The organism is Pedobacter sp. R-06 (assembly GCF_049913135.1).
GTDB lineage: Bacteria > Bacteroidota > Bacteroidia > Sphingobacteriales > Sphingobacteriaceae > Pedobacter.
This window is the reverse complement of sequence record NZ_CP183977.1, coordinates 576,713-807,398: the sequence shown is the minus strand read 5'-3', so window position 1 is coordinate 807,398 and position 230,686 is coordinate 576,713. Positions and strand designations below refer to the sequence as shown.

Below are 230,686 nucleotides of genomic sequence, written 5' to 3'. Positions count from 1 at the left end.
AAGCATTCTCTTTGGAAAGGCCATTTACAAAGGCAACCCCATGCTTAGTCATTTTGCATTAAATGAGCAAACGCCATTACAAACTAAAGCCTTTGAGACCTGGAAAAACCTGTTCTTTCACACCGTTGATGATCTCTTTGCCGGAACTAATGCAGATCAGATTAAACAAAAAGCACAATCTATTGCCGATTTAATGCATTTTAAAATAAATTCGCCGCAATCGAAGATTAAAATTGTGTAATATTTTTTGCTTTGATTTAAGCTGCTTTCTTTATAGATTTAGTTAACCAAACTAAATCAAATTATGAAATTCCTCAAAATCTTACTAGGCATCATTGTCGTATTGGCAATAATCATTATTGTTGGTGGCTTCTTCCTGCCTAAAAGTTATACAGTAAGCAGGTCTACTGTAATCAATGCTCCAGATAGCGTAATTTACAAGAACATTGCCGACTTTAAAGAATTCTACAAATGGAACCCGTGGGCAAAAATGGAACCTTCAGCAAAAACTACCTACGGTGGTGTTGCAGGTGAGACAGGCCACATATATGAATGGAAAGGTAAAGAAACAGGAAGTGGCTACATGAAAATAAAAAGTGTAGCACCTAACAAACAGGTAGATATCGAATTAAAATTTATTGAGCCTTTTGAAAGTTTAGCGGATACAAAATTCGACATTCAGCCAGAGGGAAGTAGCAATAAGGTAACCTGGACAATGAGTGGAGAAAATAACCTGATCAGTAAATGGATGTGTGTGTTTGTGAGTATGGATAAAATGATTGGGAAAGATTTTGAAGATGGGCTAAAATATTTGAAGGAAAAATCAGAGAAAGGAATCTAAAACGCGGTGTCATCCAGAGCGGAGTTGAAAGATATGCCTCGGGGACACTGAAAACATAGCGTATTATCATGCTGAGCGCAGCAAAAATATTTTACAGCCTCTCATTTGAGAGGTTTTTTTATGATTCAATTTACTATCATCCAAACAATTGTGTCGGCTTTGCGTTAAAAAAGCATTAAAAATCAGTTAATCAGCGATTAATATTTTGTAATTCCCCATTTTTTAGATTACTTGCCAGCAAAATGAATTTATTACTTGTAGAAGATGAACCGAGCGTTGTATCTGTAATTTCGAGGGGTTTAACCGATGAAGGATTTACCGTGAGCATAGCTCCTGACGGTTTAATCGGGAAACAGATGGCTATAGAAAACCAGTTCGATCTGATTATCCTGGATATTATGCTACCTGGAATAAATGGTCTGGAACTCTGCAAAATCATTAAAGAACAAAAACCAAATACGCCTATTATTATGCTTACGGCTTTGGGTACTACAGAAAATGTGGTAAACGGATTGGATAATGGTGCAGATGATTATTTAATAAAACCATTTAAATTTGCTGAGCTTTTCGCGCGGATCAGAATGCTGTTGAGGCGATATCATGGTGTGGTTTCACAAGATCAGATTATCTCCATAGCAGACCTCCAGATTAATTTAAGCGCAAAAACGGTAAAACGGAACCAACAGGAAATTATACTTACGGCAACAGAATATCGCCTGATCGAGTATATGGCCAAAAACAAATCAAAAATTTTATCACGGATAGACATTTTAGAAAACGTTTGGGATATCGACTTTAACCTTGGCACCAATGTGGTGGATGTTTATGTTAATTATCTTCGCAAAAAAATAGATAAAAATTCTGATCAGAAACTCATCCACACTGTGGTAGGCCTGGGTTATATATTAAAAGAAAAATAATGGAGATAGCCAAGAAAATCACCTTACTTTTCGCCATTTTATCGGCAATTATTATCTCCTTATTAAGTGGTTTTGTTTGGTATTTTTCTAACGATTTCGCCTTTGAAGATTTTTATAAACGTTTAGAGGCCAGGGTTAATATTGCTGCCCAGATCAAACTGTATGAAGATGGCAACAATAAGGTTTACGCTAAAATGCGTAATCAATACCTGGAACGACTACCTTCAGAAAAAGAGTACATCATTGAAGCAGGGAAATCACCAGATAAAGTTGACCGTAAATTACCAGCAAGCTTTTATAACCGGATAAAAGCAGGGGCTATGGCGCGTTACAGAGTTGAAAATCACTTTTACGCCGGAAAATTCTTTAAAAACCCAAATAGCGGATACATTGTAATTGTTTCTGCAAATGATCCTTTTGGTTTTCGGGAGTTAAAAGACCTTCAAAGAATCTTGATTATCGGTTTTTTCCTTTCTGTTATTTTATCTTTTGTTGTGGGCTGGAAATTTTCCAATTACATGTTAATGCCGTTAAGGAATATAATTAAGAGCGTAAAAAAGATAAAGGCTGAAAATTTACACTTAAGGCTGGATGTAAAAAAAGGTAACGATGAGATGTCGCAATTGGCCCAAACCTTTAATAACATGCTTAACCGTTTAGAAACGGCTTTCGAAACGCAGAATAACTTTATTAGTAATGCCTCGCACGAGTTAAGAACACCATTAACTATTATTAGCGGAGAGGTTGAGCTAGCGATGAAGACCATTGAAGATGTAGCAAAACAGGAAAAAGCTTTAGCAAAAATTAAAGATGAGGCAGAAAGATTAGAGCATATCTTAACCAGTTTACTGGGTCTGGCACAATCTGGGTTTAATGGAAAAAACCAACCCTGGGAAGAGGTACGGATGGATGAACTGTTATGGGAAATTAAAGAATCGGTTAACCAGGTACATCCCAACAGTAAAATAGAAATCGACTTTACCAAACTTCCTGATGATGATGAATTACTGACCCTGCGGGTAAACAAAAACCTGATTAAGCTTGCCATCAGCAATATTGTAAACAATGCCTGTAAATACTCAAATGAGAATCTGGTAAACATTAGTATTGAAAGCAATGCCAATATGCTTTCTATTGCTGTAACAGATAGAGGAATTGGAATACCGCAAACAGATATACAGCACATATTCGAACCCTTTTATCGTGCATCTAACACCAATGATTTTAAAGGATATGGCGTTGGTTTACCACTTTCATTGAATATTATCCGTTTACACCGGGGTAGTATTGCTATTAAATCGCAGGAAGGAGTTGGCACTGAAATTAAGGTTTTATTACCAACGAAAAGTTAGTTCACTAGTTCATTGGTCTTTGGTTCATTAGTTGGTCAGCGATCTATTAGTTCTTGGTTGATGGCTTAGTTTTCATTTTCCATTGTTTATTGGTGTAGATTATTGGTCATTAATGTATCTTTCGTTTGATCATTAAGAAATTAAGAACATTAAGGTTTTCTAGTTCTCGTCGCTGAGCAGCAGTTACTGGTTATTAAAAAAATTGATCATCGACTGGGCTGTTTAATTGCACATCTCTCCACGATTAAACAATTTATCAATCATAAAAATCATGTTATGCATCGTGCAAATGAACTAATGACTAATGAACCAATAAAAACTGGTCACTCCAAAAGGGAGTACACTCTAATCTCATTCTAATCTTACTCTTATTTCGCTATAATAACATCGCGCTAAACTTGTATAAATAATTTTTCAATTCATTTAAACAAGATATAGCGATGAAAACAGTATTAGTACCAACCGACTTTAAATTAGAAAGCATTAAAATTATTGATGCGCTTGTTCAACATCAAAAAAATGAAACCTTAAACATCATTTTTGTACATGCCTTTAAATTATCAGATTCGATAACCGATATGTTAATGTTGAGTCGCCGCAGCCGCGATTACGAAAATGTTAGCGACGAATTTTATCAGCAGATAAATCAGGCTAAGGCAAAATACCCTAGTCAGATCAATGCCATTGGAATTGAATATTTTTACGGAAGTACAGTAGCCGCTTTCAAAAACTTTATCGAAGCTTTTGATGTAGAGCGCATTGCTTACTTAAAAGAATACAATTTTACGCCAATCAACAAGTATAGTATTGACCCTAAAATATTAACGGAACGTGCTGGCTGTGAAATAATTCAATTAAATACATTAACTGTTCATGCTAGTGAAAATTTAATTGACACAAAAATACACGAAACACAGTTACAAGAGGCAAACGCTTAATTACTCACATTTTAAACTTTATATTATGCTGTTACGAAATAATATTCCGCTCACTTATATATTCGGAAAGATCAAAAAAGAACTCCTGTTTGTTATTGGCTACTCCATAGGCATTGTAGTGTTGTATGAAAACTTTCATGTTACACGCATTTCGATTCCTGTCGCTGTACCCGCGCTACTGGGAACAATCATTTCACTTCTATTAGCGTTCCGGTCTAACCAGGCGTACGACAGATGGTGGGAGGCCAGAATTCTTTGGGGTGCTATTGTTAACGATTCGAGAACCCTGTCGCGCCAGATATTATCTTTTGTAGAAAATCCTTATGGTTTAGATGAGGTTGAGGCATTTAAAGAACGTTTTATAAAAAGGCAGATTGCCTGGTGTTATGCCTTAAGTCAATCGCTAAGAGGTTTTAACCCGCGTAAAGGTTTGGAAGAATACCTTTGTGCAGAGGAAATCGCATTTATTAAAAAACGTAAAAATGTAACTGCGACGATATTGGAGTTACATGCCATGGATTTAAAAAAGGCATTACAGGAAGGCTGGATCAATAAATACCAGCAAATAGAAATCGATAAAACGATTACAGCTTTATGCAACCACATGGGGGGATCGGAAAGAATAAAAAACACCGTTTTTCCGGTTACTTATAGTAAATACATTAACATGTCTATCCATTTATTCATCGTGTTACTGCCTTTTGGCTTAATTGAATATTTTGGTTACATGGAAGTTCCACTAGTGGTTGCCATAGCTGCTTTCTTCCTATTGGTAGAAAAAATGGCGGTCCATCTTCAGGATCCTTTCGAGAATAAGCCTACAGATACACCAACCACAACGATCTGCAGAACTATTGAACGGGATCTTTGCCAGATGCTGGATGATAATAAAATATACGAGGACAAACCTCAAACCGAATTGGCACCTGTTGGATCGTACTACATCTTGTAACCAACGCAAAAGCCTAAAAATAAGTCTCATTGCTGAGATGGTTAGTTAAGCGCAATGGCCGCTCTTTGGATAAAGAGCGGCCATTTGCAATCGTGTATAATACAAAAGCCACTCAAAAATGAGTGGCTTTGTTTTTTCTCTTGGCTCCTTAGACTTTAGAAGTTCTTTAGGTGAAGTCAGATGTTTCCATCTGACTTATGACAATTAAATTCATCCAAAATAGAAAAATTCAATACAGTGTAAGATGGTAACATCTTACACCACGATAAAGTGATCTTAATTGCAATGACGAATGTAACAAAAAACCCTCTTCAAGATTTAACTTGAGGAGGGTCTGTATCATAAAATCCCTTTTGGGGATTTAGGGATTAAGCATCAATTTTTGCATATTTCGCGTTACGCTCAATAAACTCTCTACGTGGAGCAACCTCATCGCCCATTAACATAGAGAACGTATGATCACATTCTGCAGCGCTCTCGATTGTAGCTTGTAATAAAGTACGTGTAGCAGGATTCAATGTAGTATCCCAAAGTTGTTCTGCGTTCATCTCACCCAAACCTTTGTAACGTTGGATGTGTACACTATCTTCTTTACCTGCACCTTTCAAACGTTGTACAGCTGCATCGCGCTGCACATCGTTCCAGCAATATTCAAATTCTTTACCTTTTTTAACCTGGTAAAGTGGGGGCGAAGCAATATAAACATAACCCGCTTCGATTAATGCCCTCATATAACGGTAAAAGAAAGTTAAGATCAAAGTGGTAATGTGGGAACCATCAATATCCGCATCCGTCATGATTACGATCTTATGATAACGTAATTTGGTTAAGTTTAAGGCTTTATCATCTTCTGGTGTACCAATACTCACACCGATAGCGGTAAACATGTTTTTAATCTCATCATTCTCATAGATTTTGTGCTCCATCGCTTTTTCTACGTTCAAGATTTTACCTTTTAATGGTAAAATAGCCTGAATGTTTCTATCGCGACCTTGTTTAGCGGTACCACCCGCCGAGTCACCCTCTACCAGATAAATTTCACATCTTTCCGGGTCACTATCTGAGCAATCGGCCAATTTCCCTGGTAAACCAGATCCCCCCATTACACTCTTACGCTGGACCATTTCGCGGGCTTTACGTGCCGCTGCACGTGCAGTAGCCGCTAAAATCACCTTGTTGATGATCATTTTAGCTTCTTTCGGATTTTCTTCCAAATAGTAACCTAATGCTTCACCAACAGCAACATCTACTGCTCCCATTACCTCACTGTTACCCAGTTTGGTTTTAGTTTGTCCTTCAAACTGAGGTTCCTGAACCTTTACCGAAACTACTGCGGTTAAACCTTCTCTAAAGTCATCACCAGTAATTTCCATTTTAAGGTTTTTCAATAAACCCGATTTATCAGCATAAGCTTTTAAAGTACGGGTTAAACCTCTACGGAAACCCGCAATATGTGTTCCTCCCTCGTGTGTATTAATATTATTCACATAAGAGTGAACATTTTCCGAATAACTATCGTTGTACTGAAAAGCCAATTCAACCGGAATACCATTTTTGATACCCTCGATATAAATCGGTTCAGGTAAGAAAGATGCTCTTGTTCCATCTAAAAAAGCAACAAATTCTTTTAACCCACCTTCTGAGTGGAATACTTCTGATAAGAATTTACCATCTTCTAAAACTTCACGCTCATCTGTTAACGTCAAGGTAATTCCTTTATTCAAGAAAGCCAGCTCACGTAAACGACCTGCTAAAGTATCGTATTTATATTCAGTAGTTTGTGTAAAAATGGTAGCATCAGGACTAAAAGTTACGATGGTACCGCGTTTATCGGTTTCACCCACTTCTTTAACATCGTATAAAGGTTTACCGATGTTATATTCCTGCATCCAGATTTTACCTTCACGGTGAACTTCGGCCTTTAAATGTGTAGATAAGGCGTTAACGCAACTTACCCCTACACCGTGCAAACCTCCGGATACTTTATAGGTATCTTTATCAAATTTACCACCTGCGTGTAAAACCGTCATTACGATTTCAAGCGCCGATTTATTTTCTTTTTTATTGATCCCGGTTGGAATACCCCGACCGTTATCTTCAACCCTGATGGAGTTACCTTCTAAAATTCTAACATCGATGGTATCTGCATGACCGGCCAAAGCCTCATCAATTGAGTTATCTACAACCTCGTAAACCAAATGGTGTAAACCTTTTACACCAGTATCACCTATATACATTGAAGGGCGCTTACGCACCGCTTCTAAACCTTCTAAAACCTGTATATTATCTGCCGAATAATTTGACTTTAAATCCTGTTCTTCGCTCATATTTTAATTAAAAACAATAAGTATCAAAAATACGGAAATTTTGGCATTTAACCCAATATGTGGATAAGTTTTAGGCTGTAAAAAAGCGATAAAGCTTTCTAACTAAACACTTAAGTATAAAGCCTGTTAAGGATATTTAAAATGTTTTTTTTAAAAGCAAATCGTTATTTTAAAAAGGCTTCAATCCCGCATTTTATATGCCCCAGCTTTATGTCGCCTATCAAAGTTCCTACGGAACGAAAACGCCAATATACAATTGGCTACACGAGAAACAGCCCTAAGGGTACGCTAAGGATTAACATTTCTAAACCGCCAACCGTTCCAGCAGAACGCCTCATGGGTAGAAAAAAATGAAACATTTTTTTTCCGTTCCGTAGGAACGTTTGGTGTTTGAAATTTGCTATTGCCACCCTGCAACCCCAAATAGCAATTACTGGCTGTGCCACCTAAACCCGATGGAAGCGGGCATGAAATAAAGCGGACAGCGGGTGTAACATTAATATGAAATGCCGCAATTGCTTTCCTCAATCAAAAAACCATTGGTATTTTACAATCGCTTATATTTATCGGATCGGCTTTAAATTGGATATAAAAACTAATTTATATAAGTTTGCTAAAATTTATTAAACAAGAATGGAAAGAAGAACCTTTAAAACCTTTGGTTTACTTGCAACAGCAACTTTGATAACTGCTTTCTCTGCATGCCAGAACAAAGACACTAAAACTACTGAAACTAAAAAAACAGAGGGTACTACTGCAGCGGTTTCTCAAACTGAGAAAATTGTGTATGTAAACTCCGACTCGTTACTTACAAAATATGAATACTTCAAAGACCTGAAAGTGAAATTTGAAGGTAAGACCAAAAATGCTCAGGCAGACATGCAGGCTAAAGGCCAGGCTTTTCAAAGAGAAGTTGCACAATATCAACAATCGGCACAAACTTTATCTGCCGATCAACGTAAAAGTACTGAAGAGCGTTTAGCACGTAAACAACAAGAACTGCAAACTTACCAACAAAATGCTGGTGGTGCTTTACAGAATGAGCAAGCTGCTGAGAATGAAAAACTTTATGATAAAGTGGCTGATTACTTAAAAGGCTACGCTAAGGAAAAAGGTTATAAAATGGTTTTAACTTACTCAAAAGGTAACAGTGCTATTTTATTTGCCGACGAGAGTTTAGATGTTACTTCAGAAGTAATTAAAGGCTTAAACGCAGAATACAGCAAAAAATAAGCGAATAGGGATTAAAATATTAGATGCCTCGTATAAATCGGGGCATTTTTTTTGTGCTGTTTTTTATAAAAGATCAAACTAATATGGACAATCAACATCAGGAATATATGCGGATGGCAATCGAGTTATCTGTACAAAATGTAAGTGAAAGCATTGGTGGGCCTTTTGGAGCTGTAGTGGTAAAAGATGGGAAGTTGATTGCCAAATCGGCAAATAAGGTAACCTCTACCAACGATCCAACTGCGCATGCGGAGGTTTCGGCCATTAGGCTGGCCTGTACCGAGTTGAATACATTCGATTTAAGCGGCTGTGTAATTTACACCAGCTGTGAACCTTGCCCTATGTGTTTAGGCGCAATTTATTGGGCCAGAATTGATACAATTTATTATGCAAATACCAAGGCTGATGCCGAGCACATTGGTTTTAGTGATAAATTTATCTACGAAGAGCTGGATAAGCCTATGGAAAACAGGAGCCTGCCGGTTATTCAACTGATGCGCGATGAAGCTTTAGCAGCCTTTAAACTATGGGAAACTTCACCAATGAGGATAGAGTATTAAATAAAAAGAGGTTGTATCATAAAAGCGTTTCACCTCAGATACTGTCATGTTGAGCCTGTCGAAACACCTTAAAGCGGATTTAAGCAGGTCCTTCGATAAGCTCTCCACAGGAGTCCTTTGGACAGGATGACAAATCTATATTACGATACAACTTCTCCCCTCATTAAAATCATTGTTTATTTGCTAGATTCTTTTCCTGCCAGCAAGCCGACAGCAATATGAACAAGCTTATGTTAAATTTTAAGGAATAATTATTGTAGTGATTAAGTATGACCTACGAACAAAAGATAAGTGGTGAACTAAATTTCTGGAAGTTTAAAACCTTGCAGAAACCTTCACTCTTGAATAAGGTAACTAATAAGGTGCAGAAGAAAATAAACAGTTATATTCCTGATAAGGTTCATAATGCCATAACTTCTGCTATAAAACAAATGGTTAAAGCTGTGCTTTTTGGATCGACATTTACCACATCAAAACCGGTTACTGATTTAACCTTGATGCACCGTGAAGCATTGATTAAGCAAAAGATAGAAAATTATAAAAAAACAGGTGCAGCCGAAGGCGGAATTACAGGTGCAGGAGGTTTTTTAATGAGCCTGGCAGATTTTCCGCTGTTGCTGGGCATAAAGATGAAAATGCTTTTTGATATTGCTGCAGTTTACGGATATGATGTTAAAGATTACCGTGAACGTTTATATATTTTACACGTCTTTCAGCTAGCCTTTTCAAGCAAAGAAGAAAGCCAGAATATATTTATGAAAATGCAGGATTGGGATGATAAAGCCCATCAATTGCCTACCAATATTGATGAATTTGACTGGCTTACCTTCCAACAGCAATACCGCGATTATATTGATTTAGCCAAACTTGCGCAGATGCTCCCATTTGTGGGTGCAGCAGTTGGTGCAGTTGCCAATTATAAACTGATCGAAAAACTGGGCAAAACAGCAATGATGAGCTACCGGATGCGGTATTTCAATTTGCAGTATGCAGTAATCAGTACACAAACTGAAAACCGCAAACTAGAAACTGGAACTAACTAATCTTCCTCTTCAAACATCCCACCAATCAGATCGTCCGTTTCCCGTCGGTCTTTTTTAGTCGGACGGCCAGTACCCCTATCGCGTTTTAGATTTGGCGCATGAAACATCGATTTAAAAGCATGCGTTTCTTCAACAGGAGTTAAGTCTTTGTATTTTGTTAAGGCTGTTGGCGAATCTGTTCTGTTGTACGACAGTTCTACCACTTCAATAATTTTCTTTTCGATACCTTTCGATACCTGATAAACCTCACCAACTTTTACAATGGCCGAAGGCTTAATATTTTGCCCTTTGAGTTTCACCCTTCCTGCTTTACAGGCATCAGTGGCCAGGCTCCGTGTTTTAAACAACCTGATCGCCCATAAATATTTATCTATCCTAAGTTTTTCCGTCTCTGTCATAAAATTCAAAAATACATAATTAGGTTAATTCCTATGTTGGTTAATTGTAGAAACTGGTTAATCGGTAACTGTTATATCATGCGCCCACTCATAATTAACCAGTTTAAACGATTTAAACAATTAACCTATCTACAAAACAATTTAAACAATTAACCATTTAATAAGCAAAAATTGATTTATTTTGCGTAAAATTTAAAAACATCATGTATTCAGATTTAAAGAAATTAATTGAAGCCGCTTGGGAGGATAGAACCCTTTTAAAATATAGCAACTATTGCGAAGCCATTGAAGCCGTTATTATGGGGCTTGATAAGGGCGAAATCCGTGTTGCTGAGCCAGTTTTAAACTCTTGGGGCATTAATGAATGGGTAAAGAAAGCAGTAATTTTATATTTCCCGATTCGCGAGATGAAAGAAATTAAAAGTGGTCCTTTCGTTTACCACGATAAAATGGATTTAAAAACCGATTATAAAACAACTGGTGTACGTGTTGTGCCTATGGCAAGTGCGCGTTATGGTGCGTTTTTAGCAAAAGGTGTAATCATGATGCCATCGTATGTAAACATTGGCGCTTATGTTGATGAAGGTACTATGGTTGATACCTGGGCTACTGTTGGTTCTTGTGCACAAATTGGTAAACGCGTTCACTTAAGTGGTGGTGTGGGTATTGGTGGTGTTTTAGAGCCTGTACAAGCTGCTCCGGTTATTATCGAAGATGACGCTTTTTTAGGATCAAGAGCGATTGTTGTTGAAGGTGTTAAAGTAGAAAGGGAAGCTGTTTTAGGTGCTAATGTGGTATTAACGGCATCAACCAAAATTATTGATGTTACCGGTCCTACGCCAGTAGAATATAAAGGAATTGTTCCTGCACGTTCAGTTGTAATACCAGGAAGCTATACTAAAAAATTCCCAGCTGGCGAATTCCAGGTACCTTGTGCTTTAATTATTGGTAAACGTAAAGAAAGTACAGATAAGAAAACTTCACTTAACGATGCGTTGAGAGAAAATAATGTAGCAGTATAAATGGTTTAAGGTATGGGGCTTAAGGTGTAAGGTAACACCCAAAGCCTTAAACCTTTTACCTTAAACCTTACACCTCTAATGAAGATTGGATACGATGGCAAGCGTGCTGCCAATAACTTAACAGGATTAGGTAATTACAGCCGGTCTTTAATTGAGCATTTGGCACATCAGTTTCCTCAGCACCAATACTTGGTGTACGCTCCTAAAATAAAATCGGCCAAACAGATTGATGCTTTTCTCGCAAATGAAAACATCGAACTGAAACTCCCAAAAAACGGCCCTTTTTTATGGCGAAGTTTAAATATCCTTAAAGATTTAAATCAAGATGGTTGCCAGATTTATCATGGGCTCAGTCATGAAATTCCATTAGCCATACAACATACACGGATTAAATCGATCGTTACCATTCATGATCTAATTTTTCTTCGCTTCCCTCAGTATTATAAATTTATCGACCGGAAATTATACGAGTGGAAAAGCAAATCTGCTTGTAAACGTGCCAATAAAATTATCGCCATCAGCGAAAAAACAAAAGAAGACATTATTGATTTATATGGGATCAGTGCTGAAAAAATTGAGGTAATTTACCAGAGCTGTGATTACAGTTTTAAAACGCCTTTTGCTACAGCAACCTTAAGCCGCATTAGGGCAACTTATAAACTACCTGAAAAATACATCCTAAATGTTGGTACCATTGAAGAGCGTAAAAACCTTAAATTAGCTGTTCAAGCCCTAAAAGAGGTTAACGAGGAGTATAAACTCGTGGTAATAGGTAAACAAACCGCTTATTTTAAAACAGTAGAGAAGGAAATAGAAAAACTCGGCCTTAAAAACAGAATTTTATTCCTAAAAAATATCCCATTTGCAGATCTACCCGGCATATACCAAATGGCCAGCGTTTTTGTTTATCCTTCTTTTTACGAAGGTTTTGGCATTCCGATTATCGAAGCCCTCTATTCTGGGGTTCCGGTAGTCGCAGCAACTGGGTCTTGCCTGGAAGAAGCTGGCGGACCAGATAGCTTATACATTTCACCTGATGATGCTAACGGACTTGCAAAAGCCATTAATCAAATTCTTGAAAAACCGCAGCTCCAAAAAGAGATGAAGGAAAAAGGGCTGGAATTTGTTCAAAAATTTAACAGCCCTGTAGTTACTCAGCAATTAATGGATTGCTATTTAACGCTTTAACTGTCTTTCGACTATACTCAGGATGAGAATCATTTATACTTTCCATTACGTTACTACCAAAGAGGAATTTATCAATTTATTACCACAATCCAGCTCAATCTAAACCTGACATTCGCGAAAAGCCCGCAATCCGATCCTTCCAGCGGATGAGGACTTGCAGCATTGGCAGGACTAACGGTTAATAGTAGCACTACCCCCTGCTTTTCAAATATAAAAAACTCAATTTCTGCAAATCGACAGTTTATTTTTTTACAAGCCAATAAATCCCATGTCTCTAAAAAAAGAAAAAGGGCTGGAATTTATTTAAAATTCAACAGCCCTGTAGTTACTCAGCAATTAATAGATTGCTATTTAGATATTTTAACGTAACGGCTACAAATTATTTAGCAGCAGTAACAGTCGGTGGATATTGAGCCAATATTTCTTTTACCCCGGTGTATAAACGCTCTTCTCTTTTGTTAAAGCTATCCAGGTTAAAACCAGATCCTTGTCCGTGCCAGAATAAAATCTTTTTAGCAGGATCTAAGAAATCGATTATGATTGTACCTTCAATATATTGGTTTACATAGGTTCCGCCACCGCCCCAGAAAGGATTTCCCCAGCCGCCACGCCAGCCCCAACCCCAGCCACCATAGTAACCTGGGCCATAAACATCGGTTTTTTCTCTGGCAACCACGACCAGATTTACCAATAAATCAGGTCGATCTGATTTTGTAAATCCTTTGGCATTCATTTCAGATTCAACTGCAGCCATTAATCTGCGTTTATCGAGATTGTTAAGCTTAACCCTTGCTATGCCTTTATCGTAAAAATTGTAAGTTTTGTAACCGCTTAAATCAACATTTTTATCATAATCTGATGCGGTGCGGAGTGTTGTACATCCTGCTAATGCCAATACCACTGTAAAAAGCATTAATAATTTTTGTGCTGTTCTCATTTTTGTGCGTTGTTGTATAAATAACCTGACTTAAATATAACGATTTTGGGAACCAAACGGCAAATCATTTAACATTTTTTACAATCAGATTGTTATCTGTAAAACGATTACTATTTGATTATGTTTTAACCCTATATCACTCTGACTAAATATTTTACAATTGGATTAAATCGTTGAATCAGTATATCGGCGGGTATTCTGATAAGATCTGTTTTACAGCCAGATTTATCCTTCCTTCCCTATTCTCATAATCATCGAAATTAAATCCCGAGCCTACCCCATGCCACATAATTGCTTTGGTTTCGGGATTTAAAAAATCAATGATAATGGTACCAGACTGGTATTGTTTGCTGGTGTTGAGCGGCCCAAACTGCGAATCTCTCCATTGGTAGGAAGATGAAGCTGAATCCCATTGATAACCGCCTCCGCTATAGCCCCAATCGGCCCTCGCTTTAATAGTGCTCAAAACCGCTACGTTAACTAAAAAATCTGCTTGCTCATTTTTAACAAAACCTTTTTTTGTCATAGCAGTTTCAACGGCATTTAACATCCTAGGCTTGTCGAGGTTGTTTAATTCTAAATGTTCAATGCCTTTTTCGTAGTAAGCAAAGGATTTTAACTTAGAAAAATCGATCTTTTTGTCGTAATCTGATGCAGTAAGTACAGCAATACAACTGGTAAATGCCATTACAATAGTAAACAGCATACCCCATTTAAGTGTGTGTTTCATTTTATGTTTTATTTAATAACCTATTACTAAAATAATAGTTTATTGGATTAAAACACATTGCTGCAGTAAATAAATGACAAGAACAGGTCACGATCGCAAAATTCTTTCATCGATATTTATGGGTGTTAGATAGAAATATCTAACACCACAGGAAATACATATTAAGATTATTTAACTTCCTCTTAATAAATTAACTTTGTAAAATGCTAAGAGACGAGATTAACAAAGCTTTTGAAGTATTAAAATCAGGTGGTGTTATTTTATATCCAACAGATACCATTTGGGGCTTGGGCTGCGATGCAAGCAATGCCGAGGCGGTAGATAAATTATTGAAGATAAAAAACCGGCCGGCCGAAAAGAGTTTAATCGTATTATTGGATGTAGATAGCAAACTGCAGAGTTATGTTGCCGAAATACCTGATGTGGCTTACGATTTAATTGAATATGCTGAAAATCCTTTAACTATTATTTTCTCTGGCGCAAAAAACTTAGCTCAAAACGTAATCAATGCCGACGGCAGTGTGGGCATACGAATTGTTAAACACGATTTTTGCACACCATTAATCCAACGCTTTAGGAAACCTATAGTTTCTACCTCTGCAAATTTAAGCGGACAGCCATCGCCAAAACTCTTTGACGACATAGCCCCTGAAATTATTGATGCTGTAGATTATGTAGTAGACTTTGAGCAGGAAAACCGGACCAACAGAAAGCCATCAACCATTATGAAACTTTCTCCTGGCGGACAATTTGAGTTTATTCGCAAGTAATTTTATTACTTTTGTAATTCTTATTGTCATCCTGAGGCACGAAGGATCTGTTTCATAGCTCGCAGATGCTTTCTATCTCGGCGTGACAAAATAACTAACTTGATGCAGCAACACCTACAAAACCCAATATTTAAAACCTTATCCATTATTGCCGATAAGAACAATACCGAAGCATATGTAATCGGAGGCTTTGTTCGCGATTTATTTTTAGATCGCCCTTCAAAAGATATTGATGTTGTTGTTGTGGGCAGTGGAATAGAATATGCTGAAGCTGTTGGCAGAAAACTGAACACCAAAGTTGCTGTTTTTAAAAATTTTGGCACCGCAAACATTAAATATCAGGATTTAGAAGTCGAATTTGTAGGCGCCAGAAAAGAATCTTACCGTTCTGATTCACGTAAACCAATTGTTGAAGATGGTACCTTAGAAGATGACCAGCTGCGCAGAGATTTTACCATCAATGCTTTAGCTATTAATTTAAACGCTGATCATTTTGGTGAATTGTTAGATCCGTTTGACGGGATTAAAGATTTGGAAAATAAGCTCATCCGTACCCCACTCGACCCGGAAATTACTTTTTCTGACGATCCTTTGCGCATGATGAGGGCAATCCGCTTTGCTTCGCAGCTTGATTTTAATATCGATCCAGCGGCCCTAAATGCCATTAAAACGCAAAAACAGCGTATTACTATCGTATCAAAAGAGCGGATAACAGATGAGATGAATAAAATCATCCTCTCTAAAAAACCTTCTATAGGCTTTAAACATCTTTTTGATACAGGCTTATTGCAGCTCATTTTCCCTCAAATGGCACAACTTTACGGGGTAGAGATTATTAAAGGAAAAGGACATAAAGACAATTTTTATCATACACTTGAAGTATTAGATAACATTTGCGCAGATACTGATGACTTATGGCTGCGTTGGGCGGCTATTTTACACGATATTGCTAAACCTGCTACTAAACGTTTTGAAGAAGGCCACGGTTGGACATTCCACGGACATGAAGATAGAGGAGCCAGAATGGTTCCGAAAATATTTGCACAGCTAAAACTGCCTTTAAACGAAAAGATGAAGTATGTGCAAAAATTGGTACAGCTTCATTTACGCCCGATTGTGCTGGCGCAGGAAACCGTCACAGATTCAGCAGTTAGGCGATTACTTTTTGATGCCGGCGAAGAAATTGAAAGTTTAATGCTGCTTTGCAATGCCGATGTAACCACTAAAAACGAATACAAAAAAACAAAATACCGAAACAACTTTGAGCTGGTTAAACAAAAGCTTAAGGATGTAGAAGAACGCGATAAAATTAGAAACTGGCAGCCTCCTATTTCAGGAAACGATATTATGGAAACTTTCGGTCTTGATGCAGGAAAAGAGGTTGGTATAATTAAAAATGCTATCCGCGAGGCCATATTAGAGGGCGAGATTACAAACGACTACCAAGAAGCATTTAATTTTATGCTAAATCAGGCAAAACAAATGGGATTAAATCCTGTTAATAAATAATTTAATTGCTAAAACACTACAATTAGGCTGTCTTTTATGGCGCCCGATATTTGTGGTAATTATAAATTAACTTTATTTTTACGGTTCCAAAACACTATAATGGCTATTTATAAATTTAGAATTACTTTCGAAGATTTTGATGATGTTGTGAGAGAGATCGACATTAAATCAAACCAAACATTTGAAGACCTGCATAAGGCTATTCACAGATCTACGGGTTATAATGCCGAAAAATCTTCCTCTTTTTACGTAAGCACCGATAATTGGTTAAAAGGCGATGAAATTGCTTATTTACCAAGTGAACGTAAAAAAGACCGTGTAGTTTTAATGGAGAATTCTAAATTAAGTGGTTTTATTGAAGATCCGCATCAAAAGTTTTACTATATCTACAATTTCGATCGCCCTTATGATTTTCACGTAGAACTTGTAAAAATAATTTTAGATGCCGATCCAAATATAGAATACCCATTTTTAGCTAAAAGCAGTGGTGAGGCACCAAAAATAATGGAGCAAAACAGTCCACAAGCGGTTGATCCAAGAGGGGCAGCAGCGGCGGCGAGCGAATTTGATTTCTTAAATGAAATGAACTTTGTACCAGAAGATACCGACGAATTGGAAGCCATGGGCGAAATGGGAATCAATGCCGAAGAGCGAGACGAAGATGAAGAAAGCGAAGAAGACGAATTTGGCGATGAATTTTCTGATAGTGATAACTTCGAAGATGATAGCCACAAAGACGACTATTAATTTACCATATCGTCATGCCATCCTAAATCTTCGAGATCAGCACTAACTGAACGAATTATTATCCATACAAAGTCAGATGTATACATCTGACTTTTTCTTTTAAAATGTTATGCTTACTGCAGGTCAAACTATTAAAAAATCAAAAACCTTAATTTCTATTGTTGGTCCCACCGCAATAGGAAAGACGGCTTTGGCCGTACAATTGGCCCAACATTTTGATACAGAAATCATTTCTGCCGATTCCCGTCAGTTTTTTAAAGAGATGGCCATAGGAACGGCAAAACCTGATGCAGATGAGTTAGCAGCAGCAAAACATCACTTTATTGATTCACATTCGGTTTCACAGCTATTTAGTACAGGCGATTTTGAAATAGAAGGTTTAAATGCCCTTGATCAAATTTTTAAAAAACACGATCTGGCGATTATGGTTGGGGGTTCGGGTTTATATGTTAATGCTTTAATTAATGGCTTGGATGAAATGCCGGATATTGATTTGGCCATACGTGAAAGGTTGAATAACCAGTTTGAAGAAGAAGGATTACCCAGTATCCAAAAACAGCTGGCAACATTAGATCCTGAATATTTCGCAAAGGTAGATCAACAAAATCCACAAAGAATGATCAGGGGTTTGGAAGTATTTTTATCAACTGGTCAAAAACTTTCTTCAATGCTCTCCGCTACAAAAAAGGAAAGATCATTTAATATCATCAAAATTGGCCTCAATACCGATCGTGCTATCCTTTACGACCGGATTAACAGAAGAGTTGATAAAATGATTGCTGATGGTTTAGTAGAAGAGGTAAGGTCGCTTACACCCTTTAAAAAATATAATGCTTTAAACACCGTAGGCTACAGTGAGCTTTTCGACTACCTGGACGGAAAATTATCTCTTGAGGATGCCGTTTCGGCAATTAAACAAAATACGCGTCGTTTTGCCAAACGCCAACTCACCTGGTTTAGAAGAGATGAGGAGATCAATTGGTTTGAACCAATTGAAAAAGAAAAGGTAATCAATCTTATCTATGATCGGCTAAAATAAAAAAGGTCCTAACAGCGTTAGAACCTTTAAAATATAAAAATCTTTTCGAATTAATTAGGGAACTTCACGCCTCTATATTGCGTAATATCAATGTTTGGTACAGTAGAGCCGTATTTAGCATTAATGGCATCGATAAATACATTGGCAATTACTGCATTTCCACGCGGCGTTAAGTGAATACCATCTAAAGAGAATGCGCCACCGGTAATAAATGAAGCGTTGATACCAACACCCTGAACATTAATACCAGTTTTAACCTGATTAAAATAAGCATAAGTATCAGCAATGGCTAAACCTTTGCTTGTGGCTAAAGATTTAATACTGCTATTATAGCTATTTACATAATCTTTCACTTTAATTACTTCATCCTTATCCAATACCCACTTATTTTCGATCGGATTTAAGGGGTGCAAACCATAAGGAATGCCAGAACCATTTGGTTTCCCAAATATGCCTTCTGATTGAAACGGCAAACGGATTAAATCTTCAGCAGTTGCAGGCCTTACCGCACCTGTTCCTGTTTGAATATAAATAGCTGCCGCTGCGGGATTAATTGCTTTAGCCGCATTTAATAAAGCTGCTACGGTAACTGTATTAAAATAAGGAACAGCAGTTACATCAGGAATGGTACCTACAATACCTTTTTGGCCCCCGGCAGTTAAGGCATTTAAAAAATTAGCATACAAAGAAGAGAAGGTAACCTTATCAGTTAAAGTGGTAGTTGGATCAGTAGATACAGTTACTGCTCCATTTAAAGCATAACCCAATACATCATTATTTCCAAGCCACAATGAAAAGAAAGTATGGTTTTTGGTTTGAACATATTGAAAATAACTTGTAGCACCCACTTGGGCATCGGTTAATAAACGTTCAAAAAATGGATTTGCGGCACTAAATGCTGGTGCAAAAGCCAAATCAACACGCATACCGGGAATACCCAAGTTTTGGATTTCGCCACTATATTTGTCTAAATGCTTCGCCGCATCTCTTATAGCCAGTTTATCGGTTACAGGAGTTAAAGTTGGCGTACCATTAACCAGTGCTGTTAAAGAAATATAACCTGAGCCATTTAAATGTTCTTCAGTAAAAAACGGAGAGGTAAATGCCCCACCACCTACCGTAGCCATTTTGGCGGCAATTAAGTTTGGATAAGCAACTTTTTGTCCTTCCAAATATAAGCCACCATCGGCATATCCAGAAGTTAAGGAGTTACCTACTGCAATGTATTTACTAAAATTAGCTTGTCCGGCAGTCGACCCTGCAGGCGTTTCTATTTCAGGTTTACAAGCTGCTGCAAAAAGGATGACAGCAGCAACGAAACTATTTAATATATATCTTTTCATCTAAATTTCTCCTACCATTTATAAGTTAACGAAATACCTGGTGCATAAACCAAAGTTTTAAAGGTACCATCCAGGCCCGTTTCAATATTCTTTTGTTTACGCGATTTAACATCTTCAAAAAAGAACGATGCATTAACTTCGAAATGGCGGGTAGGTGTATAACCCAAACCTGCACTTAAAATATATCGGTCAGCATCAGGAGCTTCGGGTGTTACGTATCCATCCTGTACTGGTGAAAAGGCATAACCAACACCTGCTCTTAGTGCCAATTTCTCTGATGCCTGGTGGTTAATACCTAATTTAAACGATGAACCATCACGATAATTGCGTGCTGATTTTGTATCAACGAGCGCAGGTGTATTGGTAGCATAGTCAAAAGACAAATCCTGATAAATATGCCACTGTACCCAACTTGCATCAAAGGCTAAAACTGTACTTTTTGACAACGGAATACCTACACCTAAACTTGTGGTTGCTGGTAAAGGTAATTCGGCGTTAAAGGTATTTCCCGCTGGAAAAGATCCTTCTAATGACTTTGGAACTTCAAATTCTGCTGAACCACCATCGAGTTTCGTAATTACCTTCGATTTATGTACGAGTGCAAAAGAGATATTGCTTAATGTTTTGATATATAAACCCGCATTCCATCCATAACCTGTTCCGGTACCATCTAAAGTAGCGTGACCAGAACGGCCATCAGGAAAATTTACCGGGATAGCTCTTTGAAGATTTACATCGCCGTGGTTATAAACAAACCCTGCACCTATACCGATACGATCGGTAATTTTTATACTTAAAGTTGGTTGAAAATAGATGGCTTTTAAATTTAATGAGGTTAAAGCATACTTACCAGACCAATTATCGCCCCAATCTACTAAACCGCCAAAAGGCGTATATACACCTAAGCCTAGCTTCCATTTATTTGATTTCGGCCCCCACACCGCATAAAACTCGAAAGGTGGGGCAATTTTGTTCTTCACATTCTCTGTAACATTCGAACCCGTTTGTTTAAAAGCGGATTTAAATAATAATGGGTTCACACCTGCTGAAACTGAGTTTTTCTCTAAGAAAGTTACTGCACCAGGATTATAAAATACGGAAGCCTCATCTAAAGCCAATGCAGAACCTGCACCTGCCATACCAATTTGTTTCTGTCCTTGTAAATTAACCTGGAAACCCTGCCCCAAAACCCAAAGTGGGGCAGAAAGTAATGCGCTCAATAAAATTTTTTTCATCTATAAATGGTTATACACAAATATATACTATGCTAACATAGTAAACAAATATTTGTTTGTAAGATTTTGAATAGTCTTACGCCTGAGCGGTTGGCCCGCCGAAACCCATAGGAAAAGGTGGTTCTTCTTGAGTCTTAATACGCCCGTTTACCGCTTCGAATTTCTGAATATTATCTTCCAATGCTGATAATAAACGCTTTGCGTGTTCTGGCGTTAGGATAATTCTCGATTTAACTTTTGCCTTCGGAATTCCCGGCATTACACGAATAAAATCTAATACAAATTCGGTATTAGAGTGGGTAATAATGGCCAAGTTAGAAAAAATTCCTTCTGCAATTTCTTCGGATAACTCTATATTTAATTGATTCTCGTTTTGTTGTTCTTCCATAATAGATCAAAAATAAAAAATTCCGCTGCTTAATAGCGGAATTTAAAACATAATGTTTGAAATAAAATTAATTTAGTAGCGCTTTAATGAGTTATTTCTCTAAAAAATCTAACTCTGCAATAGCCAGCGCTTTTTTATTACCTGCAATGGCTGTTGCTTTTACTTGTATATATTTTGCCGAAATTCCTTTTTTGAAATAATGGGTCCGTGGGGTTGGATCGTTAATTAAATTACCGAACCCAAAGGCTTCGGCATCTTGCCAGGTTTTACCATCGTTACTGATTTGGAGTATTCCTTTTTCAAGCATTCCATCAGCAAAATCTGTTGGAGGTGTATAAATAAAGCCGGTTAGCTCATGAACATAACCTAAATCTATCGCTATTTGATGCTGATCGCTGTCCTCTTTAGATAACCAATAACTTTGCTTTTTAGCATCAAATGCCATTGAGGCAGCATGCTTATCACTTTCGCTATCACTACTTAACAATTTCCAATCTTTTTTTACCATGCCGAATGCTTCGGCTGCTACAGGTCCTTTTTCTTTATTGGTTATGGCTATTGCTTTTACCTCACCTTTTGCAATTTGAAGCGGACCAGTATATTTTTTAGCGCGAGCATCAGGTAGACTTCCATTTGTGGTATAATAAATTTCGATGTCTTTATTAAGATTAGCGGTCGCATTTTCTCCGTGTGGTTTCCACCCAAACGCATGGGTTTTTGGTGAAATAGTTGTTAAACCATTTACATCTCTGTTAAACTGCAATTGTGGCGGACGGGTACGGTAATAATATGCAGCTATTGTTGCTATTGCTGGCTCAGCTCTTGATGATAAAACTGTTAACCTAAATTTAGAAGAAGTAATTTCAGGGAAACGCAAAATACGTTTATAACCTATATTTGTTGCTACCGCAATTTTTTGCCACTTATTGCCAATCCAGGCCTCTAACTGGTGTTCCATTACCCGCTCACTATAGTTTGCAATATCTTCTTGTAATACGATCCTGTTTATTGTAACAGGCTTAGCAGTTGTAATTTCGAGACTTTTTTGTTTATTATTTAGCAAAACATAAGTATTCATATCGTTATCCAATACTTGCTTTGCTCCTTTTGCACCAGCAAATAAATTTTTGCCATAAGTTTCGGTAATGCGCTTACCAACCTCATTAAGCACACTTACATCTTCATCAGAGAATTTTCCGTTCCGGTTTGGTGGTATATTGAGTAAAAAGGTCGAATTCCCTCCAACCGAGCGTTCATAAATATCGAAAACATCATCGGCGCTGCGTACTTTTTGTTTTTCATCATCGCGGTAAAACCAGCCTTCTCTTATCGATGTATTGGTTTCGGTTTGCTGATAGTGCAGGTATTTAGCTTTGTAAAGTTCACTATTACTACCCAAATCCCTGTCCGTCATATCAGGAAAATGTGTTGCCGTATCAGGGTTTTCGCTATAAGGAATTACGTTCCATTCGGTTTCTCGGGTTCCGCCGGCTTCATTACCACACCAACGGATATCTTCTCTACCAAAAATCACTGCTTTTGGTGCTAAAGTATGGATCAAGGTTTTCCAGGCTGGATAATTATATTTCTGTCCGCCTTTGGTTTTAGGATGTGCACCATCAAACCAAACTTCATCAATTGGTCCGTATTCAGTTAAAACTTCAAATAATTGATTTAGAAAATATTCATTATAATCATCAACTTCGAACTTAAATTTAGTCTGGTTGGCAAAAGGGCGTCCTGCTGTTTCGCGAGGAATGGTTCTCGTAGTTATTTTACTCAAATTACCATATAGTCCTTCGGGATTTTCAATCTGATATAAATCTGCCGGAGATAAATAAATACCCAGTTTCAGCCCGTACTTTTTGCAGGATGCAGATAGATTTTTTAGAATATCGCCTTTGCCGTCTTCAAAACCTGAAGACATAATGCCGTGTTTGGTATACCGGCTTTGCCAAAGTACAAAACCATCGTGGTGTTTTACCGTGATAATCACCATTTTCATCCCAGCAGATTTCATGGCCTGGCACCATTGGTCCGTATGCAGTTCTTTTAAATCAAATATTTTAGGGTCTTCTTTACCATTTCCCCATTCCATTTTTGTAAAAGAGTTTGGTCCAAAATGAATAAATGCAATAAACTCATTTTTTAACGCGGTTAATTGGTTAGGGGTTGGCACCACATAGCTTGCTTTAGCCAAAATAGTAGTCTTACTATCGCCTGGTACAATAGCCACGGTATTTTGTGCTTTTAAATTATCACTTTGTGCCATAACGTTTGCTATAAAAGACACGATTAAAACTGATGTAAGTATTAATTTTCTCATTAAATTGATTTGTAATAAAATTACAACCTGATTAAAGCAGTTGCGTAAAGTATATTAGCTGTTTATAAAGGTAAATTGGCTTAAATCAAAACCGATAAATTATTTTTTAACCAACAGTATTCTATTGATAATTTTTTCGCAGGCATCCGCATATTGCATCATTCCGATATCGTTTGGATGTGTACCGTCAATTGTGCTGTCGTCGGTAAAACCGATTTCTTTTGCAGTAAGGATATCAAGATCTTTGACTCCTGATTTCTTAAGTTTTTGATAGACATTATTTAATACCTGGGAAGTCCAGATATATTTTCCTGTTAGCGCCGTATCCAGATTAACCTGTGCTAAACCAGAACTATGTTCAACCAGTAAAATGGGTACTTTAGGATGTTTTGCTTTTAAACTTTGTACCGAACTGGTAATACGTTTCTCAATTTCCTCTGCAGAATAAACGTTTTTATCGGTTAAGTTAGGTTGGCAATCGAGTACGAAGATCTTAGCATCTATTTGGTTCATTAAATCAATCAATGGAGCCTCTAATCGGCCATTACCTGAAAAACCTAAATTGATAAGGGGCCGATCTAATTTTCTCCCCAAAATATTTAACCATGCCATCCCCGGCCGGCTGGCACTCGCGCCTTGCATAATAGAGGTACCATAAAATATCAATGGTGCTTTTTCATTGGCTTCTTCCACTTTAAAATCTGCATTTGAGGCCACCCCTATTTTTAGCCATTTTGGTGTATTATATAATGGTAAATACAAACGGAACTTTTTAATTTTTACCGTAGGATCAAAATTTTCGTAACTATATGTCACGGTATCCTTATAGCTGTAAGCAGCCTTTATCCAATGCCATTTATTCTGAAGATCCTGAGCATATAAATCAACCCCACTTACGCCCAATGTTGGCATATTATCCAAACTTTTCCCACCATTAATCTGATATTTAATCACAATTTTTTGGGAGGAAGTATTAAAATCTAAATATTCGCCAGCGGTTTGCTTAGCTAAATTCCAAACTTCTTTCCGTACTTCTTTTTCTGCTGTGGCTGGTAAGCGATTATAATAATTGGCACTATCGGTATTTTGCCAGGCTTTCCCCTTTAATGTATTGTAAGTGTTGGTTTGAGGATTGAACCATTTCAAATTGTTATCGTTTTGGGCATAACATAATTCGCAATACACCAGGCAGATCATCAATCCTGCAAAAAAAGCAATTGGTTTCATCTATTATTTGTTTAGCAGCGGTTTTACGCTTTTTAAAATTTCATCTGCAGTAACGGTTGATAAAGATTTTAAATTGAAATTCTCTAACGCTTTATTCAATTCCGCGAGTGCTGCTGTATTTTTATTTTTGGTGTAAAGTGCCTGCAGCTGTTTAATTTTCTCGAAATCCTGTCCACCTTCAATCAATTTTTCAAACCTGACCGATGTTAACGGCCCTGGATAAACCTGGTAGGTATCGCCAGCAGGCCAAGCTGTAAAACGCGTATCGGTTAAAGGATTTTTGGTCCAGCTGTTATAGGCCCAACGCAAATAACCGTCCATATTTTTATTGGCGGTGTACCAACCCATCCATACCTGCTCAGCAGGCGAAGAGAAACTGAATGCATTTGGGTAAGGTTCGGTACAGCAGGTATACCAGGTGCTGGTTTTACCTTGCTCGTTACGTTTTTGCAACACATCAGCCGGAAATTCCCATTTTGAAGCAATGCAGTAATTATCGATATCTTTTTCGATTTCCTGATGGTATTCACCAGCCAAAGCAATTTTCCATTTTGGATCAACGCTTTTTAATAGTTTAATTACAGCCTGCATAGCTTTCATTGGGCGTTCATCCATAGCGATGTATGTCTTCCCGAACCAGTTCTTAGCTTTTAAATGTTTGGTAAAATCGGTAAGCATGTTCTTCCAAAAGGCATCGTAACCAGGAGTACCAATGGCCTGTGTAAAAACAGCTTCCTTCTGGGTACTTTCATCCCAATAGGTAAAAGCAATTTTCCATGGTACCATACTGTAGCAGTTAATGCGTTGATTTATGCCAGTGGTCATCACAAAAGCAATATATTTATCGAATAGGCTATAATCGTAAAACCAACTGCCATCTTTTTTCTTTGTCCATTTAATTAAACTTGGGTAATCATCGTAAGTTTGATGCCCCCAAGGTTCGTTTACAATACTTGCTGTAATGGTTTTCTGACCGGCACTGGCCAACATGGTGTAATATGGTTTCATTAAAAGAAAATGTTCGTCGCTCCATAGTTTTACGTTATGCGCCCGGGCAATGGCTGCAGGATGCTGCCATAAGTCTAACTCATATTTCCACTCACTTGGAGGAGGCAAAGTTTTATTGAGTACCTCTATTTTAATGGGTAAGCTGTATTCTTTTTCAGCATTAATTTTGATTATTCCGGAGTAAAGCCCCGCTTTTGCTTCTGCAGGAACTTTTATACTTAGCCAGACCGGTTGCGTACTTTTAGCACTAATAGCAATCGTACTCGTTTTAGTATCGATCAGATCTGCCACATAAGATGAATCAAAATCTGCAGCTTTACGGTAGCCACAACCATCTCTAAACTCGTCGGTAATTACATATTTAATTATACCTGAAGTAATGTTTTCTTTTTTTATGCCATTACCTTGTTGATCTTTCAGTTCAGAAACCTGTATACTGATATTGGTAGGCTTAGCTTTCGTCCAAAGTAACAACTGGGTATGTACTTTTTCTCCTTTCCAGGCAGCAGTATTCCATGTATTTAGAATTGAAATGGCTGGAGGTACCTCTCTTGCAAACCTGAGGTTACTATTAGCAAAACTAATATTTAATCCTCCAGCGGCATTATTCCATTCCTTATTTATAGTTTCGCTATCTGGCAATTTTACTTTTTGTAAGGCAAGACTAACATCCTGGGCAGCACTTGTTAAGCCCAAACTCATCAATAATATCAGTGATAAAAACTTCATAAACCTAAGTTAATCAAACCTATTAGAATAAGATTAAGTGATTAAGAAGGAGCCTCTACACAAACGTTTGACAGACTGTAACAAAATGGATAGATTATTTCATTAAACAAAAAAAGCCCTCTGAATAAAAATTCAGAGGGCTTGAAATTACTATTAAAATCTAAGCTTCTACTTCTTCTTGTTTCGAAGCTAATAATTTATCGTATTCTTCTTGCGAACCAACGATGATTCTTTCGTAACCACGTACACCAGTACCTGAAGGGATTAAGTGACCAACGATCACGTTTTCTTTCAAGCCTAACATATTATCGCGTTTACCTGCAATAGCTGCCTCATTTAATACTTTCGTAGTTTCCTGGAACGAAGCCGCAGAAATGAACGATTTAGTACCTAATGATGCACGTGTAATACCTTGTAAGATAGAACTTGCAGTTGCTGGTCTTGCATCTCTAACCGTGATCTGTTTTAAATCTTTACGTTTCAATTGAGAATTTTCGTCTCTTAGTCTACGTAATGAAACAATCTGACCTGGTTTGAAATCTGTAGAATCACCTGCGTCTTCAACAACTTTCTTGTCGTACATTGCATCGTTCTCGTCAGCAAAATCCCAACGGTCAACAGCATTGTTTTCTAAGAAAATAGTATCACCTGGATCTTCAATGTGAACTTTCTGCATCATCTGGTGAACAATTACCTCAAAGTGCTTATCGTTAATTTTCACACCTTGTAAACGGTAAACCTCTTGAATACCATTTACCAGGTACTCTTGAACCGCTGCAGGGCCTTTAATTGATAAGATATCGGCAGGAGAAATTGAACCATCTGATAAAGGCATACCTGCTTTTACAAAGTCATTATCCTGAACAAGGATGTGTTTCGACAATGGAACCAAGTATTTTTTAACTTCACCATCTTTCGATTCGATTGTGATTTCGCGGTTACCACGTTTAACGCCACCTAAAGTTACCACACCATCAATCTCAGTTACTACAGCTGGGTTAGATGGGTTACGTGCTTCAAATAATTCCGTTACACGAGGTAAACCACCTGTAATATCTCGGGTTTTACCGGTTGCACGAGGAATCTTAGCGATAATCTGACCAGTTTGGATAGTTTCACCTTCATCAACTGAAACGTGGGCACCTACCGGAATGTTATAACCTTTGATGAATTCACCTTTCTTATCAACGATCTGAACTGAAGGGTTTTTAGTTTTATCACGTGTATCGATAATTACTTTTTCACGGTGACCAGTTTGCTCATCTGATTCTTCACGGAAGGTTACACCTTCAATAATGGCATCAAATTGTGCTTTACCGGCAAATTCTGATAGAATAACCGCGTTGTACGGATCCCACGAACAGATTTTATCACCTTTAGAAAGTTTATCACCTTCTTTTACGAACAAGAATGCACCGTAAGGAATGTTGTTGGTTACAATGATACGTCCGGTTCCTGGCTCAACAATTTTGAACTCACCTGAACGACCTAATACCACCTGAACTGTTCCTTCTTCTGTTTGTGTATCAACAGTACGGATATTTTCGAATTCGATTACACCATCAAACTTAGCTACGATGTTAGATTCTGCAGCAATGTTTGATGCAGTACCACCCACGTGGAAAGTACGAAGTGTTAACTGTGTACCCGGCTCACCGATTGACTGTGCTGCAATTACACCAACTGCCTCACCTCTTTGAACACGTTTACCAGATGCTAAGTTACGGCCATAACATAATGCACAAACACCACGTTTAGATTCGCAAGTTAATACTGAACGGATCTCGATACCTTCTAGTGGAGATTCTTCGATCAATTTAGCTACATCTTCGTTAATATCTTCTCCAGCACCTACCAATAAAGTGTTATCCAATGGATTGTACACATCATGTAGTGAAGTACGGCCTAAAATCCTGTCGTATAATGGCTCAACGATATCTTCCTGATCTTTTAAAGCGGTTGTATACATACCTCTTAAAGTACCACAATCGTTATCGTTAACAATCATATCCTGCGCCACATCATGTAAACGACGGGTTAAGTAACCCGCATCCGCCGTTTTTAACGCCGTATCAGCCAAACCTTTACGCGCACCGTGAGTAGAGATAAAGTACTCTAATACCGATAAACCTTCTTTAAAGTTTGATAAGATCGGGTTTTCAATGATATCGCCACCTGAACCTGATTTCTGAGGTTTTGCCATCAAACCACGCATTCCGCAAAGCTGACGAATCTGCTCCTTCGAACCACGTGCACCTGAATCAAGCATCATGTAAACTGAGTTAAAACCTTGGTTATCTGATGATAACTGAGTCATAACGAATGTAGTTAACCTGTTGTTGATACGGGTCCAGATATCGATAATCTGATTGTAACGCTCGTTGTTGGTAATGAAACCCATGTTATAGTTGTTTCTTACCTCTTCAACTTCAGCTGCTGCCTGTTCTAATAAAGTATGTTTTTCTACCGGAATGTTTACGTCTTGTAAGTTGAACGATAAACCTCCCTGGAATGCCATTTTGAAACCTAATTCTTTGATATCATCTAAGAATTGAGAAGCACGGGCCATACCAGTCATTTTTACTACTTCACCAATAATATCTCTTAAAGATTTTTTGGTTAATAATTCATTGATATAACCAACTTCTTCAGGAACCATTTGGTTGAACAATACTCTACCTACAGTAGTTTCTGTTAATTTATTAACGATAGAACCATCGGCTTGTTTAACATTTACCCTTACTTTGATAAATGCGTGTAAGTCTAATTCTTTCTCGTTATAAGCAATAATAACTTCTTCCGGAGAATAGAAATTCGAATCCTGTCCTTTTACAACTCTGGTTTCATCTGTTCTACGGCCTTTAGTAATATAATAAAGACCCAAAACCATATCCTGAGATGGTACTGTAATTGGTGTACCGTTTGCAGGGTTCAAGATGTTGTGAGCTGCCAACATTAATACCTGGGCTTCCAAAATTGCTGCGTTACCTAACGGTAAGTGGACAGCCATCTGGTCACCATCAAAATCGGCGTTGAATGCAGTACAAACTAATGGGTGTAACTGGATTGCTTTTCCTTCAATTAATTTTGGCTGGAAAGCCTGGATACCTAGTCTGTGTAGCGTAGGTGCACGGTTTAATAATACCGGGTGACCTTTTAATACATTTTCTAAGATATCCCAAACTAATGGATCTTTTCTATCAACGATTTTCTTAGCAGATTTAACTGTTTTTACTACACCACGCTCAATCATCTTACGAATAATGAACGGTTTGTAAAGTTCAGCAGCCATATCTTTAGGAATACCGCACTCGTGTAATTTAAGGCTAGGCCCTACAACAATTACCGAACGAGCTGAATAATCCACACGTTTACCAAGTAAGTTCTGACGGAAACGGCCTTGTTTACCTTTCAGGATGTCTGAAAGTGATTTCAAAGCACGGTTACCTTCAGTTTTTACCGCATTAACTTTACGTGAGTTATCGAATAACGAATCTACAGCTTCCTGCAACATACGTTTCTCGTTACGTAAAATTACCTCTGGCGCTTTAATCTCGATCAAACGTTTTAAACGGTTGTTACGGATAATTACACGACGGTATAAATCATTTAAATCGGAAGTAGCGAAACGACCACCTTCTAATGGCACTAACGGACGTAATTCTGGTGGAATTACCGGAACAATTTTAACAATCATCCACTCAGGGCGATTCTCGATACGTGTATTAGCTCCACGGAAAGCTTCAACAACCTGAAGACGTTTTAAAGCCTCATTTTTACGTTGTTGAGAAGTTTCGTTAGCTGCCTGGTGACGTAAATCATAAGATAAAGTATCTAAATCAATACGCTTTAATAAATCTTCTAATGCTTCAGCACCCATTTTGGCGATGAATTTATTAGGATCTTTATCGTCTAAGTATTGATTTTCTTTAGGTAATTTATCTAAGATATCTAAATATTCTTCTTCCGTTAAGAAGTCCATATAGTTGATACCTTCTTCAGCCATTAAGCCTGATTGAATAACTACGTAACGCTCGTAATAGATAATTAAATCTAATTTTTTAGTAGGTAAACCTAATAAATAACCGATTTTGTTTGGTAAAGAGCGGAAGTACCAGATGTGTGCAACAGGAACCACTAAAGCAATGTGTCCCATACGCTCACGACGTACTTTTTTCTCAGTTACTTCAACACCACAACGATCGCAAACAATACCTTTATAACGGATACGTTTGTATTTACCGCAATGACATTCGTAATCTTTTACCGGACCAAAAATACGCTCGCAGAACAAACCATCACGCTCAGGTTTGTAAGTACGGTAGTTAATGGTTTCTGGTTTCAACACCTCACCGCTTGAGCGTTCCAAAATAATTTCCGGAGACGATAAGCTAATCGTGATTGATGTGAAATTGCTTTTTAATTTATTATCCTTTTTGTAAGACATACTTATGTAAGGTTAAAGCGGAAAGCTTAAAGACCAAAGCTGCTTTGAGCTTTAGTCTTTAGTCTTTCGGCTTAATTAATCTAATGTAATATCTAAACCTAATCCGCGTAACTCATGTACCAATACGTTAAACGATTCTGGTACACCCGGTGTTGGTAGGTTCTCACCTTTAACAATGGCTTCGTAAGTTTTGGCTCTTCCGATTACATCATCCGATTTAACGGTTAAAATCTCCTGAAGAATATTAGCTGCACCGAATGCCTCTAATGCCCAAACCTCCATCTCACCAAAACGCTGACCACCGAACTGGGCTTTACCACCCAATGGTTGTTGTGTAATTAATGAGTATGGTCCGATTGAACGGGCGTGCATCTTATCATCAACCATGTGACCTAATTTCAACATGTAGATAATACCTACAGTTGTAGTCTGATCGAAACGCTCACCTGTTAAACCATTGTATAAGTAGGTTTTTCCTGAAGCAGGAACTCCTGCTTTAGCGATCCATTCTTCCACCTCATCATGCGTAGCACCATCAAAAATCGGAGTTGCAAATTTAACACCCAATTCTTTACCAGCCCATGCCAATACGGTTTCGTAGATCTGACCAAGGTTCATACGTGAAGGTACACCCAGTGGGTTCAACACGATATCAACCGGACTACCATCAGCTAAGAAAGGCATATCTTCATCACGTACAATACGTGCAACAATACCTTTGTTACCGTGGCGACCCGCCATTTTATCACCTACTTTTAATTTACGTTTTTTAGCTACATAAACTTTTGCCATCTGTACGATTCCTGAAGGAAGCTCATCACCTACACTGATCGCGAATTTATCGCGTTTGTAAGCACCAAGTTCTTCGTTAACACGGATACCGTAGTTGTGAAGCAACATTTTAATCATCTCGTTTTTATCATCATCAGTAGTCCATTTGTTAGGGCTAATGTGATTATAATCAAGCTCTGCTAAAATTTTCTGAGTAAATTTAGCGCCTTTAGCAACCAATAATTCTTTGTAAATGTTAAATACACCCTGAGATGTTTTTCCGTTTACGATAGTGAATAATTTGTCAACTAATTCTGCCTTTAATTTCTCAGTGATATTGTTATATCCTTTGTCTAATTTCTCAATTGCCGATTTTTCCTCAGCTTTTGTAGTTTTCTTAGCACGGCTGAATAATTTGGTATCAATTACCACACCTTGGATTGAAGGAGGAGTTTTTAAAGACGCATCTTTAACATCACCTGCTTTATCACCAAAAATTGCACGTAGTAATTTCTCTTCCGGTGAAGGATCAGATTCTCCTTTTGGAGTAATCTTACCAATTAAAATATCACCTTCTTTTACATCAGCACCAATACGGATAATACCATTTTCATCAAGGTCTTTAGTAGCCTCTTCAGAAACGTTCGGGATATCTGGTGTTAATTCCTCTTCTCCACGTTTAGTATCACGTACTTCTAATTCAAACTCTTCAATGTGCAATGAAGTGAAAACATCATCACGAACAATACGCTCGTTGATTACAATCGCATCCTCAAAGTTGAAACCTTGCCAAGGCATGAATGCCACTTTCAAGTTTCTACCTAATGCCAATTCACCATTTTCAGTTGCATAGCCTTCGCAAAGTACTTGTCCTTTGGTAACTTTCTGACCTTTCTTAACGATTGGTTTTAAGTTAATACAAGTATTCTGGTTGGTTTTTTTGAATTTAATTAAACGGTAAGTTTTGCTATCACCTTCAAATGAAACTAAACGATCATCTTCGTTACGTTCATATTTAATGGTGATTTCGTTAGCATCAACATACTCTACAACACCGTCACCTTCTGCGTTGATCAAAGTTCTTGAGTCACGTGCAACACGACCTTCTAAACCTGTACCTACAATTGGCGCTTCAGGACGTAACAATGGTACGGCCTGACGTTGCATGTTCGATCCCATCAATGCCCTGTTCGCATCATCATGTTCCAAGAACGGAATTAACGAAGCAGCGATTGAAGTAATCTGGTTAGGCGCAACGTCCATTAAGTCTAATTTCTCAGGCTCAATAATCGGAAAGTCACCCTCATAACGCGCTTTAACACGTGGTGTGGTAAAGTTACCTTTATCATCATACTCTGCATTGGCCTGAGCAATGGTTTTACCATCTTCATCCTCAGCAGATAGATAAATAACGTCTGAATCTACAACTACTTTACCATCTTCAACACGTTTGTATGGTGTTTCAATGAAACCTAAATTGTTGATTTTTGCATGCACACAAAGTGATGAAATCAAACCAATGTTTGGTCCCTCTGGAGTTTCAATAGTACATAAACGACCATAGTGAGTATAGTGAACGTCACGTACCTCGAAACCGGCACGCTCGCGTGATAAACCACCTGGACCTAAGGCCGATAAACGGCGTTTGTGTGTGATCTCTGCCAATGGATTTGTTTGATCCATGAACTGAGATAACTGGTTGGTACCAAAGAAAGAGTTGATAACCGATGATAACGTACGGGCATTAATCAAATCAGTTGGTGTAAACACCTCGTTATCACGAATGTTCATACGCTCACGGATTGTTCTGGCCATACGGGCTAAACCAACACCAAATTGTGCGTATAATTGCTCACCTACCGTACGTACACGACGGTTAGACAAGTGATCGATATCATCTACCTCTTCTTTTGAGTTGATCAATTTGATCAGGTATTTCACAATCGCAATAATATCTGCTTTTGTTAATACTTTAACCTCATCAGGGGTATTCATTTTTAATTTACGGTTGATGCGGTAACGACCAACATCTCCTAAATCGTAACGTTTATCCGAAAAGAATAAACGATCAATGATACCACGAGCTGTTTCCTCATCAGGTGGTTCTGCGTTACGCAAAGCACGATAGATGTTTTCTACAGCCTCTTTTTCTGAGTTTGATGTATCTTTCTGTAATGTATTATATATAATGGTATAATCAGCCTGACTTGCGCCATCTTCTTTAGATAAGATGATGCTTTTTACGCCAGCTTCGATAACCATATCAATGTGTTCGTCTTCTAAAACGGTTTCTCTTTCAAGAATCACTTCATTACGGTCGATAGAAACTACCTCACCAGTATCTTCATCAACAAAATCTTCAACCCATTTTTTTAATACCCTTGCAGCCAGTTTACGACCGATGTATTTCTTTAAACCAGATTTACTAACTTTTACTTCGTCAGCAAGATCGAAAAGTTCCAAGATATCTTTATCAGAATCGTAACCGATAGCACGTAATAAAGTGGTAACCGGGAATTTTTTCTTACGATCGATATAAGCATACATCACGTTATTAACGTCTGTAGCAAATTCGATCCATGAACCTTTGAAAGGAATTACACGCGCAGAATACAATTTGGTTCCATTTGTGTGACGGCTTTGACCGAAGAACACTCCTGGAGAACGGTGTAATTGCGAAACGATAACACGTTCTGCACCGTTGATAACAAATGTACCTTTTGGTGTCATATACGGGATAGTACCTAAGTACACATCCTGGATAATGGTTTCAAAATCTTCATGTTCTACATCATTACAAGAAAGCTTAAGCTTTGCCTTTAATGGAACATTGTAGGTTAATCCACGCTCAATACACTCGTGTATATCGTAACGTGGCGGATCAACAAAATAATCAAGAAACTCTAATACGAAGATATTTCTTGAATCTGTTATTGGAAAGTTTTCAGCAAACACTTTAAACAAACCTTCGCTAGAGCGATCGTCTGATGTGGTATCTATCTGGAAAAATTCTCTGAATGATTGCAATTGCACATCCAGAAAATCCGGATAGTCTATAATGTGCTTACTAGTTGCAAAATTTACTCTTTGTTCGACTGTCTTTGCCAATGGACTAAAAGATTTTAGTTTAAGAATAAACTATTTGTTTGGTTCAGATTTCAAACAGGCTCATTAACCAAACAAAATGAGATGTTTATAAACAGGTAAAGACACCGACATTTTCAGTCGGTGTCTGATACATTTTTAGCTTAGCTAAGTTAAGTGATTACTTAATCTCAACTACTGCTCCAGCTTCTTCTAATTGTTTTTTAAGAGCTTCTGCTTCGTCTTTAGCAACACCAGCTTTTAATTCTTTTGGTGCTCCGTCTACTAAGTCTTTAGCTTCTTTCAAACCTAAACCAGTTAAGTCTTTAACAAGTTTTACAACTGCTAATTTCTGACCACCAGCTTCTTTTAAGATTACATCAAAAGATGTTTTTTCTGCAGCAGCAGCAGGTGCATCACCACCAGCAGCAGGACCAGCAACTACAGCAGCAGCTGCAGGCTCAATACCATACTCATCTTTTAAGATTTGAGCTAATTCATTAACTTCTTTTACTGTTAAGTTTACTAATTGCTCAGCAAACGCTTTTAAATCTGCCATTTTATTAAGATTTTAAAAATTTACGTGTGTAATAATTTTGTTTAATTTGCGAACTTAAGGTGTTCGTTAACCTTCTCTTTCTTGAAGAGTTTTAACAATTCCTGCAATTTTGCTACCGCCTGATTGAAGCGCAGATAGAACATTTTTAGCTGGTGACTGTAATAATCCAATGATATCGCCAATAAGCTCTTCTCTTGATTTTAAGCTTACTAAGTTATTCAATTGGTCGTCGCCAACGTATACTGATGAATCTATATATGCTGCTTTAAGCACTGGTTTATCAGATGTTTTTCTCAAAGTTTTAATCAACTTAGCCGGAGCGTTTGCTGTTTTTGAGAATAATAATGATGATGAACCTTTAAGGGCTTCGTATATCTCAGAAGCATCGCCATCTAAACCTTCAATCGCTTTGCGGATTAAAGAGTTTTTAGCAACCTTCATTACGATATCACCTTCGAAACATTTGCGGCGGATGTTATTGATCTGCTCTACAGAAAGGCTAGAAGTATCAGCAATATAAAAATTGCCAAACTCTTGCATTTGTCCTTGTAGTTCTAAAACTACTTCGTTTTTTTCTTCTCTGTTCATGATTAGATCCCCGCTACTGATTTTGTTTCAATTGCAATCCCAGGACTCATTGTAGAAGACACGTGAATGCTCTTAAAATAAGTTCCTTTTGCAGCAGATGGTTTTAATTTAGAAATCACTTGAATAATCTCAAGTGCATTCTCATAAATTTTGTCTGCTGGGAATGATACTTTTCCTATCGAGGCGTGTATGATACCCGTTTTGTCTACTTTAAAATCAATTTTACCTGCTTTAACCTCTGTTACAGCTTTACCAACTTCGTTAGTTACTGTACCAGATTTTGGGTTAGGCATTAAGTTCCTTGGACCTAAAACACGGCCCAATTTACCTACCTTAGCCATACAAGCTGGTGTAGTGATAATAATGTCTACATCGGTCCAACCACCTTCAATTTTAGCTACATACTCGTCTAAACCTACGAAGTCTGCGCCAGCTGCTTTTGCTTCTTCTTCCTTATCAGGAGTTACTAAAGCTAAAACACGTACAGTTTTACCTGTTCCGTGTGGTAAAGTAGCAATACCACGTACCATTTGATTGGCTTTACGCGGATCTACCCCTAAAGATACATCAATATCAACTGAAGCATCGAATTTAGTAGTAGTGATTTCTTTTACCAAAGCAGCAGCATCCTTCAAAGTATAAGCTTTACCAGCTTCTATCTTAGCATGTGCCTTTTTTTGATTTTTAGTTAATTTCGCCACTGTTGTAAACTGTTTTTTAATTAATTGTTCCAGGGTGCGTCACCAGAAACGGTGATTCCCATACTGCGTGCTGTACCGGCAACCATACTCATTGCAGATTCGATCGTAAATGCATTTAAATCAGGCATTTTATCTTCAGCAATAACTTTAATCTGGTCCCAGGTCACCGATCCAACTTTTTTACGGTTAGGCTCAGCAGAACCACTCTGTAATTTAGTAGCATCTTTTAACTGGATAGCTACCGGAGGGGTTTTGATGATGAAATCGAATGACTTATCAGCATAAACAGTAATTACAACTGGCAATACTTTACCTGCTTTATCTTGGGTACGAGCGTTGTACTGTTTGCAAAACTCCATAATGTTCACCCCTTTAGCACCTAATGCAGGTCCTACTGGTGGCGATGGATTTGCCGCTCCGCCTTTGATCTGTAATTTGATCATTGCACTGACTTCTTTTGCCATTTTGTGTTTTTTGTTTATTTAAAACTCAATGTTAAATATTTGGAAGCATGTAACATTTAATTCCTTATAGCTCCTATAAAGCTTAAAGGACTGCAAAGATATGGATAATCTTGCAGATGCACAATAGATGGAGAAAAATATATTAACTATTCCTCTTTAAAACAGAAATTAAATAATTATCAATAAATTTTTCTATAATTTATTAATCAAAACTCTAATTAATCTCCCTGGGTAAGCTGGCATCGACTATCGGCTTCAATACAATTAAAGACTTTCCATAGACTGCCTCAGGAATCAAATTCGCAACACTGTTTAAAAAACCAGTTTCATAATCTATTGAACGATCACTTATTCTATAACAGTAATAAGAAAAAAGTACAATCTTTGAAGAGTATTCTTTAAAATTAAAATTGTGCTTGATAATTCTCTTTAACAAAGAATTATCAAGCACATATAATTTCTTCGTTTCGGGATTCAATTTACTTGAGTAATATAAAGTATCAATTTTACCTTCTGCATCAAAGGAAATTGCTATTGTGAAGAAATGTGCAAAATTCTTTTTGGTGTTATCATAGGCATCCGCTTTTGTACCCGTTACAACCAAATGGCTTATGAACTCTGGCAACTTAGGTGTTTTCTGCCCAAATGCTACGCTATTCAATAGCATAACAAAAATAAATAATAGGTATTTCATAGTTAATTACAATATGTTCCTTGTTTAGGAGATGTAGACTTATTCGTATATTTTCCATTTACCTCATTTATTGCATCTCTTTGTACTTGAGTTAGTTTACTTGCGTAAAGATTAGTTCCTTCTAAACCTCCCCAACTAAGAGCCCAAGCATCTTGACTACTAATATTCGGAAAAGCAATTTTTAAAGCACCTGTCATTAATACCAAATATTTATTGGCCATATCTTCATGCTGGGTTGAAATATTGTACTTCCCATCTGAGCCCATGGTTAATTTACTGAACATGTATGCGTGTAAAATCTCATGGTAAATAGTACTTAGTATATATTCTTGAGAATAGCCCGGCAGCTTATTCGCATTTAATCTGATATCGAAATAAATTGAGGTTGCACTCGCTCTTCCTGCATCTCCAGAAATATTGTCAGGCAAAGTGGTAACATCTGTAAATGTTAAATTTAAACTTTCAAATTGTATAGTTCCTCCAAAAGTTTCATTTAGCATATTTCTAATAGTTGTTTTAGCACTTAATGCATTTGCCAATTGTGCTTTAATACATGGGTTTTTAACACTATCAATTATCTCTTTATTAGGAGGATTATTTGCACTACCAGTTCCACTTCCACCAGTTCCACCATCCGAACCCCCACCAGCGGTATAGCACATAGTATAAAGATAAGCAGAGTCTAATACCTCTCCAGTATATGGATCCCGTTCTACCCAATAATATCGGTAACATTCTGTAGCATCATGATCTATAGTCATTTTAAGCCTATCTTTAAGTGTTTTAGGATTTTCGTTAATCCGTCCTACTAATTCCCTCTTAAATATATGCCAGCCATCAATAAAATCATGATCCAAAGTAAACAGAAGTGCGTTCCCCTCAAAAGTACCTGCTAAACCAACAGGATTTCGATTCATCATAGCTTTATAAGTCCTGATAAGTCCAGGCTCATCTGTTGGAGGTACAGAATTGATAAACTCTGCGATATAACCGGTTATATGAACTGTCGAAACATTAATGAGTAAAGTGCTGTTAATTTTTTCTTTACTACTATAGGTAATAGTTGTGGGTAAAACTATAAATTTTTCCTTATCAATAATAAGGATTTTTGATGAAGACCAATCTGGCGTATATAATTTTATTTTTTGTTGATAAAACCAGTTTTTCGCAATAGACATAACATCCGCTTGTGGCAATAGTTCACTTTGTTTATTACAAGATTGAATGATGATCCGTCGTTACAACTAATAAAGTTAAAGCCAAAATATAAGCTTTTATAAGAGCATAAGTTTTCTTCATTTTGTTAATTTAGATTTTATAAGCAAAAATTGTATGAGAGATGAGATAAACGAATATACTGATGAAAACTTAAACTACAAATAAATAATACGAAAATGTATTAAAAAACAAAATCGTAAAAAAGCCTAATAAGTAAAATCTAGGATTATATTTTTCTAAATAATTTCCCTTCTTTTGTACATGCATATTATTATGACTAATTAATCTATTAGTTTAACAAACACATAATATCCTTGACACTCACCGCAAAAGACAAGCTTATATCTCTGAGTGACTATATCTATTTCGAATTTAAAATATCCAAAACCTGTTTTAAATCATCCACTATTTCACTATAGGATAATATTGCTGATGTGCTGGGCTTTGCAATACTTTTTATCACTTTATTACTATGTATATAATAACGTGTCTCGACAGTATTTTTTATTTTAGAATCTTTCACGTACATCGGCTTATCATAGCATATCTCCTTTCTAAATACAAAGAATAACCCTTTGTTATTAAGGTAGTAATCCACCTCAGCTCTTCCTGTTTCACCATAGAAAACACAATGTATTTTTTTTAGGATATTTTTATTATAATAGCCGATTACCTCTCCACCTTCAGCAGACATATCTGGCACATCCTTAGCTTTCTTTTTATAATGCTTTAACTGTTTATTGATCGCTGAAAAGTCTGATTGTATTTTCTTGATCACAGCTGGAGTGTCAATCGATGCTTTTATTGAATGATGATGCGCACTGAAACCATCAGTGCTGTAACAAAACATACAAATCAAAAATACAAGAAGCCCTTTCATATCTGTTATGGTTTTAAATGCTAATCATTAAAGATAACCCGAAAGCGTAAATAAAATCTATACAAAACAAAAAGGCCTCAGAAAATAAATCCTAAGGCCTTTCAAATATTTCAAAATAATTTCTTACTCTTTTTCTACTTGCATGTAGTTAAGCTCAAGTGGTGTTTTACGTCCAAAAATCTTAACCATAACTTTCAGTTTTTTCTTCTCTTCGTTTACCTCTTCGATAATACCTGAGAAACCATTGAAAGGTCCGTCCATAACTTTGATACCTTCGCCAACATAGTAAGGCACATTCATCGTTTCGCCCTGCTCGCTCATTTCATCAACCACACCTAAAATACGGTTAACTTCCGCCTGGCGCATTGGGATTGGATTACCAGCTTTATCACCCAAGAAACCAATAACACTATTAATTCCTTTAATGATGTGTTCTAATTCTCCATCTAATGTAGCTTCGATTAAAACATAACCGGGATAAAAGTTACGTTCTTTGGCAATTTTTTTACCATCTTTCATTTGGTAATATTTTTCCATTGGTATTAAAACCTGAGGAACCAAATGAGAGAAACCTAAACGGCTGATCTCAGCATCAATGTACTGTTTTACTTTCTTTTCCTTACCGCTAACAGCCCTTACAACGTACCACTTTAGATCGCTCATTAGTAAATATTAATTAGAAAGTGATTTATAAAAAGTATCTAACACAAATGTTGATCCTTTATCCATTGCAAAAATAACCAATGCAATAATTAAAGAAGCCACTAATACAAGAATTGCAGAACTTTGCAGTTCGCCCCAGGTAGGCCATGTAACCTTCTGGGTCATTTCATCGTACGATTCTTTTATAAACTCAACTACTTTAGCCATATTTAATTTATTGAATGACAGAATGACTAAATGAGTGAATGATAATATTCGAAAGCTGACTTTCAAATTCAATCATTCACTCATTCAATTACTCAACCATTGTTTTGAGCACGGGAACAAGGATTCGAACCCTGATCAAAGGTTTTGGAGACCTCTATTCTACCGTTGAACTATTCCCGTATTTAGAAAGCGAAGTGTTTAAGTGTACCCAAACACTTCGCTTTTCTTATTTTTACTTAAGCCCGGTAAACCGGGATTTAAGATTTATTTTAAAATTTCAGTTACCTGACCAGCACCTACTGTTCTACCACCTTCACGGATAGCGAAACGTAGACCTTTTTCCATTGCGATAGCGTTGATCAACTTTACAGTGATTGTAACGTTATCACCTGGCATTACCATCTCAGTACCTTCAGCTAGTGAAATCTCACCAGTAACGTCTGTAGTACGGAAATAGAATTGAGGACGGTATTTGTTGAAGAATGGAGTGTGACGACCACCTTCTGCTTTTGATAATACATAGATCTCAGCTTTGAAATCAGTGTGAGGAGTTACTGAACCTGGTTTACAGATTACCATACCACGACGGATATCAGTTTTCTCAATACCACGTAACAATAAACCTACGTTATCACCAGCTTCACCGTAATCTAAAATTTTACGGAACATCTCAACACCAGTTACTGTAGATTTTAAGTTCTCAGCACCCATACCTAAGATCTCAACTGGATCTCCAGAGTTGATTACACCACGCTCAATACGACCAGTAGCAACAGTACCACGACCAGTAATTGAGAATACGTCTTCAACAGGCATTAAGAATGGAAGATCAGTTAAACGTGGAGGAATTGGAATGTAGCTATCAACAGCATCCATTAATTCCATAATTTTACCAACCCATTTAGGATCGCCGTTTAATCCACCTAATGCAGAACCTTGGATTACAGGAATATCATCACCTGGGAATTCATAGAATGATAATAATTCACGAACTTCCATTTCTACTAATTCTAATAATTCAGGATCATCAACCATATCCACTTTATTCATGAATACAACTAATGAAGGTACACCAACCTGACGAGCTAATAGGATGTGCTCGCGAGTTTGTGGCATTGGACCATCAGTAGCAGCAACAACGATAATTGCACCGTCCATCTGAGCAGCACCAGTAACCATGTTTTTCACGTAATCCGCGTGACCTGGACAGTCAACGTGTGCATAGTGACGGTTAGCTGTTGAATACTCAACGTGAGCTGTATTGATTGTAATACCTCTTTCTTTTTCCTCTGGAGCAGAGTCAATTGAATCGAATGAACGTGCCTCAGTTAAACCAGCATCAGCCAAAACTTTTGTAATAGCTGCTGTTAAAGTTGTTTTACCGTGATCGACGTGACCGATTGTACCGATGTTTAAGTGCGGTTTACTGCGGTCAAATTTTTCTTTTGCCATTTTATTTATAACTAATTAGTAGGTTAACTTTTTATTATTTTTATTTATTGTTTTTTCAACACAAAAAACCTTGTCTACTCTGCTTATTAAACAGATTTAACAAAGCTTTATTATACCTGAGCCAACTATGGGAATTGAACCCATGACCTCTTCCTTACCAAGGAAGTGCTCTACCGCTGAGCTAAGTCGGCTTTTTAGTTTCCAGTTCCAGCTTTTTAGTTTTAACCAAATTAAAACTGTTACCAATAACTGCCCACTTTCTAATTTTTATTGGAGCGGAAGACGAGGTTCGAACTCGCGACCTATAGCTTGGAAGGCTATCGCTCTACCAACTGAGCTACTTCCGCTTTTAAAAACTAGTGATTGATTGAATGAAAGAATGATAGAAATAATCTCTCATTAAAACATTTGGTCGTTCATTTAAAGTGTGGGGAGAGAAGGATTCGAACCTTCGAAATCTTGCGATAACAGAGTTACAGTCTGTCCCATTTGGCCGCTCTGGAATCTCCCCATTTTTTACTTTAAAATGCTAACACTTTAAAATAAAAAGAGCCTCCTATCGGAATCGAACCAATGACCTACTGATTACAAGTCAGTTGCTCTACCAGCTGAGCTAAGGAGGCTTTAAATTTTGTGCAATGATACGAAAAATCTTCATTTTTCATACTATTAACGTGTTTTTTTAAAACTTTTATCTTTTTAAAGAACAAGCCTTTTCTTCTTGGCCTAACACCGTTTCCGAAAGGGAATGCAAATATACACACTTATATTTCACTTCAAAATAAATTTGAAAAAAAATAGTGAACTTTTTTAGCCCTCTCACCCAATTAAGATGATTTAAAATAATAGGTACTTCATAATCAGTCGCTTTGCTTTCGCTTAAAATTGTATTATTTCTTTAACTTTTTCTGTGTTCTAACGAATATGAATCGGTTTTTAAGTTTAATTGCGCTTGCGCCCATGTTCTGGCGCTTTCCAGCTATATCCTTTAACACCACCGAATCGTTTATATCCTTATTAAATTTAAAAAAAATCAATCGGTACCATTATTTATTAGCCAACAACAAACAATAGCGAATTTCTCATGATGGCACATAAAAAAGGCAACATAATGATTAATCATGTTGCCTTTTCTTAAAGTTATGCTGATTTTTAGTAATCAGCAGCTTCGCTTTCGCTTAAAATTGCTTTATGCTCACTTAATTTTGCGCGTGTTTTATCTTTATGTTTAGTGATCTGCTTTCTTAATGACTCAATTGCCAGATCTGTGGCTTCTTCGAATGATTTACATTGTTCTTTAGCGAAGAGGGTGCCTCCCGGTACAATGAGTTTTATCTCACTAATTTTATTGGCCTCATCCTCTACGTTTTCTAACTTTAAATACACTTCTCCGCTAATGATCTGGTCGAAAAACTGATCTAGCTTATTTGCTTTTTTTTGTATAAAATCTAACAACTTACTGTCTGCACTGAAGTGGATTGATTGAACTCCGATTTTCATTTTTCCTCCTTTTTTTATGCCTTTGGATGGGCTTGTTTATAAATTGTTTTTAATCTTTCGATCGAATTGTGGGTGTAAACCTGGGTTGCTGCTAAGCTGGCGTGGCCCAAAAGTTCTTTAATTGCATTTAGGTCTGCCCCTGCGTTTAGCAGGCTTGTTGCATAACTGTGCCGAAGCACGTGGGGACTTTTCTTCTCATTAGTTGATACATGGTTTAGGTATGAGGTAACTATACGGTATATTAATTTTGGATATGCCGCTGCACCTGTATTGGTAACGATTAAGATAGGCAAATTGTTATTAAAGTTTTGCAACTTTTTTAGCTCAATATAGGTATTTACCTGATTAATAAGCTGTTTATTTACGGGGATGATCCGTTCTTTATTTCTTTTACCCAATACTTTTATTGTTCCCGAATAAATATCAATATCAGTATCCTTTAACTGAAGCAGCTCTGTTAAACGCATGCCAGTTCCATAAAGCAGTTCCATTACCAAATGATCGCGAACGGATGGAAAACTTTCGTTAAAATAATGCTCCGAATCGAGCAAATGATCCATTTTTTGTGTATCAACAAATACGGGTAGCCTTTTGGGTATTTTTGGCGCCTTAATTAAAACAGTAGGGTTTTGATCAATCTTTCCAGTTCTATGTAAAAATTTATAAAAGCTCCGTAAAGTCGAAATTTTTCTATTGATGGTCTGTTCTGATACTTCCTTCTCCATCAGATCTACCATATAGCTCCTTAGATGTACATGCTTTACCTCTAAAAAGTTCAGATTGAATGTAGTCTTAATGTACGCTTCAAACTGATCTAGATCGGTTTGATAAGAGGTAATGGTGTGCTGAGAATAGCGCTTCTCGTGAGTTAAATAGGTGATAAAACTTTTTAGCAACATTCAATATTTTTTTGAGGGGCATTGATATGAAGTTACAAATAGTTTTGATATAAAGAAATCATTAATTAATTGTTTATTGTAAAGTTTTTGATTTCCTTTTAAACAAAAAAGTCCTCCCGATTTTACATCAGGAGGACTTTTAACGTATCTATATCTTAAACAACTATGCAGTTGTATCTTGATTCATATTCTGAATGTAAACAGCATGTTTAATTTCAGTACGACGAGCAACGGATTTTTTCTCGTATGCTTGGCGACTACGTAGTTCTCTCAATACACCAGTTTTTTCAAACTTTTTCTTGAAACGTTTAAGGGCTTTATCTAATGATTCGCCGTCTTTAATGTTGATAATGATCATAACGCTGAAATACCTCCTCTCGTGGTTTTTAAAATTTCCCGTGCTATCGGGGCTGCAAATGTAAGCAAAATATTGAAAATGAGAAAGGTTTTATAAAAAGAAAAAATATTTAAATCGTTAGTTAAACTAAACTGTTGTTTAACTACATTTATATATACATTATATGATATGACAACAGGCAAAAAAGTAGGCTCAATTATCGCGGTTATAGTCGTTATTTTACTCGTAGCAATTTGCTATTACCGGTATTTCTTTGTTTTTGGCGAGGGCGTTAAGGCCGGCGAATTAAATTATGTAGTAAAGAAAGGCTATCTCTTTAAAACCTACGAAGGGAAATTGATCCAGAGTGGGGTAAAATCCAGACAAGCAGGAACATTGCAAAATAATGAATTTGAGTTTTCTATTGCAAGTAAAGAAATTGCAGATAAAATGATGGCCAATAGCGGCAAATTTTACGAACTCCACTATAAAGAATATAAAAATACCCTGCCTTGGCGCGGATTTAGTGTTTATGTAGTAGATAGCATTTTAACTACGAAAGATATAGCGCAATAATGTAAATGGTTTAGGGTTTAGGGTTTAGGGTTTAGGGTTTAGGGTTTAGGGTTTAGGAGAAATTACTCTTTTGAAGATTGGTTTTTTAAAACCTTACACCATAAACCTTTTACTCCCTAACCTTTTTTCGGCACCTTCGCTCCTTCTTTCCTGGCTTCCGATAATCCGATAGCAATTGCCTGCTTTTTTGAAGTTACTTTTTTACCTGATCCGCTTTTAAGCTTACCTTCCTTCATTTCGTGCATGGTTTTTTCTACTTTCTCACCAGCTTTTTCTGAATACTTTGCCATATTTTTAGTTCATTAGTTCAATGGTCAATAGTTTATTGGTAATTGCCCATTGGTTATTGCTTTTTAGTCTTTAATCTTTAGTAAGAACACCGGCAATTGAAAATTGGTTTTCAAAATTTTAAAACAAAAAAAATCCGGAGGTGGTTAAACCATCCGGATTACTCATAATATATTTGGTTTTTATAAGGTTGAAGGCGAAAGGTTTAAGGTATAAGGTTCGATGCATAAGCCCTAAACCTTCTACCTTAAACCCTCTACCTTGATAATACTTCTCTGGCAATTACAATCTTTTGTATTTCTGAGGTGCCCTCGCCTATTGTACATAATTTACTATCGCGATAAAATTTTTCTACCGGAAAATCTTTGGTATAACCATAACCGCCAAATATCTGCACAGCTTCTGTTGCCACCCTTACCGAAACCTCTGAGGCAAAGTATTTTGCCATGGCCGATTCTTTTGTCATAGGCAAATGCCTGTTCTTTAAATCTGCCGCCTGGCGGATTAATAGCTCTGCGGCTTCGATCTCTGTAGCCATATCAGCTAGTTTAAAACTAATGGCCTGAAAGCTGGAAATAGGCTGACCAAACTGCTGGCGCTGTTTTGAATAAGCTACCGCTGCATCAAAAGCACCTTTTGCAATACCTAAAGCCAATGCCGCTATAGAAATCCTCCCACCATCTAAAACTTTCATCGCCTGTTTAAAACCTTCGCCAACATTACCCAATAAATTAGCCTTTGGCACGCGGCAGTTGTCAAAAATCATTTCTGTGGTTTCTGATGCACGCATGCCTAATTTATTCTCTTTTTTGCCCGCCGTAAAACCAGGTGTACCGCGCTCTACCACAATGGCCGAAATCCCTTTCGAACTTCCCTGCTCTCCTGTTCTTACCATTACCACTGCAATATCGCCACTTTTACCATGGGTAATCCAGTTTTTTGCACCATTTATTATATAGTAATCGCCATCTTCAACAGCAGTGGTCATCATTCTCAAAGCATCCGAACCCGTGTTTGCTTCGGTTAAACCCCAGGCACCAATCCATTCGGCCGTAGCTAGCTTGGGTAACCACCTTTGCTTCTGTTCTGCATTAGCAAAGGCCAGAATATGCCCGGTACACAAAGAGTTGTGTGCAGCCAATGATAAGCCGATTGAGCCACAAACCCGGGCCACTTCTACAATCACATCAACATACTCCTGATAGCCAAGTCCAGAGCCTCCATATTCTTCGGGAACCAAAACGCCCATTAAGCCTAATTCTCCGAGCTGTTTAAACAATTCGACAGGAAAATGCTGTGCCTCATCCCATTCCATTATGTGTGGACGAATGTTTTTCTCTGCAAAATCGCGGACCATGGCCTTTACACTCTGCTGAGTTTCTGTTTCTGAAAAATCGAAGCTTACGCTCATTAAATTTATATTTTAAAGTTAGTTGAGGCAATTATAAACAATTATTTGATAGTTAGTTACCATTAAATATTTGTGCAATTACAGAATGAAATGGTATTCGGTTCAATTAGTTTATCGGTTAATTTTAAACCTTGAAATTAAAGAAGAAAATTTTTTCTATTTTTCTTACAACGATAGCCGAATAATTTTTGATAGTGGCGTTTTGGATTGAACGAGGATAACGTATTAACAGTTTATGTATCTTAAAAAAAACAGCATGATGGATACTGAAACAAGTTCAGTATCACGGCTCGCAGGAAAAAACAACTGAAAGCAGCTTTTGGCTGAAAAGATTTTAAACCATGAATTGCAATTAACCTGGGCCAGGCAATACATAAATTTATCCTTCCTTTTTGGAAATCAGGTACAGAAGCTTTGGGGCTTATGCAGCCCTGCTCTCCACTTTACTCCGTTGCACTCCGTGTTCGTTCCGATCAGGTTTAGGTGGCTCGGCCGGCACTATGATTTGCGGGTTGACCAGCATTGCCCTAACATTACAAACCTGATTGGAACGGGCACACTCCCGATATGAGTAATTGTTTCACAGGTTTTCATCGGGAGAGTAAAGTGTAAAGCAGGGCTATCGGGACCGATTAGCACTACCATTGCTTTCCAAATCAAATAGAAAATTTATTCCTTTTAAACCTTGAATTGTAATTAACCAGGACCAGGCAATACATAAATTTATTCTTCCTTTTTGGAAATCAGGTACAGAAGCTTTGGGGCTTATTCAGTCCTGCTCTCCACTTTACTCCGTTGCACTCCGTGTTCGTTCCGATCAGGTTTAGGTGGCTCGGCCGGCACTATGTTTGAGGTTGACAAGCACTGCTCTTACATAATTAAACCTGATTGGAACGGGCACCCTCCCGATATGAGTAATTGTTTCACAGGTTTTCATCGGGAGGGTAAAGTGTAAAGCAGGGCTATCGGGACCGATTAGCACTACCATTGCTTTCCAAATCAAATAGAAAATTTATTCCTTTTAAAACTTGCACCGGCATGTTATTGCTTTTCAAAAACATTTAGCCCATAATCTTAAGCTTTTAAAAAGAAATATAAGGGGTAATTTTATCTATCACCTGTTGGTTAAGGAGCACAATCTTTTTCAGATCAGATATGCCTGAATAATTGCCATGCTGCTTACGGTATTGAATAATGGCATTAATCTGCTTGTAAGAAAGGTATGGATTGCGCTTTAAATCGTTAAATGTTGCTGTATTTATATTTATCGTTTTTAATGGGGTATTACTGATTTCAATCTGATCTTTAATTTCGGCATACTTATTAGAATCTAAACCATAAACTTCTAGTAGCTGCTCTTTTTTGTAAAAACCACCTAAACGTTCACGGTATTTAATAATTCTAAGCGCAAAAGTTCCGCCTATACCTTTTATCTCATCCAATTGTGCAGAATCGGCCTGATTAATATCGACGATTACTAAAGTTTTTTTAGCGTATTCCTTTTTGTTGAAAGGTATATATTTTCTTGAGGCATTAACGGGCTGATCGGGTATGTTAACATAAGGTAATATCTTTTTGTACATTTCTGGTGAAATGGTATACATTTTCTGAAGATCTTCGGCTTTGTAAAACTTACCGCCCTTAGCGGTATAATTCATAACCGATTGTGCCTGTTTTGCTGATAAACCTAAAGTTTGCCAACCCCGTGCATCTAAAGTGTTGGGATTGAATTTGAAAAGTTTAACCGTTTTTTCGGGGTTTGAATTTTCAAGCCGATCACGGATAGTGTTGGCATATGCCCGATCTCTTATGGTTAGCTTCTGAATTTGTGCTAAAAGATCTGAACTATCATTTGAAACTGGCCGATAATAGCCATATATAATAGGCGTTGCCTTAATTACAATAATAATAAAGACTAGAAATAGCAATCCATTAAATTCACTTTTGCTAACACCAAAATTTTTGTTGAGCCAAATTCTCATTGATGCGATATGACATGTGTATTATAAATATAAATCTTATTTTTGGAATTGCAAAACAGAACAGGTTTTGCCTATCAACAATCTAAGAATTTATATGAAGATCATAACTACATCTGAGTTTGCAAAAGCAACAAAGATAGATAAGCTAGGTGTACCAGGTTTAGCAGGTTTGATGATGGAGATCATGAAACTGAACGACATCAATGACGTATTCGCTCAAAATCAACACTTTAAAGGCTTAGAATTTGTAGACAAGATATTAGAAACCATTGGCGTATCTATAGAATTTGATGATGATGATTTAAATAGTATTCCGAAAACAGGCCCTTTTATTGCTATTGCAAATCACCCTTATGGTGGTGTAGAAGGCTTGGCTTTAGTTAAACTTTTGTGTACGGTTAGACCTGATGCCAAAGTGATGGTCAACTTTATTTTGAAAAAAATACCAAACCTGGATGAATTTTTTGTTGCTGTAAATCCTTTCGAAAATGTGCAGCACTCTTCAAGCATCAGTGGATTAAAAACGACTTTTGATCTGCTCAGAAATGGAACACCGATTGGTATTTTCCCTGCAGGAGAGGTTTCTACCTTTAAGTTAGATGCCCAACAGGTGACCGACAGGATGTGGCATCCTGTTGTTGGAAAACTGATTGCTAAAGCAAAAGTACCTGTTGTACCTATTTATTTTCACGGCAATAACGGTGTTTTCTTTAACATTTTAAGCTTCATCCACCCTACCCTGCGTACTGCAAAGTTACCTTCGGAATTTTTAAATAAACATGGGCGCACCATTAAGGTGCGGATTGGCAAACCAATAGCTGTATCTGAAATTTCGCACATGAACAGCAGCAATAAACTGATGGACTTTTTAAGGGCCCGGACATATGCACTTGGTGTTGGCTTAGATACAGAGAAAAAACTCTTTAATCCACTGAACTTATTCAAGATTAAAAAGAAACCTGTTGAGGTAATTGAAGAAACTTCGAGGGTTTTAATTAAAAATGAGGTGGTGCTTTTAGAAGATTTTAAAGTTTGGACGGAAAAAAATTACGAAGTATACATTGTTCCGACATTAAAAATCCCCAATATTTTAAGGGAAATTGGCCGTTTACGTGAAATTACTTTCCGCGAGGTTGGTGAAGGAACAAACAAAAAAATCGATCTTGATAATTACGACATCTACTATAATCACTTATTTATATGGGACAAGGATTTAGAAAATATTGTAGGTGCTTACCGGATTGGTAAAGGAGATGAAATTTTAGAAAGCATGGGCCGCCGTGGATTCTACCTGTCTGAACTGTTTAAAATGAAAGATCAGTTCTACCCAATGTTGAGACAAGGGATCGAGCTGGGCAGATCGTGGATCAGAAAGGAGTACCAGGGTAAACCACTCCCATTATTTTTGCTCTGGAAAGGAATTTTAAAATACCTGATCGATAACCCACAGTACCGCTACATGTTCGGACCAGTGAGCATTAGCAACAACTTCTCTAAATTTAGTAAGGCCTTAATTGTAGATTACATTACCAAAAACCATTTCGATTATGAGATGGCAAAGTATGTAAAGCCAAGAAACAAGTTTAAAGCTGATCTTTTACCAATTTCTACAGATACATTGGTTGATAGCAGTGAGTCTTTTAAAGATCTGGATAGCATTATCGGAGATATTGAAAACTCGCATATTAAGATTCCGGTATTGTTGAGGCAGTATATGAACCTGAATGCGAAGATTATCTCATTCAATATCGATCCTAAATTTTCTGATTGCTTAGATGGCTTCTTAGTGGTTGATACGCATAATATTCCACCAGAAATGCTCGAAAAGCTCGGTAAGAACCTATAAACGAATTCAATAAAAAAACCCAGACATCCATCTGGGTTTTTTATTATCAACTAACCTAAACTTTATAAATACTAACCAAATATTTATGCCACAAAAGTAGGCCTACCCTGTTAAATTGGTGTTAATGAAATATTATTTATAGAATTTTCTTCCTCACAATTTCTTAATCGATTAATACGCTGTTGTTCATATTATTCCATTATCTTTAGGTACTCTGTATGAGCTATGATAAACATTCTTCTTCGTGAGAGCCGAATGTTTCCCTCCCTTATATTTAGCTCAAATAAAAAATCCTTTATCAAGTTGGCTCCCTAATGGAATCAATTTTGAAATATAATTATGACAGTCATTTCTAAAGAGAATTTTTCAAAGGCAACAGGCATTTGTAATATTCCAATCCCTGGTCTTGCTTCCTTTTTAATGAGGTTCTTGAAGATTAACGACTTCAATGGAATTATTAGAGATGCTTATACCTTAGAAGGAGAAAAATTTGCCAATCATATTCTGGATGTTCTGGGCGTTACTATCCAGATCAGTGATGAGGATTTAGCCAACATTCCAAAAGAAGGTGCATTTATTGCGATTGCAAACCACCCCTACGGTGCTATAGAATCATTGGCATTATTAAGTACTCTTTCCAATTACCGACCTGATACAATGTTTATGGGAAATTTTCTGTTAAAGAAAATCCCAAACCTTGAGAAATGTATTATCGCGGTTAATCCGTTCGAAAAAGTTCAGGATTCATCAAGTATCAGCGGATTAAAAACAACTTTAAAAGTTTTAAAAAATGGCAGCCCTGTTGCTATTTTTCCGGCAGGAGAAGTTTCTTCTTATAAATTCAGAAAAAATCAGATTACCGACCGCGAATGGCATCCCGTGGTTGGGAAAATTATCTCAAAAGCCAATGTACCCATATTACCGGTATATTTTCATGGCAATAATGGCATCTTTTTTAGCATGCTGAAATTTATACACCCTTCGTTACAAACAGCAAAGCTGATTTCAGAGTTATTCAACAAAAATGGTCACCAGTTAAAAATCAGTATCGGCAAACCCATTCATTTGAAAGAAATAGACTGTAAGGATTGTAATACCTCGCTTTTAAAATATTTAAGAAAGGAACTTTATTCCCTAAAAAAATAAGTGGATCGGAATTCATGAAAATACAATGTTAATTTCCCATTAAGCAATACCCCATTTGTTCACATAAAGAAATTGTTGCTTTTATGTTAATAATAGGTAAATTTAATGTAACCAAATATAGCGCGGTTTGAAAAGAGGGATTTACACATATATTTTGAGGACTATTTTATTCGCTTATCTGATGATCAGTAGCATCGTCTCGAGGGGACAGAATTATTCTTTCGATTTTTATGATGGGACCTTTAATTTTAGTGTAGATTCTTCAGTGGTTTTTCCAATTCCTAAAACAGCAACTGCATCAGCCGTTTCGAACTTTTACAACCACATCTCTTCTGGCCAGTATAGCCCCCTTATTTCGTCTTTAGAAAAATACCAGAAAAAATATAAGTTAAACGACTGGATTTATTACCAACTGATCCGCAAAACAGCCGAACAGATTAGTCCGAAAGCAGATAATTATTTTGGCTATACTTTATACAAATGGTTTTTGCTGAGTAAATGCGGCTACGATGCAAGGTTAGCTGTAGGCAATGATCAGGTTATCTTTTATGTAAGAAATGAAGAAGATATCAGCGATATCCCATTTTTTATGATTGATGATAAAAAGTTTATGTGCCTGAATTACCACGATTACGGCAAACTGTTTAAACAGGCCGATGCCTACAAGCCCGTTAAAATTTCAATACCAGAGGCTAAAAACCCTTTTTCTTATAAGGTTACCCGAATGCCCGATTTTAAACCGGAAAGTTATCAGGAAAAAGATATCGAATTTAGTTACCGTCAAAAAATCCATCATTTTAAGCTAAAAGTTAATGAAGATGTACAAACCATTTTCAAAAACTATCCGGTAGTGGATTTTGAGAGTTATTTTAATATTCCTTTGAGCCGGGAAACATACAGCTCTCTTATTCCCACCCTGAAAGAAAACCTAAAAGGCATGGATCAGAAAAAAGGTGTTGATTACCTGATGAGATTTACCCGTTATGGTTTTTTATATGAAGATGACGGTGAAAATTTTGGCAAGGAAAAACGTTTTTCACCTGAACAAACATTATTAAGTACCTACAGCGATTGCGATGACCGGGCCGCACTATTTTTCTTTCTGGTAAAGGAAATATATAACCTGCCGATGATTGCCTTGCTATACCCTAAACATTTAACCATTGCTGTTCAGTTTGACAAACCAGTTGGCGAACCGATTACTTATAAAGGTAAAAAGTATTCGTACTGCGAGCCTACACCCCAGGCTCAGAATCTAAAAATCGGACAACTTTCTTCAAATCTCAGGAACAGTAAATACGAAGTGGTTTATGCATATGAACCTATTAAGAAATAAGCCATTCGCATAAATAAAAGAATACATATTAAATTAATGTTAATAAATCATTATCTTATCAACAACAGGTTGATTCATTAGCTATTTAAGGTAATTTAGATTTCTCATATTGAGTTAAATCTAAAACCTTGTCTATGTCTGCTATTATCTATACCGTTTTAAAGGAATTTTTTGTTGAGGTGAACGGTCACGCTATAAAGGCTAGAATTATGTCGCCCATTAATGATGGCAAAGTTTTCGTTTTCAAAATCAGTTCATTTTATAAAAGTAAAACTGATTCTGATGCCTATGAGCCAGCATCAACATTTACTTCTTACGCAAATGCCGAGCGGCATTTACTTCAATACCTGGAAGGTTTCCAGAATACACTCGATCTGGGCGGCGATATAGCGCCAGGAAATACTTTTTAGCTGTTTTCTTTATCATCTTTCTCAGGCGGAAGTTCTGACTGGATTACCTCTTCTTCAAATTCCTTTTTGTCTTTTTGGTTTCTTTTGATAAGATAAACGATTAAAATGGTAACAAAAATAATTACTCCGATTAATATTGGATAGTTCATATTCGTTGGATTAAAACCTAAGCGATCTGATTTAAACTAAGTTATAGGAAATATTTTACATGTTAACCACCCCTACAAGTGTTAACATAATGATAATATTAATTTAACTTTCCGATTTTCTATCTTTGGGAAAACCCATAAGTTTTAGATGAAAAAGAACAAATCCAAGTCGAAAAATCATTCGACAAGCAAAAAATTACGTAAAGAATTAGAATCGAAACTAGCCCTTGCATTTAACGAACTTGTTATCCAGTACGGCAAAGCAAAAAAAACTGATAAAGTAATCGAAAAGTTTGCAAAGCAATTAACTAAAAAAGTTACTTTCGCCACTCAAGATGATTCTATAACGCCATATATCAAAGAAGAGCAAGTAACTCCTGCAACTCCGAAGGCTAAAACAGTTAAACCTGCTGTAGCAAAGAAAGCAAAAGCAGAGGTTAAAGAGACAGTATAAAAATACGATTATAAAATAAAGCGGGTGTTCACCATTATGATGAACACCCGCTTTTTAATTACTCAATAGCTACTGTGCAATAATATTTTTTACTGCTGTTATTGTTGTTGTATACTTGCCAACAGAAATTGTACATTGCAACTGATAATTGCCAGAAACAGGGAAGCCTATTCCTGGAGTTGTTTCTCTTGTAAAAGTCCCTATAGTTTCATCATATACCATACCATTTATACCAATAGCCTCCAATGGTAACTTACCCCTTGCGCTGGATAACTCATCTTAAAATAATCTTCACCATAAGGTGAAAAATATTTGTTACCAGAAATATAAGGTACCACTAAACTATTATTATTAACTGGATATAAAGTACTGATGGCGTTAACATCATAATTAGAAGGTAACAATGGATATGTGTAAGCACTATAATCACTTAAACCTGTGCTACCATTCATTACTGAATTTGGATCAGATGTTCGTGTACCAGCAATTAAATTTTCTCCACTTTTGTAAAATAAATTCAGTATAGGAAAGGCCACCGAAAAGGCCGTATCTGATTACCCTTTCTTTACCTGTTGTTTACCTTTTCTTGCTACCAGGTTAACCCCAGGGTTACCCTTTGGTTACCTTTTCTTTACCCTGGCGTTACCTAATTCATTACCTAAAGGGTAAAGAATTGGCGAATATCAGCTATAGATAAGGTTACCTTAGGGATAACTTGGTACCACCAAGGGGTAATCAATCTTTTTGAAACCATTAATTTTATCGTTCATGGCGAGGGCTCCTGAAAATCAACAAATAGGATGCATTTAATTTGACGTTAATAATGCATATATAATCGGAAAAGCTTATAAACGTAAAAGGAGCGTTCACCGTAATGGCGAACACTCCTTTTATTTATCGTTAAAATAAGTATAAGGGTTAAAGACAGATCTTTAAATTCTTGACAATAAGATTTTTAGTACAATTACCGACGTTGTATATTTACCACTAGAAATGGTATATTGTAACTGATAATTTCCAGAGGAAGGGTGCCATATTCCAGGAGTCGTATCTAAAGTAAAAGTTCCGATGTTTTCGTTCTCTATAACCTAATGGTTAACACCATTGAAATATAATGTGAACGTGGACGATAAAACACTTCCGGTTGACCTTGACTTAGCCCTAACAAAAACTTTCGAATCATACTCATCCAAGTAGTCATTTGCTTCTACAAAAACTTTTTTGTTTCCGTTCATCGGCGTGCCTTTAATTGTTCCATAAGGATATACTAAAAACTGCTTTTCAGTTACAGGATAGTTAGACATGTCTGCAACTTCCCATTCCCAATATATATCGCTATCCACGACCGATGCATTATTTTTAGTAAACGAAATATCGTATGCAAACTTCCAGACACCATTTTCCATAAAACCATTAGGATTGTAAGAGGTACCATAAGCATGAGGAAAGCCACAGTCAGTTCCAAATAGAATCGTTTCTACTTTATTTATTGAGTTAATGGTAATATAGGACGACGGGGAAGGAGGAGGCGCCAGAGTCAAACCATATTTAATATTTGTCGAGCTTATGCGGGTTGTATTCTGAACATTATCGTAAAACTTCAATAACAAAGAAATAGAACCAGAAGAAAAATCGGCTCCAGTTAAGCCAGCAGGAACTTTAGAATCAAATGAAGTTTTAATTGTTGTATTGTAAATAGTCTCCCTGTCAGCCTGACCAGCTGCATTTTTGAAAGAATCGTTAGTTAATGAAATCGAATCTACCACAACATATTGAAGTGGAATAGTTGAACTTGAAAAGTCGCTAACTTTAGAGTAAGCTATATAAACCTTACACGCACCATTATAAAACCCACCTGTAGATAAAAGATCACGAGACAAATTGAATCTATACTTAAATCCAGTAGTTTTAGTGGCATCTGGTATTAATATCGCCCCATTTGTTAAATAGTTTGGTTCAATAGAAAAAGAGCTAATTTTGATTTGTTGTGCATTTACAGAACTAAAGAAAATCATTATGCTTATAAGCAAGAAATATATTTTGTTTTTCATATTATCCCGTATTATTTTTCGTTAACAAATTTATATTCATTTGCATACGAATAACTCAGTTCAAGGTCTTTTCTCGAAACTTTATATGCTCCACCCCTTACAGTAAACTCGCATTTGTTTTCATCATATACGATTTCATTAATACCCACACTCATTGATATGGCCAAATATTTTATTAATCTATTTTTTTGTGTAGCATCTAATTTATTATTGACCTCCAATTTCGGAACGTTTACTTCTCTTTTGCATCCCGTTAAGGAAGTGATTGATAAAACTGCAACTATTGCAATTTTAAGAACATAGGTATTTAGATTTTTCATAACTAAAAATACACACAATAGGTTAAACAAAAATTAACTATGCATTAAGTTTAAGAATAAATAAGCCAATGAACATCAAATAAAAATACATTACATAAAAACGAAATAGCAATTAATTATACTCGAAATAATATTAACAAAAAAAGGGTGTTTGCCTTAACGGCAAACACCCTTTTCAAAAATTCTTATAAAGAATAAGTAATTCTTATAAATTAGCTAACAAATCTACACCATCAACAGTAGCCCATTTTCCTTTTGTTAAAGAAGCGCCTGTTGCAGTGGTAGAAACTGTCCAGTTTGTACCAAAACTCGCTGCGTTTACTGTGAAAGTTGCTGCACCAGCGATGAACAATGTAGGGGTATTAGTTACTTTAACATTAGTTAACTTAATTTTCCCCGTTGTTACCTGATGGTCATAAGTAATTAAATCTTTGATTTGAACAGCCCCACCGACAAGTACTGTTGGAGTTGTTTGGCTATTATATCCATCAATTACGATATTGCTGTAATCGCCATTACCTTCTGCTTTAAACTGGAAAGCATCTAACTGGATTTCGCTTTGTGCTTCAGTTGTAGTACCAGTAGCTCTTTTTAAAGTAATGTTGGTTACTTTAGGCCAAAATGCATTGTTAATACTTTTTGCTTCTACTTCCATACCATAGTTAGCCACACCAGTTTGATAAGCATACCAATTGGTATTGTCTTGACCTCTCCAGCCATCTTGCCAATCAAAAGCGTCATCAGCATTACCATAAGAGATTAAGTTTTTAGCACTTACAGTACCACCATAAAATTCGAAACCATCATCATTTCCTTTATAAGAAACCAGGTTTTCTAATACTGTTCCACTACCCACTGAGTAGAAAGAGAAACCGTTTTGCTCTTTTGAGTTGGTAGTAATTACGCGACCTGCATATTCTACCCTTACATATTTTAATGAACCACCATTGTGGGCAGCGTTAGATCCACCATATGGCAATAATAAACCATCCTCGGAGTTTGAAGTTTGTACCCCTGGTGCTGCTGAGTTTACAATCGGCGCATCACCATACATGATGATACCGTTCCAAGAACCACCAACTTTTGATTTTTCGGTTAATACGATCGGATTATCTGCAGTACCATTGGCAATCAGCTTACCACCATTTAATACTACTAAACCATCATCACCATCAGTTTTATCAGCGGTAAAAGTAGAACCGGCCTCGATAGTTAACGTAACACCTGATTGAATTTTAACAATACCTTTTAACGTATAATTACCAAAAGCCAATGTCCTGTTAGCTGTAATATCGCCTGTGATTTCGCCTACTACCGGAACTTTTGTAGGGATTTCATCATCTTCGTCTTTTGAACAGCCCGTAAAAATTGTAGCTGACACAGCAATTGCATAAAGTAATTTTTTCATTTTTAATCTTTTTAATTTTCCTTTGATGTGTAAATTTAGTTTTCCTATGTTCTGAATACATTAACCCAGGTTTAACATTACGTAAACCGAAGGTTAAGAAATTGTAATATTAAATTAGAATGTGTAGCCAAGGCCTAACGACACCCCAACACCTCTTTTATAATCTTTAACAGTAAGGCTGTTCTCGTATATTTTAACTAAGCTCTTTTCGCCCAAATCAACTTTATAAGTTGGATTTAAGATATTCTCTACGCCAAACTTTAAATCCCACTTGCTCGAAATCTTGTTGCTCCAGATCAGATCCAATTTTCCAAATGGTTTCTCGTAGTAGTTATCTAAGCCATTGGTACCTACCGCATAAATACGTTCGCCATAGATATTATAGGCTAATGTGATGGTGCTTTTCCAGTTTTTACTAAAATTACTTTCGTGTTTGATATCGGCATTGATTAACCATGGTGAAGCGCCCTGCAACTTGCGGGTATTCTCGTTACCAATAGCAGCAGTTTCTGCACTATTTTTTACCTTATCAATAGTAGTTTGGGTATACATCAACGATGTATTGAAACCAACTGAGAAATTAGAAAGTGATTCGCTAAACCTCGATAGCTGCAGTAAAAACTCTAATTCAGCACCGTATAAAACTGCTTTTTTAGAGTTATCATAAGTGATAGCTAAACCACCACTTCCAGCGGTTGGTGTAAATAAACGTTCTATAGGATTCTTCAAATATTTGGCAAATCCGGTTATGGCAAACATTTCTGTATTAGAAGGGAAAAACTCATATTTTACATCAACATTGTAGTTTTTACTATTTACCACATTGGGGTTACCATTTTCAATTGTCGCATCCGGGTTTACGAACTCCAATGGGAAAGCTTCCATAATAACCGGTTTGGTTAAGGTTTTTGAAAGTGAAAGCCTTAAGTTCGTTTTATCAGTAACCGAATATTTAAAGTTTACAGCAGGTAAAATATCAGTATTGTTTTTGGTTACCCTTACAAAAGGATCATCAATAGTTCCTGGATTTCGGAACCTGGTAATTCTTTCTGATTGCTCTACCCTTAGCCCTCCGTTGATGTTGATTTTATCACCGATAACCAGCGATAAATCGGCATAACCTGCGTTAACACTTTCTTGCATGCGGGCCAGGTAGGTTGCACCCGTACCTTCGTTATAAGTAAAGCCACCATTGGCGATCTGCCCGGCTAGGGTAGCATCAGGCTGATTGGTATTAAAAGTAGCGTTGTTAGAGGCCAGGTTTTGTGAAACTAAAAACCTGAAATTAGATTCGATCTTATTGAAAGAGCCATTGTAACCTACAGTAAGTTTATGGGCTTTTGCAAGATCATCGTTTCCAAACTTGAAATTGTATTCCAATAAACCAGATCCGAAGAAATCGCCGTTAAAGTCCATATACTGTCTGGTGATACTGTTACCAGTATAGCTGATTGATGTGGTATTATTATCAAGCATTGCACCTTTAAAAGATTTTCTGTCCGGAAGTTCGTAGCCTGTTTTCGAATAAGAAGCTCCTGCCCTTACGCTATGCCTATCGTCTTCCGTTATTTTATAATTCGCGAACAACTGACCGGTAAAGAAATCGGTTTTTTGCAACTGGTTTAAACGGATAAATGAGTTAGTAACTGTAGCCTGGCTATTGGTATAACCCACCTGATCCTGAATCATCGTTTCTGTTCCTTTTAAATAAAAGGCATTTAAATTAAGGTTTAACCTGTTGGTAGCATAATTAATTGCACCTAATAACGATGAATTGGTAGAAAACCTATATTTAGTGGTATATAAGTTGTTGTCATAAATACCTTGTGCGGTATTAAAGAAACGATCTACACCTTTTCTAATCTGAAAATTGTTATCGGTATTAATTGAAACCAAATACTGGAATGAGCGATTATTTTCGAACCTGATTTTTTGTGTATGTAGTATACCAATATTTGTATTTAAAGGCGCATTTCCTTCTTCTACATCGAAGCCAGAGTCAAACTGTGAGTTGGCTTCATTTGCAGTCATGGTATAAGCTGATGGCTTCTTGCCGAAAACCTTAGGTATGCTTCGGTCATTGCTGGGAAAACCAAAGTAATCGCCAACTGAAGTCTCACCTTCCGGCCTTAAAAATTCCTTAAAGCTACTATTAGAAAGAAAGCTTGTACCAATATTAATTTTCGTTACTGCTTTTTCGCCTTTTGCGGTTACAATGTTAAAAGTTCCGCCGGCAAAATCGCCATATAAGCCCGAGTTAAAAGTTTTGTAAGTTTCTAAAACACTTACAATGTCTGTTGGGAAAAGATCTAAAGGGATAATCTTTTTGAAAGGATTGTTAGAAGGAACGGCTAAACCATTTATTAATAAGTTGTTATACCTATCTTCTAAACCCCTTACAAATAAACCTCTTCCATCTACTTTGGTAATACCAGTAATTTTGGTTAATCCTTCTTCAACATCGCTTACACCTTTTCTGGATAGTTCCTGGATTCCGATACCCTGTTTAATTTCTATTGCATTTTTTTGCAATGATAGTAAAGCAGTTTCGCTTTCTTTACCAGCTACACCCTTTACTTGTACATCAGCTAATTTTTGAGAATTTGATTCTTCAAGTGCCAGGTTTAAGGTAGTTGTACCTCCACCATTTACTTCTACAGCCGGAACTTCCTTTGTAGCATAACCTACATACGATGCTTCGATAATAAATTTACCATCTTGCAATGCAGCAATAGTATATTTACCATCAGCACCTGTAGAAGTACCTTTAGTTGTACCTTTAATTTTAACCGTTACTCCAATTAAGGTTTCACCGGTTTTTTTATCGGTAACTGTTCCAGAAATTTTTCCTGTCTGTGCATATGATAATATGCTGATCGTTAAAGCGAACACAGTGAGTGCCGCTCTTTTAAAAGAGTTTAGTAAGTCCAATTTGCCTTTATTTGATAAGGGCAAAAGTATTACCACAGTGTTAACTACAGGTTAGGTGTTAATTAACATTCCTTTACCTTAAAGTTAACTAAAAGTTAAGCGCTTTCCGGATCAATAACGAATACCCACTTTCTTGCAAATGAAGTGCAATAACCAGATCGGACCTATTAACAAGAACTTAACATCATCAAGGAATGAAGGTTTTTTCCCCTCAATTTTATGCCCGATAAACTGACCAATCCAGGCGGCTACAAATATTGCTGCATAAATAGCATAGGCCGTTCCGCTACCTAAACCTACTGCTTGCTCAATTTTTACGATGATGTAACTCATTAAACCCACTACCCAGATCATTAAGAAAAACAACACAGGCGAAAGTGTAAAGTAATAATACAGGCTAAAGGCCAATAGAAAAGACGCCCAGTTAAAGAAACCGTTGTAGCTACCTAAAAAACCGATATGCGGAAAAGGGATCTGCCAGATCAAACCCAGTAAGCTGAATACAATTAACGGAACACAGATCCAGTGCACCAGCTTATTTGTTGGATTTTGGTGACTTTCGGCATACTTATCAAAAAGTACATCTACTGGCCGTTTGGGTTCTATTGTTATGGTTTGCTTGCTCATTATGTAAAAATAAAAAAAAGCGATGGAATATCCATCGCTTAATATTTTGTTTATTAAACCGTTCGTCACGCTGAATTTATTTCAGCATCTTTCTATTACTAAGATCCTGAAACAAGTTCAGGATGACGATTCGGCGAATTGACTTCTTTATTTTGCAAATGCTACAGAACGGGTTTCTCTGATTACAGTAACCTTAATCTGTCCTGGATAGGTCATTTCGGTTTGAATACGGGTTGAAATATCTGCAGCTAAAAGTTCTGCCTGTGCATCAGTAATACGTTCACTTTCTACAATTACACGTAATTCTCTACCAGCCTGAATTGCAAACGTTTTTTCTACGCCAGGGTAAGATAAAGCCAGCTCTTCTAAATCTTTCAGGCGTTTGATATAACTTTCTACCACTTCACGACGCGCACCGGGGCGAGCACCAGAGATCGCATCACAAGCCTGTACAATTGGAGAGATCATTGAAGTCATCTCAATTTCATCGTGGTGGGCACCAATAGCATTACAGATTTCAGGGTGCTCTTTATATTTCTCGGCCAATTGCATACCTAAAATTGCGTGTGGCAATTCAGGATTATCATCAGGCACTTTACCTATATCATGTAATAAACCTGCACGTTTAGCCATTTTAGCATTTAAGCCTAATTCGGCAGCCATCGTCGCACAGAAATTAGCTACCTCACGAGAGTGATGTAACAAGTTTTGTCCGTAAGATGAACGGTAACGCATACGGCCAACCATACGGATTAACTCAGGGTGTAAACCATGGATACCTAAATCGATCACTGTACGCTCACCAATCTCTACAATTTCGTCTTCGATCTGTTTTTTGGTTTTCGCTACAATTTCCTCGATACGAGCCGGGTGGATACGACCATCTGTTACCAAACGGTGCAAAGCCAAACGGGCAATTTCCCTTCTTACAGGATCGAAACCTGATAAAATAATTGCTTCCGGTGTATCATCAACAATAATCTCAATTCCGGTAGCAGCTTCTAAAGCACGGATATTTCTACCCTCTCTACCAATAACACGACCTTTAATCTCGTCGCTTTCGATATGAAAAATAGAAACCGAATTTTCGATTGCTGCTTCGGTAGCGGTACGTTGAATGGTTTGGATGACTACTTTTTTAGCTTCTTTGCTCGCTGTTAACTTTGCCTCATCGACAATATCCTTTACCTGCATCATTGCCTGTGTACGGGCTTCTTGTTTCAGATTTTCTACCAATTGCTCTTTAGCTTCTTCGGCAGATAGACCAGCAATGGTTTCTAATTGTTTTAGGTGCTGGTTTTTAAGCACTTCAACTTCTTCTTGCTTTTTAATCGCAATTTCGGTTTGCTTTTCTAAAACGCTTTTTTGCTTATCGAGTTCTTGTTCTTTCTTATTAAAATTTTCCATGCGCTGATTTACCGATTGCTCTTTCTGCTTCATGGTATTTTCGCGTTGGTTAATGTTATTGTTTTTGGCATTCACTTCCTGCTCATGCTCAGCTTTCATTTGCAAAAACTTTTCTTTTGCTTCTAAAAGTTTATTCTTTTTTAAGATCTCTGCATTGTTTTCTGCATCTTTTAAAATCTTTTTCACTTTGTTCTGTGCGGCAACTTCCTGCTGTTTAAGCAAGTTACGCAGGAGGAATCTTCCTACCACCACTCCGATAGCTATACCCGCTATTACGGCAAATACGTATCCTAATATTTCAACTATTTCCATTTTGTTTTTTAAGTAAAAAAAAACCGCAACTAATTTTTAAAGTCTCATACATTTTAAACCTCAACTAAGCATAATTAGGGTTTAAGCCATTTTCAGGTGCCATAGCAGATGAAATACGCCCTCTTAACCCTATAGATATTGAAGTGTTAAGTTTTATAAAATTTGAAACTCAAAAACTAGCCGCGGCTATGTTTTTATGCTAAATATTGGCGCTGTCATCCTAAATTATTTTAGGCTCTGAAACAAGTTCAGAGTGACGAATCGCCGAAAGAACGAACCTTATTTTGAAAAGAAATTACTGAGTAAAACATCCAATTCTTCAACTTTATCAGCAACAGCAGTATCCTGGTTTTGTACTTTATTCTCTGTTCTCAATACGGCTGTTGCATAATGTAACACTGCCATAGAAAGAAGATCCTGCTTATCTCTAACCGCATAATTATCCTGATAATCTTTTATGCGTTCATTGATCATTTTTGCTGCCCGTCTCACAATTTCTTCCTCTTCCATATTCACCTTTAGTGGATAAATACGGTCGGAAATGGTTATTTTAATCGAGATTTCTCCCATTTGTTTAGCTTAGTTTCTGATTTCTCTGCATCATTATTTTTTTAATAATGCAATACTTTTATCAATCTCCCGCACAAAATCGTTAATTTTTTGTTTAATGTCAAGCGATTTTTCGCTTGTTCCCTCTATACTTTTAGCCAATTTTGTAACCCTTAATTTTTCATCAAGTTCTACATTTTTGCCCTTCGCTGTATCGAGTGCTACTTTTAACGATTGATTTTCAAGCTTTAATAAATCATTTTCTTCCTGTAGCGCATTACATAGCTCTAATACCTGAGCCGTTTTTTGTAATACTTTATCTAATTGATCTGCAACAGAAGCCATGAATTTATTTCTAAAAATACGAATTTATATTTTATTTCCTAATTTCTGCACCAGCTTGTGCCGTTAAATTCGCGATTAATTTCTGCATCGTGTTTTCAATCTGCTTATCGGTCAAGGTTTGTTCTTCATCCTGCAAAATGAAGTTCAATGCATACGATTTTTTACCTTCAGGTAATTTATCACCAACATATACATCGAAAACACCAACCTCCTTGATCAGCTTTTTATCGGTTTTGAAAGCAATGCCTTTTAAAGTATCAAAAGTTACGGCCTGATCGATCAATAAAGATAAATCTCTGCGCACTTGCGGATACTTAGAAACTTCTTTATTAACAATTTTATTTTTCCTTACAATATCCAACAAGGCAGCCCAATCAAAATCAGCATAAAAAACCTCTGCATTTACATCGGCTACTTTACGGTCGGCTTTTGAAACCGCGCCAAAACTTACCAGGGTTTTATCTCCACGGAAATATTTAATCCCATAAGCAAAGTTTTCGTCATTTAAAGCATCAGATTGGTAGCTTGCAATACCTAAACGTGATATAATCGCATCAACTGCCGCTTTTAAATTATAGAAAGTTGCCGGTTTAGCATTGTGGTTCCATTGCTCGCTCTGTTTAGCACCCGAAATCAACAATAATAACCTTGATCGCTCTACATACTGCTCATTAATTAAATGATAGGTTTTACCGAATTCATAAAACCTAACATCAGCATTTTTACGGTTCTGGTTGTAAGCTACACTCTCTAATGCTGGCATCAACAAATGCTGGCGCATCACATTTAAATCACTGCTTAAGGGATTCAAAATAAATACGGCTTCGTCTAAATTTTTCGAATAGGCCGATTTAGTCAACGAATTGCACATAATTTCTGCATAACCGTTTGAGGTAAGCATATCCGCAATTACGTTGTGCGTATTTTCTTTTTCAGGCTTAATGCTGTAAGAAAGCGATGCATTTACCTTTGAAGGGATTTCGATATTGTTATAACCGTAAATACGCAATACTTCTTCTGTAATATCACATTCGCGGGTTACATCAACTTTAAACGATGGTACTCTTAAAGCCAAAGTATCTTCAGAGGTATTGGTCGCTGCAATACCCAAAGCGGTAATAATGTGTTTAATTTCGGCTGATGGAATATTTGCACCAATTAATTTATTGATGTTGGTATAACTTACTTCAAACTCGAAAGGCTTGATATGACTTGGATAAATATCAGAAACTGATGAAGAAATTTCTCCGCCAGCCAGTTCTTTAATTAATAATGCTGCATATTTTAAAGCCGTAACTGTAATTTCAGGATCAGTACCACGCTCGTAACGGAAAGAGGCATCTGTTTTTAACCCATGTCTTTTAGAAGTTTTACGTACAGAAACCGAATTAAAGTAAGCACTTTCTAAGAAGATATTTTTGGTATTGACATCAACTCCCGAAGATTTTCCACCGAAAACACCTGCAATACACATTGGCGCTTCAGTATTGCAGATCATTAAATCATCTGCACTCAACTTACGTTCAACATCATCAAGGGTTACAAATGGCGTTCCTTCGGCAACTTTTTTCACGATTACTTTTCCACCGGTAATTTTATCGGCATCGAAAGCGTGTAAAGGCTGACCTAAACCATGAAGCACATAATTGGTAATATCAACCACATTATTGATCGGACGCAAACCAATTACCTTTAATTTATCTTTTAACCACTCTGGCGATTCTTTTACGGTAACGCCAGAAAGTGTTAGGCTGCTGTAGCGCGGACAAGCTGCTAAATCTTCTACTTCTACCGGAATTACCAGATTTTCGTTATCCGTTTTAAAAGCTGAAAGATCAGGCATTTCATACTCGCTTCTGAAATAAGCCGCTAAATCTCTCGCCACACCTAAATGTGAAGCCGCATCGGCACGGTTTGGTGTTAATCCGATTTCGAAAACAAAATCATCATCCATTTTGAAATGGTCTTTAGCAAGGATCCCTATTTCGGTATCCTCAGCAAGGATCATAATCCCATCATGCGATTTACCTAAACCAATTTCATCTTCGGCACAGATCATCCCCTGCGAAAGTTCTCCCCTGATTTTTGATTCTTTGATTTTAAAGGGCTCACCCTCTAATGGGTATACTGTTGTGCCTACAGTAGCTACTACCACTTTTTGGCCAGCGCCTACATTTGGAGCACCGCAAACAATCTGAAGGTTTTCTTTACCACCAACGTTTACTGTAGTAATGCGCAAACGATCGGCATTGGGGTGCTGAACACAGGTTAATACTTCTCCGATAACCAAGCCCTCTAAACCACCCACAACAGGCTGCACTTTTTCTACACTTTCTACTTCTAAACCAACATTGGTAAGAATTAACGAAAGCTCTTGAGGTGTTTTATCGATCTGTACGAATTGTTTTAACCAGTTATATGATATTTTCATTTGGAGTATCAGGTAGTGAGTATCAGGTATCAAGACAAATCTCGACTGATACTCTATTTCTATAAAACGCAAAGATATTATTTAAAGGTCAAAGGAGAAAGCTAAACCCGCAATCTTGACACAATAAAAATGACTAATGGCCAATATTTAAATTAGATAGAATTACTGCACATGCGCCTGCTCCTATTACCAGCATGATAACAGATGCAATAACCAGTTTAAGGCCGGGTTTAACGGGTTGATTTTTCGCAGCTTTTACAATGATCTGAATGATGCCAATTACAAACAACAATACTACAATTACCCAATATACAATAAAAATTTCCATGAGCTTAATTTGAGATTAACTGTTGGCAAGCAATACTGCACAGGCACCAAAACCGATTACCACCATAATTACCGAAATGATAAGCAGTTTTAATCCAGGTTTTACGGGCTCGTTCCTTGATGATTTAATAATAATCTGAATAATCCCCACTATAAAGAGTACAACTGCTGTAAGGCAGTAAATAATTAACAATCCGAATAAACCTTCTTCCATGTTAGTTCATATTTAATTTTTCCCTGATCAGATCTATTTTGTTGTCGCGGTAAAAAATATTCATGGTTTCGAAGGGTACCATTTTATATTTATCGCTCACAATGTGCACGCATGATTTTTTAACAGCGCGTACATCAAAATCCAGCGGATCCATAAAATTCATGATGATAATCCGAAATAAATTATCGTAACTTAAACTATCTGATTTTACCCTTGGCAGGCAACACATCAATTCGCCAAAGGTATCTTCGGCACAATCTACCGAAACACCTGTACTAAAAAGATTGAGCATGTGTTCTTTCAATTTTTCATCGTGTTCGAAAACGATGGTATTTTTGGAATTGTTGAGTAAATCTTCCGGATTGATCAGATGTGTCATCGGGATCACTTCATCGCCGATTTTTAACGCATAGGCCATACATAGCGCATCGGGATTACAGGGCACCGGGATTAAATCCTGAGGAGTAAAAATAGGATATTGCTCATAAATTTTTCTGCGCACCTCAGTTAGCGTTATTCTTCCCTGTTGATCATTATAATCATCATTTCTTCCGGCAACCTGAGTAGGCTGAAAAGTAACCCCACGAACACATTTCTGTTTAAGCGCATAATCTAAAATATCGCCAATTTCATGATCATTAAGCCCATTTTGCAAGGTAACCACCAAAGTAGTAGATACATTAAACTGATTGAGGTGATCGATGGCTTTTCTTCTCACCTCGGTAAGGTCTTCTCCTCTTAGCTTGGTTAATACTTCGGCGCTGAAACTATCAAATTGCAAGTAAATTTCGAAATCGGGCATATAGCTTGCTAATTTTTCTACAAAGCTAATATCTTTTGCAATCCTGATCCCATTCGTATTTACCATTAAATGTTTAATGGGTTTCGTTTTGGCAAGATCTAAAATCTTAAAAAAATCGGGGTGTACGGTTGGTTCTCCACCCGAAAGCTGAACCACATCTGGCTCACCTTCGTTTGCAACGACAACATCCATCATACGTTCTATCTCCGCCAAAGTTCTGTGCCTGCCATAACTTGGCGATGACATGGCATAACAGGTTGGACAGGCCAGGTTGCAACGATCAGTGACCTCTATTACGGTTAAACACGAATGTTGTTCATGATCGGTGCATAAACCACAATCGTAAGGGCAACCGTAATGCACTTTGGTATTAAACTTAAGTGGCATTTCCGATTGTTTATTGTAATTGCGGATCTGTTTGTAATATTCCACATCATCAGCAATCATTACTTTGCTATCGCCATGCGTTCTGCAGTTTTTCAGCATAAATACCTTAGCGTCCTGAAAAACAATTTTCGCATCGCAAAGCTGTAAACATTCGGGGCAAAGACTTTTGGTATAATCGTAATATATATAATCTCTGGTATTGGCCATAATATTTACCGTTTATGTAAAATCTGTTTCGAAATTCTGATGATGAATTTATAATAATAAATAAAAATAAACAATGCAGACCAATGAATGCTGCTTAAATTTAAAAATAATGAATGGTAAGGCTTTATAAATTCTACACAAAAACGGAAAAGAAAATACAATACCATAAACAATTTAAACCGGTCTCCATTGATCAAAATCTTATTTTTCAAGCCATTGAACAAAAAAATCAAAAGTATGAGGTAAACCATTTCATAGAGCATAATGGGATGCCGCAATATGCCATCGCCCAAATCAATACCTGTAAAAAAATGGGTAGGGATGCCATAGGTTGGCTCGTCGATGCCCATGGAAAAGCAACCTATACGGCCAATAATAAGGGCAACCAAAATCGGGATTACGTAGATATCTCCTGAGGCGATATTCACACCTATTATCTTTTTTATTAATTCAACACCGAACAAACCGCCAAGCAAACCGCCAACAATGGTTTTACTTTGATAAAGAACTGAAAAACTAAGGTGGTGGAGTACTTCAGGCGTTTCGAGTACAGCAATTACACGCGAGCCGATTAATGCTCCAAGCATAGCGCCCAACATAATCCACAACCTGTTTTCGTCAGATATCGGGTCTTTAATCCCTTTTTTATAGAAATAATACAACCTAACACCAATTATAAATGCCAGTGTTTCGAAAATATAGTGATAATGGTATTGATTACCAAAGAGCTCAAATTGAAAGGGAAACAAAGATTTTAACAGCATCTATTAAAACCAAAGTCTGCAAAAAACAGGTAAATGATCAGAATAATACCTTTTATCCTTACTATCAGTTAATACGGCAAATTTCTGCACCTTAAATCCTTTGTTTACAAAAATGTAGTCGATCCTGTTTTTCAAGTCACTGTTAAAATCAAAACCATTAAAAGTACCTGTCGGACCGTATGGTGGCTCTACAGAAACATCTTTTGCATCGATAAGAAAAGATTTTATGGTAGCAATGGCTTCTGTTTCTGGCGTTACGTTTAAGTCGCCGGTAAAAACAACTGGTAGCGTTGGTGCAATCTGCTGTATTTTACTTTTAAGCAGTTTAGCTGATTCGATCCTGGCCTGAACACCAATATGATCGTAATGTGTATTAAAAACGATAAACTCTTTTTTATTCTGCTTATCATACAATTTAGCCCAGCTGCATATCCGGTTAAGCGCGGCATCCCAACCTTTTGATGGAATATCTGGTGTCTCTGACAACCAAAAAGTTCCACCATCCTTTTTAGTGAACCTGTTTTTATCAAAATAAACGGCAGAAAATTCGCCCTTTCTTTTACCATCTTCACGGCCAACACCCACTACATCGAAATTGGAATTCTCCAAAAGCGCATCAAACTGTTCAGGTAAGGCTTCCTGTACACAAAGAATATCAGCATCATGAAATTTCACCAGGGCCTTAACATTATCTTTCCGGTTAGGCCAGGCATTAACACCATCAGATGCTACATTTAAACGAATATTGTACGTAATAATATTAATTGGGACTGCCGTTTTTTGCGCAAATGCCATAACGGTTAACAAAAGAAAAACAGGGATGATTTTTAAAGTATTCATAAATATAATTACACAATTTAATTAATGCTGGTTAGCCAGTAACACCTAATTTTAAGCCGCTATTATACTAATTTAAGGTTAATTGTACTTTAACAACCAAATATCTTTTAAATTAAATCTTCATCCCGATAACTATAATAACGGTTATTGGCAAAAATCAGGTGATCAACTACATACAGACTAAGCAAATTTCCTGAAGCAACCATATCCCTGGTCAATTTATCGTCGCTTTCACTAGGCTTTAAACTTCCCGAAGGATGGTTATGTGCCAATACAATATTTGCGGCATTGTTTTCCAAAGCTGTTTTAAAAATAATTTTCGGATCGGCTACTGTTCCTGCCTGTCCCCCCTTACTGATCAAAAATTTACCTATTACCCGGTTAGACCTGTTCAGGAGTAATATCCAGAACTCTTCGTGATTGAGATTAGCGAAAGTTTGATGTAAATATTTATAAACATCGTTAGAAGTAGTAACATGGGTAATGGCCTCTTCAGCAGTTTCCTTTCGCCTCAAACCAAGCTCTAGAGCGGCAATAATAGTTAATGCTTTGGCTTCTCCAATACCCCTAAACCTGGAAAGCTCCAGAATAGAAGCTCTTCCCAGTTTTGTTAAATTGTTATCGTAGAACGACAAAATTCTTTTGCTTAAATCGACAGCGGTTTCATTTCTATTTCCCGAGCCAATTAAAATAGCAATCAGTTCGGCATCTGTTAAATGTCTTCGGCCATGTAATAAAAGTTTTTCACGCGGGCGATCTTCTTCAGCCCATAACTTTATACCTAGTTTCTGTTCGTAATTTTCCATTTTTTTAGACAAAAAAAGGCATCCTAACTTTGGGTTAGGATGCCTTTACTAATATCGTAAAAAAATTGGCTTATTTTAAACCATTAACGAATTTCGTTAATTTTGATTTGTTGTTAGCCGCTTTGTTTTTGTGGATAATATTCTTTTTAGCTAAACGATCTAACATAGAGATTACTTTAGGCAATAAATCAGATGCAGATTTTTTATCTTCTGCAGCACGTAATCTTTTAATAAAGGTACGTGTAGTTTTTGCCTGATATCTGTTACGTAAACGTTTTGTTGCGTTTGCTCTAATTCTTTTTAATGAAGATTTATGATTTGCCATTTCTATTTAGCCTTTTATTTTTCTTATTCGTTTCCTATAATTCGGGTTGCAAATATAGGATTAATGTTTTTAAATTACAAAACACTTTCAACTTTTTTTTCATTAAAATTGAACCCCATTTCCGAACCGCAAAAATACGTTAAAATTATTCATTATAAATACTTTAACTTAATTCAATAAAATTTCCTTTCCATTAAGAAAACAGGCTTAAAAATACTATTTTTGGGCAAAACGATTTTGAGTGAAAAAACGAATAGCCATCTTTGCATCAGGTTCTGGCTCCAATGCCCAAAAACTGATGGAGCATTTTAAACGGAGTAATGAAATAGAAATATCTTTGGTATTAACCAACAATGCCGATGCCTATGTATTACAGCGGGCTGATAATTTCGAAATCCCCACTCATATTTTCGACAAAAACGAGTTCTATAAAACCGACGAAATAATAGACCTTCTCAAAAATCTTGAAATCGATTTTATTGTGCTTGCGGGTTTTCTCTGGCTGATCCCTAAAAACCTGATCCATGCCTACCCTGGGAGAATTGTAAATATCCATCCGGCAATCCTTCCTAAATTTGGCGGTAAAGGCATGTATGGAGACCATGTACACAATGCCGTTATGGCCGCCGGCGAAACTGAAGGCGGAATAACCATTCATTATGTTAATGAAAACTATGATGAAGGTGAATATATTTATCAGGCCAGGTACAGAATAGACAAAAACGATAACCTGGAAATGGTAAAGTTTAAAGGTCAGCAGCTCGAACACCAGCATTACCCACGTATTGTAGAAACCATAGTAAGAAAGATCAAAAAATAGCTTTTATATAAGATTCCCCATCTCACAAATTAAGTATATCCTTTGTTTGCTTTTGGTGTCAAAGCCAATAAAACACTTACAATAATGAGGAACCCTATATTTAATAATGTTGCCCATCGGTAAGCAACCGGGAACAAAGTTAATACCGATGGATTATCCAGGTGTTGAAAAAAAACGCCTCCCACTACAGCAACCCCTATAGCCACCGAAATCTGCTGCAGGGTTAAATAAATGCCCGATGAGGCACCTAACATATCTTCAGCAATACTTTTTAAAGATATAGTCATCAATGAAGGTAGAATTGTACCACAGCCAACCCCATAAACAAACAATATAATGGTAATTTGCCATTGAAGGGCATCAGGTGAATTAAATATAATTAGGTGAAAAACGAGTGCCACAATCATAATAACCGATCCGAACAACGATACATATTTACCATAACGGGTTACCCGGCTTGCAAAAAACATGGATGCGAGCACGTAACCCATTCCCTGGCAAACAAAGTAGATTCCGGTATGGACGGAACTAATGCCCATCCCGTTTTGTAAGTAAACGGTATTGATCAAAAAGTAAGAATCCTGAACAAGATAATAAAATAGCGAAATTAAAAGCCCTATCCTGAAATCGAAATTCTTAAACACCTTTATATTGAGCAAAGGATTTTTCCCCAACCTTTTGCTTAACCACTGATGATAAATAAAAGCAAGTAGCAAAACTACCGATAGTACCAGCATCAAAATGCTCCATATTGGCCAATTCAATTCCCTCCCCTGGATAAGTGGATAAATAAATGCCGTTAAAGTTAACATCAGCAGCAAGCCTCCGGTAAAATCAAATTTCTCAGCGATTTTTACCTGCGACTCTTTAAGGTATTTAAAGCCCAATGCAACAGCAATTAGCCCGACAGGTACGTTTATCAAAAAAATCAAACGCCAGCTTTGTGAAATCATTTCCAGATCAGGGATTAAGCCTCCTAAAAACTGACCAACAACAGAGGCAATGCCTGCAATACTACCATACATACCGAGCACTTTTACTCTTTCTTTAGGATCGGGAAATAAATCTGGGATAAAAGACATTCCTTGCGGAACCATAAAAGCAGCACTTACTCCCTGAATAAACCTGGCAATGTTTAACTGGGTTGCCGATTGTGAAAACCCACAAACAAAAGAAGCAGTGGTAAAGACCAACATTCCGGTTAGAAAAACCTTTTTCTTTCCAAAATATTCACCTGCCCGCCCGCCAGTGATAAGAAAGGAAGCATAACCCACAATATACATCACGATTACAAATTGCATATCGGCATCGGTGCCTTTAATTCCAGATTTGATGGCGGGAAGGGCTACATTTACAATGAACAGATCCAATACAGATAAAAATATAGCCGAACACACAATTAACAACAGGAACCACCTTTGATTTTTTTTCATACCCTTGTTTTTCTTATATTTAAAATTTAAAGTAAGAAAACGCTTTAACGGCAATCAAGTAGTCTTATAAACCGTACCAAGTATGCAAAACAGTACCAATAATGAGTATAAAGCAGTTACAAATGGAGAAAATCAGGATTTATTTTTAAATGACTCCCCATTGACAGGTGTTTTTAAGATCATTGGGGGTAAATGGAAAATTATGCTCATTAAAGCTATTGCAGCACAATGTCCTAAGCGGTTCGGCGAGCTTAAACGCGAGATGAATTTATTAAGCCAGGGTACGCTCACAACACAGCTTAAAGAAATGGAACGCGATGGCCTTATCCTCCGCGAAGCTTTTGCAGAATCTCCACCACGCGTAGAGTATAAACTAACCAATGTAGGTAAAAGCCTCCTCCCGGTAATAGATGTTTTAGAAGATTGGTGGAACACCTTCCAGGCAACCAAATAGCAACACATATAAAATAATTGGGCACTCGTTAGCAGCAGTATTATCTTCGTAAATAAAGCTTAAAAATGCTGTCAGAAAAGAAAAAATACCCAACAAGTAAAAATATATAAATTATTTCATTTTTATTGGATTCTGCACCTAAATAAATGCCTCTGTTTTACTACCTTTGCGGCTCAAAATTTTCAGTAGAATGAGTCAATCCATTAAAATCAAAAACGCTTTAATCTCAGTATATTATAAAGATGGTTTGGAGCCATTGGTAAAATTGTTGGCCGCACAAGGGGTACAATTATTTTCTACCGGCGGAACAGAGCAGTTCATCAAAGATTTAAACCTTCCGGTTACGGCGGTTGAAGATTTAACAGGTTATCCATCTATTTTAGGCGGACGTGTTAAAACCTTGCACCCAAAAGTATTTGGCGGAATTTTAAACCGTAGAGCATTAGCTGGCGACCAGGAGCAGATTGCTGAATATGAAATCCCTGAAATTGATTTGGTTATTGTTGACTTGTATCCTTTTGAAGAAACCGTAAAAGCAGGCGGAACACCAGAAGAAATTATCGAGAAAATCGATATCGGTGGTATTTCCTTAATCCGTGCCGCTGCGAAAAACTTTAACGATGTTGTAATTATCGCATCGAAAAACGACTACCCTACTTTACAAGCCCAATTAGAAGCACAAAATGGCGAAACTACATTGGCACAACGTAAATCGTTCGCTAAAACAGCTTTCCATACTTCTTCACACTACGATACTGCAATTTTTAATTACTTCAATACAGAAGAACCGCTTGATGTTTTCAAACAAAGTGTAACTGAAGCTAAAACTTTACGTTATGGCGAAAACCCTCATCAAGGTGGCGTATTTTATGGCGATTTAGATGCCATGTTTACCAAATTGAACGGTAAAGAACTTTCTTACAACAATTTGGTTGATGTGGATGCAGCTGTTGCTTTGATCGATGAATTTGAAGATCCAACTTTTGCAATCTTAAAACATACAAACGCTTGTGGTATTGCTTCCCGCCCTACTGTTAAACAAGCCTGGATTGATGCATTAGCCTGTGATCCGGTTTCTGCTTTTGGTGGTGTATTGATTACCAATGTTGAGGTAGATTTAGAAACGGCCCAGGAAATCAACAATCTTTTCTTTGAAGTATTAATTGCACCTTCTTACCAAACAGAAGCGATTGAGTTATTCAGTAAAAAGAAAAACCGCGTTATTTTACAACGTAACGAGGTTGAGTTGAGCAAAAAACAATTTAAAACCTTATTAAACGGTGTAATTGAGCAGGATAAAGATTTAATTATCGAAGGCCCTGAGCAAATGACAACCGTAACCGATAAAGCACCTACTGCACAGGAGCTAAAAGATTTATTCTTTGCCAACAAAATTGTAAAACACACCAAATCGAACACCATTGTTTTGGTTAAGGATGATGTTTTAATTGCAAGCGGCGTTGGTCAAACCTCACGTGTTGATGCCTTGAGACAAGCGATTGAAAAAGCGGCCGCTTTCGGATTCAGTGTTAAAGGTGCAGCGATGGCATCTGACGCTTTCTTCCCTTTCCCCGATTGTGTAGAAATTGCTGCCGAAGCCGGAATTACAGCTGTGCTGCAACCAGGTGGTTCGATTAAAGATGCTGATTCTGTTGCTAAAGCAAATGAAAAAGGTATTGCAATGGTAACCACTGGAGTAAGACATTTTAAACACTAGAAAGGTAGAAAATTGAAGGTTTAGAGGTGAAAGGTTATGCATTATGCCGTTATTGCGAGCCCCAAAGCAATCTTACGTATTACTATAGTAGATCACTTTGTTTCTTGCATTGTAAATTAACCTAGGCAATATAGTAAGACTGCTTTAACCTAAGAATTACAGGTTTTTATTTTCTGAACATTTTAATTGCCTTAAAAACAATTTAATAACTGAAGAAAATAAAACTTAAAACAATAAAAAAGCTATTTTTACATTAGGAATAGTATAGATTTGATAAAATAAAGAAAACATACCTTATACATGGGATTATTTAACTGGTTTACGCAAGAAGTTGCCATCGATTTAGGCACTGCGAATACCCTGATTATACATAACGACAAAGTAGTTGTAGATGAGCCATCTATCGTTGCTTTCGATCGTACTACAAACAAAGTCATTGCTATAGGTCGTCAGGCAATGCAAATGGAGGGTAAAACCCACGATAATATTAAAACTGTTCGTCCATTAAAAGATGGTGTTATTGCCGATTTCAACGCTGCTGAAGCGATGATTAAAGGCATGATCCGTATGCTTAATGGCGGTAAAGGCTGGATGTTCCCATCTTTACGTATGGTAATCTGTATTCCATCTGGTATCACTGAAGTAGAAAAACGTGCAGTGCGCGATTCAGCCGAAATTGCCGGTGCAAAAGAGGTATACTTAATTCATGAGCCGATGGCAGCTGCAGTAGGTATCGGAATTGATGTTGAAGAGCCAATGGGCAACATGATTATCGATATAGGTGGCGGTACTACAGAAATTGCGGTTATCGCTTTATCGGGTATCGTGTGCGATCAATCTATCCGCGTTGCTGGAGATAATTTCGACTCTGATATTGTAAACTACATCCGCCGTCAACACAATATTATGATTGGTGACCGTACCGCTGAAAAAATTAAAATCGAAGTTGGTGCAGCTTTACCTGAATTACAGGATGCTCCTGCCGATTTTGCAGTTCAAGGTCGCGATTTAATGACTGGTGTACCAAAGCAGATCACGGTTTCTTATACCGAAATTGCACACTGTCTGGATAAATCGATCTCTAAAATTGAGGAAGCAATTTTAAAAGCTTTAGAGATTACTCCCCCAGAGCTTTCAGCAGATATTTACCAAACTGGTATTTATTTAACCGGTGGTGGTGCCTTGTTAAGAGGTTTAGATAAGCGTGTAGCTGCTAAAACTAAATTACCTGTTCACGTTGCAGAAGATCCGCTTCGTGCAGTAGTTCGTGGAACTGGCATCGCCCTTAAAAACATTGGCGGATATAAATTCTTAATGCAATAACCCAGATTTGGGATAAGAGATGTGAGATTTGAGACTAATTATCCAAACTCATATCTCATATCTCAGGTCTCATATCCCATGAGCAATGCGTAACCTTTGGATTTTCATCAGCAGATACAACGCATTTTTCTTATTTATCATTTTTTTTATCGTAGGGATCTACCTAACGGTGAAAAACAACGCCTATCAGCGTAGTGTAACCTTAAACTCAAGCAATGAGATAGTGGGTACCGCATACGAAAGGTTAAATGTTTTTAAGCGATATTTAAACCTGGGGATGGTTAATGATAGCCTTGCAGCAGAAAACGCCAAGCTTAAAAGCCAGTTACTGGGATTAACTACGGTAGATACAGCCAAAGATGTTAAAGTGGTAGATACGGTTACCGATCAACAATACACATATCTGGCAGCCAAAGTGGTTAAAAATTCGATCACTTTGCGCAACAACGTAATGACCATTAATAAAGGCACAGTTGACGGCATTAAAAGCGGCATGGCCGTTATTGCTCCGCAACGTGGAGTGGTTGGTTTTATCCGTGATGTTTCTGCACACTTAGCAACGATCCAATCGCTATTGCATAAAGACACTAAGATTAGTGTAACCTTGAAAAAGAATAATGCACTTGGCTCATTAGTTTGGGGCGACGGGAATTTCGATATTAAAAAGGCATTTATCAAGGAAGTACCCAACCACATTAAAATGTATGTGGGCGACACGGTAGTTACTTCGGGTTTTGCTTCATTTCCGAAAGGGATTTTGGTGGGCAGGATCAGCAAACCAAATGTAGCTACCAACGATAATTTCTTATCGGGAGAATTAAATTTATTTACAGATTTTAGCACATTGCAATATGTATATGTGGTTAAAGATAAAAAAGCCGAAGAGCAAAAGGCTTTGGAAAGCTTAGTTAAACCGAATGAATAGTAGAATCATAATTGTAAATGTGATCAGGTGGTTTTTACTCCTTTTTGTGCAGATATTCCTGCTCAAGAATATGGGCTTCTATGATCTTTCTACACCATTCATTTATGTATTGTTTTTACTCCTGCTTCCCTTCGGAATCCCCAATATCCTGCTGTATTTACTGGCTTTTGGAACAGGCTTAACACTCGATGCTTTTTATGATACCATGGGCGTACATGCTACAGCCTGTGTGGTATTGGCTTTTGTAAGAATTTCTTTTATTTCAATAAGTTTAAACCGCGACGCAATTGACGACCCAGAACCATCGTTAAGTTATATGGGTTTCCAGTGGTTTTCACTTTATGCTTTTCTTTGCGTTGTTGCACACCACCTGGTGCTGTTCTTTTTAGAAACATTTAGGCTAACCGAAATTGGTTATACCTTAATGAGATGCGGCTTAAGTTGTATCTTTACACTGCTTATTATTTTATTGGTAGAGTTTATATTCTATAGAAGAACACCACGCTAATGGATCAATTATTTAACCGAAAATATATCGTTCAAGGATTATTTATTGTAATTGCCCTGATTTTATTGGGAAAATTATTTTATATCCAGATTATTAGCGACAAGGCCTTTAGTTCTGCCGAAAGTAACGTTTTACGCAAAATTTATAAATATCCTGCCCGCGGCGCCATTTTAGACCGCAATATGAAGGTTATTGTACAGAATGAACCTGTGTACGATTTAATGGTTACACCAAACGAAGTTAAGCCTTTTGATACTTTGGCATTGGCCAATGCTTTAGAAATTACGACAGAAGATGTACGTAAGAAATTAAAAAAAGCCAGGGCACAATCAAATTATCAGGCTACGTTTTTCGAACGTCAGATTTCAGTTCAAAGTTATGCCCGCCTGCAAGAAATTATGTACCGTTTTCCTGGTTTCAGGACCCAGGATAGAACTGTAAGGCATTATCCTGACAGTATTGCCGGACAGCTTTTTGGTTACGTAAAAGAAGTAAGTCCTGATGACATTGAAAAATCGGAAGGATATTATAAACCGGGCGATTTTATCGGAAAAAGTGGCCTAGAGCGATCATATGAAGATTTTTTAAGAGGTGAAAAAGGTGTGGTTAATACACTTTACGATGCGAAAAATATCGCTCAAGGTAGTTACGCTGGCGGAAAATACGATATCAATGCCGTTTCTGGTGATCGGCTAATTTCTTCATTAGACATTAGGATTCAAAGACTTGGCGAAGTGCTGATGAAAAATAAAGTTGGTGCCATTGTAGCCATTGAACCATCAACCGGCGAGATATTGGCCTTTGTAAGTAGCCCTGGTTATGATCCGAATCAACTTGTAGGTAAGGATTGGGGTAAAAACTACATGAGCTTGATTGCAAATCCCTATCGCCCACAGATTATCCGTCCTATCGCAGGCCAGTATTCTCCAGGATCGTCATTTAAACCTGTTGATGCCTTGGTTGCATTACAAGATGGCGCGATTGATCCAAACACCACTTTTTTCTGCCCGGGTTATTATATGGCCGGAAATCACAAAGTGAAATGCGAGCACGTTGACGGAACCATTAATATGCAGCGAGGTATTGCACGCTCTTGCAACACCTATTTTTGTCATGTTTTTCAAAACATCATTACCAAAAACGGAATGAAAAACCAGCGTCAAACCTATGCCAATTGGCATGAGCAGATTGCTAAATGGGGTTTTGGCCAGAAACTTGGAATAGATATGCCTTTCGAAAAAAAGGGAATATTTTATAAGGCAGATCATTACGATAAAATCTATGGTAAACGCTGGGGCTATACTACTGTAATCTCTCAGGCCATTGGCCAGGGCGAAATCACCTCTACCCCGCTCCAGATGGCCAATGTGATGGCAGCAATTGCCAATCGTGGATATTATTTTAAACCACACCTAATCAAAGGAATTGGAGACAAAAATGTAGTTAAAAAGGAATATGTAGTTAAAAATTATGTTGGTATTGATGAAAAATATTTTCCACCGGTAATTGAAGGGATGAGAGATGCGGTAAACAGCCCATGGGGAACAGCGAAAGAATCTCAGATCCCAAACATTATCATGTGTGGTAAAACCGGAACGGTACAAAATCCTCATGGCAAAAACCACTCTGTGTTTATCGGTTTTGCGCCAATAAACAATCCGAAGATTGCAATTGCTGTAATTGTAGAAAACGGCGGTTTTGGCGGATCTTATGCCGCCCCTATTTCAAGTTTTATTGTAGAGAAATATTTAACAGATTCCATTAAGCCAAAATCTAATGGTTATACTGTTAAAGCATTCTCAGAAACCAATCTCTTGCCTGCAATTATAGATAAGACAAAAAAGCTTAAATTAAGTAAAACAGATAGTCTTAACATTAAAAAAACCGATTCGCTTAAAAGGCTTAAAGATGGCCTGAAAAAGAAACCAGCAATATTAAAACAATCTGTTGCTACAAAACCTAAAGTGAGCAAACCATTTGAAACCAATAAACCTGTAAATAACAAGAAATAATGCAGCAACAGGGAAACCGCTTTTTTTTTAATGTAGATTGGATTACTGTTTTAATCTATATCGCCTTATGCGCTATTGGTTTCATCAATATTTATGCATCGGTTCCTCCAGAACATTCAGCTGTTTTCAGTTTTACCACCCTGTATGGGAAACAACTCATTTATATCATCACTGGTTTAATTTTAGGTTTATCTATCTTATTGTTTGATGGAAGGCTTTTCAATGTATTCTCACCCTTTATTTATGGTGGTACATTACTGTTGTTAATGGCCGTTTTGGTAATCGGGAACAAAGTGGCCGGGAACCAGGCGTGGATTGCAATAGGCTCATTTAAACTTCAACCTGCCGAATTTGCCAAGTTTGGTACAGCCTTACTTTTGGCAAGATATGTAGGTGCATTTAACCCCAAATTCCGCGATGTTAAATCAATCATGATTGCTGGATTAATCGTGGCCGCACCACTATTGTTAATTATGCTTCAGCCCGATACTGGTTCTGCATTGGTGTTTCTTGCATTTATGTTCCCCTTGTACCGCGAAGGTTTATCAGGTTACTTTCTATTGATATTTTTGGGAATGATTGTGCTCTTTATTGCTGATTTCTTAGTACCAACCTATATCTTGATCATCATTATTACCACAATTGCCGGCCTTTTCATTTATAACAACAGAAGAAAACAAAAAATAATCTTCTCTACTGTTTTGGTAACCGTTTTCGCTATTGGCTATCTGTTCTTAATAAAAATCGCTTACGAAAAAGTTCTAGCGCCCCACCAACGTAGCCGTATCGAATTAATGTTAGGGCTTAAAACCGATAATAAAGGAGCGGGCTATAATGTAATTCAATCGCAAATTGCCATAGGCTCGGGGCAGGCAACCGGCCGAGGATTTTTACAGGGTACACAAACAAAATATGGTTATGTGCCTGAGCAAAGCACCGATTTCATCTTCTCTACTATTGGCGAAGAATGGGGATTTATGGGTTGTTCTGTGGTGATAGGTTTGTATATGTTCCTGCTACTCCGATTGGTTAATTTAGCAGAAAGGCAACGTTCTACATTCTCAAGGGTGTATGGCTATAGCGTAGCTTGTATCCTTTTTTTCCACGTTTTTATTAATATCGGGATGACGATTGGCATTATTCCCGTAATTGGGATTCCCCTACCCTTAATTAGTTATGGAGGATCATCGTTATGGAGTTTTACAATTTTACTGTTCATCTTTTTAAAACTCGACTCTAACCGGATGGGATTTATTTAGGCTTTAGTCGGAAGTCGATATTTAGCCTAAAATGCCCTTTTTAAGTTACGTCATTTCGAGCGGAGTGCAACGCAGTCGAGAAATCTATATTAACAGATTTCTCTCCCGAACATTCGGGACTACGCTTCAGTCGAAATGACGACCCCATAGATACTGAAAGAAATTCAGTATGACGACAGCGCAGTGTAACGCCAGCCGCAAGTCGCCATACGCTGCGCCCCTACTTGCTAAACCTTCGGTTCAGTAATTCGTAAAACTGATCAACCGTGGCCTGCTTATTGGCCCAATTATTTTTTGCGGCATAATTATTTTGAAGAAAACCATCTGCTGCTTCAAAGCTGTTCATTTTATTTACAATATCAATAGCTTCAGAATAAGCCAGGTTATACCCACTAAAAAGATCTTTGATAAAAAGTAACTTTTCGTTTAAACTAATTGCCTGTTTTAAATCAGCAATAGGTGCTTTAACAGGCTCATCGCTTTTACCATTTGTTTTGGCAAGCAGATCGTTTAAACTTGGTGTAGGTTTAGTGACTTCGGGCTGTGGAACTGGTTTTACCGGAACAGCTTCAGGAGTAAACAAAGGGCGCTCCTGTTCAACAGAAGGAGAAATAATAGGATCATCCAGTTTCACATCCTTAAGTGCCTCAATAGGCTGAGTAATAGGTGCTGAAATAGATTCTTCTACCTTAGCAGCTACAACAGGCTCCTCCTTTGTAATTATCTGAGGCTCTTCCTCTTCATGCGGAATTAAAAAAGGTTCAGGACCAATTTCATCTTCTTCAGTTGGTACAGGTTCTTCCTGAACAGATAAAACATCTTCCTTTTCGTGAATTATCTTTTTACGTGCTAAAATTTCTGCTTCTTCTTTGCTTAGAGGGCGATCGAAAATTTCTTCAACAGATTTCGCTTCATAATCGAACTGATCGTTTTCATCGTGTGTACCCAATACAAATTCGAAAGTATGGTCGTCTTGGTCTGGTTTAAAAAAATCTTTATTCAAAAGCGATGCAGCTTTTTCTTCTTCAATTATTTCATCATCCCGCATTTCCTGTTCGGGCTTCACATCTATCCGTTCTTCTTCTTCCTGGGCAGTAGCCACTTCTTCCAGTTCCTGCGGATCAAAACATTCATCGTCCTCTACATAACTTTTTTCGGCTTCGGGCAGTATAATGGTATTTTGTTCGGCCAATAAAGCATGGTTTCCGGGCTCAGTATGTTTATCTTCTGTTATGGCATTTAATTTTTTGACGATATTCACGTGATCAGAAAGAAAATGGGCATTGGCCAGAAAAAGCTCCAACTCCAAATCATTTAATTGCTGAGGATTTTGAGCTAAAAACTGATATTGCTCATTTAATTCTGTTAAAATGCTGCCGATCTTTCTGAAAATATCCTGTTGGTTCATCATAAAATTAAAACGAATTTTTAGTCGATTTATGTTGGTAACTATGTGTTCAAAAATAACACATAATTCTCATATTTGTTCGGTTTAAAATTATAGAACGGACATAGGGGAATAAAAAAAAAGGCATGTTATTTAGCGAACAAAATTTTAGAAGAAGGGGCGAATTTTCGGGAAGTATAGAAGTGGTATGTGGCTCTATGTTTTCTGGTAAAACGGAAGAGCTGATCCGTAGATTAAAAAGAGCTCAGATTGCTAAATTGAATGTCGAAATTTTTAAACCCCGTACCGATACCCGCTACCATGAAACCGCCGTGGTTTCGCACGATTTAAACTCCATAAACTCTACCCCCGTTGATAGCGCTTCGGCCATTTTACTACTTGGCACCAATACACAGGTGGTGGGTATAGATGAAGCTCAGTTTTTTGATGATGAACTGCCTGATGTTTGCAATAAACTTGCCCTTAAAGGTATACGGGTTATTGTTGCGGGCCTGGATATGGATTTTACAGGCAAGCCCTTTGGCCCTATGCCTGCTTTAATGGCCATTGCCGAACATGTTACCAAAGTAAACGCTGTTTGTGTTTGCTGCGGAAACCCAGCCCTGTACAGCTACCGTACAGTTGCTGATGAAGCTACCGTTTTATTAGGAGAAAAGGAAAGTTATGAGCCTAGATGCAGAGCCTGTTACAATTTAGGCAAAGGATAAGTTGGTTTATTGGTTCATTGGCCATTAGTTCAGTCGTAATTGCATGTTGGTTATTGTTCATTTATAACTGAAAATTGGAAACTGAAAACTGATTCCCGTTTTTTGACGCGCAATACCTGTACTAAGATTAAAGTGGGTTCCCGTGTTTTGCTGTACACTTCGGGCTTCGTACCTCAACCCTGCAGGGTACCTGCTTCACCCGGGGCTAGCTGGCGAAAACTTTGCGGCGAATAGAGAAACAAAATCCTCCTTTTTACTTTTAAAATTGTCTGAAGTAAAATTTAACTGATATTTGTATGGTGAATATAAAAAACAATACCATTTCAATTTTAGGCTGTGGCTGGTTTGGCCTGGCTTTAGCCAAAAAACTGATCGGGTTAAATTATAGCGTTAAGGGTTCTACCACAAGTCAGGAGAAGTTAGCAATACTGCAGGCCGAAAATATCCAGCCGTTTTTAGTCAACTTTACGGCAGAAGCGATTCTAGCTGATTCAGCTTTTTTTGGGGCCGATACCTTGTTTATCTGTATTCCCCCAAAGCGCAATTCGACTGAACTTCTTGATTATCCCAAAAAGATAAATTCTATTTTGGCTGCAGCAAAAGATAAATCGAAACATGTGGTGTTGATCAGTTCGACGAGTGTTTATGCTGATGAAAACAAAACAGTGAATGAAACCAGCGAGGCACATCCCGATACTGATTCAGGAAGGGTTGTTTTAGCTGCAGAAATGCTATTTAAAGAACTATTTCCCGAAAACTGCACAGTAATCCGCTTTGCAGGTTTAATTGGCCCTGACCGTAACCCAGGGAGATTCTTTGCTGGAAAAAATAATGTACCGAATGGTTTAGCTCCGGTAAACTTGATTCATCAAACAGATGCTGTAGGAATTGCAGTAAAGCTTTTGGAAAAACAGGCATTCGGAAGAACGTATAATGCCTGCTCACCAAACCATCCTGCAAAAATGGAATTTTATAGCGCCGCGGCTAAAACCACAGGACTTGCAGCACCTTATTTTATTGCAGAAAAGAAAAATTGGAAAATCGTAGAGAGTGTTAATGTACCCGAGTTTTTGGGTTATAAGTTTGAGGTTGGGATTTAGATGATTGACTTATTGTGCGTCGCATTTGTAAGCCGCATCGTCACTCCCAACTTGATTGGGAATCGTAATGCCATAAGCTTTAAGATTCCCACCTGCGTGGGAATGACGACGATTTTTTGAAATCTATTTTTGTCACTTTGGTTAGTGTCTTCACGAACCAAAATTAGATTTATCAACATGGTCCTTATACAGGCTTAGGATGACAATCCGAATGGATTTAGCGAACTTATACTAACTCAGTAATCCTAGTAATTCTTTCTTTGTGAGGTTTTTAAACAAACTGCCATCCGTTTGAATCAGATCCTTAACCAGATCTTTTTTGGTGGCCTGAAGCTTCATAATTTTCTCCTCAATCGTATCCGGGCAGATTAAACGGACAGCCATCACATTTTTATGCTGACCAATCCGGTATGCCCGATCGATAGCCTGGTTTTCAACTGCGGGATTCCACCATGGGTCTACCAGGTAAACATAATCAGCTTCGGTAAGGTTCAATCCGGTACCACCAGCCTTTAAACTGATCAGGAAAACCGGAATATCGGCGTTTTGTTGAAAAGAAGTAACTACTTTGGCTCTTTTACGGGTTTGCCCGGTAAGGTATTCGTATTTAATGCTACGGTTTTCCAATTGCTTCTTAATCAGATCGAGCATGGTTACAAATTGAGAAAAAACAAGGATTTTATGTTTTCCGGCCTTGCTCTCAATCTGCTCCATCAGCACATCAATTTTTGAGGAAGCCTGTAAATATGATTTTCCATCAGCCAATAATGCGGCCGAATTGCAGATCTGCCTTAGGGTGGTAATACTTTTCAGCACATGCATCGAACTTTTAGGCAATTCATCTTCCTGTTTACCCAAAATAAAATCCTGAATTTCCTTTTTGTTCGCTTCGTACACTTCGCGCTGCTCCGCTCCCATTTCGCAGTACAGTACAATTTCCGTTTTATCGGGAAGTTCTTTTGCCACCTGTTCCTTGGTCCTGCGGAGAATAAATGGTCTTATTTTTTTCTGAAGTTCTTCTGCCCTTCTACTATCCTTAAATTGATCGATCGGGGTTGAATATAAATCGGCAAACTGCTGTTTGCTGCCAAACAAACCCGGACAAGCGAATGACAGCTGCCCGTACAAATCAAAGGTATTGTTCTCAATCGGTGTTCCCGTCATGGTTACTTTATTCCTCGATTGCAGCATCCGAACCGCTTTATAACGTTGCGAATCTGGATTTTTGATCAGTTGTGATTCATCTAAAAAGATATAGTTAAAACGATAATCCTTTAAGAAACGGATATCAGAGAGCAGTGTTCCGTAGGAGGTTAAAATGATTTCGTAATCGTCAAAAGTGTCGGTCGTTTTGGTCCTTTCTCCGGCATAAATGGTTTTTACCTTTATAGATGGCGCAAACTTTTCTATCTCGGCCTTCCAGTTAAATATTAACGAAGCTGGAACCACCACCAGATTTGTATTGTGCTTTACTTTTTCGCGCTGTGATAAAATGAAAGCCAAAACCTGGATGGTTTTTCCCAATCCCATATCATCAGCCAGGCAAGAACCGAAATTAAAGTCATCTAAAAAGTTGAGCCAGTTTAAACCGTCTTTCTGGTAGTGACGTAAAGTTGCGGTTAAACCTTTTGGCACCTCTACTTCCTGAATCGAATCCGTTCCTTCAAATTTCTGCTTGTACAGCTTCAGTTCGTTCTTTACATCACCATCTAACAAAGCATCTTCATAAAGCTCATTTATAGAAGCAAATTTAATTTTTGGTGTAAGAATGGCATCTTCAGTTACTTCGCCAGCACTAAAATAAGCAGCAAATTTTTCGATCCATTCATGAGGTAATATGCCTTGGGTTCCATCATCAAGTGTTACAAACCTGCTTTTGTTCCTGATTGATTTATGCAGATGCTTGAGCGCAACCTGTTGTTTACCAAACTTTACTTTTACTTTGGTTTCGAACCAATCTGTCCCACTTAAAACCTCAATATTAATTTTAGCCTGAAATTCGCTTAATTTATTGTTTTTGAGCTGGTTGAAACCTAAAACATGAATGCCTTTGTTCCGCCATACCTCAAAAGCTTCGAGAAACCAGGCTTCTTCCAGGAACCGTTTGCGGTGCAGGTAAAAAGAATCGTTGGTTTCTTGATCGTAGAAATAAGGGTGCTGTTTCAATACGTTTCCGATAAATTGCAGCTCGGCATTTTCGTCGCGGTGTAAGGTAAAAAGGTTGCCTAGTTTATCCTGTGCCTGGATCTGCTTTTTAGACAGCACAGGTATTTCTAAATTCCCATATCGCATTACCGGAGTGAGGAGAATATAATCTTCAGATTCAGATAGGTAGATCAACTGCTCGTTTTCGAGATCGAAACCTTTTTCTTCGATCTGGCTTTTGGTGGCAGGCTTTAAATAAGAATAATCGACATGGATACTTCCCTCTAAAGGCACCAAAATAACTTTCTGAAACTCAGGATATTTAGTTTTGTGCAGGATTAACCTGTTGCTCTGCTTTTTGAAAAACCCGATTACGCGTAGAAAATCCAACCTCCCAATTAAATAAAGTTGATTGTTAAGTTTAACAAAATATTGGTGCACCAATACCAGGTTGTCCAGCTCGTAAGATTTCCCCTCGATAATCAGCCGACCTGTAATTTCGTAATAATCATCACGTTGATTTACAGAAAGACGCAGGTCTACTTCCAATAAATGAACATCAACCGCTGTAATGGTCGATGCTTGAATAGCAACTGACTGCTTGCTATCCTGCAGGTAAAAAGGAATCTGTTTAGGATTTTTAACGATCGCTTTTAAGGCTTCAATCTCCGCCTCGCTTTGATCGCTATTGTAATTCTGCTGAAAAGTGGTAATACCGCTATAAAACTTTACCTGGTCGTTGTCATCTGTTTTAAACAGTAAATCAGCTGGATTGATTCCTTTTATCGGGTTTTTAACCTTGCCGCTTTTAGTGGTTTCGGCCTCAAATAATTCTACCGTTAAATTGTTGTAATAGCGGTGTTGCCCAAAAACCAGGATCATTTTACCCTGACCGTTTTTAGCTTGTACTTTTGCTTTGGTTTTATTCGCCGGCAGTAAAAGTTCCTGTAAATTTTGCTGGGCTTCTTTATTGAATGGCTGGAGGGCACCCATTTTTGGGCGGATATCCAGCTGGCTATTTTCGTAGCTCAGGTTAAAAAGAAGATCGAGGTTTTCTTCTTTTTCTAAACCATAGTCAATTGCTATTTTTAAAAGCTTTTGCTTACGAAGGTTAGCATCGAAGAAAATAAGCAGATCCTGGCGCTGAAGAATGTTGTACAAAACCCTTGCCTGATGCTCACACAATTTATGCTTTGGCGTGGCACAACGACAAGAAAGTTTTACGGAGTTTGAGTGCTGCTGCACCTGAACAATCGGGAAGGGCAATCCAGAGGCCTCATCGCTAAATGCTGCAAAATCGATTTCAATCTGCTCGGGGAAAAGTTGGTAAAAGCCCTTAACATCAGTATGGATCAATCCGCTTAAATGTTTGAGGATAACAATCTGGCTCAGATTTTTCAGGTTAAAATCCTTCAAAATATAATCGTAAGGATTTTGTTCTGATACTAGATGCGCGGTTACCTGTTCACTCATTTAAACTAAAATAGCTAAGTGATAAAAGTAATCATTAATAAGTTTTAGCTAAAACCTCTTTTTAGGTTTTTATGCACAATTAATCAAGAGAATCGTCATTTCGAGCGAAGTGCAACGCAGCCGAGAACCACGTAGTGCTCAGCGAAGCTAAATCTGTCTCGATAGATCTCTCCATTTCGCTACGCTTCAGTCGAGATGACGAACTAACAGCGTACTACAGCGATTTACGCAGGTTCAAATAAAAAGGCACTGCTACCTTCTCGGTTTTTCCGTTGAGAATAAATTCAGCAGCTTGAGCGCCCAGTTCGCTAAAATCAGTTGAAATGGTCGTAATCCCATCCAAAATAATCTTTTTTAAAGGCGTTTCGTTATAAGAAATTACACCAACATCTTTCCCGATTTTAAGTTTTTGGGCAATTAGACGTTCAATGAGTGTTACCAGGTCATCTTCCATCAGGTTAATGTACACCTCACCAGGATTAATTTCTTCGTCTTTAATGTTATGAATTACTTTATGATCAAAAGCATACTGCTGGCAGAACCGGTAAAAGCCTGTTAGAATTTCGTGTGGGAAATAACTGTTTTTTGGGAAGATAATTTTTAAGGTGCGATAATGCGAAAGCCGATCTAAGGCCTGCTCTAAAGCCGCGTAGATATCTTGCGCAAAGTTTTCATAGGCCGCAGCATAATCGCCTGTTACTCCAGGCAGCAATTTATCAAGAATGACTAATTTTTCTTTGGGAATGGTATTGATAATTTCGTGCGCATTTTCGCCACCTTCTAAAAAATGTGGAATAATTACAAAATGCGAATAATCATCCCGTTTGGTGACGATCATTTTTTTAAACAGTGCGAAATCATTGTTGTAGATATAAAAATCAATCGCTGCACGCTCCCCAAGTGTTTTGGTAAAGGAATCGTAAATGATCTTTTTGTGTGTACTGAGTTTATTAAAAAGCAGACAGACCTTTAGTTTACGCGAGAAATCGGTATTGATAATGAAATAGCCCTTTCCTGGTACAGAATCAACCACCCCGAGTTTGCGGAGGTTACGGTAACCTTTTTCTGCAGTATCTCTCGACATTTCCAAACTGAAACTCAGTTCATTAATAGATGGCAATAAACTATTTTTCAGAAGTTTACCACTTTCAATTGCGGCCAAAATAGCATTGGTTAACTGCTTGTATTTTGGCGTAGACGAATACTCGTCGACGTTAATGTAAGGAATTAAATCTTCTGGTTTCAAAATGGTTATATTGATATAGGAAATTCTAATATAAGGAAATTCCTAAAAATCTAGTGTACGTTGTATGGCAGAATAGTATTTTAACTGGATCATATCTGTTGGTGGAGGATTTTCATTCCAGGCATCATTTATAGCCAAAGCCGTGCCTATGGCGGTAGCCTGCGAAACTGAAGAGGCATAAACCTCAATATCCGGAATGGAAGTAGCCAGCAGATGCATATAAATTGCATTTTTACCGAAGCCACCATCTACAAAAATTCTCTTCACACCTGCATTTAAAATCAGCTTTAATGAGTAAATCTGCTGTTTGATCAGATCAAAAATTAGTTGGTGATAAGCTTCTTCTGCTGTTTGAAAGAGGTTCAGATCACGCTCGGGAAAAGCAGAACTTGCGGAAAAACCCTTTTGCTCCTGTTGGTTTTCAGGAATTTTATTGGCCAGTTTCAAAATCATTGAAGGGTTAAACTTCAAATGTTTAAACAGATAGGCCGCACGATCGAAATGTTCTGCTATTCGCTTAAGTTGTATCTCGTGCTCATAACCTGCAAAAATACGCGAAGCCTTAACCGCCTTCCCTTTAAAGTGCATGTAACACAGGCAATCCTGTTTAAGTTCTTCGGCAGTTAAAGGCTCCTGGTTAAAAGGGTTTAAACTGATGCACCAGGTTCCTGTTGAAATGAGTACAAATGGTGTATTAAAATTGGCCAGATAAGGAATTAGCGCTGCAGAACTATCGTGCAAACCTACACCAACCTTTACGCTGCTCCCTTCGAAATCAGTTTTAAGGCTGGAATCTGCAGGGGTAAATACGCCAAATTTCTCGTCGATTTTTTCGGTAGTAACCCAGTTATGGTATTCACTTTTATTGAAATCCCAAAGCTGGGTATGGCAGCCGATACTGGTAATATCGGCTACAGCCTTACCCGTAATTAAATAACTCAAATATTGGGGCAGGTGTAAAGCCCACTTCACCTTTTTAAATATTTCGGGTTTTTCGTTTTTCAGGCGATACAATTGCATTCCTGAATTTAAGCTGCCTAAAATAGGCGAGGCCGTTTCTAACGAAATTTTCTCCTCACCTCCGTATTTTGCGTAAAAGGCTTTTTTAAGCTCCTCCGGGTATTCTTTTAAATAGTTATAAAGCGGTGTTAGGGGATCACCATTTTCATCGAGATAAACAAAACTGGCACCATAGGTAGAAAAGTTTATGGCCTTAACATCGAACTCTTTTAACTGCAAAACCTGATGCAGGGAATCGTAAACTGATAAACGCAGGCTTTCGAGATTTTCGCATGGTTCGCCATCTTCATCAACTGTTTCTACAAACCGTGCAGATCGTTCGTAAACAATATTGTAGTTCTCGTCGATCAGAAACAGTTTTTTATTTGTTTTCCCAACATCAAATATGGCAATAACAGGTTTAGGCATTTTCTATTTCTATTTACAAACCTGTGGCAACAGTATTTCCGCGGTGGTTAACTAACTTATTTCTAACCTCTAAACCGCGGTATAAAGCGATTGGCGATAAAGCAGCTCCAGCTCTTAATCTGGCTTCAGCTACTAAAGCCCTTAAATCGCTCCGGAAAGTATGCTGCAAAATTTCCTGTGCTTTTGCCACATCGTTGTTGTTCTGCGCTTCGTTTAAGGCTTTTCGATCAACCAGTAAAGCTTGGGCATAGGCTATCATAATAGCTTCCACTGACTGTAATAAATCCTCTAACGGGTCTTTCACATTGTGAGAAGCATCGATCATCCATCCTAAATCTTTTGCATGGTTCATCCCTTTTGCGTCCATACCTTCTACCAGTTCGTTAAAAATTAAGAACAATTGGTAGGGTTTAATGCTTCCGGCAGTTAAATCATCATCACCATACTTAGAATCGTTGAAATGGAAACCACCCAATTTTCCTTCCATTAACAATAGCGCAACAATCTGCTCGATGTTTGCATTAGGCAAATGGTGGCCCAAATCGACTAAAGTATAAGCTTTTTTACCCAATTTACTTGCATATAACAGTGATTGTCCCCAATCGCCAACCGTAGTTGAATAAAAATTAGGTTCGAAGGCTTTGTATTCTACAAACATCTTCCAATCTTCTGGCAGAGCTGAATAGATCTCCTGAAGACTTTCTAGAGTATTTTCAAAGGCTTTACGGAAATTAAGCTGACCGGGGAAGCAAGAACCATCGGCAAGCCAAACGGTTAATGCATCAGATCCCAGTGCAATACCGTGTTTAATTACCTCGATATTATGTTCAATTGCCTGTTTACGGATGTCTTTATTTACATGCTGTAACGAACCAAATTTATAACTGTGTGCAGAACCTTTCTGATCTTGAAAGGTATTCGAGTTCATGGCATCGAACTTTAAACCATAGCCAGATGCCAAAGTTTTTAACGCTTCTGCATTTTGAGGGATATCCCAGGGAATGTGAAGCGAAATTGCACCACTTGCACCATTAAGGGCATGTAGCAAACCAACATCTTCAATTTTTTCTTCAATGGTACGTGGTTCACCACCTGTAATGGCAAAACGGCCAAAACGTGTTCCACCTGTACCTAAAGCCCAGCTTGGAATGGCAATCTGAAAATCAACCAGTTTCTGAATTACGCTTTCTACATCAACGTGCGCCCAATCTTCTTTTAAAAAAGAGAGTTTGCGCTGATGTGAGGTTAAAAGGGAGTCGTTATGTTTTTCTATTTGGTTCTGCTCGATATTCATTAGAATATTTGGTTTATTAGGTTAATTGTTACGGCGATACAATCGCCATTCTTTCTCATCCCCGTTAAAACGAGGATGATGATATTATTTACTAAATTTAAAAGTCATTTCGGTCTGAGCCAGGCACAGACCGATTAAACAACTTACTAAAACTGAATTTAAAATCTATCGCCGTGGTCTGTGTCTCCACAGACCACTGATCAAATTATTCGTTTCGTTCTGTGAGGACACAGACCGAGGAATTTAACCGAGGATTAAGCTATCTTACAAATGCCATGGCTACTCCGCCATCAACATTTAAAACATTTCCGGTTGATTTGTGCAACAAGCCACCTACAAAGGCGAAACAAGCATTGGCAATATCATCTGGTAATATAATCTGATTTAGCAAAGTACGTTTTGCGTAATAAGCCGGCAACTCTGCAACAGTAATGCCGTAAGCTTTTGCACGGCCTTCTGCCCAACCGCCAGCCCAGATATTGCTATCGCTGATTACAGCATCAGGGTTAACCACGTTTACACGGATATTATCTGCACCCAATTCAGCAGCATTTAACCTGCTCAAATGTAACTGGGCAGCTTTTGCACTGCCATAACCCGCATTATTTGGTCCGCTCACCAGGGCGTTCTTACTTACAATATTAATGATATCGCCGCCAATATTCTGCTTTTGCATCGTATTTGTTGCAGCCTGAGTAATAAAAAACTGACCTTTTACCAAAACATCATATAATAAATCCCAATCCTTCTCGGTATGATCGGCAATGGTTTTAGAAATCGATAACCCTGCATTGTTTACAATAATATCTACTCCGCCAAAAGCCAAAGCTGCCGAATCGAAAGCTTGTTTAATATCTGCTTCGCTGGTTACATTTAGAATTGCCGTACTGTAAGAATCTTTACCATACAGGCTCGCAAATTCTTTACCTGCTTCTTCCAAGCGCTCGGCATTCATATCGTTTAAAATCACTACGCCGCCTTCTGCAACAAACTTTTTAGCAATCGCCTTACCAATTCCGCCGGCACTGCCCGTAATCAAGGCAATTTTGCCAGTTAAAGGTTTCGGCTTAGGCATACGTTGTAATTTCGCTTCTTCCAACAACCAATATTCAATATTAAAAGCTTCCTGGTGCGGCAATGAAGTATATTCTGAAACGGCCTCGGCGCCTTTCATTACATTAATGGCGTTGATATAGAATTCTGCAGCAACCCTAGCTGTTTGTTTATCTTTAGAGAAGGTAAACATTCCGATACCAGGATATAAAATAACAACCGGATTCGTATCGCGAATGGCAGGACTGTTTGGATGTTTACAGGCTTCGTAATAAGCAGTATACATTGCCCTATATGCTTCGAAAGCAGGCTCTAATGTTTCTTTTAGTGCTTTAACATCCGATAAATCGGCATCGCTTGCTAAAGTTAAAACCAGCGGACTGATTTTAGTTCTTAAAAAGTGATCTGGACAACTGGTTCCCATTGGAGCCAAACGATCCAAATCATTAGAATTGATGAATTCTAAAACGCGACTGTCATCGGTAAAATGACCGATCATGTGCTGTTTAGAAGAACACAAGCCACGCAAAACAGGTGCTAAAGCAGCTGCTTGTTGTTTACGCTGATCTGCTGCTGCACTTTCAATCTTTTGTCCTCCAAAAACAGGACCCTTTTTACCATAATTTTGGTTAAGGTAATCAGAACAGATTTCAATAACTTCTAAGGTATTGAGGTAACTTTCGTAAGCGGTATCGCCCCAGGTAAACAAGCCGTGCGAACCTAGCATAATACCCCGGATACCTGGATTTTCATCTAAACATTGCTTTAATTGCAAGCCCAGTTCGAAACCTGGTTTTTTCCATTCCACCCAGCCAATTGTGCCGCCAAATAATTCTTCAGTAATTTTTTTACCGTCTTTAGCCGCAGCGATTGCAATGGCCGCATCTGGGTGCAAGTGATCGATATGCGCAAACGGTAAAAAACCATGCAGAGGGGTATCGATTGATGGTGCTTTAGAGCTTAAATCGAAAATGCAGTGGTTAAACAGTTCAACCATTTCATCTTCATGCTCCACGCCACGGTAAATATTTTTCAGGCTGCGTAAACGGTCAACATATAATGCAGCAAGTCCACTTTTCTTTAACGTTCCTAAATCGCCACCTGAACCTTTTACCCACATTACCTCAGTTTCTAAACCGGTAAGCGGATCTTTTTCCAATACTTTACACGAGGTATTTCCACCTCCATAATTGGTTAAGCGTAAATCTGCACCCAATAAATTAGAGCGATAAATCAAAAGGGCAACTTCATCACCAGCCAGTTTTGCGGCTTCCTCTTCATCCCACAGATAGCTTACGTGCTTATAATTTTTCGTATCGATTGACATTCTTATATTCTATTTTAAATTTTTATTTATTAACCTTTAATTGAATTACCATAACCCACAATGAGTACCGAAATGATGATTGTTAAAATACCCGCCAAAACAGTAATCAAAGTTTTTCTTGATACACCTTTCCACTCTTTTAATACCAGCCCCCATACATTGGCGATTAAAATAATAAAGGCCATGTGCAGAATCCACGAACTGGCACCGTTGCCCATTTTGCTTTCGCCCATGCCGTAGAAAAAGAATTGTAAGAACCAGGTGGTACCTGCCAATGCAGAAAAAATATAGTTTTTTAAGAGTGGCGTTTTTGCATTGGTATAATCGCCAAATGTTTTATTCCTTGCATTTAATACCATACACCAGATAAAATTGGTGGTTAAGCCTCCCCAAAGTACAATTACATAAGTAACGTTGTTCTGGAATAAGAAATTACCTGTTTCAGCAGGATTTGCTGCTTTCCAGATCGCATTGGCAGCATCGGCCATTGGTTTTCCCGCTTCGATACCAAAATTGAAACAGGCACTTAAAACCCCTGAAACAATCCCCACGAATAAACCGAGTCCAAACTTATATTCTGTTTTTACCTCCATGCCATGCGGATCGGTAATGCCAGATTTCATTTCCTTTTCTTTCATCATACCTGCTTTACCGCAGATTACAATGCCAATAACACAAACTAAAAGCCCCAGCAATACCATGCGGCCCCAATCGGTGTGTAAAAACATGGTAAAAGTATCTTTACCTGCCTGCGGGAAAAAATCGAAGTAAATGGATGGCAGGATTGAACCTAAAACCATACAAAGTCCTAAAATGATACTACTTCCTAATGATACACCCAGATAACGAACGCCTAAGCCATAGGTTAAACCTCCAATACCCCAAAGCACTCCAAAAAAGTAGGTTAACCACAAAATACTGCCATTGGTGCTGGTGATAATTGCCGTAAAATTAGGGATGGTTAAAAAAGCAGCAAGTGGCGGAACGATTAACCAGGAGAAGATTCCCCCAACGATCCAGTAACTTTCCCAGGCCCAGCCTTTAACTTTTTTGTACGGAATATAAAAACTTCCGGAGGCGAAACCACCGAAGAAATGAAAAATTACACCTAAAACTGCTTGCATGCGCTATTAATATATTTGGTTGCTCTAAAATAGAATATACGGTAATTCTAACTGTTATGCACTGTTATGGATGAGGAATAATCTAGTAGATTTAGTTAACAATGGCTTGTTTACAATAGCCGATTTCACTATTGGCGGAAGAAAGATTTGAGCTGCCTGTACCAGCCCAGGTTAAATAAACCCGATTGCCGGGAAGAGCTTCCGATCCTTCATCGGAACTCGAACCAAAAAGCGGGACTGTAATTGCCATGCACACAGAACCGATCATTTCCCATTAATAATAAAAAGTTGTTCTTTTTAGGAAATGAAAGGGCAGCATTTCATGGATGCTGTAGCCCCGCCATTCGCTATAGCTCCGATAGAAAAAATCGGAGGCTACCGCTGCTGTCGGGTTTAGGCACAGCGGTTTGTTTTCCAAGCACCAGCCCAGGTTAAATAAACCCGATTGCAGGGAAGAGCTTCCGATCCTTCATCGGAACTCGAACCAAAAAGCGGGACTGAAGCCTGCCAAGAACCACAGGCCATTTGTTTCCTCATTAAAAAACTATCAATTTCATTTAGAGCGCAGAGCCAGTACAAAACACTAGGTTTCTTCCCGTTTTACGCTTATACGCTTCGCCGCCTCGTACCTCGTTGCTGCAGGGTAACGCTTCGACCGGGGCTATTGGGCCAAATCAGCATTTCATTTCCGGGGTTGCCAAGTGCAGAAAACATTGTTCCTAAACCCGATTGTAGTGGTTTCGATCCTTCATCGGAAAGAACGGAACGGGACTGAAATTGCCAAAAGCACAGAACCAATCATTTTCTATTAACCCGAATTAGATTTTTTATATGAGCCAATTGGAAAGACGAAAAAAGGGTGTAATTTCTGGTGCAAAATGTTACCACCCGGCACGATTTATAGCATTGGAAGCGCAGAAATTCTATCCGCAATATCTTCAATCACATCAACCGATCTGAGGATTTTATAATGCCCCACATCTACAAAAGATTTTGAACTGATGGCAGGATATTTATCCAGGAATTCTTTAAGGAATGGATATGGCGAAATATGATCAGCCGGATCGAATGCCAGGAAATGATTTAAATCCGGACTTAGTTGATACAGTTCGGTCAGGTTAAAGTGGCTTACAGGAACAGGGAATTCTTTGGCAAAGTTACTAAAAAAGATATCCTGATCTTTATTTCCAATGTTTACCGAATCTAAACTCTGCTCAAAATTTTCTTTCAGTCTGATTAATGGTGCGATGCTAATGAGCAGATTTGGAGTTAAACCGAGTTCCTGCAAAGCAATTACATTAGCCATACCGCCAAGCGAATGCCCGATGAGCACATCAGGCTGTGTATAATTTAAGGCAATCGATTTTATTGAATCGGCATACAACATCAGGTTGGAAAATTCAGAGATTGAGCTTCCGTTACCGGGCGCATCAAAAGCAATAATTTCAAGGTCATCTATCTTCAGGAGTTCAATAATCAGCTCATAAAAATCTAAAGCCTTTGAAGCCCAGCCATGTGTTAGTAATACTTTACGTTTTCCATTTCCCCAGCTAAAGCAGTTAATGGTTATATCGGCATGGGTAAAATAAGTATCAAAAACCTTGAGGCTAAATTGCTTTGATACAGCGACCAGCTGTTCCTGATGCTGGCGTAATGGCATTTTGGGTGAGTAAAAAATAAACTCGCGCATTAAAGCTGCATCAGGCGCTGCCTGTGTTAATTTTAACTCGTTTACAATTTGTTTTAGCCTTTTCAATCCGAGCTTATTTATGAGTTAAGCCAAATGTGACTTTAAATCAGCCGGCGAATAGTTGATCGATTTTAAAGTCTTGTCGTCAGATTTCCTGAATACCAAAAACAGTCCGTCTATTTCTTTGTAATAAGATTCGGTCTGGTCTTTATCTAAATAAAACTGGATGGTTTGTTCTGCTTCTTCTACGGTTTTGCAGGCTTTGCTCATATTAGAGCGGTGAACTTCATCAAATAAAGTCTTAAACTTTCCACCTAAACCAAACTCATGGATAGCACCGGCCAAAACATACTGCAGATCGCAAAGGGCATCGGCAACTTCTACCAGATCATCATTTTCTACTGCTTCCTGTAGTTCTTTCAACTCTTCAGCTAAAAGCGAAATACGCAAATTGGCTCTCTGTTTTGAAGGAATAACCGGACTTTCTAAAATTGGATGTTTAAAGGTAGTATGAAATTCTGCAACCTGGTTTAGCGAATTCGTTTCTTGCATGGTGATGTTTGATTTAATCTTTATACAGCAAACTTAAAAAAATCGTAAGAAATAATGGGGAGAATTTATGAACACTGTAAGGGTAATCGGTTAACTGTTTAAATTGGTTAATTGTAGATATCGACTAATCCACAATTTACCAGTTAACCGATTTATACGATTAACCACCTTTCTTCCCTTCCCTCACCACTTTAAAAAACTCTTCTTTATAGGTTTCGCCAATTGGAATAGCCTGATCGTTAATATAAACGGTATTCCCATCAATCATCTTAATTTTTTCGATAGAGATAATGTACGATTTATGGATGCGGTAAAATGGTGGCTGGGGCAGTTCGGTTTCCAGCTCACGCAGTGCCTGGTAAGTCACAATCCTTTGGGTAGCGGTATAAACAGAAACATAGTTTTTCAATCCTTCTATATAGAGAATATCTTCGTAATTAACCTTAATAAACTTGTTCTTGGTGTCGCCTTTAATAAACATAAAATCGTTCCCCTGTGCAACCTGCTGAATAACTACTTCTTGTTGTACAGGTGCCACAGGCATTAAAATCTGTTGTGCTTTAGTGGCCGCTTTATAAAAACGCTCGTATGAGATCGGTTTAAGCAAATAATCTACCACATCAAGATCAAAGCCTTCTAAAGCATATTCTGGATAGGCTGTGGTTAGAATTACTTTGCATTTACCACCACAGATTTTCAAAAACTGGATCCCAGTTAACTCTGGCATCTGTATGTCTAAAAAAACAAGATCTACCTTACCTTCCTGAACCAGGTTAAGTGCTTCAAAAGCATTTGTAGTGGTTCCAACCAGTTCTAAAAAAGGGGTTTTATTGATAAAGGCAGCAATAATATCTGAGGCGTAAGATTCATCATCAACAGCAAGGCAACGGATCATGGTTAGGGTTTAGCGGTTAGGGGTTGGCGATTAGCGTGAATTAACATTAGAATAGTTTTCAATGATACAAATTATCCTTTACAGATTTAAGATCAAAGTACTTTTATAGGTATTGCCATTATTCGAAATCAGTAACTCATGTTTTTCAGGATAAATCAAATCCAACCTACGGTGGATATTTACCATGCCTACACCACTGGAGTGATCTTTCTGCGCATGACTGATCTTATTGCTCACCTCGAAACTTAAGCGTTTGTTCTGTACCTTAAGTTTAATACGCACAGGCTGTGTTTCATCATTTACTACGCCATGTTTAAAAGCATTTTCTACAAATGGGATCAATATCAGCGAAGCTATTTTTTGATCGCTAATGCCTTCAGTTATAAAATCTACATAAAATTTTGGTTCAAAGCGCATTTTAAATAGTGCTACATAACTTTCTAAATATTCTACCTCCTTATCTAAACTCACTTTGCCATCAGGACTATCGTTTAGGGTATAGCGCATTAGATCTGATAAACGCAAAACAGCATTGGCCAGTTGATCGGAAACGGGAATAGCCAGTGAGTAAACATAATTTAAAGTATTGTACAGAAAGTGTGGATTAATCTGCGATTTCAAAAATGAAAGTTCGGCCTTAACCACTTCTTCTTTAAGTTTCCTGTTAACCTGTTCCGATTTAAAACTCTGCTCGATACCATAAACCGCAGCCGGTGTTACAATGAAACCAATACTCCAATAAATATTATCTGAGATGTACTCCCAGGCAGTTGTGCCATCGTTATAGTTATGAAAACCAAACCATTTTAAATAAAGCACTTCTTCTATTAAATACCTAAGTACAATAAATACCCCAATGGTGAACAAAATGCCGCAAATTAACTGTGGTATTTTATTCTTTTTCAAAAATCTTGGATATACCCACAAGTAACAGATGTAGAACTCTATCAATTGTATAAAATTCATGGAGATACTTAAAGCAGCCTTGGTAAAAGTTGTACCATCAATTAAATAGCCACCATAAAAATAGCCTAAAACTAGTAGCCAGCATAGAATATGAATGGAAATGATTTTTATTGTTTTCATGGACTAAAACTATACAAAGCTTTTGTAACCGCCTATTTTCTTATTCCAAACCTTCAAAAAATTATCCCAACCTGTACAATTTAAGGATTAACACCTTTTATTACTCAAAAAAGCATTGGGATAATATTTTAAAGGGTTCGGATTATAAAATTTTCAGACTAATGCAACCTCTTCATCTTTGAATCGTCAATATAAAATAAACACGATGATGAACCTCTTAATTAAATCTGCTCTTTTTGTGCTGCTTATTTTTAGCCTTCAAACTGCTTTTGCTCAAAACATTAAGGTATCGGGAACTGTTACCGATAAAAGTAATAAAGCACTCGATTATGCTTCAGTAGCATTAATCCACTTACCCGATTCGGCTTCAGTTGCCTTACAAGTCACCAACCAACACGGTTTATACGAATTCAGCCATGTTAAATCTGGCAGGTATTTGATTAAAGCCTTAATGATGGGCTACGGAAAAAACCAATCTGCACCATTTGAAGTAAAAGGTATAACCCTTAAAGTTCCATCAATTATACTGACAGACCATGCTCAAAACCTGAAAGATGTAAACATTATATCGAAAATGCCTGTAATTGATCAAAAAGCAGACCGGGTGATTGTAAATGTAGAACAGATGAATACCGCAGGTGATAATGCACTGGAAGTAATCAGCAGGTCGCCGGGGGTAAAACTGGATAAGGACGATAACATTGTACTGAAAGGCAAAAAAGGAATCAACGTGATGATTGATGGCAAGATGAGCTATATGACGGGGATGGAATTAACCACTTACCTAAAATCGCTACCCGGATCGGTATTAAGCAAAATCGAACTGATTTCCAACCCTCCCTCCTCTTTCGATGCTGCTGGCACAGCAGGAATCATCAACATTAAACTCAAAAGAAATAAAATGCAGGGTTTTAATGGAAACATGAATCTGGGCGGTGGCTATGGCCGTTATGAAAAAGTTTATGCTGGCACCAACCTGAATTACAATATCGGTAAGGTAAGTACCTATGTACGCTTAAACGCCGGACACTATAACTCATACAACAGGTTAACTTTAAACAGAACCATTGGCGACGAACAATATAACCAGCTTAATTTCTGGCACCCGGTAACCAACAGCTTAAATTACTCTACCGGTGCCGATTATTTTATTAACGCGAAACATACTTTAGGCTTAATGGTAAAAGGCTTTACTGCGCCAGCAGAAACCAAGGTAAACAGCAATTCGGTAAATTATAATGCCGCCGGTATAAAAATGGGTGGAACATCGATGTTTAATCCGCAAAGTAATACCGAAAAAAACCACGCACTTAACTTAAACTACCGTTTCAAAACAGATACATTAGATGGTGAACTGGGTTTTGATGCAGATTATGTTCGATACGACAACAGCAAGAACGAAACCTTTACCAATAATTACCTCGATGCCAGTGACCAGTTGATCGGTAACCCGATTGACCTGCGTAATAAGGGCATGGGCAACGTCTCTATTTATTCAATCAAGGCCGATTATAGCTTAAATTTTTCAAAAACCTTAAAAATGGAAACTGGCTGGAAAAGCAGCTGGGTAAAATCGCAGAGCGATGTCCGTTTCGATTCGCTCAAAACTGCTGGCTGGATTAACGATCCGCGCCGAACCAACGCCTTTTTATACAATGAAAACATTAATGCAGGTTATCTCTCCTTAGATCAGAGCTTCAAAAACTTACAGATCAAAGCAGGTTTGCGAGCAGAACAGACCAGAGGTGATGGCAGTTCATCGGGAACCAATACGCTGATCGACAGGAAATACTGGAAACTTTTCCCAACAGTATTTATCTCCTTAAAACTGGATTCGAACAACCTCGTAACAGCTGCCTACCGCAAAAGCATCAACAGGCCATCATACAGCAGTTTAAATCCCTTTACCTTTTATACCGATCCCTATACTGCCATACAGGGAAACCCATTGTTGCAACCTTCTTATGCCAATAGTTTTGAATTTAATTATTCGATTAAAAACTTCAGGGTATTAACGTTGAGTTATTCGGTTAGTGATGGATCGATATGGGAAGTGGTTTATCAGAACAATAGTACAAAAGAAAGTATCTCCAGGTCAGAAAACCTGAACCGTACAACAAATTTTTATATGGCCACCGGTAGTCCCATTGATGTAACCAAATGGTGGAACAACAGTACCGAAGTCTCTGTTGGTTATAACCGCACCGAATCTGCAGTACAGGGAAATGGCTATAATGCTTTCTCGTGGAACTGGTCGGTCATGTCGGATAATACCATCACTTTGCCTAAAAACTACAGTTTAACGATGTATGGTTACTACGATTCTCCTTCTATTTCCGGTTTATTCCGCAGATTAGGAAGTTATCAGCTCAATGTTGGCGCTAAAAAATCATTCTGGAACAAAAATGCAACATTTGCCTTAAAAGTAAACGATATCTTTAACACCAATAAATTCAGAGCCAATCTGGAGTACAACAACATTAAAACTTATTGGCAGAACGAGTGGGAAAGCCGCAGGATAAACTTAAGTTTCACCTATAAATTCGGGAATATGAAAATCAAAACTGCCCGCAGCAGACAAACCGGAACAGGCGATGAGGAAAACAGAGTTGGCAAAAATTAGGTTTGATCAAGATTAGTTATTTAAGTCGGTTAGCTGTTTAATTGAGCTGAGATTTCTCAATTTCAACAGTTAACCGATTAATCAGTTTCAACGATTAACGAAGTTATAAAACCAGTAGCATCCAAACATTACAGGCAAAATGGCCTGAATTACCCAATGGGGCTGCGAGTTTTTTAAACCCTGCCTTTTCGTACATCTCAATTGCCCGGGTAAGCGATGGAAACGATTCCAGATAAATCTCATTATAGCCAAAGTGCTGCGCCGATTCTATACTTTTCTCCATAAGCATTTTGCCAATGCCTTTCCCACGCGAAGATGCCGAGGTGTACAATTTAACCAGTTCAACACAACCATCTGGCAAACCTTCGGTCGGGTAAATACCACAGCCGCCAACAATAAGCCCATCCTCTTCGGCCAGCCAGTAAGCTGATTGAGGGTGTTCGAAAAGTGTAGATAAATCATCAGTTGTGGGATCCGTATAAACAGTACCCGGCTTGTCTATTTTAAATTCCTTTAAAATAGTCCTGATCATTTCAGCTGTTGCAGTATTGTCCTGTGCCGTTATCTTGCGGATGGTAATTGCCATGTCTTTTGTTTTTTGTAAAGTTAGTAACTTGGATCAATTGTTAAATCGGCAAACCGATTAATTGAGTTAATTATTGAGATTAACGTATAATTAAATAGGTAACCTGACTTTTAAGCAGCTCCCCTTCTGAAATAGATTTATTATTTTGGCGTTATGTTTGCAGTACATAAATATCCAAATTTTTGGGTACTTATACTATCACCTAACACACATAAAATGAAACAAAGATTATTAGTATGCCTTTTAACTGTTAGCCTTTTCGGCTGTGGAATAAACAGGCAGGCACAGCAGATAAAAGCTCTGGAAGACTGCACCTATAAAATTACAGGTGTACAACAGGTATCGATTGCAGGTACAGATGTTAAAAAGTTAGTGGACCAACAAAGTTTTAGCCTAACCAGCTTGCCTGGGGTTGCATTGGGTTTGTTAAGAAAAGACATTCCTTTAAGAGCCAATCTGAATTTAGAAATAACCAACCCTTCGAGCAATTTAGCGGCCATAAACCAGTTCGAATATAAAATATTGGTTAATAATACCGATTTGGCAGAAGGTATTGTAAATCAAAACGTGAGTATTGCGCATGGCCAAACAGTTACCGTTCCGGTGCAATTAGTAAGCAACATTTACGGGTTAGTATCTAATGGCAATGTTTTTAACGACATTATCAAGGCTGCTCAGAAAGGATCATCTTCAAAAGATGAAAAATTAGGTTTATTAACCATTAAAATAAAACCAACCTTTATGCTGGGCAATACACCTGTTAAATATCCAGGTTACATTACCATCAGTAAAGATATCAGCAGTAAAATATTACTGTAGTACGGCAACAAATAAAAAAGAGGGTATATCATAAAGGCGATTTTAGCCCAGATGCTGTCATGTTGAGCCTGTTGAAACACATTAAAGCGTATTTCAACAGGTCCTTCGACAAGCTCTCCACAGGAGTTGTTTGGACAGGATGACAAATCTATATTTATGATACACCCTCATTTTCGTTAAAAAGCTTTTATTAAAATTTCTTATCGGGCGTCATTACCATTCCCTTAAATCCTTTTGGATCTAACTTTTCATCTAATGCCCTTAATTCTGCTACCGATAGTTTTGATGGCATTACTGTTGTCGTTGTACTTAAGCTGGCTGTTTTTGCAGCTGTAGTTACAAAATTCCCGTTCTTAGCATATAGTAATGCGTAGGCCAATAAGGTCTCTGTTTCATCTCCCCATGCCTTCGTTAAATCCTCAGATGATTCTTTGTCAACCGTTAGACCAGAATAGTAACCACCAACGCCAACTTTATTTTTGGTTTCAAATTCCGGAATATACATATCCACCTTGTCTATTCTGATCGGGAAGAAACCAACAGGTTTACCATAAGTTGTTCTACCAATCAGTTTTACATCCATTACAGGTTTTAAACTATTAATAGTTAACTCACTTGCCGAGGCTGTTGATCCTGTTACGATAAAATAAACTCTGTTTAAAGATAATGAGCCTGATTTTGCAAACTTCTCTATATTATCGGCAGCTGTAGGCGAATAATTTAAATCGGCATAGGTGGCGTACTTTCCGTTTACCCCCGTGGTAAAGGTCTGTAGTTTACCGTCATCATCTAACAGCGGTTGGTGTGCCAAAACCGAGGCCTTGCGTTGTGCAGTAGTGATCGACTGTAGGTAGTTATTGTAATAAGAAGTAAACATTGTATTGCCGTTTTCTCCTGCCGGTGCTGCTAAATTAATGATCTGAGTAGCTGTTGAAACATAACCACCGCCATTATAGCGTAAATCAATAATCAATTCACTTACCCCCTGGGTAGCAAAATTAGAAAAAACTGTATTTATGGCTGCAGAGGCATTATTGGTGAAACTATTGAATACAATGTAACCTACTTTCTTTGTACCAACTGTATAGACATTAGTAAACAAAATCGGATTAACAGTATATAAACCGCTAGATACAACAGCTGTTTTTGGATTGCCACCAATATCATTGAAGGCCAGAGTCACGGTTGCATTTGTACCGAAAATGGCACTGTTTAAAAAATTAACTGCATTTGGCCAGCTAAGATCTGTCCGTCCATTTACGCTGGTTATCCTACAGCCACGTGTTAAGCCCTGCTGCGCTGCAGGCGAGTTTGGATAAACATATTTTACCCTAAGGTCTGTGTCGTTGTTATACTGAACAGAAAAACCGTAATCATTGGCCGAGCCATTTACATCAGCCTTCAGTGCTCCTTTTTTACCTGTGGCAGCTGCCGTATAGTCGAAAAATGAATATTTAGGTTCGCCGGAAGTGCTTACATATTCATATGGCTTTCCTGTTGCCGGATCTAAAGAATATTGTGTCATGGCATATAGTTCAGCTTCATTCGAACTAAATCTACGCGGATTAAACACTTCATAAGTTGGTAGCGAAGTATTCCAATAATAAAGTTCTTTACCGTATAAAAAGATAGAATCTTTAGTCAATTCGTCCCGTGTTCCGGTAGGCGTAGTAACAACTGGAGGGGTTACAGGCTCAGGCGCAGGGCTGCTCTTTTTGCAGCCGGTAATGGTCCCAAAGCTTAAAAAACCTAGTGCAACCAGGTAAAGGAATCTCTTATTTCTCATGGAAATTATTGTAACATTATCTTTTATATACGTACCGGGCAATGGTTAAGTTGTCAGGAAGAAACTTTTATCAACCAACAAACTAAATTTAATTCAAAATATTGTGCTCCTATGCATATGTATCAGTGAATTACGTAAATCTACGATTAAATTACTTTTCACTGAGATATTTATTAAATTTCAAAAAATATCTGCTAAACCGATGCCTAATTGTTAGCCCTTATGCCCCCACAAATTGTCGCCTTTGCACCGCTTAAGTCAATCAAATCCTGTGCAAATTTGTTATACTAAATTAGCTGATTTAAAAACCAGGAACCATGGAAAAGATCGAATTTAAAACCACAATTAACGCCACAGCAGAAAAAGTTTGGGATGCGTTGTTTGGCGTAGAAACCTACCCCAAATGGACAGCTGTTTTTATGGAAGGATCGCGTGTAGAAACCGATTGGCAAAAAGGAAGCAAGGCCCTGTTTCTGGGTGAAAACGGGGATGGAATGGTAGCTGTCATTCAAGACAATATCCCGAACCGGTACATGTCTATCAAACACCTTGGTGAAATAAAAGACGGCAAGGAAGATTTCAGCGGGGATTGGGGCGAAACACTCGAGAATTATACCCTCAATGAAAGAGATGGAAAGACAGAACTGCTTATCGACATGGGCATTAACGATGATTGGAGAGATTATTTCGAAAAAACCTGGCCAAAAGCACTGGATAAGGTTAAAGAAATAGCTGAAAAACGAAGCGAATATCATGTAGAGACGTAAACAAACGCTACTTCAAAACGTAAAAAAGCCTTACATTTCTGTAAGGCTTTTATTTTTAAGTGGTGCCACCTGGATTCGAACCAGGGACACAAGGATTTTCAGTCCTTTGCTCTACCGACTGAGCTATGGCACCCCCTTTTGGGATTGCAAATGTAGTATTCTTTTTTTCAAATCCAAAAAAGGATTTTAGATTTTATTCAGTTTTTTTCTTCGGATACATTCTTGGTAAAGCTATCTTTCTGATAAGCAGGAAAATGTATAAAAAAAATATTTTTATTTCCTAAACTTTATCGTTAAAATGGTATAAAACCAAAAAAGCCTCTCATTTCTGAAAGGCTTTTGGAAGTGGTGCCACCTGGATTCGAACCAGGGACACAAGGATTTTCAGTCCTTTGCTCTACCGACTGAGCTATGGCACCATCCGTTTGGGATTGCAAATGTAGCGTTCTTTTTTCAAAAGCAAAACTTTTTTTCAATTATTTCATTGTTGCTCTGATTATCAATTAATTAATTTTTCACTTTTCTTAAAACAAGTCTTAATCTTTGCTTAGAATGAGTACAAACAAACAATTTTATTATTTTTTTTATGCATGCATAGCAATTTATTTAGATTAATATCCTAATTTAGCGTAACAATCTAATATTGCATGGTAGCACAGATCCTTTTTCTAGTACTTACACTTGCAGCAATTGCGCTGTTTACAGTTAACCTGCGTAAAATAATTCGCAATATCCGTTTAGGGAAACCGGTAGATCGACAAGATCAGCCGCAAAAAAGATTAATGACCATGCTTCGTGTGGCTTTTGGCCAATCTAAAATGGTTGTCCGCCCTATCCCCGCCTTTCTCCACTTTTTTGTTTACATCGGTTTCGTGATCATTAACATTGAAGTATTGGAGATTATGATCGATGGTCTATTCGGCACACACCGTATTTTTAATGGTTTGGGTAGTTTATATAATTTCCTGATCGGTTCATTCGAAATTCTGGCTTTTACGGTTTGGGTTTCGTGCGCTATTTTTCTTGTGCGCAGAAATATCTTAAAACTTAAACGCTTTAGTGGTGTTGAGATGAAAAGCTGGCCAAAATCTGATGCCAATTACATCCTCATTACCGAGATTTTATTAATGAGCGCCTTCTTGTTAATGAATGCAGCAGATGCAAAATTACAGCTTTTGGGTGCCAGCCATTATGTTAATGCCGGTGCATTTCCGGTGAGTCAATATTTAATTAATATCCTGCCATCATCAGAAAGTGCCTTGGTTATCTTAGAGCGCAGCTGCTGGTGGTTTCACATTATAGGTATTCTGGCCTTCTTAAATTACCTGCCTTATTCGAAACATTTTCATATTCTTTTTGCCTTTCCAAACACCTACTTTTCTAATTTGGAGCCTAAAGGCGAATTTACCAATATGGCCTCGGTTACCAATGAGGTGAAAGCCATGCTCGATCCTTCTTTTGTTCCGGCAGAAACCGCACCCGGTAAATTTGGCGCCAAAGATGTAACCGACTTAAGCTGGGTAAACCTTATGAATGCGTACACCTGTACCGAATGCGGAAGATGCACCTCGGTATGCCCGGCAAATATTACAGGCAAACTTTTATCGCCACGAAAAATCATGATGGATACCCGCGACCGCATTACCGAAGTGGGCCAAAATATTGATAAGCACGGCGCTGAACATCAGGATGGAAAATCTTTATTGGATGATTATATTAGCAGAGAAGAAATTTGGGCTTGCACGAGCTGTAACGCCTGTGTAGAGGCCTGTCCGGTAAATATCGATCCATTACAGATTATTATGGAGCTTCGCCGCTTTGCGGTAATGGAAGAGTCGCAGGCACCAGGAAGTATTAATGCAATGATGGGAAATATTGAGAATAACCAGGCACCATGGAAATACTCTCCAGCCGATCGTTTTAACTGGGCGCAAGAAAGTTAGCAATTAACAGTTTTGTTGGCATTGAATTAAAATAATAATTACATCAGGTCTTGATACTTGATACTTGATACTAGACAAATGGAATTTAAAGTCCCTACAATGGCCGAGTTAATGGCCGCAGGTGAAGAACCGGAAATATTATTTTGGGTTGGCTGTGCTGGAAGTTACGATGAAAGAGCACAGAAAATTACCCGCGACATTTGCAAGATCTTACATCATGTAGGTATAAAATACGCTGTTTTAGGAACAGAAGAAAGCTGCACCGGAGATCCTGCTAAAAGGGCTGGTAATGAATTCCTTTTCCAGATGCAGGCAATGACTAATATTGAGGTATTGAATGCCTACAATATCAAAAAAATTGTAACTGGCTGTCCGCATTGCTTCAATACCATTAAAAATGAATATCCGGGTTTAGGCGGCACTTACGAAGTGATCCACCATACGCAATTGATACAGGATTTAATTAACGAGGGCAAATTAAAAGCTGAGGGTGGCGAGAGTTTCAAAGGAAAAAAGATTACCTATCACGATCCATGTTATTTGGGGCGTGGAAATGGGATTTACGAAGCTCCGAGAAAAGCCTTAGAGGTACTTGATGCACAATTGGTAGAAATGAAACGCTGCAAAAGTAATGGCTTATGCTGCGGTGCCGGAGGCGCACAGATGTTTAAAGAACCAGAAAAGGGAAATAAAGATATCAATGTAGAACGCATTGATGAGGCTTTAGAAACCAACCCACAGGTTATTGCAGCAGGTTGCCCGTTCTGTATGACCATGCTAAGCGACGGTATTAAACTAAAAGATAAAGAACAGAAAGTTAAGGTATTGGATATTGCTGAGATTACAGCAAGGGCAAACGGCCTGTAACGATCGTTTTTAGATTAACTTAATAAAAAGCAGTATCATAAGCATTAATTTCTATTCGATCTGTCACGTTGAGCCTGTCGAAACGCTAAATCTGTAATTAAACAGATCCTTTGACAAGCTACCATTGACAGATTTAAATAAAAAGGGTCGTCACTGCAAGGAGAAACGACGAAGCAATCTTAATACTGATGCTAATAGCGATCGTTGTAAGATTGCTTCGTCGGCTGAAAAAGCCTTCTCGCAATGACGATATGATATAATTCTTTATACCGCATCAGATAAAGAGGTGAAAGTAAAATCCCTTATCCTTAATGGCGGCAACAGATAGTTGGCTTCCGATTCTGCACTGACTGTTCTTTCGGCTATTCCGATTTCATCCAGGTTGTTCAACATAATAATCGGGCTTTCGTTGAAACGGAAATTTTTAACGGGAAACTTGATCTCTCCATTTTCGATGTAAAAAGTACCATCTCTGGTCAGTCCTGTTAACAAAAGGGTTTGTGGATCTACCGTGCGGATGTACCATAAACGTGTAACCAATATACCCTTTTCTGTTCCTTTGATCAACTCCTCCAGCGTTTTCGTTCCGCCTTTCATAATGGCGCCACCGGGGTAGGGTATCGCTTTAATCCCGGTTTTCTGCGCCCAATATCTCGAGCTGTATAAATTTTTAACTACTCCTTTTTCTATCCAGTTTACTTTCTGCTGTGGCCTTCCATCTCCAGACCATGTTGCGGTTGGCAGTTCAGGATTCCATGGGTCTGAATAAATATTTACTCTTTCATCCACCAGCTGTTCTCCCAATTTTGTCTTACCTCCGGTTTTGCTCATAAAGCTCCGCCCTTCATCGGCCTGTCTGGCATCCATCGAAAAAAATAGGTTTTCCAGCATTACCGCTACCGCAGTCGGTTCTAAAATAACAGTATATTTTCCTGGCTCAATGGCTTTTGCTGTTACCGACGACATGGCCTTTTTGGCTGCTATAGCCGTATCGGCTTTTGCGTTGAGCTTACTAAAATCATTGTATCCCCTGGTGGCATAACCAGATCCTTTACCATCATCAGTTCTTACAGTAATATTAAAAGCTACATCGGTTGAAGTATTGTAGGCAAATAAACCTTTACTGTTCATCATTGCCGAACAGCCTATACTGTTGGATAAAAACCCTGCAGCATTCATCTTGCTGTCCATAGCCTGCTTTAAACTGGCCTGTACTGCATCAGCTCTGTCTTTTGGGGTAACGGCTGCCGTAGCCGGAGAAAACGTTGGTGAATCGGCACCATATTCCTGCGGACCGAGAAAAGGCATAAATTCAGGATTTTCGGGTGCCAGCTGGGCAAGTTCTTCTGCCCTGCGCACCACTTTTTCCAGCGAGGCATCATCAAATTCATTTATAGTGGCCGTACCCAGTTTTTTCCCGAAGGCAGAACTAACTACCAGGCTGTTGGCGCTTATTCCTCCACTGGTTGATACCGCATTTCGGGCGTACCTTATATTACCGCTATCTGAGCAATTCAGGTTTACTTCACATTGTTCTGCTTTAGAGTAAGAAAGTACTTTAGTTAAAAGTGCCTTTGCTTCTGCTTTTGTTAAGATTGGCATAATTTCTATCAGATTTTTCTAGCGGTGTTGATAACATTAACTTTATTAAAACGTGTGGTTGCCGATCCGTGGGATACAGCACTCACCTGACCAGGCTGGCCTTTACCATCGAAAAAGGAGCCTCCTAAACGATAATCGCTTTCATCGCAGATGGCCACGCACGAATTCCAGAACTCCTGGGTATTTGCCTGGTAAGCTACATCTTTAAGCATGCCTGCGATTTTGCCTTCTTTAATTTCATAATAAAGCTGGCCGCCGAACTGAAAGTTATACCGTTGCTGATCGATAGAAAAAGAGCCATCGCCAACGATGTAAATACCTTTTTCAACATTTTTGATCTGATCGGCTATACTCAATTTGGCCTTGCCTGGCTGCAGGGAAATGTTGGCCATACGCTGAAACTGAACACTGCTCCAGTTATCGGCATAACAACAGCCTTGTGAAGCATTTAACCCTAATATATGCGCCTGATCTCTGATGGCCTGATAATTTACCAGTATACCATCTTTAATCACATCCCATTTCCCGCATTTTACACCTTCATCATCATAACCTACAGCTCCTAACGATCCGATTTCGGTTTTATCGGCAGTAATATTAACTTCCTTGCTACCATAATTAAATTTTTTAGATTCCCACTTATCCAAGGTTAGAAAACTGGTTCCTGCATAATTGGCCTCGTAACCCAATACGCGATCAAGCTCGGTTGGGTGACCGCACGATTCGTGAATAGTTAACCATAAATGTGAAGGATCCAATACCAGATCATATTTACCTGGCTCTACCGATTTAGCCTTCATCTTTTCGCCTACCTGTCTTGCTCCCTGTGTGGCATCTTCAAGCATATCATACCTACCTTTGTAAAGCGTGCCTGAAGCCGTTTGGATTTTATCTTGTGGTCTTGCATTTAAATATTCGTAGCCTTTACCTGTAGGGGCACTCAGTGCATTTCTGGTTTCGAACTTACCTGTTGCCTTATCTATTTTAGTGATAAAAAAAGTAGGCCAGATGCGGTGGATATCCTGGTCGATATATGAACCATCAGTTGACGCAAAATATTTCTGTTCATTTACTGCAAATAAGATGGAATTAATGTAATCTGCACCTCCTTTCATAGCTGCATCGTTCACCGCCAGCAATAAATCTACCTTTTCTTTTACGGGTACCTCAAAAGCATTTTTCTCAATCGGCGCTTTCCAGCTTACCTCACCATATCCTTTTTGTGGCGCCAGCTTTACAGGCTCTCTTAACAAACGGGCATTTTCTTTGGCAATAGTTACCGCCAGTTCGGCTGCCTTAGCAATACTATCTTTATCCATTTTGTCGGTTGCGGCAAATCCCCAACTGCCATTCGAAATTACCCTGATACCAATCCCATACGATTCGGTATTTACAATATTCTCTACTTTATCCTCGCGTGTAACGACATATTGGTTAAGGTACCTGCCTACACGCACATCAGTGTAAGTTGCACCTTTGGAGCGTGCCGCATTTAAGGCCACATCCGACATGATTTTTTTAGCGGCAGGATCAATATACTCTAAAGTCTGCTCGGGGGAAATCTCTTTCCCAAAAACCGGGATAGCAGGAAGCATTGCCGCAGCAGCTCCTACTCCGGTTAAATAAATAAAGTTTCTACGTTTCAAGATGAGATTGTTTTAAGTTGACTGAATATAAGTGTTTTAACTTATTTTCCGAAATTCACAAATCCAAGATCTAACTATAGTAAATTGAGAATTTTATTAGAGAAATGGTTAAACCAGCAAGATCATCATAAAATAACAGTTTCTATGGAGTGGAAACCGTCGCATTTATTTTATTCAAATTATCACGGATCAGGTTTAAGTCTTCAGCTTCCATATTTTTTAACGGAATAACCAGTTGCGTAGCCATCGAATCTACATCACCTCCTCTATCTTTATAGGTCTGCACAATTACGTCGTCACCTTTGGTATGGATATACAGTTTACCCGAAGTGGTTGTACCATAATAGTCCATATCTTTAAATTTCGACAGCTTAAATGCGAAATACTCTGTTTTACCGTTATTAAAATAACGCTTGTAACGGCAAAAGCCATTGTTGGTAACATTTAGCTCATAACGCTTTACCTGGTCGCTTTCCTGGCTGTTATCGTAATGATCGGTAAATGTTTTTTGAAGAAAATTGATTGACTGTGCTATGGTTTCGGGGTCGGAAAAAGCACATAAAAACATACAAAAAGCCGAAAGAAGGGATATTTTCAAGCAGAGTGTAAACTTTTTCATCAGGTTAGCGTTTTAAACACACCAATTTAATTAAAATCATAAATTTGTATATGAGTTTTTCTCCACAATCAAGAGTTTGGATATACCAAAGCGATCGCAAATTTACTTCTACTGAAGAAAGTGAGATCTTAAACAAATTAGCAGTTTTTACTAACCAGTGGAAAGCACATGGAAATGAATTGCTTGCAAAAGCAGAAATACGCTATGGCTTTTTCATTATCCTAACGGTCGACGAAAGTCAGGCGGGTGTTACCGGTTGCTCTATTGATAGTTCTGTTCGTTTAATTAAAGAAATTGAACAGGAATACCATGTAGATCTTTTTAACCGTTTCAACATTGCCTATAAAGTAAATGGAGAAGTTGTGGTAAACAGCAAAGAAGATTTTGAAACTTTGGTCAATATCAAACAGGTTACACCAGAAACTATTGTGTTTAACAATATGGTTCAAAACCTGGCAGAACTGAATAACAAATGGGAAGTACCTTTTCAAAATAGCTGGCATTCTACTGTTTTTGCCCATTTACTATAAAACATGTTTATTGTAGATCTTAAATATATTGTTCCATTAGAAGAGCTGGATGAACATATGGAGGCGCATGTTCAATTTTTAAGAAAATACTACGATCAGCATACATTTGTAGCTTCGGGCCGAAAAGTACCACGTACCGGTGGAATTATCTTAGCCCTGGCAGAAGATGAAGAAGTTTTGAAAAAAATCCTGATGGAAGATCCATTTTACATCAACCGACTGGCCGATTTCACCATTACACAATTCTTAACCTCACAATATCACCCAGATCTCGAATCACTTTTAGGAAAATAATTTTTAAAACCAGTAGTGATATTCTACATTATTTTCACTACTGCTCAAACAATTAACTAGCAAAAAACATTATATTGGTTAAATCAAATAATGTCTATGAAGCGCTGGCTCAAAATCTCTTTAAAAATTGTATCGGTTATTGTTGTGCTGATTATTCTCACCTGGCTGGCAGGAGCATTTTACATTAGTAGAAATAAAAAAGAAGTACTCGCTTCTATCTTATCACAACTCAATAGAAATTTAAACGGAAAAATTACTGCTACAAGCATGGAGCCAACACTCCTGAAAAGTTTTCCCGGAGTTTCTGTATCCTTAAACGGTGTTTTACTGAGAGATAGTTTATGGAACCAACATAAACACGATCTTTTAAAAGCGCAGGATATAGATGTATCGCTAAACGTACTTTCGCTTATTGTGGGTAACATTAACATTAAACAGATTGCTATTAACAATGCAGCTATTTATATCTATACCGATTCTTCTGGTTATAGCAACACCAGTATTTTTAAAAGCAAATCGAAAAACGAGAAAAAATCTTCTCCAAAATCTTCCGCATTAGAAGTCAAAAAAATAGATTTTAATAAGGTAAGCCTGATATTAGATAACAAAAAGAGATTTAAGTTATTCAATTTCGATATTGACCAGGTCCAGGGCAGAATGGAATACCCTGATAGCGGCTGGACAGGTAAAATCAAGTTAATGACGAAAGTAAACAGTTTCGCCTTTAATACCCGAAAAGGAAGCTTTTTGAAGGACAAGACGCTTGATGGGACATTAAATGCACATTACAGTCGTGAATTGGATGCAGTAATATTAAGCCCAGAAATATTGAAGATCGGAGGACACCCCTTTAAGATAGGCGCTAAAATAGATCTTGCCAAATCTGCTTTTGCCATTAGCATAGCTGTTGATGATATTTTATTCAGAGATGTTGCCTTACTCTTATCGCCTAATATCTCCTCAAAGCTCTTAAAGTTCGGGATAGAAAAACCGATCAACATCAGGGGAAATATTGTTGATGACGGATCAGGGAAATACGGAGATCCCTTAATCAAAGTGGGTATAACAGTAAGGGATAATGTAGTTTCTATTCCAGCAGGTAAATTAACGGCCTGTAATTTTGATGGTTCCTTTACCAATCGGGATACCGTTGGTGGTATTATTGGCGATGAAAATTCATCTATCAAGTTCCACAGGCTAACGGCAAAATACTTTAATGCACCGCTTAAAATCGACACTTTCACGGTGAATAATTTATCGCGTCCGATTGCCACCGGATTGGTAACCTCTCAATTTCCCCTATCCAATTTAAACAATTCATTAGGCACGAACGATTTTGAGTTTAAAAACGGAACGGCCAACTTAAGGCTTTACTGTAAGGCGGATATTGATAATTTCAGGTTTACCAAACCTGTTGTTTCAGGTAAAATACAGATTGCCGATGCCGATATACTTTACATCCCTCGTAGGCTTCATCTGGTAAAAAGTGCCTTAAACATCAACTTTAACCAAAACGATTTATCTATACAGAACGGGCATTTCCAATTGGGTAAAAGTGAGCTTAATGTAAGCTGTAGCATTGCCAACTTTGCCAATCTGTATTATACTGCTCCCGAAAAAATATTGGTGAACTTAAAAATGTCGAGCCCACAGCTCTACCTAAAGGAGTTTTTACCCTTCTTAGGACCAAGAACAGCGAAGAAAAAATCGAACGGAAACAAACAGGTGGTTTCCAAAGAGCTGAGCAATGTGCTGGAGCTTTCGAAAATGAATATCCGTTTAACCGTTGATAAAGCCATTTATGATAATTTTCTGGCCAAAAACCTCGATGCCGACATTTCTTTGCGTGGTGGGGGTATTTTCTTCAACAAAATAAGTGTGGCCCATGCGGGTGGTCAGTTATCGCTAAATGGAAATATTATGCAGGAAGCCGCCTCAAATAGCTTTAAAATCAATTCAAAGATCAGCCATGTAAGCGTTAAGGATTTCTTTTATTCATTTGATAACTTCGGGCAGAACACCATTACCAACAAGAATTTAAAAGGTTATTTATCATCGCTGGTTAACATTTCCGGAAGGATATCGCACACCGGAAAAATTCTTCCCCGATCTATTAATGGCAAAGTGGTGTTCAACCTGAACAATGCCGCATTGGTTAATTTCGACCCGATGGTTAAGGTCGGAAAATTTGCTTTTGCCAACAGGAACTTATCAAACGTAGAAATCAAAAATCTTGATGGAACACTTACCGTGCATGGCGATAAAGTAGAAATCAGTCCGATGCAGATAAACTCCAGCGCATTAAACTTTAACGTAAAAGGCACTTACGCTTTAGGAAATGGCACAAATGTAGAGATGGACATTCCGCTGAGAAACCCCAAAGGTGATGAAAACCTAACCAGATCAGAAAAAAGAGAAGCCCGTATGCGTGGCATCGTATTGCACCTAAAAGCTGTAGACGACGAAAAAGGTGGAATAAAAATCAGGTGGAATAAGGATCACGACTAGTTTTAGTCCAAAGTTCTTAGTCGGTAAATGGACTGAAGACTATCGACTAAAAATCTAGCGGCCCTAACCTATTCATATTTCTTAAAATCAGGTATTGGCGGTGCCTGATGTATGGGGTTGCATTTTTGGGCGTCCACCTTCTGGGGTTTGGAAAACAGGAAGCAATTAAAGCGGCCTGTTTCCTGGTCAGTTTTGTACAGGATTTACCATAATACTCCTGGGAGGCGGCCTCGGCGCCATAAATCCCATCGCCCATTTCGATTACGTTCAGGTAAACTTCCAATATTCTTTCTTTGCTCCAAAACAGTTCGATGAGTAAAGTAAAATAAGCTTCAAAGCCTTTTCTTATCCACGACCGGCCAGGCCACAAGAAAACGTTTTTAGCTGTTTGTTGCGAAATCGTACTTCCACCCTTTACCTTTTTCCCTTTGGCATTACTGGCAAAAGCTTTTTCAATGGCTTTCATATCAAAACCGATATGTTTTAAAAAGAGCTGATCTTCGGCAGATACCGCAGCCCTTTTCATGTTATCAGACATATCTTCGAACTTCACCCATTTTTTCTCTGTTTTAAAAGGCTTTCCATCTGCTTTACGCTCAATGTTCCGCAGTACCATTAAAAGTGTAATAGGTGGATTGATAAAACGCAGGGCGATTACCCAAAACACAGAAACCAGCAGAAAATATAAAAATACTTTGGTAGCAATATTGGTAATCTTTTTTAGAAGGGGGTGTTTTGCTTTGCTTTTGGTTCTGTTTGTCCGCGTTTTAGCCATGGCGCAAAGGTAATTAAAGGGATGGAAGATGGGAAGTGCAGGAGAAGGGAATAATGCGGAAAATATATTTTGTCATCAAAAAATAAAGCTAAAATGCAAAATTCTCGTTGTAAACCCTTAATGCACATTAAAATCACTTTGTTTATGTATTTTGTGATTCAGATTTTTTAAACAAACCGAAAAACAAAATTAACCAAATGAAAAAACTGGGTTATTTTCTTCTTGCCGTTACCTTATGGAGCTGCAGTACAACCAAAAACATCAATAACCGATCAGAAAAGTGGATTACACTTTTTAATGGAAAAGACATTAAAGATTGGAACGTTAAAATCCACCATCACGATTACAATGTAAACTACGGAAATACCTTTAGGGTTGAAGATGGGACTATACAGGTTCGATATGACCAGTATGGCGATTTCAATGATCAGTTTGGTCATCTTTATTACAAAACGCCTTTCTCTTATTACCACTTAAAATTAAAATACCGTTTTGTTGGCGAGCTGCAAAAGGGTGCACCAAGTTATACACTGCGAAACAGTGGGGTGATGTTCCATTCTCAAGATCCCAAAACCATGCCTAAAGAACAGGATTGGCCAATTTCGATTGAGATGCAGTTTTTAGGCGGTTTGAGTGATGGCCGTCCCCGCCCTACCGGAAATATGTGCTCACCAGGCACGGAGATTTTTTACAATGGCAGTAAGTTCCCTGGCCATTGCCTGGATTCGAAATCAAAAACATACGATGGCGACCAGTGGGTATCTGCCGAGCTTATTGTTATGGGCGATTCGATAGTAAAACATATTATTAATGGTGATACCGTATTGCAGTATAACAAGCCACAAATTGGTGGAGGCGTAGCTAATCGTTTCGATCCGAAAATTAAAATCGATGGAAAAGCACTTACCCAAGGCTTTATTGCTTTACAAAGTGAAGGACAGCCAGTGGATTTTAAAGATATTCAGATTATGGAACTTCCGCACCATAACAACAAAAAATCTAATTAAACATTTTTCGATACTATACGTTACAAGAACATGAAAGTTGCATTAATTACAGGAGGAAGTAAAGGAATTGGTTTCGGTATTGCCGAAGCCCTTTTAAAAGAAGGTTATAAAGTAGCCATTACCAGCAGGACAATTGCCAGCGCAAACCAGGCGGCATCACATTTGGTAACACACGGTGATGTATTGGCCATTGAAGCAGATGTTGCAGATTTTAAATCCCAGCAAGATGCAGTAAACCTGATCCTCGAAAAATGGGGACAATTGGATATACTCATCGCCAACGCTGGCGTGGGGCATTTTGCACCCATTGACGAGCTGGACATCGATTTATGGAAAGAAACCATCGACACCAATTTAACAGGTGTTTTTTACAGCATTAAAGCTAGTGTTGAAGAAATCAAAAAGAACAAGGGACATATCTTTACCATTTCTAGCTTAGCAGGCACAAACTTTTTTGCGGGTGGATCAGCTTACAATGCCAGTAAATTTGGTTTAACAGGTTTTACGCAGTCGGTTATGCTCGATTTAAGAAAATATGGCGTAAAGGTGAGCACCATTATGCCTGGATCGGTAGCTAGTCATTTTAACGATCATCAGCCCAATGCGGAAGATGATGCCTGGAAAATACAGCCAGAAGATATGGGTAAACTAATTGTTGATTTATTGGCCATGCCGGCAAGAACTTTGCCAAGTAAGGTAGAAATCAGGCCAACCACGCCGAAAGGGTAATAAATATTGGATGATTTAATAAGGGATACCATTTTACCATATCCCTTATTAAATCATCCATCTTCCATAAAAAAAGGTCCCGATTTTCATCGCGACCTTTTTTTGATTCTTTAAAGAATGCTTATTCAGCAACTACTTCAAAAGGAACCTGAACTTTAACTTCTTTGTGTAAGTTTAAGTTAGCAACATATTCGCCAACAAATTTAGGTTCAGTTTCGAAAGTAATACGACGACGGTCTACATCAAAGCCTTGTGCTTTCAATGCTTCAGCAATCTGGATGGTGTTAACCGCTCCGAAGATTTTTCCGCTTTCGCCTGCTTTAGCACCGATTGAAAGTTTAACATCAGTTAAACGCTCAGCAACACCTTCAGCATCTTTCTTAATTTTATCTTGTTTAAAAGCAGCTTGCTTTAAGTTTTCTGCTAAAACTTTTTTAGCAGAAGAAGTAGCCAATGCTCCAAATCCTTGAGGGATTAAATAGTTACGGCCATAACCTGGCTTTACTGTAACTACATCATCTTTTTCACCAAGGCCTTTAATATCTTGTTTTAAAATAATTTCCATATCTCTAGCCTCCTATTTTAATTGATCAGCAACGAAAGGTAACAAACCGATGTGACGGGCACGTTTAACTGCCTGAGCCACTTTACGTTGGAATTTTAACGAAGTACCAGTTAAACGGCGTGGTAATAATTTACCTTGATCGTTAATAAATTTCAACAAGAAATTTGCATCCTTGTAATCGATGTATTTAATTCCGTTTTTCTTGAAACGGCAATATTTTTTACGGTTATCCTCTACTTTAGGGGCAGTTACGTATTGTATTTGTTCTCTTGCCATTACGCTGCAACCTCCTTAGTTTTTTTGTTAAAAGCACCACTACGCTTTTTCTCATTGTAAGCAACAGCGTGTTTGTCTAAACGGATTGTTAAGAAACGTAACACACGCTCATCGCGTTTTAATTCAAGCTCTAATTTTGCGATCAAATCACCTGAAGATTTGTATTCAGTTAAGTTGAAGAATCCGTTTGATTTTTTCTCAATTGGATACGCTAATTTTCTCAAACCCCAATTATCCTCTTGGACAATTTCGGCTCCGTTATCAACAAGGATTGCTTTGTATTTGGCTAATGCCTCTTTAGCAACTTCTTCTGATAACAAAGGGGTTAGAACGATAACAGTTTCGTACTGATTCATTGTTATAAATTATGTTTTTAATTTTTAATCCCGAGGTATATTACGGGGATGCAAAAGTAACAATATATTTCTTAAAATCAAATGATTAATTAGAAAAAGAAGAATCGCAAGCAATCAAGAAAGAAAAAGTTACATAATAAAACGAAACACAGAAAAATGATCGCGACACATCTACCTCATCACGATTCTGGCGGCACAAATCTCATGTCGCATATCCCACATCTAATCTTACAAACAAAAAAAGGGAGACTATCTATCCGACAATCTCCCCATATCAATTAGCTGTAATGTTTAATAAGTTTGTATCGTTTTAACAAAACTCTCTTCTTTATACGTCACCACAAAGGTCAACTCTTTAGAATCTGTTTTGCTGATATTGAATTTTTTTGTTAACTGCGTTTTATCTTTAAATACTTCGTTGTAAACCTCATCATTGTATTCGTTGTATACTTTAACTTCGATCGGATTTTTATCCAGGTTATCCAGATTAAGGGTAATTACCTGATCATTTTTAGTATAAACCGGTTTAAATATGTTAGATACTTTTGGTTCAGACACAAGTGCCTCACCATCTTTAATGGTTACTGTATATTTAGCCAATTTTAAGTCAGACTCTACTTTAAGTATATAGTTTCCATCAGGAAGTGCATTTAAATCATAAACCTTACTTGAGAAAGCTGAAGCATGGATATTTTCTTCAAATAAAACTTCCTCATCTGCACCGATCAGTGACAGATTAACGTCTTCTGCCTTATCTACAGAAAAACGGATAAACTTTTCTTTTTCGCCTTTTACTTTTAATGTAAAATTATCATCGTTAGCGTGAACACCCGTAGCAGTAAAAAGTGAGGCTGCTATTAAACCGATTTTTAAGAACTTTTTCATAACCAATATTTTTAAGGGGTTAATAATTATATGACACCACTAAGGTATGGAGGTAACTGAGATATAGGCGATTGCATATTTTCCAATATCTATGCTATATTACCCCAATTACAGGGGTATTTTATTATAAGCTATAATAAAGCATATTTTTTATGTATTTTAGTGCAATAAATTAGAAAGTAATGAAGCCAAGTTTCGAGGTTGTTGAACCCTCTTTCGGGAGTTCATTCTATTATTCAAAATATGTAGAAAACGCCAATAACATGGCGCACCTCTGGCATTACCATCCTGAAATCGAAATGGTATTTGTAAATGGCGGTGCCGGAAAAAGGCAGATCGGCAGTCACGTTTCTTATTATACCGATGGCGATCTGATCCTGATTGGCAGCAACCTCCCCCATTGTGGCTTTACCGATACCAATACGGGAAACAAAAACGAAACGGTAATCCAGATGAAGCCCGATTTTTTGGGCACCACTTTTTTAGGCCTGCAGGAAATAAAAGGAATCCATGAGCTTTTTGATAAAGCAAAGGCCGGAATCGCATTTGGCAGCGAAACCAAGAGTATGGTAGGCGACCGGATCGAAATGATGGACGATCAGCCTCCATTCGATAGGCTTTTAACCCTGCTCAGCGTTTTAAAAGAACTTGAACATGCCAAAGATTATAAAATTTTAAATGCCGACGGGTTTTCTATGGAAATGCAGGTGCAGGATAACGACCGCATTAATATGATCTTTAACTATGTAAAAGACCATTTTCAGGATCAGATCAGTTTGCAGCACATTGCAGAAATGTCGAGCATGACCGTTCCTTCCTTTTGCCGATACTTTAAAAAAATCACCAAAAAAACCTTTACCCATTTTGTAAATGAATACAGGGTAGTACATGCTTCAAAACTTCTGGCCGAAAAACCCATCAGTATTGCCAATATTTCTTACGAAAGCGGTTTTAACAACTTTAGTCATTTTAATAAACTGTTTAAGGAGTTTACGGGCAAAAGTGCATCAGAATATAGGCATGAGCTTAAGTCGCTTATTAAATAAAAATGAGCATGAACAAATCCCTACTATTAATACTCTTAAACGTCATCAGCTCATCCCTATATGCTCAATATGTTGACATTAATTTAGTAAACTGCAAAATAAGCGAAACCGAGCAAAAGAAGATAGAGAAACTGATTGCTTACGAACGCATGTTCTGCAACGAGATTTTCGAAACCAGTAATAACATTACTGTTCCTGTTAAAATTAACCTTTATGGAAAATCAAAAGATTACCGTATAGAAAAAAACAAATACAACGCGCCATCATCAACAGGCTTCTACATCCCTGCAATAAACCAGGCTTTTATCATGAAAAGTGGCGATTTCATTCCCGTGGCATTGCATGAGGCCAGTCATAGTATTTTCCAGTTCAATTATCAAAAAGCGCCAAAATGGTTAAATGAGGGCCTTGCTGAGTTTTTCGAAACTTTAGATTTTGACAGTGAAGGAAATTTATACTCCTACCCACAAAGCAACCGGATTAAAAGTATAAAGGCGGGTTTAGCTTTTAAGGATACCGACAGATTAAAAACTTTTTTCAGGATCTACGATGGTACTTTTTACGGACATGGGATTGACGACAATTATAATACAGCCTATAGTATGATCTATTATTTTGTTAAAAACAAAAGCACTACGGCATTAAAAAATATCATCAAGCTAACTTCGCAGGGCTATGATACTGAAAAAGCCATAGAACTTACTTACGGCAGCTTTAATGCATTTGAAGCAAATTATAAACTGTTTTACAACCTGCATCATTAATATGATCAATATTGCTTAACTTTTATACGATAGTTACCTTTATAATATTCTTTCATTTTAATCACCTCTTTTGATTTCTCGGTTAGCCAGAAAATGGCATAACTGTCTTGGCTGTAATTAATTTTAAGCAGCCAGCAATTAGCTGTTATATCTGCATTCAATTTCAAATTATCTTTGCCAACCACTTCATAACGATGGTAGCTTGCTGATTTTTCATTGGGATCAAAAAATGAAATATCAAACTGCTGGCCAACCTTTTTAATTGGCAATAATGGGTAAGTTTCTAAATCCTGCTCCCACGAAATGATCGGAATATCCAATTTAACCAGACCTTTTTTGATTGCATCATTATTTTTCACGGTATCTGATGGTTGCATCAGGCCATTTTTATAATCATAAGCAAAAACACCCCTACGTTTATAACTGGCATAATGATAAATTGGAGACATTGTTTTTCGATCGCAGATATTCGTTATCGTGGCCAAAAGGGAATCGTTGTGAAGCCATTTCCAATCAAATTCTATCACTTCATTTTTATCTCTTTTTTTAAAAGCAGTTGTTCTTTCCCATATATCTCCTACGGTCCGTTTCGTTTCAAGAGAATCTGTCATATAAACAAGATAACTTGTTTTTCCCTCTTTCAGATTGCTCATCACCAATTTATGGTTTTGTGCATTTATAGTATCGACCTGTGCCATTGAAACACCCGTAACAGAAAACAATATCGCGTTAATAAAAATTAATACCCTCATTTATAAATCTTTACGATTAGATTAATTTTATCATTAAATGTTACGCAATGTTTTACAAATCATTTAGGCATTTCAACTTTTCCACATTCCAACTTTTCAATCTTACAACACCTAAATTTTTCCTATTTTCGTGCCGATGGAAAATTTTATCGTTTCTGCCCGTAAATACCGCCCAGCCACCTTCGAAACCGTTGTTGGCCAGCAGCACATTACCGGTACGTTAAAAAACGCCATTAAAAACAATCAACTTGCCCAGGCATTTTTATTCTGCGGGCCTCGTGGCGTGGGTAAAACAACCTGTGCACGTATCCTTGCAAAAACCATTAACTGTACCAATCCTACAGCAGAAATGGAAGCCTGTGGCCAATGCGACAATTGTCTTTCTTTCCAGAATGGGCATTCTTTTAACGTTCACGAATTAGACGCAGCTTCAAACAACTCTGTTGATGATATCCGTAGCTTAATTGAGCAGGTTAGAATACCGCCACAAGCAGGAAAATATAAGATATATATCATTGATGAGGTTCATATGTTATCGCAGAGTGCATTTAATGCCTTTTTGAAAACATTGGAAGAACCACCTTCTTATGCTATTTTTATCCTTGCTACCACCGAGAAACATAAAATCCTACCAACCATTTTATCGCGTTGCCAGATTTTTGATTTCAACCGTATCCAGGTAGAAGATATAGCCAGTCACCTGTCAACCATTGCCCAACGTGAAAATATTGCTTTCGAAAGCGATGGTTTGCATATTATTGCCCAAAAAGCAGATGGCGGATTGCGTGATGCACTTTCGATGTTCGATCAGATTGCAAGTTATGCAAACAAGAACATTACTTATAAAGCTGTAATCGATAACCTTAATATTTTAGATTACGATTATTTTTTCAAGCTTACCTCTTATTTAACCGCAGCAGAAGTTAGCCAAACCCTACTCCTGTTCGACGAAATTTTAAATAACGGTTTCGACGGCAATAACTTTATAAATGGCCTTGCTACTCACTTCCGTAATTTATTGGTGGGTAAAGATGCATCGACCATTAAACTTTTAGAAGTTAGCGAAAACATCAAACAAAAATATCTGGATCAGTGCAGGCAAACAGAATTATCCTTCTTGCTAACAGCACTAAACCTGGCCAATACCTGCGATCTAAATTACAAGAATTCTAAAAACCAACGTTTACAGGTAGAGCTGGCGCTGATTAAAATGTGCCATATCCGGTCGGTCGTCAATTTAGCACAACAGCCTTTAAGCCCTAGTAACACAGCAACTGACGTAGATCAGGATAAAAAAAAAACTAATGTCGTAGCCGGACAGGCAGAAACACCAAAGCCAAAAGCAGAAAGCGAAAATACGGTCCAAGCCGTAGCGCCTATTGTTAAAACTGCTATTTCACCTAACATTCCTGCAGAAGAAAAACCAAAGGAAGCACCCAAGGTTGGTCCGCCACCATCTGCAACTTCCATCAGCATCAATATCCCAAAGTCCAATGCGATAAGCACACTCATTCCATCGTTAAATGATCTGAACCGAGTTGCACAGGAAGATGATGATAAAGGGCCAAAAAAAGTTACAGGCGAAGCCAGAGAACCTTTTAGTTACGACCGCTTACTGGAAGTGTGGAATGCCTTTACTCAAAAAATGAAGGCGGCCGATAAAATCAATCTTTTTACCATCTTAAATAATTTCGCGCCTACGCTTTTAAATCCTGAGTTAATCGAAATTTCGGTAGAAAGTAAAACACAAGAACACCTTGTACAACAAGAATCTGTTGAGCTGTTGAACTTTTTGAGAAACGAACTTAGCAATTTTGGTGTAGAGGTTACCTATAAACTTGTTGAACGTAAAATTGAAAACAGGCTTTATGGCAACCGCGAAAAGTATGATTACCTGGTAAACAAAAATCCAAAGCTTGACGAATTGCGCAGGAGATTTAATTTAGATGTTAATCCGTAAATTCCATATTGGATAACTGAACAATACTTATTAGGTTAAAAATTACTAAACAAAAAGCAGGATTACGCATCATTGCAAATGTATAACCCTGCTTTTCCTATTATGATTGTTTCGTCAAATAACTATCCTCACGACAGTGATCTATTGACTATTTTTGGGGCGTATCGTTAATCGGATAACCTTCTTCATCTAAATCATCGCGGTTGTCTTCGGGTGTGCGCGCAAGGATTTCGTCTTCAGGATTGAGTTTAACACTCTCCCCATTATCTACGTGCATGCCTAATTCTTCCAGGTTATCTTCAGCAATTTCTTCATTGCGTGCATATTCATCGCCAATATAAGGATTCGCTTCATCATAGGTAGAATCATCATCTTTGGCACCAGCAGCAACCGTTTCATATCCCATCGGGTGGTCGTAATCTTTATCTGTGCCTCTTACATCGAGTTCGTAACTCTGCTTATTTTCATCATAAGCAAGATTCTCTTTATTGATTTCGCTATTTTCTGTGGTACTGTGTATTTTATCCTGCGATCCTTTATTCTCGTTAATTGCCATGGTATGGTCTCCTTTAATTTATAAGGTTATAACAAAGTGGTATAGATAAGGTTTTTCTCTGACAAAATAATTTTATTATTTGGGCGTGCCCCAAGCTACGCAAGGGTCGGGCTATACACTTCAAGTCCTCGCCCGATGAATCCCGATTTTATATCGGGAGGGCTGTGGGCTTTCCGTTGCTATCCCTCACGCAAAAAATTACCTGTTAAGGTCATTTCGGTCTAGGAGAGCACGACCTTATGAAATTAGTGGACACTGACCGGGAAAATCCGTAAATAGTATCACTCAATAAGCCACCTAAACCCGATCATAGCGGGATGCTACCGATCCTTCATCGGGAGCAGAAGCGGGAGCGGGACTGCTATAACCTAAAAGCTTCTGCATTTGCTTTCCAAAATAAAAAGACTCGTCAAACCTCCTAGCAAAATGACTATAAATCTAACAACGTCAAGCCATAAAAAAGCGTCCTGATTTTTATATCGGGACGCCAAATATTTTAAGAGTTGTCAACTTCCGTACTAGAAGCATATTAAAGTTGACAACTCAAATTTAGCTTACAAAGAAGCCAAAGAAGTATTTAATGTTTCGCTCGGACGCATGGCCTTGCTTGCCAGTTCGTCATTAGGGTTATAGTAACCGCCAATGTTTTGAGGTTTACCTTGCGAACCGATCAACTCTTCATTGATTTTGGCTTCATTTTCTAACAAAGTTTTAGCCAACGGCGCAAATCTAGCTTTCAGATCGACATCCTTAGTTTGCGCAGCTAAAGCTTCAGCCCAATATAAAGCCAAGTAGAAGTGAGAACCACGGTTATCGATAGTACCCAATTTTCTGCCTGGAGATTTATCCGTTGCCAAAAATTTTGCGTTTGCCTCATCCAAAGCATCAGCCAGTACCTGTGCTTTTACATTGTTCTGTGTTTGAGATAAATGCTCTAAAGAAGCCTGAAGTGCTAAAAACTCGCCGAGTGAGTCCCAACGTAAATAACCTTCTTCAATAAACTGCTCAATATGTTTTGGGGCAGAACCACCAGCACCGGTTTCGAATAAACCACCACCGTTCATTAAAGGCACGATCGATAACATTTTAGCAGAGGTTCCTAATTCTAAAATCGGGAATAAATCTGTTAAATAATCACGCAATACGTTACCGGTAACCGAAATGGTATCTAAACCTTTGCGGATACGCTCCAAAGTAAATTTAGTGGCTTCAATTGGTGCAAGAATACGGATATCTAAACCTGTAGTGTCGTGGTCTTTTAAATATTTGTTCACCTTAGCGATGATTTCTCTATCGTGCGCCCTGTTTTCATCTAACCAGAAAACGGCAGGAGTTTCTGATAAACGCGCCCTGTTAACTGCTAATTTTACCCAATCCTGAATCGGGGCATCTTTGGTTTGGCACATGCGGAAGATATCGCCTTTTTCTACTTTCTGATCGAAAAATACTTTACCATCAGCATCGGTAACACGGATAATTCCTACACCAGTAGCTTGGAAAGTTTTATCATGCGAACCATATTCTTCAGCTTTTTGAGCCATTAAACCCACATTTGGTACCGAACCAATGGTAGTCACATCAAAAGCACCATTTGCTTTACAGTCATCAATGGTTGCAGTATAAACACCAGCATAAGAACGGTCTGGAATTAAAGCGATCGTATCCTGTGCTTTACCTTCTTTGTTCCACATCTGTCCTGAAGTACGGATCATTGCCGGCATCGAAGCATCAACAATCACATCACTTGGCACATGTAGGTTGGTAATTCCTTTATCAGAATTTACCATAGCCAAAGCAGGTCCGTTTTCTATGGCCTGCGCCAAAGCAGCTTCAACTTCAGCCTGTTTAGGATTACCTGCAATTTTCGCATATACATCTCCTAAACCATTTCTGGTATCGATGTTCAGTTCTTTGAAAAGATCGGCATATTTGGTAAACACATCTGCAAAGTAAACTTCAACAATGGCACCGAAAATAATCGGATCTGAAACCTTCATCATCGTTGCTTTTAAGTGTGCAGATAATAAAACGCCCTGGGCCTTAGCTTCAGCAATTTCTTTGGCTACAAAAGTTTTCAATGCCGATAAACTCAATGCAGAACTATCAATCACCTCTCCTGCTTTTAATGGCGATAAACCTTTTAACTCGGTTACCGTACCATCAGCAGCTACAAATTCTATTTTAAACTGGCTTGCTTCAGCAACAGTTGTAGATTTCTCCGAACCATAAAAATCGCCTTCAGACATACTCACCACTTTGGTTTTCGAATCTGCCGACCATTTACCCATCGAATGTGGGTTCTGTTTAGCATAATTTTTAACCGCTTTAGGTGCTCTACGATCAGAGTTACCTTCACGTAAAACCGGATTTACCGCCGAACCTAAAACTTTTGCATATTTAGCTTTAATTGCTTTTTCTTCATCGCTCTGTGCATTATCAGGATAATTTGGAATGGCAAAACCCTGCGCCTGTAGTTCAGTAATTGCACCTACCAATTGCGGAATAGAAGCAGAAATATTTGGTAATTTGATAATGTTCGCTTCAGGAGTGGTAGCCAAGGCACCAAGCTCTGCTAAAGCATCACCAATTTTTTGATCGTCTTTTAAATACTCAGGAAAGTTTGCCAAAATTCTTCCTGCTAAAGAAATATCTCTGGTTTCTACATCAATACCTGCTGATGCGGTAAAAGCTTGTACGATAGGTAAAAGTGAGTAGGTTGCCAACATAGGCGCCTCATCGGTTTTGGTGTAGATAATTTTTGATGTATTTGACATGTTTATATTGATTTTGCTTATTAAGGTTAACTATTCAATCGGTTTCCAGGTTTGTAAACCGATCTTTTTAAAATCGCCTAAAGATAAAATAATCGAATGACTTAAGGAACATCGCAATGTTATTTATGGCATGGTTTGTATCATTAATTGCAGATAACGAGTAAAATGTTAATGACGGAATTTGTTTTGGAGCGCAAGGTCATTTGCATTTATTAAAATCTTTCCTGCGCTACGCTTTATCCCAACAAATCGTGATGTTCGCTGGGATCAGGGCTATAAACTTAGGATCGTGGTACGGAAACCCAACCTGATTGCACAGAACTAACTAAACTAAACCTGATCGAACGGATGCCATTTTTCATGGCAGGAGGTAGAGCAGGAAGAAATTAACCGATGGAATACTGCAATTGCTTTTCAAAAAAAACCATATCATAATAATAAGGTATGGTTTTATCTGTCTTGAGTGCAACACCCCAATATTTTTTTGTGAACCATTTCTTTGGCTAAACTTTTGTAGTGTCAAAACCATATATCTATTTTAAACTTTTTAATTGAAATGACCGAACCTACCTTAGATCAACAGTTAAATGCCCGCAAATTCGACGAGGCTAAAAGCATGATGCATAACGGCGAAAAACTTTCTAAAAACATTCAGGAACATCATAAGTCGTCAATTTTTGACAATCTAGTGAGAGAGAAACAGTATGAAATTCTGAATATGATGCTAAAGGACAAAACCATCGAAACCGACATTTATGAATTCGACAGTTTTGACAAAAGCATTTTTCAGGCTATTGTCCGCAACCTTGGTAATGACAATGAAGATATTGCATTTTTTAATGAATTTATTACTCATTTCGACAACCTAAACGACGAGGTTAACACTAAAACACTATTAAGTTATCTCTTCGAAAACGGGGTGAGTTTAGCATTGATTAAAGCATGTATCAATGCAGGGTGCACAGCTAACTTCAAAAATAATGCAGAAGAAAACTACATCCATCAGGTAGTGAAAAGCAGTTTCCGAAGGTATAATCTAAACGATGAACAGACTACCGATCTGCTTAAAGGATATATCGATATCCTCGTTAACGAGGGTGTTGATATCAATGAAGGCAATGTGGTGCAGGAAAGCCCATTAATTACCGCAATAAAATTCAACAAGAAAAATTTAATTGCTCATCTACTCGAAAATGGCGCCGATCCCAATTATACCGATCGCGATGGAAATTCAGCTTTCTTTTATGCAGTAGCACATTCGCAGAGCGAAAACATATATGATACGCTGCGTGATTTCGCCTCACCAGCTTTCGATCAGGTTAATAAAAACGGTGAAACACTATTATTTGAATACGTGCGGATGATGTCGAACAGTGAAAGTGGCATCAACTTTCTTAAAAAACTGGTTGAAGATGGTGCCGATTTATACCAGGCAGGTACCTGGTATGGCGCTGATAAAACACCATTGGATATCATTGCAGAAAAACAGGCTGATATTTTACAGGCTGTTTTAGAAACCGGACAGGTAGATGTAAACAGGGCCGATAATAAAGGGAATACCCTGCTGCATAAAGTTTGTGCCTATAATGTAAACTACGAAGCAGAAAAAGCGAAAGAAACCTATCGAAAAGTAAAGCTCCTGCTCGAAAACGGTGCAGATATCGCTGTCACCAACGATCAGGATCAAACCGCATTGATGCTTGCATCTGATGATAACCTGAAAATAAAAACTGTAGAACTGCTCATGAAACAATCCTAAAATATGTCGATGTCATTTATTATTGCCTGCGAAAGCGGCAAACGCAAAATAGCCGAACTTTTATTGGCCAACCAAGAGGTAGAGGTAGGTTATACAGATGAAAAAGGCAGAACAGCCCTCCATTATGCCGCCCACCGTGGATATTTAGACCTTGTACAGATTTTAATAGATCGTGGGGCAGTTTTAGATTACGAAGATCATGCTGGCGAAACACCATTATACTTTGCCTGTTTACAAAAACAGAAACAAACCGCATTATTTCTTTTAGATAAAGGTGCAAGAGTTGACATTAAGGATTTTAAAGGCAACAGCTTATTACATCTTACTGCACAAAGCGGACAAATTGAAGTGTTAGAAAAACTCCTCAATCAAGGTCTAGAAGTTGATGGCGAAAATAACGAGGCAGAAACGCCTTTGCTTATTGCTGCCAGCTGGAGGAACAAAGAAATTGTTCAAAAATTATTGGAATTTGGCGCCAATATCAATACCACCAATAAACATGGCGATTCACCTTTAATATTTGCTGTTAAATCTAAAAACACACCAATAGTTGAGCTTATTCTCGAAAAAGGTGGAAATATCAACCATATTAATCATGCTGGAGAATCGGCCTTGCTAATTGCCTGTTATGATGCGAACAGGATGCTCATCAAAACATTGGTAGAAAAAGGTGCTGATGTATTCGTTTCATCAAAGGATGGCTTGTCGCCCATCTGGTATGCCTGCGCCAATAACCAGAAAGAAATTGTTGATTTATTTTTAAGCCAGGGTGTAGATGTAAACTATGCAAAACCGCTTTCGGGTAACGACGATTCAATGTATTCCTATTTAGAATGGGTAGAAACCGCCAATAATATTTCCATTTCGGCCAGCTTCTCTTTCGATAACAATTACAACTACGGAGGCGAAAGCATGCTGCATGTAGCGGCAAAAAGTGGCCATTTAAGCTTGTTAAAGCTATTAATAGAAAGGGGCGCGAATGTGAACATCCAGGATGAAAGCGGGAATACCGCTTTACACTACGCGGCTGCGAATGGTAAAAAAGATGCGGTAAAATTTTTACTCGAACAATCAGCCGACCCTACCATTGTAAATGTAAAGGAACAGAAAGCAATAGATTATTCGAACATAAAAGGCTTTAATGAAATTACAGAACTCTTGCTAAAATATGGCCTTCCAGCTAATCCAAATGTACGGGGAACAAGTACAGTGCCAACAGAAAATACTAATGAAGCTCCGAAAAATGATATGGCTGCGAAAAAACAGGCATTATTAGATTTAAAAGAATTACTCGATGCCGGAATTTTATCACAGGAAGAATTTGATGCGGAAAAAGCTAAAATATTAAAAGGTTAAACGATCAAACTGTAAAAACTGACAAAATATTGTAAGGCTTAAGATTTTAGTTATAAATTTATGTTTAATAATTTTCCTGGCCGAATGATTAAAGTTAAGCCAGGAAAATTCAATTTTAATGCTCGCATAAATGAAGAATCTTAACAGAATTAAATCGCAATCATTTGCCTTTATCATCATAGCTATTGTGACATATGGCTGTTCGCCAAAACTGTATGTGGATGAATCCAAACGTTATCAGGCGGGGACATTAACCGATTTACAAATAGATTCCCTGCATCTTTTTTTAAAAGAAAACCAAAGACTGGCCATAAAAGATACCATTATCATCAAATACGATTTCAATAAAGACGACTGCTGGAGAGACCTGAGCTATCAGAACGCAGAATTCCTGAACAATGTAAGATGGGCTTTTCAAAAAAACATTCTCGAAAAAGCAGAGGCCAGACCAAAAGTTGCCATTTACCAATATCGAGAGGAAGGAAAAAGTTTCAGTCCAATTAAATCAAAAGGTTTAGAAATAGAAACCGATTCTGGTTTTCTTAGAAAATTATTATTTAAAGAGATTACTTCTTGTGGCACCTCGGCAATCATCCTTCCGAACGGAAAATTTTTACTGGTAAAATCAGATCCTCAATTCTCTGCATTGATATTAAACGCTAAAGACATCGAGAAAAAATTGCAGGAAAATCTGGTTAAATAAGCCTAGAAAAGATCCAGGCTTGAATTAGAAACGATTTAACAAAATTTAACTAAAAAATTAGGTGTAATACAGTAATTTAGTTTTAATTAATCGTTTTCAAATTAACAACTGGAAATTTATGATCAAATTCCTTTGCTCCGATCCTACAAACTTAAAAGTAAATCATCTTTTCTGTGATCAGATTTTCGCTGTTCAAGTAATATCTTAATTCTAAAAGAATTATATAAAAGTACTTCCCTGTTAATCATCATCGCATTGAACCGGGGAAAATAATATGCGCTCTCCAGGAAGGTACTCCAGGGTACTTTCCTTTTATTATTTTAGCGTTGTGGCCATTATCCCCATGCCAAAAACTTCTCTCCGTTTTGGATGTTATATTTTTTGAGACAAATTTTTAATCAAAAACCGGTTAACATGAAAAACAAGTTTTTTTACGCATCAATGCTTTCAACTGCAGTCCTTTTTGGATGCCAATCCAATTCTAACTCACAAAAACAGGTAGAAGATACGACTATAACAACCAAAACTGGGGCAATAGATTTACCTGCCCCAGATACCAATGCCGCGAAAAGTAAATTTAGCAAGGTAATTGGCTGGCCCGATGGAAAAACACCTATTGCCCCAGCGGGTTTTGTGGTAACCAGATTTGCAGCCAACATTAAAAGCCCGCGCAATACATATATAGCTCCTAACGGGGATGTACTGGTAGCACTTTCTAATTCAGAAAGAAGCACTGTAGAAGCGGTTGCCAATGCAGTAACCGGCAAAGCTAAATCTGAAGTGCCCGGTAAAAGCGCCAACGCGATTTTACTATACCGCGATGAAAATAAAGATGGCAAGCCAGAAACTGTTACCACTTTTTTGAACGGACTCAATCAGCCTTATGGAATGCTGATTATTGACAATTCATTTTATGTAGCCAATACCGATGGCTTGTGGCAATTTCCTTATAAAACCGGCGATACCAAAATCACAGCTACAGGAAAAAAAATCCTAAGTCTCCCGGCCGGTGGATATAACAATCATTGGACAAGAAATTTAATTGCCAATGCTGATAAAAGCAAAATTTATATTACCGTTGGATCGGGTAGTAATGTTGGTGAAAATGGAATGGAAAACGAGGCAAGAAGAGCTAACATACTGGAGATCAATCCAGATGGAACAGGTGAGAAAATTTATGCAAGTGGTTTGCGTAACCCCGTGGGAGTAGACTGGGCGCCAGCTACAAACATGCTTTGGACGGCTGTAAATGAACGTGATGGATTGGGGGATGACCTTGTTCCCGATTATATTACCAGTGTTAAACCTGGGGCCTTTTATGGCTGGCCGTATTCTTATTTTGGTCAGAATGAGGATCCCCGCTTAAAAGGTAAAAACCCGGAACTGGTTAAAAAAGCAATTGTGCCCGATGTTGCAGTAGGCGCACATACCGCCTCTTTGGGCCTAGCTTTTTACAAAGGCACAAAATTTCCAAAAAAATACCAGGGAGGTGCATTTATTGGTCAACATGGGTCATGGAACCGATCGGTAATTTCTGGCTATAGAGTAGCATTTGTACCCTTTAAAAATGGCAAACCAATCGGAAAACCAGAGGATTTTTTAACTGGCTTTGTGGCTGATAATGACAAGGCAGAAGTTTACGGAAGGCCTGTTGGCATTACTTTAACGCCTGATGGAGCATTATTGGTTGCAGATGATGTTAGTGGTATAATTTGGAGGGTTGCTGCTAAATAGTTTACAAAATAACCACAGGTTAGCAGAATATGCGTTAAATTTATCTGCCAATCTGTGGTTAAACCATCAATTATCATTCTATTGAAACCGAACCTTACCCTACTCTTGACTTTATTTTCCCTTACCGGTTTAGCGCAAACGATAAAACCCGATTCGACCAAAAAACTCGAAGAAATTACCGTTAAAGGCTATTACAACTCGCATTCATTACTAAGATCGGTATCGGCCGTAACTTTGATTGACAGCAGTTTAATCGGAAATCAACAGAACAGCTCCTTAGTGAGCACCCTAAATACTGTTCCTGGTGTAAGAATGGAAGAGCGTTCGCCAGGCAGCTATCGTTTATCGCTCCGTGGCAGTTTACTCCGATCTCCTTTTGGCATTCGAAATATTAAAATTTACATTGATGATTTCCCCTTAACTGATGCAGGTGGAAATACCTACCTAAATGCCTTAGATGTTTCTGCGGTAGGTATGATGGAGATTTATAAGGGACCAGAAGCCAGTATTTTTGGTGCAAATACAGGTGGTGCCATTTTGATTAACCCTCCCATCATAAACCACAATGAAATTAATATTTCAGCTATTGGCGGTTCTTATGGTCTTTTGCATCAAACGGCATCAATCAAACAGCAATATAAAAAGTACAGTTTCAGTTTTAGCGAAGGATATCAGAGAAGTGATGGGTATAGACAAAACAGCGCAATGGGCAGAAAATATTTTCAAACACTGCAGCAATGGAATTATAGCAATGCTGGCAGTTTAAAAGCTTTTGCTTTTTACAGCGATTTAAATTACGAAACACCAGGTGGATTAACGGCAGCACAATTAGATCAAAATCCTAAACTGGCCCGTCCGGCAACCCCAACATTACCTGGCGCCGTTTCACAGCAAGCTGCCATTTACAATAAAACTATTTTTGGGGGAATATCTAATTCGTACCAGATCAACAGGCATTTAAAACATGTTATTGCTTTATTTACCTCTTATACCGATTTCAAGAACCCCTTTATAACCAATTACGAAAAGCGCTACGAAAGTACGCTTGGATTAAGAACATTTTTAGAATACGCCCAAGCAAAAGAAGACATTAAATTTAATGCTCAGATTGGATTAGAAAGTTCTGCAACCAAAAGTCAGATTAAAAACTTTAACAACAACGGCGGCGAGCCTACTGCAATGCAGGCTTCAGACCGCTTAAAAGCCGATCAGGATTTTGCTTACTTCAGATTAAACTTCGACATCAACAATAAATTTCTGATCGAACTTGCATCGAGTTTAAACTTTTTCAGCTACAATTATGAAAGCTACTTCCCTGTCACAATTGCAACGAGAGAGCGCAAGTTTAATACCCAATTTATGCCAAAGGCCGCATTATCTTACTTAATCGCAAACAACCTCTCTGTCAGGGCCTCGGTAAGTAAGGGTTATTCCACACCTACTATCGCAGAAGTGAGGTCATCTGATAACAATATCAATAATGACCTGCAAGCAGAGTCAGGTTGGAATTATGAACTGGGCTTAAGGTATAGAACAGGTAATAACCGCTTTTACGCCAACGGAAATATATTTCATTACGAGTTAAAAAATGCTATTGTAAGAAGGTTAAATCAAAATGACGCTGAATACTTCATAAATGCAGGTGGAACAAAACAGGAAGGAATTGAGCTGGAAGCAGCCATTTGGATCATCAGAAATAGTTCTTCTTTTTTAACGGGCCTGCAACTGAGAAGCAATTATACACTCAGCCATTTCAGATTTGAAGATTTCGTAAATGGCAGCATATCTTATAGCGGCAATAAACTTACCGGTGTTCCAGAGAACATTTTGGTTAGTAGTTTAGAGTTTAACTTTCCAAAAGCATTTTATCTATTCGTTCAGCACAACTACACCTCTACCATACCTTTAAATGATGCGAATACCGTTTTTGCAAAAAGGTATCATTTGGTTGAAGCAAAAGCCGGAATAAAAAACCTAAGGTTAAGCAGAACCCATCTCGAATTATTTGCAGGCTTAAACAATCTACTAAATGTTGATTACAGCTTAGGCAATGATTTAAATGCCGCAAATGGGAGGTATTTTAACCCAGCCCCAGGAATTAATTTTTATACTGGCCTTTCTATTAAATTGTAATCATTAAATCGCATCATATAAATCAAATATTTACATGATGCGATTATGCTACAAGCTAAAAAGCCTGCTGCTTTTCATTTTCTCTAATTACCACATCATTAACCACTACATCTACTCCATAACGCTTTTTCCCGTCATGACCATCGTAACTATTAGCCTGTAACCTGCCCTCTACCCTTAAACCGGTACCCTTTTTAACCTGAGCTTCGGCAATGTCGGCTTTTGCATTCCAGAAAGTTAAATTAAACCATTGTACCCTTTTTACGTCCTCGCCTGCAGCATTTCTATAGCTTTCATTTATGGCCAGGTTAACCCTTGCTAATTTTTGATTTCCAAAAGTTTTAATCTCTGCATCTGCTCCTGCAAATCCGCTCAATACTACTTTGTTAATTGCACTTTCCATGATCTTTAAATTTTTAAGTTTCTAAATGTTTAACGAACAGTCATCACCTCGACAACCGACAGGACAAAATTGTGAACTGCATCAAAAATTAGTCGGATTGTAAACATTTATAGTCGTTTATAAACGTTTATACACGGAAAACATGTATTTAAAGCTTCAAGTGGATGTTTTATATTTTTTTTATTCCACCATTTTATTTATAAATTAGGTCATCATCCCATAATAAAAAAAAGAATTATTATGGAACGTTTATGTTTAGACTGCGGAACCCTGATTAAAGGAAGGGCCGATAAAAAATACTGCGATGATTCTTGCCGCAACAATTACAACAATCGTTTAAAGATTGAGGATAATCTGGTGATTAAAAGGATAAATAGCATACTCAGAAAGAATCGTGCTATCCTTGCTGCACTTAATCCAAATGGGAAAACCAAGGTTACCGGTAAAAAGCTAATTTCGGCAGGCTTTAATTTTGAATACCATACTTATAGTTATGAAACCCAAAATGGGAATACATACATTTTCTGTTATGAATATGGTTATCTAATTTTAGGTGAAGACAGGTACCTGCTGGTAAAAAAAGAGGAAAAGCTTTGGTTGGCCTAGTTTAAAATGCTTTGGTTTGATAGATTAAACACCTAAAATTGTAGAAGGCTCATCCTGTGATTTTTTTATTCTGGCGGAGATGATTAGTTTTATCATCTTATGATAAACTATAACAACAAGCTTTTTAAGCCCATCAATAATACAGAAAATGGTGAAACATCTAATGAAACCGTTTTTAGATATAAACAAACTGGGAATATCCTTACTGCTGAATATACGGGTGGAAAAATTATTTTTGGTCATTTAATTGGCTTAGTTGATGAAAGCGGTAACATCGAAATGCGCTATCACCAGGTAAATAATCAAGGGGAACTCATGACCGGGATTTGCCATTCAAAGCCAGAACGGTTAGCCAATGGCAAAATTAGACTTCATGAAACCTGGCAGTGGACATCAGGAGATAAATCGAAAGGGCAGTCAATCATCGAAGAGCAATAAGGGCTAGGCTATCTAAGCAGCGAAGATCAATCAGATAAAAACTCCTTATTTTCGTTCAGTTTCTTTCATCCCCTATTTTATTTAACTACATGTCGATAACTAAATTACCCTTGATATTACAAACTGCATCAAATTTAGTTTACCACCCATTAGGCTATCAAATAAATAATCTGCAAATAGAAAGTGAAAGTCGGGAATATGTAGCCTGTGCTTTTGAATTAAACAGGTTAAAAATCAAACATCGTCTTTCTAAAATCACCCCAACTAAAACCGGGCAGTTTGTAACCATATGGAAGCGAAATGAAGCAGGAATTACTACTCCGTTTAATGATCAGGATGAATTTGACCTATTAATAATATCTGCCAATAGTGTTGACCGATCTGGCCAGTTTATTTTTCCAAAAGCCATATTGGTACAACATAAAATTATTACCAAAAATGGAATAGAAGGCAAAAGAGGGATTAGGGTTTATCCGCCCTGGGATACAGTAACAAATAAACAAGCAGAGAAAACCCAGCAATGGCAAGCCCCTTATTTTCTTCAGATTGACATCAATGAAAATATCGATCTGGCAAGGGCCAAGAAATTAATCGGCAATGGAATTAAACAAACAGAATTTTAAAATCCCGGTTAAACTTAGCAAGTTTCGGGTAGTTTACCGTTTCTTTCCAAACTACTTTTGGATATAAATTATTCAAGACCATGAAAGCACAAGAAGAAATCAATTTCAATCGTATAGCCGAAGCCATTGGCTATATCAAGGCGAATTTTAAAACACAGCCTGGTTTAGAAGAAATTGCAGAGAAAGTAAATTTAAGCCCTTTTCATTTCCAAAGATTATTCAGCGAATGGGCGGGTACTACCCCTAAGCGCTTTTTACAATACATTAGCATTGGTTATGCCAAAGAAATGCTGAAAGAAAATCAAAGTTTATTCGATACCGCACTGGAAACCGGCTTATCGGGAACCAGCAGGCTGCACGATCTCTTTGTAAACATTGAAGGGATGACACCCGGAGAATATAAAAACGGTGGCGAAAACCTCCACATCAATTATAGTTTTGCAGAAAGTCCGTTCGGTAACATTATTGTAGCCAGCACCACAAAAGGAATCTGCCATATCGCTTTTTATGACGACGAAAACATTGCTTTGGCGAATTTGCAACGCCAATTCCCAGCAGCTCAATATCAGCAGATATTGGATAAAGAACAGCAAAATGCGTTATATATCTTCAGTCATGATTGGAGCAAATTGCACCAGATTAAACTGCATTTAAAAGGCACGGATTTCCAGTTAAAAGTTTGGGAGGCTTTGTTAAAAATCCCAATGGGCAAATTAGCTACATATGGCAACATTGCCGAACAATTACAAAACCCTAATGCATCCAGGGCAGTGGGTACGGCGATTGGCGATAATCCTGTAGCCTTTCTTATTCCTTGTCACCGGGTAATACAATCAAGTGGCGCCTTGGGCGGTTACCATTGGGGAGTGAATAGAAAAACAGCCATGATTGGTTGGGAGGCCGCAAAAACTAATGTTTAACGCCGTATGATCAAACATGCAGATATTTCAACGGAAGAACTCAAAAAACATTTTAAAAACAAAGATATTTGCCTTGGCGGAAATGCCAGGTTGAAGATTTACGGACTACTTAAATGCAGATCGGGAAAGCGGATGAAGAAAGAAAACCGTGTATTTTTCCATTCTGTAGATGAAGCACTTCAACATGGCTACCGCCCTTGCGGGCATTGCTTAAAAACAGCATATAAACAATGGATTTATTCAACACCACAATAGATGTTAACCAAAATCTGCTACCATACGATGGAACAGTAAATTATTATGGAAAATTATTCCAGGCATCGGAAGCCGATCATTATCTTAATGTATTGATGAATACTATTGAATGGAAGAATGACGAAGCTTTTATTATGGGTAAACACATCATTACCAAAAGAAAAGTAGCCTGGTACGGAGATGAAGCCTATTCTTATACCTACTCCAATAAATCAAAAATGGCCTTACCATGGACAAAGGAGTTATTGGAGCTAAAAAAAATATCCGAGGAACAAACAGGTACAACATTTAACTCTTGCTTACTTAATTTATATCACAATGGTGATGAAGGAATGGCATACCATAGTGACGACGAGAAGGCCTTAGCTAAAGATTCTGCCATTGCATCATTAAGTTTCGGTGCAGAACGAAGATTTCTTTTCAAACACAAAAAAACTAAAGAAACGATAACCTTATTTTTAGAAAATGGAAGTTTATTGGTGATGAAAGATGAAACACAAACCAATTGGCTGCACCGCCTTCCAACAACCAAAAAAGTAAATAAACCAAGGATAAACCTCACCTTTAGAACAATGGTTGTTTAACCTTGGCTAGTTAAAATGTCTTATATTTTCTGCAATTGAGGCTTTACTTTATCAAAGAATTCCTGAAATACCTTATTATCAGCATAAGGCATACCTGGAAATCCACAATTCTCGAAACAGATTCTCAAATAGTTGATAAATGTTGTGTCATTAGGTTCATTTAAAAACTTACTATCAATACTTTTTTCCTTATTTAACTGCAATGCATACGGAGGGCCACCGCTAACATTATCCTTATGAAGATCGTCAGCAGATAGCTCCAGAAATGCAAAGCCAAAATCATCATCCTGAATGTATTCTTCCATTTCTTCCAGCCAGTATTGATCGGTTACCTGCGAAACACAGTCGGTTAAAGGCGCTACCTGAATAGGATCTGCCATCTCCCATAGAATATCTGGATCATCTTGGTAATTCCACGCAAAATTGCACGAGCCAACAATTTGATAAAACATTTTCATCGATACTGGTAGTTTACCTACCGGTTCTATGTTCTGCTCTAATATATTAAGTAGTTCGTTCGTATTAGAAAAGGGCATCAATAATGCTTCGTCATTTCCCGTCTCATCTGCCCAGAAAACGTAATCAATATTCTTAAGTTCTTTGTAGATAATCTCAAGATTGAACCTAACCCGTTGGAAAGTCTCAATCAATACTTTTTCAACATCAGGATAGTAATTAGGAGAAAATGCCTCTTCTCCTAATTTTTCAATATCGGCATAAACGCTATGCGATTCTCCGTTTTTATACCTGTCGTAAAAATTCATTATCTATACCTAAATGGAATAAGCAATAACTAGTGCTTAAACTCCTTAATATCTACAATGCGGTCATCATCAGCATTTTTCTTTAAGAAAGATGTTCCGTTTGCATTAGCTACCCAGGTATAATCTCTTTGAATATTTCCTACAAGGGTTTCAGGTTCATTTATTAATGCTGCTGGTAAAGGCAGGTTAAAAGTTTCGCCCGTTGCCGTATTTACCTGGTATAAAGAATTAGCAGTTAAAAAAGCGAGCGTGGTTTTATCGCTAGAATACATAAAAAATTTCCCCTGGATACGTTCGTCAGGATTTTGTCTCTTAATAGGGTAAACCCTTGAATTTATAGTCGTGATAAAAAAATCGTTATTCACCAAAATATTACTACGTGTTAATTCTTCTAAACCGTTTGTATATTTTTTATCTTCAGCACCTTTTGATGGTTTATTCAAGCTCACCACCTCGGTTTTTCCATCATTAACAGAAATGATATAAAACGGAGCCATTTTACCTGTTTCATTAGCTACCTGTACTAATACAGCTGTTCTTTGTGTGTTGATGAATGATGCAACAATAAATTTCTGCGCAGCGGCGTTTGGAGCATCGTCAACAATAATAGTGGTATCTTTATATTGAATGGCAAAGCGATCGGCTGCTGCAACAGCACCAGAATCTGTTTTTAAAATAGTAAGTACATTTTTCTTCGATTTCGGAAAAACATTAAAATCGTCACTGGCAGCAAACGGTCTTGCCTTGTAGGCTTTTTCAGTTTTACCGCAGCCAAATAAAACAACGGAAAGTAAGAGTGCATAAAGCGTAATTTTCATAGGTATAGCTATTTATTTTTTGCTAATTTATAATCTTTATTGCGCTTATTTTATCAAAGTCACCAGAAAATTACCGCATTTGCTTAAAAAGCGCAAGAGATTGTGTTTGTACCGTTATTCTACTATTGGTTAATTATAAAGACCATAGCCTCTGGCATTTGCTTCTCTTCAGATTCAAACTCCTTACTTTCTGTGTTTCGGAGGCAGAATTTAACTACTTCAGACTAAATTCCTTATTTTTGACTAACAGATAACCAATGGCAAACACACCGAATTTTCTCGCTAAAAATAAAAGCGTAATCTTATATGGGGTTTTCCTGGCTGCACTACTGTTTTTGCTGAAGTGGCTTGAACTTCGTTTTATTATCATCAACCATGCCTTCGAAATTTATGCTGGTTCGATAGCCGTTATTTTTACGGCTTTGGGCATTTGGCTCGCGCTTAAATTAACCAGGCCCAAAACCATACTGATCGAAAAAGAAGTTTTTACCGGAAAGCCTGAAACATTTATCCTCAACGAAAAAGAACTGACCAAACTCAACATCAGCAAAAGAGAGCTGGAGGTTTTGCAGCTCATGTCTGCAGGTTTAAGCAACCAGGAAATTGCGTTAAAGTTATTTGTTTCTTTAAACACCATAAAAACACACAACGCCAGGCTTTTCGAAAAACTGGAAGTTAAACGCAGAACACAGGCCATAGAAACAGCAAAAAGACTCAGTATTATCCCTTAATGGACTAACACATAAGTATTAAAAAGCTACCGATCTGAAAAATCACCCTAAAGTATGAGGGTTAAAAAAAATAATCGAAGCAATTTTGTGGTGTAAACCTCTTAAAATTATAAACAGATGAAACCATCATGAGCAAACGCTCACAGACAGAGATGAATATTGCTCATGATAGCTTCGTCACAATTAAAAAACAAACTATATACTGATGAAAAAGAACGTAATTGTATTTGGATTAATCGCCGGCTTAATTGTATCAACCTTGATGGTGCTCTCTATGGCGAGATGTTATAGCGACCCGAACCTTGAGCATAGTATGCTTATCGGCTATGCCTCAATGGTATTGGCTTTTTCCTTTATTTTTGTTGGCATAAAAAACTACCGCGATAAGTATAACAATGGATTAATCACTTTCGGCAAAGCATTTAAAATCGGTGCATTGATCAGTTTGGTGGCTTCTACCATATATGTTATTGTCTGGTTGATTGATTATTACGTATTTATGCCTGATTTTATGGATAAATATGTTGCCCAGGTATTAAGGGAAGCTAAAGCAGGTGGTGCATCAGCGGCTGAGTTGGCAACAAAAACAAAAGAACTGGCTTCTAGTCAGGAAATGTACAAAAACCCGATCATGGTGGTTCTATTTACCTATATGGAAATTCTACCTGTAGGGATATTGATCTCATTGGTAGCAGCACTCATTCTGAAAAGAAAACCGGACACTCCGTTAAGTGTAAAAACCGCTTAAGATACCGTTAATCTGATCTCCTTTTATTAATTTAAGCCATTAAAAACAGCTATGTATACGATACCCTTTACCAATATAGATTGGAACCAGATAGAAAAAGTAGAATACACTGGCGAAACAGGCACAGCAACATGGCAAACCTTAAACCTTAACGGCTTAAGGATCAGGATTGTAACCTACTCTGCAGGCTACCTTGCCGATCATTGGTGCCAGAAAGGCCACATTGTACATTGTTTGGCGGGTAGCTTTGTAAGCGAAATGGAGGATGGAGCAACATTCGCACTTAGCACGGGGATGACATATGTGATTTCTGACGATTTAAGTTCACACCGGTCAGTATCGCAGGAAAGCGTGAAACTTTTAATCATTGATGGCAATTTTTTAAAACCAAAAGACACTTAAGGTGACTTATTAACTACACCTCATTTCACAGTTATTATAAAAAATAAAATGATGCTGGTTAAATCACTTTTGGGTGAATTTCTTCATGAAGCAGAAAACACCCGCAAACTTTTAAACGCAATACCAAACAGTGCTTTGGATTTTATACCCTCAGCGCACTCCTGGACTACGGCCCAATTGGCATCGCACATTGCTGAAATCTACGATTGGTATCCCGGAACTTTTCATGGTAACGAATTTAACATGGATACCTATAAGCGTGACGAGGTAGATATCAGCGATATCGAAAACATTATAGGCAAATTTGAACGGGCCTTTAACAGGGCTAAAGAGAGTATCGAAGCGGCCACCGACAAAAGCATGTTCGAAGACTGAAAAATGACCGCCGGAGGTAAAACGGTTCTCCAGCCCATGCCCAGGATCCAGGTAATACGTGGCTTTTTAATGAACCATATTTATCACCATCGGGGCGAAATGATTGTATACCTGCGCTCAACAGGGAATAAGGTGCCAAATATGTATGGGCCCATTTATGAAGACAGTCTTAGATAAGGTTCAGAAATATCTTAATTTTGAACAAAAGATTATAAATGAAGATTTTTGCCGAAACTGAACGTTTAATTTTACGCGAATTGCTACCTACAGATGCTGAGGATATGTTTGAAATGGATGGCGACCCCGAAGTGCATCTTTATCTCGGTAATAAGCCTGTAAAATCAATCGGGCAAAGTATCGCAGAAATCGAATTTATCAGAAAACAATATATCGAAAACGGTATTGGCAGATGGGCTGTTATCGAAAAAACAACGGGCAATTTCGTGGGCTGGTCTGGCTTAAAACTAATTAAAGAATCTACCAATAGCCATATTAATTATTACGATCTGGGCTATCGGTTTATTAAACGGTTTTGGGGCAAGGGCTATGCTACAGAAACTGCAATGGCGGCACGGGACTATGGTTTTAATGAACTAAATCTAAGTGAAATCATTGGCATAGCAGATATCGATAACCTGGGGTCTATCCATGTTCTGGAAAAAGTAGGCTTAAAACGGATCTCTATTTTCGATTACCATGGCATAAAACACCACTGGATGAAGGTTGAAAAACCAATTTAGCACTTTCAAAAAGCAGTTTTGTCATTTTATGGTTTAGTTTTTGATGCTAAAAAGGAAAATCATTTAAACCTTACATTATGAAACACCTAATCTTCTGTGGAATGCTGCTCTTATTATTGAGTTCTTGTAAAGAAAAATTAGATCCGGCGAGCTTTACCAATACCAAATGGGAGTTAACAACGCTGCCAGGTTTAACTTTACCCACAACTGCAAAAGCAACGCTAAACTTTGCCGATAGCCTTAAAATCAACGGAAAATCGTTTTGTAACAATTACGGCGGCAAGGGAGAAATTGCAGATAATAAAATAACTGTTAAAAATGTTTTTAGCACAAAAATGTTCTGTCAGGAAACTGACGCAGCCGAACGCGCTTACTTACATGCCCTTAATCAGGTTAATGGTGCTAAAATAACTGATAACAAACTATATCTGCTGAATGGCGATAAAACCTTACTGGTTTTCAGCAAAACAAACTAGAATCTTTACATGCATAAAAAAGGCTGACTAAAGTATTTTTACTATTTTCGGCCTTTTGAGTTTAACGCAGGAGTGATGCCATCGATAACAGAAGATCTGAAGTTTTTTTTCTCAACCATAAGGAAAGCATTTAATTTATTTCAGCAGAATGATCCCTTACGCCTGGCCGGCGCTACTGCTTTTTTTACCAATTTCGCCTTACCTCCAATATTAATTATCCTCATCAGGCTGTTTGGTATGTTTACCGATAGGCGCTTATTGGCTACACACCTTTTCGAACGGTTGGCCAGTATTCTCGACAATGAGAGTATTTTACAGATCAGAACAACCCTAAGGAATATCCGTGGTATCGATCAGGCCTGGTATGTTACTTTGTTCAGTTTTATATTTTTTCTTTTTGTAGCCACCACCCTATTCAATGTGATTAAAAACTCTTTAGAGCAGATCTGGAACATTGGCCAAAAAGATAAAAAAGGGATTATTAACACCCTTAAATCGAGGGCTATTTCCGTTACGATTATCTTATTTGCGGGCATATTATTTTTTATCGGTTTACTGGCCGATAGTGTGCAGGCTTATATTGGTGCCTATCTAAAAAACGGTGCCCCTTCTTTCGAATTGATTTTGACTTCCATAATCAACCAATTGGTTTTTGTATTCATCGTAACCACCTGGTTTACTATACTTTTCAGGTATTTAACCAATGGTCGTCCTACTTGGCGCGCAGCAATTTCTGGAGGCTTGTTAACAGGATGCCTTTTTACGGCAGGAAAGTATATTTTAAGAATTTTATTGCCGCTGAGTAACATCAGCAATATCTATGGGTCAGCGGGGTCGATTATTGTAATTATGCTTTTTGTATTCTACTCTTCGTTGATATTTTATTTTGGTGCATCTTTTATTAAAGCGCTCAGCATTGGCAGGGCAACACCAATTATACCCAAAAACGGGTCGTTTGCTTACGAACTAACCGAGGTTGAATTGGAAAAAGAGAATTAATTCGGCTTGGAACGAGCGATTACTAAATTACTTATTTGTTCAGGTTGAAAATTAACTTATCAAGAAGGCTTTTTAACTGGTTAGTTTCTTCAAGGCTCACACCGAGATTATCACCCAGCTGAGCACGCAATACAGGCGCCTTTTCTTTTAAAGCACTGCCTTTTTCTGTCAGGGATATTACAATACTCCTTTCATCTTTTAAAGACCTAACGCGTTCAACCAATCCAGTTTCCTGCATCCGCTTAAGCAACGGGGTCAAAGTATTCGATTGTAACATCAATTTTTGTGAAAGCACCGTTAAACTAACCGAATCAGTTTCCCAAAGCACCATTAGCACAAGATACTGCGGATAGGTAATTCCCAAACTATCAAGTACTGGCTGATAACATTTAGTTACCAACCTGGAAGCAGCATAAAGCGGGAAGCACAATTGATTTTCGAGTTTAATAGCATCATTTATTTCCATCACAACTTTCTTTACTAAGAATAACAAAATATTCAGCTAAGTAAATAATTTTTAACTGAAATTTTCTATCATGTGCCTAATCATCGAAAAATCGTTATTGCGGGATGCACAATAACGATTTCATTTTGATTCTATTAAATTACTTCCAGCTTAACATCGATGTTTCCGCGGGTGGCGTTAGAATATGGACAAATTGTATGGGCTTTTTCTACCAGTTGCTGAGCTTGCACCATCTCAACTCCTGGTATATGTACCTGTAGCGATACACCAAGTACAAAACCTCCCTGCCCATTCGAATGAAGAGCAACATTTGCTTTAACTGTAGAAGGTTCTTCAGGTTTAACTTTTGCCTGGCCCATAACTAAATTAAGTGCACTATCAAAGCAAGCTGCATAGCCTGCAGCAAAAAGTTGTTCTGGGTTGGTATAGCCTTGTTCGCTTCCACCCAATTCTTTTGGCATTCTAACTTCCAATTCCAATGCGCCATTTTCACTTGTTATTTTTCCATTACGGCCACCGGTTACGGTAGCACTAGTTTCATACAACGTTTTCATATTATGCTTTTTTAAATCGTAAACGACTATATCGTTTACGATACAAATATAAATATCTATTTATTAGAAACAAATTTTATTGCTAAAACTTATTTCTTTAAAATATTGGGCACAAAAAAAGGTGTCCACTAGTTAATGAACACCTTTTAATTTTTTAATAAGTAGGCTTACAAAATCCGATAACCCAACCCAACAGTAAATAAGTTCAACTTAGTACCAGGATAACCTGCTTTATTAATTTTTGATAAGCCGAGTTCGTAACGCGCATCAAAGCTTAGTTTTTTAAGGTCTAAACCTGCTCCAAACTGCCAAGCTAAAGCCTGATTTTTAAAGTCGGCCCTGAAAACGCTTCCTGCAGCCTGACCAAAACTTTGATTTTCATCTAATATTAACGAAAACATCGGCCCGGTGTTTAAACGGAGTCCAATACCAGCAGCACCAAACTTAGTACCTACCAATAATGGCACATCTAAACTTGTAAAACGCACTTTATTTACCTCCCCCGTTGACTCACTTACTAAATCTGCTTTCTTTCCCGATACATAAAGTTCAGGTTGGAAGTAAACGCCTGCTGCACCTACCCTGGCCCAAAGACCACCGTAAAAACCAGCGCGGTTGTTACTGTTAAAAGTGTTTTCACTGTCAAATTTCGAAAAATTTGCACCAGCTTTAATGCCCAGCTGGAAAGATGGCAATACCTGTGCGCTGGCAAATAAGCCAACAAGCAAAAAGGCAACGGTTAAAGATAAAAATTTCATATGCGATTAATTTTAGCTGGTGGCGTTGTTAATGGCTTCTTGTTCTTTTAAAGCATCAACATTGTTTTTATCACCAAAGTTTTGTGTTTTACCTGCAAAGTAATCTAAAATTCCCGAAATAGTATCTAAGTTATCGGCTAAATTTTGATGAATATCCGGTAAATCTTTTTCCAGGCGGTTATCGCCCAATTCGATATTATCAACTTCAATTTTACCAATTTTCTGAATAAGTGCCTGCTGAGAGTTTTGCAAATCTTCCAATTCACGCACAATCTTTTCCATTAATTCAAACTTCTTTAAAGTATTCATAGGTTCTTATTTTTAGTTAAACTATTTCTTATAAACCCCTTAGCGCTGGTTTTGTTTTATTTCGCCAATCTTTTGGCAAAACAGATTTGGAAATATCAAAAACAACTAATAAATTAGTTCAAAATTATCCACGATGAAAAAGCTTCTTACACTATTGGTTTTATTTGGTTTAAGTTTAGCGGCTTATGCACAAAATACGAGCGCTGTTGACAAGGAGAAACTTTTCGATTTTTATCAGACTCAACGTTATGCCGATGCTGCTCAATACCTCAAAAGTATTTACGGCGAAGAGGTGAACGATTTCAAAACCCTCAGCCAGATTGGTTATTGTTTTTTAATGGCCGGTAATAATGTAGAAGCCGAGAAATTTTACGTCAAGGCCTATGCACTACAACCGCAGAGCCTACCTATTCTTTTCAGTCTAGGTAATATTAATACCAAAAGAGGCAATACCGAAAAAGCTAAACTCTATTACGGTGAAATTGTAAAAATAGACAGCAATAACTTTAACGTATATAAATTGCTGGCCAATTTGTACAGTTCTCCAAAAGATGATTCGCTTAAGCTCATATACCTCTTAAAGGCTAATCTGATCAATCCGCTAGAGGGCGATGTTGCTGCCGATCTTGCTGAGGTGCATGCTGCTTATCAGCAATATGAAAAAGCTTATGATGTACTGAATATTGCCATTAAAGGAGACAGTGACAACCTGGTGCTGCAAAGGGCGAAACTTCCGATAGCCAATCAACTTAAAAAGTACAGCGAAGTGATTGCATCGGGAGAGAAACTGTTGAAAGATGGTGCCGATGCAGGAGTGATAAGAGATGTTGCAAAGGCTTATTATTATACCAAAAAATATCAAAAAGCAATCGATCTTTTTAAACAACTGGAGGCAGCAGCGATGGGAAATGAGGCAACTTTATATTACACATCACTCAGTTACCGGGCTTTAAAAAATTATCTGCAGGCGGCTATTTATACTAAAAAAACTATCGATGAGGCCATTTCACCCAATACTTCAAGCTATTATTCGCTGTTGGGAATGGTTTATGAAGAAAACAGTCAGTTTACATTGGCAAACGCCGCATATAAAAAAGGCCTGCAGTTTAAAGCCACGTCTACTTTATATTATCGTTTGGCTGTATTTTACGATACCCGTTTAAAACAGGAAAAAAATGCACTAAAATATTATAACCTTTATCTAAAAAGCAAGCCCAGCTTAATCGATGATAAAGAAGAAATTAAATTTTCAAAGGATCGGATTGCACAGCTAAATCTGGCCGATTAGACCAGATCTTCGAAAACAGGTTTTACATTATCCCAAAATTCATCTAAAGCAATTATTCTGGGTTTAAAAAAGGAAATTAACGTAGGCCAGTGCTGTTGATTAAAAATGCTCACTCCTGTAATGCTGATCGAAATCTGTGAGACCGTTTTACCGAAATCATCGGTTGCATCTTTAATCCAGTCCCATTCTTCGCTGACCGTATTGGTAAACAGAAGCTTAAATTCTTCAAATTGTTCGAAGATAAGATGCCTGATGTCAGCATCGGGATGTGATAGCTGAATGCTGATAAAGGCCTTTTTACCATCAACATCCATTTTAAAGAAGATATTTTTAACCCCTGTTTTATAGTTTGTCCAGTTTACGGTAGAACCACTCGCCGAAGGGACGGGTTTCATGTATTGCCCGAAACTGATCCAAAACTGTTGGCGCAGGCGTGCTGCTTCTTCTTTACTGTACATTTATTTTTAAGGTCGGTAAGCGAGATATCATAAAGTTAATTTCGATCCGAATTGTCACGTTGAGCCTGTCGAAACGTCTACCATACATTATGCTGGTCCTTTCGACAGGCTCAGGATGACAAATTTATAATATATTCATCTCCTTTAACACGAAGCTGCAATTATAAGCGATTAATATTTATATTCAAAATGATAGCTACCTGAGCCTATTTCTTCCTTTTTATCGTTTTTTGGTAATATCACTGTAGCGGTTGCATTGGCAGGAACGGTTACATCGAGTTTAAAAACACCATCTGCAATCGTCCATGATGACTTAACAGTACCATACACCGTTTCCAGTTCTGAGGATGCGCTGGTTAATTTCCCGCCCGGTCTTGGTGCAATTAAAATGGTTTTGTAACCTGGTTGCGCTGATACCGGATTAATGCCGGCAATATTTTTATACATCCAATCGCCGATAGCGCCGTAGGCATAATGGTTAAAAGAATTCATATCAGCCGTTTGGAAAGAACCGTCCTGTTTAATACCGTCCCAACGCTCCCAAATGGTGGTTGCGCCCATTTTAACCGGATATAACCATGAAGGGTAACTTTCCTGCAATAACAGATTGTAAGCTACATCTTCGTGTCCAAAGCGGCTTAATACATGGCAAAGGTATGGCGTCCCCAAAAAACCTGTCGTAAGGTGATTCCCGTAATCTTTTACATTATCTACCAACCTTTGTGCAGCCTGTGCACGTAAGTTTTCAGGCAGCATATCAAATTGTAATGCCAAAACATATGCAGTTTGGGTGTTAGAGATCAGCTTTCCATTTGGCGTCATATTTTCTTTGATATAAGCCGCTTTAATCTGCTCCAATAGTGCAGTGTATTTGGTTACATCATCTGTCTTGCCCAATACCTTTGCTGCATTTATAAGCAACTGTGTAGAATGCGCATAAAATGTTTGGGCAATCATATACTTATCTGTTACCGAGGCACGGCCATCATTATCATCATTAGGACGGTAAAACAACCAATCGCCAAAGTGGAAACCCGTGTTCCAAAGGTTGTTCTTTGCCACTGAAGAAATATAATCTACCCATTTTTTCATACTGCCATACTGTGCTTCCAATATGCCTATATCTCCATAGGAAACATACATATCCCAGGGTATAATAGTGGCCACATCGGCCCAGCCTGCAGAACCAGCATCATTTTGGCTGAGCACATTCGGAACAACAAAAGGAACGCTACCGTTAGGAAGCTGATCTGCAGAAACATCTTTTAGCCATTTGGTAAAAAATCCCGATACATCCATATTATATGCAGCTGTTGTGGCAAATGCCTGTGCATCCCCTGTCCAGCCTAAACGTTCGTCTCTTTGCGGACAGTCTGTCGGCACATCAACAAAATTTCCCTTCTGTCCCCATGAAATGTTATGCTGCAATTGATTTAGCAAAGGATTTGAAGTCGTGAATTTTCCGCTGGTTTTCATATCCGAATAAACAGCTACAGCGGTAAGGTTTTCCAGTTTCAGTTCGCCCGGGTATCCATCTATTTTGACGTACCTAAACCCCTGAAAAGAAAAATGAGGTTCGAATACCTGTTCAGTTCCGCCTTTTAAAATATAATTGTTCTGTTGCTTGGCCGACCGGAGGTTAGTGGTATAAAAATTCCCTTCTTTGGTTAATACCTCAGCATGGCTAATGGTAATTTTGGTACCTGCTGCACCTTTGGCTTTTAGTATTACCCAGCCCACTAAGTTCTGCCCAAAATCAACCACGGTTTCACCTTTTGGGGTTTTAAATATTTTTAAGGCTTTGAATGTTTCGTGTTTGCTTACCTGCGGTCCGCTCATCCCAACCAGCTTTTCTGGGCCCTTTTCGAGCTCCTGCACAGGTTTCCAGGTAGTATTTTCTTTAAAGCCAATATTATTCCAGCCTTGGGGTTCTAAACGGGCATCGTAGGTTTCTCCGTCATAAATATTGGAAGCTAGTATTGGTCCATAACCTGTTTTCCAGCTGTTATCGCTTATAATGGTTTCTGTGGTTCCATCAGTATATTCCACTTCCAGTTGCAGCAATAAAGCCCTGGTATCGCCATAAAATTGTTTTTGATTACTAAATCCGATGCGCCCTTTGTACCAGCCATCGCCTAGTGAAACGCCAATCACATTGGCTCCTTTCTTTAGCGATTGCTTAACATCGTAAACCTGATATTGAATATGATCTTTATAACTTGTCCACCCTGGCGCAAAATAAGCATCGCTAACCCGTCCGCCATTAATACTGGCCTCATACAAACCCTTAGCGGTAATGTAAGCCATTGCAGATTTTACTTCTTTTTTCAGGTTAAATTCTTTTCTGAATAGTGGACTGGCCAGCGAAGTATCTTTTCCGTTTACCGAAATCCATTTTGCACTCCAGTCCTCAGCTTTTAAACCTGTTTGAAAAAACTGAACCGCCGACCATGCAGACGCATTTCCGTGGTTGTCTTTTACCCTAACCTGCCAGTAGTATCTAGTTTTTGAGAATAAACCAGGGCCATCATATGAAATGAGTACCGATTGATCGCTGTTTACACTTGCTTTCCATAAAACTTTATCAATACTCGCCGTTGTACCCAGTCTGATTTCGTAATTCTGTTGCTTGGTATTTTTTAGATCCGAAACGACTTTCCAGCTAAATCTGGGTTTTGGATTATCAATACTAAAAGGATTTACTAAATGCTCAACAGTTAAATCTTTTACCGAAATTTTCTGTGCGAAAACACTCGTTGTAAATAAAAACAATAAGGCAAGGGTAGTTAGTGTGCCTGAGGTACGGAAATTCTTGTTCATATTGGTTAGCGTTAATTTTTTAGTCTTAACTGTACGATAATCAGAAATATTATTTAACCAACCATCCTGTACTGTTATGAAAAATTAAACGTTAGTACAACGACAATAATTTAATAAAACACTGCTTATCAAACATTAACAACAACAGACGAGCAGCAAAAATAACGATTATCGATTCATTAACCGGGCAACATATTTGCCAATAATATCGAACTCCAAATTTACGGTATCGCCAACTTCAACCTCTTGTAAATTGGTATGTTCGAAAGTATAAGGGATGATAAATACCGAAAACTCATCGGCCTCAGAATTTACCACGGTTAGGCTAATACCGTTTACACAGGCAGAACCTTTTTCTACGGTTACATTTCCGGCCGAAGCATCGTATTTAAAGCGGTACTCCCAGCTACCATCCAGTGCTTCGCGTTTCACGCAAACAGCTGTCTGGTCTACATGGCCCTGCACAATATGTCCATCTAAACGGGCATTCATCTGCATGCAGCGCTCAAGGTTAACTTTACTGCCTACTTTTAAACCATCGAGATTGGTTTTGTTTAGTGTTTCATCTATCGCGGTAACAGTATGTGTTCCATCATTTAAGGCCACCACTGTCAGGCACACCCCATTATGGGCTACACTCTGGTCGATTTTCAGCTCATGGCTAATTGCAGAAGAGATGGTAAAGTGGATATTGGTATGGTCGTTTTTAATGGCAGTAACTTCGCCAAGCGTTTCTATAATTCCTGTGAACATTTTATATTTATTTACAATAAGGTCGTCATTTCGACTGGAGTGCAGCGAAATGGAGAAATCTATATTATTTTCACTTATAGATTTCTCCACTACGGTCGAAATGACGATCCCACACAATGACGATTCATTTATTCTAATATTTCAATCTATTTTTTCTCCAATCGGAGCTATTTTTAACCACTGCATCCCCCTGCTTCACCTCTTTCTTTTCAAATAGTTTTATAGCAATTACTGCAGCAATTAAGGCTTCTGTTTCATCCTGTACCTTTAAACTTTCTGGCTTAAAGTATTTACCTACAAAATGCGTATCGAAATTACCCGTTTTAAAAGCCTCGTGCTGCATTACAAATTTACCAAAACCCAAAGTAGTTTCTATCCCCGTAATATCATATTCTTCAATAGCCCTCACCATTCGCTCAATAGCTTCTTCCCTATCTTTACCATAAGTGATCAGTTTCGCAATCATCGGATCATAATAAATCGGGATCTCCATGCCCTGCTCAAAACCATCATCAACCCTTACCCCATTGCCTTTGGGCGTACTGTAAGTTTGCAAAGTGCCAATATCAGGCAGGAAATTATTGGCCGGATCTTCGGCATAAACGCGAAGTTCTATGGCATGTCCACTGATTTTTAAATCTTCCTGACTAAAGCTCAGTTTTTCGCCTGAGGCTATTTTCAGCTGTTCTTTTACCAGATCTATACCTGTAATTAATTCAGTTACCGGATGTTCTACCTGCAGGCGGGTATTCATTTCCAGGAAAAAGAAATCGAGGTTCTCATCCAAAATAAACTCAACGGTACCAGCACCGGTATAATTAACCGAACGGGCCACATCTACCGCACATTTACCCATCTGCTGCCTGATTTCTTCAGTTAAAACCGATGAAGGTGCTTCTTCTACCACTTTCTGGTGACGGCGCTGTACGGAGCACTCCCGTTCAAAAAGATGAACAATATTACCATGTGTATCGCCCAAAACCTGTATTTCGATGTGCCTTGGTGAGGTAACATAACGTTCAATAAAAACCGCTCCATCGCCAAAGGCCGAGGTCGCTTCGCTTACGGCAAGTTGCATCTGTTCTTCAAAATCTTCAGCCCGCTCCACAATGCGCATGCCCTTGCCTCCGCCACCTGCAGCAGCTTTGATCAGGATGGGGAAACCAACTTCGATAGCACGTTGTTTAGCTTCGTTTACATCCTGAATGGCTTCTTCCGTTCCAGGGACCATAGGGATGTTATATTTTAATGCTGCAGCCTTTGCAGATAATTTGTTACCCATGGTTTCCATGGCCTGCGGCGAAGGACCAACCAGGATGAGCCCAGCATCGGCAACTTTCTGTGCAAAACCTGCATTTTCTGATAGAAACCCATAGCCTGGGTGAATGGCCTCTGCACCAGTTAATTTACAGGCTTCGATGATCTTCTCACCCACCAGGTAACTTTGGTTGGATGGGGCCGGCCCAATACAAACCGCCTCGTCGGCATAACGTACATGCAGCGCATTACGGTCTGCTTCAGAAAAAACAGCAACTGTTTTGATCCCCATTTCTTTCGCAGAACGCATGATGCGCAAAGCAATTTCGCCACGGTTAGCGATGAGCAGTTTTGAGATTGGAGTTTGGGGTTTGGAGTTGTAAGGCATTTGGTTAGACTTTATAATCTTATTAAACCGGACTATTGACCATTAACAATTTAACTATTGACTAAAAACTTCGGACTCCGGACCTCCGACTGTACCTACAAATGTAATATTATTTCAATTGCCTGATCAATCATTTCGGCACTCAGATCCAGGTGAGTTACCAAACGGATCGTACTTGCACTGGTGGTATTGCAATGCAGTCCTTTTTCTTTCAATTGGTGTACAATTTTCTCTGCCAATCCCTTTTCTACCTCAAAAATAACAATGTTGGTTTCTACAGGCATTACCGATTTTACATATTTTGCGGTGGCCAGTGCATTTGCCAAGGCCCGCGCATGGGCGTGATCGTCTTTTAAGCGTGTTACGTGATGATCGAGCGCATAAATGCCAGCAGCAGCTAAAAACCCTGCCTGGCGCATGCCTCCGCCAAAAGCTTTTCTAATTTTCCGGGCTTTATGTATCATCTGTTTACTGCCCAATAGCACAGAGCCAACTGGTGCACCAAGTCCTTTAGATAGGCAGACCGAAATCCCATCAAAATATTTTCCGTATTCGCCCGCTTCGTCACCTGTAGCCACAAGTGCATTAAAGATACGCGCACCGTCTAAATGCAGTTTTAGTCCTTTTACATTACAGAGCTGATGGATCGGGGCAATCTGTGATAAGGTGTAACAGCTTCCGCCACCTTTATTTACAGTGTTTTCTAAAACAACCAAACTTGAGTTGGGATAGTGGATATTATCCTCATTGATTTCTGGTTCAATCAACTCTGGCGTCAAAATCCCTCGTTCACCATACAACAACCTTACCGATGCGCCCGAGTGATAGGCAATGCCTCCAATTTCGTAGCGGTAAACATGCGCGGTCTGATCACAGATCACCTCATCCATGGGCTGGGTAAAACACTTGATCGCTATCTGGTTGGTCATCGTTCCCGAAGGACAGAATAATCCAGCTTCCATGTTAAAAGTCGAAGCCAATTTTGTCTCCAATGCATGCACCGTTTCGTCTTCACCAAAAACGTCGTCGCCCACTTTTGCATTCATCATGACATCTAACATTCCGGCAGTAGGCTTGGTTACTGTATCACTCCTGAAATCTAAAAATCTGTTGTTCATTTCGCTATCTGGTTGTAAAATATTGTTGACGTTAAAAAAAAAGACCAATGCCCTTTCTGGTATAATTTTAAGGTTTTTCGGCGATTAAACGCTCTATATAGTGTATTTTTTACACACTTAATTTTTGACAACAACAAATTGTTAAAAAATTATTAAAAAAAAGGATACAAAATATAAGACTTTTTATACTTTTATCGTGCTAAAACCAAAAATAAATAAAATGATAGTAATTGCAGACGGCGGATCTACCAAAACAAATTGGTGTTTGATTAACGAGGCCGGCAGAAAAATTTACTTTAACACCGAAGGTTACAATCCATATTTTTCTAAAGGAGAGTACATTGTAAAGTCTTTGAATGAGACTCTTCCAGACCACTTGGAAAGAGAGAAATTAACAGCAGTTTATTACTACGGTGCCGGCTGTTCTACACCTGCAAATGTTAAGATTGTGGCCGATGCCATGCAACAGATCTTCACCAATGCAACCATTTTTGTAGGTCATGATTTACTTGCTTCATCTAGAGCACTTCTTGGAAACGAGCCAGGATTTGCTGCTATTTTAGGCACAGGTACAAATTCATGCCTTTATGATGGATCTGAAATTACCATGAACATCGATTCATTGGGTTATTTCTTGGGTGATGAAGGTAGCGGCTCGTACATCGGTAAGCGCATTTTAAGCGATTACATGAAAGGTTACATGCCGAAAGGATTACGTGAGGCTTTTTACGACAACTACGCTTTAACCAACGAAGATATTTTCGATAACATTTATAATAAGCCACTGCCAAACCGTTTCTGCGCAAGCTTTAGTAAATTCTTATACGATTTTAAAGATAACTATGAGGATTATGCTTTTGCTACCATTGACTATGCTTTTACTGCATTTTTCGAAGCTTTGGTAATCCACTACCCTAACTACAAAGACCACAAATTAAACTGTGTGGGTTCTGTAGGTTATAGTTTCCGTGATATTTTAAGTATTGTAGCCGACCGTTACGAAATGGGTGTGGGTAAAATTATCCGCTCACCTATAGATGATCTGGTACATTATCACCTGGAGTTAGCCCCGAAGGCTTAGTCTTCAGTCCTAAGTCTGGAGACCTTAGTCCAGAGGCATATAAATTATAAATACAATATAGAGGAAAAAAAAATCCCGGTTTGAAGTTTCAAACCGGGATTTTTTAATTTATAATTGATTCAGTTGCTTTGGTCTTTAAGCACCCCGCTATCTCACGTCTCAGATCTAATGTCTCACATCTAAAAAGAAATCTCTTTACCAAAAAGTTTCGCGTATTTACGCTTATCAAAACGGTACAAAGTAGCCGCACGGTAAGAAACTCCTTTTTGTTTTTCATCAAGCTCTTTTAGTACGCCAAAACTCACAATCTTCTTCCTAAAGTTCCTTTTATCGAGTTTTTTACCCAAAACCAGTTCATAAACATGCTGCAATTGCGTTAAGGTAAATTTCTCTGGCAAGAGTTCGAAAGCAATTGGTTGATGTTTAATCCGGCGTTTTATTTTTTCTAACCCTTTATCGTAAATTTTCTGGTGGTCGAAAGCCAGTTTAGGCAGATCGGTAATCGGCAGCCAGTTTGCCCGTTTGGCATAAGTACTGATCGGGCGTAGTTCCTTATCCCCGCCCAAACGGATCAAAGCATAATAAGCCAAAGTAATTACCCTTCCTTGCGGGTGCCTGTGCGGATCGCCAAAAGCATAATACTGCTCCATATAAATACCGCGCAAACCGGTAAGTTCGTACAAAATCCGAGAGGCTGATTGATCTAAACTCTCATCAGGACCAACAATGTTACCGGGCAGTGCCCACCAATCTTTAAACGGTTCTTCATTCCTTTCGATCAGTAGGATTTTTAATTCCTTACCATCAAATCCAAACAAAACGCAATCTATCGAGAATACAGAATCTAAATGAGGTAAAATTTGTTCCAAAGTAAAATTTAGTTATTTTAAGCAGATAAAGGTATGACTTTCAATATTAAGTAAAAAAAATAAAATAAATTACTTAGTGTAAAAAATACACACTATATTCGTGTTATAAAGATGGAGCCAAATATAAAAAATATAGCCGTATTAACTTCTGGAGGTGATGCCCCGGGAATGAATGCTGCAATCAGAGCTGTTGTACGTACCGGGATTTACCATGGCATTAACATGTTTGGTGTAATGCAAGGTTACCAGGGTTTAATTACCGACAACATAAAACCAATGGACGCCCGTTCTGTAAGTAATATTTTACACTTGGGTGGTACCATATTAAAAACCGCACGCTGTTTAGAGTTTAAAACAGACGAAGGTCAACAGATTGCCTACAATAACTTAAAGAAAAACGATATTGATGGACTAGTGGTAATCGGAGGTGACGGAACATTCACTGGAGCGAAACGCTTTTCAGAAACTTTTGGAGTTAAGGTAATCGGTATACCGGGTACAATTGATAACGACCTAGTTGGATCTGATTTTACTTTAGGTTACGATACTGCCATTAACACTGTAATCGAAGCGATCGATAAAATCCGGGATACTGCCGATGCACACGACCGTTTGTTCTTTATAGAAGTAATGGGCCGCGATTCGGGTTGTATTGCATTAAGAAGTTCGATTGCCAGTGGTGCCGAAGCTGTTTTGTTACCTGAAAAGGAAACCAGCGTTAACGAATTGATTAATAAACTGGCCTTAGGCGCAGCTACAAAAAAATCGTCGAGTATTGTTATCGTAGCCGAAGGCCATAAACAAGGCGGTGCTTACGATATTGCTAAAAAGGTAAAAGAAACTTTTGATCATTATGATACAAAAGTAACCATACTTGGCCACCTTCAACGTGGCGGTAGCCCAAGCAGTTTCGACAGAATTTTGGGCAGTCGTTTAGGTTTTGCCGCAGTAAATGCGTTAATTGCAGGCGAAACGGAGCAAATGGTAGGCTTAAAAGGAAACGAAATAAAATTAACCAGCATAAGAGAGGCTTTAACCGCTCATTCTTTTAAACTCGAGCCAGATTTAATGGAAATGACAGAGGTACTTTCAATATAATATGGTAGCAGTTGTTTATAGCGGATCGAAAACAGCATTTTGGAAAATAACACAAAATGGACAAGTAGTGGCACATTGTAATACTACCGGCTTAAACCCCTGTTTTGTTGATCCGAAAACGATCTTACAGATTTTAAACAAAAAAGTTGCCCTGGTTAACAACGCAGAAAATATAAAGAAAATTTATTTCTTTGCAGCCGGAGCATCATCAGCAGACAGAAAAGAGGAATTAGCCAAAACCCTTGCATCATTTTTCAAATACAGCAAAATTGTTGTAGAGAATGATTTATTCGGCGCCGCTAAAGCCGCCTGTTATGACCGGCCCGGTATTGTTGGCATGTTGGGCAGTGGCGCACATTGTGCTTACTTTGATGGAAAAAAGCTAGTAAACAATAACTTTGGATTAGGTTATATCTTAGGCGACGAAGGTTCTTCGAATTACTTTGGAAAAATACTCCTGAGGGAATTCTTGAGCCTTAAAATGCCTAAAGACATTGAAACCAAGTTCATATTAACCTACAATCTAGACCGCCCTCAAATATTAGAACGTATTTACAATAAGCCACAGGCGAATATATTTTTAACCTCATTTTTCGATTTCTTTACCCAAAACAGTAAACACGAATATATCCGTAAGCTGATTGATGGAGGATTTGAAAAATATATCGAAACTTATGTTTTGCCAATGGCAGAAAAATACAACGACCGGGAGATACATATTGTAGGTAAGGTAGGTGCCGAGCTCGAAGACCGGTTAAGGTTGGTAGCAGATAGATACGACATAAAAATTAAAAGCATTATTAAAGAACCAATACAAAATTTATTAAAACATTACATTAATTAACAGAACAATGAGCAAAATTGGAATAAACGGCTTTGGCCGTATTGGCCGACTGGTTTTCAGAGCCGCATTAAAAAGAGGATTAGATATTGTAGCGATTAACGATTTGATCGAGCCAGATTATATGGCCTACATGTTAAAATATGATACTACACATGGCAAGTTTGATGGCACCATTGAAGTTGTTGATGGTAATTTAGTGGTTAATGGTAAAACAATCCGTGTAACTGCAGAAAGAAATCCAGCTGATTTAAAATGGGATGCTGTAGGTGTTGAAGTAGTAATCGAATCTACAGGTTTATTCTTAACCCGTGCTGATGCTGAAAAACACATCGCTGCCGGTGCTAAAAAAGTAGTTTTCTCTGCTCCTGCTAAAGATGGCGATATCCCTACTTATGTAATGGGCGTAAACCACCATAAATTAACTGCAGATCAAACTATTGTTTCTAATGCATCTTGTACTACAAACTGTTTAGCACCAATTGCTAAAGTTTTAAACGATAACTTTGGTATTGTTGAAGGTTTAATGAGTACAATCCATGCTGTAACTGCAACTCAAAAAACAGTTGACGGTCCTTCAGCCAAAGACTGGAGAGGTGGCCGTGGTGGTTTCTCTAACATCATCCCTTCTTCTACTGGTGCTGCTAAAGCAGTAGGTATGGTTTTACCTGAATTAAAAGGTAAATTAACCGGTATGTCTTTCCGTGTTCCTGTTGCTGATGTTTCAGTAGTAGATTTGACTGCACGTTTAGAAAAACCTGCTACTTATGAGCAAATCAAAGCAGCTATGAAGGCAGCTTCTGAAGGTGAACTAAAAGGTGTATTGGCTTATACTGAAGACGAAGTTGTTTCTTCTGACTTTATTGGTGACGACCACGCGTCTATTTTCGATGCAAAAGCTGGTATCTCATTGAACGATAATTTCGTTAAAGTGGTATCTTGGTACGATAATGAGTGGGGATATTCTTCTGCATTAGCTAAATTTGTAGAATATTACGCAAGTTTGTAATAAAAAAATCGCTTTAAGCGTTTTTCAAACCTATATAAAAGGCAACATTATTCATTTAATGTTGCCTTTTTGTTTTAAACATGTTTTTCACCAGTAAAATATATTTTAATTTTGGTCAATAAAATATTTTATCATTAATTATCATATCAAAAATCACCCTTCACACTACAAAAAATCCAAAAAACCCAATAAAAAACTGATAAAAATCAATTCACAACCAAAAACAAATGGATTTTGACTATATCATATCATAAATTGACAATATTTAACAATTACTTAACATATTTTTCCGTTATATTTGCAACACAGTCGTTTTAAACTCCAAAATCTCCCATAAAAAGATCGGTAAATAAAAAATGACAAAAAAAATACTTAAAATTTTCTTAGTGTATTTTTTACACTATCAATTTTTTTACTATATTTGTAGAGTAATAAACGGAACGATGTTTATCACCACTAAAAAAGATAAATCATTTTCTTGAAAAACCGCGGTTTAGATAGAAGATTAAAGACAAAGCCTGGCTCATAACAGGTTTATATTTGGTTAGAAAAAAGAGACAAGTCTGGATAGATTGTCTCTTTTCTTATTTAAGGGCATTTGTAATACAATAGCATTGAAAATTCTTCGGGTACGGAAAGTCTTTTAAATTTCAATTATCAGTTCTTTTTGATAACCGTTATACTTTTCACTAATATATCCATGAGGATTACAAATTATTTCAGTTTCATCAACATTATACCTTGCTGGAGTATGGATATGACCGTGGATCCAATAAGCAGGTTTGTATTTGATGATGACATCTTCAAGATCTGATGCATAGGCTGAAGCAACTGGATCATTTTTATATTCCTGTGGTATAGACCCGATGCTTGGCGCATGATGGGTAATCACAACGTTTTTATATCCCTTTGATTCTTCAAGGCTTTTCTGCAGCCATTTTTTAGAAATCTGATGAATTTTATAAGTGTCGATAGTTCTTAATTTTGAGTACGAAGGATCCCTTCTAATCATCCGATAATCATTCATTTTGCTCTGACAAATGACACCATATTCTACGGGATTTCCGAATAGCGAAAAATCTGTCCATAAAGTCGCTCCGTGAAACCTTATCCCTTCGAATTCAATACTATCATTCTCCAGTATGCTAACATTCGAACCTCTTGACGCTTCTATTATTTTATGGAGCGTATTGGGATATGTTCCTTTATAATATTCGTGATTGCCTAAAACATAAATTACAGGTTTGTCTGGAATATTTTCTCTAATCCATTCAATTCCTTTTACACCTAAATTGATGTCGCCTGCCAGAATGACCAGATCAGCATTTCTGAAAGATAATTCAGAAAATCCAAATTCCTGGTGTAAATCACTTATGATCTGTATTTTCAATCGTTTATTTCAATTATTACTGCCACAAAATGCAATTGATGCTACAAAGAAAAGTACTTTTAATAGGCTTGCCATTTACCACAGGCGCTTTCCAGCCCTTTAGCACTAAAAGCTTTGCCCTCATTTTAGCCTCACAGTCTTTGGTGAGGCTTTCATCAGGAAAACCAACATCTGTTATATCTCCCTTTTCGTTAATATACAAGAGCATCTTTAATTTAGTTGGAGGATACCCACTGTTCTTAAAATCCTCCTTATTCATTAAGGGCATTACCTCATTACTTAAATACCTATAAAATCCACCTATCCCGCCTTTTGTATAAGTTGGTAAAGTATTTTCATATTGGGACTGGGGAACAACTTTTTTAGATGCGCTGGTTTTGATCTGCGCATGCCCCTCATAAAAGCCTGCAACAATTAAAACCAAAAGAATAAGACGAGCGCGTTTCATCTTATGAAGATAAAAAAAATCTGCTAAACCACCTCAATTCCCAAATGTTTATAAGGCTCCAGGATCGCATTATCAGAATCTGTTTCAGTGATAATTACATCTACATCGGTAACCGGGCAAACATAATAAGGCTCCACGGTATTTATTTTCTCAAGCGCGGATAGTGCAATGATTTTCTGCGCCTGGTTAATCATGACATTATTCAGCTGGGCATCTTCATATATTATGGAGGTAATCCCCATGCTATGGTGCAAACTACAGATACCAAGCATACATATATCAGCCCTGACCTTTCTAAAGGTATCGATAGTTTCCTGCCCCATGGTGGTAAATGCCGTTTTATGCAATTTTCCGCCGGCAAATATCACTTCGGCATTGGGATGGTCTTCCAAAATATTGGCAACAGGAAAACTATTGGTAATAATGGTTATTTTTAAATCTTTAGGCAATGCGGCAGCCAGCGCCACTACCGAGGTACCGCCATCGAAAAATACCACCTGACCATCTTTCAAAAACGCTAAGGCTTTGTTTGCAATAACCTGTTTGTGCTGCTGATTGTACTTTTCCCTATCCCGGTAATGCTGCGGAATGGGCGAATGGGAAATTGCACCACCCCTTACCGCCCTGAGCAGTCCTTGCATATCGAGCTCCTTAATATCACGGCGCACAGTATCTTCCGACACATTTAACAATGTGCTCAATTCGTTCAACCGCACCTTATTGTCTTTTTCCAGGGTATTTATAATAATTTGTAGACGCTCTTCTTTTACCATAACAATGCAATATATTGCAAATATATAAATTTATAACGATTATAATTTGCAATATATTGCAATATTAAATATTTTTGTTGCAAAAAATAGCAAATAATGAGAAAAACAATAGGCATTGACATGGACGGCGTTCTCGCCGACATAGAAGACCATTTACTTCAGACCTACCATGCAGAAACAGGCATTTCGCTTACCCGCAATGATATAAAAGGCAAATCAGAAGAAGAACTTTTTCCGGATAGGGCTATGGTAATGAAGATCTGCAATAGAAAAGGCTTTTTCAGAAACCTGCCTGTTATGGAAGGTGCTGTTGAAGCCGTAAAAAAACTAATGGAAAACTACGAAATCTATATTGTTTCAGCAGCCATGGAATTCCCTTTATCGCTCTTCGAAAAACGCGAGTGGCTTGCAGAGCACTTTCCTTTTATCAGCTGGAAGAATATCATCTTTTGCGGCGATAAGCGCATAATAGATACCGATTATTTAATTGACGACCATTGTAAAAACCTTGATTTCTGTAAGGGAAAAGCCTTAATGTTTACAGCATTTCACAATGTAGAAAAAGATCATCACCAAAGGATAAATCATTGGAACGAGGTATCATCATTATTGAAGGAACTTGAAGAGACAAATCTTGCGATTGTCTAGTTAACATTTAGCCCATTCATATCCCCATGCGAGGATAAAAAAAGGGTGTAGCCACTGGCTACACCCTCTATCTAAATTAACGCTCTCAACTAGAAGTTGATATAAGGCTCTCACCCCTTATGCCTACAATATTACGGCAGAAAGATTAAGATTTGATGAAGATTTTAGTTTAAAGCAAAAAAATTATTAGTCGCCTCCACAACCACCACAGCTACCGCAAGAACTTCCACAGGATGAACCACAAGAACTGGCTCCGCCGCCGTCTCCCCCTCTACTCCTTTCATAACTTACCAATGGAACAAGGGTTGCAGTTAACACAGCCGATCCATATAAAAAGTAACTCCATCGCCAATCCTGTTCATCTTTTATTGCAGGCAAAATTGCCGACTTATACAAATCGGGGATGGTACGGGCACAAAACTGCTGATTGAGTACATAAAGGTGTTTAACCATAAAAATCACAAAAAATCCTGTCAGCAGTGCGATCTCAAAAATGGGTTTATCCCTTACAATACCTGTAGTTAAGCGAATGAGCGGAAACATAATAAGTGTTGCAAAAACTGTAAAATTTAAGTAAAACAGTCGTGCAAACTGTTTCGACTGGTTAAAATACCATTTAAATGCATCCATACTTTTGGCGGTGTTTCTGAAAATCGCTCTTGTCTGCAATTGCCCTAGCAGTTCGGGATAGAAGACTTCGCCCCTATCTTTTAACACCGAAACAACCTGAAGCTGCTCTCCGGAGAGATTATCTACATCTTTTGAAATATAAATACGGCGATGAGCATTTACGTTTAGCACCCCCGCATGAATAAGTTCGCTTATGGGCCCGTTTATTACCTCGGCAAGTTGTTGTCTTTCAAGATAAACCAGCTCAAATGGTTTAAGGTGGTAAACGAACGACTGTCGATCGAAATCGCGCGCAATCTGTTTAAATCTGTTTTTGGTATATAAGCTGAGTATTACATAGGCGGGAAGCGCCAACCCGAGAAAACCCAAAATAAAATAAGGATTATCAATATGGATATAAACAGGTTTAAGCAAGTAATAAGAAGGAACTGTAAGCAAGATGAAAACCAGTACACCGTATAAGACAAAAAAACCAGTTTTAAGCTTGGCCGGTTCGAGATTCAAGCCGGCCAACATGGTATCATATTCCCAAATCGCTTTGGGCTGTGCTCCAAAATGTTCATGGTAAATGAGACTCGTCCGTTCATTAGCCAGTCTAAACTGTTCTGCCTGCTCTTTTTGGTGTGTAGAGGGCACATGCTGGATCTGCTTACCAACCAGTACACAAAAATCCTGATAAGATTGTGTAAAAATGAGGTGCTGATGCCAAACCGTATCGACAATGGCGGAAGGAGAAACCATTACATCAGAAATGGCAGCCAGATACATAAATTTTTTATATTCTAATATGGCTTTTTCGGTAAAGTCTTTTGTCCATTGATTTTCACTAGCCAATCTAATCGAAAAACTATATTCGCCCGGTGGATGATCGAAGTCAAATTGCTGTATGCTTTCCCAGAGGGTCTCATTCATATCTAAATGCCACTTACTTCTCAAATTCTAGCCACTTCCCTATCTTTTTCCAGGGAATGCTAAGTAACATAATTAATAATCCAACTACTACTTCCATATATAAATATACTACTAATCAGATACATTAACAATATTGAATGAAGGCTTAACCGCCTATATAAACACTGACAGGCCAAAACAAAATAAGCCTCCCTTAAAAGAGAGGCTTACGAGTGTAATCTAAATCGTCCCGTTGATTTAATTTTTACTTACCCAAATTTAAACACAAATATGATGTTTAGCATATGCAATTTAAGGTTGTACATCAATTTGTAAAATGTGTATAGTGTTATGTAAACATAGTGTTTAAAATGCGTATTATTAATATAAAATCGGATATAACGATGGAGATTGGGCGGAGAATAAGTGTTTTTATTAAAACTACACCAGCTCCCTTACCAACTTACTTCGTATGCGGCTAAGTGTTTCCAAACGCATCCCCAAATAACTGGCTATACACCTTAACGGCACTCTAGATATATCAAAAGAGTTTAGTTCCAAGAATTTTTCATAACGCCTTTCTGCCGAAGGTATCCGGGCTATTATGGCCCGCTCTGAGGCGGCATGATACTGGAGCGCCAAAATCTTTCTGCCAATAACATTCGTTTCCTGATAACTGGCATAAAGCTTATCAATCAATAAGTTCGGGATGGCAACCAATTCTGAATTTTCCAATGCCTGCAAATATTCAATTGAGGGCTGGATGCTTTCATCGGGATGTTGAATCGCTCCAATAAATTCGTTCCCTAAACTGATCCAAGTGGTAATCTCTTTATTATCATCTTTAATAAAACCCCTAACCAAGCCTGATACTACAAAAAAAACATAATCATTATTATCAATAGGAGATAAAATGTATTTATTTTTCTTGACTAGAAGAGGATCTACATTTTTTTCTATTTCCTGGATAAATCCAGAGGTTATGGGGCATAAACTGCTGAAATAATTTAATACAGCGTTCACTAAAAATGCCTTGCGGGATTCGAGCATACACAAATAGGGATAGACTTTAGACCCTTAATTATAGCTATTTTTAACGGAATATAAAAATAAAGTAGATTATTGAGACAATTATGATGTTTAAATACCTTTATAATGAGGATTTTTCAATATTTTAAAGCACAAACTGATTTATCCAGGTAAAAATACTGAGTTTAGCTTATTAAGCAACCGAATAGCGTATGCATAACAGAGGCGACAATCTTAAAAAAAGAATTCAACAAATAAGATGAAACGTTTTTACAACATTCATTTCGTTCATTTTTTTTACAAAAAAAGCAAATGCGCGCAGCCCGCATAGAGAAAAACCAATTTAAAAGTAACATTTTGGCCTTCTGCTTTTTGCAGTTTGCAGATAATAACCAATAGATATTTCGTGTGAGCCATAATCGTAGCTACCGAATTTATTTAAACTATAATCGTAACCATAGCCAATCCGGAGGTTTTCACGGACAAAGAACTCGGTAATCAATCCGATGGCACTCCTTGCCCTTAAATCGCTTTGTAATGCTGGCTTAGGATAAAATTTTACGGAGGTTCTATACGCAGCACCTAACCAAAGTTTTTCTTTGATCATTAAAAAGGCATTAAGATCCAATGAGGTTGGTCCGTTCAAATCATCTTTAATCAAAAAAGTAGGTTTGAACATAAAATCATTATTCACAGGAAATATCATTCCCGCTGTTAAATAAAAATGCGGCTTAGAAGTAATACTTAAGAGATTATTATCCCTAAAAACAGGAAGGTATCGTGTAAGCAGGTTATTGGCGGAGAAACCGATAAAGAATTTTTCATTCGAATAATGTACACCAGCCCTAATATCGGGTACAATACGGCTTTCATATCCTGTCGGAATCTTGTTGTCGCCAGTTTCATTTGGATCTAACAAACTTCCGTTAAGCCCCATCTGCATTACGCCCACTCCAACGCCAAAAGCAAGTATATTGGTTTCGGTACGGTCTAGTTTAATGCGGTAAGCAAAATTCCCCGATAGGTTTAATGAGTTCTGTGCCCCAATTTTATCTTTCGACACCAATAAACCCAAACCTAAACTTTCTTCCTTAACCGCTTCATCTACCGATATGGAAAGCGTTTGGGGAGCGCCCTGAATACCCGTCCATTGGGCCCTAACAAAAGCCTGCATATATAGCTCTTCTTTGTAGCCTGCATAAGCCGGGTTGATATATAAACCATTGAACATATATTGTCCAAACTGGGCATTCTGCTGAGCGAACAGACAAAGGCAGATTAAATTAAATAATGCGGTTACAACAATCTTTTTCATCTGTATAATTTAGTTTCATACCCTCATATTTTAAATCCATTTACCTGATCACGGTAACATAACCTTTAAATTCCTGCCATTGAGCACTTGCAGTTTTTACTTTAAGCACATAGAAATATGTTCCATCTACCAAACCATTAGCTGTCCAGTCGTTTAAATAGCTATCTTTCTCATAAACAGTACTTCCCCAGCGGTTAATAATGGTAAGCTGGTTTTCGCTATAGCGGTCTAAGCGTTCAATAAAAAAGGTTTCATTTTTTCCATCGCCGTTTGGCGTAAACACATTAGGTATTTTAAGTCCCGTGATTTCTTTGGTATCAACCGATATATTGTTAGATGGATCAGGATCAATTTCATTGATGGTTACGGAGGCACTGTTTACCACATTACCCGGTTTCATGGCTCTTACGTTAACTACAAGTTCTACAAAACTGCCATTGGCCAAAGTAGGTATTGCCCACGAAACGGTTTTGGTTTGCTCGTTATAACTCGCGGTGCCCACAATAGCTGGGTCGACACTTACGAAAGTTAAATTTTCCGGGAGGTCATCTTTTACCTGAATGTTGGTGGCATTGCCAAGTCCGTTATTGCGTACCAATAAATTGTATTTAAATACTTCAGTATTGATTACCTGTCTGCTTTCAGATCTTTTAACTATGGAAACATCTGCTGATATGGCTGTCTCCTCCATCACCACTTCCATTTCTTCGGACAGATCGGAGCTACAGCCGCCCAGGCTAAAAGTAATAACGGTATATTTCCCCGCGGTATTTACCACATAGTCTTGCCCGGTAGCACCCAAGATGGCGTTCCCATTCCTGAACCATTGATAAGAGGTAGCGCCTGTGCCATTGGCTCTCAGTTTAACAGTGACGCCTGGTTTAAGGTTAAGCGTATTCGGATTGCTAGATTGCGCAAAGCATGCTGCTGCAGAAAGCAGCACACCGAACACAATTATCCCTAACCTGTTAAACATCATAATGTTAAACCTTATAAAAATAACACCTTATGGTGCTACAGCGATAGTTGCTTTACCTGGTTTAACAGTAACAGTAATTGCTTTGCCGGCAGTTGCAGTACAAGTTGTTGCAGGCACTATCTGAACACCACCTGTAGCATAACTTCCAATAGCAGTGAAAACATACGCACCCGGAGCTACGCCTGCTTTAAGCGTAAAAGTATCTCCAGAAGTAGATGCTGCCCCTAAAGTTGTAATATCCGCTACTCCAGTGCCACCGAGAGTTGCAGACCAAACATAAGTCATGGTTACACCAGTTGGTAATGTTATTGAAGCATCCTTACTCGCCGTAATTACCGTCGTCGCTGTTTGATCGGTACAATAAACACTTCCTGGAGCATTTACAGCAATTGCTGGGGGAGGAAGTTTTTCTACAACGGTATTATCAGAGGCATCACTAGGACAAAGATTCGCATCTGCTGGTACAACCTGCACAGAATAAGTATGTGTTCCGGTGGCTAGTGTTGCGGGAACGTTATAGATTGCATCAGCAGCGGTTGCATAAGTAACAGGAGCCTGCGGAGTACCATCTACCGACCAGATAATTTTATCGTTAGCAGCAGGGGCATAACCCGTAAATGTTGGGGTAAGTTTTACTGTACCGGTTCCGCAGAGGTATACATTTGGCGTTTGCGCAAAGGCACCCAGCGGCAATAAGAACATTAAGAATACAAAGATTCTTAGATTTCGTTTTGTAGATTTTTTTGTCATGATTTTAATTTGTTAGGGATGAATAATTTATTTTCTTTTTTAATTAATAGATACTGTAGGTTTATGTGGCACAAGCTTTACCCTAAAACTAAAAGGGATAGCCCGTTCGCAGCCGTTTGCATTTTTAATGGTCAATACGCCTTGATATACTGCTACCGGTGTATTTGATGGAACGTTGATTGTAATTTCATTTGCTGGCAGGGTTTGGTTTGAAACATTCGAAATTGGTCCAGCTACCCAGGTGATGCTGTAGCTAGTGGGATTGAAAACCGGATTGGAGTAAGCAATTTTGGTGGCACTAAGTCCTTCGCAAATGCTGGGATCTGGGCCTAAAGTCAAATTTGGCATCGGATTTACCGTTAGGTTAAAATCTACTTTCTTTCCACAATAGGTAGCATCATCGGCAACGGCGTAGCTAATTACAACACTACCAGCTGCAATTGCTGTGACAGTGCCTGTGGCATCTATTGTAGCAATAGTTGCATCGCTAGTGCTCCAAATGCCAGAAGGATTATCATTTGTTAAAGTTGTGGTAGTTCCTGCACAGATGGTATTTACGCCAATAATCGGATTTACAACTGCAATAGGTTTAACATTTACCAATACTGCTTTACGGCCTCCAACATTTTTACAGCCTGTTAATGTATTAATAGCTTCTACGTAGTAGGTAGTATTCGCATTAAGGGCCGGTGTTGTATAGGTTGCCCCAGTATTAAAGGGTGTAACTTCATTGGAAGTGGTGTACCAATTGTAGGTATATTGGGCGATATCAGAATTGCTGACCGTTAACGCAGCCGTAGCCCCACTGCAGATTGTTGTACCAGGAACATCGAGCGGAGGTAATGGATTAACCTTTAATTTCACACGGAGCCTTTCAGAAACCCCTGTTACGCAGTAGGTTCTGCTACCTTGTACATAATAATTATAATCTCCGGCAAGTAGGGAGGATGGAGGAGTATAATTTTCTCCGGTATGCAACAAATTGCCTCCTGTTTCAGCATCATACCATTTATATTCTGTACAGGCCTGTGGATTGTTAACAGAAAAGGTGGTGGTTTCTCCCTGACAGATGGCCCTGGCATCTTCAGCAATAGGATCAATCAGTGTGCGTGGTTTAGCCAATTTTCTTTTAATATCGTAAACCTGAAGTGAGCCCAGCACACCGGCCAATCCACCGGTAGTGATTTCTAAACGGTCGTAAACTTCGGTAATCGGAAAGGTTAATACATATTTATCTGTTGAACCCGGAAAAAGCCTAAGATTTAGAAAAGTCCCTGTATTATCGAAGGCATCCCCCGCTTTGACCCCATTTAAGTAAGGTTGAATGATAAACCCGGTAAGTAAACTCAGATTAAGTAATCCGCCCCCTGGCTTACCTATTACAATGCTCACAGAATCTTTCGGTTGAGAAGGTTTATTAAATATTGCCGTAAGGTATACTTTGTTTAATACCGAGACCCCAACATCCATCAGCGCATAGCTATCTTTATCGTTATCTATTGAATTGAAAGGGTCAGTTACCTTTCCGGTTGCATTTAATACACCTCCTATTATAGTTGGCTGCACACCCGACAGTACATCAATTACCTCATCACAGTCTATTTTATCAATAGTGGTTTCCATAATATAAGCGTGGAATAGTTTCGTTGATAAGGCTACCGAGAGTAAATTGCCCGATACCTTCACGTAAATCCCGTTATATATCTGGTTGGGTGTGAGTGTAACCTCAACCTCTCCCGAACCGCTAATTACACCGGCTATATTGGTAGCGTTATAAATCGGAACCGTAGTTGCCGCATATCCCGCATCATGACCCGGACCAAGCAATCCCAATAGTGGCCAATCAGCAGCAACAGTGTGCAAACCTGTAAATGTTCCTATCTCTACACCGCTTAGAACGCTTAATACCTCGGTGGGGAGTGAAATTTTAATCGTAACGGGAGTATTGACGGGAATTGATCTGGGTGAACCGCCAGCAGCACTAAACTGTAAGAATTGTGTCGAAGATGCTAATCCTGCCAGGCCAAGTCCAACACCTAATGTTGATGCATCTTTAACCTGTCCATTAACAGCGTTTGCAGCATCTGAAATGGTACCCATAATTAAAGATCCACCCAATACCTTAAATCCGTATTGGATTGATCCTTGAAAATCTGCGTAAGTACGCTTTGTATTTTCACACTGTGCTACAACCTGCGCACGCAAATACGTGGGCATAAGAAAAAGCACAAGCACCAAGAAAGATAGACAAGAGCGTCTTTTCAATTGCTTAAGTAAAGGGAAAAATAAATAGTTTGTTTGTTTGCTCGTTGATACAAAAGTACAGCGACGTAGAGGCAAATTATCCGTTCACTTCATTCATTACCCCTACTACAGCACTGTAAAAGCCTGTTTTATTGATATTTATCAACAAAACAAAAGAACTTAAAAATTACGGACATCCGGATAGATGGTTAATGTTGAAAATATTCCAACAAGTTAGCATAACAGATATTTTTATTGGTAATGAAAGGAACTTAAAATACCAATCGGCAGGAATAATTGATGGCTAAGAGACTGCCATATTTTTTTAGCAAATAATACTTGCAAGAAACAATGGTTATTGTATCTTTGCACCCTCTCTGGAAGCTTCCACTCCAGCGTTTAAGAAAGCCTTCCAGTAATGGGAGGCTTTTCTTATTTTAAGGCATTTTTAGAAAAAATAGAGTTTTGGCGTGATGTAAAAACATATACTACGCCAAAACTATGTTTTTATATGTGGTTTTGGCGTGATATAGCCGCCAATATATTTTACTTGGTCTTAAAAATCACCACAGCCAAAGGCGGCAGATCGACAACGATCGAGTATTCCTGTCCATTATAATTTTCCAGATCAGGGATAATATCCCCTCTGTTATTAATACCGCCTCCATAATAAACAATATCATCGGTATTAAAAATTTCTGTCCATTTGGTTTTAAAAGGAACACCGATTCTATAGTTCTCGCGCACCACTGGGGTTAAGTTTATTGCAATAACCAGAGTATCTTTTGCTTTTGGCCCTTTGCGCATAAACGTGAAGACAGATTCGTTTGCATTATCGGCATCGAGCCATTGAAAGCCTTCATAACTAAAATTGAAATGATACAATGCAGGTTCTTTGCGGTACAGAAAGTTTAAAGCCTTAACCGTTTCCTGCATGCCCTTGTGCGGCGCGTATTGAAGCAAATGCCAATCTAGCGATTGCGTGAAGTTCCATTCGTTGGTTTCGCCAAACTCATTCCCCATAAACAGCAGTTTTGCTCCCGGATGGGTGAACATATAACCATAAAGTGCCCTTAAATTTGCAAATTTCTGCCAGTCATCTCCAGGCATTTTATACAACATTGGCGACTTACCGTGCACGACTTCATCATGAGAGAAAGGCAACATGAAATTTTCGGTAAAGGCATAAGTCATGCTAAAACTCAACTGATGGTGGTGGTGTTTCCGCCCAAGGGTTTCTACTTTGAAATACTTTAATGTATCGTTCATCCAGCCCATCATCCATTTCATACCAAAACCTAATCCGCCAGCATGTACCGGATGGGTTACGCCAGGGTAAGTGCTGCTTTCTTCGGCAATGGTCTGTACGCCCTCAAAATTCCCATAAACGGCAACATTCAGGTCCTGCAGAAACTGTATGGCCCCAAAGTTTTCACTTCCACCATATTCGTTTGTTGCGGCGTCTCCATCTTCTCTGGAGAAATTGAAATATAACATCGATGCCACGGCATCTACCCTTAGGCCATCTGCATGGTATTGGTCAATCCAAAACAAGGCGTTACTAATCAGAAAAGAGCGTACCTCATTTCGATCATAATTGAAAATATATGATTTCCAGTCGGGATGAAAGCCTTTCCGCATATCGGCGTGTTCGTACAGATGTGTTCCATCAAACTCATATAAACCATGCCTATCACCAGGAAAATGAGAAGGGACCCAATCCAATATCACTGCAATACCTGCTTTATGGAGCTCATCGATCAGATACATTAAATCCTGCGGAGAACCATAGCGCGAGCTTGCACCAAAATAGCCTGTAATCTGATAACCCCAGCTCGGGAAATATGGAAACTCCATTACAGGCATCAGTTCTACGTGCGTAAACCCCATTTCCTTTACATAAGGCACTAGCCTGCCTGCCACTTCCCTGCAGGTTAAAACACGTTCTGGATTATCCGGATCGCGCTCCCAAGAGCCTAAATGTATTTCATATACCGAGATGGGTTGATCCAGAGCATTTATTTTTGCTCTTTTTTTGAGCCAGGCTTTATCTTTCCAGGTATAATCGGTGTCCCAAACAATACAAGCCGTTTGTGGAGGATGTTCCCATCTTCTGGCATAAGGATCGCCTTTTAAATGCTCAGATTCATCAAAACCTTTAACAAAATATTTATAAACTTCGCCCTTTGCAATACCAGGGATAAAACCTTCCCAGATACCCGATTTATCCCATCGTACGCTCAGCGGATGTGAAGCGTTGTTCCAATCGTTAAAATTACCCACTACACTTACACGGATGGCATTTGGAGCCCAAACCGAAAAATAAGTTCCAGCGGTTCCATCAACAGTAATTAAATGTGAGCCCATTTTCTCGTAAAGCCTAAAATGCTTTCCTACAAGAAAAAGATCGATATCGTAATCGGTAAATAAACTGTGTATCCAAACGGATTTCTGCTGATCAGCTTTTGGTTGGGATGATTTTTTTACAGGAACTTTTTTTGCTGCTGGCATAGGTATTTTGGCTAGATAAATGAAGCCCCAAATACTAAACAGCATTTGGGACTAAAAGATTTACAGACTTAAAATCTGTATATCGGTAAAGTTTTTATTGCATTTAAAATGCAGGATATTCTGATCATCGGTATAAAAATCTTTCACCTCTTTATTATCGATAATGATCTTTTTCACCTGAAATTTTACGCCTATCACATTGCAGACATAAAATTCATAATTAGGCGTATACAATCCTTCATTACGCTGGTTCACTTTAATGGTCTGTGTATCGCCTTTTACAGTGAATTTCTTTTCCAGATAAATATCCTGCTCGTAGGCAAACGTATCACCATGATCTTCGTACATGTACGAATTAACCTCGTAATCGCTATGATAAATATTCAATACTACTTCAGTAATCGATTTTTCATCAACATACTGCATTACCGGATATTCTGGCAAAACTGTACCAGCGCGGACAAACATCGGCATACTGTCTATTTTGGCATCAACGGTGTATTCGTTACCGCCATCCAATACTTCATTCGTCCAGAAATTATACCAGGTTCCTTTTGGCAGGTAAACTTTTCTGGAGATTGCACCCTGCTCTAAAACCGGGCATATCAATAGTTTATCACCGTAGCAAAATTCATCCTGACGGAAACTATTGCTGATATTTTCTTGCTCAAGCATCACTAGCGGCCTTAAAATAGGAAAACCGTAGCGGTGATGCTCCCAGAAAACTGAATACAGGTAAGGCATTAAGCGGTACCTTAATTCGATAAACTTACGGTTAATATCTTCGAAAAATTGGCCAAAGCTCCAGGGTTCCCGTTCAGCAGTATCGCCAGCAGAGTGTGCACGCATAAAAGGAGAAAATGTACCGAGCTGAATCCAACGGGTAAACAGTTCGCCATCTGGCTCACCACTAAATCCGCCAATATCTGTTCCACAGAAAGGCACGCCAGAAACCGATAAACGCTGGCACTGTATATTCCCGATCTTTAAATGCTCCCAGGTTGCGATATTATCGCCGGTCCAAACACTTGCATAACGCTGCATGCCCGAATAACCAGCCCTTGTAATCGTAAACGGACGTTTATTGCGCATCAGTTTTTTTAACCCCTCATAGGTAGAACGCACCATCTGCATACCATAAATATTATGTGCCTTACGGTGTGAGCCGCGGTAACCATCATAATTATGGCGGACATCATTAGGGAAAGTTCCTGAACCAAATACAGCTGGTTCATTCATATCATTCCAGAAACCTGCAACGCCCATATCTACCAGCTCTTTATATAAATTACCCCACCAGCTACGTACTTTTGGATTGGTAAAATCAGGAAACTGACAGCGTCCTGGCCAAACATGCCCTTCCATATAATAATCGTCACTGCGGCGACAGAAAAATCTTTTCTCTTTACCTTCTTTAAAAACCCAGTAATCGTCATCTACCTTAATTCCAGGATCGATCATTACCACGGTTTTAAAACCATCATCAGATAGTTCTTTAATCATTCTCCGAGGATCTGGAAAGTATTTCTTGTTCCAGGTAAAACAGCGGTAGCCATCCATGTAATCGATATCCAGATAAATGGCATCGCAAGGGATTTTACGCTCCCTGAACTGTTTGGCTATTTCTTTAACTTTTGTTTCAGGGTAATAACTCCAGCGGCACTGTTGATAGCCCAAAGTCCATTTTGGCGGCATCGGATGTGTCCCCGTTAAAGTTGCATAACGTTTAACCACGTCCATAATATGAGGGCCATGGATATAATAGTATTGCAGTTCTCCGCCATCGGCCCAGAAACTGGTTTTATTTACATCCTCCGACCCAAAATCGAAATACGATTTAAAGGTATTATCGAAAAAGATACCGTAGGCAGCCTGATTGTGCAAACCGATATAAAAGGGTATAGTGCGGTAAAGTGGGTCTTGGTTCCATCCGAAAGAGTAGGCATCAGTGTTCCAGTTTTCGAAACGGCGCCCCCGCAGGTTAAAATTACCAGATTTATCACCCAAACCGAAGAAATTTTCCTCAGGGTGGCATTTTTTGGTTGCATAGATATAATAACCACCAAAATCTACATTTTCTTCCCAATGCATCGAATTGGCTTCATCAACCATTACCACATTGGTGATATTATCAGAAAAAGAAATATGGAAGTTTGCTTTTTCTATTTTACAAGTTACCGCATGGGTAGAGATTGTGAAATGATCGTCGTGCTCCTGCATTTTAAAAACAGAAACTTTTTGATCTACTTCGGGTACGGCATAAGAAAAATCATCTAAGAAAACGCCATGAGGAGCCAGGCGAACACGGATAATATCGTCGCTTACCACGCGAACTTCTACTCTTGCATCGCCATCAGAAAAATAAAAACGGTTGCCCTCTTTTTTTACTTTTTTAACTGCACCAAGGTATTGTTTAACAATTGGCTTTACTGATATATCAACTGGATTGTTTAAATGCTGTATTTCTTGCTCCTTTTCGATCAGATCACTTGTCTCGTTAGGTTTGTCGTTTTGCGCTTCCATCCTTATTTATTCAAAATTTTAAATTCATGGTTCTTAAACCGGGATGTGCTTAAGAAAGTACTATAATACAAATATTTTGTAAAAGGGGTGTAGCTTTTTTATGAAAAGATTGTTTTAATAGTGTGATTTTTACACTAAGCTATGTTATTTCACAATTTTGCCAGAAGATTTAGTGTCATCCTTTATTTAAAAAAAGAGCTATACAGTAATTTATTTATAAACAATTGCAATGAAGATGGATATTGTGCAAAGAGGTGGCAGAAAGAAAGATTTTTGGAACTTACATGAATTGCTGGATGATTATAGTGTAAACGATATGATTGAACTTCACAAAAAACGTTTCGAATGGACTCATGATGTAGAAATGATCAAAAAAAACTTCACTAACTTTCTTACTGCAGATAATGACTTCGATCCAATATGTTTAAAAGGGAAAATATGGGAGTTCGTTAAAGAAGATTTAACACAGGCGGTTGATAGTAGCAACCATAAGCAAGCCGTTTAAACAACACAAAAAAGCCCCCTGTACATGATACAGAGGGCCGCTCAAAACTCAATATTTTGTTATGGGTTAAAAGTCAATCCAATATAGTAGATTGCTCCTGCCTCAGGATTACCATAGGAAGTGAAATAGTATTTGTTCAGTATATTTGAGCCACCCAGTTTAACAACCGAGTTTACTGATGGAATCCTTAAACTAACCTGAGCATCCAAAGTGCTGTATGCGGGCACCTGGCCAGCTGAGAAAGAAGAGTTCCAGTAAAACTGATCTTGCCAGCGATAAGAAACATTGAAACCAAAGTTTTTAACAATCTCTTTATTTCCTAAGCCCAGGTTGTAACGGATTTTAGGGGTATTGAAATCATTGATATAATTAGCTGGCAAATCTCCAATCTGGTTATAAGAAACGTTACCACTCACATTCCATTTACCCATCAAATAATCCAGGCCTAACGCCCCACCATAAGAAGTAACTGTGCCTTCTGCATTAACAGGTACACCATATTTTACATAATCAGTACTTGTACCAACTTGTTGGTAAACATTAACCGCGGTAATAAAATCTTTATAACGGTTATAGTAACCATAAGCGTCAATCAATAATCTCGGACTTAACAAGCCCTTATAACCAATTTCATAAGCCTGAACGCTTTCTGGCCGTACACCACGCGGATCGAAGGTATATTTTTGTAAAATGCCAGCTGGCGATGTACCCGACACAAGTGCTGCATTGTAAGCTCTATAACTAGCTTCTGTATAACCTTTAGTTGCTTCGGTAGACAAACCATATTTCGCTAGGCTTACCGGTAAACCACCAATTAACCTTTGCGATCCACCACCAACAGAAAGATCGATGTATTGATTTTGTGTTGTTGGGTTACGGTATCCTGTTTGATAAGACAAACGAATGTTATTATTTTTTGCTACTGTGAAAACCCCTGTGATACGTGGCGTAAAGCGGCCTTCAAAATTTGTGCTTTTATCATAACGGCCTGCAACGGTTAATTTAAAGAACTCCCCAAATTTTTTACCAGCCTGTGCAAATGCACCATATTCGTTTATATTAATTTCACGATTCAAATCGTCAAAAATTGTCCCCCCAGATCTTAACTGATATAATCTTGATGATGCACCAACCTGAAACTCTATTACATTATTAAATAGATTGGTAAAATTGTATTGGCCTTCGTAATGATAAAGATTGGTTTTATCATCAAACTTAGCACCATATACCCCAGTTGCAAAGTTTGTTGCACTGATATTGGTATTCATTATAGCATTTTTATTGTTGATAAAAGCTGCTGAGCCAGGTAAAGCCCTGTTTGCATCGGCAGCGGATCTCGCAGCCGCATTTGCAATAGCATCGGTTGCACCTTGTGCTTTTGCAGTGGCATAGGCAGCAGTATATGTGGGAAACCAGGAGGTTCTGGAAGGACTGGTTTTTTCATTTATATAACTTCCTAAGATTGAAGAAATATAAGAATCTCCTGAACGTTCCTGTGTTGTGTACGCTTTAACAAAAAAGTCCTGGCCTTTTAATTCAATTTTATATTGTCCGATATTAAAGTTCCGGAGCGAATAGCGGTCTGAACCTGTATAAACAGAAGTTCCCGTTCCCCAGTTTGCCTGACCTATTAACTGAATTGTTGGCGTAATATTGTAATATAAACCACCTGAGAATTTTAATGATTTTGTACCGTAGTCAACAAGATCAGACTCGTTATAACCTGTACGTGAAACAGACTGGTTAGAAATCAAACCATTTCGAAGTCCATAAGCCACACCAAGATAGGGCAAAGCAGGGCGTAATGCTGCATAAGCTGGGTTTGCGTTAATTAAGGTAACAAGATTACCATAACTTGCAGTAGGTGCGGCTGTCATAATTCCGTTAAAGCCAGCAAATGCAGCCGCAAGCTGAGGATTAGCGGATATCCCGGCGGCTACAAAACGAAGGTTTGCATTGACCTCATCGCCATAAACATTTACTCCATCATAATTTGGATCAGAACTTCTGTCTCCTGGTTTAACTGAATTTGCAGTCCTATCAAAATTAGAATAGTTATTACCAAACCAATCTTTAGCCTGCAAGAAAGAAAATGCAGCTTTTACCCCAAATTTATTGTTCCATGATTTTGCCATGCGCACATCCAACTGATTGAAAGGCTGCACACTGCTATTATCATCATTAACATGGTTAACCCCTGTTTTATATTGAAAGCTTGCCCCAGGATATTTGAAAGGATCTTTTGAAGTCATCAATAGTGTACCATTAATACCACCTGCACCATAAAGAGCAGATGAAGCACCTGGCAAGAGTTCAACATTATCTACATCGAGTTCGGTTATACCTACAATATTACCTACCGAGAAGTTTAGTCCAGGGGCCTGGTTATCCATTCCATCGATGTATTGATTAAAACGGGTATTACCGTTCGAATTGAAACCCCGTGTATTAATCGATTTGAAAGTTAAACTCTGCATACTGCTTTCTACACCCTTCATGTTGTTCAAAGCATCGTAAAATGATGGTGCGGCAATTTCCCTAATCGAAGCAGCACTCATCCGTTCGATAGAAACCGGTGACTCTAATATACGCTCAGGAGTACGTGATGCCGAAACAACCACATCCCCTCCCAAAACCACTGCCGTTTCGAGTTCCAGATTAATTCCCGTAGCATTTCCAGTAATCTGTTGTTCAACTGTACCATAGCCTACGTATGACGCTACCAGCGTAAAGGGAACTTTAGCTGTTGTTGTAAATGTAAAACTACCGTTGCTTGTAGATGCTGTACCACCAGAATGGCCTTTGATGGTTAAACTCACACCCGCTAGGCCTTCTTTCGATTGCTTGTCTTTTACGGTACCGCTCACCGTAATGCTCTGTGCCTGTGCCGCAATGTTGCCTGCGTACACAAATAATAACACATAGAAGATCTGTGTAAAAATTCTGCTCATAAACGATTGTTAATTTGGTTGTTTGTATTATTAGTTATATAAACTTAAATTCTTTTTTTGAATTAAACAAATTATGTTAGCATAATAATTTCAATTAGAATTATAATTTTGATTGATATACAGTTTGTTGTATTTTGCATTAAACATAAACCGTCAATTTGCCCTATCTTAGCAAAAGACTTGTTAGCTAACCATTATGAATAAAATTAAAGCCGTATTCTGCATCATTATTCCGATAGCATTAGCTTTTTTATTTAATACCAAATTAGGTAGTACACCCCCCCTCTTAAAATTCCTAAATCCTTTTATGGGTTTCTGGCAAAATGCAGAGAACAATCATTTTATGTTTAACCATAAAGCGAAGATTAAAGGAGCGATAGATAAAATCGAAATCGTTTTTGACGACCGCATGATTCCACATATTTTCGCGCAGAATGATCATGATCTGTATCTGGCTCAGGGTTATGTAACCGCCATGCACCGTCTTTGGCAAATGGATTTCCAGACCCGTTTTGCAGCGGGGAGAATTAGTGAAGTAGTTGGCGATAAAGCGATAGAGGTAGACCGCTATCAGCGCCGGATGGGCATGGTTTATGGCGCAGAAAACTCGTTAAAAGGTATGATGGCCGATCCTAAAGCAAAAGAAATGATTTTAGCTTATACCGAAGGGATTAATGCATACATCAAAACGCTTTCTAAAGCCAATTATCCCTTAGAATACAAGATACTCGATTTTAAGCCCGAAAACTGGACACCTGTAAAATGTGCGCTGCTCCTAAAACAGATGTCGGCGGTATTAGCCATGGGATCCGACGAATTTTACATGACAAACATCTTGAAAAAATTCGGGCCCGAGGTGACTAAAAATCTTTTCCCGGATTATCCGTTCCGCGAAGACCCGATCATCCCTGTAGGCACAAAATGGGAATTCTCTCCCTTAACCATACCTAAAACGCCGGAAAGCTTCACCCAGGCGCAAACCGGCGAGGTAAAAACAACCGAAAAAATAGAAGGCATTGGCAGTAATAACTGGGCTTTATCTGGTGCCAAAACTGCATCAGGATACCCGATTTTGGCAAACGATCCACATTTGGACTTAACGCTTCCTTCAATATGGTACCAGATTCAACTGCATGCACCTGGCGTAAATACTTATGGCGTTTCATTACCTGGTGCTCCGGGCGTAATTATAGGTTTTAACCAGAAAATAGCCTGGGGTGTAACCAATGTTGCCGCCGACGTACTGGATTTTTATCAGATCAAGTTTAAAGATTCTACACACAACGAATATTGGTACAACAATAAATGGAAAGCCACAACAAAGCGATTAGAAACGATTAAAATCCGTGGCGGAAAAGATGAAATAGATACCGTTTACTACACCCATCACGGGCCTGTGGTATATTTCCAAAAACCAAAATATGGCAGGGCCGATAATGTGCCAGTTGGCGATGCTTTGAGATGGATTGCGCATGATGAGTCGAACGAGCTCATGACTTTTTATTACCTGAACCGTGGGAAAAATTATAACGACTACCGTAAGGCCTTAACTTTTTATACCGCACCTGCACAAAACTTTGTTTTCGCCAGTGTAGATAATGACATTGCCATCACGCCAAATGGTAAATTCCCTTTAAAATGGAAGGATCAGGGCAAGTTTATCCTCGATGGTACCGACCCAGCCTACGATTGGCATGGCTGGATCCCAAATGCACAGAATCCAACAGTTAAGAATCCGCCGCGTGGTTTTGTAAGCTCGGCCAACCAGTCTTCTACCGATACTACTTATCCATACTACATTAACTGGGAATTTGCACCTTACGAGCGTGGCAAAAGGATCAACGACCGCTTATCGGCCATGAACAAGGCTACATTGGATAGCATCCGTTTGATGCAGACCGATAATTATAGCATTATGGCGCAGAACCTGGTTCCTGCTTTATTGCCTTTATTGAATAATGAGCAATTAAACGCAACACAAAAAGAAGCATTGGCTTACCTGAAAAAGTGGAACAAACGTTATGATGCCCATGAAATTGCAGCCAGCGTATTTGAGATATGGACCAAACGCCTGTTTTATGATATCTGGGCCGACGAGTTCGAGGTTAAAGGAATCCCGATGCGTTACCCATCGAGAGACCGCACGGTGGAAATGATCCTGAAAGAACCCAACGCAACCTGGTACGATAATATCAATACCAGCAAAAAAGAAACATTATCTGACCTGGTTAATGAAGCTTTTAAATATAGCTGCGATAGTTTAGAAAGACGCTTTGGTCCGATAAACAAAGATTGGGACTGGGCAAATGTAAAACAGACCAACGTACCACACCTGGCTAAAATACCAGGATTCGGTTCGAAGGTTTTACAGATTGGTGGCGCGAAAACAGCGATTAATGCTTTAAGTGAAGCCAATGGACCTTCGTGGCGGATGGTTATCGAACTGGGTAAAATGCCAAAAGGGCACGGGGTTTATCCAGGCGGTCAATCAGGTAATCCTGGAAGCAAATTTTATGATAATATGATCGATACCTGGGCAAATGGCAAATTGTACGATCTGTTTTATATGCAAAGTCCTGATGATAAATCGGGCACGGTTATTTCTCGTTTAAAAATTTCTAAATAGGCTAAAATGGTTTTCATTGTTATATTAATAATCTGTTTCCTTTTACAAATGATTGCCCCCTGGTGGATCATTATTGTGATTTCATTTGCCACCTGCGGGATTATTGGCAAAACAGGAAAAATAGCCTTTTGGCAATCTTTCCTTGCTATTTTCTTACTTTGGATCGGATATGCTTTGTTTAAAAGCTTACCTAATGATAACGTACTTGCTGGCCGTGTGGCCGTAATGACTGGCATAAAATTGTGGTGGGCACTACTGTTAGTTACCGGGATTTTAAGTGGCCTGGTTGCCGGAATTAGCGGTTATTGCGGTTACCAGTTCCGCATGGCGATGCTGGCGAAAAAAACTGACGAGAAAATAGCATAATGCTTCGTACTTTTGCGCTGTGAATTTAACCGCTAACGATATATTTTCTGTAAAAAGTACTGATGAGTTTAATGCCCTTGCCTTAAGCATTTTTAAATTACAGGCTCAAAACTGCAATATTTACCGCGAATATATCTTTCATTTAGGTGTTGATGCTGATGAGGTGAGCCAAATTGCGCAAATCCCCTTTTTACCCATCAGTTTTTTTAAAAGCCATTCCATTCTCAGCAGTACCGATCCTGTTGAAATTACATTCAGCAGTTCTGGCACTACAGGCATGGTACAGAGCAGCCATCATGTAACCAATGTGAAATTGTATGAACAGAGCTATTTGCAGGCTTTTGCACAATTTTATGGAGACATTACTGAATATTGCTTTTTGGCTCTGCTCCCATCTTACCAACAGAGAGCTGGTTCATCGCTTATTTACATGGTTAACGATCTGATCGAAAAAAGCAGGCATCCACAAAGTGGTTATTTTTTATACAACCATGATGAATTGCTGAAAGCCCTTCTAGATCTTAAATCAAAAAAACAGAAAACCGTTTTAATCGGTGTTACTTATGCCCTACTCGATTTTATAGAACAGTTTGAAATCGATTTCCCCGAGCTGATTGTAATGGAAACGGGAGGAATGAAAGGGAAACGTAAAGAAATGGTACGGGAAGAACTTCATGAACAATTGACCAAAGGATTCGGGGTAAATGCGATCCATAGCGAATATGGAATGACCGAACTACTTTCTCAGGCTTATTCTTTGGGTGAAGGTATCTTTAACTGCCCCAGCTGGATGCAGGTTTTAATCCGCGATACCAATGACCCTTTAAGTTTAATCGAAAATGGCCGGACAGGCGGCATTAATGTAATCGATCTGGCCAATCTCAATTCCTGTTCATTTATTGCTACGCAGGATCTTGGCAGAATAAATCCTGATCATAGTTTTGAAGTATTGGGCAGGTTTGATAATGCTGATATCAGGGGATGTAACCTTTTGGTGCAGTAAACGCTAATTTACCTTATCCGAACAGCTTGCGCATAAACCGGTAGCAATCAGGTTAAGGTGTTCTACTTTAAATCCTGCAGGAACCTTTAACGCCGGTATTTTAACAGTATCCAAACAATAAATTTTATGACAGTTATCGCAGTTAAAATGCACATGTTCATCATGGTGATCGTGTGCACTGCAGCCATCAGAACAGATGGCATAATTGGCCGTGCCCTGTTGATCTAAAACCTTATGTATAATCCCTTTTTCTTCAAAAGCCTGCAAAACACGGTATAAAGTAACCCGGTCTGCATCCTTGCCCATCACCTGCTCCAAATAAGGCTGAGATGTTGCAGAATCTCTCCCACTCAAAATCTCCAGCACCTGCAAACGTGGGGCAGTTCTTTTTAATCCGTTTTTAACCAAAAGTTTTTCGAAACGCGATGTTTTGTTTTCCATAGCAATACAAAAATAAACAATTAATTAATCAGTTTGGCATTTTTGATGCTTATTGGCGGTGCATAACTAGCATCCTTTTGCTCCAATTTCAAAATCCCTTTAACCCGGATAGGTTTTTCACTATACGGTAGGGCATTTTCCATCTCTATCATAATCATTACCGGAATACCATTCTGCCCACAAAAATAACATTGGTTAATGGGCAGGGTAGCCAAAAGAAATTTCTGTTGTTTCTGTCCACTTTTTATAGGGATCAGGTAACCTGTTAAATCGAACTCCCTATTCTCAAAACGCCTGATCGATTCAGTAAACAGGGGCAAAAGTTCATTCTTTTCGGTAAGTTCAAATTTCACCGAGCCGATTACATCCCAGTTTAAAGATCGCAACTGATCTTTTGGGTTGTGCTTTTGCGTTTGTGCGGCAACTGAGCAAACCGAAAACAGAGAGAAAATAAAATATAAAGTTCTCATCGTTTCGCAGCATCTAAAAGAAAAAAAGTAGACCGGCTATCACCGGAATCGTTGATTATAAATTTCCCCCGAAGTATAATGGGCTCATCGGCCCAGGTAATCGGTTTTAAAGTCTTCACTTCAATCATCGAAGGGATATCGCCCGTACCGCAATATGGACAGGAGGCAATAGGCATGATGGAAAACATAAACTCGCTGAAACTATTGCCAACTTTAGTAGGGATAATATACCCGGGAAGTTCGATTATCTTATTATGGATTGCCTTTAATGCAGGTGGAAAAACAGCTTGCCAAACCAATGGTTTTACCTGCTTATCGTATTTTAAGCCGATCAGATTCCATGTGGGCGTGCGCATATCGGTATGTACATTTACCTGGGCAATAGCCGTAAAAGAGATCAATATCGATAAAACCGTTATATATTTTTTCCTCATAACTGTTTTGCGTTTAAAAGAAAAAATTCGCTCCTGTCATCACCCGAATCGTTAATAATGAATATCCCGCTTAGTTTGATCGGTTTTTCGGTAATGGGGATAGCCGTCACCATTTTCACCTGCACCATTGATGGTATATCGCCCGAGCCACAGTACGGACAGGAGGCAATAGGCACAATAGAGAGCATAAATTCGCTAAATTTTGCTCCTACCTTTGTAGGAATGATGTAACCGGGCAGCTCGATAACCTTATTATGTAATGCCTTTAATGCCGGTGGAAAAACGCTTCCCCATTTCTTTGGAGCAATTTCGGCATCGTACCTTAAACCGATCAGGTTCCAGGTAGGCGTGCGCATGTCGGTATGCACCTTAACCTGCGCCGCTACTACGTGGATAACTAAACATGAAACAACCAATAAAACCAATTTCTTCATCATATTAACCTCAACCGGATTATCTGTTTTTGGTTAAAGTTTCGGCAATATCAACTTTATAAATCTGCATAGCAGGTATAAGCGACGCCAAAGTGCCGATAAACAACCCGATCCAGATTAAATATATTTCCTGTGGAATTGCAGTAAGCCCGGTTAGTTTCGCCTGCGAAGATTCCTGGTAGGCTCCAATAACCTCAAGCGCAACATGACCAATCAACAAACCCAAACAGGCACCGATAAACGTAACCAAAACCCCTTCAAAAATGACCAGGAAAAACAGTTTCGATTTTGATGCGCCCAGACAGCGCATAATGGCCAGATCGTATTTTCGCTCTTTCATTGCGTTATAAAGGCTGATAAAAATACTCAGTGCGGCTATGCCCATAATAAATATCGCAAACCATTGCAGCGTATCAATACCAACGCCGATCAGCGAAAATAACCTTGCACTTTCCATCGCCGGAGAGGCTGCCTGCATGTTTGTACTCTGGTTAACCATCCGCGGGAAAAGAATTACCGACATTGGCGATTTATACTGGATCAGCAAAGCTGTAATCTGTTTATCGTTAATCTCACTGGCTTCTTCCCCAACGGCATGGCTATGGGTCTGCTTCTCTTCGTGCATTTTATACACACTGCCAATATTAGTGAGGATCAGATTATCAGTTATATTTCCCTGCGGTTTTAAGATCCCTTTTACCTGGTAGGCATGTTGTTTATGAACATCTCCATTCCCGGTTAAACCATGTGCGCCGAAAAAAGAATCACCAATCTTGAGCCCCGATTTTAATGCAACAGTGCTACCAAGTGTTACTTCTAAATCTTTATGCCAAAAACTGCCCTTTTGAACAGATAAACTGTAAAGATTGGAGAAAGTACTATCGGTGCCAACAATCCGGTAGCCGTTATAATTATCGCCTAATGCCAAAGGAACGGCCCTTTTAACCATGGGGTTCTGCATTAATTTGTAAGCATCTTTAGCCGGAATATTTCCTGTTGGATAATCGATATGATAAACGCTGCTTAATATCAACTGTAAGGGGCTTCCTTTTGCCCCCACAACCAGATCGATATCCCTGGCATTTTTCTCCAGTTTGTTGCTAATCTGTGTAGAAGCCAAAAAAAGAATAGACAGGATACCCACACCAAAGGCAACTAAAATAATATTCAAAATTGTTGTTAGCTTATTCCTGACGAGGTTTTTGCTACTGATTTTAAAGATATTCATTAGAGTAGATAGGTTTTAGTAATGTGGTTCCGAACCCTTTGGTCGTGCGTGGCAATGATCAGTGCAGCTCCATTATCTTTAGCCTGGCTAGTCAGCAGCTGGATTACCTGATTCGCATTTTCATCATCTAAGCTAGATGTAGGCTCATCAGCAACTAACAGATCGGGTTTGTTTACCAATGCGCGCGCCACCGAAACCCTTTGCAACTGCCCCTGACTTAATTGGTCGGGATAATTTTTAGCCAGCTCGGCAATATCCAGATCGTGTAAAAGTGAAAGATTCCGTTTATGATCTATAGGTAGCCCAGCCATTATCGCAGCAAGTACCAAGTTATCAAGCACATTAAGTGAACGAATAAGATGCGGCCTTTGAAAAATGATACCGATATGTCTTCCCCTAAACCTATCCCGCCCTCTTGCAGGTAAAGTATATAAATCGGTTCCATTAATTAAAACTTCACCCTGGCTTGGCTCCAAAAGACCAGAAATAATATTAAGCAGCGTGCTCTTTCCACTGCCAGATGCACCAAGTAAAAGCCAATGCTCCATATCGGCGATTTCCCAGTATGGAAATTTTAATCTTCTCCCCTTCTCATAAACATGTGCCAGTGAACTGATCTTAATCATGATGTAACACCTTTTGCACTTTTTTAACTACCAGATTTTTGATGGCATAACGCCTGTAAAGTTCTATTCCATCATTTGTACCGTGTTTACAGGCAGGATTTAACATGGTGATGAACAACAATGCAGGGGTAAACAGGATTTTATAATTCTTTGACATATAGTTAATAAGGATAAATTTTAGTGTTGATGATCTATGGGGCATGACTTGAGCATTCTTAAATTGATGTAATGGGCAATTGCAATGGTAAATCCACCAAGCGGGATCAAAATTGGCTCTAGCAGATCAATTCCCAAAAAATGCCCGAATGCAATGCAGGCAAAGCCCGAAATAAGTACCAGGATTGGTATAATACGGTGATGTTGTTTCCGGTAGGCAGCACTTAAGCTCCAGATACCAATAATCAATGAAACTGCAATCATCGTAATTTCAATCGCTTCATTGGCCAGGAAACCCATTCCCCACATCGGCAAAACAGTGATCAGGAATGGTAATGCTGCACAATGTATGGCACAAAGTGTTGAGGCGGTAATGCCGATCCGGTCGAGGTTGATTTTATAGCTCCGTAGTTTCATTAAAATAAATTTAGTCCGCAAATATAAAAGCAATATAGTTGCATTTAAAATAATCCGGATTATATTTGCAACATAATTGCATTAACATGATAAAGAAATTACCTGTAACCGTATTGAGTGGTTTCCTGGGCAGTGGTAAAACAACGCTGCTCAATGCTATATTGAGGAATAAGCAAGATTTAAAAGTAGCCGTTATTGTGAACGATATGAGCGAGGTAAATATCGATGCGGCTATGGTTAAAGATCAGCACACCTTATCTAAAACCGATGAAAAACTGGTAGAGATGAGCAACGGCTGCATTTGCTGTACCCTGCGCGAAGACCTGATTATCGAAGTGGAAAAACTGGCAAAAGAAAACCGCTTTGATTACCTTTTGATCGAAAGCACGGGGATATCTGAACCCATTCCTGTTGCACAAACATTTTCTTTTATTGATGAAGCTTCAGGTATTGACCTGAACAGATTTAGCCGGCTAGATACAATGGTAACTGTTGTAGATGCTTATAATTTTTACAGGGATTTTGGTTCGGCAGATAAACTTGCAGACCGCAACATGGTTGATAATGCAGCTGATAAACGCACTATTGTAAACTTGCTTACAGACCAGATCGAATTTGCCAATGTAATTTTATTGAACAAAACAGACCTGGTAAGTGATACCGGTATCAAGGTTCTTAGGGCGCTGATTTCTAAACTGAACCCAAGTGCCAAGATTTATCAGACACTTTTTGGAGAAATAGATCCGGCTATAATTTTAAATACAAGGCTGTTCGATTTTGAATCTGCATCTGAAGGAGCTGGATGGAAAAAGGAGCTCGAAGAAATCCATCAGCCCGAAACCGAAGAATATGGGATAAGTTCTACCGTTTTCCGCTCCAAAAAACCTTTTCACCCTGAAAGATTATGGCATTACATCAATAAGGAATTTCCACAGAATATTATCCGTTCAAAAGGCATATTCTATCTTGCTGCCATGCCAGAGCAAGCCATTAATTTTTCGCAGGCGGGCGGTTCCTTACGCATCGATGTGGCTGGCGTTTGGTGGGCAAGTATGCAACAGCACGAACGTGAACAATACGTAGATTACCTGGAAAACAGAACTGAAATTGATGCAGATTGGGATAACGATTTTGGAGACCGTAAAAATGAACTTGTTTTTATTGGACAGGAAATGAATAACGATGAGTTAAAAAAATCGCTCGAATATTGTCTGTTAACTGATACAGAAGTAAAAAATTATAAAACAAAAAACACCTTTAAGAACCCTTTCGAGCACGTTTTGCATTAAAATGACATAATAGTCGATGAAATGAACAAAATGGTAGTTTTTCGATGATATTCTTAGGTTTTATTTTGTGTAAATTTGATTTATCCAACCAAACTTACGCTTATTATGGAACCCTCAGAAGAATTAACTTTAGTTAAAACCCGCTTATCTTGCCCGAAGTGTAAAAATTTCGAAACCTATAGGGTGCCAAGGGGTTTTCTCTTTAAAACGCTTATGCCGTGGATTTCAGTTAAGAGATACAAATGTTATAAGTGTTTTAATAAGTTTTACGTATTTAATTAACATCTATAAGTTAACATCTCATTTAAGCCACTTTAGTGGCTTTTTTCGTTTCAGGGTGAAACGTTTCGCTAAAGCAATTCGCATTATTTAAGCGCGGCATGCTGCAGTTTTTTAAATACATATTCTTTATAACTTGCACCAATAGGCAGTTCTTTTGTGGCGATTTCAATATCATAGGCGGTAAAAGCGGTTATTTTTTTCAGGTTAACTATAAAGGAGCGATGTATGCGCAAAAATGCCTTGTCCTGAAGTTCAGTTTCCAAATCACCGATTTTATATTTCGCTGTGATTTTTTTATCTGTACAATGAATTACGATGTAATCTTTTAAACTCTCTACGTACAATACCTCTTCCTTATTCAGATTATGGAACTTACCTCCCGCTTTTATATAAATAAATTGCTGCGTGGTAAGGGGTGATAATGTCTCAGCTTTAACAATAGGGCTTCTTAACCTTAAATAACGGTCTACAGCTTTAAAAAAACGATCGAAAGTAATGGGTTTTAGCAGATAATCGATCAGATCAAGGTCGTAGCCTTCTATTGCATATTCCCGGTAAGCCGTTGTAATAATTACAGCAGGTGGATTTTTTAAGGTTTTAAGAAAATCAATGCCTGTAATCTGCGGCATTTTAATATCCAGGAATAAAAGATCAACCGGTACAGTTCTGAGCATTTCCAATGCCTTTATCGCATTTGAGCAGGTGCCCACAACCTCAAAAGTATCTAGCTGATCAATATGGTTTTGGATCAGCTGGATAGCCAGGGGCTCATCATCAACTAAAAGACATTTTACTTTCATAGCTATTCTGTTCTTTACTGATGTTGTTTTTTAGGTTAATGTGCAGCAAAACTACAAATATATCATCATGAGTAGTAATGCTTAAATCGTACTGCTTTGGGTAAAGCAACTGAAGCTGTTTGGTTATGTTATTTATCCCGATCCTATCTTCTTCTTTTTGCCTTCCTGGCATAAAACCATTGGAAACCATAAAACGGAAGCGGTTTCCGCTCAGTTTTAAATCTATATTAATTACAGGATGGCCAATATCTTCTCCGGCTCCATGTTTAAACGCATTTTCAACCAGAGATAGTAAAATTAAAGGGGCAATATTGGTATCATGATCTATAACATGGGTAAAATTTACTTCTAAACGGCCACCGTATCTTAATTTCTCCAGCTCTATGTAGTTTTCAATCAGTGTAATTTCTGCCGATAAAGGCACATACATACCATTGCACCTGTATAATACATGATCGAGTATTTCGGATAAACCTGCGATTGATTTTGAAGTAACCGGAGAGTTAACCAGCGAAAGTGAGTAAATATTGTTCAGCGTATTGAAAAGAAAATGTGGGTTCAGCTGCGCCTTTAGTGTTTTTAATTCTGTTTCTGCCCTTTCTTTTTCTAAAGAAAGTTTATGCTGCTGCACAATGTACTGTTCTTTGATCAATTTAATAAAAGCAAAAATCCATGCGGCAGAAAAAGTTAACGGAAAGTAATGGGTAATCAGTGTAGGCACATCTATTATAATTTCCAGAACAGACTCCTGGCCAAACGGCGGTGTTCTTATAATGGGTTCCAAAATATGCACTACCACAATTCTTGCACATACACAGATAATATAACTGCCTAAAAAAAAATAAGCTGCAATCGGGTAATAATTTTTCGCCGTAATCAATCTGGGAATGATGATATAAGCCAAAAAATAGGAAGCAATAATGGTAAATAAAATATAAAAAGTATGCCTGACGAGTATATTATTAAAATCATTGTATTCTCCTACATCGTACCGGTTAAAAAACACAATCGTGGTAGCCAGCCAAAAAATAATATGGCTGAGAAACCGGTGCGCGGAACTAAACTTGGCTATCCTCTCAATTAATGGCATCAACACAAATATACAATTCTTGTGCATTCGATTCCACGTAGTAGACGAACAGGGCAAAATTACATACCGATACATCCAATTAGATGATGAAATGGGTTAAGGTCTAAAATACGTCTTTTTGGGGGCCATGCTTACCTATACGGCTTCAAACGGATTTTGACTTTGTGCTACTAACCATATTGCAGAAAATTTAAAACAAACCATGAATCAGATCAAGCGATTGTGCTTCCTACTCCTTTTATTATCGGCCCTGAAAAGCTTTGCGCAAACCGAAGTTAAACTTACCGGAAGGGTTACAGATGAAAAAACCTTAAAACCGCTCGAAAATGCAGGTATTAAACTCTTATCGGTAAATGATCAAAAAATTTTAAAAAGCACAGTCACAGATAGCAGGGGCGATTTTACGCTCCTCACCCAGCCTGGCAGGTTTCACATTAAAATCGAATTTGTTGCCTACAAAACACAACTGCTCGAAAACAGAGAAATAATCCAGGGCTTTAAACTTGGAGACATTATCCTGAAAGAAGATGTTCAGTTGTTGAAATCGGTCGATGTAACAGCGGAGAAGACCACCGTGGAGCTGAGTCTTGATAAAAAAGTATTTAATGTAGGCAAAGATCTAATTTCAAAAGGTGGCTCTGCCAATGATATTTTAAACAATGTTCCTTCAGTAAATGTAGATGCCAATGGCGCCATAAGCCTGCGCGGAAATGGAAGCGTACAGGTATTGATTAATGGAAAGCCATCTATGCTGACCAATAACAATGGTTTAGAACAGATACCTGCCAGCAATATCGAAAAGGTAGAAGTAATTACCAATCCATCTTCGAGGTACGAGGCCCAGGGTGGTGGTGGCATTATCAATATTGTATTAAAAAAGAATACTTTGAGTGGCTTTAACGGCTCAGTGCAGGCAGGCGTAGGCGATCCGGCAAATTACAACGGCAATTTAAACCTGAGCTATAAAACCGAAAAAATCAACCTTTTTAGTAACATCGGCTATCGGTACCGGAACCTCTATGGATCGGAACAACGATACCAAAGCGTTTTAAACAATGGGATACAGACCATATTAAGACAAAATAACGAGCAGGGTAGAAACGATGATCTTTATAATGTATACCTCGGAATGGATTATTACATCAATTCCAAAAACACTTTAACCGGAAGTTTTTATCATGATTTGCTGGTGAATAAAGATACCACCAATTACCGGTACAATTATTATAACAAAAACAATGTACTCGATAGTACAATTAACCGTTTCGAGAATTACAGAGAGCCGCAGAAATACAATCAGCTCGAACTGAATTATGTAAAAACCTTTGATAACAAGGATCAAAAATGGAATACGAGTTTACAATATGTTTTCTGGAATGATGATGAAAACCAGGACATCACCCAGCAAAAAACTTTCCCGGCCTTAATAAGCACAAGCCGTTTAACATCAAGAGATATCGAAAGCAGCGATGCGCTATTTATTCAAAGTGACTTTGTAGGCACTTTTTCCGGCAGTTCGAAATTTGAGGCTGGGATAAGGGCGAATATCAGGTCCATCAGAAGTGATTATTGGGCAAAAGCGGATGATGTACTGCTCCCAGCCTATGACAATAAGCTCAAGTACAATGAGAACATTTATGGTGCTTATTTTCAGTATGAGAACAAATTCAAAAAGTTTAACTACCTGCTGGGTTTAAGGGCTGAACTGTCGGATATCGGTATTTCAGACCGGCAGGGCTCTTTTCAGGCTTCAAAAGATTATATCGATCTATTTCCTACCGCAAATATTACCTATAAACTGCAAAAGAATACAGATCTGCGTTTAAGCTATAGCAGACGGATAAACAGGCCACAGTTCTGGCAGTTAAATCCGTTTTCAGGCTTATCCGATACCAGAAACTTAACAGTGGGCAACCCCGATTTAAACCCCATGTATACCAACTCGTTTGAACTTGGTGTATTACAAAGACTGGGAAAACTCACTTTCAACCCATCGGTTTATTACAAACATGCCACCAACTATTTTGAATTTATACTCAAGCAATCTGCTAATGGTTTTGTGAATACCCCTGTTAACCTCGATTACGAAGACCGCTACGGACTGGAAATTTCAACCACCTACAATCCCCTATCCTGGTGGCGGTTATCGTGGGATTTTAATTATTACGCTTTTAAGCAACAGGGTACCTTTGAGAATAAAGCGTATGGATCTGAAGATCATACCTGGTTTACCCGCATCAACTCGCGGATGAAATTTCCAAAGAGTTTTTCGATAGAATATATTTTTAACTACAGGGCCAAAAACACCGACATCCAATCGGTTAATAAAGCGCAGTACCGTGCTAACATCGCCCTTAGTAAAGACCTGTTTAAAGATAAAGTTTCAGTTACTTTAGCGGTAAACAATATTTTCGATTCGTTTATCGATAAGCAGATCACCACAACAGATACCTATTATCTAGAATCGAATTTTAAAGGAATCGGGAGATTAACAACCGCAACACTGGTTTACCGCTTTAACCGTAAAAAAGATGAAAAGGACAGGTTACCAGATCAGGACTGAGTCAAAAACAAATTTAGTTTAAAATAAAAGCATTTTGGAAGCTATATTAGCCTGGGAAAGGTAGTTTTTTTTATGGAAAGCGAACTTTATAGCCTTTATGTAGAAAAATTGACCAAAAACTGCTAATTTTGACATACAGGATTAATCTTAATCAGAAATGCCAAGTTTGAATCTAATATCAAAGCGATTAAAAGATCTATCCGAAATCTCGGATAAAAAGGAGACCATATTTCTGCACGATATCCGTAAAGAATTCCGACAGGATCTCCAGCATTTTATTTTAGGAGAAACCTTGATGATCAAAGATGGGAAACCTGCTATCGGGAAAAATCTTTATAGAAACTGGCTTCTTAAAATTAAGACTAAAGGCTTTGATTATGATATTAAGTTTCTTTAATGGAGATTTCAGCAAAATTAAAAAAGATTGATCGCCTAAAAAAAAAATTGGATGAAGCTGGTACAAACAAAGAGTGGGATCAGGACTTCATTGAAAAAATCAAGATCGATTTCACTTACAACTCAAATAAGATTGAAGGTAATGCACTGACATACGGGCAGACCATACAGTTACTTAAAGAATTTGTCGCTCCAAAAAACACATCTACAGGAGACTGTCTCGACATATTAAACCATCAACAAGTATTAGATGAGGTTTTTGAGCAGTATCAAGCAACTCAAATCACTGAAGCCAATATAAAACGATTTCATAAAACCCTGATGAAAAGCCCAGACCAGTGGTCTGACTCCATTCACTATGATCCAGGTAAATACAAAATATTAGAAAATGTAACTACAAGATCATCTGGAAAAATACATCACTATAAGCAGCCTACGGAAGTGTCTGCAGCTATTTCTGATTTAATAACTGATACCAACCACCGTTTGTCTGTTTTAATTCCTAATGGTATTGATGATCATATCTTAAAAATTGTAACAGACTTCCATTTTCAGTTCCTAAACAATATTCACCCCTTTGGTGATGGAAATGGAAGAATTGCGAGGATCATTATGAACATCATCCTACTTAAATATAAATACCCACCAATTTTCATAAAACCGATAAATAAATTGGATTATATGAACAGTTTTGAGGCGAAAGAGAATAGCCCAGGATCAATGCTCAGCTTTATGGCCGATCGACTGATCGAAAGCCTTAAGATTAAAGAAAAATTTCTAAAAACCAATTGACCTCTAATTTATTAGAACAACACTAATTATTTACTTCCGGTCGGGTAACTGCATTAAAGATTTCGTACATTTTATTTTTGATCCCCATTCCTCTTACAGTGCCTAACACTAAAAAAATGAGGGCAAAAGGAAAAACCTCATAACCAGTAGCCCATCCCATGCCAAAAATCGCTAAAACAGCTAAAATTACTCCATAAATGGACACCGAAAATAGGAATTTTAAGTTTTGTTGATCATTGGTCTTTAACACTTCAAAACTTCCGTTTTCTATTCTGTGCCAGTGATAGCCGATATATGTATTATGAACATTGTTCCAACCGTCCTCAAACCTGATCACATCAGCAGATTGTTTTATAATCTCATAATCCAGTTTTCTTAATTCTTCGCTGATACGCTTTAATAAAAGCTCTTGCGGGAGATCAACTTCCTGTTCAATTTTAAATTCGAGCCCAATGAATAGATCTTTTATTTTCAGTTTCATTGGGCTTGAAAATATTATTCAGCGATTAAAAGGAAGTAGTTTTTCTTTCCTTTCTGAACGACAATGAATTTGTCGTTTATCAAATGATCTGCAGTAAAGATCTGAGCCATTTCAGCTACCTTCTCTTTGTTTACAGAAACGCCTCCTCCCTGAATGGTTTTCTTGGCCTCTCCTTTTGACGGAAATATAGCTGATTTTTCGGCAAGTAAGCTTGCTGCATCAATTCCAGCGCCAAGTTCTTCAATTAAGATCTTATATTGTGGTATGCCATCAAATATATCAAACACCTCTTTATCAGATAAGCCTTTTAAAAATTCCAATGATCCGTTTCCGAACAAAAACTCAGATGTTTTAATAGCTGTTTCTAAAGCTTCTACTGAGTGGGTTTTTATGGTGATATCTTCAGCTAAAGCTTTTTGAAGGATACGCAAATGCGGTGCAGCATCATGTTCCTTTTCCAAGGCTTCTATTTCTTCCTTATTTTTAAGGGTAAAAATGCGGATCCATTTTTTCACATCGTCATCTGATGCATTTAACCAAAACTGGTAAAATTTATATGGAGAAGTTTTCTCTGAATCTAACCAAACCGCACCACTCTCGGTTTTACCGAATTTGGTTCCATCTGCCTTTTTAATCAACTGGGTGGTAATGGCATAGGCCGTACCAGCGTCTTTTCTTCTAATGAGCTCCGTACCGGTAACAATATTGCCCCATTGATCAGAACCGCCCATCTGCACCAAACAGTTTTCGTTTTTCCATAAATGATAGAAATCGTACCCTTGGATCAACTGGTAGCAGAATTCAGTAAAAGATAGACCAGAATCGCCTTCCAAACGCCGTTTAACGCTATCCTTTGCCATCATGTAGTTCACAGTAATGTGTTTACCTACATCCCTGATAAAGGTAAAAAGATTCATATCCTTAAACCAATCGGCATTGTTAACCATTACTGCGCCATTTCCACCTTCTTCAAATTTTAAGAATTTAGATAATTGCTTTTTCATCCCTTTCAGGTTGTGTTCGATCATTTCAGCTGTCTGAAGATTACGCTCATCAGATTTCCCCGATGGATCGCCAACCATACCTGTAGCCCCACCAACCAAAGCAAACGGCTTGTGACCAGCATTTTGAAAATGAATCAGTGTCATGATCTGCGTTAAGTGCCCAACATGCAACGAATCTGCAGTAGGGTCGAAACCGATATAACCAGAAGTCATACCCTCATTTAACTTTTCCTCAGTATTCGGCATAATATCATGCAGCATGCCACGCCATCTTAACTCTTCAACAAAATTCGTCATTGTACAAACACTTTAATAATGTGCGTGCAAAGATAAAATTTTAGCTTAGTTTAAAGCAAATTAGTTGGCTTTGTAAATGAGTTATCGCAATTGCGCTTTGCAATCCTCTATCCTTACCAATATTTTACCATTCGTTCTTTACAACCATACAAGAAAACATTACCTTGCAAGATGAACTTTTTATCCCATTATTATTTCGACCGGACAAATAATGATGCCAACGTGGTAATGGGAACGGTTTTGCCCGATCTGATTAAAAATGCGGCAAAAGAAGCAAATTTATACCCCCAGAAGAATGAATTCCTGTTTAAAGGAAATCCTGATGAAGAAAATCTGCTTTTTGGTTGGAAAAGACATTTAGCCGTCGACCTGCTTTTTCATTCTTCTAACTTTTTCTTTGAGAAAACCACCGAACTTAAACAGCTTATTAAGCCCATTGTAGAAAATACTGCTGTGCGTCCTTCCTTTCTTGCACATATTGGCTTAGAACTTTTATTGGATCATCTATTGGTGGAGCACAACCTGGTTCAGGTGAATCATTTTTACGATAAACTCGATGCGGTAAAAAAAGAATCGTTAAGTGATTTCCTGGAGCACTGCAACCTGAAATATCCAGAAGTATTTTTCAACTTTCTAGAAAAGTTCATCAGCAGTAAATACCTGCTGAGCTACCAAAAACTCGAAAACATCAGTTATGCCCTTAACAGGATCTGTATGCGTTTATGGCCAGAAACATTGAGTGAAATGCAGTTGCAACAACTCACTTTCGAACTTGGGATTTTTAAAGCGGTTTTACAAAAAGATTTTATGGATATTTTTAAGGAAATTGAGAAAAAACTGGTTTGATTATTTTGATATATTTGGAAAAAACCAAATAACTAAATGAAAATTAAACTAATTCTCTCCTTATCAATCATTTTTTTGCAGTTCAACACCTTTGCCCAGCAGCAGATTAATGTTATCAAAAAACCAATGTGGAACATCAAGGCCTCTTATGACAGCAGGTATGGTACAAAGGTAGACTTATCCGGTAACGCCATCGCCATGATTGTCGACATGCCTAAAGCTGACTTTGCAGTGGTTACCGTTGATGATAAGCTCAGTCAGAGATGGCTTACAACACTTACTGGTTTTCCAATGGCCATTGGAAAGTTTAAAAGCAACATTATGGTTGTGGCCTCCACAGACCGTAGCTACTTTAAAAGTTTTGCTAATCAATTTGTCGCCTATCTGCTGGAAGAAAAAACAGGCAAAATACTTTCACAGAAGATAATTTATGATGGCAGCAAAGATTTCATTGAAGCACCGGAATTCTTTTTCTCTAATGATGGTTCCTATTTCAAAATGGCTAGTAGGTTAACAGGGGCAAAACGTAAAGTACATGTTGGATTACCAGTGGTTGGTATTTTAACTGCCCTTAAAATAGAAAAGGATTTTAATGAATCGCAAAGCTACACCGTAATCGATTTTAATGATAAGCTGGAGCAGATCCAAAAAATGGAACCCGACATGCCAGATGGGGATACCTGGAAGGCATCTTGTGGCGATGATGGAAGCTTTATCATCAGTACGGTCGATGCTTCGAAAGGAAAATGTAATGTGGCCATTTATTTGAGCAGTAATCCCAGCCCACTTAAAACAGTGAGCATTCCTTTGGATGCTTTTAACCAGGATGAAATATCGTCGATAAGTTTTGCGAGCAGTAAAAAGCCGCTGGTAAATTACATTGGCATATTCTACAAAAATGCGAACAAGGAGCGTTCAACACTAATTGCAAGAATCGATTTCAATAATGGTACCTATACCTCAACAAAGGAAGTTTTTGATAAAGCGCACATTAAAGAATTACAAAAATCTTTTGTACCGGTTAATAAAAAATTCGATAACCTGGAGTTCTCTGATGCTAAATATATGAACATCAGGCATATTTCAGAATATAACAATACGCTTCTGGTTGCTATTTCCCCAAAACATAGCGTTTCCAGCAGTCATGGTTCGTTTACATCAGACGGATCAGTCTTAATGAATGGATATGATGCTCAGATGAAACCACTTTACCACCAGTTTATGCCACGTACTTATGCAAGCGGAACTATGGGAGAAGGTTCTGAATTATCATTTAACCAAGCAGAAAATACGCTCCGGATTCTGGCCAATCAATCAGATGGTGGTTCTGTTGCTACCATGTATGCAGAAATGGATCTTAAATCGGGCGCAATAAGCAAGATCAATATGATCCCGAAAGACGAAATCAAAAATTCTTATTATGCCAATACAGAATCGATCAGCTGGCTAAATAACAGTTTTGTTATTCCATTCGTTGAGCGTATGGGCATTTTTAGCAAGAAAGTAGATTTACAGCTTTTACAACTAAAATATTAATCACTCTGCTCCTTTTTCTATATTTGTCTTATGTCGCTAACTGCAGTAAAAGAAGAAATGGATGCCCTGGTGGCCGAATTAAACCAGCACAATTATAACTATTATGTGCTGGCTATGCCCACCATTGGCGATTATGAGTTTGATAAAAAATTAAAGCACCTCGCAGAGCTCGAAAAAGCAAATCCCGATTTGGCTGATCCGAATTCGCCTACCCAGCGTGTTGGTGGTGATATCACCAAAAATTTTGTTACGGTAAATCATAAATACCCCATGTTATCGTTGGGGAACACCTATAATGAACAGGATCTCCGCGATTTTGACGAACGCATCCGTAAAGCCATTGGCGATAATTTCCAATATGTATGTGAATTAAAATTTGATGGCCTGTCTATCAGTCTTACGTACGAAAATGGCAAACTTTTACGAGCTGTTACCCGTGGCGATGGTACCAAAGGTGATGATGTGACCAATAATATAAAAACCATTCATACCATCCCGCATCAAATCAAATCAAATGCAGCACCTGAACATTTCGAAATCCGTGGGGAGATCTTTATGCACAAGGCTGCTTTTTTACGTCTGAATGCTGCCCGCGAAGAACTTGGCGAAATCCCTTACGCAAATCCCCGTAACTTTGCATCAGGCACGATTAAAATGCAAGACAGCAAGGAAGTAGCTAAACGTCCCTTAGATGGTTTTATTTATTTCTTATACACCGATAAAAATGAATTCAAAACCCATTGGGAAAGTTTAAATGCTGTAAAAGATTGGGGGTTCCATGTTTGCGAACATAACCGCCTTGTTTCTAACATCGATGCAGTTCTGGAATTTATCCACCATTGGGAAAACGAACGTTTTAAATTAAGCTATGACATCGATGGTATTGTAATTAAAGTGAACAGTTATGCACAACAACAAGAACTGGGTTTCACCTCCAAATCTCCACGTTGGGCCATTTCATATAAATACAAGGCAGCAGAGGTTGAAACTGTTTTAGAAAAAGTAACCTATCAGGTAGGGAGAACAGGTGCAGTTACGCCAGTTGCCAATTTAAAACCTGTATTATTGGCGGGCACCACGGTTAAACGCGCCACATTGCACAATGCGAACGAAATAGATCGTTTAGATTTACATGAAGGCGATACTGTTTATGTAGAAAAAGGTGGTGAAATTATCCCAAAAATTATCAAGGTAAATTTAGATAAGCGATTGCCTGGCGCTATAAAGGTTCAATATTTACACAACTGCCCCGAATGTGGAACAGAATTAATCAGAAGAGAAGGAGAAGCAGTTCATTATTGCCTTAACGATGAGGGTTGTCCGCCGCAGATAGTTGGAAAAATTCAGCATTTCATTTCACGAAAGGCCATGAACATTGATGGGCTCGGTGACGAAACTATTGAAACCTTTTATAAACATGGCCTTGTAAGGCACATCAGCGATTTATATACGCTGCATCAAAAATCAGATCAACTGAAAACCTTAGACCGTTTCGGAGAAAGATCGATCGAGAACATGCTCGCAGGAATTGAAAAGTCGAAGGAAATGCCTTTCGAGAAAGTACTTTTTGGCTTGGGTATCCGATATGTTGGCGAAACAGTTGCAAAGAAAACTGCCGCTGGGGTAAAGAATATCGACAACCTTTCCAAAGCTACTGTAGAGGAATTAATTGCCATTGATGAGATCGGTCAGCGGATTGCAGAGAGTATTGTTGAGTATTTTGGAAAATCTGAGCATTTACAGCAGGTAGAATTATTAAAATTAGCCGGATTACAGTTCGAAATTGAAGAAAAGCTAATTACGCTTGATAGTGATAGGCTTATTGGAAAAACATTCGTAATTTCGGGCGTTTTTGAGAACTTTAGCCGCGATGAGCTAAAAGACATGATTGAAGCCAATGGCGGCAAGATGCTGAGCGGTATTTCGGGCAAATTGGATTACCTGGTAGCAGGCGACAATATGGGGCCATCGAAACTGGAAAAAGCGAATAAACTAAACGTTCCGATCATCAGCGATGCCGAACTTTTAGAAATGATAGGTGGGTAGTTACCACAAAGACACTAAGAACACAAAGTTAATTGATTAAAAGCATCCCTATTGCTTAAAAATAAACTATTTTAATACATTAAGGGATGACTGAAAATGAAATTGCTAAATTAATTGTTATGCTGCCTATCAGGTTCATGTTGAACTAGGCCCAGGATTATTAGAGTCGGCGTATGAAGCTTGCCTAATTTACGAATTGGTTAATGCTGGATTGCAGGTTTCCAATCAAATAGATCTTCCTGTTTATTACAAGAACACAAAGCTTTATTGTAATTACAGAATAGATATTTTGGTTGAAGGAAAAGTGATTATTGAAGTGAAAGCCGTAAGCATCCTTAAAGATGTTCACTTGGCACAAACAATAACGTACCTAAAACTTTCGAACTGTAAGTTAGGGTTACTCATTAATTTTAATGAGACGAAGATAAAGGATGGAATACAAAGAGTTATAAATGGCTATTTATAACCAAAAAAAATAAAACCCTTGGTACCATTTGTGGCTCTGTGGTAAAACAAAAAGCGTTCTCATTAACTTTAATGAGGCAAAAGTAAAAAACAGAATAAAAAGAGTTATAAATGGCTATTTATAACCAAAAAAATAAAAACCTTGGTGCCCTTTGTGGCTCTGTGGTAAAACAAAAAGTAAATTATATAATGAACAAATTTCAGGGTACTGGTGTAGCATTGGTTACGCCTTTCAACACAGATGGATCAGTTGATTATAACGGCTTAAAAAACCTGATTAATCATTTGGTAGACGGAGGGATAGATTACCTCGTTTCTTTAGGTACAACCGGCGAAACCGCTACAATGACCAAGGACGAGAAGAAGAAGGTGTGGGCCTATACTGCTGAAATTAATAACAATAGATTACCTTTAGTTGCCGGCATAGGTGGCAATAACACTTTGGCTATTGCTGAAGACATTAAATCTTTTGATACTGCTGGTTATAGTGCAATTTTATCGGTTAGTCCCTATTACAACAAACCTACTCAGGAAGGAATTTATCAGCATTATAAGTATTTAGCTGAAATTTCTCCTTTAGATTTGATTTTATACAACGTACCAGGCCGTACTGGAAGCAACATGAGTGCTGAAACCACCTGCAGATTGGCGTATGATTTTAAAAACATCATTGCGACCAAAGAAGCTTCAGGAAGTTTCGATCAGTTTAACCAGATTATGAGAGATAAACCTGCAGATTTTCTTTTAATCTCTGGTGATGACCCGGTTACTTTGCCAATGATCGCTTTAGGTGCTGCGGGGATTATTTCTGTAATCGGAAACGCTTTACCTAAACAATTTTCCGATATGGTGAAACTTTGTTTAGCTGGCGATTATAAAGCAGCCTTGCCTGCCCATTTAAGCTTAATAGAATTTACTCGTTTGGCTTTTGCTGAAGGTAATCCGGCAGGAATAAAGGCGGCATTAAAACATTTAGGTGTTTGTGGCGATACGGTAAGATTGCCATTGGTTAAAGCTTCTGAATCGCTAGAAAAATCGATCATTGCAGAAATAGAAAAACTAAGCGAGGTAGCCTAAACGTTACCCCCATTAATATTTTTTAGAACAGATTGTTTGATTTTGCTGAAAAGTAAATGAAGACAATCTGTTTTTTGTGTGTAAATAAAAATCACGCAAATAAATCATATAATAATCAACACCTTAAAACAGAGCTCAAAAACTATAACGCTATAAAAGTTTTAGGAATATTAAAGGCATCATTATTGAATCGGCCTCTGTACACACAAATACACACACATGAAAAAATTAGTATTAATTCCCCTAGGCTCGACATGACAGAATCTGAAGAGAAATTGTCTTTATAATACAAGCACTTTTTTTAAGATGCTAAGCGATCAATTTATTTCTTCTTTCCATCAGCAGGTTATCCTGCCAAACGCCTTTGGCCTTTCCTATTTTTTCGCGATAGCCCACTAACCGGAAGCCTGCTTTTTCATAGATTTTCAACAAAGCCGAATTTTGCAAAAATATCCCGGCCTGAAGCATCCAAATGCCTTTATTTTCGCTTTCTTTAATCAGGGCATCTAATAATAAAGAACCTACCCCCTGCCCTTTATAACCATGTTTAACATACACTTCAGTCTCACCTACCCTCCCAATATCATAATTCGCCGATACCGGCAAAAGCGCACACCAGCCTATAATTTCTTTACCTTTGCAGGCCACAAACCTACAAGCTTTAAGGTGTGACGAATCCCAGTCTTCCCAGGAAATATCAGGGGTCCTAAAACTCGCTGTACCGGTATCGATTCCTTCCTGATAAATGGCACTAACCTCACCCCAGTCCACAGCACGCATTATTCTTATCATAGTTTTAATCAATTGTGGCTAAAAAAGCCAGTGAAAGCTATATTGTTAATATTTATTGAACGAAATTAGCCAATCAGGCTTCTTCTGGCGAAGATTACAGGAGCAAGTTTGTCCTGAATTATAAATCAATACAACTCGTCTGCAAAAAGCTACCTAAAGCGCCATTTCTGTAACAGAAACGTTAAACTAAAGTTTTTCTTTCATAATATGCTTTGAATATTCAACAGGACTCATGCCAACTAATTTTTTAAAAGAACTATAGAAAGCACTCCTGGAAGAAAAACCTGCGCTATAAGCCAATGCCTCTAGCGTGAAATTTTGCATAATCTCCGGATTGCGGATACTATCCTTGATCCAGTTTACCCGATACTGATTAATATAATCAATAAAGCTTTTATTGAAATAGCTGTTTAATACAATAGAAAGTTCATGGCTGCTCAGGCCTATTTTTTGGGCAAGAGTATGAAGTCTGATATCTTTGTGCCTAAATAATTGATGCTTGTTTACATAGAGTTCCAATTTCCGCCCACTTTCTTCCAAATCCCTGCCGCGCACTCCTGGTTTTGAAAAATTTTTCTTGATAGATAAAAGTGTAGAAGCCTTAACATTCAACAAAGAAGCTACTAACGCTAAGGGGAGGCGGTCTAAATAACCTGGATTGGTTTTGGCAAAATACAGGTACCTTTCCTTTGCATTTCCGACCCGTATGATATGCGCTCTCTGTTGGGCATCCTTATAATATTTTTCTAAAACTACCCTAAAGATGTAATTCAGCTCGAAGTGGTGCGCAAAAAGGCGGTTGAGTTCATTATTGTGGATGGCCAATAGATCTGTATCTTCAACAGCAACTACGTATTCCTGAGAATAACCAGACCCATGAAGACCGGATATCGAACTTACAAAATCATTTTCAACTGAGATATAGGTGGTTATTTTTTGTTTATTATGAGTGGTACAGCCCATTAATGCCCCTTTAACAATAAAATAGATGTATTCGCATACTTCGTTCTCATTGAACAGTATTTGGTCTTTTTTAATACTTAGCCTTAAGAGGTGGTTCTCAAATTCTTCTTTCAATTTAGCATCTACAGCATGTACCCTACTGAGCACATTCAACACATAGCCCACTTCTTCACTTTCTGCTTTATTGTATTGCAATTGCTTCGACACCTTATACTGTTTAATAATGTTATCACTTCATATCAAATGATTGGCGCACCTAAAGCATTCTATTTACTTTGCCTTACACAAAGTTTCCAGTATATCGTAAAATCAAAAATTCTGCTTAATATCTGTAATATAAAAGACTACTTGGAGCAAATAAAAAGAAAGCTAAGAAAACTTATGCAGTGATGGCGAATTTGTCTTATATATTTTACAGTAAAGATGATATTTAGTGATAAATAAGAAAATGTTCTTGCACAAAAAAGCCCCAGAAAATATTCTGAGGCCTTCATTATAATATTTTGGTCGCTTAAGCTTTATTTTTGGTTTCCTGAACTTCTAAACGGATGGCCTGAGCTAAATTTTTCAAATCCTGCATACCCTTGCGTACACGGGTTCCAGCTGCGCTGTTACCTTTGTTATAAAATTTGTCTGCATCAGCTTCTAAAGCTGCCACTAAACTTTTTACTTCTTCGAATTTTTTCATTTTTAATTACTCCTATGGTTCTTTAAGGTTTTAGTTTTTAATTATCTACTCTAATTTAAAGGGTTTGGCGAAATAAAAAAATTTTTAGAACAATAAAAAACAGCCTTCTACGCCATTTTTTTCCACATTCTATGCTTTTATAAACATATTTCCTGCAAAAAACTACATCAAGTAACTGAAATACAGATTTTTACAAAAACAACTTCAACAAAAAAGCCCTTTAAATGCATTTAAAGGGCTTTGTAAAATTTTCACTGACCTTAAACGGTAGCGAAAAGATTCTCTTTATAATATCCGTTTTCTAATTTTTCAGCAACTTCGCTAAAAGCATCTAAAGTACGTTGTACATCTTCTAGTGTATGAACAGCTGTAGGGATTAAGCGGAGTTCGATCATACCTTTTGGAATTACCGGATAAACTACGATTGAGCAAAAGATGCTATAGTTCTCGCGTAAATCGTAAGTAATTGCAGTGGCATCAGAAAGTTCACCTTTTAAGAAAACCGGTGTAACTACCGAATCGGTAACACCTAAATCGAATCCGCGTTCGCGTAATCCTTTTTGCAGGGTCATTGCAATTTCCCAAAGTTTATCTTTTAGCTCAGGCTTGCTTTTTAGCAATTCTAAGCGTTTCAACAAACCGATTACCATAGGCATTGGCAATGCTTTAGCAAAAGTCTGAGAACGCATATTATACCTTAAAAAATTGGTAATTTGCTCTGTTGAAGCAACAAAAGCACCAATACCAGCCATAGATTTGGCGAAGGTTCCAAAATAAACATCAATTCCATCAATACAATCTTGTGCCTCGTGTGTACCTGCACCGGTTTTACCCATTGTACCGAAACCATGCGCATCATCGACCAGGATACGGAAGTTGAAATCTTTTTTAAGATCAACAATTTCCTTCAATTTACCCTGAGCACCGCTCATTCCAAAAACACCTTCGGTAATTAAAAGAATACCACCACCAGTTTCTTCAACCAGTTTGGTAGCACGCTCCAACTGCTTACGGGCACTTTCAATATCATTATGTTTGTAAACAAATCGTTTACCCATGTGCAAACGTAATCCATCTACAATACAGGCATGCGATTCTGCATCATATACCACAACATCATTCCTGTCAACCAGAGTATCGATAATAGATACCATACCCTGGTAACCGTAGTTTAATAAAAATGCATCTGGTTTACCCACAAATTCTGCAAGTTCTTGTTCCAGCTGCTCATGATAGTTTGAGTTACCGCTCATCATACGGGCACCCATAGGGTAAGCCATACCAAATTTTGCGGCAGCTTCTTCATCTGCCTTTCTAACTTCCGGGTGATTGGCTAAGCCTAAGTAGTTGTTTAAACTCCAAACCAAATGCTCTTTTCCACGAAACTGCATGTGAGGTGCAATTTCTCCCTCTAATTTTGGAAATGAGAAATACCCATGAGACCATTTCTGGTGTTGGCCAAGCGGCCCCATGTGCTTTGCTATCTTATCAAATATATCCAATGTATTATGTGTTTTTTATAATAAAATTTTGCGAATTTAAGCTTTATTCGTCTTAAAATCAACCTAATGATCCTTTAGGTGTTAATTAAGATTTTTTAACACTCCAATTTTATGCCAAAAAAGCCCCGATTTTACTTCGGGGCTTTAAAATTATATTTGGTTTGTTTTAATCAACGTTATCGTGCAAGAAAGAATTGTTAGGCCTGATCTCAGTACCACCGTCTTGATCGTTGCTTAAAGTAAACCTACTCACCTGCGATTCGGAAGAATGCTGAACCTGTTGCAACTGCATTTGCTTGCGTTTATAAGCAGGTTCGTTTTCCAATTCCTGTAAACCATTGGTGGTGCGCAATTTCATACTTAAATCTTTCAAACGTAAGATACGTTCTTTAGATTTTTTCAATTGCTCTTCCATCGATTCATCACTTTTGTCGTCGTCTAAACCTACAACTGGCATTTCGATTTCTGGTTCAGGCTCAGGCATTGGCGGCATTTGGGCAACCGGTGTTTCGAACACAAAATTAGTTTCAGCTAATTTTACTTCAAACTCAAAACCAGTTTCCTGTGTTTCTTCTACCCGAGGTTCTTCCTCCATCAAAGTGTGGCGAACCACATTATTTTCTGGCTCCTGAACTTTTTGAGGTTCCGATTTATTGAACATACCACCAAAAAGATCTGCCTGCGAAACTTCTTCCTTCGTTTTTAAAACAGGCTCATAAGATGGCGTTGTTTTAGGCTGGATGAAAGAGTTTACTGGTTCAACGGGACGAACTAGCGGTGCTTCTTCAGGTGTTAAAAGTGATATTTTCTTTTTATTTTTTTCTTCGTTTACGCGTTCTTCTGATGTTTGGAAACCTGTAGCAATAATGGTTACTGAAAGTTTATCACTTAAAGATTCGTCGGTACAGTTACCCCAGATCAAATCAGCCGATAAACCAGCTTTCTCCTGAATGTAATCGGTAATGATCGAAACCTCATCCATGGTTACTTCGCGCAGACCAGAACTAATATTCAATAAAATATAACGGGCACCTTCGATTTCATTATCTTTTAACAATGGAGAAGCCAAAGCGCCTTCAACAGCCTGTAAAGCACGGTCTTCGCCCTCAGCAGCAAAACTACCCATGATGGCTACACCACTATCTTTCATTACTGTACGCACATCCTTAAAATCCACGTTGATATAACCTGGCACTGTAATAATCTCTGCGATACCTTTTGCTGCAGTTGTTAAAATGTCGTCGGCCTGACCAAAGGCAGAACCTAAGGTTAGGTTTCCGAAGATTTCGCGCAGGCGATCGTTAGAAATTACCAGGTAAGAATCTACGTATTTCTTCAACTCTTCCATTCCTTCATCTGCCTGCAGCCTACGTCTTTTTCCTTCGAAAGAAAATGGTGTAGTAATGATGGCAACTGTTAAAATATCAAGTTCTTTAGCTGCTTTCGCAATGATTGGAGAAGCTCCTGTTCCGGTACCACCGCCCATTCCTGCTGTAATAAAAAGCATTTTGGTTGTACTACCCAACATGGCCTTAATATCATCTATATTCTCTATAGCTGAGTTTTTACCAACCTCAGGGATAGAACCAGCCCCCATTCCTTCAGTTAAGCTAGCACCTAATTGTACCTTGTTAGGTATCGGGCTAGATTCCAAAGCCTGGGCATCTGTATTACAAATAATAAAATCCACACCAGTAATACCAGACAGGTACATATGGTTCACTGCGTTGCCGCCACCGCCTCCAACACCAATTACTTTGATGATTGAAGACTTATCTTTTAACATTTCGAACTGCATATCTTTATGAATCAGTTGTTTAAAAATTTTTAAATTCTGTTCATTACTCAATGTAATATTAACACTTTTTCAACAGACGTTTTCCACAACTGTTAATAATGTGGAAAACTCATCTTTTGTGGAAAAATAATTAACTTTTCAAGTAATCTTCATCGCTTACATTCATGTCATCCTGAATGAAAGTTCTTGTTTTTGCCAGTAATTTATCAAACAAACCTGGTCCGCGTTTCTCTTTTTCTTTGGCTGTTTTTGGCTTTTCTACAAAAACGCCAGGCTGTTTCATTTCTTCAATTAACTCTTCAGCTTTCTGGATTCCTTTGATCAGCAAGCCTACACTGGTTGCATACATCGGGCTTTTCAGATCATCATAAATGGTTTTAGGCATATCTTCATATTTAGATAAATGCTCGTTCGGGTAACCAATACGGCAATCTAAACCGGTTACATATTCAACTGCCTGAGATAAGTGTTTTAATAAAGCACCACCACCGGTAATTACAATACCACCGATCAGTTTTTTCTCATATCCGGAAGATTTGATTTCGTAATATACGTGCTCGATAATTTCTTCCATACGTGCCTGAATGACGTAAGCCAGGTTTTTAACCGAAATTTCTTTTGGTTCGCGGCCACGTAAACCAGGAACACAAATAATTTCGTTTTCTTTATTCTCTTCTGCCAATGCAGAACCAAAACGTGTTTTTAATAACTCAGCCTGGTTACGCATTACAGAACAGCCCTCTCTGATATCTTCGGTTACACTATTTCCACCAAAAGGGATAACTGCCGTGTGACGGATAATACCTTCGTGGAAAATGGCAATATCTGTAGTACCGCCACCAATATCAACCAATGCAATACCCGCCTCTTTTTCCTCCTCGCTCAACACCGATTCAGAAGAAGCCAATGGCTCAAGAATTAAATCCTGAGTTTGCAGGCCTGCATTGTTTACACATTTGATAATGTTTTTCACAGCCGTAACCTGACCGGAAATGATATGGAAGTTAGCCTCAAGGCGAACTCCTGCCATACCGATCGGATCTTTAATTCCCGGTTCGTTATCGATTGTAAATTCCTGTGGTAATACATGGATGATTTCCTCACCTGGCGGCATTACCAGCTTAAACATATCATCAATTAACTTATCGATATCTTTTTTACCGATTTCGTTGTTTAATTCTCTTCTTGTTAAAATTCCTCTGTGCTGTAAGCTCTTAATGTGCTGACCAGCAATACCCACATTTACCACCTGTATCTCTACATTGGATTGTCCGCTTGCTACTTCAACTGCTTGAGCAATACCCTGCACGGTTTTTTGAATGTTAGAAACCACTCCACGTGTCACACCCGCCGATTCTGCCTTGCCTATTCCTAAGATTTCTATCTTACCGTGTTGTGTTCTACGACCAACGATAACACAAATTTTTGTAGTACCGATATCCAATCCTACTACGATGGGCGACTGACTGGTAAATTTTGCCTTGTCCATATTCGTTAATTTTGCTGAGTTTTATACTGTTTTTCCAGGGCCCTGATTTCTTTCTCTCTTGCTTCTTTCTCTTTCTTCAGTTGGGCCTCAGATTTTGCCGGCTTTGGCTGTGTTGTTACCGTTTGCTTCGGTTTTTCTTTTTTATCCGCAGGTTTTGTTTCCTTTGGTTTGGTGGCCTGCGTAACCGCTGGCTTTTTTACTTCTGTTTTAATAGGTTCTGTTTTTTTAGGCACTAACGTTTTCACTTCAGCTTTTTTGGGCTCAGCCTTCTTCGCTTCAGCTTTAGGTGCCTCTACCTTTTTTGGTTCAACTTTTTTAGGTTCGGGCTTTTTGGGCGTCTCCTTTTCGGCTTCATCTGCTTCTGGCCGGTCATCCATCGCCGCAACAATTGTGCTATTGATCAGTGAATCGGTTACGTTTCGTTGTATCCTCAAACTATCGGCAGCAGAAATTGTTTTTGCTTTTTTTCCTAATTCTGTCGAATCTCTTTTTTCGCAAACAATCTGGTTGGTATATTTAATATTGATGGTTTTATAAGTATCCCAACCTACCTGCGGCATTGCCTTTTTATAAAACAGCAACAGGTTTTTCATTTTCTTTTCAAGCGAATCGGCATTACCTAAAACAATACGCTGATTACCTACCCTTGGAATCAGTTCGATGTCGTTTTTCTGATCAACCACAATCTGTTCGATCTGAGCGTCCCAAAGGGTATCTTGCTTAATATACTGTGCAGTTTTATATAAATCTCTTGCCAATTGTGTATGCAAAGTATCAACCCTGCTTCCAAAAACCTCTGTAATATGCCCTGTTGCTACCAACACATTAGCAGTGAAGTTTGATGAAATAGGCATTTTCAGTCCATCATTATCGATGTAAAAATCCTGCCCGTTCTCATTCAATATGCGAAGGATAGGCTGGCGCTGTTTTATTTCAATATGCAGTACCCCATCCATATCTACATATACTTTAGCAAAACCTATATAAGGGTTAGATTGCAATTTTTTCTCGATCTTATGAATGTTGATATTCTCGAGGTTACGACCTAAAAGCACACCTTGATCTTCTTTTAAAATGGCATCGATTTCTTCGCGCTCGATGAAATTATCTGCTCCCGGAATCAGGATCTTAACATCGGTACATTTAACCGTCTGCTTCTTCACATTGATAAAACTCAAAAGCACCACCACCCCTGCCAGGCAGATCAGCCAGACAAAGCCAGTAAAAATTGCGCTCCAGTTTATCCGTTTAAGCATGGTTCAAAGTATTTTTAAGGGGCTCGATAATTGTATCGATATCTCCCGCACCTACTGTTAAAATTAATTCAGGTTTTGTGTCCTTAACATACTGAACCACAAAATCTTTTCCACATATTTTTTTATCTGCCAAAGTGATTTTATCCAATAAAAACTGTGCATTTATCCCTTCAAGCGGCAATTCTCTTGCGGGATAAATTTCCAACAACATCAGTTCGTCAGCAGTGCTTAAAACTTTTGCAAATTCATCAGCAAAATCCCTTGTCCGCGTAAAGAGGTGCGGCTGAAAAATCACTGTTAGCTTTTTATCTGGATACAACTGTCTTACCGCATCAAAACAAGCCCTCAGTTCTTCAGGATGATGTGCATAATCATCAATGTAAATCTGATTGCCATTATTTACAATATATTCGAAGCGGCGTTTAACACCTTTAAAATTTGCAACTGCCTGTTTTACCTTTTCTGCATCGATACCCAATTGTAAGGCAATGGCAATGGCAACCGTTGTATTTTCGACATTATGCTTACCGGGAAGCATTAAACTAATGTCTTTGATACTTTGTGTGTTATCGGTATAATCGAAAACAAATTTCGCCCCTTCTACCCTTAAATTCTCTGCCTTTGCAGTTGCCGTTGAACTTGCTGCATAACTGATGCTTTTCTCAAGCGGCAGTCCTTCGTGCGCATAAAGTATACCTTCTGCTTTAAGCTGGCCGGCAAACAAACGGAAAGATTCTTCGAGGTGGCTCTTGTCACCGTAAATATCCAGGTGGTCTGCATCCATAGAAGTAACCACAGCCACATCCGGGTGCAAGGTTAGGAAAGAACGGTCGTATTCATCGGCCTCTACCACTACAACATTGTTCTTACCGAAAAGCACATTACTATTATAGTTACTGGTTATTCCTCCTAAAAAAGCGGTACAATCGTAGCCTGTATCTTTTAAAATATGTGCAACAATAGATGATGTTGTGGTTTTTCCGTGTGTACCTGCAACTGCGATACAGAACATTCCTTTACTGATGATCCCTAAAACCTCAGAACGTTTTTTAAGCGCAAAACCCTTATTAATAAAATGGTTTAAAATTTTAGCATCTTTTGGAATCGCTGGAGTATAAACCACAAGGGTATCATCATGATCATCTAAAAATGCACAGGGCAGCGAAGAAGCCTCATCAAGATACGTAATGAGAATGCCTTCCTGCTCTAAGGTTTCGGTCAGCTTAGTCCTGGTTTTGTCGTAACCACAAACTACTTGTCCGCGTTTAGCAAAATAACGGGCAAGCGCACTCATGCCGATACCACCGATACCTACAAAGAAAACCCTATTTATTTTACTTAGTTCCATTTTTTTAGTTGAGATGTGAGACTTGAGATGTGAGATCTGAGACTTCGACATAACGCCTAATCTCAAATCTAACTTCTCATATCTCACATCTAGTTTCTTATATCTTTTCTTTACTTAATCAATTTCAGTACCTCGTTCGCTATAATTTCGTCTGCTGCTGGCAATGCCATTTCACCTATATTTTCTGAAAGTTTTTCACTCTGTTCTTTGTTATTTAATAACGCCAACGTTTCTTTAACCAAAGTATCTTCTGCAGAGCGATCGTTAATCAATATTGCGGCTCCATTTTTAACCAGGGCCATCGCATTTTTAGTTTGATGGTCTTCTGCTACATTTGGCGAAGGCACCAATATCACCGGTTTTTTTATCAAACATAGTTCTGCAATGGTTCCAGCTCCAGCCCTGCTCACAATTACATCTGCTGCTGCATAAGCGAGGTCCATTTTATTTAAAAACTCAAGGATGCGCACATTGGGGTGATATGCTAAACCCAACCTTTCTATAATCCCTTTGTAGTAATATTTACCTGTTTGCCAAATTACCTGCACATCTTGCGCAAGGATATCGGGTAAATGTTTTTCAATTGCTTTATTCAAAGTACCTGCGCCTAAACTTCCACCAGTAACCATAATGGTCTTTTTCAATGGGTCGAGTTTTAACAGTTCAGCACCCTGAAAATGTTTCCCTTTAATATCAACCACTTCCTGGCGGACAGGATTTCCTGTTTTTATAATCCTATCTGCTGGAAAAAACTGATCCATATCATCAAAGGCGACACAGATTTTTGAAGCCTTTTTACCTAACCATTTATTGGTTATTCCGGCATAAGAATTCTGTTCCTGAATGAGGTAAGGAATTCCTTTCAAAGAGGCTGCATACAATAGTGGGCCTGAGGCATAACCTCCAACACCTACTACAGCATCGGGCTTAAAATCATTGATAATCTGCATGGCTTTGCGCACGCTACCGATTAACTTAAACGGGAGCGCAAGATTTTTAATAATCGACCCACGTTGCATCCCGCTAATATTCAATCCTATAATTTTATATCCGGCTGCTGGAACTTTTTCCATTTCCATTCGGCCTATAGCACCCACAAATAAAATTTCACAGGTTGGCACCATGCGTTTTAGCGCATTGGCTATGGCCACGGCGGGAAAAATATGCCCGCCGGTGCCACCACCTGATATGATAATTTTTGGGGAATTATTCATTTTAATTATTATTTAACCGCAAAGAGCGCTGAGTTTTTCACAAAGCACGCTAAGCATTTTGTTTTTTAACCACCGAGTGTACAAAGTTTTCACAGAGGGCACTGATTTTTATTCTTTTTGTTTACCACAAAGGCGCTAAGTGCACCAAGGTTTTTCTATCGGATTTCACACTTAGGGTTGGTCAATTGAATAAACAATTTCTTTGTAATCTCTGTGCCAACCTCCGTGTCCTCTGTGGTTAAATTTTTACTTTATTATTTTTTAAATAGAATGCTTCGTCATACTTCCTCGCAATGACGATTCATCTTAAGCTATTGCAGGTATTTCACCTATTATTATTTTATTTTTTACTTTCTCTTTTTCTTCTTTTGTTAACGCATTTGCATTTTCTTCTACATCACGGCTTACGCTGAGTATAATCCCGAAGGCCACACTGGTAAAGATCATGGATGTACCGCCCATACTTACCAATGGAAGCGGAACTCCCGTTACCGGGCCCAGTCCTACCGCAACTGCCATGTTTGCAAAGGCCTGTATGGTCAGACTGAAACTCAGTCCGGCCGCAAGCAATGCACCGAATGCCTTGGGCGCCCGGGTTACGATCTTAATACATCGGTATAAAAGCACCAGGTAAAGAGTCATAACAATCAGCCCTCCAAACGTTCCCCATTCCTCAATAATAATGGCGAAAATAAAATCGGAATAAGGATGTGGAAGAAAGTTTTTTTCTGTACTATTACCTGGGCCTTTACCAAATAGTCCCCCACTCGCCAAAGCTATTTTTGAATGATCTGCCTGGAAAGTTTTATCTGAATGCTGCACTTCAGGGTGTATAAACGTATTGATACGCGACATGTAGGTTTTTCTCCTTGGACCCAAAAAGAAAACGAACAATAGCAGAACGAAACCGCCCGCACAAACAATGGCAATCTGTTTAATACTGATCCTACCGATAATTAACAACAAAATACTTACACCAAACAGCATTAATGCTGTAGATAGGTTGGCCAGTGCGATTAAAACAAATACCACACAAACAGAGCCCATAATGGGTATAAATGACTCTTTAACATTTTTAATATTTTCTTGCTTTTTAGTCAGCATTCTGGCCAAAAAGGTAATCAACGCGAGTTTAGCCAAATCGGAAGTCTGAAAGGTTAATCCGATTACCGGTATTTTAACCCATCTTGATGCATCGTTCAAATTCGTTCCGAATATTAGCGTATACAACAACAAAGGGATGGTAACGATCATCAGTACTTTCGAAATACCCGCATAATAGCGATAATCGAGCAAGTGGGCGATATAGATCATCCCGATACCCATTAGCACAAAAATTAAATGTTTGGTAAGCAAAAGCTTTTCTACGGCTTCTCCTTTTTTATATGCCAAGGTACCTGTTGCACTATACACCGCCATTACGGATATAAGCGAAAGCAGGATGATGATCAACCAGATCCATCTATCGCCTTTTGTTTTATTAAGTAGTGCTTGGAACATATATTGTACCTCCTATTATAATTCTCTAACTGCCGCTTTAAACTGGTTACCGCGGTCTTCGTAATTTTTAAACAGATCGAAACTTGCACAAGCCGGAGATAACAACACCGTATCACCACGCTTAGCCAGATGGAAAGCAATCTGCGCTGCTTCATCAGCCGAAAAGGTATTTACAATTACTTCTACATCATCCTCGAAGGCATCGTGGATGCGTTTATTGTCCTTACCCAAACAAACGATAGCCTTAACCTTACTTTTAACCAGATCTTTAAGCATGTTGTAATCGTTTCCTTTATCAACACCGCCCATAATCAGCACCACATCGCTGGTCATACTCTCCAAAGCATACCAGGTAGAGTTCACATTGGTGGCCTTACTGTCGTTGATAAAATCGATCCCCGAAATTTTGGCCACATGCTCTAACCTGTGCTCAATATTTTTGAAATTGCCCATGCTTTCGCGGATGGTCTCATTTCTTAATTCTAAAACTTTAGACACAATGCCTGAGGCCATAGAATTGTAAATGTTGTGCTTGCCCTGTAGGGCTAAATCTGAAATAGACATGGTTAGTTGGTTATTTGGTTCTGTAAGGATATGTATAGTAGTTTCTTCTAAATAAGCACCCAGTTCTACTTTTTTAGTAATTGAAAAGGGAAAGGCTTTTGCCAGAGGCTTTATCAGCGCAATGGCTTTCAGGCTCTCTTCGTCATCTGCACAATAAATGAAAACATCTTCTGCTTTCTGATTTTGAACAATCCGCATTTTAGATGCAGCATAATTTTCCAGTTTATAATCGTAACGGTCTAAATGATCCGGCGTGATGTTAAGCAAAACAGCGATGTCTGCTTTAAATGCGAACATATCATCAAGCATGAAGCTCGAAATTTCCAGCACGTAGTATTCGTAATCTTCAGTAGCAACCTGTGCTGCAAAACTCTGTCCGATGTTACCAGCTAACCCCACATTTAAACCCGCATTTTTCAGGATGTGATAGGTTAATAAACTCGTAGTCGACTTACCGTTTGAACCCGTAATGCAGATGGTTTTTGCATTGGTATATCTTTTGGCAAATTCAATTTCCGAAACCACTGGAATCCCTTGTGCAACTAATTTTTTAATAATTGGCGCTGTAGGCGGAATACCAGGACTTTTAATTACTTCTGTAGCATTTAAGATCAGTTCTTCGGTGTGTTTTTCAGATTCGAACGGAACAGAAAGTTTTTCTAATGCAGCTTTATATTTATCGGTAATTACACCGTAATCTGAAACAAAAACATCGAAACCTCTTGCCTGAGCCAATTTTGCAGCGCCAACGCCACTTTCACCGGCACCAAGAATAACCACACGGCCCTGCCCGGTCATCGCTGACTTAGTATTGCTTGATGTGATATTATTCGTGCTCATTTTATTTTAGTATATTTATTATTCTCTCTTTTACTTTTCAGCTTTAGTCTTCGGCATTTAAACCTCTAAACCCTCAGCCCTAAACCTTCTAATCCTCTACCTCAATTTCAATGTTACTATAGTCATAATCGCAAGCATGATTCCGATAATCCAGAAACGGGTAACAATTTTGGCCTCGTGGTATCCTTTTTTCTGGTAGTGGTGGTGCAAAGGCGACATCAGGAAAATCCTGCGACCTTCACCAAATTTCTTCTTGGTATATTTAAAATAAGATACCTGCATAATTACCGACACCAGTTCTACCAGGAATATCCCACATAAAATCGGAATTAATAGTTCCTTGCGGATCATGATGGCAAATGAGGCAATGATTCCCCCAATGGCCAAACTTCCGGTATCGCCCATAAAAATCTGCGCAGGGTAAGAGTTGTACCAAAGGAAACCTACGCAGGAACCCACAAATGCACCTGCAAAAATCATCAGCTCTGCAGAGTTTGGGATATACATGATATTGAGGTAATCAGCCATAATGGTATTACCCGATACATAAGCTAAAATACCGAGGGTAATCCCGATTACTGCCGAAGTTCCCGTAGCTAGGCCATCAATCCCATCGGTAATGTTTGCCCCGTTCGACACAGCGGTAATGATAAATACCGTTACGATCAGGAAGATGAAAAATGCATATTTCTGGTAATCGGCACCCAAAAACTTCAATACCTTTGCATAATCGAACTCATTGTTCTTATAAAAAGGCATATTGGTTTTAGTCGATTTTACATCTTGTGTATAATAAAAGGTTTCTCCCTTTTGGCGCAATACCATCGGAACCGTAGAAGTGCTTTTTACATCGTCCTGTACAGTTTCCCTTACCACAATATTTGGGTGGAAGTACATGGTGCAACCTACAATTAAGCCCAAACCAACCTGACCAACTACTTTAAAACGACCTGCTAAACCTTCTTTATTCTTTTTGAAAACTTTGATATAATCATCTAAAAAGCCCACAACCCCCATCCAGATCGTAGTGATTATCATTAAAATTACATAGATATTGGAGATATTGGCAAATAACAAGGTCGGAATAAGAATGCCCAGCAAAATAATGATACCACCCATTGTTGGCGTACCTTGTTTTTGCATCTGTCCTTCTAAACCTAAATTTCTTACCGTTTCTCCAACCTGTTTTTTATGCAGATAATCAATCAACCTACGGCCATAAACGGTGGTAATTATCAATGATAAAATAATAGAGACAGATGCACGGAAAGTGATGTACTGAAACAACCTTAACCCAGGTATATCATAATGCTTATGCAGGTATTCGAATAATAAATATAACATTAGCTGATTGGTTTTAGTTGTTCAAGTAAAATTTCTTTATCATCAAAATGGTTCCTTATGCCATTAATTTCCTGATATTTCTCGTGCCCTTTACCAGCAACAAGAATAATATCTCCTGGCCGCGCTAAATGGCAGGCTGTTTTTATTGCTTCTTTTCTATCTAAAATGGAAAGGGTTTTACGTTTATTGGTCGGTGAAACACCAGCTTCCATTTCGCTGATAATCGTTTGTGGATCTTCCGTTCTGGGATTATCGGAAGTGAGGATCACTTTATCGCTCCAATCGCATGCTACCTGAGCCATAATAGGGCGTTTTGTTTTATCACGATCTCCCCCGCATCCGATTACGGTAATTACTTGCTCGGTTCCTTTACGGATATTGGCGATGGTGCTCAACACATTCTGAACAGCATCGGGCGTATGCGCGTAATCTACAATACCTATAATCTTATCTGCAGAGGTAATGTAATCAAATCTTCCTTCAGCGCCTGATAAACGGCTCAACAATGTAAGCACCTTTAACTTATCCTGTTCCAACAAAATAGCTGTTCCATAAACCGCTAATAAATTATACGCATTAAAAGAGCCTACAAGCTTGAAGTAAACATCTTCGTTATCGATATCTAAATGCAGCCCGCTAAACTGGTTCTCGATAATTTTTGCTTTAAAATCGGCCAGTTGTTTAAGCGCATAAGTTTTTTTATGTGCTTTTGTATTCTGCAGCATTACCACACCGTTTTTATCATCGATATTGGTCAATGCAAATGCCGATTTAGGCAAAACATCAAAAAATGCTTTTTTTGCTTTCAGATAAGCGTCGAAAGTTTTATGAAAATCTAAATGATCGTGTGTTAAATTCGAAAATACACCACCCGAGAAAGTCAAACCTTCAATCCGGTGCTGAGAAACCGCATGAGAGCTTACTTCCATAAAACAGTAATCACAACCTGCATCGACCATTTCTCTTAAGAGCTGATTTAATGCGATCGGATTTGGTGTGGTATGCGTTGCCGCCACAACCGTATCATTGATATAATTCTCTACTGTTGATAAGAGCCCGGTTTTGTAACCTAAATCTTTAAATAATTTAAAAAGAATAGTAGCAATGGTGGTTTTTCCGTTCGTTCCTGTTATGCCGATCAGTTTTAAATCTGCCGACGGGTTTCCAAAATAATTCCCGGCAATGATACCCAAAGCCACAGCAGTGTTTTCTACTTTAATGTAAGTAACGGTAAAATCATCGATCTCTGGTAGATTTTCACAGATGATTACACCTGCTCCCTGCTGAACAGTCTGCTCAATAAACTGGTGTCCATCAACTACAGTGCCCACTATAGCAAAAAAGATATCATCTTTACTTACTTTACGCGAATCGAAATTCAGCGCATTGATTTCCCTATCGGTTCTACCAACCAATTCTTTAATCGTTACGCCATAAAGTAAATCCTGTAATTGCATTTTTTTTATTTTTTTAGTATCGAGTAGTGAGTATCAAGTAGCAAGACCTTAAACCCTATACCTTTTACCTTAATTCAACTCAATTTGTACACCCAATCCTTTACCCACCTTTGTTCCGGCGATGATGGATTGACTGACCACTTTTCCAGAACCCGAAACCTTTGTTTTCAGCCCCGCATTCCCCAAAAGGTACAATGCGTCTTTCAGCCCCATTCCCGTCACATTTGGCATCACACCTTTACGCTCGTTATTTTCCTGAAAAACTGTTCCTGCACTGGTATCTATAATATTGTAATACTCAGATTTTGAAGCAAAAAGCGGCTTAAAACCAAATGCTTTATACACTTTCTGAGTTGCTTTACTCTGTCCTGCTTTTGTTGGCGGATTACCCGTGTTACCTACCAAACGGGTTGGCATATCGTTATACATCTGCATATCGCTAGCATAAATACGGTCGGCAATTTCCCTGAAAACCGGCCCTGACACTGATCCACCGTAATAATCACCTTTCGGATCATTAATCACCACGATCATTGAATATTTTGGCTTATTAGCAGGAAAATAACCTACAAAAGAAGCCTGATACTGCTTATTTGCCTTATATCCTTTGTTTGCATCAGCTACCTGGGCCGTACCTGTTTTACCCGCGATTGGATATAGCGAATTGTAAACGTAGCGCTTTCCGCTACCCTCCAACACCACACCTTCAAGCATTTTTTTGATCTTACTCAACGTTACATCAGAACAAATTTTATCGTTGATTACCCTGGCTTTAAACTGCTCGATCGGATTACCCAGCCTTCTAATCTCCTTTACAAAAATCGGTGCTACCATTTTACCGTTGTTAGCCACCGCATTATACATGGTAAGCATTTTTAACGGCGTTAACTGCATCTCGTAACCATAAGCCATTTGCGGCAAAGTCATATTTTTGTTCCAGCTTTTATTGGTTTTTGGATTCTTAACAGCTGGCATGGCTTCCCCAGGAATCTGCAAACCCATTTTTTCATTCAAATGCCAGTCATACAAATGATCAGTAAACTTTTTAGGATTCTCACCATATTTACTGTTGATCAAATAAGCAATAGCGGCATTTGATGATTGTTCAAATGCTTTTTTAACGGTTACCACACCGATGCTTCCGTGAGAATCTTTAATTGTATGGCCAGGGATTTTATAGGTACCCGTTCCAACCATGGTATTGGTATCAACCAGTTCATCCTCCAGCAAAGCCATATATGAGGCTAGTTTAAAAGTTGAACCCGGATCCTGGTTACCTGCAATGGCATAATTGAATTTCTCTTTATATACTCCCTCTTCTACTTTGGAGAAATTGGCTACCGCACGGATTTCGCCCGTAGCCACTTCCATCACAATCACCGCACCATGATCGGCCTCCGATTTGATCAGCTGTTTTTCTAAAGCACTTTGCGCCAGATCCTGCATATTGATATCAATGGTAGAAATAATATCAGCACCATCTTTCGGAGCCACTTCAGCTTCTTCATTAACAGGAATATAAACCCCACCGGCAATTCGCTGCATTAATCTTTTTCCTGTTTCGCCGTTGATATATTCCTTATAAGCCCCTTCTAAACCCACTCCGTTTTTAACATTCTCATTTTTATAACCAATGGTACGGGCAGCCAAAGCCTGAAAAGGAAGAATCCGTTTGTTCTGCTGAACAGCAATTAAACCACCACTAAACTTACCGATGTTATATAACGGAAAAGTCCTGATGGTTTTAAGATCAGCATAACCCACTTTACGGTGGATCAATAAATAGCGCGAGCTGTCCTGACGGCCTTTACGCAGGTATCTGGCATACTCCTTAGCCGTTTTATCCTGAAAGAGCTGAGCTAATTTATAACCCAGTGAATCTACTTTCTCGTTAAATACTTTATCATCGGCAATACCGCCAGCAAACATATCCATGCGCAGTTCGTATTCTGGTATCGAAGTAGCCAGCAAACTGCCATCGTTAGAATAAATATTTCCACGGGTAGCTTCCACATTTACATATCGTGTAGAAAGACTATCTGCCATAGCTTTCCATTTTTTCCCTTGCACATATTGTACCTGACCGAGGCGCAAAAACACCGCGAAAGCAAAAAGCACAATTAAGCCAAATGCCAGATATACACGAAGCAAGATGTTTGCTCTAATATTCATCGCTTTTAACAATTATTTTTTTTGGTGGTTCAATCAGTTCCTTTATACCAAGGGTATCTACCTTTTTGGCAACCTCTGTCAGTTTACTCTTGAACATCAGGTCGGCCTTAAGGGATTTATACTCCCATCTTAATTCTTTTACTTCTTTATTTAATTTATCAATCTGGCGAACATTGTTTACCGCAAAGTGACTGTTGGCGATATAAATCATTCCCAAGAACGCCAGAAAACACAAATAAGGCAAAGCATCAGTTGCCGCCTCTTTACTTACTAATCCATCATTAAAAAGCTTGCTGATAAATGAATTGCTATCCATTTTTTCTTCAGCAGTTTTTGCCCTTTTGGGCGCAGCTTTTAGCTCTGGTTCGGGCCCAATCTCTTCCTCTTCTATCTCTTCCCTAAACCTGTTCATATCTTTTCTGCAATTCTTAGTTTCGCACTGCGGGCCCTATTGTTTTGAGCAATCTCCTCATCAGTGGCAATTATCGCTTTACGTGTAATTACATTAAATGGCTTTTGCTGGTTTCCGAAAAAATCCTTCTCTACCTCACCCTGAAATTTGCCTTTCGCCATAAAGTTTTTAACCGGCCTGTCTTCTAAAGAATGATAAGACATCACCACTAAATGGCCGCCAGGCTTCAATACGTCAGCAGCCTGCTGCAAAAAATCTTCAAGCACCTGGATTTCGGCATTCACTTCTATACGTAGCGCCTGAAAAACCTGCGCCAGATATTTATTCTCTTTTCCTTTAGGAATATAACCAGCAATAGCCGCCTTCAAACTGTCGATATCGGTAAAAGGCTGTTCTAAACGAGAGGTTACAATGGCACGAGCCAACGATTTAGCATTCTTCACCTCTCCATAAATCCCAAAGATTTTATGCAGCATATCCTCTGTATAGGTATTCAATATTTCGGCAGCCGTTAAATCACGGTGCTGATCCATACGCATATCCAGATCGGCATTATGACGAATAGAGAAACCACGTTGCGGCACATCGAACTGATGCGAGGAAACCCCAAGATCAGCTAAAATACCGTCGACCTGCTTAAAACCTTTTAAGCGGAGATTATTTTTCAAAAAACCAAAGTTCTGGTCGATAAAAATAAAGCGATCGTCGGCAGGAACATTCGCTTGGGCATCAGGATCCTGATCGAATGCAATCAATTTCCCTTTCGGACCAAGATGTTTCAAAATCTCTTTCGAATGACCACCGCCACCAAAAGTAACATCCACATACACCCCATCCGGCTTAATATTCAAACCATCAATACAAGGCTGCAACATTACAGGAACATGGTAATTATTCGCCATCTGCCTCTCCTTTCTTATCTCCCATTACTTTTTGGGCAAGGCTCGCAAAATTGGCCGGAACATCATCAAAAATATCTTCGTATGATTTTTTATCCCACACCTCGATACGATCTAACTGACAGGCCAGCACGAGATCACTACCGATACCCGCATATTCTACCAAAGATTTCGGCAAAAGCACACGGCCAGCTGCATCAAGCGAAAGCTCGGTTGCCCCGCGCGTAAACGCCCTAACAAATGCACGGTTTTCCTGATCGTAAATATTAAGCTTGGCAAGATCGGCCACAACGGCATCCCACACATTTTTAGGATAGATCACCAGGTTTTTCTCAAAACCACGGTTAATAATGAGCCCATCATTCTCGGCATTAGGCAATTGTTTCTTAAGCGCAGCAGGCACCATAAGGCGGCCCTTTGCGTCAAGTTTACAATCGAATTCTCCTAAAAGTTGGGTCATAGTGGTATCTACACTTTATATCTAGTGTAAAAGTAAATAGTTCTACCACTTTTTACCACTTTTTACCACAAAAAAGTTTTCCACATCCTTTTTGTTACAATTATGGTGCGGCAATATACCTAGAATAAGTATATCGGCATAAGGAAAAAAGCCTTAACAACTGATAATAAGCCTATTAAAATAAAATATTAAAAAGTGTTACGTCCGCCCAATTCTTATTTACTGGGTTTTTCTCCAAACGCACTCATTTATAGCTTTTAAAATGTGGGAGAACCTCCCACTTTATTACGAAATTTTATCTCTTTCGAAAAAATACCACTACTAAAAGCCTGATATAACCTGAAACGATTAAAGTTGTAGCTCAGAACCGCGCAGATCGGAACAGCAGGTGAATTTAAAGACCTCATAAGGTAAAAACCTTTTATATCATTTTGCAACTGAACAACCACAACCGAAAGCAAAATACGCATTAAAGGCAAATGTAAAAAACATTAACAGCACAGATAGCAACGGAATTTTCACTTATAATTAAGCCTTTTGAGGAAGTGTGGTTGAGCTGAAGTAAGAAAAAAGCTTAATAATATTTCATAGCTAATTAAACAAGCTCCGTATTTAAATCATTACATTTTATAATATATTTTTTACATTTTACATGTAGTTTAAATTTTATTATGCGATTGATACTTTTTATAATGATACTAGTTTCCAGCTTTAATCTTAAAGCGCAGGATAAATTAGTACACTTTGATGCAAAGCTTTTATCCCGATTTATTTTAAATAATATAAATCACGAAATGATAAAAGATTCAACAGCTGTTTATACTTTCAGTTTAAAAATCGAGATAGAGAAAAAAAAAGGAATTCAACTAGTTAAAACTAATGTTAACAATCCGTTAATATCTCTTGCTCTTGATAGTCTGAATGCTTTAAATAAATATAATTATGATGTTTATTTAAAAAATGGAAAGGCTAAAATTTTAATGCGGTTTTACTTAATTGCTTTAAGCTCTGACTATAATCCTAAGTTAGTGGACGTTCATAATATCCCGGAAACAATTAAGTTCCTTTTTGAAAAAGGGGATGATACTTTCATAGATATGGGAGCTTATGGAATAACGATTGATAAGAAAGTTTATAATTGAGAATTATTTATTCGGGGAATGATATCTTTTCTCGCTGCAAACAGAATATATAACTTAAAACTAGTATCATTTATAAAATGATAAGCATTAAGTAATAAAGATTATTTAGACTCATTAAAAATAATTTGGAAGAAAGCATTTAAAACGATTTCTTTGTAGCGTAAACCAAACAATATTGCACAACGAGGATACTACGCTCAAGAATGAAATCAGAAAATACCTCCAAAAAATTAAGCTGGGCAAAACACCAAAAAAGGTGGTTTGGCAAATGGCATCTGTACCTGGGCATTATTGCAGGAGCAATTGTAGCCTTTGTAGGCGTTACAGGCAGTATCCTGGTTTTTCAGGATGAGATAGACCGCGCGCTGAACCCTAATCTGTTCGAAATAATTGCGCAGAAACAAAAAATGCCAATTGAGGATATTGTGCCTTTGATCAAGAAAAACTATCCCAGCTTAAAAATTGATTACCTGATGCTCAACAACTTCAAAAATCCCAATGAAGCTTACAGCGTTATGAATTTAAAAAGTGGCGAAGAAACCTTTATTAATCCATATACCGGAAAAACAAGTGGTAAAAGAATACATACCAGCTCTTTTGTCCACGTGGTTACCGAACTGCACCGGACATTGCTTATTCCTGTTGCCGGGCGTTATATCTGTGGTTTAGCTTCACTCTGTCTTTTAATTTTAGCCATTTCAGGCTTACGTTTATGGATCCCAAAAAAATGGAAACAGCTAAAATCAGCACTTACAGTAAGGTTTAGCGGCTCGTTTAAGCGACAAAATTACGATTGGCACAATTCACTCGGGTTTTACTCCTCTCCTATAGTAGCGATATTGAGCCTTACCGGTTTTTCGATTACTTTTTCTACGCTTGTTATTCCATTGTTATTTTTGCTTAGCGGGAAGTCGCCACAAGGAGTTGCCCAATTATTAGGCGCTAAATCAGCATGGCACGCACAGGCAGTATCCCTTCCACTCAAAGAGATTGTTGCCGCAGCCAAACAAAAAATGCCGAATGCTGATATTGGAGGAATTGCTTTTCCGGCCGATAAAACAGGAACTTATCGTTTAGATGTAGTGAGTGGAAACCTGCCCAAAGTTGGGAAAAGAGAAATGCTTATTGTTGATCAATACACAGGTAAAGTACTACTGAACAGCCGCAAAGATTTTCCTAATGTTGGCAATGCTTATCTTAGCTGGTTAACACCAATCCACTATGGGAGCTTTGGCGGCAGGCCTACACAGATTATCGCCATTATTGCCGGCTTAATGCCACTTGCCCTATTTATTACAGGCTTTATTATCTGGTGGCCACGTTATAAGAAACAAAAGAAAGGTAAAAAACGAAAAACAAATGAATCAGCTTTAGAAATCCCTAAAGTTGAAAAAGAACCAAAGCAGGCAAAAATCGAAACACCACTGCCAAAATTAGGCAGGTATTTCCTGATCCAGTTTAAATCCGGGTTAAAATACGCCATAATTATTATTCCAATTAGCTTTATTATGGGTGCACTCTATGGCCTTCCTTCAGGAATCATTATCCAGCCGGCCATTTTTGTTGTGGCGTTTAGCTGCATAATGGTCTGTTTGAATTTTATATGTGCACTATTGTCAGAAATATTCAATATCCTTTTCCTGCTTCCTTTTAAAAAGGGAAGTCATAGGGTAACACGCTATTTTGCCTTATCAACTGCATTTTTCGTTTGTTACCTAGCTGTGTATATCGTTCTTCTCAATACTGGTCTGGAAGTCTTCTAAGTTATTGGCACCCTGCCTGAGGCTTGATGTTACCGCCTGATTGATAACTCAAAATTCATTCTTATCGTGTCAGATGGTAACATCTGACAACACTAATATCAACAGCTTTTCTGGTATGTTATCTGGCGGTTTATATGGTGCTGCTTAATACGGGGCTTGAGGTTTTCTAGTGTGAACGCTTCGGCACGCTCTTACAGTCAGATGGTAACAACTGACAACACGTACATCTGACAACAGGTAATGGCTATTTCTTCAGTATAAAATCTTTTAGCTGTTTTTCAAACTTGCCACTTGAGAAGGTTTCGTCGCTATCGATACTTTTGGCACTACTTTTACCTGGCATAACATTAACCAAAGTACATGAAACCCTGGTTTTGGTAGCAGTCATTTTTTCTACATTGATCAACCATAAACTTGTTATCATTGCTTTTACCAGCTTGTTTTTATACTTTACAATGAGGTAATTTTTATGATTAACTGAAGGATAGACTTCATCTTTTATTGAAATATTAGTTGTAAAAAGCCGATCATCTTTATGGCATCAAAAGGCCCATCTTTTGATAAAGTACTTTGAAGTTTACTAACCAGGTTAATTACCTCATCTCTATTCTTATCGACTATAAAAGATATCTTTTGCGCTTTTACCAGTGATAAGTTCAATAAAAACATGCCGATTAAAAGTAGTTTGTTTTTCATATATCATTTTTTAATAGTGAGGGTTCAATACATGAACTATTAGTAGATGGCCATTAAATAGTCTTCCAAAGTATTTCAATGAAAAGGCCTGGTTTTAACCCAAGCCTTTTCCAATCAATAATTATTTCGCCGGTGTAATTACAATTTTCCGGTATTCGATCGGTTCGTGATCTCCCTGAAGATAAATAGGCCCGGGCTCCCCCTCATTACTATCCAATGCTCCTCCGGTAATGCCCGGAATTTCCTGGTTACTGATGATGGTTTTACCATTGGCTACCACGGTTACCAAACGGCCAACCAGGGTAATATCATAATACTGCCATTCGTCGGGGCCAAGCGTAACCATTTCATTGGCGGTTAAAAACCCATAAATACCACCGAAGAGTACACTATTAGGATGCGCATCTTTTTTGCTATCTTCAATCTGCACCTCGTAACGGCCTCTTAAATATACCCCACTGTTTCCTCCTTTGGTATATTTGAATTCTACGTGGAGTTTGAAATCATTATACTTCTGTTCGGTAATGAGATTTGAACCTGCTTTCGGACTGGTTAAAATACCGTTTTTCACGATCCATTGGTTTTGTCCACTGGCTTTCCAGCCTGACAGATCTTTGCCATTAAACAAATTAACAGGTTTACCCCATACCGGCGCAATAGCCCTTTTAAGGTAAGGCGCCTTAATACCTTTCCAGCTATATTGTTTACCGTCGCAATTGGTCATTGTCCCCTGGATTCCTGCATTGTCAACCGTGCCATCGATAATCAGATTAGAGGTACCACTTTCCCATTGCGGCGGGATTTCGAACCTAAACTTTCCATTATCAAACTTTACTTCCGATACCGGACGCGCGCTACCGGCAGTAGATACAAAGTACCCCACTAAAGTTTTATAACCCGATAGTTTTACTTCAAGCCAGGCTGGTGCCGGCTTTCCATTTACATCAACTGTAATGTCCCATCGGCCAATCAATGCTGCAGGCTCAACAACAAGTTTGATGTTATCGTGTATCGTTACAGCGAATGTTTTTTGAGACAGACCTGCGAGGAGCAGACAGCCTATACCAAACAAAAAGATTTTTTTTCTCATAAATGTAATTTGATTTATTA

General features: G+C 38.2%; 212 protein-coding genes and 7 tRNA genes (1 of these 219 only partly in view). 83 read left to right on the top strand and 136 right to left on the bottom strand.

What is annotated here, in order from left to right; translation table 11 throughout:
- The 6 genes from ACN9MR_RS03410 to ACN9MR_RS03385 all read left to right on the top strand — a co-directional run.
- Positions 1-241, top strand: partial view of a group III truncated hemoglobin gene (locus ACN9MR_RS03410; RefSeq protein WP_426328238.1) — the 3' portion only. 155 nt of this gene lie to the left of the window's left edge; the window shows 241 of its 396 coding nt (coding positions 156-396); the start codon falls outside the window, past its left edge; the stop codon is at positions 239-241.
- Between the two features lie 63 nt (positions 242-304).
- Entirely contained in the window at positions 305-841 is a 537-nt protein-coding gene (locus tag ACN9MR_RS03405; RefSeq protein WP_426328237.1) for an SRPBCC family protein, read from the top strand.
- A 242-nt stretch (positions 842-1,083) separates the two neighbouring features.
- On the top strand, positions 1,084-1,761 hold the full coding sequence (locus ACN9MR_RS03400) for a response regulator transcription factor (protein ID WP_215125835.1): 678 nt from the start codon (positions 1,084-1,086) through the stop codon (positions 1,759-1,761).
- Positions 1,761-3,113, top strand: a complete 1,353-nt coding sequence (locus tag ACN9MR_RS03395; protein ID WP_426328236.1) for an ATP-binding protein — start codon at positions 1,761-1,763, stop codon at positions 3,111-3,113. Before ACN9MR_RS03400 ends, ACN9MR_RS03395 begins: the two co-directional genes overlap by 1 nt.
- A gap of 440 nt (positions 3,114-3,553) precedes the next feature.
- Positions 3,554-4,051: a hypothetical protein gene (locus tag ACN9MR_RS03390; RefSeq protein WP_426328235.1), complete on the top strand. Its 498-nt coding sequence runs from the start codon at positions 3,554-3,556 to the stop codon at positions 4,049-4,051.
- A gap of 25 nt (positions 4,052-4,076) precedes the next feature.
- Positions 4,077-5,003 carry a bestrophin family protein gene (locus ACN9MR_RS03385; protein ID WP_426328234.1) on the top strand — a complete coding sequence of 309 codons (927 nt, stop codon included), beginning with the start codon at positions 4,077-4,079 and terminating at the stop codon, positions 5,001-5,003.
- A 368-nt stretch (positions 5,004-5,371) separates the two neighbouring features.
- On the opposite strand, the gene gyrB is transcribed toward ACN9MR_RS03385, so the two are convergent.
- A complete protein-coding gene (gyrB, locus tag ACN9MR_RS03380) occupies positions 5,372-7,330 on the bottom strand; it encodes a DNA topoisomerase (ATP-hydrolyzing) subunit B (RefSeq protein ID WP_426328233.1) in 1,959 nt (652 codons plus the stop codon).
- A 633-nt stretch (positions 7,331-7,963) separates the two neighbouring features.
- Here gyrB and ACN9MR_RS03375 point away from each other — a divergent pair.
- The 3 genes from ACN9MR_RS03375 (at position 7,964) to ACN9MR_RS03365 (ending at position 10,166) form a co-directional block, all read left to right on the top strand.
- Complete coding sequence (locus tag ACN9MR_RS03375) at positions 7,964-8,563, top strand: OmpH family outer membrane protein (RefSeq protein ID WP_029279685.1); 600 nt, start codon at positions 7,964-7,966, stop codon at positions 8,561-8,563.
- An 83-nt stretch (positions 8,564-8,646) separates the two neighbouring features.
- Entirely contained in the window at positions 8,647-9,123 is a 477-nt protein-coding gene (locus tag ACN9MR_RS03370; protein ID WP_426328232.1) for a nucleoside deaminase, read from the top strand.
- A gap of 269 nt (positions 9,124-9,392) precedes the next feature.
- On the top strand, positions 9,393-10,166 hold the full coding sequence (locus ACN9MR_RS03365) for an EcsC family protein (protein ID WP_426328231.1): 774 nt from the start codon (positions 9,393-9,395) through the stop codon (positions 10,164-10,166).
- On the opposite strand, the gene ACN9MR_RS03360 is transcribed toward ACN9MR_RS03365, so the two are convergent.
- Positions 10,163-10,564, bottom strand: coding sequence for an RNA-binding S4 domain-containing protein (locus ACN9MR_RS03360; RefSeq protein WP_029279693.1), 402 nt, complete (start codon positions 10,562-10,564; stop codon positions 10,163-10,165). The two genes, ACN9MR_RS03365 and ACN9MR_RS03360, sit on opposite strands and share 4 nt — an antisense overlap.
- A 203-nt stretch (positions 10,565-10,767) precedes the next feature.
- On the opposite strand from ACN9MR_RS03360, the gene ACN9MR_RS03355 reads away from it, so the two are divergent.
- Together ACN9MR_RS03355 and ACN9MR_RS03350 are read left to right on the top strand one after the other, a co-directional pair.
- Positions 10,768-11,586 (top strand): 2,3,4,5-tetrahydropyridine-2,6-dicarboxylate N-succinyltransferase, encoded by an 819-nt coding sequence (locus ACN9MR_RS03355; protein ID WP_184469604.1) that lies wholly within the window; start codon positions 10,768-10,770, stop codon positions 11,584-11,586.
- A 78-nt stretch (positions 11,587-11,664) separates the two neighbouring features.
- Positions 11,665-12,774 carry a glycosyltransferase family 4 protein gene (locus tag ACN9MR_RS03350; protein WP_426328230.1) on the top strand — a complete coding sequence of 370 codons (1,110 nt, stop codon included), beginning with the start codon at positions 11,665-11,667 and terminating at the stop codon, positions 12,772-12,774.
- Between the two features lie 379 nt (positions 12,775-13,153).
- On the opposite strand, the gene ACN9MR_RS03345 is transcribed toward ACN9MR_RS03350, so the two are convergent.
- Both ACN9MR_RS03345 and ACN9MR_RS03340 read right to left on the bottom strand, forming a co-directional pair.
- Positions 13,154-13,711, bottom strand: coding sequence for a DUF4136 domain-containing protein (locus ACN9MR_RS03345; RefSeq protein ID WP_426328229.1), 558 nt, complete (start codon positions 13,709-13,711; stop codon positions 13,154-13,156).
- Positions 13,712-13,889: 178 nt separating this feature from the next.
- Complete coding sequence (locus ACN9MR_RS03340) at positions 13,890-14,441, bottom strand: DUF4136 domain-containing protein (protein WP_426328228.1); 552 nt, start codon at positions 14,439-14,441, stop codon at positions 13,890-13,892.
- A 203-nt stretch (positions 14,442-14,644) separates the two neighbouring features.
- On the opposite strand from ACN9MR_RS03340, the gene ACN9MR_RS03335 reads away from it, so the two are divergent.
- The 4 genes from ACN9MR_RS03335 to miaA all read left to right on the top strand — a co-directional run bounded on the left by ACN9MR_RS03335 (position 14,645) and on the right by miaA (position 18,506).
- Complete coding sequence (locus tag ACN9MR_RS03335) at positions 14,645-15,211, top strand: L-threonylcarbamoyladenylate synthase (protein WP_426328227.1); 567 nt, start codon at positions 14,645-14,647, stop codon at positions 15,209-15,211.
- Positions 15,212-15,313: 102 nt separating this feature from the next.
- A complete protein-coding gene (locus ACN9MR_RS03330; protein WP_426328226.1) occupies positions 15,314-16,720 on the top strand; it encodes a CCA tRNA nucleotidyltransferase in 1,407 nt (468 codons plus the stop codon).
- A gap of 99 nt (positions 16,721-16,819) precedes the next feature.
- Positions 16,820-17,467 (top strand): IS1096 element passenger TnpR family protein, encoded by a 648-nt coding sequence (locus ACN9MR_RS03325; protein ID WP_057932466.1) that lies wholly within the window; start codon positions 16,820-16,822, stop codon positions 17,465-17,467.
- A gap of 109 nt (positions 17,468-17,576) precedes the next feature.
- On the top strand, positions 17,577-18,506 hold the full coding sequence (miaA, locus tag ACN9MR_RS03320) for a tRNA (adenosine(37)-N6)-dimethylallyltransferase MiaA (RefSeq protein WP_426328225.1): 930 nt from the start codon (positions 17,577-17,579) through the stop codon (positions 18,504-18,506).
- Between the two features lie 50 nt (positions 18,507-18,556).
- Here miaA and ACN9MR_RS03315 read toward each other — a convergent pair whose 3' ends face one another.
- The 26 genes from ACN9MR_RS03315 to rpsU all read right to left on the bottom strand — a co-directional run bounded on the left by ACN9MR_RS03315 (position 18,557) and on the right by rpsU (position 45,247).
- Positions 18,557-19,849, bottom strand: a complete 1,293-nt coding sequence (locus tag ACN9MR_RS03315) for a G-D-S-L family lipolytic protein (RefSeq protein ID WP_426328224.1) — start codon at positions 19,847-19,849, stop codon at positions 18,557-18,559.
- Between the two features lie 11 nt (positions 19,850-19,860).
- On the bottom strand, positions 19,861-21,084 hold the full coding sequence (locus ACN9MR_RS03310) for an OmpP1/FadL family transporter (RefSeq protein ID WP_426328223.1): 1,224 nt from the start codon (positions 21,082-21,084) through the stop codon (positions 19,861-19,863).
- 76 nt (positions 21,085-21,160) lie between these two features.
- On the bottom strand, positions 21,161-21,472 hold the full coding sequence (locus ACN9MR_RS03305; RefSeq protein ID WP_029279713.1) for a DUF3467 domain-containing protein: 312 nt from the start codon (positions 21,470-21,472) through the stop codon (positions 21,161-21,163).
- 91 nt (positions 21,473-21,563) lie between these two features.
- Positions 21,564-23,798 (bottom strand): alpha-L-fucosidase, encoded by a 2,235-nt coding sequence (locus ACN9MR_RS03300; protein ID WP_426328222.1) that lies wholly within the window; start codon positions 23,796-23,798, stop codon positions 21,564-21,566.
- 99 nt (positions 23,799-23,897) lie between these two features.
- Positions 23,898-25,025, bottom strand: coding sequence for an SGNH/GDSL hydrolase family protein (locus tag ACN9MR_RS03295; RefSeq protein WP_426328221.1), 1,128 nt, complete (start codon positions 25,023-25,025; stop codon positions 23,898-23,900).
- A gap of 3 nt (positions 25,026-25,028) precedes the next feature.
- Positions 25,029-26,762 (bottom strand): glycoside hydrolase domain-containing protein, encoded by a 1,734-nt coding sequence (locus ACN9MR_RS03290; protein ID WP_426328220.1) that lies wholly within the window; start codon positions 26,760-26,762, stop codon positions 25,029-25,031.
- Between the two features lie 160 nt (positions 26,763-26,922).
- Entirely contained in the window at positions 26,923-31,209 is a 4,287-nt protein-coding gene (gene rpoC / locus ACN9MR_RS03285) for a DNA-directed RNA polymerase subunit beta' (RefSeq protein WP_131030857.1), read from the bottom strand.
- A 75-nt stretch (positions 31,210-31,284) separates the two neighbouring features.
- The gene (gene rpoB / locus ACN9MR_RS03280) at positions 31,285-35,088 is read right to left on the bottom strand and encodes a DNA-directed RNA polymerase subunit beta (protein WP_057932471.1); all 3,804 of its coding nucleotides are present in this window, start codon (positions 35,086-35,088) and stop codon (positions 31,285-31,287) included.
- A 157-nt stretch (positions 35,089-35,245) separates the two neighbouring features.
- Positions 35,246-35,623 carry a 50S ribosomal protein L7/L12 gene (gene rplL, locus ACN9MR_RS03275; RefSeq protein WP_010601097.1) on the bottom strand — a complete coding sequence of 126 codons (378 nt, stop codon included), beginning with the start codon at positions 35,621-35,623 and terminating at the stop codon, positions 35,246-35,248.
- 66 nt (positions 35,624-35,689) lie between these two features.
- Positions 35,690-36,211, bottom strand: a complete 522-nt coding sequence (rplJ, locus tag ACN9MR_RS03270; RefSeq protein ID WP_010601096.1) for a 50S ribosomal protein L10 — start codon at positions 36,209-36,211, stop codon at positions 35,690-35,692.
- 2 nt (positions 36,212-36,213) lie between these two features.
- Positions 36,214-36,912 carry a 50S ribosomal protein L1 gene (gene rplA, locus ACN9MR_RS03265; protein WP_025143259.1) on the bottom strand — a complete coding sequence of 233 codons (699 nt, stop codon included), beginning with the start codon at positions 36,910-36,912 and terminating at the stop codon, positions 36,214-36,216.
- Between the two features lie 20 nt (positions 36,913-36,932).
- Entirely contained in the window at positions 36,933-37,376 is a 444-nt protein-coding gene (gene rplK, locus ACN9MR_RS03260; protein ID WP_010601094.1) for a 50S ribosomal protein L11, read from the bottom strand.
- Positions 37,377-37,590: 214 nt separating this feature from the next.
- A complete protein-coding gene (locus ACN9MR_RS03255; protein ID WP_426328219.1) occupies positions 37,591-38,070 on the bottom strand; it encodes a hypothetical protein in 480 nt (159 codons plus the stop codon).
- 2 nt (positions 38,071-38,072) lie between these two features.
- A complete protein-coding gene (locus ACN9MR_RS03250) occupies positions 38,073-39,248 on the bottom strand; it encodes a hypothetical protein (RefSeq protein ID WP_426328218.1) in 1,176 nt (391 codons plus the stop codon).
- 401 nt (positions 39,249-39,649) lie between these two features.
- Entirely contained in the window at positions 39,650-40,168 is a 519-nt protein-coding gene (locus ACN9MR_RS03245) for a hypothetical protein (protein ID WP_426328217.1), read from the bottom strand.
- A gap of 123 nt (positions 40,169-40,291) precedes the next feature.
- Positions 40,292-40,831: a transcription termination/antitermination protein NusG gene (gene nusG / locus ACN9MR_RS03240; RefSeq protein WP_025143263.1), complete on the bottom strand. Its 540-nt coding sequence runs from the start codon at positions 40,829-40,831 to the stop codon at positions 40,292-40,294.
- Positions 40,832-40,840: 9 nt separating this feature from the next.
- Positions 40,841-41,038, bottom strand: coding sequence for a preprotein translocase subunit SecE (secE, locus tag ACN9MR_RS03235; RefSeq protein WP_029279332.1), 198 nt, complete (start codon positions 41,036-41,038; stop codon positions 40,841-40,843).
- A gap of 109 nt (positions 41,039-41,147) precedes the next feature.
- Positions 41,148-41,218, bottom strand: a tRNA-Trp gene (locus ACN9MR_RS03230).
- Positions 41,219-41,302: 84 nt separating this feature from the next.
- Positions 41,303-42,490: an elongation factor Tu gene (gene tuf, locus ACN9MR_RS03225; RefSeq protein WP_086545150.1), complete on the bottom strand. Its 1,188-nt coding sequence runs from the start codon at positions 42,488-42,490 to the stop codon at positions 41,303-41,305.
- Between the two features lie 119 nt (positions 42,491-42,609).
- Positions 42,610-42,681 (bottom strand) — tRNA-Thr (locus ACN9MR_RS03220).
- 80 nt (positions 42,682-42,761) lie between these two features.
- A tRNA-Gly gene (locus ACN9MR_RS03215) sits at positions 42,762-42,837 on the bottom strand.
- An 81-nt stretch (positions 42,838-42,918) separates the two neighbouring features.
- Positions 42,919-43,001: transfer RNA gene (locus tag ACN9MR_RS03210), tRNA-Tyr, on the bottom strand.
- A gap of 39 nt (positions 43,002-43,040) precedes the next feature.
- Positions 43,041-43,113 (bottom strand) — tRNA-Thr (locus ACN9MR_RS03205).
- Between the two features lie 529 nt (positions 43,114-43,642).
- The gene (hpf, locus tag ACN9MR_RS03200; protein WP_025143266.1) at positions 43,643-43,990 is read right to left on the bottom strand and encodes a ribosome hibernation-promoting factor, HPF/YfiA family; all 348 of its coding nucleotides are present in this window, start codon (positions 43,988-43,990) and stop codon (positions 43,643-43,645) included.
- Between the two features lie 14 nt (positions 43,991-44,004).
- Positions 44,005-44,889, bottom strand: a complete 885-nt coding sequence (locus ACN9MR_RS03195) for a tyrosine-type recombinase/integrase (protein ID WP_426328216.1) — start codon at positions 44,887-44,889, stop codon at positions 44,005-44,007.
- Between the two features lie 163 nt (positions 44,890-45,052).
- Positions 45,053-45,247, bottom strand: coding sequence for a 30S ribosomal protein S21 (rpsU, locus tag ACN9MR_RS03190; RefSeq protein ID WP_086549247.1), 195 nt, complete (start codon positions 45,245-45,247; stop codon positions 45,053-45,055).
- Positions 45,248-45,415: 168 nt separating this feature from the next.
- On the opposite strand from rpsU, the gene ACN9MR_RS03185 reads away from it, so the two are divergent.
- Positions 45,416-45,802, top strand: a complete 387-nt coding sequence (locus tag ACN9MR_RS03185) for a hypothetical protein (RefSeq protein WP_426328215.1) — start codon at positions 45,416-45,418, stop codon at positions 45,800-45,802.
- A 116-nt stretch (positions 45,803-45,918) separates the two neighbouring features.
- Here the strand turns inward: ACN9MR_RS03185 and ACN9MR_RS03180 are convergent, their stop codons facing one another.
- From ACN9MR_RS03180 to ACN9MR_RS03170, 3 genes are all read right to left on the bottom strand, one after another.
- Positions 45,919-46,092, bottom strand: a complete 174-nt coding sequence (locus ACN9MR_RS03180; RefSeq protein WP_167343677.1) for a DUF6496 domain-containing protein — start codon at positions 46,090-46,092, stop codon at positions 45,919-45,921.
- Positions 46,093-46,346: 254 nt separating this feature from the next.
- Entirely contained in the window at positions 46,347-47,501 is a 1,155-nt protein-coding gene (locus tag ACN9MR_RS03175) for an acyl-CoA dehydrogenase family protein (RefSeq protein ID WP_426328214.1), read from the bottom strand.
- Positions 47,502-48,583: 1,082 nt separating this feature from the next.
- Entirely contained in the window at positions 48,584-49,483 is a 900-nt protein-coding gene (locus tag ACN9MR_RS03170) for a ComEA family DNA-binding protein (protein ID WP_426328213.1), read from the bottom strand.
- Positions 49,484-49,577: 94 nt separating this feature from the next.
- On the opposite strand from ACN9MR_RS03170, the gene ACN9MR_RS03165 reads away from it, so the two are divergent.
- The 4 genes from ACN9MR_RS03165 to ACN9MR_RS03150 all read left to right on the top strand — a co-directional run bounded on the left by ACN9MR_RS03165 (position 49,578) and on the right by ACN9MR_RS03150 (position 54,221).
- A complete protein-coding gene (locus tag ACN9MR_RS03165; protein WP_057932483.1) occupies positions 49,578-51,329 on the top strand; it encodes a lysophospholipid acyltransferase family protein in 1,752 nt (583 codons plus the stop codon).
- 339 nt (positions 51,330-51,668) lie between these two features.
- The gene (locus tag ACN9MR_RS03160; protein ID WP_426328212.1) at positions 51,669-52,475 is read left to right on the top strand and encodes a lysophospholipid acyltransferase family protein; all 807 of its coding nucleotides are present in this window, start codon (positions 51,669-51,671) and stop codon (positions 52,473-52,475) included.
- Positions 52,476-52,656: 181 nt separating this feature from the next.
- Positions 52,657-53,811 (top strand): hypothetical protein, encoded by a 1,155-nt coding sequence (locus ACN9MR_RS03155; RefSeq protein WP_426328211.1) that lies wholly within the window; start codon positions 52,657-52,659, stop codon positions 53,809-53,811.
- A gap of 134 nt (positions 53,812-53,945) precedes the next feature.
- Complete coding sequence (locus tag ACN9MR_RS03150; protein ID WP_057932486.1) at positions 53,946-54,221, top strand: hypothetical protein; 276 nt, start codon at positions 53,946-53,948, stop codon at positions 54,219-54,221.
- On the opposite strand, the gene ACN9MR_RS03145 is transcribed toward ACN9MR_RS03150, so the two are convergent.
- Complete coding sequence (locus ACN9MR_RS03145) at positions 54,218-54,370, bottom strand: hypothetical protein (protein ID WP_426328210.1); 153 nt, start codon at positions 54,368-54,370, stop codon at positions 54,218-54,220. The genes ACN9MR_RS03150 and ACN9MR_RS03145 overlap by 4 nt on opposite strands.
- A 148-nt stretch (positions 54,371-54,518) precedes the next feature.
- On the opposite strand from ACN9MR_RS03145, the gene ACN9MR_RS03140 reads away from it, so the two are divergent.
- Positions 54,519-54,824 carry a hypothetical protein gene (locus ACN9MR_RS03140; protein WP_426328209.1) on the top strand — a complete coding sequence of 102 codons (306 nt, stop codon included), beginning with the start codon at positions 54,519-54,521 and terminating at the stop codon, positions 54,822-54,824.
- Between the two features lie 227 nt (positions 54,825-55,051).
- Here ACN9MR_RS03140 and ACN9MR_RS03135 read toward each other — a convergent pair whose 3' ends face one another.
- The 17 genes from ACN9MR_RS03135 to rpsT form a co-directional block, all read right to left on the bottom strand.
- Positions 55,052-55,276 (bottom strand): hypothetical protein, encoded by a 225-nt coding sequence (locus tag ACN9MR_RS03135; RefSeq protein WP_426328208.1) that lies wholly within the window; start codon positions 55,274-55,276, stop codon positions 55,052-55,054.
- A gap of 636 nt (positions 55,277-55,912) precedes the next feature.
- The gene (locus tag ACN9MR_RS03130; RefSeq protein WP_426328207.1) at positions 55,913-56,875 is read right to left on the bottom strand and encodes a hypothetical protein; all 963 of its coding nucleotides are present in this window, start codon (positions 56,873-56,875) and stop codon (positions 55,913-55,915) included.
- 11 nt (positions 56,876-56,886) lie between these two features.
- Positions 56,887-57,195 carry a hypothetical protein gene (locus ACN9MR_RS03125; RefSeq protein WP_426328206.1) on the bottom strand — a complete coding sequence of 103 codons (309 nt, stop codon included), beginning with the start codon at positions 57,193-57,195 and terminating at the stop codon, positions 56,887-56,889.
- 205 nt (positions 57,196-57,400) lie between these two features.
- Positions 57,401-58,603 (bottom strand): hypothetical protein, encoded by a 1,203-nt coding sequence (locus ACN9MR_RS03120; protein WP_426328205.1) that lies wholly within the window; start codon positions 58,601-58,603, stop codon positions 57,401-57,403.
- Positions 58,604-58,717: 114 nt separating this feature from the next.
- Complete coding sequence (locus ACN9MR_RS03115) at positions 58,718-61,534, bottom strand: TonB-dependent receptor domain-containing protein (RefSeq protein ID WP_426328204.1); 2,817 nt, start codon at positions 61,532-61,534, stop codon at positions 58,718-58,720.
- 111 nt (positions 61,535-61,645) lie between these two features.
- On the bottom strand, positions 61,646-62,161 hold the full coding sequence (locus tag ACN9MR_RS03110; RefSeq protein WP_276902222.1) for a DUF962 domain-containing protein: 516 nt from the start codon (positions 62,159-62,161) through the stop codon (positions 61,646-61,648).
- A 147-nt stretch (positions 62,162-62,308) separates the two neighbouring features.
- Positions 62,309-63,880, bottom strand: coding sequence for a ribonuclease Y (rny, locus tag ACN9MR_RS03105; protein WP_029277270.1), 1,572 nt, complete (start codon positions 63,878-63,880; stop codon positions 62,309-62,311).
- A gap of 279 nt (positions 63,881-64,159) precedes the next feature.
- Entirely contained in the window at positions 64,160-64,450 is a 291-nt protein-coding gene (locus tag ACN9MR_RS03100; RefSeq protein WP_029277272.1) for a cell division protein ZapA, read from the bottom strand.
- A gap of 33 nt (positions 64,451-64,483) precedes the next feature.
- A complete protein-coding gene (locus ACN9MR_RS03095; protein WP_057932492.1) occupies positions 64,484-64,774 on the bottom strand; it encodes a hypothetical protein in 291 nt (96 codons plus the stop codon).
- A 31-nt stretch (positions 64,775-64,805) separates the two neighbouring features.
- Complete coding sequence (gene pheT / locus ACN9MR_RS03090; protein ID WP_426328203.1) at positions 64,806-67,205, bottom strand: phenylalanine--tRNA ligase subunit beta; 2,400 nt, start codon at positions 67,203-67,205, stop codon at positions 64,806-64,808.
- Between the two features lie 133 nt (positions 67,206-67,338).
- Entirely contained in the window at positions 67,339-67,533 is a 195-nt protein-coding gene (locus tag ACN9MR_RS03085; RefSeq protein ID WP_029277278.1) for a hypothetical protein, read from the bottom strand.
- Positions 67,534-67,548: 15 nt separating this feature from the next.
- On the bottom strand, positions 67,549-67,746 hold the full coding sequence (locus ACN9MR_RS03080; RefSeq protein WP_426328202.1) for a hypothetical protein: 198 nt from the start codon (positions 67,744-67,746) through the stop codon (positions 67,549-67,551).
- A gap of 1 nt (position 67,747) precedes the next feature.
- Positions 67,748-69,142 carry a radical SAM protein gene (locus tag ACN9MR_RS03075; protein WP_426328201.1) on the bottom strand — a complete coding sequence of 465 codons (1,395 nt, stop codon included), beginning with the start codon at positions 69,140-69,142 and terminating at the stop codon, positions 67,748-67,750.
- 5 nt (positions 69,143-69,147) lie between these two features.
- Positions 69,148-69,906, bottom strand: coding sequence for a prolipoprotein diacylglyceryl transferase (locus ACN9MR_RS03070; protein WP_426328200.1), 759 nt, complete (start codon positions 69,904-69,906; stop codon positions 69,148-69,150).
- 3 nt (positions 69,907-69,909) lie between these two features.
- Positions 69,910-70,746: an endonuclease/exonuclease/phosphatase family protein gene (locus tag ACN9MR_RS03065; protein ID WP_426328199.1), complete on the bottom strand. Its 837-nt coding sequence runs from the start codon at positions 70,744-70,746 to the stop codon at positions 69,910-69,912.
- Between the two features lie 107 nt (positions 70,747-70,853).
- The gene (radC, locus tag ACN9MR_RS03060; RefSeq protein ID WP_426328198.1) at positions 70,854-71,552 is read right to left on the bottom strand and encodes a RadC family protein; all 699 of its coding nucleotides are present in this window, start codon (positions 71,550-71,552) and stop codon (positions 70,854-70,856) included.
- 70 nt (positions 71,553-71,622) lie between these two features.
- Positions 71,623-71,877, bottom strand: a complete 255-nt coding sequence (gene rpsT / locus ACN9MR_RS03055) for a 30S ribosomal protein S20 (RefSeq protein ID WP_029277289.1) — start codon at positions 71,875-71,877, stop codon at positions 71,623-71,625.
- 241 nt (positions 71,878-72,118) lie between these two features.
- Here rpsT and purN point away from each other — a divergent pair, with 241 nt between their 5' ends.
- Positions 72,119-72,697 carry a phosphoribosylglycinamide formyltransferase gene (purN, locus tag ACN9MR_RS03050; protein WP_426328197.1) on the top strand — a complete coding sequence of 193 codons (579 nt, stop codon included), beginning with the start codon at positions 72,119-72,121 and terminating at the stop codon, positions 72,695-72,697.
- Between the two features lie 29 nt (positions 72,698-72,726).
- Here the strand turns inward: purN and ACN9MR_RS03045 are convergent, their stop codons facing one another.
- Positions 72,727-74,130, bottom strand: coding sequence for an MFS transporter (locus tag ACN9MR_RS03045; RefSeq protein ID WP_426328196.1), 1,404 nt, complete (start codon positions 74,128-74,130; stop codon positions 72,727-72,729).
- 82 nt (positions 74,131-74,212) lie between these two features.
- Here ACN9MR_RS03045 and ACN9MR_RS03040 point away from each other — a divergent pair, with 82 nt between their 5' ends.
- From ACN9MR_RS03040 to rodA, 7 genes are all read left to right on the top strand, one after another.
- Positions 74,213-74,584, top strand: coding sequence for a winged helix-turn-helix transcriptional regulator (locus ACN9MR_RS03040; protein WP_426328195.1), 372 nt, complete (start codon positions 74,213-74,215; stop codon positions 74,582-74,584).
- 190 nt (positions 74,585-74,774) lie between these two features.
- Positions 74,775-76,301: a bifunctional phosphoribosylaminoimidazolecarboxamide formyltransferase/IMP cyclohydrolase gene (gene purH / locus ACN9MR_RS03035; protein WP_426328194.1), complete on the top strand. Its 1,527-nt coding sequence runs from the start codon at positions 74,775-74,777 to the stop codon at positions 76,299-76,301.
- A 300-nt stretch (positions 76,302-76,601) separates the two neighbouring features.
- Positions 76,602-77,624: a rod shape-determining protein gene (locus tag ACN9MR_RS03030; RefSeq protein WP_010601761.1), complete on the top strand. Its 1,023-nt coding sequence runs from the start codon at positions 76,602-76,604 to the stop codon at positions 77,622-77,624.
- 85 nt (positions 77,625-77,709) lie between these two features.
- Positions 77,710-78,549, top strand: coding sequence for a rod shape-determining protein MreC (gene mreC / locus ACN9MR_RS03025; protein WP_426328193.1), 840 nt, complete (start codon positions 77,710-77,712; stop codon positions 78,547-78,549).
- Positions 78,542-79,057: a hypothetical protein gene (locus tag ACN9MR_RS03020; RefSeq protein ID WP_029277298.1), complete on the top strand. Its 516-nt coding sequence runs from the start codon at positions 78,542-78,544 to the stop codon at positions 79,055-79,057. The genes mreC and ACN9MR_RS03020 overlap by 8 nt, the downstream gene beginning before the upstream one ends.
- The gene (gene mrdA / locus ACN9MR_RS03015; protein ID WP_426328192.1) at positions 79,057-81,069 is read left to right on the top strand and encodes a penicillin-binding protein 2; all 2,013 of its coding nucleotides are present in this window, start codon (positions 79,057-79,059) and stop codon (positions 81,067-81,069) included. Before ACN9MR_RS03020 ends, mrdA begins: the two co-directional genes overlap by 1 nt.
- Entirely contained in the window at positions 81,069-82,328 is a 1,260-nt protein-coding gene (gene rodA, locus ACN9MR_RS03010; protein ID WP_426328191.1) for a rod shape-determining protein RodA, read from the top strand. The genes mrdA and rodA overlap by 1 nt, the downstream gene beginning before the upstream one ends.
- A 220-nt stretch (positions 82,329-82,548) precedes the next feature.
- On the opposite strand, the gene ACN9MR_RS03005 is transcribed toward rodA, so the two are convergent.
- Entirely contained in the window at positions 82,549-83,739 is a 1,191-nt protein-coding gene (locus tag ACN9MR_RS03005) for a hypothetical protein (protein ID WP_426328190.1), read from the bottom strand.
- A 122-nt stretch (positions 83,740-83,861) separates the two neighbouring features.
- On the opposite strand from ACN9MR_RS03005, the gene ACN9MR_RS03000 reads away from it, so the two are divergent.
- Together ACN9MR_RS03000 and ACN9MR_RS02995 are read left to right on the top strand one after the other, a co-directional pair.
- Positions 83,862-84,443 (top strand): thymidine kinase, encoded by a 582-nt coding sequence (locus ACN9MR_RS03000; protein WP_051691820.1) that lies wholly within the window; start codon positions 83,862-83,864, stop codon positions 84,441-84,443.
- 296 nt (positions 84,444-84,739) lie between these two features.
- Positions 84,740-85,543 carry an SDR family oxidoreductase gene (locus ACN9MR_RS02995; protein WP_426328189.1) on the top strand — a complete coding sequence of 268 codons (804 nt, stop codon included), beginning with the start codon at positions 84,740-84,742 and terminating at the stop codon, positions 85,541-85,543.
- Positions 85,544-85,774: 231 nt separating this feature from the next.
- Here ACN9MR_RS02995 and ACN9MR_RS02990 read toward each other — a convergent pair whose 3' ends face one another.
- The 11 genes from ACN9MR_RS02990 to ACN9MR_RS02940 all read right to left on the bottom strand — a co-directional run bounded on the left by ACN9MR_RS02990 (position 85,775) and on the right by ACN9MR_RS02940 (position 100,856).
- A complete protein-coding gene (locus ACN9MR_RS02990) occupies positions 85,775-89,161 on the bottom strand; it encodes an SNF2-related protein (protein ID WP_426328188.1) in 3,387 nt (1,128 codons plus the stop codon).
- A gap of 214 nt (positions 89,162-89,375) precedes the next feature.
- Entirely contained in the window at positions 89,376-90,407 is a 1,032-nt protein-coding gene (locus tag ACN9MR_RS02985; protein ID WP_167293237.1) for a GntR family transcriptional regulator, read from the bottom strand.
- Positions 90,408-90,449: 42 nt separating this feature from the next.
- Positions 90,450-91,835: an FGGY-family carbohydrate kinase gene (locus ACN9MR_RS02980; RefSeq protein ID WP_426328187.1), complete on the bottom strand. Its 1,386-nt coding sequence runs from the start codon at positions 91,833-91,835 to the stop codon at positions 90,450-90,452.
- Between the two features lie 13 nt (positions 91,836-91,848).
- Entirely contained in the window at positions 91,849-93,129 is a 1,281-nt protein-coding gene (locus ACN9MR_RS02975; RefSeq protein WP_426328186.1) for a sugar isomerase, read from the bottom strand.
- Between the two features lie 259 nt (positions 93,130-93,388).
- Entirely contained in the window at positions 93,389-95,509 is a 2,121-nt protein-coding gene (locus ACN9MR_RS02970; protein WP_426328185.1) for a bifunctional aldolase/short-chain dehydrogenase, read from the bottom strand.
- 29 nt (positions 95,510-95,538) lie between these two features.
- Complete coding sequence (rhaT, locus tag ACN9MR_RS02965) at positions 95,539-96,633, bottom strand: L-rhamnose/proton symporter RhaT (protein ID WP_426328184.1); 1,095 nt, start codon at positions 96,631-96,633, stop codon at positions 95,539-95,541.
- A gap of 91 nt (positions 96,634-96,724) precedes the next feature.
- Positions 96,725-96,883 (bottom strand): hypothetical protein, encoded by a 159-nt coding sequence (locus ACN9MR_RS02960; RefSeq protein WP_426328183.1) that lies wholly within the window; start codon positions 96,881-96,883, stop codon positions 96,725-96,727.
- Between the two features lie 648 nt (positions 96,884-97,531).
- On the bottom strand, positions 97,532-98,389 hold the full coding sequence (locus tag ACN9MR_RS02955; protein WP_426328182.1) for an alpha/beta hydrolase: 858 nt from the start codon (positions 98,387-98,389) through the stop codon (positions 97,532-97,534).
- 18 nt (positions 98,390-98,407) lie between these two features.
- Positions 98,408-98,875 carry a hypothetical protein gene (locus ACN9MR_RS02950; RefSeq protein ID WP_426328181.1) on the bottom strand — a complete coding sequence of 156 codons (468 nt, stop codon included), beginning with the start codon at positions 98,873-98,875 and terminating at the stop codon, positions 98,408-98,410.
- 160 nt (positions 98,876-99,035) lie between these two features.
- Positions 99,036-99,770, bottom strand: coding sequence for a LytR/AlgR family response regulator transcription factor (locus tag ACN9MR_RS02945; protein ID WP_426328180.1), 735 nt, complete (start codon positions 99,768-99,770; stop codon positions 99,036-99,038).
- A gap of 78 nt (positions 99,771-99,848) precedes the next feature.
- Positions 99,849-100,856 carry a sensor histidine kinase gene (locus ACN9MR_RS02940; protein WP_426328179.1) on the bottom strand — a complete coding sequence of 336 codons (1,008 nt, stop codon included), beginning with the start codon at positions 100,854-100,856 and terminating at the stop codon, positions 99,849-99,851.
- A gap of 205 nt (positions 100,857-101,061) precedes the next feature.
- Between ACN9MR_RS02940 and ACN9MR_RS02935 the strand changes: the two genes are divergently transcribed.
- The gene (locus ACN9MR_RS02935) at positions 101,062-103,479 is read left to right on the top strand and encodes an outer membrane beta-barrel family protein (RefSeq protein ID WP_426328178.1); all 2,418 of its coding nucleotides are present in this window, start codon (positions 101,062-101,064) and stop codon (positions 103,477-103,479) included.
- 103 nt (positions 103,480-103,582) lie between these two features.
- Here the strand turns inward: ACN9MR_RS02935 and ACN9MR_RS02930 are convergent, their stop codons facing one another.
- On the bottom strand, positions 103,583-104,065 hold the full coding sequence (locus tag ACN9MR_RS02930; protein WP_426328177.1) for a GNAT family N-acetyltransferase: 483 nt from the start codon (positions 104,063-104,065) through the stop codon (positions 103,583-103,585).
- Positions 104,066-104,281: 216 nt separating this feature from the next.
- Here ACN9MR_RS02930 and ACN9MR_RS02925 point away from each other — a divergent pair, with 216 nt between their 5' ends.
- The gene (locus ACN9MR_RS02925) at positions 104,282-104,884 is read left to right on the top strand and encodes a hypothetical protein (protein WP_426328176.1); all 603 of its coding nucleotides are present in this window, start codon (positions 104,282-104,284) and stop codon (positions 104,882-104,884) included.
- 190 nt (positions 104,885-105,074) lie between these two features.
- Here ACN9MR_RS02925 and ACN9MR_RS02920 read toward each other — a convergent pair whose 3' ends face one another.
- Entirely contained in the window at positions 105,075-106,670 is a 1,596-nt protein-coding gene (locus ACN9MR_RS02920; protein ID WP_426328175.1) for a S41 family peptidase, read from the bottom strand.
- 317 nt (positions 106,671-106,987) lie between these two features.
- On the opposite strand from ACN9MR_RS02920, the gene ACN9MR_RS02915 reads away from it, so the two are divergent.
- The gene (locus tag ACN9MR_RS02915) at positions 106,988-107,437 is read left to right on the top strand and encodes an SRPBCC family protein (protein WP_426328174.1); all 450 of its coding nucleotides are present in this window, start codon (positions 106,988-106,990) and stop codon (positions 107,435-107,437) included.
- Between the two features lie 60 nt (positions 107,438-107,497).
- On the opposite strand, the gene ACN9MR_RS02910 is transcribed toward ACN9MR_RS02915, so the two are convergent.
- Together ACN9MR_RS02910 and ACN9MR_RS02905 are read right to left on the bottom strand one after the other, a co-directional pair.
- Positions 107,498-107,570: transfer RNA gene (locus ACN9MR_RS02910), tRNA-Phe, on the bottom strand.
- Positions 107,571-107,783: 213 nt separating this feature from the next.
- Positions 107,784-107,856, bottom strand: a tRNA-Phe gene (locus ACN9MR_RS02905).
- 228 nt (positions 107,857-108,084) lie between these two features.
- Between ACN9MR_RS02905 and ACN9MR_RS02900 the strand changes: the two genes are divergently transcribed.
- Together ACN9MR_RS02900 and ACN9MR_RS02895 are read left to right on the top strand one after the other, a co-directional pair.
- Positions 108,085-109,380 (top strand): 4Fe-4S dicluster domain-containing protein, encoded by a 1,296-nt coding sequence (locus tag ACN9MR_RS02900; RefSeq protein ID WP_426328173.1) that lies wholly within the window; start codon positions 108,085-108,087, stop codon positions 109,378-109,380.
- Positions 109,381-109,458: 78 nt separating this feature from the next.
- Entirely contained in the window at positions 109,459-110,247 is a 789-nt protein-coding gene (locus tag ACN9MR_RS02895) for a (Fe-S)-binding protein (protein ID WP_426328172.1), read from the top strand.
- A 264-nt stretch (positions 110,248-110,511) separates the two neighbouring features.
- Here ACN9MR_RS02895 and ACN9MR_RS02890 read toward each other — a convergent pair whose 3' ends face one another.
- The 3 genes from ACN9MR_RS02890 to ACN9MR_RS02880 form a co-directional block, all read right to left on the bottom strand.
- Positions 110,512-111,849, bottom strand: a complete 1,338-nt coding sequence (locus tag ACN9MR_RS02890; RefSeq protein ID WP_426328171.1) for a TldD/PmbA family protein — start codon at positions 111,847-111,849, stop codon at positions 110,512-110,514.
- An 8-nt stretch (positions 111,850-111,857) separates the two neighbouring features.
- Positions 111,858-113,495, bottom strand: a complete 1,638-nt coding sequence (locus ACN9MR_RS02885) for a TldD/PmbA family protein (protein ID WP_426328170.1) — start codon at positions 113,493-113,495, stop codon at positions 111,858-111,860.
- Positions 113,496-113,637: 142 nt separating this feature from the next.
- Complete coding sequence (locus ACN9MR_RS02880; RefSeq protein WP_426328169.1) at positions 113,638-114,114, bottom strand: hypothetical protein; 477 nt, start codon at positions 114,112-114,114, stop codon at positions 113,638-113,640.
- 50 nt (positions 114,115-114,164) lie between these two features.
- Here ACN9MR_RS02880 and ACN9MR_RS02875 point away from each other — a divergent pair, with 50 nt between their 5' ends.
- The 3 genes from ACN9MR_RS02875 (at position 114,165) to ACN9MR_RS02865 (ending at position 117,446) form a co-directional block, all read left to right on the top strand.
- On the top strand, positions 114,165-114,644 hold the full coding sequence (locus ACN9MR_RS02875) for an ABC transporter ATPase (RefSeq protein ID WP_426328168.1): 480 nt from the start codon (positions 114,165-114,167) through the stop codon (positions 114,642-114,644).
- A 3-nt stretch (positions 114,645-114,647) separates the two neighbouring features.
- A complete protein-coding gene (locus ACN9MR_RS02870) occupies positions 114,648-114,938 on the top strand; it encodes a YciI family protein (protein WP_426328167.1) in 291 nt (96 codons plus the stop codon).
- A 96-nt stretch (positions 114,939-115,034) separates the two neighbouring features.
- A complete protein-coding gene (locus tag ACN9MR_RS02865; RefSeq protein WP_426328166.1) occupies positions 115,035-117,446 on the top strand; it encodes an AsmA-like C-terminal region-containing protein in 2,412 nt (803 codons plus the stop codon).
- Positions 117,447-117,492: 46 nt separating this feature from the next.
- Here the strand turns inward: ACN9MR_RS02865 and mtgA are convergent, their stop codons facing one another.
- On the bottom strand, positions 117,493-118,221 hold the full coding sequence (mtgA, locus tag ACN9MR_RS02860; RefSeq protein ID WP_426328165.1) for a monofunctional biosynthetic peptidoglycan transglycosylase: 729 nt from the start codon (positions 118,219-118,221) through the stop codon (positions 117,493-117,495).
- 197 nt (positions 118,222-118,418) lie between these two features.
- Here mtgA and ACN9MR_RS02855 point away from each other — a divergent pair, with 197 nt between their 5' ends.
- Together ACN9MR_RS02855 and ACN9MR_RS02850 are read left to right on the top strand one after the other, a co-directional pair.
- Positions 118,419-119,228, top strand: a complete 810-nt coding sequence (locus ACN9MR_RS02855) for a 3-keto-disaccharide hydrolase (protein WP_426328164.1) — start codon at positions 118,419-118,421, stop codon at positions 119,226-119,228.
- A 30-nt stretch (positions 119,229-119,258) separates the two neighbouring features.
- Positions 119,259-119,957, top strand: coding sequence for an SDR family oxidoreductase (locus ACN9MR_RS02850; RefSeq protein ID WP_426328163.1), 699 nt, complete (start codon positions 119,259-119,261; stop codon positions 119,955-119,957).
- Between the two features lie 121 nt (positions 119,958-120,078).
- Here the strand turns inward: ACN9MR_RS02850 and rplI are convergent, their stop codons facing one another.
- The 4 genes from rplI to ACN9MR_RS02830 form a co-directional block, all read right to left on the bottom strand.
- The gene (rplI, locus tag ACN9MR_RS02845) at positions 120,079-120,522 is read right to left on the bottom strand and encodes a 50S ribosomal protein L9 (protein ID WP_029277406.1); all 444 of its coding nucleotides are present in this window, start codon (positions 120,520-120,522) and stop codon (positions 120,079-120,081) included.
- A 12-nt stretch (positions 120,523-120,534) separates the two neighbouring features.
- The gene (rpsR, locus tag ACN9MR_RS02840; RefSeq protein ID WP_010599582.1) at positions 120,535-120,798 is read right to left on the bottom strand and encodes a 30S ribosomal protein S18; all 264 of its coding nucleotides are present in this window, start codon (positions 120,796-120,798) and stop codon (positions 120,535-120,537) included.
- Positions 120,798-121,154: a 30S ribosomal protein S6 gene (rpsF, locus tag ACN9MR_RS02835; RefSeq protein WP_029277408.1), complete on the bottom strand. Its 357-nt coding sequence runs from the start codon at positions 121,152-121,154 to the stop codon at positions 120,798-120,800. The genes rpsR and rpsF overlap by 1 nt, the downstream gene beginning before the upstream one ends.
- 291 nt (positions 121,155-121,445) lie before the next feature.
- Entirely contained in the window at positions 121,446-122,039 is a 594-nt protein-coding gene (locus ACN9MR_RS02830; protein WP_426328162.1) for a hypothetical protein, read from the bottom strand.
- Between the two features lie 182 nt (positions 122,040-122,221).
- On the opposite strand from ACN9MR_RS02830, the gene ACN9MR_RS02825 reads away from it, so the two are divergent.
- Both ACN9MR_RS02825 and ACN9MR_RS02820 read left to right on the top strand, forming a co-directional pair.
- On the top strand, positions 122,222-123,085 hold the full coding sequence (locus ACN9MR_RS02825) for an AraC family transcriptional regulator (protein ID WP_426328161.1): 864 nt from the start codon (positions 122,222-122,224) through the stop codon (positions 123,083-123,085).
- An 8-nt stretch (positions 123,086-123,093) separates the two neighbouring features.
- Entirely contained in the window at positions 123,094-123,849 is a 756-nt protein-coding gene (locus ACN9MR_RS02820) for a DUF1570 domain-containing protein (RefSeq protein WP_426328160.1), read from the top strand.
- A gap of 5 nt (positions 123,850-123,854) precedes the next feature.
- Here the strand turns inward: ACN9MR_RS02820 and ACN9MR_RS02815 are convergent, their stop codons facing one another.
- Positions 123,855-124,601 carry a hypothetical protein gene (locus ACN9MR_RS02815; protein ID WP_426328159.1) on the bottom strand — a complete coding sequence of 249 codons (747 nt, stop codon included), beginning with the start codon at positions 124,599-124,601 and terminating at the stop codon, positions 123,855-123,857.
- Positions 124,602-124,737: 136 nt separating this feature from the next.
- Between ACN9MR_RS02815 and ACN9MR_RS02810 the strand changes: the two genes are divergently transcribed.
- The gene (locus ACN9MR_RS02810) at positions 124,738-126,561 is read left to right on the top strand and encodes a DNA polymerase III subunit gamma/tau (RefSeq protein ID WP_426328158.1); all 1,824 of its coding nucleotides are present in this window, start codon (positions 124,738-124,740) and stop codon (positions 126,559-126,561) included.
- 148 nt (positions 126,562-126,709) lie between these two features.
- Here ACN9MR_RS02810 and ACN9MR_RS02805 read toward each other — a convergent pair whose 3' ends face one another.
- Together ACN9MR_RS02805 and ACN9MR_RS02800 are read right to left on the bottom strand one after the other, a co-directional pair.
- Positions 126,710-127,117 (bottom strand): hypothetical protein, encoded by a 408-nt coding sequence (locus tag ACN9MR_RS02805; RefSeq protein WP_426328157.1) that lies wholly within the window; start codon positions 127,115-127,117, stop codon positions 126,710-126,712.
- 554 nt (positions 127,118-127,671) lie between these two features.
- Complete coding sequence (locus ACN9MR_RS02800) at positions 127,672-129,891, bottom strand: NADP-dependent isocitrate dehydrogenase (RefSeq protein ID WP_426328156.1); 2,220 nt, start codon at positions 129,889-129,891, stop codon at positions 127,672-127,674.
- 556 nt (positions 129,892-130,447) lie between these two features.
- Between ACN9MR_RS02800 and ACN9MR_RS02795 the strand changes: the two genes are divergently transcribed.
- The 5 genes from ACN9MR_RS02795 (at position 130,448) to ACN9MR_RS02775 (ending at position 137,576) form a co-directional block, all read left to right on the top strand.
- Positions 130,448-131,650, top strand: a complete 1,203-nt coding sequence (locus ACN9MR_RS02795; RefSeq protein ID WP_426328155.1) for an ankyrin repeat domain-containing protein — start codon at positions 130,448-130,450, stop codon at positions 131,648-131,650.
- A 9-nt stretch (positions 131,651-131,659) separates the two neighbouring features.
- Positions 131,660-133,006, top strand: coding sequence for an ankyrin repeat domain-containing protein (locus ACN9MR_RS02790; RefSeq protein WP_426328154.1), 1,347 nt, complete (start codon positions 131,660-131,662; stop codon positions 133,004-133,006).
- Between the two features lie 130 nt (positions 133,007-133,136).
- A complete protein-coding gene (locus tag ACN9MR_RS02785; protein WP_426328153.1) occupies positions 133,137-133,709 on the top strand; it encodes a hypothetical protein in 573 nt (190 codons plus the stop codon).
- Positions 133,710-134,123: 414 nt separating this feature from the next.
- Complete coding sequence (locus tag ACN9MR_RS02780; RefSeq protein WP_426328152.1) at positions 134,124-135,443, top strand: PQQ-dependent sugar dehydrogenase; 1,320 nt, start codon at positions 134,124-134,126, stop codon at positions 135,441-135,443.
- Between the two features lie 81 nt (positions 135,444-135,524).
- Positions 135,525-137,576 carry a TonB-dependent receptor gene (locus ACN9MR_RS02775; RefSeq protein ID WP_426328151.1) on the top strand — a complete coding sequence of 684 codons (2,052 nt, stop codon included), beginning with the start codon at positions 135,525-135,527 and terminating at the stop codon, positions 137,574-137,576.
- A gap of 55 nt (positions 137,577-137,631) precedes the next feature.
- On the opposite strand, the gene ACN9MR_RS02770 is transcribed toward ACN9MR_RS02775, so the two are convergent.
- Positions 137,632-137,979: a single-stranded DNA-binding protein gene (locus tag ACN9MR_RS02770; RefSeq protein ID WP_426328150.1), complete on the bottom strand. Its 348-nt coding sequence runs from the start codon at positions 137,977-137,979 to the stop codon at positions 137,632-137,634.
- A 240-nt stretch (positions 137,980-138,219) separates the two neighbouring features.
- Between ACN9MR_RS02770 and ACN9MR_RS02765 the strand changes: the two genes are divergently transcribed.
- The 6 genes from ACN9MR_RS02765 (at position 138,220) to ACN9MR_RS02740 (ending at position 141,405) form a co-directional block, all read left to right on the top strand.
- Positions 138,220-138,585, top strand: a complete 366-nt coding sequence (locus tag ACN9MR_RS02765; RefSeq protein WP_426328149.1) for a hypothetical protein — start codon at positions 138,220-138,222, stop codon at positions 138,583-138,585.
- Between the two features lie 99 nt (positions 138,586-138,684).
- On the top strand, positions 138,685-139,023 hold the full coding sequence (locus ACN9MR_RS02760) for a n-acetylglutamate synthase (protein WP_426328148.1): 339 nt from the start codon (positions 138,685-138,687) through the stop codon (positions 139,021-139,023).
- Between the two features lie 89 nt (positions 139,024-139,112).
- The gene (locus tag ACN9MR_RS02755) at positions 139,113-139,646 is read left to right on the top strand and encodes a MepB family protein (RefSeq protein ID WP_426328147.1); all 534 of its coding nucleotides are present in this window, start codon (positions 139,113-139,115) and stop codon (positions 139,644-139,646) included.
- Positions 139,647-139,726: 80 nt separating this feature from the next.
- Complete coding sequence (locus tag ACN9MR_RS02750) at positions 139,727-140,566, top strand: methylated-DNA--[protein]-cysteine S-methyltransferase (protein ID WP_426328146.1); 840 nt, start codon at positions 139,727-139,729, stop codon at positions 140,564-140,566.
- Positions 140,567-140,572: 6 nt separating this feature from the next.
- Positions 140,573-140,821, top strand: a complete 249-nt coding sequence (locus ACN9MR_RS02745; RefSeq protein WP_426328145.1) for an Ada metal-binding domain-containing protein — start codon at positions 140,573-140,575, stop codon at positions 140,819-140,821.
- The gene (locus ACN9MR_RS02740; protein WP_426328144.1) at positions 140,797-141,405 is read left to right on the top strand and encodes an alpha-ketoglutarate-dependent dioxygenase AlkB family protein; all 609 of its coding nucleotides are present in this window, start codon (positions 140,797-140,799) and stop codon (positions 141,403-141,405) included. Before ACN9MR_RS02745 ends, ACN9MR_RS02740 begins: the two co-directional genes overlap by 25 nt.
- 20 nt (positions 141,406-141,425) lie before the next feature.
- On the opposite strand, the gene ACN9MR_RS02735 is transcribed toward ACN9MR_RS02740, so the two are convergent.
- Together ACN9MR_RS02735 and ACN9MR_RS02730 are read right to left on the bottom strand one after the other, a co-directional pair.
- On the bottom strand, positions 141,426-142,169 hold the full coding sequence (locus ACN9MR_RS02735) for a hypothetical protein (RefSeq protein ID WP_426328143.1): 744 nt from the start codon (positions 142,167-142,169) through the stop codon (positions 141,426-141,428).
- Positions 142,170-142,198: 29 nt separating this feature from the next.
- Positions 142,199-142,987 carry a hypothetical protein gene (locus ACN9MR_RS02730; protein ID WP_426328142.1) on the bottom strand — a complete coding sequence of 263 codons (789 nt, stop codon included), beginning with the start codon at positions 142,985-142,987 and terminating at the stop codon, positions 142,199-142,201.
- Positions 142,988-143,244: 257 nt separating this feature from the next.
- On the opposite strand from ACN9MR_RS02730, the gene ACN9MR_RS02725 reads away from it, so the two are divergent.
- The 8 genes from ACN9MR_RS02725 (at position 143,245) to ACN9MR_RS02690 (ending at position 147,458) form a co-directional block, all read left to right on the top strand.
- Positions 143,245-143,718 carry a response regulator transcription factor gene (locus ACN9MR_RS02725; protein WP_426328141.1) on the top strand — a complete coding sequence of 158 codons (474 nt, stop codon included), beginning with the start codon at positions 143,245-143,247 and terminating at the stop codon, positions 143,716-143,718.
- A gap of 205 nt (positions 143,719-143,923) precedes the next feature.
- Complete coding sequence (locus ACN9MR_RS02720) at positions 143,924-144,466, top strand: DUF4199 domain-containing protein (RefSeq protein WP_426328140.1); 543 nt, start codon at positions 143,924-143,926, stop codon at positions 144,464-144,466.
- Between the two features lie 51 nt (positions 144,467-144,517).
- Positions 144,518-144,868: a DHCW motif cupin fold protein gene (locus ACN9MR_RS02715; RefSeq protein WP_426328139.1), complete on the top strand. Its 351-nt coding sequence runs from the start codon at positions 144,518-144,520 to the stop codon at positions 144,866-144,868.
- Between the two features lie 48 nt (positions 144,869-144,916).
- Positions 144,917-145,243: a DinB family protein gene (locus ACN9MR_RS02710; RefSeq protein ID WP_426328138.1), complete on the top strand. Its 327-nt coding sequence runs from the start codon at positions 144,917-144,919 to the stop codon at positions 145,241-145,243.
- 3 nt (positions 145,244-145,246) lie between these two features.
- A complete protein-coding gene (locus ACN9MR_RS02705) occupies positions 145,247-145,420 on the top strand; it encodes a DinB family protein (RefSeq protein WP_426328137.1) in 174 nt (57 codons plus the stop codon).
- 38 nt (positions 145,421-145,458) lie between these two features.
- Positions 145,459-145,983, top strand: a complete 525-nt coding sequence (locus ACN9MR_RS02700) for a GNAT family N-acetyltransferase (protein WP_426328136.1) — start codon at positions 145,459-145,461, stop codon at positions 145,981-145,983.
- Positions 145,984-146,060: 77 nt separating this feature from the next.
- A complete protein-coding gene (locus ACN9MR_RS02695) occupies positions 146,061-146,459 on the top strand; it encodes an META domain-containing protein (RefSeq protein ID WP_426328135.1) in 399 nt (132 codons plus the stop codon).
- 75 nt (positions 146,460-146,534) lie between these two features.
- On the top strand, positions 146,535-147,458 hold the full coding sequence (locus ACN9MR_RS02690; protein WP_426328134.1) for a YihY/virulence factor BrkB family protein: 924 nt from the start codon (positions 146,535-146,537) through the stop codon (positions 147,456-147,458).
- 31 nt (positions 147,459-147,489) lie between these two features.
- On the opposite strand, the gene ACN9MR_RS02685 is transcribed toward ACN9MR_RS02690, so the two are convergent.
- The 4 genes from ACN9MR_RS02685 to ACN9MR_RS02670 all read right to left on the bottom strand — a co-directional run bounded on the left by ACN9MR_RS02685 (position 147,490) and on the right by ACN9MR_RS02670 (position 149,545).
- Entirely contained in the window at positions 147,490-147,924 is a 435-nt protein-coding gene (locus ACN9MR_RS02685) for a MarR family winged helix-turn-helix transcriptional regulator (protein ID WP_426330213.1), read from the bottom strand.
- Positions 147,925-148,058: 134 nt separating this feature from the next.
- Entirely contained in the window at positions 148,059-148,478 is a 420-nt protein-coding gene (locus ACN9MR_RS02680; RefSeq protein ID WP_426328133.1) for an organic hydroperoxide resistance protein, read from the bottom strand.
- A 167-nt stretch (positions 148,479-148,645) separates the two neighbouring features.
- On the bottom strand, positions 148,646-149,236 hold the full coding sequence (locus ACN9MR_RS02675) for a porin family protein (RefSeq protein ID WP_057932575.1): 591 nt from the start codon (positions 149,234-149,236) through the stop codon (positions 148,646-148,648).
- Positions 149,237-149,248: 12 nt separating this feature from the next.
- Positions 149,249-149,545: a hypothetical protein gene (locus ACN9MR_RS02670; RefSeq protein WP_029277458.1), complete on the bottom strand. Its 297-nt coding sequence runs from the start codon at positions 149,543-149,545 to the stop codon at positions 149,249-149,251.
- 133 nt (positions 149,546-149,678) lie between these two features.
- Here ACN9MR_RS02670 and ACN9MR_RS02665 point away from each other — a divergent pair, with 133 nt between their 5' ends.
- Positions 149,679-150,833 carry a tetratricopeptide repeat protein gene (locus tag ACN9MR_RS02665; protein WP_426328132.1) on the top strand — a complete coding sequence of 385 codons (1,155 nt, stop codon included), beginning with the start codon at positions 149,679-149,681 and terminating at the stop codon, positions 150,831-150,833.
- Here the strand turns inward: ACN9MR_RS02665 and ACN9MR_RS02660 are convergent.
- The 5 genes from ACN9MR_RS02660 to ACN9MR_RS02640 form a co-directional block, all read right to left on the bottom strand.
- On the bottom strand, positions 150,830-151,291 hold the full coding sequence (locus tag ACN9MR_RS02660; RefSeq protein WP_426328131.1) for a DUF4268 domain-containing protein: 462 nt from the start codon (positions 151,289-151,291) through the stop codon (positions 150,830-150,832). The two genes, ACN9MR_RS02665 and ACN9MR_RS02660, sit on opposite strands and share 4 nt — an antisense overlap.
- Positions 151,292-151,462: 171 nt before the next feature.
- Positions 151,463-154,111 (bottom strand): family 78 glycoside hydrolase catalytic domain, encoded by a 2,649-nt coding sequence (locus ACN9MR_RS02655; protein WP_426328130.1) that lies wholly within the window; start codon positions 154,109-154,111, stop codon positions 151,463-151,465.
- 168 nt (positions 154,112-154,279) lie between these two features.
- Positions 154,280-154,864, bottom strand: coding sequence for a riboflavin synthase (locus ACN9MR_RS02650; protein WP_426328129.1), 585 nt, complete (start codon positions 154,862-154,864; stop codon positions 154,280-154,282).
- Between the two features lie 133 nt (positions 154,865-154,997).
- Positions 154,998-156,509: an acetyl-CoA carboxylase biotin carboxylase subunit gene (gene accC, locus ACN9MR_RS02645; protein ID WP_426328128.1), complete on the bottom strand. Its 1,512-nt coding sequence runs from the start codon at positions 156,507-156,509 to the stop codon at positions 154,998-155,000.
- 95 nt (positions 156,510-156,604) lie between these two features.
- Positions 156,605-157,627: a threonine aldolase family protein gene (locus ACN9MR_RS02640; protein WP_426328127.1), complete on the bottom strand. Its 1,023-nt coding sequence runs from the start codon at positions 157,625-157,627 to the stop codon at positions 156,605-156,607.
- 220 nt (positions 157,628-157,847) lie between these two features.
- Here ACN9MR_RS02640 and ACN9MR_RS02635 point away from each other — a divergent pair, with 220 nt between their 5' ends.
- A complete protein-coding gene (locus tag ACN9MR_RS02635) occupies positions 157,848-158,708 on the top strand; it encodes a hypothetical protein (protein WP_055915110.1) in 861 nt (286 codons plus the stop codon).
- A gap of 179 nt (positions 158,709-158,887) precedes the next feature.
- Here ACN9MR_RS02635 and ACN9MR_RS02630 read toward each other — a convergent pair whose 3' ends face one another.
- Positions 158,888-159,577 carry an NUDIX hydrolase gene (locus ACN9MR_RS02630; RefSeq protein WP_051692040.1) on the bottom strand — a complete coding sequence of 230 codons (690 nt, stop codon included), beginning with the start codon at positions 159,575-159,577 and terminating at the stop codon, positions 158,888-158,890.
- 111 nt (positions 159,578-159,688) lie between these two features.
- On the opposite strand from ACN9MR_RS02630, the gene pfkA reads away from it, so the two are divergent.
- Genes pfkA through gap form a run of 3 tightly spaced genes read left to right on the top strand, consistent with a single transcriptional unit; the run spans position 159,689 to position 162,525 of the window.
- Complete coding sequence (gene pfkA, locus ACN9MR_RS02625; RefSeq protein ID WP_057932582.1) at positions 159,689-160,675, top strand: 6-phosphofructokinase; 987 nt, start codon at positions 159,689-159,691, stop codon at positions 160,673-160,675.
- 1 nt (position 160,676) lies between these two features.
- Positions 160,677-161,519, top strand: a complete 843-nt coding sequence (locus ACN9MR_RS02620; RefSeq protein ID WP_426328126.1) for a hypothetical protein — start codon at positions 160,677-160,679, stop codon at positions 161,517-161,519.
- Between the two features lie 7 nt (positions 161,520-161,526).
- Positions 161,527-162,525: a type I glyceraldehyde-3-phosphate dehydrogenase gene (gap, locus tag ACN9MR_RS02615; protein ID WP_029280245.1), complete on the top strand. Its 999-nt coding sequence runs from the start codon at positions 161,527-161,529 to the stop codon at positions 162,523-162,525.
- A gap of 643 nt (positions 162,526-163,168) precedes the next feature.
- Here the strand turns inward: gap and ACN9MR_RS02610 are convergent.
- The 3 genes from ACN9MR_RS02610 to ACN9MR_RS02600 are packed head-to-tail and all read right to left on the bottom strand — an operon-like array spanning position 163,169 to position 165,136.
- Positions 163,169-163,915, bottom strand: a complete 747-nt coding sequence (locus tag ACN9MR_RS02610) for a metallophosphoesterase (protein WP_426328125.1) — start codon at positions 163,913-163,915, stop codon at positions 163,169-163,171.
- A 16-nt stretch (positions 163,916-163,931) separates the two neighbouring features.
- A complete protein-coding gene (locus ACN9MR_RS02605) occupies positions 163,932-164,363 on the bottom strand; it encodes a hypothetical protein (RefSeq protein ID WP_426328124.1) in 432 nt (143 codons plus the stop codon).
- 23 nt (positions 164,364-164,386) lie between these two features.
- On the bottom strand, positions 164,387-165,136 hold the full coding sequence (locus tag ACN9MR_RS02600) for a DeoR/GlpR family DNA-binding transcription regulator (protein WP_426328123.1): 750 nt from the start codon (positions 165,134-165,136) through the stop codon (positions 164,387-164,389).
- A gap of 96 nt (positions 165,137-165,232) precedes the next feature.
- Here ACN9MR_RS02600 and ACN9MR_RS02595 point away from each other — a divergent pair, with 96 nt between their 5' ends.
- Positions 165,233-165,784, top strand: a complete 552-nt coding sequence (locus tag ACN9MR_RS02595) for a 5' nucleotidase, NT5C type (RefSeq protein WP_426328122.1) — start codon at positions 165,233-165,235, stop codon at positions 165,782-165,784.
- Positions 165,785-165,970: 186 nt separating this feature from the next.
- On the opposite strand, the gene ACN9MR_RS02590 is transcribed toward ACN9MR_RS02595, so the two are convergent.
- From ACN9MR_RS02590 to ACN9MR_RS02555, 8 genes are all read right to left on the bottom strand, one after another.
- Positions 165,971-167,326: a glycine-rich domain-containing protein gene (locus tag ACN9MR_RS02590; RefSeq protein WP_426328121.1), complete on the bottom strand. Its 1,356-nt coding sequence runs from the start codon at positions 167,324-167,326 to the stop codon at positions 165,971-165,973.
- Between the two features lie 420 nt (positions 167,327-167,746).
- Complete coding sequence (locus ACN9MR_RS02585; protein WP_426328120.1) at positions 167,747-168,355, bottom strand: Crp/Fnr family transcriptional regulator; 609 nt, start codon at positions 168,353-168,355, stop codon at positions 167,747-167,749.
- A gap of 322 nt (positions 168,356-168,677) precedes the next feature.
- Entirely contained in the window at positions 168,678-169,649 is a 972-nt protein-coding gene (locus tag ACN9MR_RS02580; RefSeq protein WP_426328119.1) for a PorP/SprF family type IX secretion system membrane protein, read from the bottom strand.
- A gap of 40 nt (positions 169,650-169,689) precedes the next feature.
- On the bottom strand, positions 169,690-170,628 hold the full coding sequence (locus tag ACN9MR_RS02575; RefSeq protein ID WP_426328118.1) for a gliding motility-associated C-terminal domain-containing protein: 939 nt from the start codon (positions 170,626-170,628) through the stop codon (positions 169,690-169,692).
- Between the two features lie 27 nt (positions 170,629-170,655).
- Entirely contained in the window at positions 170,656-171,378 is a 723-nt protein-coding gene (locus ACN9MR_RS02570; RefSeq protein WP_426328117.1) for a hypothetical protein, read from the bottom strand.
- A 39-nt stretch (positions 171,379-171,417) separates the two neighbouring features.
- The gene (locus ACN9MR_RS02565) at positions 171,418-173,595 is read right to left on the bottom strand and encodes an Ig-like domain-containing protein (protein WP_426328116.1); all 2,178 of its coding nucleotides are present in this window, start codon (positions 173,593-173,595) and stop codon (positions 171,418-171,420) included.
- A 573-nt stretch (positions 173,596-174,168) separates the two neighbouring features.
- A complete protein-coding gene (gene glgB, locus ACN9MR_RS02560; protein ID WP_426328115.1) occupies positions 174,169-176,133 on the bottom strand; it encodes a 1,4-alpha-glucan branching protein GlgB in 1,965 nt (654 codons plus the stop codon).
- 60 nt (positions 176,134-176,193) lie between these two features.
- Complete coding sequence (locus ACN9MR_RS02555) at positions 176,194-178,656, bottom strand: glycoside hydrolase family 31 protein (protein ID WP_426328114.1); 2,463 nt, start codon at positions 178,654-178,656, stop codon at positions 176,194-176,196.
- Between the two features lie 229 nt (positions 178,657-178,885).
- Here ACN9MR_RS02555 and ACN9MR_RS02550 point away from each other — a divergent pair, with 229 nt between their 5' ends.
- Positions 178,886-179,161, top strand: coding sequence for a hypothetical protein (locus ACN9MR_RS02550; protein ID WP_426328113.1), 276 nt, complete (start codon positions 178,886-178,888; stop codon positions 179,159-179,161).
- 59 nt (positions 179,162-179,220) lie between these two features.
- Here the strand turns inward: ACN9MR_RS02550 and ACN9MR_RS02545 are convergent, their stop codons facing one another.
- On the bottom strand, positions 179,221-182,112 hold the full coding sequence (locus ACN9MR_RS02545) for a TonB-dependent receptor domain-containing protein (RefSeq protein ID WP_426328112.1): 2,892 nt from the start codon (positions 182,110-182,112) through the stop codon (positions 179,221-179,223).
- Between the two features lie 196 nt (positions 182,113-182,308).
- Between ACN9MR_RS02545 and ACN9MR_RS02540 the strand changes: the two genes are divergently transcribed.
- The 3 genes from ACN9MR_RS02540 to ACN9MR_RS02530 are packed head-to-tail and all read left to right on the top strand — an operon-like array spanning position 182,309 to position 186,107.
- Positions 182,309-184,738, top strand: coding sequence for a penicillin acylase family protein (locus tag ACN9MR_RS02540; RefSeq protein ID WP_426328111.1), 2,430 nt, complete (start codon positions 182,309-182,311; stop codon positions 184,736-184,738).
- A 6-nt stretch (positions 184,739-184,744) separates the two neighbouring features.
- Positions 184,745-185,104, top strand: coding sequence for a hypothetical protein (locus ACN9MR_RS02535; RefSeq protein ID WP_057932598.1), 360 nt, complete (start codon positions 184,745-184,747; stop codon positions 185,102-185,104).
- A gap of 19 nt (positions 185,105-185,123) precedes the next feature.
- Positions 185,124-186,107 (top strand): acyl transferase, encoded by a 984-nt coding sequence (locus ACN9MR_RS02530; protein ID WP_426328110.1) that lies wholly within the window; start codon positions 185,124-185,126, stop codon positions 186,105-186,107.
- Positions 186,108-186,110: 3 nt separating this feature from the next.
- Here the strand turns inward: ACN9MR_RS02530 and ACN9MR_RS02525 are convergent, their stop codons facing one another.
- The 8 genes from ACN9MR_RS02525 to ACN9MR_RS02490 are packed head-to-tail and all read right to left on the bottom strand — an operon-like array spanning position 186,111 to position 190,313.
- On the bottom strand, positions 186,111-186,548 hold the full coding sequence (locus ACN9MR_RS02525) for a Fur family transcriptional regulator (protein WP_426328109.1): 438 nt from the start codon (positions 186,546-186,548) through the stop codon (positions 186,111-186,113).
- Positions 186,549-186,568: 20 nt separating this feature from the next.
- Positions 186,569-187,018 carry a hypothetical protein gene (locus tag ACN9MR_RS02520; RefSeq protein ID WP_426328108.1) on the bottom strand — a complete coding sequence of 150 codons (450 nt, stop codon included), beginning with the start codon at positions 187,016-187,018 and terminating at the stop codon, positions 186,569-186,571.
- Complete coding sequence (locus ACN9MR_RS02515; protein WP_426328107.1) at positions 187,015-187,452, bottom strand: hypothetical protein; 438 nt, start codon at positions 187,450-187,452, stop codon at positions 187,015-187,017. Before ACN9MR_RS02515 ends, ACN9MR_RS02520 begins: the two co-directional genes overlap by 4 nt.
- A complete protein-coding gene (locus tag ACN9MR_RS02510; RefSeq protein WP_426328106.1) occupies positions 187,449-187,889 on the bottom strand; it encodes a hypothetical protein in 441 nt (146 codons plus the stop codon). Before ACN9MR_RS02510 ends, ACN9MR_RS02515 begins: the two co-directional genes overlap by 4 nt.
- Before the next feature lie 16 nt (positions 187,890-187,905).
- Entirely contained in the window at positions 187,906-189,114 is a 1,209-nt protein-coding gene (locus ACN9MR_RS02505; protein ID WP_426328105.1) for an ABC transporter permease, read from the bottom strand.
- The gene (locus tag ACN9MR_RS02500) at positions 189,114-189,740 is read right to left on the bottom strand and encodes an ABC transporter ATP-binding protein (RefSeq protein WP_426328104.1); all 627 of its coding nucleotides are present in this window, start codon (positions 189,738-189,740) and stop codon (positions 189,114-189,116) included. Before ACN9MR_RS02500 ends, ACN9MR_RS02505 begins: the two co-directional genes overlap by 1 nt.
- Positions 189,733-189,897 carry a hypothetical protein gene (locus tag ACN9MR_RS02495; RefSeq protein ID WP_426328103.1) on the bottom strand — a complete coding sequence of 55 codons (165 nt, stop codon included), beginning with the start codon at positions 189,895-189,897 and terminating at the stop codon, positions 189,733-189,735. The genes ACN9MR_RS02500 and ACN9MR_RS02495 overlap by 8 nt, the downstream gene beginning before the upstream one ends.
- Positions 189,898-189,917: 20 nt before the next feature.
- Positions 189,918-190,313, bottom strand: a complete 396-nt coding sequence (locus ACN9MR_RS02490; protein WP_426328102.1) for a MerC domain-containing protein — start codon at positions 190,311-190,313, stop codon at positions 189,918-189,920.
- An 86-nt stretch (positions 190,314-190,399) separates the two neighbouring features.
- On the opposite strand from ACN9MR_RS02490, the gene ACN9MR_RS02485 reads away from it, so the two are divergent.
- On the top strand, positions 190,400-191,602 hold the full coding sequence (locus ACN9MR_RS02485; protein WP_426328101.1) for a GTP-binding protein: 1,203 nt from the start codon (positions 190,400-190,402) through the stop codon (positions 191,600-191,602).
- Between the two features lie 365 nt (positions 191,603-191,967).
- Here ACN9MR_RS02485 and ACN9MR_RS02480 read toward each other — a convergent pair whose 3' ends face one another.
- Positions 191,968-192,684 (bottom strand): LytR/AlgR family response regulator transcription factor, encoded by a 717-nt coding sequence (locus ACN9MR_RS02480; RefSeq protein ID WP_426328100.1) that lies wholly within the window; start codon positions 192,682-192,684, stop codon positions 191,968-191,970.
- Positions 192,659-193,774, bottom strand: coding sequence for a sensor histidine kinase (locus ACN9MR_RS02475; RefSeq protein ID WP_426328099.1), 1,116 nt, complete (start codon positions 193,772-193,774; stop codon positions 192,659-192,661). Before ACN9MR_RS02475 ends, ACN9MR_RS02480 begins: the two co-directional genes overlap by 26 nt.
- A gap of 202 nt (positions 193,775-193,976) precedes the next feature.
- Here ACN9MR_RS02475 and ACN9MR_RS02470 point away from each other — a divergent pair, with 202 nt between their 5' ends.
- Both ACN9MR_RS02470 and ACN9MR_RS02465 read left to right on the top strand, forming a co-directional pair.
- Positions 193,977-196,337: a TonB-dependent receptor domain-containing protein gene (locus ACN9MR_RS02470; protein ID WP_426328098.1), complete on the top strand. Its 2,361-nt coding sequence runs from the start codon at positions 193,977-193,979 to the stop codon at positions 196,335-196,337.
- Between the two features lie 396 nt (positions 196,338-196,733).
- Positions 196,734-197,525 (top strand): Fic family protein, encoded by a 792-nt coding sequence (locus tag ACN9MR_RS02465; RefSeq protein WP_426328097.1) that lies wholly within the window; start codon positions 196,734-196,736, stop codon positions 197,523-197,525.
- 22 nt (positions 197,526-197,547) lie between these two features.
- On the opposite strand, the gene ACN9MR_RS02460 is transcribed toward ACN9MR_RS02465, so the two are convergent.
- Together ACN9MR_RS02460 and tyrS are read right to left on the bottom strand one after the other, a co-directional pair.
- Positions 197,548-198,006 (bottom strand): hypothetical protein, encoded by a 459-nt coding sequence (locus ACN9MR_RS02460; protein ID WP_426328096.1) that lies wholly within the window; start codon positions 198,004-198,006, stop codon positions 197,548-197,550.
- A gap of 14 nt (positions 198,007-198,020) precedes the next feature.
- Positions 198,021-199,307 carry a tyrosine--tRNA ligase gene (gene tyrS / locus ACN9MR_RS02455; RefSeq protein WP_426328095.1) on the bottom strand — a complete coding sequence of 429 codons (1,287 nt, stop codon included), beginning with the start codon at positions 199,305-199,307 and terminating at the stop codon, positions 198,021-198,023.
- Between the two features lie 171 nt (positions 199,308-199,478).
- Between tyrS and ACN9MR_RS02450 the strand changes: the two genes are divergently transcribed.
- The 5 genes from ACN9MR_RS02450 to dapA all read left to right on the top strand — a co-directional run bounded on the left by ACN9MR_RS02450 (position 199,479) and on the right by dapA (position 205,277).
- On the top strand, positions 199,479-200,153 hold the full coding sequence (locus tag ACN9MR_RS02450) for an ACP phosphodiesterase (RefSeq protein WP_426328094.1): 675 nt from the start codon (positions 199,479-199,481) through the stop codon (positions 200,151-200,153).
- Between the two features lie 36 nt (positions 200,154-200,189).
- The gene (locus ACN9MR_RS02445) at positions 200,190-201,689 is read left to right on the top strand and encodes a hypothetical protein (RefSeq protein WP_426328093.1); all 1,500 of its coding nucleotides are present in this window, start codon (positions 200,190-200,192) and stop codon (positions 201,687-201,689) included.
- A gap of 30 nt (positions 201,690-201,719) precedes the next feature.
- Positions 201,720-203,735: an NAD-dependent DNA ligase LigA gene (ligA, locus tag ACN9MR_RS02440; RefSeq protein WP_426328092.1), complete on the top strand. Its 2,016-nt coding sequence runs from the start codon at positions 201,720-201,722 to the stop codon at positions 203,733-203,735.
- A gap of 109 nt (positions 203,736-203,844) precedes the next feature.
- Positions 203,845-204,201 carry a GxxExxY protein gene (locus tag ACN9MR_RS02435; protein ID WP_426330212.1) on the top strand — a complete coding sequence of 119 codons (357 nt, stop codon included), beginning with the start codon at positions 203,845-203,847 and terminating at the stop codon, positions 204,199-204,201.
- 188 nt (positions 204,202-204,389) lie between these two features.
- Positions 204,390-205,277 (top strand): 4-hydroxy-tetrahydrodipicolinate synthase, encoded by an 888-nt coding sequence (gene dapA, locus ACN9MR_RS02430; protein ID WP_426328091.1) that lies wholly within the window; start codon positions 204,390-204,392, stop codon positions 205,275-205,277.
- 309 nt (positions 205,278-205,586) lie between these two features.
- Here dapA and ACN9MR_RS02425 read toward each other — a convergent pair whose 3' ends face one another.
- The 17 genes from ACN9MR_RS02425 to mraZ all read right to left on the bottom strand — a co-directional run bounded on the left by ACN9MR_RS02425 (position 205,587) and on the right by mraZ (position 225,975).
- Positions 205,587-206,069, bottom strand: coding sequence for a GNAT family N-acetyltransferase (locus ACN9MR_RS02425; RefSeq protein WP_426328090.1), 483 nt, complete (start codon positions 206,067-206,069; stop codon positions 205,587-205,589).
- Between the two features lie 186 nt (positions 206,070-206,255).
- Complete coding sequence (locus tag ACN9MR_RS02420; RefSeq protein ID WP_426328089.1) at positions 206,256-207,239, bottom strand: helix-turn-helix domain-containing protein; 984 nt, start codon at positions 207,237-207,239, stop codon at positions 206,256-206,258.
- 304 nt (positions 207,240-207,543) lie between these two features.
- Positions 207,544-207,720, bottom strand: a complete 177-nt coding sequence (locus tag ACN9MR_RS02415) for a histone H1 (RefSeq protein WP_090982499.1) — start codon at positions 207,718-207,720, stop codon at positions 207,544-207,546.
- Positions 207,721-207,980: 260 nt separating this feature from the next.
- A complete protein-coding gene (locus ACN9MR_RS02410; protein WP_057932618.1) occupies positions 207,981-209,222 on the bottom strand; it encodes an aminotransferase class I/II-fold pyridoxal phosphate-dependent enzyme in 1,242 nt (413 codons plus the stop codon).
- A gap of 166 nt (positions 209,223-209,388) precedes the next feature.
- A complete protein-coding gene (gene ftsZ, locus ACN9MR_RS02405; protein WP_426330211.1) occupies positions 209,389-211,020 on the bottom strand; it encodes a cell division protein FtsZ in 1,632 nt (543 codons plus the stop codon).
- Positions 211,021-211,150: 130 nt separating this feature from the next.
- The gene (ftsA, locus tag ACN9MR_RS02400) at positions 211,151-212,509 is read right to left on the bottom strand and encodes a cell division protein FtsA (protein ID WP_055915204.1); all 1,359 of its coding nucleotides are present in this window, start codon (positions 212,507-212,509) and stop codon (positions 211,151-211,153) included.
- Positions 212,510-212,514: 5 nt separating this feature from the next.
- Positions 212,515-213,765 (bottom strand): cell division protein FtsQ/DivIB, encoded by a 1,251-nt coding sequence (locus ACN9MR_RS02395; protein ID WP_426328088.1) that lies wholly within the window; start codon positions 213,763-213,765, stop codon positions 212,515-212,517.
- Complete coding sequence (gene murC / locus ACN9MR_RS02390; RefSeq protein ID WP_426328087.1) at positions 213,758-215,113, bottom strand: UDP-N-acetylmuramate--L-alanine ligase; 1,356 nt, start codon at positions 215,111-215,113, stop codon at positions 213,758-213,760. The genes ACN9MR_RS02395 and murC overlap by 8 nt, the downstream gene beginning before the upstream one ends.
- Before the next feature lie 110 nt (positions 215,114-215,223).
- Positions 215,224-216,327, bottom strand: a complete 1,104-nt coding sequence (gene murG, locus ACN9MR_RS02385; protein WP_426328086.1) for an undecaprenyldiphospho-muramoylpentapeptide beta-N-acetylglucosaminyltransferase — start codon at positions 216,325-216,327, stop codon at positions 215,224-215,226.
- 306 nt (positions 216,328-216,633) lie between these two features.
- Positions 216,634-217,827: an FtsW/RodA/SpoVE family cell cycle protein gene (locus tag ACN9MR_RS02380; RefSeq protein WP_426328085.1), complete on the bottom strand. Its 1,194-nt coding sequence runs from the start codon at positions 217,825-217,827 to the stop codon at positions 216,634-216,636.
- Between the two features lie 15 nt (positions 217,828-217,842).
- The gene (gene murD / locus ACN9MR_RS02375; protein ID WP_426328084.1) at positions 217,843-219,231 is read right to left on the bottom strand and encodes a UDP-N-acetylmuramoyl-L-alanine--D-glutamate ligase; all 1,389 of its coding nucleotides are present in this window, start codon (positions 219,229-219,231) and stop codon (positions 217,843-217,845) included.
- 96 nt (positions 219,232-219,327) lie between these two features.
- Entirely contained in the window at positions 219,328-220,575 is a 1,248-nt protein-coding gene (mraY, locus tag ACN9MR_RS02370) for a phospho-N-acetylmuramoyl-pentapeptide-transferase (RefSeq protein WP_426328083.1), read from the bottom strand.
- Entirely contained in the window at positions 220,575-222,032 is a 1,458-nt protein-coding gene (locus ACN9MR_RS02365) for a UDP-N-acetylmuramoyl-L-alanyl-D-glutamate--2,6-diaminopimelate ligase (RefSeq protein WP_426328082.1), read from the bottom strand. The genes mraY and ACN9MR_RS02365 overlap by 1 nt, the downstream gene beginning before the upstream one ends.
- Positions 222,033-222,101: 69 nt before the next feature.
- Entirely contained in the window at positions 222,102-224,204 is a 2,103-nt protein-coding gene (locus ACN9MR_RS02360) for a penicillin-binding transpeptidase domain-containing protein (RefSeq protein WP_426328081.1), read from the bottom strand.
- Positions 224,194-224,616 (bottom strand): FtsL-like putative cell division protein, encoded by a 423-nt coding sequence (locus tag ACN9MR_RS02355; protein ID WP_426328080.1) that lies wholly within the window; start codon positions 224,614-224,616, stop codon positions 224,194-224,196. The genes ACN9MR_RS02360 and ACN9MR_RS02355 overlap by 11 nt, the downstream gene beginning before the upstream one ends.
- The gene (gene rsmH / locus ACN9MR_RS02350) at positions 224,613-225,518 is read right to left on the bottom strand and encodes a 16S rRNA (cytosine(1402)-N(4))-methyltransferase RsmH (RefSeq protein ID WP_426328079.1); all 906 of its coding nucleotides are present in this window, start codon (positions 225,516-225,518) and stop codon (positions 224,613-224,615) included. Before rsmH ends, ACN9MR_RS02355 begins: the two co-directional genes overlap by 4 nt.
- A complete protein-coding gene (mraZ, locus tag ACN9MR_RS02345; RefSeq protein ID WP_426328078.1) occupies positions 225,508-225,975 on the bottom strand; it encodes a division/cell wall cluster transcriptional repressor MraZ in 468 nt (155 codons plus the stop codon). Before mraZ ends, rsmH begins: the two co-directional genes overlap by 11 nt.
- A 692-nt stretch (positions 225,976-226,667) precedes the next feature.
- On the opposite strand from mraZ, the gene ACN9MR_RS02340 reads away from it, so the two are divergent.
- Positions 226,668-227,117 carry a hypothetical protein gene (locus tag ACN9MR_RS02340; protein WP_426328077.1) on the top strand — a complete coding sequence of 150 codons (450 nt, stop codon included), beginning with the start codon at positions 226,668-226,670 and terminating at the stop codon, positions 227,115-227,117.
- 203 nt (positions 227,118-227,320) lie between these two features.
- Positions 227,321-228,880 (top strand): PepSY-associated TM helix domain-containing protein, encoded by a 1,560-nt coding sequence (locus ACN9MR_RS02335; RefSeq protein WP_426328076.1) that lies wholly within the window; start codon positions 227,321-227,323, stop codon positions 228,878-228,880.
- 244 nt (positions 228,881-229,124) lie between these two features.
- Here ACN9MR_RS02335 and ACN9MR_RS02330 read toward each other — a convergent pair whose 3' ends face one another.
- From ACN9MR_RS02330 to ACN9MR_RS02320, 3 genes are all read right to left on the bottom strand, one after another.
- Positions 229,125-229,304 carry a hypothetical protein gene (locus ACN9MR_RS02330; RefSeq protein WP_426328075.1) on the bottom strand — a complete coding sequence of 60 codons (180 nt, stop codon included), beginning with the start codon at positions 229,302-229,304 and terminating at the stop codon, positions 229,125-229,127.
- Positions 229,305-229,378: 74 nt separating this feature from the next.
- Positions 229,379-229,576: a hypothetical protein gene (locus tag ACN9MR_RS02325; protein ID WP_426328074.1), complete on the bottom strand. Its 198-nt coding sequence runs from the start codon at positions 229,574-229,576 to the stop codon at positions 229,379-229,381.
- Between the two features lie 121 nt (positions 229,577-229,697).
- Positions 229,698-230,666 (bottom strand): 3-keto-disaccharide hydrolase, encoded by a 969-nt coding sequence (locus tag ACN9MR_RS02320; RefSeq protein ID WP_426328073.1) that lies wholly within the window; start codon positions 230,664-230,666, stop codon positions 229,698-229,700.
- Positions 230,667-230,686: the final 20 nt, after the last annotated feature.

Excerpts from the sequence above, each read along its gene's own strand:
- ACN9MR_RS02425 (WP_426328090.1), bottom strand. The coding sequence starts at position 206,069 with ATGATAAGAATAATGCGTGCTGTGGACTGGGGTGAGGTTAGTGCCATT.
- ACN9MR_RS02365 (WP_426328082.1), bottom strand. The coding sequence starts at position 222,032 with ATGCAATTACAGGATTTACTTTATGGCGTAACGATTAAAGAATTGGTT.
- ACN9MR_RS02355 (WP_426328080.1), bottom strand. The coding sequence starts at position 224,616 with ATGAACAGGTTTAGGGAAGAGATAGAAGAGGAAGAGATTGGGCCCGAA.
- tuf (WP_086545150.1), bottom strand. The coding sequence starts at position 42,490 with ATGGCAAAAGAAAAATTTGACCGCAGTAAACCGCACTTAAACATCGGT.
- mrdA (WP_426328192.1), top strand. The coding sequence starts at position 79,057 with ATGGATCAATTATTTAACCGAAAATATATCGTTCAAGGATTATTTATT.
- ACN9MR_RS02920 (WP_426328175.1), bottom strand. The coding sequence starts at position 106,670 with ATGAGAAATAAGAGATTCCTTTACCTGGTTGCACTAGGTTTTTTAAGC.
- ACN9MR_RS02520 (WP_426328108.1), bottom strand. The coding sequence starts at position 187,018 with ATGAGAACTTTATATTTTATTTTCTCTCTGTTTTCGGTTTGCTCAGTT.
- rhaT (WP_426328184.1), bottom strand. The coding sequence starts at position 96,633 with ATGCAAGCAGTTTTAGGTGTAATTTTTCATTTCTTCGGTGGTTTCGCC.
- glgB (WP_426328115.1), bottom strand. The coding sequence starts at position 176,133 with ATGCCAGCAGCAAAAAAAGTTCCTGTAAAAAAATCATCCCAACCAAAA.
- ACN9MR_RS03140 (WP_426328209.1), top strand. The coding sequence starts at position 54,519 with ATGAAAAAGAACAAATCCAAGTCGAAAAATCATTCGACAAGCAAAAAA.
- ACN9MR_RS02970 (WP_426328185.1), bottom strand. The coding sequence starts at position 95,509 with ATGTCAATCGATACGAAAAATTATAAGCACGTAAGCTATCTGTGGGAT.
- ACN9MR_RS03125 (WP_426328206.1), bottom strand. The coding sequence starts at position 57,195 with ATGAAAAATCTAAATACCTATGTTCTTAAAATTGCAATAGTTGCAGTT.
- rplL (WP_010601097.1), bottom strand. The coding sequence starts at position 35,623 with ATGGCAGATTTAAAAGCGTTTGCTGAGCAATTAGTAAACTTAACAGTA.
- ACN9MR_RS02925 (WP_426328176.1), top strand. The coding sequence starts at position 104,282 with ATGAAACAAAGATTATTAGTATGCCTTTTAACTGTTAGCCTTTTCGGC.
- rpsT (WP_029277289.1), bottom strand. The coding sequence starts at position 71,877 with ATGGCAAATCATAAATCTTCATTAAAAAGAATTAGAGCAAACGCAACA.
- ACN9MR_RS02935 (WP_426328178.1), top strand. The coding sequence starts at position 101,062 with ATGATGAACCTCTTAATTAAATCTGCTCTTTTTGTGCTGCTTATTTTT.
- ACN9MR_RS03335 (WP_426328227.1), top strand. The coding sequence starts at position 14,645 with ATGCTAAGAGACGAGATTAACAAAGCTTTTGAAGTATTAAAATCAGGT.
- ACN9MR_RS02940 (WP_426328179.1), bottom strand. The coding sequence starts at position 100,856 with ATGAAAACAATAAAAATCATTTCCATTCATATTCTATGCTGGCTACTA.
- ACN9MR_RS02550 (WP_426328113.1), top strand. The coding sequence starts at position 178,886 with ATGAAGATGGATATTGTGCAAAGAGGTGGCAGAAAGAAAGATTTTTGG.
- ACN9MR_RS03075 (WP_426328201.1), bottom strand. The coding sequence starts at position 69,142 with ATGGCCAATACCAGAGATTATATATATTACGATTATACCAAAAGTCTT.
- accC (WP_426328128.1), bottom strand. The coding sequence starts at position 156,509 with ATGCCTTACAACTCCAAACCCCAAACTCCAATCTCAAAACTGCTCATC.
- ACN9MR_RS03070 (WP_426328200.1), bottom strand. The coding sequence starts at position 69,906 with ATGCTGTTAAAATCTTTGTTTCCCTTTCAATTTGAGCTCTTTGGTAAT.
- ACN9MR_RS02960 (WP_426328183.1), bottom strand. The coding sequence starts at position 96,883 with ATGGCAATTACAGTCCCGCTTTTTGGTTCGAGTTCCGATGAAGGATCG.
- ACN9MR_RS02850 (WP_426328163.1), top strand. The coding sequence starts at position 119,259 with ATGAAAGTTGCATTAATTACAGGAGGAAGTAAAGGAATTGGTTTCGGT.
- ACN9MR_RS03120 (WP_426328205.1), bottom strand. The coding sequence starts at position 58,603 with ATGAAAAAATTACTTTATGCAATTGCTGTGTCAGCTACAATTTTTACG.
- ACN9MR_RS02445 (WP_426328093.1), top strand. The coding sequence starts at position 200,190 with ATGAAAATTAAACTAATTCTCTCCTTATCAATCATTTTTTTGCAGTTC.
- ACN9MR_RS02330 (WP_426328075.1), bottom strand. The coding sequence starts at position 229,304 with ATGATAACAAGTTTATGGTTGATCAATGTAGAAAAAATGACTGCTACC.
- ACN9MR_RS03310 (WP_426328223.1), bottom strand. The coding sequence starts at position 21,084 with ATGAAAAAAATTTTATTGAGCGCATTACTTTCTGCCCCACTTTGGGTT.
- ACN9MR_RS02865 (WP_426328166.1), top strand. The coding sequence starts at position 115,035 with ATGAAGCGCTGGCTCAAAATCTCTTTAAAAATTGTATCGGTTATTGTT.
- ACN9MR_RS03045 (WP_426328196.1), bottom strand. The coding sequence starts at position 74,130 with ATGAAAAAAAATCAAAGGTGGTTCCTGTTGTTAATTGTGTGTTCGGCT.
- ACN9MR_RS02880 (WP_426328169.1), bottom strand. The coding sequence starts at position 114,114 with ATGAAAAAGTTTACACTCTGCTTGAAAATATCCCTTCTTTCGGCTTTT.
- ACN9MR_RS02360 (WP_426328081.1), bottom strand. The coding sequence starts at position 224,204 with ATGAATATTAGAGCAAACATCTTGCTTCGTGTATATCTGGCATTTGGC.
- ACN9MR_RS02800 (WP_426328156.1), bottom strand. The coding sequence starts at position 129,891 with ATGTCAAATACATCAAAAATTATCTACACCAAAACCGATGAGGCGCCT.
- ACN9MR_RS02320 (WP_426328073.1), bottom strand. The coding sequence starts at position 230,666 with ATGAGAAAAAAAATCTTTTTGTTTGGTATAGGCTGTCTGCTCCTCGCA.
- hpf (WP_025143266.1), bottom strand. The coding sequence starts at position 43,990 with ATGAAAATCGGAGTTCAATCAATCCACTTCAGTGCAGACAGTAAGTTG.
- ACN9MR_RS02665 (WP_426328132.1), top strand. The coding sequence starts at position 149,679 with ATGAAAAAGCTTCTTACACTATTGGTTTTATTTGGTTTAAGTTTAGCG.
- ACN9MR_RS02765 (WP_426328149.1), top strand. The coding sequence starts at position 138,220 with ATGGAACGTTTATGTTTAGACTGCGGAACCCTGATTAAAGGAAGGGCC.
- ACN9MR_RS03405 (WP_426328237.1), top strand. The coding sequence starts at position 305 with ATGAAATTCCTCAAAATCTTACTAGGCATCATTGTCGTATTGGCAATA.
- ACN9MR_RS02825 (WP_426328161.1), top strand. The coding sequence starts at position 122,222 with ATGAAGCCAAGTTTCGAGGTTGTTGAACCCTCTTTCGGGAGTTCATTC.
- ACN9MR_RS02640 (WP_426328127.1), bottom strand. The coding sequence starts at position 157,627 with ATGAACAACAGATTTTTAGATTTCAGGAGTGATACAGTAACCAAGCCT.
- ACN9MR_RS02710 (WP_426328138.1), top strand. The coding sequence starts at position 144,917 with ATGATGCTGGTTAAATCACTTTTGGGTGAATTTCTTCATGAAGCAGAA.
- ACN9MR_RS02875 (WP_426328168.1), top strand. The coding sequence starts at position 114,165 with ATGAGTTTTTCTCCACAATCAAGAGTTTGGATATACCAAAGCGATCGC.
- ACN9MR_RS02335 (WP_426328076.1), top strand. The coding sequence starts at position 227,321 with ATGAAATCAGAAAATACCTCCAAAAAATTAAGCTGGGCAAAACACCAA.
- ACN9MR_RS02895 (WP_426328172.1), top strand. The coding sequence starts at position 109,459 with ATGGAATTTAAAGTCCCTACAATGGCCGAGTTAATGGCCGCAGGTGAA.
- ACN9MR_RS02620 (WP_426328126.1), top strand. The coding sequence starts at position 160,677 with ATGGTAGCAGTTGTTTATAGCGGATCGAAAACAGCATTTTGGAAAATA.
- ACN9MR_RS02945 (WP_426328180.1), bottom strand. The coding sequence starts at position 99,770 with ATGATCCGTTGCCTTGCTGTTGATGATGAATCTTACGCCTCAGATATT.
- mreC (WP_426328193.1), top strand. The coding sequence starts at position 77,710 with ATGCGTAACCTTTGGATTTTCATCAGCAGATACAACGCATTTTTCTTA.
- nusG (WP_025143263.1), bottom strand. The coding sequence starts at position 40,831 with ATGAGCGATCTAAAGTGGTACGTTGTAAGGGCTGTTAGCGGTAAGGAA.
- ACN9MR_RS02675 (WP_057932575.1), bottom strand. The coding sequence starts at position 149,236 with ATGAAATTTTTATCTTTAACCGTTGCCTTTTTGCTTGTTGGCTTATTT.
- rpsU (WP_086549247.1), bottom strand. The coding sequence starts at position 45,247 with ATGATCATTATCAACATTAAAGACGGCGAATCATTAGATAAAGCCCTT.
- ACN9MR_RS02785 (WP_426328153.1), top strand. The coding sequence starts at position 133,137 with ATGAAGAATCTTAACAGAATTAAATCGCAATCATTTGCCTTTATCATC.
- ACN9MR_RS02725 (WP_426328141.1), top strand. The coding sequence starts at position 143,245 with ATGGCAAACACACCGAATTTTCTCGCTAAAAATAAAAGCGTAATCTTA.
- ACN9MR_RS03305 (WP_029279713.1), bottom strand. The coding sequence starts at position 21,472 with ATGGAAGAACAACAAAACGAGAATCAATTAAATATAGAGTTATCCGAA.
- ACN9MR_RS02855 (WP_426328164.1), top strand. The coding sequence starts at position 118,419 with ATGAAAAAACTGGGTTATTTTCTTCTTGCCGTTACCTTATGGAGCTGC.
- ACN9MR_RS02680 (WP_426328133.1), bottom strand. The coding sequence starts at position 148,478 with ATGAAAACGTTGTATGAAACTAGTGCTACCGTAACCGGTGGCCGTAAT.
- ACN9MR_RS02760 (WP_426328148.1), top strand. The coding sequence starts at position 138,685 with ATGATAAACTATAACAACAAGCTTTTTAAGCCCATCAATAATACAGAA.
- rpsR (WP_010599582.1), bottom strand. The coding sequence starts at position 120,798 with ATGGCAAGAGAACAAATACAATACGTAACTGCCCCTAAAGTAGAGGAT.
- ACN9MR_RS03395 (WP_426328236.1), top strand. The coding sequence starts at position 1,761 with ATGGAGATAGCCAAGAAAATCACCTTACTTTTCGCCATTTTATCGGCA.
- ACN9MR_RS02580 (WP_426328119.1), bottom strand. The coding sequence starts at position 169,649 with ATGAAAAAGATTGTTGTAACCGCATTATTTAATTTAATCTGCCTTTGT.
- ACN9MR_RS03195 (WP_426328216.1), bottom strand. The coding sequence starts at position 44,889 with ATGTTGCTAAAAAGTTTTATCACCTATTTAACTCACGAGAAGCGCTAT.
- ACN9MR_RS02500 (WP_426328104.1), bottom strand. The coding sequence starts at position 189,740 with ATGATTAAGATCAGTTCACTGGCACATGTTTATGAGAAGGGGAGAAGA.
- ACN9MR_RS02715 (WP_426328139.1), top strand. The coding sequence starts at position 144,518 with ATGTATACGATACCCTTTACCAATATAGATTGGAACCAGATAGAAAAA.
- ACN9MR_RS03130 (WP_426328207.1), bottom strand. The coding sequence starts at position 56,875 with ATGAAAAACAAAATATATTTCTTGCTTATAAGCATAATGATTTTCTTT.
- ACN9MR_RS03375 (WP_029279685.1), top strand. The coding sequence starts at position 7,964 with ATGGAAAGAAGAACCTTTAAAACCTTTGGTTTACTTGCAACAGCAACT.
- ACN9MR_RS03040 (WP_426328195.1), top strand. The coding sequence starts at position 74,213 with ATGCAAAACAGTACCAATAATGAGTATAAAGCAGTTACAAATGGAGAA.
- ACN9MR_RS03145 (WP_426328210.1), bottom strand. The coding sequence starts at position 54,370 with ATGAACTATCCAATATTAATCGGAGTAATTATTTTTGTTACCATTTTA.
- ACN9MR_RS02525 (WP_426328109.1), bottom strand. The coding sequence starts at position 186,548 with ATGGAAAACAAAACATCGCGTTTCGAAAAACTTTTGGTTAAAAACGGA.
- ACN9MR_RS03160 (WP_426328212.1), top strand. The coding sequence starts at position 51,669 with ATGACAGTCATTTCTAAAGAGAATTTTTCAAAGGCAACAGGCATTTGT.
- ACN9MR_RS03330 (WP_426328226.1), top strand. The coding sequence starts at position 15,314 with ATGCAGCAACACCTACAAAACCCAATATTTAAAACCTTATCCATTATT.
- ACN9MR_RS02555 (WP_426328114.1), bottom strand. The coding sequence starts at position 178,656 with ATGGAAGCGCAAAACGACAAACCTAACGAGACAAGTGATCTGATCGAA.
- ACN9MR_RS02770 (WP_426328150.1), bottom strand. The coding sequence starts at position 137,979 with ATGGAAAGTGCAATTAACAAAGTAGTATTGAGCGGATTTGCAGGAGCA.
- ACN9MR_RS02480 (WP_426328100.1), bottom strand. The coding sequence starts at position 192,684 with ATGAAAGTAAAATGTCTTTTAGTTGATGATGAGCCCCTGGCTATCCAG.
- ACN9MR_RS02990 (WP_426328188.1), bottom strand. The coding sequence starts at position 89,161 with ATGAGTGAACAGGTAACCGCGCATCTAGTATCAGAACAAAATCCTTAC.
- ACN9MR_RS02585 (WP_426328120.1), bottom strand. The coding sequence starts at position 168,355 with ATGCTCGAATCCCGCAAGGCATTTTTAGTGAACGCTGTATTAAATTAT.
- ACN9MR_RS02780 (WP_426328152.1), top strand. The coding sequence starts at position 134,124 with ATGAAAAACAAGTTTTTTTACGCATCAATGCTTTCAACTGCAGTCCTT.
- ACN9MR_RS03340 (WP_426328228.1), bottom strand. The coding sequence starts at position 14,441 with ATGAAACACACACTTAAATGGGGTATGCTGTTTACTATTGTAATGGCA.
- gap (WP_029280245.1), top strand. The coding sequence starts at position 161,527 with ATGAGCAAAATTGGAATAAACGGCTTTGGCCGTATTGGCCGACTGGTT.
- ACN9MR_RS03295 (WP_426328221.1), bottom strand. The coding sequence starts at position 25,025 with ATGAAACCAATTGCTTTTTTTGCAGGATTGATGATCTGCCTGGTGTAT.
- ACN9MR_RS03155 (WP_426328211.1), top strand. The coding sequence starts at position 52,657 with ATGATCAGTAGCATCGTCTCGAGGGGACAGAATTATTCTTTCGATTTT.
- ACN9MR_RS02600 (WP_426328123.1), bottom strand. The coding sequence starts at position 165,136 with ATGGTAAAAGAAGAGCGTCTACAAATTATTATAAATACCCTGGAAAAA.
- ACN9MR_RS03185 (WP_426328215.1), top strand. The coding sequence starts at position 45,416 with ATGACAACAGGCAAAAAAGTAGGCTCAATTATCGCGGTTATAGTCGTT.
- ACN9MR_RS02460 (WP_426328096.1), bottom strand. The coding sequence starts at position 198,006 with ATGAAACTGAAAATAAAAGATCTATTCATTGGGCTCGAATTTAAAATT.
- ACN9MR_RS03030 (WP_010601761.1), top strand. The coding sequence starts at position 76,602 with ATGGGATTATTTAACTGGTTTACGCAAGAAGTTGCCATCGATTTAGGC.
- ACN9MR_RS03350 (WP_426328230.1), top strand. The coding sequence starts at position 11,665 with ATGAAGATTGGATACGATGGCAAGCGTGCTGCCAATAACTTAACAGGA.
- ACN9MR_RS02750 (WP_426328146.1), top strand. The coding sequence starts at position 139,727 with ATGAAAGCACAAGAAGAAATCAATTTCAATCGTATAGCCGAAGCCATT.
- ACN9MR_RS03135 (WP_426328208.1), bottom strand. The coding sequence starts at position 55,276 with ATGAATGGTAGCACAGGTTTAAGTGATTATAGTGCTTACACATATCCA.
- rplI (WP_029277406.1), bottom strand. The coding sequence starts at position 120,522 with ATGGAAATTATTTTAAAACAAGATATTAAAGGCCTTGGTGAAAAAGAT.
- ACN9MR_RS02485 (WP_426328101.1), top strand. The coding sequence starts at position 190,400 with ATGATAAAGAAATTACCTGTAACCGTATTGAGTGGTTTCCTGGGCAGT.
- radC (WP_426328198.1), bottom strand. The coding sequence starts at position 71,552 with ATGGAAAATTACGAACAGAAACTAGGTATAAAGTTATGGGCTGAAGAA.
- ACN9MR_RS02815 (WP_426328159.1), bottom strand. The coding sequence starts at position 124,601 with ATGAGGGTATTAATTTTTATTAACGCGATATTGTTTTCTGTTACGGGT.
- pheT (WP_426328203.1), bottom strand. The coding sequence starts at position 67,205 with ATGAAAATATCATATAACTGGTTAAAACAATTCGTACAGATCGATAAA.
- murG (WP_426328086.1), bottom strand. The coding sequence starts at position 216,327 with ATGAATAATTCCCCAAAAATTATCATATCAGGTGGTGGCACCGGCGGG.
- ACN9MR_RS02380 (WP_426328085.1), bottom strand. The coding sequence starts at position 217,827 with ATGTTCCAAGCACTACTTAATAAAACAAAAGGCGATAGATGGATCTGG.
- ACN9MR_RS02510 (WP_426328106.1), bottom strand. The coding sequence starts at position 187,889 with ATGATGAAGAAATTGGTTTTATTGGTTGTTTCATGTTTAGTTATCCAC.
- secE (WP_029279332.1), bottom strand. The coding sequence starts at position 41,038 with ATGGCTAAAGTAGTTGAGTTTATAAAAGAATCGTACGATGAAATGACC.
- rsmH (WP_426328079.1), bottom strand. The coding sequence starts at position 225,518 with ATGGCGAATAATTACCATGTTCCTGTAATGTTGCAGCCTTGTATTGAT.
- ACN9MR_RS02755 (WP_426328147.1), top strand. The coding sequence starts at position 139,113 with ATGTCGATAACTAAATTACCCTTGATATTACAAACTGCATCAAATTTA.
- mtgA (WP_426328165.1), bottom strand. The coding sequence starts at position 118,221 with ATGGCTAAAACGCGGACAAACAGAACCAAAAGCAAAGCAAAACACCCC.
- ACN9MR_RS02475 (WP_426328099.1), bottom strand. The coding sequence starts at position 193,774 with ATGCCATTAATTGAGAGGATAGCCAAGTTTAGTTCCGCGCACCGGTTT.
- ACN9MR_RS02820 (WP_426328160.1), top strand. The coding sequence starts at position 123,094 with ATGAACAAATCCCTACTATTAATACTCTTAAACGTCATCAGCTCATCC.
- ACN9MR_RS03325 (WP_057932466.1), top strand. The coding sequence starts at position 16,820 with ATGGCTATTTATAAATTTAGAATTACTTTCGAAGATTTTGATGATGTT.
- ACN9MR_RS02635 (WP_055915110.1), top strand. The coding sequence starts at position 157,848 with ATGATAGTAATTGCAGACGGCGGATCTACCAAAACAAATTGGTGTTTG.
- murD (WP_426328084.1), bottom strand. The coding sequence starts at position 219,231 with ATGAGCACGAATAATATCACATCAAGCAATACTAAGTCAGCGATGACC.
- ACN9MR_RS02950 (WP_426328181.1), bottom strand. The coding sequence starts at position 98,875 with ATGCAAGAAACGAATTCGCTAAACCAGGTTGCAGAATTTCATACTACC.
- ACN9MR_RS03110 (WP_276902222.1), bottom strand. The coding sequence starts at position 62,161 with ATGAGCAAGCAAACCATAACAATAGAACCCAAACGGCCAGTAGATGTA.
- ACN9MR_RS02975 (WP_426328186.1), bottom strand. The coding sequence starts at position 93,129 with ATGAATATCGAGCAGAACCAAATAGAAAAACATAACGACTCCCTTTTA.
- ACN9MR_RS02720 (WP_426328140.1), top strand. The coding sequence starts at position 143,924 with ATGAAAAAGAACGTAATTGTATTTGGATTAATCGCCGGCTTAATTGTA.
- ACN9MR_RS02830 (WP_426328162.1), bottom strand. The coding sequence starts at position 122,039 with ATGAAAAAGTTCTTAAAAATCGGTTTAATAGCAGCCTCACTTTTTACT.
- ACN9MR_RS02995 (WP_426328189.1), top strand. The coding sequence starts at position 84,740 with ATGGTGAATATAAAAAACAATACCATTTCAATTTTAGGCTGTGGCTGG.
- ACN9MR_RS03150 (WP_057932486.1), top strand. The coding sequence starts at position 53,946 with ATGTCTGCTATTATCTATACCGTTTTAAAGGAATTTTTTGTTGAGGTG.
- mraY (WP_426328083.1), bottom strand. The coding sequence starts at position 220,575 with ATGTTATATTTATTATTCGAATACCTGCATAAGCATTATGATATACCT.
- ACN9MR_RS03245 (WP_426328217.1), bottom strand. The coding sequence starts at position 40,168 with ATGAAAGGGCTTCTTGTATTTTTGATTTGTATGTTTTGTTACAGCACT.
- ACN9MR_RS02745 (WP_426328145.1), top strand. The coding sequence starts at position 140,573 with ATGATCAAACATGCAGATATTTCAACGGAAGAACTCAAAAAACATTTT.
- ACN9MR_RS02730 (WP_426328142.1), bottom strand. The coding sequence starts at position 142,987 with ATGAAAATTACGCTTTATGCACTCTTACTTTCCGTTGTTTTATTTGGC.
- ACN9MR_RS03095 (WP_057932492.1), bottom strand. The coding sequence starts at position 64,774 with ATGGCTTCTGTTGCAGATCAATTAGATAAAGTATTACAAAAAACGGCT.
- ACN9MR_RS02735 (WP_426328143.1), bottom strand. The coding sequence starts at position 142,169 with ATGAATTTTTACGACAGGTATAAAAACGGAGAATCGCATAGCGTTTAT.
- ACN9MR_RS03000 (WP_051691820.1), top strand. The coding sequence starts at position 83,862 with ATGTTATTTAGCGAACAAAATTTTAGAAGAAGGGGCGAATTTTCGGGA.
- ACN9MR_RS02570 (WP_426328117.1), bottom strand. The coding sequence starts at position 171,378 with ATGACAAAAAAATCTACAAAACGAAATCTAAGAATCTTTGTATTCTTA.
- ACN9MR_RS02590 (WP_426328121.1), bottom strand. The coding sequence starts at position 167,326 with ATGAATGAGACCCTCTGGGAAAGCATACAGCAATTTGACTTCGATCAT.
- ACN9MR_RS03390 (WP_426328235.1), top strand. The coding sequence starts at position 3,554 with ATGAAAACAGTATTAGTACCAACCGACTTTAAATTAGAAAGCATTAAA.
- gyrB (WP_426328233.1), bottom strand. The coding sequence starts at position 7,330 with ATGAGCGAAGAACAGGATTTAAAGTCAAATTATTCGGCAGATAATATA.
- ACN9MR_RS02670 (WP_029277458.1), bottom strand. The coding sequence starts at position 149,545 with ATGAATACTTTAAAGAAGTTTGAATTAATGGAAAAGATTGTGCGTGAA.
- ACN9MR_RS03255 (WP_426328219.1), bottom strand. The coding sequence starts at position 38,070 with ATGAAATACCTATTATTTATTTTTGTTATGCTATTGAATAGCGTAGCA.
- ACN9MR_RS02515 (WP_426328107.1), bottom strand. The coding sequence starts at position 187,452 with ATGAGGAAAAAATATATAACGGTTTTATCGATATTGATCTCTTTTACG.
- rpoC (WP_131030857.1), bottom strand. The coding sequence starts at position 31,209 with ATGTCTTACAAAAAGGATAATAAATTAAAAAGCAATTTCACATCAATC.
- ligA (WP_426328092.1), top strand. The coding sequence starts at position 201,720 with ATGTCGCTAACTGCAGTAAAAGAAGAAATGGATGCCCTGGTGGCCGAA.
- miaA (WP_426328225.1), top strand. The coding sequence starts at position 17,577 with ATGCTTACTGCAGGTCAAACTATTAAAAAATCAAAAACCTTAATTTCT.
- ACN9MR_RS02535 (WP_057932598.1), top strand. The coding sequence starts at position 184,745 with ATGGTTTTCATTGTTATATTAATAATCTGTTTCCTTTTACAAATGATT.
- ACN9MR_RS03175 (WP_426328214.1), bottom strand. The coding sequence starts at position 47,501 with ATGAGCGTAAGCTTCGATTTTTCAGAAACAGAAACTCAGCAGAGTGTA.
- ftsZ (WP_426330211.1), bottom strand. The coding sequence starts at position 211,020 with ATGCAGTTCGAAATGTTAAAAGATAAGTCTTCAATCATCAAAGTAATT.
- ACN9MR_RS02660 (WP_426328131.1), bottom strand. The coding sequence starts at position 151,291 with ATGTACAGTAAAGAAGAAGCAGCACGCCTGCGCCAACAGTTTTGGATC.
- ACN9MR_RS03005 (WP_426328190.1), bottom strand. The coding sequence starts at position 83,739 with ATGATGAACCAACAGGATATTTTCAGAAAGATCGGCAGCATTTTAACA.
- ACN9MR_RS02395 (WP_426328088.1), bottom strand. The coding sequence starts at position 213,765 with ATGCTTAAACGGATAAACTGGAGCGCAATTTTTACTGGCTTTGTCTGG.
- ACN9MR_RS02495 (WP_426328103.1), bottom strand. The coding sequence starts at position 189,897 with ATGTCAAAGAATTATAAAATCCTGTTTACCCCTGCATTGTTGTTCATC.
- ACN9MR_RS02575 (WP_426328118.1), bottom strand. The coding sequence starts at position 170,628 with ATGATGTTTAACAGGTTAGGGATAATTGTGTTCGGTGTGCTGCTTTCT.
- ACN9MR_RS02695 (WP_426328135.1), top strand. The coding sequence starts at position 146,061 with ATGAAACACCTAATCTTCTGTGGAATGCTGCTCTTATTATTGAGTTCT.
- ACN9MR_RS02490 (WP_426328102.1), bottom strand. The coding sequence starts at position 190,313 with ATGAAACTACGGAGCTATAAAATCAACCTCGACCGGATCGGCATTACC.
- ACN9MR_RS03290 (WP_426328220.1), bottom strand. The coding sequence starts at position 26,762 with ATGAAGTTTTTATCACTGATATTATTGATGAGTTTGGGCTTAACAAGT.
- ACN9MR_RS03100 (WP_029277272.1), bottom strand. The coding sequence starts at position 64,450 with ATGGGAGAAATCTCGATTAAAATAACCATTTCCGACCGTATTTATCCA.
- ACN9MR_RS03345 (WP_426328229.1), bottom strand. The coding sequence starts at position 13,711 with ATGAGAACAGCACAAAAATTATTAATGCTTTTTACAGTGGTATTGGCA.
- ACN9MR_RS02980 (WP_426328187.1), bottom strand. The coding sequence starts at position 91,835 with ATGCCTAAACCTGTTATTGCCATATTTGATGTTGGGAAAACAAATAAA.
- ACN9MR_RS03370 (WP_426328232.1), top strand. The coding sequence starts at position 8,647 with ATGGACAATCAACATCAGGAATATATGCGGATGGCAATCGAGTTATCT.
- ACN9MR_RS03065 (WP_426328199.1), bottom strand. The coding sequence starts at position 70,746 with ATGAATACTTTAAAAATCATCCCTGTTTTTCTTTTGTTAACCGTTATG.
- purH (WP_426328194.1), top strand. The coding sequence starts at position 74,775 with ATGAGTCAATCCATTAAAATCAAAAACGCTTTAATCTCAGTATATTAT.
- rny (WP_029277270.1), bottom strand. The coding sequence starts at position 63,880 with ATGGAAATAGTTGAAATATTAGGATACGTATTTGCCGTAATAGCGGGT.
- ACN9MR_RS02690 (WP_426328134.1), top strand. The coding sequence starts at position 146,535 with ATGCCATCGATAACAGAAGATCTGAAGTTTTTTTTCTCAACCATAAGG.
- ACN9MR_RS02685 (WP_426330213.1), bottom strand. The coding sequence starts at position 147,924 with ATGGAAATAAATGATGCTATTAAACTCGAAAATCAATTGTGCTTCCCG.
- ACN9MR_RS02470 (WP_426328098.1), top strand. The coding sequence starts at position 193,977 with ATGAATCAGATCAAGCGATTGTGCTTCCTACTCCTTTTATTATCGGCC.
- ACN9MR_RS02545 (WP_426328112.1), bottom strand. The coding sequence starts at position 182,112 with ATGAGCAGAATTTTTACACAGATCTTCTATGTGTTATTATTTGTGTAC.
- rplJ (WP_010601096.1), bottom strand. The coding sequence starts at position 36,211 with ATGAACAGAGAAGAAAAAAACGAAGTAGTTTTAGAACTACAAGGACAA.
- ACN9MR_RS02705 (WP_426328137.1), top strand. The coding sequence starts at position 145,247 with ATGACCGCCGGAGGTAAAACGGTTCTCCAGCCCATGCCCAGGATCCAG.
- ACN9MR_RS03355 (WP_184469604.1), top strand. The coding sequence starts at position 10,768 with ATGTATTCAGATTTAAAGAAATTAATTGAAGCCGCTTGGGAGGATAGA.
- ACN9MR_RS02605 (WP_426328124.1), bottom strand. The coding sequence starts at position 164,363 with ATGAAACGCGCTCGTCTTATTCTTTTGGTTTTAATTGTTGCAGGCTTT.
- ACN9MR_RS02700 (WP_426328136.1), top strand. The coding sequence starts at position 145,459 with ATGAAGATTTTTGCCGAAACTGAACGTTTAATTTTACGCGAATTGCTA.
- ACN9MR_RS03400 (WP_215125835.1), top strand. The coding sequence starts at position 1,084 with ATGAATTTATTACTTGTAGAAGATGAACCGAGCGTTGTATCTGTAATT.
- ACN9MR_RS02450 (WP_426328094.1), top strand. The coding sequence starts at position 199,479 with ATGAACTTTTTATCCCATTATTATTTCGACCGGACAAATAATGATGCC.
- ACN9MR_RS03365 (WP_426328231.1), top strand. The coding sequence starts at position 9,393 with ATGACCTACGAACAAAAGATAAGTGGTGAACTAAATTTCTGGAAGTTT.
- ACN9MR_RS02650 (WP_426328129.1), bottom strand. The coding sequence starts at position 154,864 with ATGTTCACAGGAATTATAGAAACGCTTGGCGAAGTTACTGCCATTAAA.
- ACN9MR_RS02805 (WP_426328157.1), bottom strand. The coding sequence starts at position 127,117 with ATGGCAATTAACGAGAATAAAGGATCGCAGGATAAAATACACAGTACC.
- ACN9MR_RS02655 (WP_426328130.1), bottom strand. The coding sequence starts at position 154,111 with ATGAACAAGAATTTCCGTACCTCAGGCACACTAACTACCCTTGCCTTA.
- ACN9MR_RS02790 (WP_426328154.1), top strand. The coding sequence starts at position 131,660 with ATGTCATTTATTATTGCCTGCGAAAGCGGCAAACGCAAAATAGCCGAA.
- ACN9MR_RS02795 (WP_426328155.1), top strand. The coding sequence starts at position 130,448 with ATGACCGAACCTACCTTAGATCAACAGTTAAATGCCCGCAAATTCGAC.
- ftsA (WP_055915204.1), bottom strand. The coding sequence starts at position 212,509 with ATGGACAAGGCAAAATTTACCAGTCAGTCGCCCATCGTAGTAGGATTG.
- rpsF (WP_029277408.1), bottom strand. The coding sequence starts at position 121,154 with ATGAATCAGTACGAAACTGTTATCGTTCTAACCCCTTTGTTATCAGAA.
- pfkA (WP_057932582.1), top strand. The coding sequence starts at position 159,689 with ATGGAGCCAAATATAAAAAATATAGCCGTATTAACTTCTGGAGGTGAT.
- ACN9MR_RS03300 (WP_426328222.1), bottom strand. The coding sequence starts at position 23,798 with ATGAGAAAATTAATACTTACATCAGTTTTAATCGTGTCTTTTATAGCA.
- ACN9MR_RS02595 (WP_426328122.1), top strand. The coding sequence starts at position 165,233 with ATGAGAAAAACAATAGGCATTGACATGGACGGCGTTCTCGCCGACATA.
- ACN9MR_RS02900 (WP_426328173.1), top strand. The coding sequence starts at position 108,085 with ATGGTAGCACAGATCCTTTTTCTAGTACTTACACTTGCAGCAATTGCG.
- ACN9MR_RS03315 (WP_426328224.1), bottom strand. The coding sequence starts at position 19,849 with ATGAAAAGATATATATTAAATAGTTTCGTTGCTGCTGTCATCCTTTTT.
- ACN9MR_RS03020 (WP_029277298.1), top strand. The coding sequence starts at position 78,542 with ATGAATAGTAGAATCATAATTGTAAATGTGATCAGGTGGTTTTTACTC.
- dapA (WP_426328091.1), top strand. The coding sequence starts at position 204,390 with ATGAACAAATTTCAGGGTACTGGTGTAGCATTGGTTACGCCTTTCAAC.
- ACN9MR_RS02915 (WP_426328174.1), top strand. The coding sequence starts at position 106,988 with ATGGAAAAGATCGAATTTAAAACCACAATTAACGCCACAGCAGAAAAA.
- rodA (WP_426328191.1), top strand. The coding sequence starts at position 81,069 with ATGCAGCAACAGGGAAACCGCTTTTTTTTTAATGTAGATTGGATTACT.
- ACN9MR_RS03180 (WP_167343677.1), bottom strand. The coding sequence starts at position 46,092 with ATGGCAAAGTATTCAGAAAAAGCTGGTGAGAAAGTAGAAAAAACCATG.
- murC (WP_426328087.1), bottom strand. The coding sequence starts at position 215,113 with ATGGAACTAAGTAAAATAAATAGGGTTTTCTTTGTAGGTATCGGTGGT.
- ACN9MR_RS02505 (WP_426328105.1), bottom strand. The coding sequence starts at position 189,114 with ATGAATATCTTTAAAATCAGTAGCAAAAACCTCGTCAGGAATAAGCTA.
- ACN9MR_RS02890 (WP_426328171.1), bottom strand. The coding sequence starts at position 111,849 with ATGCCAATCTTAACAAAAGCAGAAGCAAAGGCACTTTTAACTAAAGTA.
- ACN9MR_RS02465 (WP_426328097.1), top strand. The coding sequence starts at position 196,734 with ATGGAGATTTCAGCAAAATTAAAAAAGATTGATCGCCTAAAAAAAAAA.
- ACN9MR_RS02340 (WP_426328077.1), top strand. The coding sequence starts at position 226,668 with ATGATACTAGTTTCCAGCTTTAATCTTAAAGCGCAGGATAAATTAGTA.
- ACN9MR_RS02415 (WP_090982499.1), bottom strand. The coding sequence starts at position 207,720 with ATGAAAAAATTCGAAGAAGTAAAAAGTTTAGTGGCAGCTTTAGAAGCT.
- ACN9MR_RS02325 (WP_426328074.1), bottom strand. The coding sequence starts at position 229,576 with ATGAAAAACAAACTACTTTTAATCGGCATGTTTTTATTGAACTTATCA.
- ACN9MR_RS03165 (WP_057932483.1), top strand. The coding sequence starts at position 49,578 with ATGAAGATCATAACTACATCTGAGTTTGCAAAAGCAACAAAGATAGAT.
- rplK (WP_010601094.1), bottom strand. The coding sequence starts at position 37,376 with ATGGCAAAAGAAGTCAGTGCAATGATCAAATTACAGATCAAAGGCGGA.
- ACN9MR_RS02740 (WP_426328144.1), top strand. The coding sequence starts at position 140,797 with ATGGATTTATTCAACACCACAATAGATGTTAACCAAAATCTGCTACCA.
- tyrS (WP_426328095.1), bottom strand. The coding sequence starts at position 199,307 with ATGACGAATTTTGTTGAAGAGTTAAGATGGCGTGGCATGCTGCATGAT.
- ACN9MR_RS02810 (WP_426328158.1), top strand. The coding sequence starts at position 124,738 with ATGGAAAATTTTATCGTTTCTGCCCGTAAATACCGCCCAGCCACCTTC.
- ACN9MR_RS02540 (WP_426328111.1), top strand. The coding sequence starts at position 182,309 with ATGAATAAAATTAAAGCCGTATTCTGCATCATTATTCCGATAGCATTA.
- ACN9MR_RS03170 (WP_426328213.1), bottom strand. The coding sequence starts at position 49,483 with ATGAGAATTTGGCTCAACAAAAATTTTGGTGTTAGCAAAAGTGAATTT.
- mraZ (WP_426328078.1), bottom strand. The coding sequence starts at position 225,975 with ATGACCCAACTTTTAGGAGAATTCGATTGTAAACTTGACGCAAAGGGC.
- ACN9MR_RS03080 (WP_426328202.1), bottom strand. The coding sequence starts at position 67,746 with ATGGAAGAAGGTTTATTCGGATTGTTAATTATTTACTGCCTTACAGCA.
- ACN9MR_RS03250 (WP_426328218.1), bottom strand. The coding sequence starts at position 39,248 with ATGTCTATTGCGAAAAACTGGTTTTATCAACAAAAAATAAAATTATAT.
- ACN9MR_RS03385 (WP_426328234.1), top strand. The coding sequence starts at position 4,077 with ATGCTGTTACGAAATAATATTCCGCTCACTTATATATTCGGAAAGATC.
- ACN9MR_RS03360 (WP_029279693.1), bottom strand. The coding sequence starts at position 10,564 with ATGACAGAGACGGAAAAACTTAGGATAGATAAATATTTATGGGCGATC.
- ACN9MR_RS02870 (WP_426328167.1), top strand. The coding sequence starts at position 114,648 with ATGTTTATTGTAGATCTTAAATATATTGTTCCATTAGAAGAGCTGGAT.
- ACN9MR_RS02565 (WP_426328116.1), bottom strand. The coding sequence starts at position 173,595 with ATGCCCACGTATTTGCGTGCGCAGGTTGTAGCACAGTGTGAAAATACA.
- ACN9MR_RS03085 (WP_029277278.1), bottom strand. The coding sequence starts at position 67,533 with ATGGAAATTTTTATTGTATATTGGGTAATTGTAGTATTGTTGTTTGTA.
- ACN9MR_RS02930 (WP_426328177.1), bottom strand. The coding sequence starts at position 104,065 with ATGGCAATTACCATCCGCAAGATAACGGCACAGGACAATACTGCAACA.